We start from the raw sequence: 224,596 nt of genomic DNA on the forward strand, positions 1-224,596 counted from the left end.
CAATGCGCGGGCGCGCTATACGCGCCTGTTCGGCGAGGCCTCGTTCCAGGGCCACGGCGTGCTCAGCTACGCCGGCCTGGCGGTGCGCGAAGGCGCGGTGCTGCCCGGCGAGACGCTCACCTCCAGCCTCGACCTGGAGATCCACAGCCTGGCCACCGACGCCTTCGTCACCACCATCCGCGCGCCGTCGGCCTCCGTCACCATCGGCGAGCGGCGCGTGGGCCGCGCGCGCGCCATCGAGACCACGCTGGGCCGCCGCGAGTGCATGCCGATCACCTACGAGAAGCGCAACTCGCTCGGCCCGGTGCTGATGGGCGACGAGGTGATTCAGACCGAACCCGCGGTCATGGAGATCACCGACTGGTACTGCCCCACGGAGTCCTTCGTGCTGCGCACGGAGGTGCGGCAGAAGGGCAAGGTCGAGACCATCGACACCACCGCGCTGGGCCTGCTGGGAGACGACCAGCCGTGAGGCCCCGCGCGGCGGCGCGGAAAAGTCTGCGGCGCGGCCAAAAAAATAGCTTGCAATTGAATCGTGCGCGATATAAATTACGGCTCATGGACACGAAACGCACTCCCCGGAACAAGCAGGCAGCGCCCGGCGCCGGTCTCGACAGCGCCTCCGTGCTGCTGCTGGACCACCAGTTCTGCTTTTCCGTGTATGCCACTTCGCTGGCCCTGAACAAGCTTTACCGCAAGTTGCTGGCGCCGCTGGGCCTGACCTATCCGCAATACCTCGTGATGATGGTGCTGTGGGAGGCCGATGGCCTGACGGTGTCGGACATCGGCGCGCGCCTGCACCTGGATTCGGCCACGCTCACGCCGCTGCTCAAGCGCATGGAAGCGCAGTCGCTGCTGCGCCGCGAGCGCGCCGCGGCCGACGAGCGGCAGGTCATCGTCACGCTGACCCCGCACGGGCGCGCGCTGCGGCAGCAGGCCGAGGCGGTGCCGCGCGCGGTGCTGTGCGCGGCCGATTGCGGCATCGAGAAGATCGCGTCGGTCAAGGCGGAGCTCGACAAGCTGCGCGAGCGCTTCGCCGACGCGGGCAGTTGAATGGGCAGTTGAAGGAAGGCGCGGGCGAATGCCCCGCCGGAACGCAAGATAAGTAGTGCACGATTTAATCGCTAGCGATGTTGAGTGCCGCAACCGGGCACTGGCGATGCGCGGCAGATGGTAGATAGTAAGTAGCAGCAGGCAGCAGGCAGCAGCACACGGCAGTACCGCAGCAGGCAGTACCCCATAACCCCTCGGCTCCCCGGAGCCGGCAGTGTCACTCTCAGTCAACGAACCGGAGATTCATCATGTCGATCGAAAAAGTCCTTTACCGCGCCAGCGCCACCGCCACCGGAGGCCGTGACGGCCGCTCGGTGTCTTCCGACAACGTGCTGGACGTCAAGCTGGCCACCCCGCGCGAGCTGGGCGGCGCGGGCGGTGTCGGCACCAACCCCGAGCAACTGTTCGCCGCGGGCTATTCGGCCTGCTTCCTGGGCGCGCTGAAGTTCGTCGCGGCCCGCGAGAAGATCGCGCTGCCCGCGGATACCTCGATCACCGGCCAGGTCGGCATCGGCGCGATTCCCACCGGCTTCGGCATCGAGGTGGACCTGAACATCTCGCTGCCCGGCGTGGACCGCGCCGTCGCGCAGTCGCTGGTCGACAAGGCCCATATCGTGTGCCCGTACTCGAACGCCACGCGCGGCAACATCGACGTGCGCCTGACGCTGATCTGAGGCGCCGCGCCGGCGGCCCGCCTCCGCACGGGGAGACGGGCCGCCGGCATGCTCTAGAATCGCGGCAGGACAAGGCTTGCCATCCGGCAACGCCTTGCGCCGCCACGAAAACAAGAACGGAGACACCGTGCGTTACGAACTGACGGACCTGCGCCTGTTCCAGGCCATTGCCGAAGCGCAGAACCTGTCCAGCGGGGCCTCCGCGATCCACATCACGGCATCCGCCGCCAGCTACCGCCTGAAGAACCTCGAGCATGCGATGGGCACGCCGCTGTTCGTGCGCAACGCGCGCGGCATGGAGCTCACGCCCGCCGGCCAGACCCTGCTCGCGCACGTGCGCGAACTGCTGCAAGGGGTGGAGCGCATGCACGGCGAGGTGGGGCGCTTCTCGGCCGGCCTCAAGGGCCATATCCGCCTGCTGGCCAACAGCAGCTCGCTCAACGGCTTCATCATCCCCAGTGTGAGCCGCTTCCTGGCGGCCAACCCGGACGTCAACATCGACCTCGAAGAACGCGCCAGCCAGGCCATTCCCGCCGCGGTAGCGGCGCAGGAGGCCGACATCGGCATCCTCGCCGGCGACATCGATGCCGGCGGCGTGCGCGCCGAGCGCTATGCCGTGGACGAACTGGTCCTCGCCGTGCCGCCCGACCATCCGCTCGCGCGGCAGGCCGAGCTGCGCTTCGGCGCGGCGCTCGAATTCGATTTCGTCTGCATGAGCCGCGGCAGCAGCAATTTCCTGTTCCTGCGCGACATGGCGCAGCGCGCCGGCAAGAGCCCCAACGTGCGCCTGCACGCGCACAGCTTCGAGGCCGCGCTGTCGCTGGTGGAGGCCGGCGTGGGCGTGGCGCTGGTGCCGCGCAGCGTGGCCGCGCAGGCGCTGCGCGAGGCGCGCGTGGCCGGCGTGCGGCTGGCCGAGCCGTGGGCGCGCCGCGAGCTGAACCTGATCGTGCGCGCGGAGCGCAAGCTGCCGTCCTTCACCGCCGCCTTCGTGCAGTTCCTGCTGGACGATCCGCGCGTGGCGGCCACGCGGGAAGACGTCCCGCCGCCGGGCCGGGATGCATGAATAAACCGACTTCGTTTCGGTTGATTAAATCATTTCAAGAATACGTGGCGGGTCATTACACTTTCTTCGTGTACTCCTGATGACAGGGGTGCGCACAAGGAAAAACACAATGACCAAAAAGCAAAAGCTGGCCGCCGCGCTGGCACTCTCCCTGCTCGCCACGTCACCGGCGTGGAGCGCCGGCACGCCCTCGCAAGCCCTCTCCCCGACCGCCTCCGATACTTCCCCTTCCGCCCCCGCCACCAGGGCGAGCCGCGTGGCCGCGCTGTTCGGCAGCCCCGCCGACCTGCGCGCCACCACGCGCACCGTGACGCTCGCGCCCGGCATGAACTACGTCAACGTCGCCTCCGGCGAATCGGTGGCCTTCAACGCCGGCGGCAGGAGCGCGGGCTGGACCTTCCTCGAGGCCGCCGGCGGCACCTCGTTCGACATGGCGCTGATCCTGCCGGACCTGCCGCAGGCCAGGGGCATCCGCGTGTACGTGGGCGCCAGCGACGTGTTCCACGGCGGCTGACGCGCGCGGCGGCGGGCTGACGGCGTTGGCGGCACGGCAGATGTGAGCGCGGGCCGGCGCGCCGCCGGCCGAGCGTTCCAATTCCACGAACTGCCGGTTCGAATTTTTCGGATGGCCCGATGGCGGGCGCGAAAAATATACTGGCTGCCAGCTCCAGGCCCGTGGAAGGCGGCTCCTTCGTCTCATGCCGGTCCGGCGGCGACATACAAGAACGATTCATCCGGAGACAGCCGTGAAACCCTTCCAGGCCCGCCTGCGCCTGCTCGCCTTGTGCGGCAGCATCTTTTCCACCTTCCTCGCGGCCGGCGCCGCGCACGCGCAGCCGGCCGCGGCCGAAGCGTGGCCCGCCAAGCCGGTGACCATCGTGGTGGCGTTCGCGCCCGGCGGCATGACCGACATCGTCGGGCGCCTGCTGGCCGCCGAGCTGTCGCAGGCGTTCAGGCAGAGCTTCGTGGTGGAGAACCGTCCCGGCGCGGCCGGGCAGGTCGCCACCGAGTACGTGGCGCGCAAGCCCAGTGACGGCTACACGCTGCTGCTCAGCGCGACCGGCCACGTGATCGGCCCGGCGGTGCAGAAGAACGTGCGCTACCAGCCGGTGAAGGATTTCGAGCCGATCGCGCTGATCGCCAAGGCGCCCAACATGCTGGTGGTGAACCCGTCCGTGCCGGCCCACACGCTGCCGGAGTTCATCAAGTGGGCCAAGGCGCAGCCGAGCGTGCCCTACGGCTCGGCCGGCGTGGGCGGCTCCACGCACCTGGCCGGCGAGCTGTTCCGGCAGGTGGCCGGCGTGCCGCTGGTGCACGTGCCGTACAAGGGCGCGTCGCCGTCCACCAACGACGTGGTGGCCGGGCAGATCCCGATGGTGTTCCAGGATTCGATGAGCGTGTCCGCCTTCATCGCCGCCGGCAAGCTGCGGCCCATCGCCGTCACCAGCGCCGAGCGCAGCAAGCTGTTTCCCGAGCTGCCGACCATCGCCGAGGCCGGCTTCAAGAACTACGACCTCTACACCTGGCTCGGCCTGTACGCGCCGGCCGGCACCGCGCCGGACATCGTGGCGCGCCTGAACCGCGAGGCCAACCGCATCATGCGCTCGCCCGCGATGGCCGAGAAGCTGCGCAAGCAGAGCGCCGAGGCCGGCGGCACGCTCGACCCGGCGGCGTTCCGCCAGTACGTGGAGGCCGAGGTGGCCAAGTGGCAGCGCACGGTGCAGGTCACCGGCGTGAAGGTGGACGAGTGAATCCCCGCTCAATCCGCTCGACCCACTCAATCCATTCGACCCACTCAACCCATCGCGGAGCGGCTTCCATGCACGGCAGCACAGGCGCGTCCACCGACAGCGAAACCCGGGGCGCGGACACTTTCTATTTCGCCAGCCTGGCGCGGGGCAGCTTCGTCATGCCGCGCTGCGCGGACTGCGGGCGCTGGCATTTCTTCCCGCGCGTGCTGTGCCCGCACTGCGGCTCCGACGCGCTGGCCTGGCAGGCGCCCTCGGGCGGCGCCACGGTGTATTCCACCACCACGGTGCGCCGGCCGGAAGGCGACTACAACGTCAGCCTGATCGACCTCGACGAAGGCCCGCGCATGATGAGCCGGGTCGCGGGCGTGGCGCCGGACGCGGTGCGCATCGGCATGCGCGTGCGTGCGCGGATCGCGCAGGAGGCGGCCGGGCCGCTGCTGGAATTCGTCGTCGCGCAGGTGCAGCCATGAGCGACACGCACGGCACGCGGCGCGGCGCCGTCGCCATCCTCGGCACCGGGCTGGCCGGCCTGGGCTACGCGGGCGGGCGCACCGAGCAGGAGATCATCGCGCAGGCGGCGCACGCGGCGGTGCGGGCCAGCGGCCTGCGCATGCGCGACATCGACGGCATCATCACCGCCAGCCTTACCTCGCCCTGGTGGGTGATGCGCATGGCCGAGTACCTCGGCATCCGGCCGCGCTTTTCCGACAGCACCATGTTCGGCGGCTCGTCCTTCATCGCCGACCTCAAGATCGCGGCGATGGCCATCGAGGCCGGCGAGTGCGACAACGTGCTGGTCTGCTACGGCGCCACGCCGCGCAGCGCGCCGAGCAGCACGCGCCAGAACCAGATGCGCGCCGAGCTGGACCCGCAGCCCTACGAGCATCCGTACAAGCCGTTCAACCCGCCCAGCAGCTACGCGCTGGCGGCGGCGCGCCACATGCACCAGTACGGCACCACGCGCACGCAGCTGGCCGAGGTGGCGGTGGCCGCACGCAAGTGGGCGCAGCGCAACCCCGATGCGTTTGCGCGCGGCCCGCTGAGCGTGGACGACGTGCTCGGCGCGAAGATGATTTCCGATCCGCTCACGGTGCGCGACTGCTGCCTGGTGACGGACGGCGCCGGCGCCTTCGTGGTCACGCGCGCCGACCGCGCGCGCGGCCTGCACGCCAGCCCCGTCTACGTGCTCGGCTGCGGGCACGCGCACTGGCACCGGCAGATCTCGTGCATGGACGACGTGACCGTGACCCCGGCCGTGGAGTCGGGCCGCAAGGCCTTCGCCGAAGCCGGCCTGACGCCGGCCGACATCGACGTGGTGGAGCTGTACGACGCCTTCACCATCAACCCGATCCTGTTCCTGGAGGACCTCGGCTTCTGCGCCAAGGGCGAGGGCGGCGCCTTCGTCTCGGGCGGGCGCATCGAGCCCGGCGGCGCGTTCCCGATGAACACCAACGGCGGCGGGCTGTCGTGCACGCACCCGGGCATGTACAGCATCTTCCTGGTGATCGAGGCGGTCGCGCAGCTGCGCCGCGAGGCCGGCGCGCGCCAGGTGCCGGGCGCGCAGGTGGCGCTGGTGCACGGCAATGGCGGCGTGCTGTCGAGCCAGGCCACGGCCATCCTGTCCACCGCAGTCTGAACCTTCACCGCATCTTCCCGAGCCTGCCATGACACTGCCTTCCGCCAGCACCCCGGACAACATCGCCCTGACTCCGACCGTGCGCTACCAGCGCCACGGCCGCGTGGCCGTGCTGCTGATCGACAACCCGCCGGTCAACGGCCTCGGCGACACCGTGCGCCTGGGCCTGTACGAAGGACTGGCCGCGGCGGCGCGCGACGACACCGTCGCCGCCGTGGCCATCCTCGGCGCCGGCAAGGCGTTCTGCGGCGGCGCCGACATCCGCCAGTTCAATACGCCGGCGGCCAGCGCGCGGCCCACGCTGCGCGAGGTGATCGCGCGCATCGAACAGTCCGCCAGGCCGGTGGTGGCGGCCATCCACGGCGCGGCGCTGGGCGGCGGCATGGAGCTGGCGCTGGGCTGCCACTACCGCATCGCCTGCGCCGATGCCAGCCTGGGCCTGCCCGAGGTCAACCTCGGCCTGGTGCCGGGCGGCGGCGGCACGCAGCGGCTGCCGCGCCTGATTGGCGTGGCGGCGGCGCTGGACCTGATCCAGTCCGGCCGGCCGGTGCGCGGCGAGCGCGCGCTGGCGCTGGGCATGACCGATGCGCTGATCGAGGGCGAGCCGCTCGCCGCCGCGCTGGCTTTCGCGCGGCGCGTGGCGGACCTGCCGGGCGCACATCCGGTGATCGCGCGCCGGCCATGCGCCGACGGCGCGGGCGTGGACTTCGCCGCGCGCGTGGCCGCGGTCGGCGCGCGCGCCCGCAACGCGCTGGCGCAGCGCGCCGCGATCGCCTGCGTGGAGGCGGCGACGCGCCTGCCGCTGGAGGCGGGGCTCGATGCCGAGCGCGCGCATTTCGATGAGCTCGTGGCCGGCCCGGAATCGCAGGCGCTGCGCCACCTGTTCTTCGCCGAGCGCGAGGCGCCCAAGGTCGCCGCCGCGCCGGCGGGCGAGGCGCCGCGCGAGGTGGCGAACGAGGTGGCGCGCGTGGGCATCCTCGGCGCCGGCACGATGGGCGCGGGCATCGCGATGGCGTTCGCCAACGCCGGCATCCCGGTGACGCTGTGCGAGCAGCGCGAGGACGCGCTGGCGCGCGGCATGGCGCAGATCCGCCGCAACTACGAGATCACCGCGGCCAAGGGCAAGCTCACGCCGCGGGACGTCGCGCAGCGCATGGCGCGCATCACGCCCACGCTCGCCGACACGGAGCTGGCGCAGGCCGACCTCGTGATCGAGGCGGTGTTCGAGGACATGGCCGTCAAGCAGGCCGTGTTCGCCCGGCTCGACGCGATCTGCAAGGCGGGCGCGATGCTCGCCACCAATACCTCGCGGCTGGACGTCGACGTCATCGCGGCGGCGACCTCGCGCCCGCGCGACGTGATCGGGCTGCACTTCTTCAGCCCCGCCAACGTGATGAGGCTGCTGGAAGTGGTGCGCGGCCGGCAGACCGCGCCGGCGGTGGTCGCGGCCTGCATGAAGCTGGCCCGGGACATCGGCAAGATCCCGGTGCTGGTGGGCGTGTGCGAAGGCTTCGTCGGCAACCGCATGCTCACGCCCTACTGGCGCGAGGCCGGTTTCCTGCTGGAAGAGGGCGCCTCGCCGCGCCAGGTGGACGGCGCGCTGACCGGCTTCGGCATGGCGATGGGCCCGCTGGCGATGGCCGACCTCGCCGGCATGGACATCAACTGGGCCACGCGCAAGCGGCTGGCGCCGACGCGGCCGGCCCACCTGCGCTACTCGAAGGTGGCCGACCGCATCTGCGAGCTGGGCCGCTTCGGCCAGAAGACCGCGGCCGGCTACTACCGCTACGAAGCCGGCAGCCGCGCGCCGCTGCCGGACCCGCTGGTCGACGAGATCATCCGCGCCTGCGCGGCCGAGGCCGGCATCGCGCGCCGCGCGGTGGACGACGCGGAAATCGTCGAGCGCTGCATGCTGGCGCTGGTCAACGAAGGCGCGCGCATCCTGGAAGAGGGCATCGCGCGGCGCGCCTCGGACATCGACGTGGTGTACGTGCATGGCTACGGCTTCCCGGCGTGGCGCGGCGGGCCGATGTTCCACGCGCGGCGCCTGGGCCTGGCGCGGGTGCTGGAGCGCATCCGCGCGCTCGAAGCCGCCCACGGCGGGCACTGGGCGCCCGCGCCGCTGCTGGTGCGGCTGGTGGCCGAGGGGCGCGCCGCGTTCGACGCGGACTGACGTGCGGGACGAGCGGCGCTTCGCCGCCGCCGCCACCGCCACCGCGGCGCGCATGGCGCGTGCCGGCCTGCTATGCTCCGGGCTTTACCAGCCATCATGGAGTCGAGCGTGCACGCGCCTTCCGCCGCCGGTTCGCGCCGGACGAACCCCCGCCCCGGCCGCCGCGCGGCGACGCCGGCATGACGGCGCGGCCGCTCCTGCTGCGCCTGCCGCCATGGCTGCGCCCGCTGCTGCGTCCGCTGCTCGACCCGGCGCGCCGCTACCGGCACGCGCGGCTGATCCACTCGGTGCGCGTGGCGCTCGGGCTGCTGGCCTCGATCGCGCTGACCACCGGCATGGACATCCCGCACGGCGAATGGGCCTCGATCACGCTGCTGGTGGTGGTCGGCGGCCTGCAGCACCAGGGCAACATCCGCCGCAAGGCGGCCGAGCGCGCGCTCGGCACGCTGATCGGCGCGGGCGCGGGGCTGGCGATCATCCTGCAGCAGTCGTGGCTGCAGGCGCCGCTGCTCAGCTATGCGCTGATCGCGGTCGCCTGCGCCGTGTGCGCGTATCACGCGATCGGCAAGGGCGGCTACATCGCGCTGCTGTCGGCCATCACCATCTTCATCGTCGCCGGCCACGGCGAGAATGCCATCGCCGACGGCCTGTGGCGCACGGCCGACGTGCTGATCGGCATCGCGGTGGCGCTGCTGTTCTCGTTCGCGCTGCCGCTGCATGCCACCTACACCTGGCGCCACAAGCTGGCCGAGGCGCTGCGCAGCTGCGCGCGCATGCAGACCGCCATCGCGCTCGACGCGGACCTCGACGCCGCCGCCCTGCAGCGCGCGATGACGCTGCAGGGCGGCCTGCTGGTGGCGCTGCGCGGGCTGATGCCGTCGGTGGCCAAGGAGACCAACATCCCGATGGCGCAGCTGGAGTCGATCCAGCACGGGCTGCGCGTCTGCATCAGCCTGCTGGAGGTGCTGGCCGCGGTGCGGCCGCGGCAGCAAGGTGCGGAAGATGGCGCGGAAGATGGCACCGCCGTGCGCGCCCAGCTGGTGGCGACGGCGCGGCGCATGCAGTCGATGCTGATCGGCATGGCGCGCGCGCTGGTCCACGGCGTGCCGGCGCGGCTGACCGCGCGCGGCGGCGGCGCCGTGCCCGCGATGCCGGCGCTGTCAGGGCCGTGGGCGGGCTACCTGTCGCTCACGCAGCGGCTGGAGTGCGAGTTCGCGCAGGTGCGCGAGGCGCTGGCCGCCACCGCCGGGCAGTGGAACCTCTGATGCCGGCGCGGCGCTAGCGCAGCACGAAGCCGCGCTCCCGCACCGCCTGCGAGTCGAGCCCGATCTGCACCGTGAAGTCGCCCGGCTCGGCAACGTAGTCGAGCTGCGCGTTGAAGAACTTCAGCATGTCCTCGTCGATGGCGAAGCGTACCTCGCGCGCCTCGCCCGCCTTGAGCATGAGCTTGCGGAAGCCCTTGAGTTCCTTCACGGGCCGCACCACCGAGGCGGCGACGTCGCGCAGGTAAAGCTGGACCACGGTCTCGCCGTCGCGCGGGCCGGTGTTCTTCACCGTCACGCTGGCCTCGATGCGGCCGCCGCGCGCCATCGCCGGGCTCGACAGCGCCACCTCGGACACGCTGAAGTCCGTGTAGCTCAGGCCGTAGCCGAACGGGTAGAGCGGGCCGGGCTGCTCCTCGAAGTATTGCGAGGTGTAGTTGGGCGGCTCGCCCGGCCGGTACGGGCGGCCGATGCGCGGGTGGTTGTAGTAGGTCGGGATCTGGCCGAGCGAGCGCGGAAAGGAGATCGGCAGCTTGCCGGCGGGGTTGTAGTCGCCGAACAGCACGTCGGCGATGGCGTGGCCGCCCTCGGTGCCGGCGTACCAGGTCTCGAGCAGCGCGTCGGCGTGTTCCTTCTCCCAGCCGAGCGTGAGCGGGCGGCCGTTCATCAGCACCACCACCAGCGGCTTGCCGGTGGCCTTGAGCGCGCGCAGCAGCGCGTCCTGGCTGCCCGGCAGCGACAGGCTGGTGCGGCTCGACGCCTCGTGCGACATGCCGCGCGACTCGCCCACCGCGACCACGATGGTGTCGGCGCCGCGCGCGGCCGCCACGGCCTCGGCCAGCATCTCGTCCGGGGCGCGCTTGTCCTGCACGATCTCCGGCTTGTCCCAGTTCATGAAGTTCAGGTAGCCGACCACGCCGGCGTCGTCGGTCACGTTGGCGCCGCGCGCGTAGACCACGCGGCCACTGGCGCCGAGCGCGTCGCGCACGCCCTGCAGCAGCGTGACCGACTGCCCGGACTTGCCGGCGGCCGACCAGCTGCCCATGATGTCGATGGGCGCGTCGGCCAGCGGGCCGATCACGGCGATGGTGCCGGCCTTCTTCAGCGGCAGCGTCTGCGCGCGGTTTTCCAGCAGCACCAGCGAGCGGCGCGCGGCCTCGCGCGCCGCCGCGCGGTGCAGGCGGCTTTCCGCGTCGATGTCGGGCGGGTCCTGCTCGGCCTTGCCGATGCGCCGGTACGGGTCCTGGAACAGCCCCATGTCGTATTTGGCGCCGAGCACCTCGCGCACCGCGCCGTCGATGTCGCGCATGGGCACCTCGCCCGCCTTCACCAGCCCGGGCAGGTAGGCCAGGTAGGCCGAGTCGTGCATGCTCATGTCCACGCCGGCGCGGATCGCCAGCCGCGCCGCCTCGCGCCCGTCCTTCGCCACGCCGTGCTTGGTCAGCTCGTCGATGGCGCCGTGGTCGCTCACCGTGACGCCCTTGAAGCCCCAGCTCTTGCGCAGCAGGTCGCGCAGCAGCCAGGTGTTGGAGGTGGCCGGCACGCCGTTGACCGAGTTCAGCGCGATCATGACGCCGCCGGCGCCCGCGTCGACGCCGGCGCGGTACGGCGGCAGGTAGTCCTGGTACATGCGCAGCGGGCTCATGTCGACCGTGTTGTAGTCGCGCCCGCCTTCGACCGCGCCGTACAGCGCGAAGTGCTTGACGAAGGCCATCACGCTGTCGGCGCCGGCCGGCGAGCCGCCCTGGAACCCCTTGACGCTGGCGCGCGCGTACTGCGAGACCAGGTAGGGGTCTTCGCCGAAGCCCTCCGAGGTGCGCCCCCAGCGCGGATCGCGGGCGATGTCGACCATCGGCGCGAAGGTCGCGTCGAGGCCGTCGGCGCTGGCCTCGATGGCGGCGATGCGCGCGCTCTGCGTCACCGTGGCGAGGTCCCAGCTCGAGGCGAGCCCGAGGCTGATCGGGAAGATGGTGCGGTGGCCGTGCACCACGTCGTAGGCGAAGAAGATGGGAATCTTCAGGCGGCTGCGCCGGACCGCGGCGTCCTGCAGCGGCCGGTTCTCCGCGGGCGTCACCGAATTGAAGGTGCCGCCCACGCGGCCCGCGGCGATCTCCTCGAGCAGCCGCGGCTGGGGCATGTCCGCGCCGATGCTGATCAGGCGCAGCTGGCCGATCTTCTCGTCCAGCGTCATGCGTTTCATCAGGTCCGCGATGAATGCGTTCTTGTCGCCGGCGTGGTCGGGGGCGGGACCGGCAAGCACCGGCGAGCAAACAAGACTGGCCGACAGGGCCAGCGAAACAAGCATTCTCATCTGATTGTCATCCAAGTGGCGCGGCAGGTCCGGCGCACCGCGATAGTGCGCGCTGGCCGTCCTGCCGGCTGTCCGCGCGTGCCAGAACAGGCACACGAGGCAAAATTCGTTGTCTTTTTGCGCTGCGCCCGCAGTTTACCGCCACTACACTAGCAACTTTCGCCGCGCGCATACCGCGCCAGCCTGTTCCAACGTGCCTTTCCTGGAGAGATTCGTGTTTTTCGCAGTCATTGCCGCGTCGTTACGTCCCAAGATGCGAGCCGCCGCACCGGCGCTCATGGCCACCCTGACCTTGCTGTGCGGCGCCCCGGCCTGGGCCTTCTCGCTGGACGACGTGACCGCCCGCGCCAAGGCCCTGGCGGACAAGCCGTATGCCGCGCCGGCCAGCAACCTGCCGCCCGCGTTCAGCCAGATGCAGTTCGCCGACTACATCAAGATCCAGCCGCGCCGCGACCAGTTGGAATGGAAAGACCAGGACACGCCGTTCCGCCTCGGCTTCTACCACCAGGGCATGCAGTTCAGCGCGCCGGTGCGCATCAACGAGATCGTCGGCAACGCGGTCAGCGAGGTCAGGTACGACCCGGCGCGCTTCGACTTCGGCGACCTCAAGCTCGACAAGGACGCGACCAGCAAGCTCGGTTATGCCGGTTTCCGCGTACTCTACCCGATCAACCGCGCCGACAAGCTCGACGAGGTCATGAGCGTGCTCGGCGCCAGCTATTTCCGCGTGATCGGCAAGAACCAGGTCTACGGCCTGTCCAGCCGCGGCCTGGCCATCGACACCGGGCTGCCGGTGGCCGAGGAATTCCCGGCCTTCCGCGAATTCTGGATCGCGCGGCCCGCGCCCGGCGACAAGCACGTGGTGTTCTACGCGCTGCTCGACTCGCAGCGCGCCACCGGCGCCTACCGCTTCGACCTCTACCCCGGCGAGGACACCGTGCTCAAGGTGCAGGCGCGCGTGTTCCTGCGCGGCAAGGCGCTCAACCTCGGCGTGGCGCCGCTGACCAGCATGTTCCTGTTCGGGCCGAACCAGCAGCGCGACCAGTACAACTTCCGCCCCGCGCTGCACGACTCCAACGGCCTCGCCATCCATGCCGGCAACGGCGAATGGCTGTGGCGGCCGCTGAACAACCCGCGCGACCTCGCCATCAGCAGCTTCGAAGTCACCAACCCGCGCGGCTTCGGGCTGCTCCAGCGCGGGCGCGAGTTCTCCGCCTACGAAGACCTCAAGGACCGCTACGACCTGCGCCCGAGCGCGTGGATCGAGCCGCAGGGCGACTGGGGCAAGGGCCACGTGCAACTGGTGGAGATCCCCACGCCCGACGAGACCAACGACAACATCGTCGCGTTCTGGAAGCCGGACGTGCTGCCGCCGCGAGGCCAGCCGCTGCGCGCCGACTACACCATGCACTGGACCATGAACGAGAGCGCGCTGCTCGGCAAGGACGTGGCCTGGGTCAAGCAGACGCTGCGCTCGGCCGGGGAAATCACCCAGGCCAACCTGATCCGCCATCTCGACGGCAGCACCGGGCTGCTGGTCGATTTCGAAGGCCCGGTGCTGGCCAGTCTGCCCGCCGGCACGCAGGTCGGCTCGCAGGTCAGCGTGAGCGACAACGCGGAGATCCTGGACAAGGTGCTGGAGCCCAACCCCGTCACCGGGGGCTGGCGCCTGAGCCTGCGCGTCAAGGTCAAGGACCCGGGCAAGGTGGTGGAGATGCGCGCGGCGCTGGTGGCCGGCGGCAAGCCGCTGAGCGAGACGTGGAGCTACCAGTTGCCGCCGCGCTCGGTGGGCGGCTGAGGCATTGAAGACCTGCGGGACGGAGCGGCGGCCCCGGCCGCCCCGACCGCTTCCACCGCTTCTACCGTTCCTGCCGCTTGCGCCGCAGGAACTCGCTCATGTAGCGCTGCGGCTCGCCGGTCTCGAAGGCGCTGCCGAATTCCTTCACGCTGTTGGCGATGGACACGTCCAGCGGCGCGTCTTCCCACTCGCGCAGCAGGCGCTTCTGCTGGCGCACCACGGCCGGGCCGAAGCCCGCCAGCAGGGCGGCGACGCGCTCCACCTCGGCGTCGAGCCCGGCCAGCGGCACCACCTTGCTGACCAGGCCCCACGCCAGCGCTTCGCGCGCGTCGGCGAGCTCGCCGGTCAGCAGCATCCACGTGGCGCGCGCGTTGCCGACCAGGCGCGGCATCAGCGCGGCGTGGATCACCGAGGGAATGCCGACCTTCACTTCGGGCATGCCGAGCTGGGCGTTGTCGGCGGCGATGCGGATGTCGCAGGCCAGTGCCAGCTCCAGCCCGCCGCCGAGGCACCAGCCCGGCATGCGCGCGATCACCGGCGCGGGGAAGTGCTGCAGCGCGTCGCACAGGCCGCGCAGTCCGCTGATGAACGCCTCGCCGCTGGCGCGCGTCAGCGCGGCCATTTCCTTGATGTCGGCGCCGCCGACGAAACCCTTCTCGCCGGCGCCGCGCACGATCAGCACGCGCACGCCGTCGCGCCCGGCCAGCTCCCGCACGGCCGCGGTGAGCGCGGCGATCACCGGCGTGCCGAGGATGTTGAGCGAGCCGGCCTCGCGGATGGTGAGCGTGGCGACGCCGCGCCCGTCGATCTCGACGCCGGCGTGGTTCGGCGTGGTGTCTGTCGATGTCATGGTCGCGCCTTACTGCAGTCTGGTGAAATGGATGTCTTCGACGACCTGCTTCCAGTGCGCGTTCTGGCCGCGGATCAGGTCGGCGAAGGCCTTGCGCGACATCGGGCTGGGAATGGCGCCCTGCTTCTCGATGGCGGCCACCACCTCGGGCTCGGCCAGCACGCGGCGCACGGCGTCGTTGAGCTGGTCGAGGATGGCGGCCGGCGTGCCGGCGGGCGCGCCGAGGCCGAACCACGAAGGATTGTTCATCGCCGGCAGGCCGGCCTCGGCGTAGGTGGGCACGTTGGGCAGCACCTTGAGGCGCTGCCTGGCCGCCACCGCGAGCGGGCGCAGGCGCCCGCCCTGGATCAGGCCGGAAGACGACGGGATGTTGTCGAACACCACCTGGATCTGTCCCGCCACCGCGTCGTTCAGCGCCGGGCCCAGGCCCTTGTAGGGCACGTGCAGCATCTTCGTGCCGGTCTCGCTCATGAACAGCTCGCCGTTCATGTGGCTCAGGCCGCCGTTGCCGGACGAGCCGAACGAATACTTGCCGGGCTCGGCCTTGAGCAGCTTGATGAAGGCGGGCAGGTCGGCGGCCGGGAAGGCCGGGTTGACCACCAGCACGTTGGGCACGTCGGCCAGGTTGCTGATGGGGTCGAAGTCCTTGACCGGGTCGTAGGCGGTCTTGGCGTACACGTTGGGATTGACCGCGTGCGAGCTTTCCACCTCCATCACCAGCGTGTAGCCGTCCGCGGGCTGCTTGGCGGCATAGGCGCTGCCGACCGCGCCGCCGGCGCCGGGGCGGTTCTCCACCACCACCGGCTGCCTGAGCACGGCGCCCAGGCGCGTGCCGACGATGCGCGCGATGATGTCGGTGGTGCCGCCCGCGGCGTAGGGCACGATCAGCTTGACCGGCTTGTCGGGGTAGGCGGCGTGGGCGCCGGCGCAAAGGCCGAGGCCGAGGCCGGCGAGAAGGGGGATGGCGAGGATGCGGTTGTGCAAGCGGTGTCTCCGGTGATGGATGTGTTTTCGTGTTGCGCGCGATGTCGTGCGCGCCGGCATGCGCGATGCCGCGCGCGCCGTCAGGTCGGCCGGGCGCCGGCGTCAGGCGCGCGCCGGCGCGTCGTGCTCGCCCAGCAGCGGCGGCGCGGCGCACGGCGGCGCGCCGGCGGCGGCCAGCATCGGGTTGCGGATCATCGGCACGCGCCCGAGCGTGGGATGCTCGGCGCTCTGCACGAGCTGGCGGTGCCGCACCTGCGGATGGGCGAAGACTTCGTCCATCGAGTTGATCGGCCCCCACGGCACGCCGGCCGCGTCGAAGGCGTCGGTCCATGCCTGCCGCGCGCGCGTGGGAAACACCTCGGCGAGGAGCGCGCGCAGCGCCGGCAGGTTGTCGATGCGCGCCGAGTTGGTGGCGTAGCGCGCGTCCGTTGCCAGCGCGGCGAGGCCGGCCACTTCGCAGAAGCGGGCGAACTGCGCGTCGTTGCCGATGGCCAGGATCAGGTGGCCGTCGGCGCAGCGGAACACTTCGTAGGGCGCGCAGTTGGGATGGGCGTTGCCGCTGCGCTGCGGCGCGCGGCCCGACACCAGGTAGTTGGAAGCCTGGTTGGCGTTGAGCGCCACGGCCACGTCGAGCAGCGCGATGTCGAGGTATTCGCCCGCGCCGGTGGCGTGCCGGCGCAGCAGCGCCGCCAGCACCGCCGAGGTGGCGTACATGCCGGTGGTCAGGTCCACCACCGCCACGCCGGTGCGCAGCGGGCCGGCGCCGGGCTCGCCGTCGGGGTGGCCGGTGTAGCTCATGAGGCCGCCCATGCCCTGGAACACGTAGTCGTAGCCGGGTTTGTCGGCCATCGGGCCGCTCTGGCCGAAGCCGGTGATCGACAGGTAGACCAGGCGCGGGTTGAGCGCCTTGAGCGTGTCGTAGTCCAGCCCGTAGCGGCGCAGCGTGCCGGCCTTGAAGTTCTCCACCAGCACGTCCGCCTCCAGCGCCAGCGCGCGGATGCGCGCGGCGCCCTCGGGCGTGGCGTAGTCGATGGCGACCGAGCGCTTGCCGCGGTTGCAGCAGATGAAGTACGCGGAGAGGCTGTCCTCGCCTTCGGCGTCCCGCAGGTAGGGCGGACCCCAGCCGCGCGTGTCGTCGCCGTGGCCGGGGCGCTCCACCTTGGTGACTTCGGCGCCGAGGTCGGCGAGGTTCTGCGTGCACCAGGGGCCGGCCAGGATCCGCGACAAATCCAGCACCTTGATGCCGGCCAAAGCCTGATGAAGCATGGGTTCTCCGCAAGGGGGCCAACGATGCGGGCGAGTGTATCGACGGCCCGGCGCGCGGACCAGTTCAGAGTTTCGAAAGAAGCGTTCGCGGATTTTGAATGGGCGCGGCGGATTTGCGGGACAAGGGCCGCATTCGTTTCCGCGCGCTGTGCGGCACGCGCTACACTGGAGTCACCGCGCCGGCGATCTGCGCGCGGCAAGCCGACGCCTGGCGCGGCTCATTTCACGATTCCCCCTTGCGAGGAGATGCATCATGGCCACGACCTCAAATCCGTTTACCGATTTCAGCAAGCTGCTTGAGCAGTTCAAGCTCCCCGGCGTCGACATGACCTCGGTGATCGAAGCCCGGCGCAAGGACATCGACGCGCTCACGGAAGCCAACAAGGTGGCCTACCAGGGCATGCAGGCGCTGGTGCAGAAACAGACCGAGATCCTGAGCAAGACCATGCAGGAGATCCAGTCCGCGGCGCAGCAGATGGGCGCCGGCGGCAACCCCGCCGAGGCGATGGCCAAGCAGGGCGAATTCGTGCAGCAGGGCCTGCAGAAGGCATTCAACAACATGCGCGAGCTGGCCGAGATGGCGCAGAAATCGCAGGCCGAGGCGCTGGCGGTGATCACCAAGCGCGCCGAGCAGAACATCGAGGAAGCGAAGAACCTGATGAAGGGCAAGGGCGGCAAGTAGGCCCGCCGCGCCCGGCGCGGCACCGGGGCCGCGCCGGGCGGTGTTTCGCCGCGGCGGCGTCGCTATTGCAGCGCTATCGCAGCGCCATTGCATCAATATGCATCGATATTGCGCCGCCGCTGTCCCGCAGTTGCCCCGCCCTGGCGCCAATCCGCCGTTGGCGGCGGATTTTTCCTGCCGCCGGGTCAGGCCGCCTTGGTGGCGCGGCGGGTGCCCTGCTGCACGGCGCCGCTGGCGGCCGCGGCCGAGGCCTCGATGTTCGACTTGACCGTCTCGGCGGCCTGCTTGGTCGCCTTCTGCACCGATTCGTAGGTGTTGTTGGCGGCCGCGACCGTCGATTTCAGCAGCGCCGTGAGGGCTTCCGAACCGGCCGGCGCGTTTTTCACGAAGGTGTCGACGAAGCCCTGCACGCGGCGGCTGTTCTGCTCGTACTGCGCTTCCACCGTCTTGGCCAGCTCGGCCTGCGTCTCGGTGGCGATCTCGTACACCTGGCGCGCATACGACAGCGCCTTCTCCGCCGCGGGCTGGGCCAGCGTGCCCTGGGTGGTGAAGACATCGCGCAGGTCGCGGCCCGACAGGGCGGCCTGGATGTTGTCCTGGCTCTCGGCCAGCGACGACTTCGCTACCTGCAGGTTCAGCTCGGCCAGCTTCTGGAAACCGTCGAAGGCCGTATTCGTCAGCGCGAACAGGTTGGCGAAACTGGCCTTCTGGACTTCGGCGAACTGCTCGGACGGAAAAACGAACATGCGTGCTCTCCTGTGATTCGCCCCGCCGCGTGGCCAAGGTGCGGCCGGCATGCGCGGCGGCGGTGCCGCGCGGCGCGGGACGAGGGTCTGGTTCGGAAGAGGATGGGCCTTGCATTGCGCAGTGCACCATCCAGGGGCTGATTCTAGAGGGCGCTATTTCGTTAGCCCCTAGGGACATACCCGGACAATTTCGGTTAGATGCTGCTGCTGTGCAGCAAGGGCGACATCCCGCATTCCCCCGTGACGTGGGGCACGGTCCTGGCGGGCCGCCTTATGTTGGCTGCCGCACATTGTGTCGAACGCGCGCGGGCGCGATGACGCACCGCGCGGCGGCACAGGCCGCGGTGCCGCCGTCCGTGCTCCCGGCCTACGCCGGCGCCACGGCCTCGCGCTGCTTCGCCACTTCGTGGTTGCGCAGGATGAAGCGCTGGACCTTGCCGCTCGGCGTCTTGGGCAGCTCGGCCACGAACTCGATCTCGCGCGGGTAGGCGTGCGCCGCCAGGCGGTTGCGCACGTGCAGGCGCAGTTCCTCGGCCAGCTCGGGGCTGGCGCGGTACTGCGGGTCCAGCACGACGAAGGCCTTGATCAGTTCCGTGCGCTCCGCGTCGGGCTTGCCGATCACCGCGGTCTCGACCACGGCCGGGTGCTCGATCAGCGCGCTCTCCACGTCGAACGGGCCGACCCGGTAGCCGGAGGTGGTGATGACGTCGTCGGCGCGGCCGATGAAGCTGATGCTGCCGTCCGGGTTCAGCTCGGCGGTGTCGCCGGTCAGGTAGTACTTGCCGACGAAGGCGCCGGTGGGCGTGCCGTGGTAGCCGCCGAACCAGCACATCGGCGACTGCTCCAGGTCCAGCGCCAGCGTGCCGGGCTGGCCCGCGCCGAGTTCGCGCGCCTCGTCGTCGAGCACCACCACGCGGTGGCCCGGGCTGGCGAAGCCGGCCGCGCCCACGTGCACTGGATGGCGCAGCGCGTGGTGGTTGCACAGCACCATGCCCAGCTCGGTCTGGCCGTAGTGGTCGTGGATGGTGACGCCGAGCTGGTCGGCGAACCAGCGGATGACCTCGGGGTTGAGCGGCTCGCCCGCGCTGCTGACCGCGCGCAGCTTGCCGCGCAGCGGCCCGGACACGGCCTTGCCCGCGGCGATCAGCAGGCGGTACGCGGTGGGCGAGCCGGCCAGGTTGGTGATGCCGTACTTGTCGATCACGCGGCAGGTGCTTTCGACGCTGAACGGGCCGTCGTAGAACGTGGTGGGGTGTCCCAGCGCCAGCGGCCCGGTGACCGCGTAATACAGGCCGTAGGCCCAGCCCGGATCGGCCAGGTTCCAGAATGCGTCCCCGGGGCGCAGGTCCACCGCGTCGCGCATGTAGCCGGCGAACGCCGCCACCGCCTTGAGCGGCACCAGCAGCGGCTTGGCGGGGCCGGTGGTGCCGGAGGTGAACATCATCAGGAACGGATCGCTGCCCTTGCGCATGACCGGGGCGAAATCCGCCGGCTGGCGCTCCAGCTCGGCCCAGAAGCTGAAGTCGCCGCGCACCAGGCCGCGGCCCTTGGCGCCGGCCACGGTGAGCACGGCGGGGCAGCCCTGCACGTCGTCGAGCTTGCCGCGGTTGGCGCCGTCGGTGACGACCAGGCGCGCGCCCGAGGTCTGCAGCCGGTGCTCGATGGCCTTCGGCCCGAACGCGGTGAACAGCGGCTGGTAGACCGCGCCCGCGCGCCAGGTGCCGAGGATGGTGGCCAGCAGTTCCGGCGTGCGCGGCAGCAGCCCGGCCACGCGGTCGCCGGGGCCGATGCCCTGCGCCTTGAGAAAGCCCGCGAACTGCGCCGAGAGCTTTTGCAGCTGGGTGAACGTGTAGGTCTCGCTGGTGCCGTCGCGGCCTTCCCAGAACAGGGCGATGCGGCCCGGCAGCGCGTGGCGGTCGCAGCATTCGACGCAGGCGTTGAGCGCCTCGGGCGTGCCGTTCAGGCATGCCGCCAGCGCGGCTTCATAGGAAAAGCTGCCGATGGCCTCCGCGTAATCGCGCATGGTGGTTGGTCTCCTTGGTGTCTTTCTTCTTGAATGGCGGGCGTTCGTGCGGACCGCGTCCGGAGAAATTCTGGGCCACGCCGGCGCGCGCGGCAATGGCCGCAGTGCGCACGCCGGGTGAACCCGTTTGCCAGTGCCTGCCACCCGCGGGAGACCGGAGACTAGCGGCCGCCGTGGCCACCACCGTGGCCGCCGCCTCCGCCACCACCGTGGCCGCCACCATGACCACCACCACCGCCGCCATGACCGCCACCGCCGCCGCCGTGACCGCCACCGCCGCCGTGACCACCACCACCGCCACCACCGCCATGACCACCGCCGCCACCGCCGTGGCCTCCGCCGCCGTAGCCGGGCGGACGCCCGCCGTGTGGCGGTCCGCCATGCGACGGCCCGCCGGGCGGGCGCGCATGCGGCGGCGGATAACCGGGATAGCGCCCGGGCGGCGGGCGGTGCGCCCAGCGGCCCTGGTCGTGATACCAGGGCCGGTTGCGATAGTAGTTGCCCCAGTACGAGCCGAGCGAGAACGTGATGATGGGCAGGCCGATCATGGCGCCGTAGCTGAGCACCGGCACGCCGCCGCCCTGGTACGGATAGCTGAGCATGCCGCCGTAGACCCAGCCGCGCAGGTTGGGCAGCGCCACGTCGCACCACGTGTACTGGCTGACGCAGCCCATCACCGACAGCGGCGTGCCGCCGGCCAGTTGCGCGACCACCGGGTATTCCCTTCCGGGGCCGGCCAGCAGGTCGACGGGACCGGCGGTGAAAGCCTGGGCGGTCTGTGCATGGACCGCGCCCGGCAGGGCCGTCAGGCCCGCGGATATCGCAATGACGCAATGCACTATGCTGCGGCGCATCGTAAGCCTCCTCGTGGAAACCGGGCGCACGGTGCGGCCGCGGCATGAACCATGCCGCGGCGGAGTAGCGGATGTGCTGTCAGGAATTGTGCTGACGGCTCAACCCACCGCGTGCCACGGCGAAATGGAGAAGGCTAGCATGAGCACGGAAACAATGGCGGGGGCGCCGAATTTGATGGCGCGGGACTGCGCCAGCGTGCCCAGTACGACATAAAGGCACACGAGGGCAATAGCGCACACAAAGACAAGGCTTTGATAATCTTGCATCTGATGTCTCCCTTAGTCGTTATATCTTTAACGTTATATCTAATGACACCGTTCGAACGCGGGGCTGCCGTGGGGGCACGTTCAAATTCATGGTAGGCCGGTAATCCCGGCGCCGCAATCGCGGCGGACAGAGGGTATACGCTCACGCCGGGCGGAATTTCCGCGTGTATTCAACGTATTTTCAATGTGAATTCAGCGTATTTTCAGCGCCATTTTTCCTGCGCGGTTCGGTATTCTTGTTTTTGCGCAGTGCACATATTGCGGCGCTTTAACGGCATCGCGCGGGCGAATGAAATCCGCCGCCGGAATATGGCGCGCAATGGACGGCGCGCAATGCAAAAAGGCCGGCCGGTCCCGTGACGGGGACCGGCCGGCCTTTCTGTTTTTTCTTGCATCGCACGGCTCGCGCCCCGGCGATCGGGGCGGCCTGCCGGCGCCCGCCGGTGCCCCTTCGCGGGCGCCCCGGTCTTGTCGGCGCGCCGGTGGCGCGATCAGATGACGGTGTCGGCCACGCCGCCGTCCACGCGCAGCGCGGCGCCGGTGGTGGCGGACGCCTGCGGCGAGCAGACGTAGACGATCATGTTGGCCACTTCGTCGACGGTCTCCGCGCGCTGGATGATCGAGGTGGAGCGGTGCGCCTTGACGAAATCGGCGGCGACTTCCTCGATCGGCCGGCCCGTCTTCTGCACCTCGTCCTTGAGCATCTCGGCCACGCCCTCGGACAGCGTCGGCCCCGGCAGCACCGCGTTGACGGTCACGCCGGTGCCGGCCAGGCGCTTGGCCAGCCCGCGCGACACCGCCAGCTGCGCCGTCTTGGTGAAGCCGTAGTGGATCATCTCGGTCGGGATGTTGATGGCCGATTCGGACGAGATGAACACGATGCGCCCCCACTTGCGCTGGACCATCGACGGCGCGTAGGCGCGCGCCAGCCGCACGCCGGACAGCACGTTGACGTCGAAGAAGCGCTCCCATTCGCTGTCCGGCGTCTCGAAGAAGTCCTGCACCTGGAAGATGCCGAGGTTGTTGACCAGCACGTCGACGTGCGGCTGCTCCGCCACCAGCCGCGCGCACACGGCCGCGTCGGCGAGGTCGCCGGCAAAGCCCACTACGTCGGCGCCGGGCACCGCGCCGCGCAAGGCCTCCAGCGCGCGGGCGACGGTGGCCTCGCTGCGGCCGTTGACGATCACGCGCGCGCCGGCGCCGGCAAGTCCCCTGGCGGTGGCCAGGCCGATGCCGGCGGTGGAGCCGGAAACCAGGGCGATCTTGCCCGACAAGTCGATCTTCATGCTCACTCCTGATGCGATGGCGTCCGGGATGGAAGCCGTGGACGAAGTGTATTTGCCCGGCGCGCGCGTTCCAAGGCCGCGCCGCAAAAATCGCCGCCGGCGCGCGCGAATGGCGGCGGACATCGGGGTATGATCCAGCAGCACTCACTTCCGGAGGCCGTGCCATGAGATTCCGCTGGTCCGTTCCCGCCGGTGCGCTGATGGCCGCGGCCCTGCTGCTGGCCGGCTGCACCGGGCCCGTCGAGTTCTCGGCCGGCGGCCCCGACAGCTTCGCCGCCGGCGCCGTGAATCCGGACTTCCTCGACTTCGGCCCGATGGACCGCTCCATCGCGCAGTGCAAGGCCGCCGCGCAGCAGGCCGGCGCCGGCCGGTGCGCCAAGGTGCGCGCCTACGAGGCCTGCATGAAGGGCCGCGGCTACTTCACGCTGCTCGGTCCGGAAAGCCCCTCGGGCTGCGGCGAGCCGTCGTGGCAGCGCGACGTGCGCAAGCTGATTCCCTGAGCGGGCCCGCGCGGGGGTGCCGCCGGCCTCGACGTACAATCCCGGTTTTGACTTGATCTCGAAGGTCTCAGATGACCACTCTCGGCACCCCCCTGTCGCCCGGCGCGACCAAAGTCATGCTGCTGGGCTCCGGCGAACTCGGCAAGGAAGTCCTGATCGCGCTGCAGCGGCTCGGCGTGGAAACCATCGCGGTCGACCGTTACGACAACGCGCCCGGCCAGCAGGTCGCGCACCATGCCCGCACCATCGCCATGAGCGATCCGGAGCAGCTCAAGGCGCTGATCGAGGCCGAGCGGCCCGACCTCGTGGTGCCGGAGATCGAAGCCATCGCCACGCCCATGCTCGAAGCGCTGGAAGCGCAGGGCGTGGTGCGCGTGATCCCCACCGCGCGCGCGGCGCGGCTCACGATGGACCGCGAAGGCATCCGCCGCCTGGCCGCGGAAACGCTCGGCGTGCCCACCAGCCCCTACAAGTTCTGCGACTCGCTCGAAGAACTGCAGGCCGCCATCGACGGCGGCATCGGCTACCCGTGCGTGGTCAAGCCGGTGATGAGCAGCTCCGGCAAGGGCCAGAGCAAGATCGACGGCCCCGAGGGCGTCAAGGCCGCCTGGGACTACGCGATGGCCGGCGGCCGCGTCAGCCACGGCCGCGTGATCGTGGAAGGCTTCATCGATTTCGACTACGAGATCACGCTGCTGACGGTGCGCGCGGTCGGCGCCGACGGCCAGGTCGGCACGCACTTCTGCGAGCCCATCGGCCACGTGCAGGTCAGCGGCGACTACGTGGAAAGCTGGCAGCCGCACCCGATGCACCCGGCCGCGCTCGAGACCGCGCAGCAAATCGCCCAGGCCGTCACCGCCAACCTCGGCGGGCAGGGCCTGTTCGGCGTGGAGCTGTTCGTCAAGGGCGAGCAGGTCTGGTTCAGCGAAGTCAGCCCGCGCCCGCACGACACCGGCATGGTCACGATGATCACCCAGTGGCAGAACGAGTTCGAGCTGCACGCGCGCGCCATCCTCGGCCTGCCGGTCAGCACCGCGCTCAAGAGCCCGGGCGCCAGCGCCGTGATCTACGGCGGCGTGGACGCGGCCGGCGTGGTCTTCGACGGCGTGGACGAAGCGCTGCGCGTGCCGCAGACCGAGCTGCGCCTGTTCGGCAAGCCGGAAAGTTTCGTCAAGCGCCGCATGGGCGTGGCGCTGGCCTACGACGCCGACGTGGAAACCGCGCGCGCGCGCGCCAAGGACGCCGCCAGCCGCGTCAGGCCGCGCGTCGCCGGCTGAGCCGGCGGCAAGTCGCCGCGCGCGCCATGCCGCGCGCGGCATCCCGGCCGTGCCTGAGCGCCGGCCCGCCGGGTGCCACCCGCCCGTTCCCGGCGCCCTGGCGCCTCAGTCCTTCGGCACGTCGTGCACGAAGCGCCCGGCGCTCAGCGTGTTCACCTGGTCGGCCGAGATGTCCATCAGGATCCGGCTGCGCTCGGGCGACATCGATACCGTGATGTATTGCACCGGCCGCGCGGCGGGATCGTGCATCAGCCGCACCAGCTTCAGCAGCGGCGCGCCGACCTCGGTATGCAGCCAGCCGGCGATGGCCGGGTCGGCGGCCTGCGCGGAAATCTCCTGCACCACGCGGCCGAACTTCACGCCCTGCGCCATCAGGATCTCGTAGAGCGCGCGCTTGCGCAGCGCCGCGGCGGTCACGCGCCTGCCCAGCGCGGCCGGCACCCAGGCATCGGTCAGCATGACCGGCGTGCCCGACATGCTGCGCAGGCGCAGCGCGTGCACGGCGCGCTCGCCGGGCGGCAGCTGCAGCAGCGCGGCGATGTCCGGCGGCGGCACCGCCGTGCTCACTTCCAGTACCTCCACCTCGGTTTCCAGCGCGGTCTTGCGCAGGCCGTCGATCACGCTCAGCGTGGGGCTGCTGCGCTCCACCCGCGCCTCGGGGCGCACGAAGGTGCCCAGCCCGTGGCGGCGCTCCACCATGCCGAGCGCGGCCAGGTCGGCCAGCGCGCGCCGCACCGTGATGCGCGACACGCTGAAGCGCTCGCACAGCGCCTCTTCCTTCGGCAGGGCCCCGGTTTCCGCGTAGACGCCGCGCGTGATTTCGTCGCGCAGCACGATGAACAACTGGCGATGCAGCGAGGTGCCGGGCATCTGGCCCAGCGGCGAAAGCGGCGAAGCGGTGGTGGTATTGCGCGGCATGGGATGGCGTTTTCGTGGCGTGGGGAGCATAGCACAACGCTTCCTGCGGGATTTTCCCGTTCTTGACTGTCGCGAGTAGTTGTATCTAGAATATAAACACATAAACACGAGCGACAAGAACAACGGAGACGAGGATCGCGCAGGCATGGCGAGGCCGCCGGCCGGCCGCGTCGCCGGTCACGCATCCCGCATTCCCTGTTCCGCATCCCGCGCCACCCGCCCATTTCCCGCCAAAACGCACCACAGGACCACCCAATGACTCCCGCAGCCACCCTCCGCCAGCGCCTCCGGGCGCCCGGCATGATCATCGCCCCCGGCGCATACGATGCCATCGGCGCCCGCCTGGTCGAGCAGGCCGGCTTTGCCGCCTGCTACATGACCGGCGCCGGCACCTCGGCCGCGCGCGGCTTTCCCGACTTCGGCCTGCTGACCATGAGCGAGATGGTCGAGAACGCGGCGGTGATGGCGCGCGCCACGGCCATTCCGCTGATCGCCGACGCCGACACCGGCTACGGCAACGAGCTCAACGTCACCCGCACCGTGCGCGAGTACGAGGCGCGCGGCGTGGCCGCGGTCCACATCGAGGACCAGGTCGCGCCCAAGCGCTGCGGCCACCTGGACGGCAAGGAAGTGATCGCGCACGACGAGTTCGTCTCCAAGATCCGCGCCGCCGTGGAGGCGCGCCGCACGCCGGACTTCCTCATCATCGCGCGCACCGACGCGCGCGCCGTGCTGGGGCTGGACGAAGCCGTGCGGCGCGCCAACGCCGCGCTCGGGGCCGGCGCCGACATGGCCTTCGTGGAAGCCACGCAGACGCTGGAGGAAGTGGCGGCGGTGCCCCGGCTGGTGCGCGGCCCGTGCCTGCTCAACGTGGTGCCCGGCGGGCGCACGCCGGTCTTCGACCTGCGCGAGGCCGAGGCGATGGGCTACAAGCTGGCCATCCTGCCGGGGCTGATGCTCAAGGCCGCCATCGAGGCCGGCGACGCCGCGCTGGCGCAGCTCAGGGCCACCTTCACCGCGCCGGCGGTGTCGGCCAGCGTGGGCCAGACCTTCCGCCGCTTCGGCGCCGACGAATGGGACGGCCTGCGCCAGCGCTTCAACGCCGGCGCGCGCGCCACCCACCTCGACGCGCCGGCCGGCGCAAAGGCGGGCTGAACATGCCGCGCACCCTGTTCGACAAGCTCTGGGACGCGCACGTGGTGCGCGAGCTCGGCGATGGCTGGGCGCTGCTGCACATCGACCGCCACCTGCTGCACGACCTGTCCGGCCCGCCCGCGCTGGGCCAGGTGGCCGCGCGCGGCCTGCCGCTGCACGATCCGGCGCTGGTGTTCGCCACGCCGGACCACGCGGTGTCGAGCCGCCCCGGGCGCGACGGCCATACCTTCGCCCCAGGCGGGCGGCTGTGGACCGCGCTGCGCGAGAGTACCGCGGCGGCCGGCGTGACCCTGTTCGACCTCGGCCAGCCGGGGCAGGGCATCGTCCACGTGATGGGGCCCGAGCTGGGCATCGTGCTGCCGGGCCTGACCGTGATCTGCGGCGACAGCCACACCTGCACCAACGGCGGCCTCGGCGCGATGGCGTTCGGCGTGGGCTCGTCCGAGAGCACGCACGCGCTCGCCACGCAGACGCTGCGCCAGCAGAAGCCGCGCCGCATGCGCATCCGCTGCGAAGGCGCGCTGGCCGCGGGCGTCACCGCCAAGGACCTCGCGCTGCACATCATCGGCAAGCTCGGCGCGGCCGCCGGCGTGGACCACGCCATCGAGTTCGCCGGCCCGGCCATCAGCGCGCTGGAGGTGGAGGGGCGCCTGACGCTGTGCAATCTCAGCGTGGAGCTGGGCGCGCGCTTCGGTATGGTGGCGCCGGACGAGCGCACCATCGAATGGCTGCGCGGCCGTCCCTACGCGCCCGCCGGCGCGCAGTTCGAGGCGGCGGCGGACTACTGGCGCACGCTGGCCAGCGACGACGGCGCGCGGTTCGACCGCGAAGAGACGATCGATGCCGCGGCGGTGGTGCCGACCATCACCTGGGGCACCAGCCCCGAGCAGGCCATCGCCATCGGCGGCACCATCCCCGACCCGGCCGCGGCGTCCGACGACGCGGCGCGCGCGGCCATCGGCGCCGCGCTGGACTACATGGGCCTGGCGCCCAACGCGCCGATCGCCGGCACGCCGGTCGACTGGGTCTTCATCGGCTCGTGCGCCAACTCGCGCCTGTCCGACCTGCGCGCCGCCGCCGCCGTGGCGCGCGGGCGCCACGTCGCGCCGGGCGTGACGGCGTGGGTGGTGCCGGGCTCCGAGAACGTCAGGCGCGCGGCCGAGGCCGAGGGCCTGCGCGCGGTGTTCGAGGCGGCCGGCTTCGCCTGGCGCGAGCCGGGCTGCAGCATGTGCGTGGCCGCCAACGGCGAGCAGGTGCCGCCCGGGCAGCGCTCGGTCTCCACCTCCAACCGCAACTTCGTCGGGCGCCAGGGACCGGGCGCCCGCACCCATCTCGCCAGCCCGGCGATGGCCGCCGCGGCGGCCGTGACCGGCTGCATCACCGACGTGCGGAGCCTTGCATGACCATGCCACCGTTTACCGTGGTGACGGGCGCGGCCGCGCCGCTGCTGCGCGCCAACCTCGACACCGACGTCATCATCCGCATCGAGCGCCTGACCAGCCTGCCGCGCGACCAGCTCGGCCCCTACGCGCTGGAGGCGCTGCGCTACCGCGCCGACGGCAGCGAGGACCCCGGCTTCGTGCTCAACCAGCCGGCCTTCCGCGGCGCGCCGGTGCTGCTGGCCGGCGCCAACTTCGGCTGCGGCTCCTCGCGCGAGGGCGCGGTGTGGGCGCTGATGGGCATGGGCGTGCGCTGCGTGATCGCGCCGAGCTACGGCGACATCTTCTACAACAACTGCTTCCAGAACGGCCTGCTGCCGATCCGCCTGCCCGCGGCGGCGGTGACGGCCCTGGCCGCGCAGTGCGCGCGCGGCGCGCCGCTGCGGGTGGACCTGGCGGCGGCCACGCTGACCGCGCCCGACGGCACCGCCATCGCGTTTCCGGTCGACCCGCTGCGCCGCGAGGCGCTGCTGCACGGCCTCGACGACATCGGCCTCACGCTCAAGGACGACGAACTGATCCGCGCCTGGCAGCAGGCCGACCGCGCGCGCCGGCCGTGGGCGTGGGCGGTGCGGCGCGGGGACGCGGCCTGATCCGCCGCCCGCCGCCGCCCGCTCGCTGCCGCGTCGGGCGGACACATAAGAACATGGAAAAACAAGGAGACAACATGCATCCCTTCGTCGAACGACGGCATGGCCTCGCGCGCGCCCTGGCGGCGCCCGCGTGCGCCGTGGCGCTGCTGGCCGCCGCGCCCGCGGCCTCGCTGGCCGCATCGGCTGCAGCATCGGCCGCCGCCGGCACGCAGGCCGCGTGGCGCCCGGACCGCCCCGTCACGCTGGTGGTGCCCTACGCGGCCGGCGGCGGCACCGACGCCACCGCGCGCGCCGTGTCGAAGCAGCTCGGCGTGCTGTGGGGCCAGCCCGTGGTGGTGGAGAACCTGCCCGGCGCCGACGGCCTGATCGGCACGCGCCGCGTGATGGAGGCCCGGCCCGACGGCTACACGCTGCTGCTGCAGGTGCCGGCCATCGTGGTCACGCGGTACACGCCGGGCCTCAAGGGCGTCGACCCGCTCGCGCGGCTCGATCCGGTGACGGCCATCTCGCAGTCGCCCGCCGCCGTGGTGGCGAGCGGCAAGCTGCCGGTGAAGACGCTGGCCGAGTTCGTGCAGTACTGCAAGGCGCCGGGCCGCTCGTGCTCGCTGGGCAGCGGCGAGAGCCTCGCGCGCATCTCGGGCAGGCAGCTCGCGGAGGAGGCCGGCCTGCCCAACCTCGTCGTGGTCAATTACCGCGGCACCGGCCCCATCGTCACCGACCTGATCGCCAACAACGTCAACCTGGCGTTTACCGGCATCACGGCGGCGCTGCCGCACTACAAGAGCGGCGCGCTGCGCATCCTGGCCACGCAGGGGCCGAAGCGCGCGGCCGCGCTGCCCGAGGTGCCCACCACCGCGGAGGCCGGCTACCCGCAGTTCCAGTCCGTCACGTGGTACGGCCTGTTCGCGCCCAGGGGCACGCCGGCGCCGGTGCTGCAGGGCGTGGTGGCCGCGCTGCGCGAAGCCGTGAAGGATGCCGACGTGCGCAAGACCATCGCCGCCGCCGGCGCCGAGCCGGTGGTCAACTCGCCGGCCGAGTTCGCGGCGCAGGTGCGCGAGGACAGCGCGCGGCTCGGCGACCTCGTCAGGCGCTACCCGCTGGAATGACCGGCGCCGCGCTCACTCCAGCGACAGCCGCGCCGCGAAGGCCAGCAGTACCGCCGAGAACGACCAGCGCTGGAAGGCCTGCGCGCGCGGGCTGCCGCGCAGCCACGCGGCCATGCGCACCGCGCCGAACACGCAGGCCAGGTCGAAGGCGATGCCGGTCAGCACCAGCACCACGCCAAGCTCCAGCACCTGCGACCACACCGGCGCGCCGTGCGGGTCGACGAACTGCGGCAGCAGCACCGAGCAGAACAGCAGCGCCTTCGGGTTGAGCAGGCTGCTCAGCGCGCCGCGCGCCACCGAGGCGCGCAGCGGCGCAGCGGCGTCGGCGCGGCCCGCGCCGGCTTCCATGCCGAAGGCCGGGCCGCGCAGGATCTGGATGGCCACCCAGGCCAGGTACAGGCCGCCGGCCACGCGCACGCCCTGGTACAGCCACGGCGCCGCGCGCAGCAGCGCGGCCACGCCGCACGCGGAAAGCGTGACGTGCGCGGCCCGCGCCAGCGCCAGCCCGGCGGCGGTGGCCAGCCCGTGCGGTACGCCGCGCGCGGTGCTGGTCTGGAGCACCAGCGCCATGTCGGGGCCGGGCAGCGCGTAGACCACGGCCAGCGCGCCGATGAAGGTCAGCAGCAGATGCAGGGAAACCATGATGCGACTCCGTTGGGAACGGCATCATGATCGCGCCGGAGGCGGAGGGATTTCAGGCGATTTTCCACGGCCAGCGGCCATCCTTTGGAGGAATGCGCTAATCTTTGCCCATTTCCGGGAGAAACGGCGATGGAACTCGACAAGTTGGACCGCGCGATCCTGGCGGCGGTGCAGGCCGACGGCCGCGCCACCAACGCCAGCCTGGCGGAATCCGTGGGACTGAGCGAGACGCCGTGCGCGCGCCGGCTCAGGCGGCTCGAGGCCGAGGGCTACATCGAGGGCTATCGCGCCATGCTGTCGCGCCGGGCGCTCGGGCTGGGGCTGATGGCCTTCACGCAGGTGCGCTTCGGCGTGCACAGCCGCGAACTGTCCGACCGCTTCGAGCGCGAGGTGCAGGCCATCCCGCGCATCATCTCGTGCCACAACGTATCGGGCAGCGCCGACTACCTGCTGCTGGTGGTGGCGCGCGACCTCGACGACTACGGCATCTTCATGCGCGACGTCCTGCGCACCTTGCCCGGCGTGACGGCGGTGGAGTCGCTGCTGTCGCTGCGCGAGGTCAAGCGCAACGCGGGCCTGCCGCTGCTCTGACGCGCCAGGGCGGCGTCGGGGCGGCCTTGTATGGGCTCGGTGCGGCTTCAGTGTGGCTTCAGTGCGGCGCCGGCGCGACCGCCGACGCGGCGCTCAGTCCTCGCCCCCGTCTTCCCCGCCGCGCCGGTGCCTCGCCATGAGCGCCAGCTCGTGCGCCACCGCGAAGCACAGCAGCGCCGCCACCGTGGCCAGGATCGCCAGCGTCACCGCCAGTTGCCGGCCGTGCCACAGGCCGCCGAACCACTGCGAGAACTCGGCCGCCAGCACCGCCGCCTTGCCGCCGATGCGCTCGAGCTGGAAGTCGTACTGCCGCTGCCAGCCGGGACCGTACAGCAGGTCGGGCGAGGTTTCCGCGCGCGCGGCGTTCAGGTAGACCAGCACGGCGGCGGTCCAGCCGGCCGCCAGGATGGCGGCGCCCAGCAGGTAGAGCCGCGCCGGCAGGGAGCGCAGCGGTGTCTTGGTGTCGCTCATGGGAGGCGGCGCGTTGCGCGGGATGGGCCAGGCCCCATTGTAATGAGCGCGGGGCGCAACGCCGCAAGCGCGCAGGGTCGGCCTGCTCAGCCGGGGCGGCCACGGGCTTCCGCCTATCGGAGGGGTAAATAACGTTCCCGCCGCGCCGATATAGTATGTGGTCTGGCACGGCTTTCCCCGGCGCGGTGCGCGCGGGGGCACCGCGCGCCAACCAGAACCGGACCGGTTCGCGCGCAGTTCGGCCCGGTCTGCCCGGAACCCGTCACTTGGCAGGTAGTCCTTTCTTGCCCCATTCCGCGATCGTCCCGGACGATGCGGGCAGCCGGCCCAGGTACCTGCGCCGGCTTCCGCTCCTCCGCCTCCTGTCGGCCTTGTGCGCCGCGCTGCTGTGCGTGCCGCCGCCCGGCGCCGCGGCCGATACCCCGCAGTCGCGCTCCGAGGCCGTGGTGCGCACGGTGTACAGCCTGCTCGGCTACGCGCGCTGGCCGGTCGAGCGCGAGGTGCTGCGCCTGTGCGTGGACGGCACGGCGCGCTATGCTGGCAAACTGGCCGATGGCGGCACGCTCGCCACCGGGCGCGTGGTGCAGGCGCGCCGCATCGACGTCACCGGCGCCGGCGCGATGACCGGCTGCGATTCCGTCTACCTGGCCGCGATGACCGACGCCAGCCGCCGGCGGGTGGCGGCCGAACTGAGCGGGCGCCCGGTGCTGGTCATCACCGAGGAAGACTTCGAGTGCGAGACCGGCAGCATGTTCTGCCTCAACGTGGCCGACAACCGCGTCACCTTCCGCGTCAACCTCGACTCGGTCGCGCGCAGCGGCATCCACATCCATCCCGGCGTGCTGCAGCTCGGCCGGCGGCGGACGCCCGCGCTATGAAGCCGCGCTCGCGCCCGGACGCGCCGCCGCCGCGCCCCACGCTCTATCACGCGCTGCGCCGCATTCACCTGAGCGTGGCGCTGATCGCCGTCTGCACGGCCGGCCTCTCGCTGACCGCGCTCGGGCTGACCGCGCTGCGCGTCTATGCCGACCACAACCTGCACCTGATCGCGCGTTCGCTGGCCTATACGCTGGAAGCGCCGGTGGTGTTCCGCGACCCGGCCGCGGCGCGCGACGCGCTGGTCGCCATCGCCACCGCGGAAGTGGCGCAGGCCAGCGTCTACGACCGCGACAGCCGCCTGCTGGCCGAATGGCAGCAGCCCGTGCGCGCGCGCTTCGCCGGCCTGCAGAAGCTGGCCAGCCGGCTGATGGCGCCCGGCTCGGTGGAGCAGGTCATCATGCACGAGACGCAGGTGGTCGGCACCGTGCGCCTGACCGCCGATCCCGGCAAGCTGTTCGAGTTCGTGCTCAGCGGCCTGTTCGGCCTGCTGGCCTGCCTGCTGCTGACGGCGGTGAGCGCGCACTACATGTCGAGCCGCATGCTGGTGCACATCATCGAGCCGGTGCGCAACCTCATGCGCGTGGCCCACGCGGTGCGTTCCGAGCGGGCCTTCGACCAGCGCACACCGCCGGCGCACATCGCCGAGCTCAATGCGCTGGGCGAGGACTTCAACGGCCTGCTCGACGAGCTCGAAAGCTGGCAGGACCAGCTCCAGCACGAGAACCGCTCGCTCGCGCACCGCGCCAGCCACGACAGCCTGACCGGGGTGCTCAACCGCGCCGCCTTCGAGGACGCGCTGCACCGCGCGGTGCGCTTCGCCACCGCCTCGAAGGCGCGCGTCGGCGTGCTCTACCTCGACAGCGACGCCTTCAAGGAAATCAACGACACCTTCGGCCATGCCGCCGGCGACGAAGTGCTGGCCGGCATCGCCCAGCGCATCCGCGCCTGCCTGCGCGACGGCGACCTGGTCGCGCGCATCGGCGGCGACGAGTTCGCCGTGCTGATCACCGCGCTGCGCAAGCCGGCCGACATCATCCAGGTGGCCGAGCACATCCTGCTGCGCATGAAGGACCCGATCCAGCTCAGCGGCGGCGCCAGCATCGAGGCCTCGCTCAGCATCGGCCTGGCGGTGTTCCCGCTGCACGCGCAGACCGCCGCGGGCCTGCTGCAGAAGGCCGACGAAGCCATGTACCAGGCCAAGCGCGGCCGCGGCGGCCACTGGCAAAGCGCGCAGCCGCACCTGGCCGCGGCCGAGACCGTGCTCGAATAGCGCGGGCGGCGACAACGGAACGCAGAAGAGGAGATCCATCGTGCCATCGAACCTGTCCGCCCGCGCAAGACTGTGGCTGGGCACGGCCCTCGCCATCGCCGCGCTGGGCCTGGCCGCCTGCCAGGCGCCGGCGCCCGCGGCGGCCGGCCGGCTGACGCCGCCGCAGATCGAGACGCTCAGGCAGCAGGGCTTCCAGCTCACCGACGGCGGCTGGGAACTGAACCTGTCCGAGAAGGTGCTGTTCGGCCTCGACGAGGACACCATCAGCGCCGAGCACCGGGCGGTGGTGCAGCGCATCGGCACGGCGCTAAAGGGGGCCGGCATCGACCGCGTCCGGCTCGACGGCCACACCGACGATTCCGGCTCCGCCGAATACAACCAGCAGCTCTCGGTGCGGCGCGCGCAGGCAGTGGCCAGGGTGCTGGCCGAAAGCGCCTTCCTGCCGCAGAACATCGAGGTGCGCGGGCTCGGCAAGACCCGCCCGGTGGCCGACAACCGCACCGCCGCGGGGCGGGCGGAGAACCGGCGCGTGGCGATCGTGGTGACGGTGGACTGAGCCGCGCCGGCCAAGTCGGGTCATGCCGGGTCATGTCGGGCCACGTCCGGCTAGACAGGCGGCCCGGCACCGACGAGACAACGAGACGACAAGACAGCGAGACGACAAGCAGCATGGAAGCACAAGCGGAGAACAACCCCGCCGCGGCATTCGCCGCCCTGAACGCGCGCCTGCAGCAAGGCGGCGCGATGCCGCCCGACGACATCCGCGCCTGGTGCCAGCTCGGGCTCGAGCTGGGGCACGCCGCCGCGGTGCGGCAGGCCTGCCAGGTCCTGCTGGCGGCGCCCGACGTGCACCCCGCGCTGCGGCCCTACTGGCTGTTTTTCCTCGGCACCGCGCTGCTGCACCAGCAGCGCGTGGCAGACGGCGCGCAGGCGCAGCGGCAGGCGCTGGAGGCGCTGTGCGTGGCGCCGCTGGTCCACAACCCGCAGCCTGCCATGCGCAGGCTCGCCGACCCGCAGGTCGAAGCCTTGTTGTGGCAGGCGCTGGCGCAGCTCGCGGCCGGCGGCGTGCGCGCGTTCGCCCATGCCGGCACGCTGCTGGGCCTGGTGCGCGAGCGCCGCCTGCTGCCGTTCGACAAGGATCTCGACCTGGGCCTGCTGGTGGCCGAGCTGCCCGCCGCGCACGTCATCCTGCGCGCCCACGGCTGGCAGTGCCCGCCGCCGCTCTTCGCCATCGACAACATGGCGAGCTACCATCATCCCCGCCACGACGTGGTGCTCGACTTGTGCGGCCTGCAGCCCGAGCCCGGCGGCGCCACGCTGCTCGGCGGCTTCTGGACCGGGCAGGGCGCGCCCGCCGCCCACCAGCGCGTGACCCGCTTCCCGGGCCCGCTGCGGCTGGCGCAGCAGGCCGGCCCGGCCGGCCCGGTGTGGTGGCTGGAAGACCCGCACGGCTGGCTCGAAACCATCTACGGCAAGGACTGGCGCGTGCCGGACCCCGCCTTCGACACCATCATCGGCGCCCACAACCTGGTGGGATTCTCGGCGCTGACGCAGTGGTACGCCTACTCGCGCATCGCCAATGCCTGCCTCAACGGCTACTGGGAAAAGGCCCTGCGGCTGGTGCGGCTCGTGCTCGAGCGGCACACCCCGCGGGACGGCCTGCTGCTGCGCCTCGCCGCGGTGCTGGAGGGCCGCCTGGCCGGCCTGCGCCCCGCCGCCTGAAGCGGGCCGGGGGGTGGGCGGTGACTCGGGCGGTGACCCGGGCGGTGGCCGGGTTTGCCGCCGCCGGCCTTACTCGCTCAGGCTGGCCAGGATGCGCTGGCGCAGCACCGTGGTCGACACCTCGTCCGTGCGCGGCGTCCAGCTCAGCCCGATGCCCTGCGCGGCCAGGCGCGGTTCCAGCCGCGCCCAGCGCGCGCTGCCGCGCCAGTCCTCGCCGATGAAGACGTGGTCCACCGCCAGCGCCGCCAGCCAGCGCAGCGCGCTCTCGGTGTTCTCCAGGCTGTCCGGCTGCAGCAGCGCCTCGTCCACCCAGCCCAGCCCGCGCACGATCTCCAGCCGCTCCGCCTCCGGCATGGCCGGTGCGCGCCGCTTGTTGGCCTGCACGGTGGCGTCGCGCGTGACCACCGTCACCAGCGTCAGGCAGCGCGCGCGGATGTATTGCAGATAGCGCAGATGGCCCACGTGGAACAGGTCGAACACGCCGACGGCGAGGCCGCGGGCGGCAAGCAGGCCGGGAGGCCGGACTGGCGGGACGGGGGTAGGGTCGGTCATGGCGAGGTGCGAAGGGACCGGTGCCGGCATGCACGGCATCGTCTGCGAGGCGATGATAGGACGCGATGATAAGTCGCGATGATAAGCCGCGAAAAACGCGGGCAATCGAGGGAAAAAAGGGGGAAATACGCGCCCGATACCCCGGGCCATGCCCGGGGCGGGGACGCGCGAAACGCCGCGTGGCGCGCGATGCCGCGTGGCATCGCGCGGCCTCGATGACGCCTGCCCGCCGCCCCGGGAGGGATGGCGGGCAGGGCGGGCGCCTTAGAACGGCAGGCGCACCTTCACCGACGCGGTCTGGTTGGTGAAGTGGTCGCGCACCTCGGCGTCGTAGCGCACGGTCACTTCCATCGCCTTGCTGCTGGTCACCACCAGGCCCAGGCCGCCGCGCATCAGCCAGCGCGCCGGGGACAGGCCGCGCGTGACGAACTGCGCGCCGCCGCCGACGTAGGAGGCCGCGATGGCGGACTGCCGGGCCAGCGCGTCGTAGCCCACGCCGAGGTTGGCGGTGAACATGGCGTGCTCGGTGATGCCCTGGTTGAGGCGGGCGTCGGTGGAGAGGATCAGCTCGCGGGCCGTGTTCCTGCCGACGGCCAGGCTCAGCGCGTCGGCGCCGGTCTCGGTGTAGGCCGCATCCTGGATGAAGGTGTAGTCGGCCCGCACCGACGGCGTGAAGGTGGTCTTCGGCGCGAGGTCGAAGACGCGGCCCAGGCCGGCGCCGAAGTGGGCGTTCCAGCTGTTGTAGCTCGACGACGCGCGGCTGTCGAGGCCACCGAAGCTGATGTTGCGCCGGCCTTCGTTGTGGCCGGTGCCGACGTCCGCCTGCACGCTGATGTCGGTGCGCGCGTCGAGGCCGTAGCTGCCGTAGCCGATCAGGCGGTAGCCGTCCACGCTGGCGTTCTGCGCGGCCACCGGCGAGTTGCCGTCGATGCGGCTGTGCATGTACGAGAAGGCGCCGCCGACACGGATCTTGTCGTTGACGGCGCTGTCCGCGCCGAACACCATGCCGTAGGTGTTCGCCTTGTAGCCGGCCACGCCGTCGCGGTCGTTCTGCTTGGCCCACGAGCCCACGGGCTTGAACCAGATCTGGCGGTCGGCCACGAAGTCGTCGCCGGAGGACAGGCCGCGGTTGGCTTCCTGGCGCGACTGGATCACGCGGTTGGTGGCGTGCATGGCGGCGGTGTTCACCTCCGTCATGCCGGCGGTCATCAGCGGCAGGGTCTGCTTGACGGCGTCGGAGACGGCCTGTTCCGTGGCAAGCGTGCCGAGTGCCGTGATCACCGGGGCCATGCCGGCCGGGGCGGCCGCGCCCTGCGAGATCAGGGCGTCGAGCACCTGCGCCGCGCCCAGGCCCGGCATGTTGTGCGCGCCGGTGACGCTGCTCACCACGGTGATGACGGGCGCCGGCGTGGGCGCCGGTGCCGGGGCGGCGGGCACGGGGTCCGACGTCGGCGGCGTGACTGGCGTGACCGGGGCGGCGGAGCAGGAGCTGGCGCCCGCGCGCGCCACGCACAGGTCCACGGCATTGCCGTTGCGCGTGGCGATGAAGTCGAACAGCGCGCTGTTGTCGGTCACGGTAAATGCGGGGCCGGCCACCAGCGTGCCGGCGGTGATGATGCCGGGCTGCACCGTGGTGCCGGCGACGAGCGACGGCGCGCCGCTCACGTTCACGCCGATCCTGTTGCTGGCGGAGAGGTCGGCGGTGCCGGTGACCACCAGCTTGCCGTAGCGGCCGTCGTTGTCCAGGCCGGTCTGGAACAGGCCGCCGGCGGCCTGCGTGTAGTTGCCGGTGATGGTGGCGGTGGTGCCCGCGGCCACCGCCAGCGTGCCGGCGTTGTTCAGGCCGGACGATACCGTGACGCCGTGGCCCATGTTGAACACCGCGTTGCTGGCCACGTTGAAGGTGCCGACGTTGAAGGTGTTGCCCGAGGTGAAGGTGCCGTTGACGTTGACCGCCGATCCGGCCCCGCCGCTGACCCTGCCGGTCACGACGGCGCTGTTCAGGTCGAGGTTGAGCGTGGCGTTGTTGAGCGCCACCGTGCCGTTGAGCGCGCCGGTGACGCTGATGCCGTTGGTGACGGTGCTGGCGGGGTCGATGATGATGGCAACCGGCGCGTTGATGGTGCCCGCCACGGTGATGCTGTCCACCGTGCTGTTGCCCACGTTGATGCCGACTGCCTGGCCGCCGGGAGAGGATACGCTGATGGTGCCGTTGTTGGCGATGCCGCCGACCGTGCTGCCCTGGATGTTGATGCCGTAGGCGGCGCCGGCGCTGGCGCCGCCGCCGGGCATCCCCGGCAGGCCTGGCATGCCGGGGCCGCCCGCGCCGCCGGTGGCGCTGATGGTGCCGTCGTTGCGGATGGAGCCGACCGTGCTGGAGGTGATGTTCACGCCGATGCCGCGGCCGCCGGCACCGGGAACCATCATCGCCGCGCCGCTGCCGCCTGCGCCGCCGGTGCCGCTGATCGTGCTGCCGGCGCCGTTGTTGACCAGCGTGTCGACGCTCGCCGATTGCAGGTCGATGCCGATGCCGCTGCCGCCCGCGGCGCCCGGCAGCGGTGACGGGCTGCCGCTGCCGGCCATGCCGCCGATGGCCGTGACGGTGCCGTGGTTGTCGATGGTGGTGACCTTGGCGGTCGCCACGCTGATGGCCGTGGCTGCGCCGCCGTTGCCGTCGGGCATGAGGGGCATGCCCACGCTGCCGCCGCCGCCGGTTGCCGCAATGGTGCCCTCGATGCCGTTCAGGATGCCGTTGACCGTGAGCGCGGTGGCGCCGTTGCCGGTGATGCCGATCGCGATGGCATCGCCGCCATTGTTCATCGGCGATGGCAATAAGGGCTGGCCGGGATTGCCGAGGCTCTCGATGCGGCCGTGGTTCTCGATCGCGGTGACGGGCGAGAGCAGCCCGCTGACCGATACCGCGGCGGCACCGGTCACGCTGATCAGGCCGCCGGGCGAGGTCACGATCAGGCTGCTGGCGGAGCCGAGCTGGCACGTCTGGTTGAGCGTGCCGGAAACGGTATTGGGCTGGAACAGCTGGCACGGTGCCGGCAAGGCCAGCGCCGGCAGCGAGGCCAGCGGGCCGGCCGCCAGCAGGACGGCGCCGGCGATGGCGCGGGGCAGGGACGGCGGCAGCGCGGATTGCGCCGATGCGTCGGGACGGGCAGAACGAGCCTGCCGGACGATACTGCGTTGTTGTTTCATGCTTGCAAGAACCCGGTGTTGGGCAAGCCTCTGCAGTAGACTTGCCGCTTGCTTTGTTTTCGCGACTTTTTTTGTTTTTTGTTTTTATTGTTCTGTGCGGCCCGGGATTCGGGGAAGCCGGGCCGGTTTTGATTTCTTCCTCTCGAAACTACGCTGGTGGCGCCGTGGATCTCCTCCCTGGTGGTGGTCTGTGCTGCCTGTGCTCTCTCTCGCTCTGGTGCTTCCGGTTTTCCCCGTGCGGACAACGATCCTGATCCTGCTGGCAGCCGCGCTGCTGGCTGCCTGTACCCATTTCTCGCCCGCCGACCGCCGGCAGGGCGCCGACACGCTGGCGCTCGCGCACGGCTGGCAGCGTCTGCGCCTGCCCACGCGCACGTTCGTGCTCACCGCCTACGCGCCGCCCGCCACGGCGGCCGACGAGCCTGCCGACACGCTGGCCGTCTACCTGGAAGGCGACGGCCTGGCCTGGCTCAGCCCGACGCAGCCCTCCGACGACCCCACGCCCCTGCGCCCGGTGGCGCTCGAACTCGCCCTGCTCCACGTCCGCGGCACCGCGGTCTACCTGGCGCGGCCGTGCCAGTTCGCCGAAGGCGACGACCGGCGCGGCTGCGGCACGCCCGACTGGACCTCGCGGCGCTTCTCCGCCGAAGCGGTCGAAGCCACCAGCCAGGCCATCGACGCGCTCATGCAGCGCTACGGCGCGCGCCGCCTGGCGCTGGTGGGCTACTCCGGCGGCGGCGCCGTGGCGGCCCTGGTCGCCGCGCGGCGCCACGACGTGGTGCGGCTGGTGACGGTGGCCGGCAACCTGGCGCCGCGCGCGTGGACCACGCTGCACGGCGTGCCGCCGCTGGACGGCTCGCTCGATCCGGCCGACGACTGGCGCCGCCTGCAGGACATCGCGCAGATCCATTTCGTGGGCGACAGCGATACCAACGTCACACGCGAAGTGGCGGCCGCCTATGCCGCCCGCTTTCCAGCCGAGCGGCAGCCCCCCGTGCAACTGGTGGAGGGCGCCACCCACGCATGCTGCTGGGCCGAGAAATGGCCCGCGCTGTGGCCGCTGGCCTTCCCCTAGGCGAAGCGACGCCGCAGTGCAGCCTGCGTGCACTGTCGTTATCGGCCGAATGTGTCGGATTCTTAAGCAGCCGCGGAACATGACGGCGGCGGACCGGTGCCGCGCTGCCGGCGCGCGGCCGCGGGGAGCGCTCCCGCGCCTATTTCACCGGCAGCGCATGGGTTGTCCTTGGCTGGGCATGCCGGGCCGCCGCGGGCCGCGGGACGGTCTAGTATCAATCCAGCCGGAGCCCGCCGTTCGCGCCGCCGGGCCGGCATGGCCGTCACCTGTCACAACGCGGGGGCGTCAAACGTCTGGGGGAGCTATGAACGAAGACACCAACACCTTTACCCGCCTGCGCCCCCGCCTGCAGGGCATCGCCTACCGCATGCTGGGTTCCGCCGCCGAGGCCGAGGAAGTCGTGCAGGATGCGTGGCTGCGCTGGCACGGCACCGAAAAGGAGCGCCTCGACAGCGCCGAAGCCTGGCTGGTCTCCGTCACCACGCGCCTGGCCATCGACCGGCTGCGCAGCGCCAAGGCGCAGCGCGAGCACTACGTCGGCACGTGGCTGCCGGAGCCGGTGATGGCCGATTCGCCGGCCACGCCGGAGCAGATCGTCGAGCGCGCCGACGACGTGTCGGTCGCCTTTCTCGCCATGCTCGAGCGCCTCGCGCCCGAGGCGCGCGCGGCGTTCCTGCTGCGCGAAGTGTTCGATGCGGACTATGGCGAAGTGGCCGACGCGCTCGGCAAGACCGAGAGCGCGTGCCGGCAGATCGTCCACCGCGCGAAGGCGCAGCTGCAGGACGAGCGGCCGCGCTACGTGGTCCCGCGCGAAACCCAGCTGCGCCTGCTGCGGGGGTTCGCCGACGCCGCCTCGCGCGGGGAGTTCGGCGCGCTCAAGGCCATGCTGGCCGAGGACGCGCAACTGATCGGCGACGGCGGCGGCAAGGTGCCCAGCTTCGGCGTGCCGCTCGTCGGCGGCCGGCGCATCGCCCAGCTCTACCTCGCCACCAGCCTGAGATACCGGGGCGCGGTGCACTTCGAGGCCGTCACCCTCAACGGCGAGTGGGGCCTGCTGCGCTTTATCGACGGCGCGCTGGAATCGGCGCAGGCGATCGAGACCGACGGCGAGCGCATCGTGCGCATCCACGCGCAGCGCAACCCGGACAAGCTCGCGCGCATCGCCGCCGCGCTGGGCCGCGAGCTGGCCGCGACGAAGCTGGCGCCCGGCGTGCCCTGAGCCAGGCGCGGCCGCCGGCAAAGTCTTGCCGGTCCCGGCCGCGCCGCCCGCGCTCAGAATCCGGGCGGCGGGTTCTCGGGGATCTGGTTGCGCAGGCTGAGGTTCATCACGTTCCAGCCCCGGATGGCGGCAATCGCGTAGGACAGCTCGGCGATCTCGTTCTCGCTGAACTGCTCGCGCAGCGCCGGGTAGGCCGCATCGGTGTCGTCGCGCTGCGGCAGCGCGTTGACGGCCTCCGCCCAGGCCAGCGCGGCGCGCTCGCGGGCGTCGAAGAACGGCGCCTCGCGCCAGCCGGCGATGGCATTCAGGTGGCGCGCGTCGGCCCCCTGCCTGACGAGGTCGCGCCAGTGCATGTCGATGCAGACGCCGCAGCCGTTGATCTGCGAGACGCGCAGTTGCACCAGCTCCACCAGCCGCGGGCCGAGCGAGCTCTGCTTGACGGTGCCCGAGAGATGGATCATCGCCTTCAGGTTGGCCGGGGCCAGTTGAAAGAAATTGAGACGTGCCGTAGTCATGGGATTCCCTTTGCCTGGTTTCGCGGGCGCCCTGCGCGCCTCGCATGATCACAAGACGGCGGGGGGAATCGCGTTGTGACAGCGGAAGGTGGGTTTTCTTGCGCCAGCGCAGATTGCTGCTGACTGGCTCTGGCTTGGAAGAGGGAGCTGGACTGCGGAGCGCAGAAAGGGGCGCGCGCAGGTGCTCCCAGCGATAAGTTCCATGCCACCGGATTGTCTGATTATTATCAGAAATTTCTTCGAAATAAATGGAATTTTCTGCGTATAGATAGCCTGTATCAGGAAACAACATCCGTCATCACACTCTCGGTGTCCGCTGCTGCTCGCGATACATGACATACCCGCAGCATGCGCCGCGCGCCGTGCCAGGTCGATCCCGGGACCCGCCTCATGCTGGCCGTTTTGGCTCCGCGCCGCTCGGCTATCTACCGAGAGCACGGCGGCGTCGCTCGCGCGCCACGCATTGCGAACAAGTGTCAATGCGCGGGGATCGCCAATATGCCCGCATTCGGCCCGCATGCCTTTGCGTATTTGGCATTCATTGGAAATGAAATTTCCTTTAATTCAGGTTTACGAATTTTATCAGTGAAAATGGGATTAATCTGATTGAAGCCTCGCCGCCGTCACCTCTATGATCGAGCCTGACTTGCTGTGTCGTCACTTGATGACTAGTGCAGCGATGGCGTGCCACGACCACAACGTATCTAGTCACTTTTCATTTGCAACAAGATTTGCGACAAGAAAAGGGTCAGCCCGATACGAAAGACCGAGCGTAACGGCATGGAAAAAACGGAGTGAACAACAATGGCGGAAGGTTTCGATGAATTCAAGGCAATCGGCAACCGCGCGCTGACCACCGGGCAGCAGGCATACTTTCTCGAGGTGCCGGGCACAGCCAGCGCCGCCGCGCTGTCGGTGGTGTCGTTCGAGGCAGTGGAGCGGATGGGCGAGCCCTATGCCGTCACCATCCAACTGACGCATCCGCTTGAGCTTGATCGAGCCGGGTATCTGGGCAAAGACGCGACTTTCCTGATTGTTCCCGCTGATGGCAGCGAGCCACGCAAGTTTGCCGGCTGCATCACGCGCTTCTCCAAGACCCGCCAGACCCGGGATTTCTGCGGCTACGAGATCGTCGTGGAGCCGCTCGTCGCGCGGCTGCGGCTCACGCGCGCCAGCCGTATCTACCAGCAGCAGACCGCGCCCCAGATCATCGAGGCCATCCTGCGCCGCCATGACCTCAAGGGCCACCAGTTCGCCTTCAAGACGCGGCGCAAGTACCCGCAGCACAAGTTGCGTATGCAGTACCAGATATCAGATTGGGACTATATCCGGCTGCTGATGGAGCAGGAGGGCCTGTACTGCTATTTCATCCATGGCGAGTTCGGCGAGATGATCGTGTTCGGCGACGACATCGACCATTACCTCTACCAGCCGGAGCTGCGAGTGCCCTATCGCGAGACGGCGGGACTGGAATCAGGCCAGGAAACGGTGTTCTCGCTCGGGACCCATGCGCGGACCATTCCCGAATCATTCCGGGTCGCGGACTTCAATCCCGACAAGGCATGGGAACGCCCCGCCGGAGAGGCCGATGTCGCGAAGGAAAGGACCACCTACGGTCAGTCCTACGTGTATGGCACACATCACCTGGACTTCGACGACGCCAAGTGGGAAGCGCAGTTGCGTCACGAGGCCGAGTTCGCCGGCCAATTGGTCTACGCGGGTGAGAGCAACGTGCTGGCGCTGCGCCCGGCGCGCATCCTGCGACTGGACCTGGCGTTGCCCGACGCGCCCAACGGGCAGGTGGTCACCGAGGTCGTCCACACCGGCGCGCGTGATACCGCCTACCGCAACACCTACAAGGCCATTCCCTCGGACCGGCGCTTCCGGCTGCCGATGGACGAAGCCAACTGGCCGCGCATCGCCGGCACGCTGAGCGCCCGCATCACCTCGCCGGGTCAGTACAAGTATGCCTACCTGACCCAGGATGGCCATTACATCGTCCGCTTCGATTTCGACTTCGACGCCTGGCCCAATGGCGGCGAGAGCGTGCCGCTGCGCCTGGCCAAGCCGTTCGCCGGGGCGCGGCAGACGGGCTTTCACTTTCCTCTGATCGACGGCACCTATGTGGACGTGGCGTTCCGCGACGGCAACCCGAATAAGCCGTACATCGCTAGCGTGCAGCACACCAGCCAGCACCCTGACCTGATCACCAATCAGGATCGCTGGCTGTCGCGCAACGTGATTCGCACGCAGAGCAACAACAAGCTGCGGTTTGAGGACTGGGAGGGGCAGGAGGGGATCAAGCTCTCCACCGAGTATGGCAAGACCCAGCTCAACCTGGGGTATCTCGTTGATCATCAGAAGAAAAAGCGGGGAGACGGCTTCGAGTTGCGCACGTCGGGCTGGGGGGCGATCCGGGGCGGCAAGGGATTGCTGGTTTCGGCGAATGACCAGCTTGGCGCAGGCGGGGAACAGCTTGACATGGTGGCCGCACAGCAACTGCTACTGCGAGCGCTCCAGCAAAGCGAAGCGCTGGCATCGGCAGCGAAAGCCGCGCAAGCAGTTGCAGCCGCCTGTGACAGGCAAAGGGCACTGCTCGATGACACGTTGAACGAACTCAAGAAGGCCGGGATCCTTGTCAGCGCACCAGCGGGCATGGCGCTGGCATCGGGCGCCGACTTGCAGTTGAGTGCGGCAGAGAACCTGATCGCCACGTCGGGCGGCCATGCCGATCTCAGTGTGCTCAAGCGCTTCACGGTCGCGGCTGGCGAACTGGTATCCATCTTTGCGCAGAAACTTGGCATCAAACTGTTCGCCTCAAGAGGGAAGGTCGAGATCGAGGCACAGAGCGATGAGATGCGGCTGATGGCAGACAAGAATATGACGATCACCAGTGCAAACGGGCGTGTCGTTATCGAGGCCAAGAATGAGCTGCTGCTCAAATGTGGCGGCTCCTACTTTCGTATGACATCGACAGGGATCGAGGATGGAACGCGCGGAGAGCGGACGATCAAGTCGACTGCATTCAGCCGCCAAGGGCCGAGTTCCCTGGCTCAGGAAATGAATACGTGGAAACACGCGAACTTCCATGGTGCCTACGTGATTCGTAACCCGTCCACGGGGGAGCCGCTTGCCAATACGAGCGTCGAGGTTCTGCGCGGCGATGGCACCAAGCTCAAGATGATGACGGACTCGGCGGGAAAGACGCCACTCCAGAAGAGCCTGTTTGTCGAACCCCTTCGTATCCGACTGATGGATTGATCCGCCCAACCGCATACTCGAACAACACCATGGCCGAATCGAGCCCCGTTTTTTACCATAGCGTCGTCGACAACGATGGCGATCAGTACAGTTCAGCAACCCTGACGCCGGCAGAGGATCAGCGCGAGAAGATCATCCTTGCCAAGCCCTACGTGATTCCCATCCTTTTCCTGCCCGGCATCATGGGAACCAATCTCAGAAAGAAGGAAGGGAAGAACATCGTCTGGCGGCCACCCAATGCAGACCTGCGAGGTGCGGCGGATGCGATCGGGCAACTCTTCAGCTATGCGTTCAAGAATACAAAAGAGCGTGCCGGTGATCTGGGCACGGAGACTGTCGAGATCGATCCCAGCGGTCCAATCGATGCCGGGCAGAGCGGGCTGCCGAAGAATGTACTGGTGGCGCGGGGCTGGGGCGCGTTGATGCGTTCGTCCCATCATCCGTTCATGGGGCAATTGCAGCACCTCTTGAATTCGCTGGCGGAGTATGACTTCACGCGTTGCGAGGCTGACCTGAAGAACTGGGCGGCGGAGTTCGGACAGGATGCGCCTGCCGATTGGGGCGCCGAGGGTGGTGAGGCATTGACGCGCAAAGAGATCCTGCATGCGGCCAACTACCAGTTCGACGTTTGGGCGGGAGGCTATAACTGGTTGCAAAGCAACCGTGACTCCGGCGCAGCCATCAAGGACCTGATCGAGAACACGATCCTGCCCTATTACAACGAAGGCAAGACGGTTGTTGCTGAGGACACGCCGGATGGACAAGGAAACAATCAGTGCAGCATTCGACGGAGGAAACCAGGTCGCGTAATGGCGGAACAGGTCATCGTCGTCACGCATTCGATGGGTGGACTGGTGAGCCGGTCGCTGACTGAGATCCACCAGTGCGAAAAGGTACTCGGTGTCTCGCACGGTGTGCAGCCGGCTACGGGGGCACCGGCCACGTATAAGCGCATGCGTGCGGGATTCGAAGGAATGGAACAGGTATTTCTCGGCCGGAACGCCGCAGATGTGGTTGCCATCCTTTCGCAAGCACCAGGGGGGCTGGAGCTGTTGCCTACTGCCGATTACAACGATGGCAAGCCCTGGCTCAGGTTACGGGACAAGAAGACCGGCGCTGACGTCATGACGCCGCTGCCTATCAATGGCGATCCCTATAGCGAGATCTATCTGTCGCCGGCGTGGTATGGGTTGGTGCCGGATGCGAATTTGGGGTTGATGAATCCGGCGGGAAAGGAGGCCAACGCGCAAGATGACGATGAATTCATACCAGACGAGAGTACTCCGCGAGATGCATTAAGTCGGACAGTTGAGCGCGTTCGAGTATTCCACCGTGCGATCGAGAAACTATACAAGACGCCCACCTTTGCTCACTACGGCGCCCAAGGGAGGCGCGATGCCGACAGTGACAAAGGCGGGATGTTCGGCACGGGCGTGATGGCGAGCAAGAACCGCTTCACTTGGGGAGAGGTAGCCTGGGAGGGGGGCGACATTGGAGCGCAGGAGCCGAGCAATATCAACATCGTTGGCGACGATGGCAATGGAAAGTTGAGGACGTCAAGCGGGCTGAGCCTAACGATTGGTACCCCAGATTGCCCTGGCGACGGTACTGTGCCGGACCTCTCTGGCGCGGCGCCTGGGAAGGCCGGTATTGCATTGAGCTTTGCGCATGGGCAGGGCAATCGGGGAGAGCGAAATAGTAAATTTTGCTACGACCATCAGGGGAGCTATGGCGACAAGCATCTGCGCTCGCTCTATTCCACGATGTTCGCCATCATCAAGATCGCCCAGCAGGCGCAGTGGCACAAGAAGGAGTCAGCATGAAAGAAGGATGGAAAATCCGTGCTATTGGGCGGCATCTGATAAACATTCCAGGTGATGCAAGGCTGATCGAGAGTTATAAGTACAATAAAGTGAAGATTGAACCGTTGCCAGATGTTCAGACTCAGGCGGGCTTTGACGAGCTGATTGTTCAGCGAGAGCAGACATTGCGCGCGGCTAAGCACGATAAGCATGGCAGCATGTTTATCGAACGCGTGTCACATGCCAATGGCTCGGTAACACTAATTTCGTGGGAAGATCCGGATTCGACTATTCTCTATTGCTTCGATACTTATTTCCCTGCGGGATCAGTGTTCTTGAAGTACTCCGGAGACGTATCGCCAAGCCGCCGCGAATCGGCATTGTCCGTTCGATCTGATCTATCCCGAAAGTGGCATGAGATTGCAGAGGGGGAAACTCCAACTGGCATTGGCTACACAGCAGGCGATGCGATCTTGGTGGACAAGCATCTGAACTTCGAAAGCTGGGCAATGATCATTCGCTTGGCCGGCAAGCCCGATGTGTCGTTGACGGTTACGTCATATGTGCAACGCAGCGTGGAACCCGGTCTGCGCAAGCGCGCCGGCGGCATCCTGGCTGGACTGCTGGGCACCGTAGCCGGTGTCACCCAATTGCGCAACCGTGCGCGTCCGGTTGGCCCCATCGAGGCCGATGAGATCCTGGTGGCCGGCACACAGGATGGGAAACGAACCTATGGTTTCAAATGGGAGGCGCCGGGAAAAGCGGACTCCCTGGCCGAGCCCAACCTGAATGTGTCGCTACAGGTCGGCGAGAGCGCTTACCTCACCAACAAGGAATCGTTCGCCAGCGACGAGGAAGCACTGGAATTGTGGGATGCCGTGGTGGATTCACTGCGTTTGCGCCCGGGGGCCGTATGAGCAAGTTCTCTCGCCGCCGCATGCTCCTGGCAATGACAGCCGCACCGGTGTCGATGCTGGCTTCGAGGTATTCGCTTGCTTCGCCCTCCAACTTTTCGGTAGGGGAAGCCATGCGCTATTTGTGCGAAGGGGTTTTCCCTTCAGTTCACCAGAAGCGCCACGAAGGTGCTGGTGAGTGGCCACTACGCGCGGCTTTTTCACACATTCTCTTGTCCTCTGCGAGCGCTGCATGACGATTGATTTCTCGCCTCTGCCGATAGCCATGACGCTTGGGATCATCAAGATTATCTGACAGATGCAATGGCACAAAGAAGGGAGTCAGCATGAAGGAAGGATGGAAAACTCGTGCGATTGGTCGACATCTGGTCGAATTACCAGCGGATGTGCGAACTGTCGAGAGCTATAAGTACAACGAGGTGAGAATTGAACCATTACGAGAAATTCAGACCCGGAGGGATTTTGACAATCTGATTGCTCGACGGGAACAGGCATTGCGAGCAGCAAAGCACGATAAACATGGCAGCATGTTTATCGAACGGGTACCGCATGCTAATGGCTCAGTCACATTGATTTCGTGGAACAAGACAACGAGTGACATATTGTATCGCTTTGACACCTATTTCTTGGCCGGAACCAGAACCTTGGCTTACTCGGGGAGCGTATCGCCAAGTCGTCGAGAATCAGCTTTGTCCGTTCGAGATGAACTATCCCGAGAATGGCGGGAGATTCCAACAGGGGAAATTCCAACTGGGATTGGTTATGCGGCAAGCGATGCGATCTTGATAGACAATGATCTGAACTTAGAAAGCTGGGCAATGATTATTCGCTTGGCCGGCAAGCCCGATGTGTCGTTGACGGTTACGTCATATGTGCAACGCAGCGTGGAACCCGGTCTGCGCAAGCGCGCCGGCGGCATCCTGGCCGGATTGCTGAGCGCCGTAACTGGCGTTGTCCAGTTGCGTAACCGTGCGCGTCCGGTTGGCCCCATCGAGGCCGATGAAATTCTGGTGGCCGGCACACAGGACGGGAAACGAACCTATGGTTTCAAATGGGAGGCGCCAGGAAAAGCGGACTCCCTGGCCGAGCCCAACCTGAATGTATCGCTGCAGGTCGGCGAGAGCGCTTACCTCACCAACAAGGAATCGTTCGCCAGCGACGAGGAAGCGCTGGAATTGTGGGATGCCGTGGTGGATTCACTGCGTTTGCGCCCGGGGGCCGTATGAGCAAGTTCTCTCGCCGCCGCATGCTCCTGGCAATGACAGCCGCGCCGGTGTCGATGCTGGCTTCGGGGCATTCGCTTGCTTCGCCCTCCAACTTTTCGGTAGGGGAAGCCATGCGCTATTTGTGCGAAGAGGTTTTCCCTTCAGTTCATCAGAAGCGCTACGAATCCCGCGATGCTGCCGCAGGCAGGTGTCACCGCGCGCATGCGCTTGCGGCACATCCCCTCGTCTTGTTTGGTACAAAATGACCGGAGCGGGACATGGCCGTTGATTTCTCGCTGCTGCCGACAGAAGAGCCGGAGATGACCACGCGGCCGTCGCGGGTGGTATGGGCGATCGCGTTCCTTGCCATGGCACTGGGAGGCGCATTGGCGGTTCTCCTGTTATGGCCGAAGCATTTGCCGACGCACACATGGAGATTCTGGCTAACCCTGGCCCTTTTCCCCTTGGGGCTGCCTACCTGGATAGTGCTGCGCCGGTATGGTCATCATGAGGGCCGCAAGCTCGACGTTCTGATGCGCAACGAAGCGATTCGCAGGTACAACGCGCACGTCTTTGCTATGGCGGCGCGTCCGCTGGCGGTGCTCGGTGCGGCTCATCGGATCTCGTCGGATCGGAATGAGAACGCACTGGCTGGCATACAGGCTGGTACGGTCAGGATCGCTACTCGGGAGCCCATCGCCAGCGAAGGCGATCCGGTGAGGGCTCGCTGGCTGGATGTGCCTGGCGTACAGCTTGTGCCCGGTGGAAAAGAGAGAGACGAGGAGCGCCATCGCGGGGTGACGCAATGGCTGTATTCAGAACTGCTTGACGAGCTTGCAGAACAAATTCGGACGCTGCCTCCGCAAACGGGTCTGGGTGTTTGCCTTTGGGTCTCGGGTGGATTGCGAAGGCAGGACTATGTGGCGCTCTGGTGGAAAGCGTGGCAAGAACGTCGGTTTCGAGCCATGGAGATTGTCGAAGAGACTGAGCCAACCGGTCTTCGTGTTCTCGATGGCTGGCTCGACGAGATTGCTGGCCAGGGCGAACGCCACGCGAAGCTGATCGTGGCCATTCAACTGCATCCGGTGCTGAGCGCCACACCGCCCGCTGGCGCAGCCGAGGCGGGCGTGGCGATCCTGCTCATGCCAGACGAACCAGCAAGCAGGTTGGCCGTGATGCGTCAGGCAAACCTCCATCGTCCAGTACACGGCCCTTTTGAACAGTCGAACGACGTCTTGTCACATGCTCTTAAATGGGGCGATATCACGGCTGCGGGCATCAAGGGGGTCTGGCGGACCGGTCTCGACACGGCAAAGGCTGGCGCTCTGCACAGCGAGGCCATGAAGATGGGACTCGGCGCACAGCCCGTAGATCTCGATCAGACCGCAGGACATGCCGGGACAGCAGCAGCTTGGCTCGCAATCGCGTGTTCGGCGGGAACGCTGTCCGGCGACGCTCCAAACCAGCTTGTATTTGTCGGCGAGCCGGACGGTGTGGATGTCGCGGTAATTCGAAGGCAATCGCTCGAGACGGGGCCAGTCTAGATAGCGGCTTGGCCGTGATCCATGGTCAAGCTGCCAAGGCGGTTGGTTCGTTGGCGCTTCAGCGTTTCGGAGGACGATGCATAGGGAGCGGATTTTGGTGAGACGTTACGACATCACGAAAGGGGATTTCACCACGCTGGGTGGAGTCGTTGTGGGCGGTGACGGTGGCGACATGCTGGGCGGCCGTGAGCAGGCCTATGAGAATGATCTGGTGTGGTGTCCAGTCTGCAAGACGATGGGGCGGATCGTTTGCGTTGGTCCGCGATTGGTGATGACGGGGCCTGACGCGCGACAAGCGGCTTTGAGCGATGACCTTTGTGTCTGTGGCTGTGAGCCGAGTCCGCGGCTGATGCCGTCACAGCACTCATCGTATATGGATGTCTAGGTTCACAGGACAGGTGACGTTCACGTCGACCATTCCAGACAGGCTCGATACGCGAGCATGAGGATATTCACCAAACAATGAAGAAGCTGCGGATCGACCTGGTCTCGATACTCGTTCTTGCCCTGTTGATTGCCGGTGCCGTCTGGCTATGGGGCGAGTCCATAGGCATCAAGACGCCTGAGGCGCGAAGCTATTGGCTATCGGCGGTGGCTGTTGGCACGCTCGTGCTAGCCATTCTCGCATCGCTTGATCGCGTGAGCCGCTGGTGGGACGCACTGAATGGGCTGAGAAGGTGGCTGGGATCCCGAACGTCGGAGATGGTTGGTACAACGCAAGCGAGCATTGTTACTGTCGATGGTCGAACGAATGTGACATTGGACCCTTTGGTGCGATTTCGTCAGACAGGGAGGCAGCAATATGGTCTTCGCTGGCACTATCGCCAACCTTGGCTACTTCTAACCGGCGATGACCATGCCATCGCCAAATTCCTTCCTGATCTTGCCGAGCCAGGTTGGCTGATCATCCCTGACGCGGTGCTGCTATGGAGCAAGGGCGGCGAGGGCGGCCAGCCGGACGCCGCATGGCTCAAGCAGATCTACAGGCTGCGCCGGCGCCATCCGGTCGATGCCGTGGTCCTCGTGACCGACGGCGAGGCCCAATTGCCCAAGCCACGCGGGAGTACCATGCCCTGTGGCCTCCACCTGGCTCGCATCGCCGAGGTATTGCACTGGTCTGCACCGATCTACCTGCTCGATGTCGCCCAGGCAGACGTGACCGCCCACGGCGATACACCGGTGATCGGCTGCGAGTTGCCGCGGCAAGCTGACGCCACCGCCATCGGCACCGCGCTGCAGACCCTGCGTGACCAATTGGCGAATCGCAGCGTCGCGCAGTTGATCCAGAATGGGCGTGACCGCTATATGGGAGCCCTCTCCCAGCGGCTCGACACGCGAGGCCCGGTGCTCGCCGACTGGATCGGTGGATTGGTGAGCAGTCAACGCCGACGCCTCCCGCTCAGCGGCATTGTGTTCGCCCCATATCCGGGCTCTGCCGCCGATGCGGACGACGAGCCTGGTACCGACTTGCCCCTCTGGCAGTACCTGGGCGAAGCCGTCCGCCGCCAACCGGGCCGCCGGATCGGCTGGCATCCGGTCACGGTGTGCTCCACTCTGGCGTTGACGGCCATCGGCCTGTGGAGCGCCGGCATGCTAGTGTCTGGCGTACTGAATGGCCGCGACATGCACGTTGCCGGGCAGGCCGTGACCGGCATCCAATCGGCCCCGAATGCCGCCGAACGCCTGCGCGCACTGCTTGCCCTGCAGCAGCAGATCGAGCGCTACGAATACCGTACCCAGCATCACGCACCGCTCGCGACCCGCTTTGGCCTGAACCGCGACCCAGCCGTGCTTGACGCCCTGTGGCAGCCCTACGCGCAGGCCAGTCGCCGATTGCTGGCAACGCCGGTCCAACAGGACCTCGAGGCGTCGCTGGTGGACCTCGCGCAGATGCGCACCGACATGCTGGACGAGCAGACCAGCCGCTGGGCGCTGGGCGGTCACGAAGGCCTCAAGACCTACCTGATGCTGGCCGCCCCCGAGCGTGCCGACCCGGCCTTTCTGACCCCGCAACTGGTACGACGCTGGTCTACCGATGCCCGCATCACGCCGGGCGAGCGGCAGGACCTCGCCGAACGCCTGCTCAGGTTCTATGCCCAGCACCTCAAGGCGAACCCGGACTGGCGCATCGAACCCCGCCCGGAACTCGTGGCCGGCGCTCGCCAGACCCTGCTGGCGGTGATCGGGGAGCGCAACGGCGAGGACACCATCTACCAGGGCATCATCAATGCCTTCGCGAACAACGGCGGCAACAAGTATCCGGACGCGACCCTGGTCTCGCTGACGGCCGGCGCCGATCCCCGCGGGCTGGTGCGCGCCACCGCGATCGTGCCCGGTATCTTCACGCGCCAGGCCTACGAGGGCTATGTCGCTCCCGCCATCGAGGCCGCCGCCAGGCGCAGCGAGATCGCCAGCGACTGGGTGCTGACCGACGGCAAGCCCCAGGCATCGCCGACAGAAGGCCGCTCTGCCGAAGCCCTGCAGGCGGCTCTGACCGAGCGGTACTTCGCCGACTACGCGGAGCGCTGGCAGGGCTTCATGAACAGCCTGCAATGGGAACCCGCCCCCACGCTGCCGGCCGCTATCGATCAGCTCAAGCTGATGGCCGATGCGCGCCAGTCGCCGGTGATCGCGCTGATGAAGTCGCTGGAATACCAGGGTGGCGCCGGCGCGCACAAGGATTCGCTGTCCGACACGCTGGTGGCCAAGGCCCAGGACTTGCTGGGCAAGAAGACGGCGGGACCCGAGGCGATCAAGCCGGACACGGCCGGGCCGCTGGGCGCCGCCTTCGGACCGGTGCTGCGGCTGGTGGGACAGGGCCAGGCCGCCAATGCAGGCAGCAGCAGCGACCTGAGCCTGCAACGTTTCCTCGACCGCGCAACGGCGCTGCGCCTGCGCTTGCAGCAGGTCAGCAACAGCGCGGATGCCGACGCGCAAGCCCGGCAGATGGCGCAGGCACTTTTCCAGGGCAAGGGATCGGAGTTGGCCGACACCCGGGCCTATGCGCAACTGATGGCGGCGAGCCTCGGCAACCAGTGGGCGGGCATGGGCGAGACGTTGTTCGTACGCCCGATCACGCAGGCCACGCAGACCGTGCTGCAACCCGCGCAGGCGAGCCTGAACGACGCCTGGCGACAGGGCATTGCCATGGCATGGGGCAAATCGTTCGCCGGGCGCTATCCGTTCGCCGACAGCGCCAACGATGCCTCCTTGCCGGAACTGGCGCGCTTCCTGCGCCCGCAAACCGGCGTGATCGGGGCGTTCCTCGGCACGCAACTGGCAGGCGTGCTGGAACTGCAGGGCGATCAATGGGTGCCGGCGGCCACCGGCGGCCAGGCGCTGGCCTTCGATCCGGCCTTCCTCAAGGCGGTCAATGCCCTGCAGCGCATCGCCACCCGCCTGCTGGCGCAAGGCGAGCCGCAGTATCGCTTTGAGGTCAAGCCGATTCCCACGCCGGGCCTGACCGACACGGTGCTGACCGTCGACAGCCAGAAGCTGCACTACTACAACCAGCGCGAGACCTGGCAGGCGATGACCTGGCCTGCCAACAACCTGCAGGACCTGGGCACCCGGCTGCAGTGGCAGACCGAGCACGCGGGCACCAACAAGAGCTATGAGTTCGGCGGCCGCTTTGGCTTCGTGCGGATGCTGGAGCGGGCGCACGTCGAGCCGCTGGACAGCGCCGTCTATCAATTGACCTGGCGAGGCACGCCCGACACCAAGGGGCCGACAACCAGCGAGCTTGAGCCGAGCGCTGCCGAGGCTGACAGCCTGACGGAGCGTGCGGCGAGGCTGCCGCCGCAAGCGGAGATGGCCTACCCGATCCGCTACCAGATGCGCACCGAAGTCGGCCAGGGACCGCTGGAGATGCTGGCACTGCGGGGCTTCGTGCTGCCGTCGCGCATCTTCGTGGGCCGGGAGCCGCAGGTGGTGCCGCGTGCCACCTCGGCCCCGCGCATGTAGGGCAAACGGGGCAGGTAACGATGACCCACCAGGAATCACACCGTGTCAATCTATCAGTTCGCCCCGCATGGCTCCACAGGAGCGAGCATCGTCGCGTTATGATGCGCGCCGGTCCAGTCCAGCACCACCTTGCCGCTGTTGCCCGACAGCATGGCCGCGAAGCCGGCCTGGAAGTCGTCCACGCCGAAGCGGTGCGTGATCATGGGCGTCAGGTCGAGCCCGCTTTGCAGCATGGCGACCATCTTGTACCAGGTCTCGAACATCTCGCGGCCGTAGATGCCCTTGATCTCCAGGCCCTTGAAGATGATCTGGTTCCAGTCGATCGCCATCTGCGACGGCGGGATGCCCAGCATGGCGATCTTGCCGCCGTGGTTCATGTGCTCGAGCATGGTGGCGAACGCGCTCGGCACGCCCGACATCTCCATGCCGACGTCGAAACCCTCGGTCATGTGCAGCTCGGCGGCCACGTCCCCGAGGTTTTCATGCTGCACGTTGACCGCGCGCGTGGCGCCCATCCTGCGGGCCAGCGCGAGGCGGTAGTCGTTGACGTCGGTGATGACCACGTTGCGCGCGCCCACGTGGCGGGCGATGGCCGCGGCCATGATGCCGATCGGGCCGGCGCCGGTGATGAGCACGTCCTCGCCCACGAGGTTGAACGACAGCGCGGTGTGGGTGGCGTTGCCGAACGGGTCGAAGATGGCGGCGATCTCGTCCGGGATGTCGTCGGGGATGCGGAAGGCGTTGAAGGCGGGGATCACCAGGTATTCGGCGAAGGCGCCGGGCCGGTTGACGCCGACGCCGACCGAGTTGCGGCACAGGTGGCGGCGCCCGGCGCGGCAGTTGCGGCAGAAGCCGCAGGTGATGTGCCCCTCGCCGGAGACGCGGTCGCCGATGGCCAGCCCGCGCACCTCCTGCCCGAGCGCGACGATCTCGCCCACGTATTCGTGCCCGACCTGCATCGGCACCGGGATGGTGTGCTGCGCCCACTCGTCCCATTTCCAGATGTGGATGTCGGTGCCGCAGATGGCGGTCTGGCGGATGCGGATCATCACGTCGTTGTGGCCGACCTCCGGCACCGGCACGTCGGTCACGGCCAGGCCGGGCGCGCGTTCGGTCTTGGCGAGGGCTTTCATGGCTGGGCTCCTTGCTGTGCTGTCCTGTACCGATGCGGCGCGCGGGTTCAGGCGATGGCGCCGAAGCGCCGGCCGACCCTGGCGAACGCGGTGACCGCGCGCTCGATGTGCTCCGCGCTGTGCGCGGCGCTCATCTGCGTGCGGATGCGCGCGCGGCCCTTGGGCACCACCGGGAAGGAGAAGCCGACCACGTACACGTGCTCGGCCAGCAGCGCGTCGGCCATGCCGGTGGCCAGCGCGGCGTCGCCCAGCATGACCGGGATGATCGGGTGCTGGCCCGGCACCAGCGTGAAGCCCAGCGCGCTCATCTCGCGGCGGAAGTGCTCGCCGTTCTCGCGCACGCGCCGGCGCAGCGCGGCGCCTTCGTCGCTGGCCAGCAGCGCCAGCACCTTGAGCGTGGCCGCGGCGATGCTCGGCGCCAGCGAGTTGGAGAACAGGTAGGGGCGCGAGCGCTGCCGCAGCAGGTCCACGATCTCGCGGTGCGCCGCCACGTAGCCGCCTGACGCGCCGCCCAGCGCCTTGCCCAGCGTGCCGGTGATGATGTCCACGCGTCCCTCCACGCCGCACAGCTCGGGCGTGCCGCGCCCGTGCGCGCCGACGAAGCCGACCGCGTGCGAGTCGTCCACCATCACCAGCGCGCCGTACTGGTCCGCCAGGTCGCAGATCGCGCGCAGGTCGGCGATGATGCCGTCCATCGAGAACACGCCGTCGGTGGCGATCAGCTTGAAGCGCGCGCCGGCGGCGTCGGCCTCCCGCAGGCGCGCCTCCAGGTCGGCCATGTCGTTGTTGCGGTAGCGGTAGCGCCTGGCCTTGCACAGGCGCACGCCGTCGATGATGCTGGCGTGGTTGAGCTCGTCGCTGATGACCGCGTCCTGGTCGTCGAGCAGCGTCTCGAACAGGCCGCCGTTGGCGTCGAAGCAGCTCGAGTAGAGGATGCTGTCGCCGGTGCCGAGGAAGCGCGCGAGCGCGGCCTCCAGCGTCTTGTGCACCGACTGCGTGCCGCAGATGAAGCGCACCGACGCCATGCCGAAGCCGTCCTCCTCCAGCCCGCGCCGCGCCGCCTCGATCAGGCGCGCGTCGTCGGCCAGGCCGAGGTAGTTGTTGGCGCAGAAATTCAGCACCCGCTCGCCGCCGGCCAGCCGGATGTCGGCCGCCTGCGGGCTGGCGATCACGCGCTCGGCCTTGTGGAAGCCGTCGGCGCGGATGGTGTCGAGGGTGTCGCGGAGATGGGAAAGATAGCGGTCGCGCATGGGATCCCCTGGCGTGGTGGTTTCGTGCAATGCCCAGAATGCCAGTGCCTATGGTATGCCCGATGCCACGCGCGCGCAGGAAAATGTCGTGCCGCCCTCGCCACCCGCGCCGACCTCAGGGCTGCGGCGCTTCCGCCCCGGCCACGCTGGCCGCGACTTGCGGGCAGCCCGGCGCGCCGGCGCGCGCCTCGCCGAAATTGCACAGGTAGCTCATCACCATGTCCGGCACGTGGCGCAGCCGCGAGGCCACGCGCTCGGGCGCGCCGAGGTCCACGCCGAGCACGAAGGACAAGGTGTAGCGGTTCGAGATGAAGTACGAGCCCAGGCCGGAGATCGACACATACAGATCCACCCAGTCCGCGTCGGGGCGGAACACGCCCTGCGCCTTGCCGCGCTCGAGGATCTCCGCCAGCGCGCTCTTGAGCGGGTTGAACATGGCGGGAATGACCTTGGACTGGCGGATGTGCTCGGCCTTGTGCAGGTTCTCGGTGCCCAGCAGCAGGATGAATTCGGGCTGCTCGACGAAATGCTGGATGGTGTGCATCACCAGCGCGCGCATGTCGTCGACCGGGTTGTCGCCGGTCAGGCCGAGCTCGTTCTGGCGCTCGCGCATGGCGGCATAGGCGCGCTCCATGACTTCGATGAACAGCGCTTCCTTGCTGTCGAAGTAGTGGTAGACGAGGTTCTTGCTGATCTTGCTGCGCGCGACGATGCTGTCGACGCGCGCGCCGTCGAAGCCCTTGGCGGCGAATTCCTTCGACGCCATCTGCAGGATTTTTTCGCGCGTGGCCTGGGCATCGCGAGGCTTGGGCTTGCGCGCGGTCTTGGCGGTGGCTGGCATGGCGAGGGGTTCCTTGAAGTTGTGCGGGGCGCTGCGCCGCGATGGTGCGTGCGCTAACCAGATGGTTAGTGTACACCGCCCGCCGTGCACAAAAACCATGCGCAAAGCCTTGCCAGGCAACATTCTTGTGCTCCGTGAAAACCCGGTTGACAAGCAAAAACCGGTCTTCTATTGTACTGACTAGTTAGTTAGCTGATGAATCGGTGCGCGGTCCCGGGCAAGGGCTCGCGCGGCACGGGCAAGTCGCCCGCGCCTCACAAACCTGGAATCTGGAGAGGACATGGTTCAAGCAGGAAGCAAGGCGGGCGTGCGCGTCGGCTGCGACATCGGCGGTACTTTCACGGACATCGTCCTGGCCATGCCGGACGGCCGCCTGTTCGTCAACAAGACCTCGACCACGCCGCACGACCTCGGCGAGGCCATCGTGACCGGCCTGGGGGCGCTGATCGCGCAGGCCGGCATCGCGCCGGGCGACATCACCGAGATCGTGCACGGCACCACCACGGCCTCCAACACCATCCTGCAGAAGGTCGGCGCGCGCACCGGCGTGCTGACCACGGCGGGTTTCCGCGACGTGCTGGAGATCGGCCGCATCCGCACGCCCACCATGTTCGACCTGGGCTGGCAGAAGCCGCTGCCGCTGGCGCCGCGGCGCTACCGCCGCGGCCTCAACGAGCGCATCGACGCGCGCGGCAACATCGTGGTGCCGCTCGACGCCGACGAGGTGCTGCGCGTGGCGCGCGCGCTGGTGGAAGAGGGCGTGGAGGCGCTGGCGATCTGCTTCATCAACAGCTATATCAACCCGGCGCACGAACTCGCGGCCAAGGCGAGCCTGGAGCGGGAGTTCCCGCGCCTGCTGGTGACCGCATCGTGCGACGTGCTGCCGGAGATCAAGGAATACGAGCGCACCAGCACGACCGTGGTGAACGCCTACATCCTGCCGGCCATGCGCACCTACCTGCGCCGCCTCAAGGACGACCTCGGCCGCATGGGCGTGACCGCGTCGCTGCAGGTGATGGCCTCCAACGGCGGCATGATGGGCGTGGGCAGCGCCAGCGACAAGCCGGTGTTCGCGGTGGCCTCCGGCCCGGCCGGCGGCGTGGCCGGCGCGGCGCGGATCGGCGCGCTCGGCGGCGGCCGCGACCTGATCGTGTTCGACATGGGCGGCACCACCGCCAAGGCTTCCATCATCACCGACGGCGTGCCGTCGCTGACCACCGAATACGAGTTCCGCGACGGCATCAGCGCGCCGAGCCGCTTCGTCAAGGGCGGCGGCTATGTGCTCAAGGTGCCCGCCATCGACATCGCCGAGGTGGGCGCGGGCGGCGGCTCGCTGGCGTGGATCGATGCCGGCGGCCTGCTGTGCGTGGGGCCGGAATCGGCCGGCGCCAACCCGGGTCCGGCCTGCTACGGCCGCGGCAACGACCGCCCCACCGTGACCGACGCCAACATGGTGCTCGGTTATCTCAATCCCGCAGCGCTCGCCGGCGGCAGCCTCAAGGTGGACCCGGCGCAGTCGGCGCGCGCCATCGACACGCACATCGGCGCGCCGCTCGGCCTCGACACGCTGGCCGCCGCGCACGGCATCCGCCACGTGGCCAACGTCAGCATGGCGCGCGCGCTGCGCGCCGTGACGGTGGAGCGCGGGCGCGATCCGCGCGACATGACCATGATCGCCTTCGGCGGCGGCGGCCCGCTGCACGCGGTGGACGTGGCCATGCTGCTGGGCATCCGGCGCGTGATCGCGCCGGTCATGGCGGGCGTGTTCTGCTCGGCCGGCATGCTGTGCGCCGACGCCGAGCACAACTTCGTCAAGGCCATCCTGCGCCCGCTGGCCGAGTGCGACGCGGCCGGCATCGGCGCGGTGATCGCGGAACTGCGCCAGCAAGGCCAGGAGGTGCTCGCGCTGGAAGGCTACGGACGGGAGGCGGTGGAGATCGCCGTGGGCATCGACCTGCGCTACCTGGGCCAGAGCTCCGAGCTGACCATTCCGCTGGCGGGCGGACGGGACGGCAGCGTGCCCGACGCCGCCGCCATCGCGCAACTGGTGGAAGACTTCGGCGCGCTCTACCAGCAGACCTTCGGCTACCGCAACGACGAGCCGCTCGAACTGGTCAACATCCGCCTGAGCGCCTACGGCCGCAGCGACCAGCGGCTGGACTTCGACGCCATCCAGGTGGACGCCAGCGCGCTGCACGGCGTGGCCGGCACGCGCCCGGTGAGCTTCGGGCGCGGCCAGGCACCGCGCGAAACGCTGCTGGTGCCGCGCTCGGCCATCACCGCGGCGCCGCGCCAGGGCCCGCTCGTCATCGAGTCCTACGACACCACCATCGTGGTGCCGCCCGGCGCCTCGGCGCGCGCCGACAAGATCGGCAACATCATCATCGACATCGACAGCCCCCAGGAGGCAGCATGAGCACGCAGTTCGACCCGGTGACCTTCGCGGTCGTCAAGAACGCGATGGATTCCATCGTCGACGAAGTGGCCTACACGGTCATCCGCACCGCGCGCTCCGAGATCGTCAAGGACGTGATGGACTACTCCGCCGCCATCTGCGACCGCCACGGCCGCATGGTGGCGCAGGCCAAGACCATCGCGCTGCACCTGGGCGCCATTCCCGAGGCGATGGAAGCGGTGCGGGCACGCTACGGCGACGCGCTGCGGCCCGGCGACGCGGTCATCGTCAACGACCCGTACCAGGGCGGCATGCACCTGCCGGACATCTTCATGTTCGTGCCGTTCTTCTACCGCGGCGAGCTGGAAGGCTGGTGCGTGGTGATCTGCCACCACACCGACGTGGGCGGCCGCGTGCCGGGCTCCAACGCCAGCGATTCCACCGAGATCTACCAGGAGGGCCTGCGCATCCCGGTGCTCAAGCTGTACGAGGCCGGGCAGGTCAACGACACGCTCGAGCGCATCATCGCGCAGAACGTGCGCGTGCCGGACCGCGTGCTGGGCGACCTCAAGGCGCAGTACGCCGCCACCCAGGTCGGCGTGCGCGAGCTGACCGCGCTGTTCGACCGCTACGGCCGCGCGGACACGCGCGCCTATCTGAACGAGCTGCTGGACTACGCCGAGCGCCTCACGCGCGAGGAAATCCGCGGATGGCCCAAGGGCACCTTCCACTTCACCGACTACATCGACGACGACGGCCTCTCGCCCGAGCCGATCCCGATCCGGGTGGCGCTGACCGTGCACGACGACCACGTCAGCGCGGACTACGCCGGCTCGTCGCCGCAGGTGCGCGCGGCCATCAACTCCACGCTGTCGTACACCAGGTCGTGCACCTACCTGAGCGTGCGCTGCGCGCTCAAGGGCGACGTGCCCAACAACGCGGGCGTGTTCCGCTGCATCGAGGTGCGCGTGCCCGAAGGCTCGGTACTCAACCCGCTGCCGCCCAGCGCGGTGGCGGCGCGCGCGCTGACCGGCTACCGTGTGTTCGACGCCATGCTCGGCGCGCTCGCGCAGATCGTGCCGGACCGCATCCCCGCCGCCGGCGAAGGCGGCAACACCGTGGTGTGCCTGTCCGGCAAGGGCGACAACGGCAAGCCGTACATCATCGTCGACATGATCTGCGGCGCCTGGGGCGGGCGTCCGGCCAGCGACGGCATCGAGGCCATCACCAACGCCTCGCAGAACCTCTCCAACACGCCGGTGGAAACGCTCGAGGCGCAGCATCCGGTGCGCGTGGAAGCCTACGAGCTGGTCGAGGATTCCTGCGGCGCGGGCCAGTTCCGCGGCGGCCTGGGCATCCGCCGCAGCTACCGCGTGCTGGCGCCGGACGCGCTGCTGCAGCTGCGCGCGGACCGCATGAAGTTCTCGCCATACGGCCTGGCCGGCGGCGCGGCGGCGAGCCCGGCACGCAACCTGCTTGAGCACGACGGGGCCACCACCGAGCTGCCGAGCAAGGTCGGCATGACGATCGCGCGCGGCGACCTGGTCACGCACATCCAGCCCGGCGGCGGCGGCTTCGGCGATCCGCTCGCGCGCGACTTCGCGCGCATCCGCGAGGACGTGTGGAACCACAAGCTCAGCGCGGCCTTCGTGCGCGAGCACTACCAGGCGGTGGCGGACCCGGCCACCGGCGAGGTCGACGCCGCGGCCACCGCCGCGCTGCGCGCGCGGCGGCTGGCGTAGGCCGGCGCAGGCCGTCGATACGGCAGCGCTCGCGCAGCAGGATTCACGCTTTCACGGATTCACGGTCACACCGGAGGCGGGTACACATCGAGACCCGCCCACGCCCACAAGGAAACTACGATGCGTTCTTCTGTCATGAAACTGGCCTGGCGCGTCTGCGCGGCCGCCGCGACATCGATGCTGCTGACCGCCGCCTGCGCGGCGCAGGCCGCCGACCAGAAGCTGCTGGTGCGGATGGATTACTCGCCGTGGGGCATGCATGCGGCCATGCACCTCGCCAGGCAAAAAGGCTGGTTCCAGGAGGCCGGGCTCGATGTGGAGGTGCAGGATGGCACCGGCACCATCAACACGCTGCAGCTGCTGGCCGCCGGCCAGGCCGACGTGGGCCAGGTGCAGCTCGGCACGATGGCGGTGGCCAGGGAAAACGGGCTGGAGCTGATGTCCATCGCCGGCTTCGCGCGCAAGGGCGACCTCGCCGTGATGGTGGACGAGAAGCTCGGCGTGAAGTCGGTGCAGGACCTGATCGGCAAGAAGCTGGTGTGCTTCACCACCAGCCCGTGGGCGCCGTTCATCGATCCCTACTTCAAGGCCAACGGCATCGCCAAGGGCAAGGCCAGCATCGTGATGGTGTCGCCGGCGGCGATGATCTCCACCTACGCCTCGGGCAACAGCGACGGCTTCCTCTCGCAGGCGCCGTTCGGCCAGCCGATGGTGTCCAAGGTGCGACCGGCCAAGGCGCTACTGCTGTCCGACAGCGGCATCAACTTCCCCAGCTACGGCCTGGTGGCGACGCCGCAGCGGCTGGCCGAGAAGGGCGCGGCGATCAGGAAGTTCACCCAGATCCAGGTGCGTGCGTGGGAATACATCTACAACGGCCACATCGACGAAGGCGTGGCGGCGATCCAGGCGCAGCGCCCCAACGTCAAGCTCGACCCGCAGATCCTGCAGGCGCAGATCCAGGCCTACCGCCCGTTCTTCGACAGCCCCACGCAGAAGAGCCTGCCGTTCGGCCGCCAGGACGACGCCGACTGGGCCGCCGCGATCCGCTCGATGGAGCAGGCCGGCATGATCAAGCCCGGGCACAAGCCCGCCGACTACTACACCAACGCCATGCTGGCGAACTAGGCGCGGGAGACGGAAAGATGTCGGCATTCCTGCAGATCGGCCAGCTCAACAAGATCTATCACTCGCAGCGCGAGCCGCTCTACGCGCTCAAGGACGTCAGCCTCGACATCGAGGAAGGCGAGTTCGTCAGCATCGTCGGGCCCAGCGGCTGCGGCAAGAGCACGCTGCTCAAGTGCGTGGCCGGGCTGGAGCCCATCTCCAGCGGCCACCTCGCGCTGCAGGGCGACCCCATCGTGGGGCCGCCCGCCAACATGGGCGTGGTGTTCCAGCGCGACCTGCTGCTGGACTGGCGCACCATCCTCGACAACGTGCTGATCGCCGCCGAGTTCCACGACCTCGACCGGCGCGATTTCGAGGAACGCGCGCGCGCCGTGCTCAACCTGTTCGGCCTCGGCGCGTTCGCCAGCCGCTACCCGTGGGAACTCTCCGGCGGCATGCGCCAGCGCGCCTCGATCTGCCGCGCGCTGCTGGTGGACCCGCAACTGCTGCTGATGGACGAGCCGTTCGGCGCGCTCGACCCGTTCACGCGCGACGACCTCAACGAAGAGCTGCAGCGCACCTGGCTGGCCACCGGCAAGACCGTGCTGTTCATCACGCACTCGATCTCCGAGGCCGTCTACCTGAGCGACCGGGTGGTGGTGATGTCGCGCAATCCCGGCGGCGTCGCCGCGGTGATTCCGATCGAGCTGGAGCGCCCGCGCGGGCTGGCGGTGCGGGAAACCGAAGCGTTCGCGGGCTATGTCGCGCAGATCCGCCAGATCTTCCGCGAGCTTGGCATCTACAGGGGATGAGGGGGATGAAGCAATGAAGCGGATCTGGAAACGTTCCGAGAACAGCCGGCTGGCCGTTCTCACCATCGTGGTGCTGCTGCTGGCGTGGGAAGGCGCGGTGCGCGCGTTCGGCGTGCGCGAGTTCCTGCTGCCGCCGCCGAGCAAGATCTTCGCGCAGTTCCTGTCGCAGCCGGGCTTCCTGCTGATGCAGAGCCTGGACACCTTGCTGACCACGCTGGCGGGCTTTGCCATCGCCGTGCTGCTGGGCGTGGGCGCGGCCATCGGCATCGTCTACTCGCGCTTCCTGGAGCGCACGCTGTATTCGCTGATGGTGGCGCTCAACGCCGTGCCCAAGGTCGCGCTGGCGCCGCTGTTCGTGATCTGGCTCGGCACCGGCTCCGCGCCCAAGATCGCCATCGCCATGCTGATCGCGATCTTCCCGATCCTGATCGACACCGTGCTCGGCCTCAAGTCCATCGACCCCGAGATGCTCAACATGGCGCGCGCCAACCAGGCCTCGCGCGGCAAGGTGCTGTGGAAGATCCGCTTTCCCAACGCGCTGCCGGGCATCTTTGCCGGCATGAAGGTGGGCGTGTCGTTCGCGCTGGTGGGCACCATCGTCGGCGAGTTCGTGGCTGGCGAGACCGGCCTCGGCCACGTGATCCTGGTGGCGCAGGGCAGCTTCGACACGCCGACCGTGTTCGTCGCGCTGGCGCTGCTGTGCGCGCTCGGCGTGATCCTGTTCAAGGCGCTCGAGTGGGCGGAGGAAAAGCTGCTGCCGTGGCATGCCTCGCAGCGCGGCCGGCCGGTGGAAGGCAACGCACCGGCCGCCGGCGCGGAGCGCGTGCCGCAGCTGGCGCAAGCCAGGCGCTAGCGCCGGGAACGGGGCCGCCCGCGCTCACTGCGCCGCGGGCGCGCCGGCGGTGCCGGCCGCGATCAGCGCCGGCACCACGTCGTGCAGCCGCGCGAGCACGTAGCGCGACGCGCGCGACAGCGGGTGGTGCCGCGTGATGCCGATCGAGATCGTGCGTGGTATTTCCGGCTTGCGGATCTCCAGCGCGCCGAGCTGCCCCGCGCGGATCTCGTCGTCCACGCCGAGCAGCGGCAGGATGGTCATGGCGTGCCCGCCCATGACCACCTGTTTCATGGTCGCCAGCGACTCGACCTCCAGCACCACGTTCAGCGCGATGCCCTGCTGGCGCGCGTGCTGGTCGAGGATCGAGCGCAGGCCGTTGGGCGCGGGCGGCAGCACCAGCGGCAGCCCCGCCAGCTCGCGCAGCGCGATCTCGCGCCGCCGCGCCAGCGCATGCGTGCCGGCGCAGACCAGGTAGGTGGCGACCTGCCCGACGATGTCCTCGTCCTGGCGCGGGCCGTGCCCGTAGCGGTTGACCACCGCCATGTCGAGCCGCCCCGAGGCGAGCTGCTCGTCGAGCTGGCCGCTGAATCCCTCCGAGATGTGAAGCAGCACGCCGGGCGCCTTCGCCTGCGTGTCCTCGAACAGCCGCGTCACCACGCGGCGCGCCATCGACGGCAGCACGCCCACGCGCACCACGCCCGAGGGCACCCCCGCCGCGTCCTTCACCTCGTCCTGCAGCCGCGCCGACTGCGCCAGCAGCAACTGCACCTGCGGAAAGATGCGCCGGCCGAATTCCGACAGCACCACGCCCCGGCCCGTGCGCTCGAACAGCCGGTCGCCCCACTGCGCTTCCAGCTGGCCGATGCTGCGGCTGACCAGCGACTGGGCCACGCCGGTGGCCCGGGCGGCGCGCGACAGCGAGCCGAGCTCGGCCACCAGCACCAGCGTTTCGAGTTGCTTGATGTTCATGTCGTCGCGGGCGGGGACCGTCCTCACCCATGCAAATAGTGGATAACAGGTATATCCGATTCTACGCTTATGCATTTCCTCGGCGGTCTCTACACTGCCGTCATGCCTGGCCATGCAGCACACCGAGCCGGCGCCAAGACAACGATGGAGACAATTCGTGAGACCTTCCGCTTCCTTCCTGCGCTGGATCGCGCCCGCCGTTCTGGCGCTCGCCGGCCTCGCCAGCCCCGGCCTTGCCGCGGCCTATCCCGACAAGCCGCTGCGGCTCGTGGTGCCCTTCCCGGCGGGCGGGCCGACCGACGCGATGGCCCGCCTGATCGGCCAGCACCTGTCGCGGCAGTTGGGCCAGCCGGTGGTGATCGACAACCGCGGCGGCGCCGGCGGCACCATTGCCACCGAAGCCGTCGCCGCGGCCGCGCCGGACGGCTATACGCTGTTCTTCTCGACCACCGGGACGATGGCGATCAACCCCTCGCTGTACAGGACGCTCAAGATCGACCCGGTCAAGGCCTTCGACGCGGTCGGCTCGGTGGCCTCCACGGTCAACGTGCTGGTGGTGCCGCCCGCGTCCGCCGTGGCCAGCGTCAAGGACCTGATCGCGCTGGCGCGCCAGAAACCGGGCACGCTCACGTTCGGCTCGGCCGGCAACGGCAGCTCCAACCACCTGTCCGGCGAGCTGTTCAAGTCGATGGCCGCCATCGACATCGTGCACGTGCCCTACAAGGGATCCGCCGCCGCCTTCACCGACCTGCTGGGCGGGCGCATCTCGATGATGTTCGACACCGTCTCCAGCCAGGCGCAGTACATCGGCGCCGGCAAGGTCCGCGCGCTGGCCGTGACCGGCCCAGCACGCTCGGAGGCGCTGCCCAAGGTGCCCACGGTGGCCGAGTCGGGCCTGCCCGGCTTCGACGTGACGATCTGGTTCGGGCTGTCCGCGCCGAAGGGCACGCCGGGCGCCGTGGTCGCGCGCCTGAACGGCGAGCTGCAGAAGGTGCTGGGCATGCCGGACGTCAAGGCGCAACTGGCCACGCTCGGCGCCAGGCCGATGCCCGGCACCCCGCAGGACTTCGCGCAGATGATCCAGCACGACGCGGGCAAGTGGTCGGCCGTGGTCAAGGCCTCCGGCGCCAGCCTCGACTGAAGGCGCATGGCCATGCATTCCCCTGCCGATCCCCCGCACAGCACGCACGCAAGCACACCGATGAGTCCGCATTTCGACGCCCTGTTCAGCCCCCGCTCCGTCGCCGTCATCGGCGCCTCCGACAACCCCAACAAGGTCGGCGGCAGGCCGATCCACTACCTGAACCGCTTTGGTTTCGCCGGCAAGGTCTACCCGGTCAATCCCGGCCGCGCCGAGATCCAGGGCCACCGCGCCTATGTCAGCGTCGCCGAGATCGGCGCGGTGCCGGACGCGGTGGTGATCGCGGTGGCGGGCGACGCCACGCTGGCGCAGGTGCGCCAGTGCAGCGCGCTCGGCGTCAAGGCCGCCGTGGTGATGGCCTCGGGCTTCGGCGAGACCGGCGCGGCCGGCCGCGAGCGGCAGGCCGCGCTGGTGGCCGCGGCCAACGCCGGCGGCATGCGCCTGGTCGGGCCCAATGCGCAGGGCACCGCCAACTTCGCCAGCGGCGCGGTGCTCAATTTCAGCACCATGTTCATGGAAGTGGCGCCCGCCGACGGTCCCATCGCCATCATCAGCCAGAGCGGCGCGGCCAGCGTGATGCCGTATGCGCTGCTGCGCCAGGCCGGGTTCGGCGTGCGCTACCTGGTGGCCACCGGCAACGACGCCGACCTCGATGCCTGCGCGATGGCCGAGGCGGTGGCGGCCGATCCGGCCATCCGCGTGATCCTGGTCTACCTGGAGACGCTGTCCGACCCCGAGCGTCTCGCCGCCGCGGCGGCCGTGGCGCGCGCGCGCGGCGCGCACGTGGTGGCGCTCAAGAGCGGCAGCAGCCGGCGCGGCGCGGTGGCCGCGGCGTCGCACACGGGCGCGCTGGTCGGCAACGACGCCGCCATCGATGCGTTCCTCGCGCGCCACGGCATCTGGCGCGCGCGCGACATGAACGAGTTCATCCGCGCCACGCCGCTGTACCTGCAAGGCCACGATCCCGCGGCCGGCCGCACGGTGGTGATGAGCCACAGCGGCGCGGTGGGCGTGATGGCCGCCGACCTGGCCGAGCGCGCAGCGCTGCCGCTGGCGGAGCTGGCCCCGGCCACCCGGGACGGGCTGGCCGCGATCCTGCCGGAGTTCGGCAGCGTCAACAACCCGCTCGACATGACCGCCGCGCTGCTCGGCAAGGGCGACATGTTCCCGCGCGTGCTGGACGTGCTGGGCGGCGACCCGCAGGCCGACATGGTCATGATCGGCATCCCGGTGGCCGGGCCGGGCTACGACGTGCCGGCGCTGGCGCGCGACGCCGCCGCTTTTCTCGCGGAGCACGCCAAGCCGCTCGTCGTCAGCGCGCCGCAGCAGGATGTGCGCGCGGCCTTCGCCGCGCACGGCATTCCCGCCTTCACCACCGAGGCCGACGCCATCGGCGCGCTCGCCCAGTACGCCGCGCACCGCCAACTCGGCGGCGCCGGCGAGCGCCTGCTGCCCGCCGCGCGGACGTGGGACGGCAGCGGCCTGCTCGACGAGCACGCCAGCCTCGCCCTGCTGGCCGGCCACGGCGTGTCGGTGGTCGCGCACCGGCAATGCGCCAGCGCCGACGAGGCGGTGGCGGCGTTCGCGGCGCTGGGCGGCGGCACGGTGGCGGTCAAGGGCTGCGCGGCCGGCGTGCCGCACAAGAGCGAGCACGGCCTGGTGCGGCTGCGCCTGGCCGATGCCGCGGGCGTGCGCGCGGCGGCCGGGGCCTGCCTTGGCAAGCTGGCCGAACTCGGCGAGGCCGCGCCGCGCGTGGTGGTGGCGCGGATGGTCAAGGGCACGCACGAATTCGCGCTCGGCGTGACCGTGGACGCCGCGCTCGGCCCGCTGGTCATGATCGGCGAGGGCGGCACGCTGCTGGAGCTGCGCCAGGACATCGTCACGCTGCTGGCGCCGTTCAGCGCGGACGAGGCGCGCGCGGCCTGCCGGCGCCTGCGCGTCGCGCCGCTGTTCGACGGCTATCGCGACGTGCCGGCCCTCGATCTCGACGCGCTCGCCGCGGCGGCCGTGGCGCTCGGCGATTTCGCGCTGGCCTATCGCACCTCGCTCAGGGCGGTGGACATCAATCCGCTGATGGTGATGCCGGCCGGGCAGGGCGTGGTGGCGGTCGACGCGGTGGTGGAAATGCGCTGAGGCGCCGCCGCGGCCATCCCAAGACAACCAACGGAACACACACATGCCTGTACAGGAAAACGAAGTCGCGGTCGCGCTGGACGGCGGCGTCGCGGTGGTCACGCTGAACCGCCCCGGCCGCATGAACGCGGTCAACGATGCGCTGCGCGCGCAACTGATCGCCAGCCTCGACGAGCTCAACCGCGCGCCGGCGGTGCGCGCCGTGGTGCTGGCCGGCGCCGGCGCCCGCGCGTTCTGCTCGGGACAGGACCTCGACGAGGCGGCGGCGGTCACGTGGCAGCAGATTGTGCCGTGGCTCAACCGGCAGCGCGCCATGTACCAGGCCGTGCGCGACCTCGACAAGCCGTGCGTGGCCGCCGTGCACGGCGTGGCCGCCGGCGCCGGCTTCCAGGTGGCGCTGTGCGCCGACTGGCGCATCGCCACGCCGGACAGCCGCTGGGGCCAGCCCGAAGTCAAGGCCGGCCTGGCCAGCATCGTGGGGTCTTACCTGATGATGCTGCACGTGGGCCACACCCACAACGCGCAGATGTCGCTGTCGGGCGACCTCGTGAGCGGGCAGCGCGCTTATGAGATCGGGCTGGTGACGGAACTCGCCGCGGCGGACGCGCTGATGGATGCCGCGCTGGCGCGTGCGCGCGTTTTGGCCGCGCTGCCGCCGACGGCGGTGCGGCTGTCCAAGCAGCGCCTGCGCGCGCTGAGCCAGCCCGGCTTCGACGAGGCCTGCGTGGCGGGGATCCGCGCGCAGCTCGAGTGCTATGCCGACGGCGAGCCCCAGCGCGTGATGGCGGCCTTCCTGGAAAAACGCAAGAGCAAGGAGCAAGGACAGTGACAGATGCAACGACCACGGTAACGCTCGCGGCCACGGCCGGGATGCGGATCGACCACCACTACATCGGCGGCGCGCGCGTACCCGCCACGCCGGCCGGCGAGGTCCATGTCGGCGACGCCGCCACCGGCGCGCCGCTGGCCACCGTGACGCTCGGCGGCGCGGCCGACGCGGACGCCGCCGTGCGCGCCGCGCGGCTGGTGCTGCCGGCGTGGCGCGCGCTCGGTGCGCGCGGCCGGGCGCCGTTCCTGCTGGCCATCGCCGATGCGCTGGAGGCCGTGTCCGGCGAACTGGCGCGCGAGATCTCGCGCGAAGTCGGCATGCCGCTCAAGCTGGCCCGGCGCATCCAGGTCGATGCGCCGGTGGCCGCGTGGCGCGCCACCGCGGCGCTGGCGGACAGCTTCGGCTTCGAGCGCACCGTCGGCAATTCGCGCATCGTGCTCGAGCCGGCCGGCGTGGTGGCGGCCATCACGCCGTGGAACTATCCGCTGCACCAGATCACGGCCAAGCTCGCGCCGGCCCTGCTGGCCGGCTGCACGGTGGTGCTCAAGCCTTCGGAGCTGGCCCCGGCCACCACCGCGCGCCTGATCGCGGCCGCCGAGCGCGCGGGCCTGCCGGACGGCGTGCTCAACGTGGTGCTCGGCGGTGCCGCCGTGGGCGAGGCACTGGTGGCGCATGCCGGCGTCGCCATGCTGTCCTTTACCGGCTCCACCGCGGTCGGCCGCCGGATCGCCGCCATCGCCGCCGGCGACATGAAGCGGCTGTCGATGGAGCTCGGCGGCAAGTCGGCCGCCGTGGTGCTGCCCGGCGCGGACCTCGCGCGCGCGGTCAAGGCCACGCTGGCCTCGTGCATGCTCAACAGCGGCCAGACCTGCAGCGCCACCACGCGCCTGCTGGTGCCGCGCGCCGACTACGCGCAATGCCGCGCGCTGCTGCGCGAGGGCGCGGCGGCGCTGACGCTGGGCGACCCCGAAGACCCCGCCACGCGCGTGGGGCCGCTGCTCTCGGCCGCGCAGAAGGCGCGCGTGCTGGACTTCATCCGCGAGGCCGAGCAGGCCGGCTGCGACCTGGTGGCCGGCGGCAGCGCGGCCGCGGTGCCGGGCAGCGGGCATTTCGTCGCGCCCACGGTGTTCGGCGAGGTGCCGCCCGACAGCCGCCTGGCCAACGAGGAAGTGTTCGGGCCGGTGCTGGCGGTGCTCTGCCACGACTCGCAGGACGACGCCATCGCGCTGGCCAACGCCACGCCCTACGGCCTCGCCGCCACGGTGTGGGCCGCCACGCCGGAGCAGGGCGAGGCGGTCGCGCGCGAGCTGCGCGCCGGGCAGGTCGACGTCAACGGCGGCCGCTTCAACGCGCTGGCGCCGTTCGGCGGCTTCGGCATGTCGGGCGTCGGCCGCGAAGGCGGCGCCTTCGGGCTGGAGGAATTTCTCGAGCCCAGATCCATCCAGCTACCCACTTGAACCGGGACCGACCCATGTACAACGAAATCCAGCTTTCCCGCGCCGGCACCGACGGCCGCATCGCCGTCGTCACCCTCAACCGGCCCGACAAGCTCAACGCGCTGACCAGGGTCATGGAAGCCGAGCTGCGCGAGGTCATGGAGCAAGCCGACCGCGACGCCGCCGTGCGCGTGGTGGTGCTCACCGGCGCCGGCCGCGGCTTCTGCGCCGGCATGGACATCGACGAGCTCGAGATCCTGCCGCCGGGCGACATCCGCGCCGCGCAGTGGATGCGCCCGTTCGACATGAACCGGCGCCCCGACTACCAGACCCGCTACGGCTACTTCCCCGCCATGCGCAAGCCCGTCATCGCCGCCGTCAACGGCGCGGCGGCCGGGCTCGGGCTGGTGTTCGCACTGTACAGCGACATCCGCTTCGCCAGCGACAAGGCCGCCTTCAGCACCGCGTTCGCCAAGCGTGGCCTGATCGCCGAGCACGGCATCGCCTGGATGCTGCCGCGCGTGGTCGGACCCGGCCACGCGGCCGACCTGCTCTATTCGGCGCGCAAGGTCTCGGCCCAGGAAGCGCTGCGGATGGGGCTGGTGAACCGGCTCTACGAGGCCGACAGCTTGCTGCCCGAGACGCTGCGCTACGCCGAGGATCTCGCGCAGAACGTCTCGCCGCGCTCGCTCGGCGTGATGAAGCGGCAACTGGGCGAGGTGCCGTTCCAAAACCTGGCCGAAGCCACGCGCGACGCCAACGAGGCGATGTTCGCGAGCATCCAGAGCGCCGACTTCAAGGAGGGCGTGGCGCACTTCATCGAGCGCCGCCCGGCGCGCTTCACCGGCGAGTGAGCGAGAGCGCGGCGGCCCGTCACGCCTGCCCCTCGCGCCCGAGCAGCTCCCGCTTGCGCTCCACGCCCCAGCGGTAGCCCGAGAGCTGGCCGTCGCTGCGCACCACGCGATGGCAGGGAATGGCCACGGCGATGTGGTTGGCGCCGCAGGCCTGCGCCACCGCGCGCACCGCCTTCGGCGCGCCGATGCGCGCGGCGATCTCGGCGTAGCTGGCGGTGGTGCCGGGCGGGATCTCGCGCAGCGCCTGCCACACGCGCTCCTGGAATGCGGTGCCGCGCACGTCGAGCGGCAGGTCCAGGCCCAGCGACGGCGCTTCGATCAGGCCGACCACGCGCGCGACCAGCTGCTCGAAGCCGGCGTCGCCGCCGATCAGGTTGGCGCGCGGGAACTGGTCCTGCAGCTCGCGCGCGAGCGCGTCGGGGTCGTCGCCGAGCAGGATCGCGCAGACGCCGCGCTCGCTCTGCGCGACCAGGATGGCGCCGAGCGAGCATTCGCCCACGGCGAAGCGGATGTCGGTGTCGGCGCCGCCGGCGCGGTAGCGGCTGGCGGTCATGCCGAGCATCTGGCCGGCGGCTTCGTAGAAGCGGCTGTTGGAGTTGAAGCCGGCTTCGTAGATGGCTTCGGTGACGGAGCCGGCGCGGCCCAGGCCGTCGCGCAGGCGGCGCGCGCGGTGCGCGCAGGCGTAGGCCCTGGGCGTGAGGCCGGTGACGGCCTTGAACACGCGGTGGAAATGGAAGGGGCTCAGGCCGGCCTCGCGCGCGAGCGTGTCGAGCGCGGGCGGCTCGGCGGCGTGCTCGATGCGGCGGCAGGCTTCGGCGACCAGCGCGGCGTGCTGCGCCGCGGTGGCGGACTGGTCGGCGGCGGCGCGTTTGCTGGGGCGGTAGCCGGCGGCCTCGGCGGCCTGCGGCGTGTCGAAGAACTCCACGTTCTCCGGGCGCGGCAGGCGCGAGGGGCTGCTCGGGCGGCAGTAGACGCCGGTGGTCTTGACGGCATAGACAAAATCGCCGTCGGCCGCCGGGTCGCGCGCCAGCACGCGGGCCCAGCGGGGGTCGTGTTCGGTCGGGGAGGTGGCCGCCGCAGTACGGGCCGAGGTACGGGCCGGGGCGTGGGTCGGTTTGGTCATGTGCTCACTGTATGCCGCCGCCGCGCGCCGCGCACTCCGGCGCTTGCGGTCGAATTCCCGGAGGCCGTCAGGCGGCGTCGTGGAAGATGATGCCCAGCACGTGCCGCCGGCCCGTGCGCAGCCGGCTCACGCCGTGGCGCAGCTTGACGCGGTAGCTGCCGCGCGCGCCCTGCACCGGGCGCTGGTTCACCGCGAACACCACCGCGTCGCCCTTGCGCAGCGGCACCACCTCGGCGCGCGACTGCATGCGCGGACGCTGCTCGGTCAGCACGAACTCGCCCCCGGTGAAATCCTCGCCCGGCTCGGACAGCAGGACCGCCACCTGGAGCGGGAACACGTGCTCGCCGTACAGGTCCTGGTGCAGGCAATTGTAGTCGCCGGGGCCGTATTGCAGCAGCAGCGGGGTCGGGCGCGCCTGGCCGGCGTCGTGGCAGCGGCGCAGGAAGTCCGCGTGCCGCGCGGGATAGCGCGCGTCGATGCCCATCGCGGCATGCCAGCGGTTGGCCACCGGCGCGAGGTGCGGATAGAGCGCATCGCGCAGATCCCGGACCGGGCCGGGCAGCGGGTAGCCGAAGTACTTGTACTCGCCGCGGCCGAAGCCGTGGCGGCTCATGACCACGCGCGAGCGGAAGAGGTCGTCGCGCGGATAGAGCGCGGCCAGCGCGTCGCAGGCCGGCGGCGCGAGCAGGCCCGCGATGACGGCGCAGCCGTGCTGGTCGAGTTCCTGCCCGATGGCCTCCCAGGGCAGCCTGTCGACCGCCGCCGCGCCTGCCTGCATGACTGTCACGATGGACTCCCGGCGGTGAACGATGATGGGCAAGGCTACGCCGGCGGCGGCGGCGCGTCACTCCGCATCTTGCCGCCGAATTCGGCCGAATTCGGCCGAATTCGGCGCGCGGCTAGTCCGCCCGCAGCCCGATGCGCGCGGCCAGTTTCTGCCAGCGCGCCATGTCCGCGTCGACCACGCCCTGGAACTCGGCCGGCGTGCTGTAGGTGGCGGCAAAGCCCAGTTGCGCGAGGTTGGCGCGGATCTCCGGCCGGGCGACCGCGCGCGCGATCTCCACGTTGAGCTTGCGCACCACCTCGGGCGGCGTGCGCGCCGGCGCCAGGATGCCGAACCACTGGTCGACGTCGTAGCCGGGCAGGCCCAGCTCGGCCACGGTCGGCACGTCCGGCAGGAAGGGCGAGCGCTGGCGCGAGGTCACGGCCAGCGCGCGCAGCCTGCCGCTCTTGAGGTAGGGCAGGGTGTTGGTGAGCGTGTTGATGCTGACGTCGGCCTGGCCGCCCAGCACGTCGGTGAGCGCGGGCGCGCAGCCCTTGTAGGGAATGTGCAGCAGGTCGATGCGCGCCGAGATCTTGAGCAGCTCGCCGGCCAGGTGCTGCGGCGTGCCGTTGCCGCACGAGGCATAGCTGGGCGGACGCGGCGCGCGGCCCGCGGCCAGCAGGTCGGCGAAGCCGTGGATGGGCGAATGCGCCGGCACCGCGATCACCGACGGCACCGAGGCAAAGGCGACGACCGCGCCGAAGTCCTTGCGCGGCGAGAACGGCAGCTTGCCGAACACGGCCGGGTTGATGGCGAAGCTGCTGTTGACCATCAGCAGCGTATAGCCGTCCGCCCGGCTGTGCGCTACCAGTTCGGCGCCGATGTTGCCGCTGGCGCCGGGCCGGTTGTCCACCACCACGGCCTGGCCCAGGCTGCGGCTGAGCTCGGTGCCGACGATGCGCGCCAGCGTGTCGGTGCCGCCGCCCGGCGGGAACGTCACCACCAGCCGGATCGGCCGCTGCGGGAAGGCGCCGGCGCGGGCGGCGGCCGGGCTGGCGCCGGCGCGCGCGGGCGCCGCCGCCAGCGTTGCGCCCAGCAGCGAGATGGCTGCCAGGCGGGGTACCACGGATAGGAATCTCATGTGATGCGGTCTTCGGATGACCGACATGATAGTGCAGCGAGCCGGCGGCGGCAGGCGGCGTCAGCGCCCGGCCGGGTCCGCGGCCTCGATGCCGGCGCCGCGCACGTCCCACCAGGCCGGCAGCAGCGCCCGCACCTCGGGGCGCGCGAAACGGTCGTCGATCAGGTGGACCACGCCGCGGTCGGCCTCGGTGCGGATCACGCGGCCGGCGGCCTGTACCACCTTCTGCAGGCCGGGGTAGAGGTAGCCGTACTCGTAGCCGCTGCCGAACTCGGCTTCCATGCGCTGCCGCGTGAGTTCGTTGACCTCGTTGAACTGCGGCAGGCCGAGCGTGGCGATGAAGGCGCCGACCAGGCGGTCGCCGGGCAGGTCGACGCCCTCGGCGAAGGCGCCGCCGAGCACGGCGAAGCCGATGGCGCGGCCGCCCGGCTCGAACGCGGCGAGGAAGCCGGCCTGCTCGGCCTCGCGCATGGCGCGCGCCTGCCGCCGCACCGGAATCTCGGGCCAGCCGAGCTCGAAGGCGTCCGCCACCTGGCGCAGGTAGTCGTGGCTGCTGAAGAACGCCAGGTAGTTGCCCGGGCGCTCGCGGTACTGCGCGGCCAGCAGCTCGGCGATCGGGCGCACCGAGCGCGCGCGGTCGCGGTAGCGCGTGGAGATGCCGCCGGCGATGCGCACGGCGAGCTGGCCGGCGTGGAACGGCGACGGCACGTCGAGCCAGGCGGCGTCCGGCGGCAGGCCGAGCGTGTCGCGCACGAAGCGCGCGGGATGAAGCGTGGCCGAGAACAGGATGGCGCTGCGCGCCGCGCCGAAGCGCGGCGCGAGGAACGGCGCCGGAATCAGGTTGCGCACGGCGAGGCGGCCCTTGCCGGGGCGCGCCGTCGCGGCCGCGCCGGCGCGGCGGATGTCGAACACCGAATGCGGACCGAACGATTCGGCCAGGCGGCAGAAGTGCAGCGCGTCGAAGTAGAAGCGCTGCAGCGCGGGGCTCACGCTGGCGGGCGCCTCGGCGAGCTGGTCGAGGATGGCGGCGGCGGCGCGCTCGAGCGCGGCGAGGAACGCGGGCGGGATGTCCGCATGGGCCGCGTGGGCCGCGTGGGGCGCATGGGCCGCGCCGGCGGTTTCCCGTGGGCGGGACAGCGCGCCCCATTGCGTGCCGAGGCGGCGCAGCGCGCCGGCCAGCGGTTTCGGCGCGGCGCGGCGCAGCTCGGGCAGCACGGCCGGGTCCAGCTCCGCCGAGTACATCTTGCGCGCGCGCTCGAGCAGGTTGTGGGCTTCGTCCACCAGCACCGCCACGCGCCAGTCGCCGGCGGCGGCCATGCCGTGCAGCATGGCGCCGCGGTCGAAGTAGTAGTTGTAGTCGCCCACCACGAGGTCGGCCCAGCGCGCCATTTCCTGGCCGAGGTAGTAGGGGCACACGCCGTGGGCCAGCGCCGCCTGCCGCAGCGCGGCGCGGTCGAGCACGGGCTGCGCGGCGGCTTCCAGGCGCGCGGCGGGCAGGCGGTCGTAGAAGCCGCGCGCGAGCGGGCAGGCTTCGCCGTGGCAGGCCTGGCCGGGATGCTCGCAGGACTTCTCGCGCGCGGCCAGCTCCAGCACGCGCAGCGGCAGGCCGGGGTTGGCCGCGCGCAGGCCCCGCGCGGCATCGAGCGCCATCTGGCGGCCGGTGGTCTTGGCGGTCAGGTAGAACACCTTGTCGAGCCCGCCCGCCGGCGCGGCCTTGAGCGTGGAGAACAGCGCGGCGCCGGTCTTGCCGATGCCGGTGGGCGCCTGCGCCAGCAGGCAGCGCCCGCCGCGCGCGGCGCGGTAGGCCGCCTCGGCCAGTTCGCGCTGGCCGCGCCGGAACGCCGCGTGCGGAAAGGCCATCGCCGCCAGCGCGGCGTCGCGCGCGGCGCGGTGGGCGGTCTCCTGCTCGGCCCACGCGACGAAGCGCGCGCACTTGTCCTCGAAGAACGCCCGCAGCCAGCCGGCGTCGCGCGCCTCGATGCAGGCCGACTCGCGCTGGCTCGCCATGTCGAAGTACACCACCGCGATGCGCATGGCGGGCAGGCCGAGCTTGCGGCACATCAGCCACGCATAGATCCTGGCCTGGGCCAGGTGCAGTTGCCGGTGGTTCTCCGGCAGCGCGGCCCAGTCGCCGCGCACGGTCTTGATTTCCTCGAGCAGGTTGGCGCCGGCGTCGTAGCCGTCGGCGCGGCCGCGCACCAGCAGGTGCCGGTATTCGCCCTGCAGCGCGATCTCGGCCTGGTAGCCGGCGCCGCGGCGGCCCTGCACCAGCGCGTGCGCGGCCTGCCCCTCGGCGGCGCTCGGCGAGGGCGTGAAGCGGATGTCGAGGTCGCCCTGCTTGGCGGTGAACTCGCACAGCGCGCGCACGGCGACGGTGCAGGTCATCGGGGCGGCGTGCGCTGCGGCGCGCACTGGTCGGCGGAGAACACGGCTGGCGGGGAAGGGCGGATCTGGACTGTATGAATATACAGTATCCGGGCCGCCACGCGGCAGCCGCGCCACGCCGCCGCGCAATGGCGGCGCCGGCGCGGGCAGACCGTGCCGCGATTTTTTTGCGTATGCTGCGTATCACGGCGGGCCGCTGCTTCGGGCCGCCGCTTTCCCGAGTCCATGTTCCCCCGAGCTCATGCCGCCCGAGCCCATGCCGCCGCCATGAAAGCGCCTCGCCGCCCGCCCGACTCCGCAGCGCCGCCGCCCGCCGGCGAGGCGTCCGCGCCGCCGACCGCCGCCCAGCATGGCCAGCCCGACCAGCCCGACCAGCCCGGAGAGACCGACTACCGCGCGCTGGTCGACGCCATCCAGGACTACGCCATTTACACGCTCGACCGCGGCGGCCATGTCTCGAGCTGGAGCCCCGGCGCGCAGCGCATGAAGGGGTATGCGGCGGCGGAAGTCATCGGCCGGCATTTCTCGTCGTTCTACACGCCGGAGGCCATCGCCCGGGGCTGGCCCGAACACGAGCTGCGGCGCGCGGTCAGCGAAGGCCGTTTCGAGGACGAAGGCTGGCGCGTGCGCAAGGACGGCTCGCAGTTCTGGGCCAACGTGACCATCACGCCCATCTATGGCGAAGACCGCTCGGTGCGCGGCTTCGCCAAGGTCGTGCGCGACATGAGCGAGCGCAAGCGGCTGGAGGAGATCGAGGCCTCGAGCCGCCGCATGAACGAGTTCCTGGCCACGCTGTCGCACGAGTTGCGCAACCCGCTGGCGCCGGTGCGCAACGCCGTCAACCTGCTGCGGCTGGACACCAGCCTGGGCCCCGGCGCGGCGCGCTGCCGCGACATGATCGACCGCCAGATCAGCCACCTCACGCGGCTGGTGGACGACCTGCTCGACGTGGGGCGCATCACCTCGGGCAAGGTCGGGCTGCGCATGCGCAACGTGGAGCTGGGCGACCTGGTGGCGCGCGCCATCGAGTCCGCGCGGCCGGCGCTGGACCTGCGCGGCCAGCAGGTCGACGTGAGCCTGCCGGCGCAGCCGGTGGTGTTCCGCGGCGACCTCACGCGCCTGGTCCAGGTGCTGCAGAACCTGCTGCACAACGCCTCCAAGTTCTCTCCGGCCGGCAGCCGGATCGCGCTCGGCGCCGCGGTCAGCGGCCGGCTGCTGGAGCTGCGCGTGTCGGACCCCGGCTGCGGCATCCCGGCCGCCGCGCTGGACGACATCTTCCGCCTGTTCGTGCAGCGCATGCCCGCCGGGCAGACGCGCAACGGCGGGCTCGGCATCGGCCTGTCGCTGTGCCGCTCGCTGGTGGAGCTGCACGGCGGCACCATCGGCGCGGCCAGCGCGGGCGAGGGCCGCGGCAGCACCTTCACCGTGCGGCTGCCCTGCACGCCGCCGCAAGCGCCGCCGGCGCAGCCCGGGGCGGCGGCGCGCCCGCGCCCGCTGCGCGTGCTGGTGGTGGACGACAACCGCGATTCCGCCGACAGCCTCGGCATGCTGCTGGAGATGCTGGGGCACGAGGTGTGGGTGGCCTACGAGGGCGAGACCGCGCAGGCGCTGGCGGCGCGCTTCCTGCCGCATCTGGCCCTGATCGACATCGCCATGCCGGTGATGGACGGGTACGAGCTGCTCAAGCTGCTGCGCGCGCAAGCGGGCTTGTCCGGCACCACGTTCGTGGCGATGACCGGCTTCGGGCAGCCGGCCGACCAGGCGGGCACGCACGGCGCGGGTTTCCACGCGCACATGGTCAAGCCGCTGGAGCTGGCGCAGCTGGAGACGCTGCTGGCCGGCGTCGGGCGGCAGGCCGCGCGCGGCGGATAGCATCCGCCCGCGGCGCGGCCCCGCGCGGCGCGCATCCGGCGCGCATCGTAGAATTGCATCATTGCCACGCTGGCGGCGCGTCCGCGCCGCCGCGCCTTTGCCGGCGCCGGGCCGCCCGCCGCGGCCGGCGCAAGGACGAACGAGATGACCGACAAATTCCTCAATATCTATTCCCACGGCTTCGCCCGCGTGGCGGTGGGCGTGCCCGTCTGCCGCGTCGCCGACCCGGCCTTCAACGCGGCCGGCACGATCGCGCTGGCGCGCCAGGCGGCCAGCCAGGGCGCGGCGCTGGTGGCGTTCCCGGAGCTGGGGCTGTCCGCCTACACCTGCGACGACCTGTTTCACCAGCGCGCGCTGCTCGATGCCTGCGAGGCGGCGCTGGGCGAGATCGTCGAGGCGTCGCGCACGCTCGCCACCACGCTGGTGATCGGGCTGCCGCTGCGGGTGGAGCACCTGCTGTTCAACTGCGCGGCGGTGGTGGCCGGCGGGCGCATCCTGGGCGTGGTGCCCAAGACCTACCTGCCGAACTACTGGGAGTTCTACGAGGCGCGGCAATTCAGTTCGGCCGACAACGCCTCGGTCGACGAGATCCGGCTGCTGGGCCAGAAGGTGCCGTTCGGCGCGGGCCTGCTGTTCGAGGCCGGCGACATCGCCACGTTCCGCTTCCACGTGGAGATCTGCGAGGACCTGTGGGTGCCGGTGCCGCCGTCGTCGTTCGCGGCGCTGGCCGGCGCCACCGTGCTGGTGAACCTGTCGGCGTCCAACATCGTGGTGGGCAAGGCCGGCTACCGCCACCAGCTGGTCGGCCAGCAGTCGGCGCGCTGCCTGGCGGCCTATGTGTACAGCTCGGCCGGCAAGGGCGAGTCGTCCACCGACCTGGCCTGGGACGGGCAGGCGCTGATCTACGAGAACGGCGAGCTGCTGGCCGAGTCCGAGCGCTTCGCCGACGACGCGCACCTGACCTTCGCCGACGTCGACCTGGGGCGCCTGTCGCGCGAGCGCATGCACCAGACCACGTTCGGCCACTCGGTGCGGCGCCATGCCGCCGAGGTGGCGAAGTTCCGCGTGATCGGCTATGAAGCCGGCGTGGGCATGCGGGACGCGCTGCCGCTGCGGCGCAAGCTCGAGCGCTTTCCCTACGTGCCGTCCGACGCGCGCCGCCGCGACGAGCGCTGCCACGAGGTCTACAACATCCAGGTGCAGGCGCTTGCGCAGCGCCTGTCGGCCAGCGGCATCCGCAAGGTGGTGATCGGCGTGTCCGGCGGGCTGGACTCCACGCACGCGCTGCTGGTGTGCGCCAAGGCGATGGACCGGCTCGGCCTGCCGCGCACCAACATCATCGGCATCACCATGCCGGGCTTCGCCACCAGCGACCGCACGCTGGTGCAGGCCAGGAAGCTGATGGACGTGGTGGGCTGCGCGGCGAGGGAGATCGACATCCGCCCGAGCTGCCTCGAGATGCTCAAGGACCTGGGCCATCCGTACGCGGCGGGCGAGCCGGTCTACGACGTGACCTTCGAGAACGTGCAGGCCGGCGAGCGCACCAACCACCTGTTCCGCTTCGCCAACCACAACCAGGCCATCGTGATCGGCACCGGCGACCTGAGCGAACTCGCGCTGGGCTGGTGCACCTACGGCGTGGGCGACCACATGTCGCACTACAACGTCAACGCCAGCGTGCCCAAGACGCTGATCTCGCACCTGGTGCGCTGGGTGGCCGAGACCGGCCAGATCGGCGCGGCCGGCTCCGACGTGCTGATCGACGTGCTCGAGACCGAGATCAGCCCGGAGCTGGTGCCGGGCGACTCGGCCAGCGCGCCGCAGCAGAAGACCGAGCATTTCATCGGGCCCTACGAGCTGCAGGATTTCAACCTGTACTACACGCTGCGCTTCGGCTTCACGCCGAGCAAGATCGCCTTCCTGGCGCTGAGCGCGTGGGGCGACCGCGAGCAGGGCAACTGGCCGGAGGGCCAGCACGTGGCGCGCAACCAGTACGAGGTGGCCGACATCAAGCGCAACCTGCGCATCTTCCTCGACCGCTTCTTCCGCACCAGCCAGTTCAAGCGCTCGTGCGTGCCGAACGGGCCCAAGGTGGGCTCGGGCGGTTCGCTGTCGCCGCGCGGCGACTGGCGCGCGCCGAGCGATTCGGAATCGGTGGTGTGGCTGGCGGACCTGGAGAAGGTGCCGGATTCGCTCTGAGGCCGGCGGCGGATTTGCCGGCGGCCGGCGCTATCCCCGTGTGGCCCGTGTGGCCCGTGTGGCCCGTGTGGCCCGCGTGGCCCGCGTGGCCGGCCGCCGGGCGATGCGGGTGCCGAACCGGTTGTCCGGCATGGCCTGCTCGTGGCGCCGCCGGCCGCTGTCCGGGTAAGCGATTCGCGGACAGCATGACTTCCTATTCTTCCTGCCCTGCGGCGGCCCCGCCGGTGGCCGCCATCGCGCGCGGCACCGCCTCGCGCATGGTTTCCACGAAGCGCCGCAGCTTGGCGGGATAGAAGCGCGCATACGGATAGATCAGTTGCAGCGGCAGCGGCGACGCCTGCCATTGCGGCACCAGGTGCACCAGGCGGCCCAGCGCGATGTCGTCGGCCACCATCCACGCCGAGGCCACGGCCACGCCGAGCCCCAGGATGGCCGCGCTGCGCAGCGCGTAGAGGCTGTCGGTGCTCACGCGCGGGCGGAACGCCAGTTGCCGGGTCTCGCCGCTGGCCGCGTGCGTGAGCGTGACCTCGGTGCGGTAGAAGGTGCGGATCGACAGCCAGGGCAGCGCGGCCAGCGCATCGGGTTGCATGTCGGGTTGCATATCGGGCTGCGCCAGCAGCGACGGCGCCGCCACCACGATGCGCGGCACCTGCGCCAGCCGGATCGCCACCACGGCCGGGTCGCTGACCTCGCCCACGTGGATGGCGCAGTCGATGCCGTCGGCGATGAAATCGGGGGTGCGGTCGTGCAGCAGCCATTCCACGTTCACGCGCGGGTGGCGCCCCAGGTACGCCGCCAGCGGGCCCACCAGCCGCTGCTGGCCGAACGCGTGCGGCACCACCACGCGCAGCGTGCCTTCGGGCTCGTCGCGGGCGCCGCGCAGGTCGGCCTCGAACGCCTCCCAGCTGCCGACCAGCTCCTTGGCGCGGCCGTAGCAGCGCTCGCCGTCCTCGGTCAGCTTCATCGCGTGCGTGGAGCGCTGCAGCAGGCGCAGGCCCAGCGAGCGCTCCAGCATCTGCAGGCGGCGGCTCACGGTGGGCTGGGTGGTGCCCATCTGCGCGGCGGCGGCGGACAGGCTGCCGGCCTCGACGATGCGCACGAAGGTCTGCATCAGCTCGACGCGGTCGGTGGACGCGGAGGCAGGCTGGGCGGGGGAGCGGGGCGCTTTCATACGCGAAGCGTATATCAGTTGTGCGAAGCGCGGTACTACCGCGCGCGCCGGCGTGCACCCACACTCGGGGCTCTGTCAAAAGCCAAGGGTAGACACCATGACATCCGTCCAAGCCGTGCCAGCCGGCACCGATCCGCATCCGGCCGCCCGGCACCATGAAAGCGAGGCGCCGCGCCTGCCGGCGAGCCTGATCCTGCTGCTGGCCGCGGGCGCCGGCCTGTCGGTGGCGGCGCTTTATTACAGCCAGCCGATGCTGGGTGTGCTGGGCGCCGACATCGGCGCCTCCGACGCCACCGTCGGGCTGGTGCCGACCTTCACGCAGCTGGGCTACGCGCTGGGCATCCTGCTGCTGGCGCCGCTGGGCGACCGCTACGACCGCCGCCGCATCATCCTGGCCAAGGCCGCGGCGCTGAGCGTCGCGCTGCTGGTGGGCGGCTCGGCCTCGGGCATCGGCCTGCTGCTGGCCGCCAGCCTGGCCACGGGTCTGGCCGCGACGATGGCGCAGGACATCGTGCCGGCCGCCGCCACGCTGGCGCCCGAGGCGCACCGCGGCAAGGTGGTCGGCACCGTGATGACCGGGCTGCTGCTGGGCATCCTGCTGTCGCGCGTGGCCAGCGGCTTCGTGGCGGAGCACTTCGGCTGGCGCGCCATGTACGTGATCGCGGCGGCCAGCATCGCGCTGATCGGCGCGGCGGCCTGGCGCGGGCTGCCGCGCTTCCGGCCCACCACGCACCTGCCGTACCGCGCGCTGCTGGGCTCGCTCGGCAAGCTGTGGGCGAAGCACGGCGCGCTGCGCCGCGCGGCGCTGGCGCAGGGGCTGCTGTCGGTGGGCTTCAGCGCGTTCTGGTCGACGCTGGCGGTCATGCTGCACGGCGCGCCGTTCCATCTGGGCAGCGCTGCCGCCGGCGCGTTCGGCCTGGCCGGCGCGGCCGGGGCGCTGGCCGCGCCGCTGGCCGGGCGCCTGGCCGACCGGCGCGGGCCGGAACTGGTCACGCGGCTGGGCACCGCGCTGACGGCGCTGTCGTTCGCGGGCATGCTGCTCGCGCCGCTGCTGGCGCCGCATGCGCGCCTGTGGCTGATCGCCGCCAGCGCGCTGGGCTTCGACCTGGGCGTGCAGGTGACGCTGGTGGCGCACCAGACCATCGTCTACGGCATCGAGCCGGGCGCGCGCAGCCGCCTCAACGCGGTGCTGTTCGGCGGCATGTTCATCGGCATGGCCACCGGCGCCGCGCTGGGCAGCGTGCTGCTGGCGCACTGGGGCTGGGTGGCGGTCACGGCGCTGTCCACCGCCACCGCGGGCGCGGCGCTGGCCGTGCGGCTGTGGCCGGGCGCGGCCAGCGCGAGGTAAGTGCGGGATTGGCGCGCAGTAGGCGCGAGATCGGCGCAGGATGGGCGCAGGATAGCGCCCGAAGCCGAGGGGGAAGGCGGATTCAGGCCAGCGCGAAGGTGTCCTGCTCGAACGCGCACTGGTTGCAGATCCGGCCGTCGGCCTCGTGGATCAGCAGCGCCACCCCGTCGCGGCGCGCGTCGCGCGTGCCGGCGCGGATGGCGGCTGCCTGCGTGGCATGGTGCGAGTTGGCGTAGCGGGCACCGTCCTGGATCACATCCCATCCGTCGCCGTAGGGCCTGACGTGAAGATATTGCGCTGGCATGGCGTTTCCTGTGGCCGTCTGAGGCTCCATTGTGCGCGGACGGCACGGATTTGCCATCGGTGGCTGTCTGACACGCCCGCGCGGCCTAGGCGTCGGCCAGCCGGTCGGCGAAGTCGCGCGTGACGAGCTGGACGTCGAGGTCGCGCAGCGCCTGCTCGTCGGTGTCGTCGGCGATCTGCGCCACGCTGACCAGGCGGAACGCCACCGCCGTCATCGAGTATTTCTGCTTGTAGACGTCGCTGTAGCGCTTGAGCAGGCGCAGCGCGTCGCCGAGTTCGAGCCGGGTCGCGTAGGCCGCCAGGCGCGTGCGCGAACTGACGAAGGTGTCGATGTGCGGCTCGGTCCTGGTGGCCAGCCATTCTTCAACGGTCAAGAGCAGCATGGAAATCTCCTGCGGATGCGTGGGTCAGGCGTCCGGCGGGAGCGGCTTTGCCTCCTCGTGCCCGGGGCTTGCGGTGCCGCCGCGCCGGCGCGATGGCCGGCGCGGAATGCGGCGGACCCCGATGATAGCCTCAGCCGGCGCGGCGGCGCACGATTTCCTCTTCCACGTCGCGCAGCCGGTCCTTGCCGAAATAGATCTCGCCGTCCACGAAGAACGTGGGCGAGCCGAACGCGCCGCGCTCGAATGCGTCCTGCGTATTGGCGAGCAGTTGCGCCTTGACCTCGGCATCGGCGATGCGCGCGAGCATCTGCGCGCCGTCGAGGCCCGCGGCGTCCAGCGCGGCCCGGATGACCTCGGGATCGTCCATCTTCCTTTCGCGCTCCCACATGTCGGCGAAGACCGTGTCCACGTATGTCTCGAAGGCGCCGTCGCGCTGCGCCGCCACCGCGCCGCGCATGATCTGCAGCGTGTTGACCGGGAAGTGCGGGTTGCGCCGGAAGCCGGCGATGCGGTGGCGCTGGATGAAGCGCCGCATTTCGAGCATGTCGTATTCGGGCTTGTTCTTGATACCGCCGAACGCCTCGGCCGGCGAGCGGTTGCCGGTCAGGCGGAACAGCCCGCCCAGCAGCACCGGCACGTACTCGAAGCGCACGCCGGTGCGTTCTTCGATGGCGGGGATGACCTTGTGGCTGAGATAGGCGTTGGGGCTGCCGAAATCGAAAAGGAACTGTACTTTCACGTCGGGCATTTGTCGGTCTCTGTCTTCGGTTTTCGTTCTGGCCGCGGGAGGCGGGTTGGCGCGGGAAACGGCGGGCCGGGCGCTGGGGGGGCTTGCGGCCCGCGGCGCGATCACCAGCTCTCGATCCAGGGGCGCAGGTCGAGCTCGTGGGTCCAGGCGTCGCGCGGCTGCTGGTGCAGCATCCAGTAGGCGTCGGCGATGTGCTCGGGGTTGAGGATGCCGTCCTGCTCCTTGAGCTTGTAGCGCTCGGGGAAGTTCTCGCGGATGAATTCGGTGTCGATGGCGCCGTCGATGATCGGGTGCGCCACGTGCAGCCCCTTGGGCGCCAGCTCGCGCGCCATCGACTGGGCCAGCGCACGCAGGCCGTGCTTGGCGCCGGCGAACGCGGAGAAGCCGGCGCGGCCGCGCAGGCTGGCGGTGGCGCCGGTGAAGAAGATCGAGCCGCGCTGGCGCGGCAGCATGACCCTGGCCGCTTCCCGGCCCATCAGGAAGCCGGCGAAGCAGGCCATCTCCCAGACCTTGAAATAGACGCGCGCGGTGGTGTCCACCACGTCGAAGCGCACGTTGGCGCCGATGTTGAACACGGCGACCTCGACCGGCGCGATGTTGGCCTCGATCTCGCGGAACAGCGCGGCCATCTCCTCTTCCTTGCGCGCGTCGGAGCCGAAGGCGTGCGCGCTGCCGCCCTCGGCCTCGATCTGCGCCACCAGCGGCGCCAGCTTGTCGGCGTTCCTGCGCGTGACGCAGGCGATGTAGCCCTCGCGGGCGAAGCGGCGGGCGATCGCGCCGCCGGTGGCGTCGCCGGCGCCGATCACGAGCACGGCCTTTTTCTGGGTCATCTGTCTTCCTCCGGTTCGTCCTGGGCGGACGATTTTTGCGGAATCAAAAACTGCACAGCGGTCCAAAGTATGGGTAGGGGATCGCGCCAAGTCAAGCGGGCGCCGCTGCTGATGCCAGTTGCCGGCGATGCGCGCGGCGCGGGCCGGGTGACGGAGCCGGCATGCAGGACTGCATTGCAGTCCGCCGGCCGTTCGTGTTACCTTGCCCGCGCGAGATTGCCGAGGCAGGCACCGCATCATCGAACCGGACAGAGGCAATGGCAAGACACCAGGAAGGCGCGCCGGCGCGGCAGGACATGGAGGACATGGCGGACATGGAAGACGCCGCGGACGCGCAGGCGCCCGCCGAGGCCGGCGCGGACCGCCATTTCGTGACCGCGCTCGCGCGCGGGCTGGAAGTGCTGCGCTGCTTTCCCGGCGGCGACAGCTTCCTCGCCAACCACGAGATCGCCGAGCGCTGCGGCCTGCCCAAGTCGACCGTCACGCGCCTGACCTACACGCTCACGCGGCTGGGCTACCTGCATCTGGTGCCGGAGAGCGGCAAGTACCGGCTTGGCACCGCCACCGCGGCGCTCGGCAGCACCATGCTGGCCGACCTCGACGTGCGGCAGGTGGCGCGGCCGCTGATGCAGCGGCTGGCCACCGAGACCGATGCCGTGGTCGCGCTCGCCACCCGCGACCGGCTCTCCATGCTGTACCTGGAATGCGCGCGCGGCGGCTCGATCGTCACGCTCAGCCTCGGCGTGGGCTCGCGCATCCCGCTGGCCACCACGGCCGCCGGGCGCGCGCACCTCGCGGGCCTGCCGCCGGCCGGGCGCGCCGAGCTGATGGAGCGCGTGCGCGCGCTCGACGAGGCCGCGTGGCCGGCGCTCGAGCGCGGCATCGATCTCGCCGTGGAGGAGTGCCAGGCCACCGGATGCGCGTCGTCGCTGGGCGACTGGATGCAGGAGGTGCACGCGGTCGCCATGCCGTTCAGCCCGGGCCACGGCCTGCCGATGATGGCGCTCAGCGTGGCCGGCGCGGCGCAGTATTTCCCGGCCGCGCGGCTGCTCGGCGAGGTCCGCGCGAAGCTGGTCGAGACCGTGCGCGAGATCGGCCGCGGGCTGGGCCAGCGCGTTTCGGCCTAGCCGCGCGTTTCCGCCTGGCCGGCGGCGCGCGTTCAGGCGGACGGCTGGTCCGCGCCGGGGGCCGCGCGCAGGCGGTACTCGGCCACCAGCCCGGCGGGCCGGTAGATCAGCGCCACGATCAGCCCCAGCCCGATCAGCATCAGCCGCAGCGAGGCAAGCTGGCTGGCGCTGAGCCACGCCACGTAGTCGTTGACGAAGCGCGTGCCTTCGAGCAGCGCCACCACGGTGAACGCCGACAGCAGCACGCCGCGGTTGCTGCCGCGCCCGCCGATGATCACGCCCATGAAGGCATAGGCGGTGAGGATCGGGCCGAACTGGGTCGGGTCGATGTACTGGTAGTAGAACGCATGCATGCCGCCGGCCAGCCCGATGGCGCCGCCGCCCAGCGCGAACAGCCGCAGGCGCAGCCACAGCACCGGCTTGCCCAGCGTGGCGGCCACCAGCGGGTCATCGCGCAGCGCGCGCGCGGTGCGGCCCAGCGGCGCGCGCGCCACCACCTCGAACAGCGCGAAGACCGCCGCCAGCAGCGCCAGCGAGACGGCCAGCAGCGCGCCGTCGCCGGCCACCGGGCGCGGGATGTTGGCGATGCCGAGGCTGCCGCGCGTGAGCCATTCCTCGTGGATCGCGACCAGCTTGAGGCATTCGGCGAACCCCAGCGTGACGATGGCGAGGTAGTCCTCGGACAGCCGCGCGGAGATCAGGCTGGTCAGCGCGCTGGCGAGCATGGTCAGCGCGGCGGCGGCGGCCAGCGCCAGCCACGGGTTCCAGCCCAGGTGCGCGAGCTGCGCGCAGGCGTAGGCGGCCAGCATGTAGAAGCCGAACAGGCCGAAGTTGACCAGTCCGGTCAGGCCCCATTGCAGGTTCAGTCCGAGCGCGGCGATGCCGGCGATGGAGACCAGCATCAGCAGGGAGATCAGGTAGCTGCTCATGGTCCGCTTCCTTATTTCTGCACCGGCGCGCGGCCGAACACGCCCCACGGCCGCACCAGCAGCAGCGCGGCAAGCACGGCGAAGGCCACCAGCGTGCGGTAGTGCGACGGCAGCGCCAGCGTGGAGGCCTCGGCGGCCACGCCCATCACCAGCGCGCCGAACACCGCCGCCATCGGGTTGGCGATGCCGCCGAGGATGGCGGCGGCGAACACCGGCAGCACGTAGTTCCAGCCCATCTGCGGATCGAGCGTGGCGTCCAGCCCGACCAGCAGGCCGGCGGCGCTGGCCAGCGCGCCCGACAGGAACCACGTCAGCGCCACCACGCGCGCGCGCGAGATGCCGCGCACCGCCGCCAGCGCCGGATTGTCCGCCACCGCGCGCATGGCGCGGCCCAGCGGCGTGCAGCGGAACACGAGCCACACCAGCGCCAGGCTGGCCGCGCCGACCAGCACGATCAGCCATTGCTCGTAGTTCACGCGCAGGCCGCCCAGCGGCTCCAGCGCGGCCACGCGGAACGGGCGCGCCGGCTCGGTGTCGTAGCCCAGCGGCGTGCCGCCGGCGACGAAGCGCACCGCGTTCTCCAGCACGAAGGCCACGCCCATGCTGGCCACCAGCAGCGTCACGCCGGAGCGCTCGCGCAGGCGGCGGTAGACCAGCCAGTCCACCGCCACCGCCACCACGCCGCCCAGCGCCACGCCGGCCGCGGCAGCCCACGGCAGCGGCCAGCCCAGCACCGCGTTGAACAGGTAGATCAGGTAGGCGCCCAGCGTCAGCATGGCGCCGATGGCGAAATTGGCGAAGCGCAGCACGCTGAAGCTCAGCGCCAGCGCCAGCGCCGGCAGCGCCACCAGCAGGCCGGAGACCAGGCCGTTGAAGATGAGTTGAAGCATCGGTGTGGCCTTTTATGAAGCGCCGCCGGCGAGGCGGGTGTCGTGCGCGCGCGTGCCCAGGTAGAGCTGGCGCACCGCGTCGTCGTCGGCCAGGCCCGCGGCCGGCGCCACCAGCCGCACCTGGCCGGCGGCCAGCACCAGCCCGGTGTCGGCCGCGGCCAGCCCGAGGCGCACGTTCTGCTCGATCATCAGCAGCGTGATGCCGGTGGCGCGGATGCGCGCGATGACCTCGAACAGCAGCGCCGCGTTGCGCGGCGACAGGCCCGCCGAGGGCTCGTCCAGCACCAGCAGCGACGGCGTCTGCATCAGCGCCGAGGCCATCGCCACCATCTGGCGCTGGCCGCCGCTGAGCAGCCCCGCGCTGCCCGGCAGGCGCGCGCGGATCTCGGGGAACAGGTCCAGCACGTACTCCTGCCGCCGGCGCCGCGCCGCGCTGCCCGCGCCCCGGCCGGCGTGCAGGAATTCCCAGCCCAGCCGCAGGTTGTCGGCCACGCTGAGGTTGGCGAACACGTTGCCCTCCTGCGGCACGTAGGCCAGCCCCAGGCGCGCGCGCGCCGGGGCGTCGAGCGGGCCGAGTTCGCGCGCGCCCAGGCGCACGCTGCCGGCCGACAGCGGCAGCAGGCCGGCCACCGCCTTGAGCAGCGTGGACTTGCCCGAGCCATTGGGGCCGATCACGGTCAGCGCGCCGCCCGGCGGCACCGTGAAGCTCACGCCGTGCAGGATGTCCTTGTCCCGGTAGCCGGCCGACACGCCCGCCAGCACCAGTTCTTGCGGCGCGTCCATCATGGCTCTCCCAGGTAGGCCTGGCGCACGCGCGTGTCGGCGGTCACGGCGTCGAAGCTGCCCTGCGTGAGCACCCGGCCTTCGGCCAGCACGTAGACGTGGTCGCACAGCGCGGCCACCATGTCCATGTTGTGCTCGACGATGGCGAAGGTCTTGCCCTCGCCGCGCAGCGCCAGGATGAACTGGCACAGCTCCTCGATCAGCGCCGGGTTGACGCCGGCGGCGGGCTCGTCGAGCAGCACGATGTCCGGCTCCAGCATCAGCGCGCGGCACAGCTCCAGCAGCTTCTTCTGGCCGCCGGAGAGCGCGCCGGCGGGCTGGTCGGCCAGCCGCGTCAGGCGCACGCGGGCGAGCAGCGCCAGCGCGCGCTCGATGGCCGCGGCCTCGGCGCGGCGCACGGCGCCGCGGCGCAACAGCAGGTTGCCCAGGCGCTCGCCGGGCTGGCGCGGCGCGGCCAGCAGCAGGTTCTCCAGCACGCTCAGGCTGTCCAGCTCGCGCGCGAGCTGGAAGGTGCGGGCGATGCCCGCGTGCGCGCGCCGGTGCACCGGCATGCGCGTGATGTCGGCGCCGGCCAGCCGCACCGTGCCGCGCCGCGGCCGCTGCGTGCCGGCCAGCACGTTGAACAGGGTCGACTTGCCGGCGCCGTTGGGCCCGACCAGGCCGGTGATGCGGCCCGGCGCCAGGCTGACCGAGGCGCCGTCGAGCGCGCGCACGCCGCCGAAGGACACGCTGACCGCCTCGGCCGCCAGCACGCGCTGCGCGCGCTGGCCGGGCGCGGCGCGGGCCGGCGCGGCGGCGGGGGCGCTGTCCAGGGCTGCCTGCGTCATCACTTGAGCGTGTCGACGAGCTGGTTGGCGCCGTTGCGGATCACGAAGTGGCCATACTCGCGGTTCAGCTGGTCGCCGGTCGGCGTGAACTGGAAGTGCGAGCCGGCGCCGCTGTAGGCGATCGCCTGCCTGGCGCGCAGCGCCTTGAGGCCGTCGACGGGATTCTCCACGGTCTTGCCGGGGCCGTTGACCACCGGCAGGATGGACCTGGCGAACACCTGCGGGTCGGCGCTGCCGGCGCGCTCGATGGCCAGCGCCAGCACCGAGATCTCGTCCCACACGTTGGACGGGAAGATGGCCAGCGTGCCGGCCGGGATGCCGGCGACGCGGGCAAAGGTCTTGTACGCGGTGGAGTCCGCCGGCGGGATCGACTGGATGTGGTGGATGCCCTCGGCCACCGCCTTGCCCACGTTCTTGATGAAAGCGCCCTCGGCATCGGCCGACGACGAGTTGGCGTAGATGCGCGTGTCGCTGAAGCCGCTGCGGTAGACCTCGCGCGCGATGGCCGACAGGTCGGGCAGGTAGCTGGGCAGGAACACCGCGTCCGGCTTCTTGCCGAACACCTTCTCCACCTCGGCGCGATAGGAGGGCTGGTTGGGGTTGTAGAACACCGTGTCGAGCACCTGGCCGCCGCCCTTCCTGAACTCGGCCGCGAACGGCTCGACCATGCTCAGCGTGAACGGCGTCTGCAGCACCAGCAGCGAGGCCTTGCGCGCGCCGTCCTTGAGCGCGGCGCGCGCGAATACCGCGCCCCAGTCGCTGCCGCGCGCCTGGAAGCGCCACACCAGCCCCTTGTTGTCGCCCTGCGTGACCTCGTCGCCGGAGCCGCTGACCAGCAGCGGGATGCCTTTCTCGATGGTCAGCGGCTTGATCGCCATCGCCACCGCGCTGCTCCACAGGCCGACGATGGCCGACACCTTGCCCACGTCCAGCAGCTTGCGCGCCGCGGCCACGCCGGCGGTGGGGTTGCTCTCGCTGTCCTCCACCAGGATTTCCAGCTTGCGCCCGCCCAGCACGCCGCCGGCCTCGGCGTTGATGTAGTCGGCGGCCTTGCGCGCGGCATTGGCCATGCCCTGGCCGTAGGCGCCGCCGCCGCCGGACAGCGGCACCAGCACGCCGATGCGGATGGGGCCGCCGCCCTGGGCCAGCGCCAGTTGCGGCGCGGCCAGCGCGGCCAGCGATGCGCCCGCGGCGCGCAGGAAGGCGCGGCGCTCGAACGAGGAAGAATCAGTCATGGCAGGTCGGGATCAGGAGAGGGCGGAAGAGAGCGGAAGAGAAGATGCGGGCGGGTGCCATCAGCGCGGATGGACGGCGGTGGCGTCCTCGCCGATCTGCAGCGCCTGGTTGAAGCGGTTGAAGAAGCCGCACAGCGCGATGCGCAGCGTCAGCTCGACCACCTGCGCCTCGCTGAAATGCGCGCGCAGCCGCGTGAAGACCTGGTCGCGGATGCGCTGCGGCGCCTGCGTGACGGCGACCGCGTATTCCACCACCAGCTTGTCCACTTCGTCGAGCTCGGGATGGCCGGCATAGTCGAGCAGGCGGCGCGCGCCGTCCTCGCTGATGCCTTCCACGGCCAGGCGCGGCGCGTGGCTGCGCACGCAGTAGTCGCAGTCGTTGAGCAGCGACACCACCACGATGGCCAGCTCGATGTAGCGGTACGGCACGCCGTTGCGCGCCTTGAGCTCGAGCAGCATGCGCGGCAGGTGCTCCACGGCCGGCGCCACGTGCGCGAGCACCGAGAACTGGTCGGCGAAATGGGCGCCGTTGCCGGTGAACTGGTCGAACAGCTCGCGGCGGGCCGGGTCGAAGGTGGCGGGGTCGAGTTCGCTGATGCGGGGCATGTGTGGTCCTGCTGGTGAAAGGGGAGGGCGTGCGGAAGGACCGCGCGGGCGGATCAGTCGTCCCGGGCCGGCGCGCGGAAGCCGGCGCCGGGGTGCGGCGCCTGCAGGCGCGGGCCGTGGCCGAGCAGCTTGTCGCGCAGCGTGCCCGGCGCGTAGGCGGTCTTGTAGGCGCCGCGGCGCTGCAGCTCCGGCACCAGGTAGTCGACCACGTCGTGGAAGGTGCGCGGCGATTCCACCCAGGCCAGGTTGAAGCCGTCGATGCCGGTGTCCTCCATCCACGCCTGCAGTTCGTCCGCCACCTGCACCGGATCGCCCACCACCACCGGGCCGCGGCCGCCGATGGCGACGAATTCCACGGCGTCGCGCACGGTCCAGGTGCGCTGCGGGTCGAGCTTGCTGAACGAGGCCAGCGCCGACTGGCCGGCCTTGGTGTCGACGTATTCGAGCGTGTCGTCCGGCGCGTAGCGCGACAGGTCGATGCCGGTCCAGCCCGACAGCAGCGCCAGCGCGCCGTCGTAGCTGGCGCGCGCGCGGTAGGCGGCGTAGCGCGCCTGCGCCTTCTCCGCGGTCTCGTCGACGATGACCGTGAACATGGCGAACAGCAGCGCGCTGTCCGGCGCGCGGCCGGCCTCGGCCAGCGCCGCGCGCAGCGATGCCACCGCGCGGCGCAGGCCGTTGCGCGTGGGCGCGCCGACGAAGATGCACTCGGCATGGCGCGCGGCGAAGCGCGTGCCGCGCGCCGAGCCGCCGGCCTGGAACAGCAGCGGCGTGCGCTGCGCGGACGGCTCGCACTGGAAGATGCCGTCGAGGTCGAAGTAGCGGCCTTCGTGCCGCACCGCGTGCACGCGCGCGGGGTCGGCGTAGACGCCGCGCGCCTTGTCGCGCCGCACGGCGCCGTCCTCCCAGCTGCCTTCCCACAGCTTGTAGCAGACTTCCAGGAATTCGTCGGCGCGGTCGTAGCGCTCGTCGTGGGCGCGCAGCTCGCGCTGGCCCAGGCTGCGCGCGCCGCTTTCCAGGTAGGACGTGACCACGTTCCACGCCACGCGGCCGCCGCTCAGATGGTCCAGCGTGGTCAGGCGGCGCGCCAGCAGGTAGGGCGGCTCGTAGGCCACCGAGACCGTGACGCCGAAGCCGAGGTGCCGGGTGGCGTGCGCCATCAGCGGGATCAGCGGCACCGGATCGTTCATCGGCACCTGCGCGGCGGTGCGCAGCGCGGCGTCGGCCGCGCCGCCGAACACGTCGTAGACGCCGGTGATGTCGCCGAGGAACAGGCTGTCGAACAGGCCTTCCTCCAGCTTCCTGGCCAGCGCGACCCAGTAGCCCGGATCGAGGTAGTCGGCCGCGTGGTCGTCCGGCGCGGTCCATTGCCCGGGTGCAAGGTGCACCACGCAATTCATCATGAAGGCGTTGAAACGGATCTGGCGGATCGGGCGAGGCATGGCACGGCGGGCCGCGCGGCCGGCACGGGCGCGCGAGCGGAAACATCGGAACCGGCGATTGTTGCGTGCCGGCGCCGCCGCGCCAAGCGCCCATTTCGCATACGGATATGTGTTTCCTGATGCGTGCGCGCAGCGGCTATGGATATGCCAAATCGGTCGTTCGGTCTGGCCGCGCCAGCGTCTACGATGAGCGGCGGTTTTTTCATGCCCTCCTCGCCGCCGCCACCGGGCGGCGCACAGGCGGGCCGCCGCCGCTGCCGCGCGCGCGGCGCCCGCGGGATCCGGCCAACGGATTTCCCGCCACGCGCGCGCTCCCCGCTTTCCATTTCCTCCCCCATCGTTCATGTCATCGCTACTGTCCTCCCTCCGGCGCCATGCCCTGGCCTCGCTGCTGCTCGCCTGCGCCGCCGTTCCGGCCCTGGCCGACGCCGCCTATCCGGCCAAGCCGATCACCTACGTGGTGCCCTACACGCCGGGCGGCACCAACGACAACGTCGCGCGCATCCTCACCCGGCGCCTGGCCGAGAAGAGCGGGCAGCCGGTCGTGCTCGACTACAAGCCCGGCGCCGGCGGCACGCTCGGCGCGGGGTTCGTGGCCGGCGCGCCGGCCGACGGCTACACGCTGCTGAATACCTCGATCGGCAACCTCGCCATCGCGCCGCAACTGATGAAGGTGCGGTTCGACCCGTTCTCCGACCTGGTGCCGGTGGCCTACGTCGGCAACTCGCTGGCCACCGTGGCGGTCAATCCCGCGGTGCCGGCGCAGACGCTGCAGCAGCTGATCGCCTACGCGCGCGCCCATCCCGGCCAGCTGACCTATGCCAGCTCCGGCAATGGCACGCCGGGCCATCTGGCCGGCGAGCTGCTCAAGCGCATCGCCGGCATCGACATCCGCCACGTGCCCTACAAGGGCAGCGCGCCGGCGGTGGCCGACGTGGTGGCGGGCCACGTGGACATCGTGTTCGATCCGCTCAGCGCCTCGTTCATCAAGGCCGGCAAGCTGCGCGCGCTGGCCTACTTCGGCGGCAGCCGCGCGCCCGAGCTGCCCGGCGTGCCGTCGATCCAGCAGGCCGGCATCCATGACTGGGAGGACGCGCTGGCTGGCTCGTTCTTCATCACCGCGCCCAAGGGCACGCCGCCCGAGGTGCTGGCGCGGCTGCGCCGGTGGATCGCGGAGATCCTGCACGAGCGCGACACCGTCGAGGCGCTCGCGCGCGTGCAGGTCGAGGTGCAGGCGCTGACGCCCGAGCAGACCGCGCAGAAGATCCGCTCCGTGCACGACCTCGCCCAGCGCGTGGTGCAGGCCGGCGGCGTGCAAAGCAACTGACGACATCATTCAACCCAAGTTTTTCCCGGAGATTCCCCCCATGAAGCTGGGACTGTTCCTGCTGGCCGCCGGCCACCATGCCGCCGGCTGGCGCTACCCCGGCGCCGAAGCCGGCACCGAGAACGTCGACCTGGTGGTGCGCATGACGCAGGCCGCCGAGCGCGCCAAGTTCGACATGGTGTTCTTCGGCGACCGCCTGCTGACGACCGCCGACTCGCATCCGTCGATGATCACCCGGCCCGACCCGCTCGCCATGCTGGCCGCGCTGTCGATGGTGACGAGCCACATCGGCCTGGCCGGCACCGCCTCCACCACCTACAGCGAGCCGTTCAACCTGGCGCGCACGCTGGCCACCGTGGACAAGCTCTCGCGCGGCCGGGCGGCGTGGAACATCGTCACCACGTTTGCCGACGGCTCGATCAACTTCAGCCGCGAGCGCCACCCCGACCACGAGCAGCGCTACGAGATCGCGGAGGAGTTCGTCAGCGTGGTCAAGGGCCTGTGGCAGTCGTGGGACCCCGATCCCTACGTGCTCGACAAGCAGGCCGGCGTCTACGTGGACGTGGCCAAGATGCACGCGCTGAACCATCGCGGCCGGCATTTCTCGGTGGCCGGCCCGCTCAACGTCACCAACAGCCCGCAGGGGCATCCGGTGCTGATCCAGGCCGGCTCGTCCGGCCCCGGCCAGGCGCTGGCCGCGCGCCACGCCGAGGTGGTCTTCACCGCGCAGCAGGACCTGGGCGCCGCGCGCGCGTTCGCGCAGGGGCTCAAGGCCCAGGTGGCGGCGCAGGGGCGCGACCCGGCGCACTGCCTGATCATGCCGGGGCTGATGCCGATCATCGGCCGCACCGAGGCCGAGGCGCACGACAAGCTGGCGCTGCTGCAGTCGTTTACCGACCAGTCCAACGCGCTCGCCATCCTGACCGAGCAACTGATGATCGACGTCTCGGGCTATCCGCTCGACGGCCCGCTGCCCGATCTCGCGCTGGAGGCGGGCGTCCACAGCCGCAGCGTGCTGCTGCTCCAGCTCGCGCGCGAGCGCGGCCTGACCCTGCGCCAGCTGTATCACCTGGTGGCCAGCGCGCGCGGCCACCAGATCGTGGTCGGCACCGCGGCGCAGGTGGCGCAGCACATGATCGACTGGGTGGACGGCGGCGGCGCGGACGGCTTCAACATCATGCCGGCCTACTTCCCCGGCGGCCTCGACGACTTCACCGCCGAGGTGGTGCCGATCCTGCAGGAGCGCGGCGTGTTCCGCCGCGAATACGAGGCCGACACGCTGCGCGGGAACCTCGGGCTGCCGCTGCCGGCGCGGGCCTGACGCGCCGGCCCGCTACACGGCGCCGTCGGCGCGCAGCGCCTCCACCTGCGCGCCGCTGAAGCCCAGCGCGGCGAGGATCGGCGCGGTGTGCTCGCCGACGTCCGGCACGCCGCCCATGCGCGCCGGCACGCCGCCCAGCGTGGCGGGCGGCAGCAGCGCCCGCACCGGGCCGGCCGGCGTCGCCACTTCGCGCCAGCGGCCGCGCGCGGCGAACTGCGGGTGCGCCCACACTTCATGCATGTCGTTGAGCGGCGCGTTGGCGATGCCGCCGCGGTCGAGCCGCGCGACCAGCTCCGCGCGCGTCATGCGTTGCAGGTGGCGGCCGATCTCCGCGTCCAGCGCGGCCCGGTTGGCCACGCGCTGGTGGTTGGTCGAGAAGCGCGCGTCCGCCGCCAGCGCGGCGTCTTCCAGCACCTCGGCGCAGAAGCGCTGCCATTCGCGGTCGTTCTGCAGGCCGAAGATCACGCGGTTGCCGTCGCCGGTGCCGTACTGCCCGTAGGGCGCGATGGCCGGGTGCGACAGGCCGTTGCGCAGCGGCGGCTCGCCGCCGTAGTGGGCGAAATACAGCGGATAGGACATCCATTCGGCCAGCGCCTCGAACATCGTCACCTCGACTCGCACGCCGGTGCCGGTGCGCCCGCGGTGCAGCAGCGCCGAGAGGATGCCGGTGTAGGCGTACATGCCCGCGGCGATGTCGGCGATCGAGATGCCCGCGCGCGAGGGTTCGTCCGGCGTGCCGGTCACGGAGATCAGGCCGGCCGCGGCCTGGATCAGCAGGTCGTAGGCTTTCTTGTCGCGGTAGGGGCCGTGGTCGCCGTAGCCCGAGATGTCGCACACGATCAGCTTCGGGAAGGCCGCGTGCAGCGTGTCGAAATCGAGCCCCATGCGGCTGGCCGCGCCCGGCGCCAGGTTCTGGATGAAGACGTCGGCCTCGCCGAGCAGCTGCCGGAGGATGCCGGCCGCGCGCGCATCCTTGAGGTCGAGCGTCAGGCTCTCCTTGCCGCGGTTGGCCCAGACGAAGAACGACGACATGCCGTTGACCGTCTGGTCGTAGCCGCGCGCGAAATCGCCGCTGCCGGGCCGCTCGATCTTGACGACGCGCGCGCCCAGGTCGGCCAGCTGGCGGCTGGCGAAGGGCGCGGCCACCGCGTGTTCCAGGGCGAGGACGGTGATCCCGTCCAGTGGGGGAACTGAGAAAGACAAGGGGGTCTCCAGGCATCGGTGCGGGCGCACGGTCCCGCGGACGACCGAGTATAGGAATGGAGACCGAGGCCGGCCAGTCGAGATTTCCTAACGCCGCTTCAAGGATGTCTAACGGACGGCGCCTGGTCCTCGCCGGCGACGAAGCGGATGAACGCGCGCGCGTAGCCGGGCAGGTCGTCGAGCCGCTGCGCGACGATGCGGTGCTCGCGCCGCGCCCACGGTTCGTGCAGCACGACGCCCTCGACCAGGCCCTGCGCGATCGCGGGCGCGGCCACCGTGCGCGGCACCAGCGAGATGCCCGCGCCTTCCTGCACGCAGCGGATGACGGCCGGGAAGTTCGGCGCGTGCACGCGCACGCGCGGCTCCATGCCGGCTCTCGCCGCCATGTCCTTGAGGAACAGGAAATTGCTGCTCTTGGCGCCGATCGACACCAGTTCGTACTGCAGCGCGTCGGTCAGCGTGACGCCCTCGCGCAGGCCGAGCGGATGGCGCGGCGGCACGGCGAACATCAGCTCGTCCTCGCCGTAGCGGATCGACTCCAGGCCGAGCAGGTCGATCTCGCCGGCCACCAGGCCGATGTCGGCGCGCTGCTCCAGCACCGCGTGCGCGGTGTCCTGGCTGAGGTGCTCCTCCAGCTCGACGTTGACGTTGGGATACGCCGCGAGAAAGCGGCTGAGCGCCGCCGGCAGGTTGTTCATGGTGCTGCTGTTGGCGTGCACGCGGATGTGGCCCTCGGTGCCGTCGGTGTGCCGGCGCATCTCGTGCTGCAGCCGCTCGACGTTGCCCATGATGATCCTGGCGTGGCGCAGCATGGTCTCGCCGGCGGCGGTCAGCGCCATGCCTTTCTGCGTGCGCCTGAACAGCGGCACGCCGACGGCCTGTTCCAGGTTCTTCAGCCGGTAGCTGGCCGACGGCGCGGTCAGGTGCACGTCGGACGCGCCCGCGGTCAGGCTCTTGGCCTGCGCGATGGCGAGGAACACGCGCAGGTCGGTCAGTTCGAATCGCAATGGTGTCTCCCGCGTGGCCGCCTCGGGCGCATGCGGCGCCGGGGCCCGTATTAGAAGTTTTCGAAGGACCCCTCGTCGCTTTCGACTGGCCTCCGTGCCGGACCCGATTCTATATTGTCGGCTCACGCCGGGGCTGCCGATGCCGCGCATGCCGCCCGGATACCGCAAGCACAAGACGGAGACACCAGCATGATTTCCCCGATGGCCAGACTCGCCGCGGCGCTTTGCCTCGGCGCCGCACTCACGGGGCCCGCCGCGGCGCAGCCCGGGTATCCCGCGCGGCCGGTGCGCCTGGTGGTGCCGTATGCCGCCGGCGGCCCCACCGACACGTTCGCGCGCGCGCTGGCGCAGGGCTGGAGCCGGCAACTGAAGACCCAGGTGGTGGTCGAGAACCGCTCCGGCGCGGGCACCATCGTCGGCACGGAGAACGTCGCCAAGGCCGCGCCCGACGGCTACACGCTGCTGCTCACCACGGTCGCGCACGCGGTCAACCCGGCCATCCACGCCACGCTGCCGTACCGCACGCTCGAAGACTTCGCGCCGGTGGGGCTGGCGGCGCGCGCGCCGCTGGTGCTGGTGGTCAACAAGGCGGTGCCGGCGCAGACGCTCGGCGAATTCATCGCCTACCTCAAGGCGCATCCGGGCAAGGTCAACTACGGTTCCGCGGGCGTCGGCAGCGCTCCGCATCTCGGCGGCGAGCTGCTGAACCACATGGCCCGCACCGGGGCCGTGCACGTGCCCTATCGCGGCAGCGCGCCGGCGATGGCGGACCTGATCGGCGGCCACGTCGCGTTCATGATCGACAGCGCGCCCACGGGCCTGGCGCAGGTGCGCGCCGGCACCGTGCGCCTGCTGGCCACGTCGATGGCGCGGCGCCTGCCGCAGACGCCCGACACGCCCGCCATCGCGGAAGCGGTGCCCGGCTACGAGGCCTATACGTGGAACGCCGTGTTCGCGCCGGCGAAGACGCCCGCGGAGATCGTGCGCAAGCTCGCCGCCACGCTGGGCAGCACGCTGCAGGAGCCCGCGCTGCAGGCCAAGGCCAGCGAGCTCGGGCTGATCCTCGAGCCGAAGCCGGCGCCGGACGCGCTGGACCAGTTCGTGCGCGCGGAGATCGCCAAGTGGCAGCCGGTGGCGGTGGCCGCCAACATGAAGGCCGACTGAGCGCGGCAGCACGACAAACGCGGCACCAGCCCGCACAGGAGACCGAGCCGATGCAACACGACTACCAGCTATGCCCGCAGCGCTTCTTCGAGGACTTCGCCGTCGGCGAGCGCATGAACCTGCCGTCGCGCACCATGACGGACGCGCTGTTCGCCGCGTTCCAGCTCGCCAGCGGCGACAACCATCCGGTCCACTACGACGTCGAGTATTGCCGCGCCCACGGCATGCCGCACATGCTCGCGCACGGCTTCCAGGTGCTGATCCAGACCGCCGCGGGCGCCGGCCTGTTTCCCCACATGGTGGAGCAGTCGCTCAAGGCCTTCATCGAGCAGAGCAGCCGCTTCCTCGCGCCGGTCTTCGTCGGCGACACGCTCTACGGCAGCCTGACCGTCGCCGAGCTGATCCCGGGCCGCACCACGGGCGTGCTGGTGATGCGCTCGGAAGTGCGCAACCAGCGCGGCGTGTGCGTCATGGAGGGGACGCAGAAGTACCTGCTGCGCAAGCGGGTGCCGCAGGCGGGCTAGCGCCCGCCGCGTCTCTGCGTCCCGACGCGGCCGCCGCGCGATGCGGCGCCGCTCACGCGCGGATCTCCGCCGCGGCCGGCACCAGCAGGTGCACCAGGCGGTTGATGCCGCGCGCATCCACTTCCGATGCCGCCACCACGTAGCTGAGGCTGCCGATCGCGCGCCCGTCCTCGTTGACGATGGGCGCGGCGATGCCGACGCGGCCGGGGTCGATCTCGCCGTGCGAGACGACGTGGCCCGCGCGGCGCAGGCGGCTCAGGGCCTGGCGGAACGCGGCCCAGTCCTCGCCCAGGCCGGCGGCGCGGATCTCGTCCGCGTGCTTGTGGTACAGCGCCTGCAGCGTGCGCGTCTGCTGGAACGCCAGGATGATGCGCGAGGTGGCGCCGCGGAACATGATCATCGGCCGGCCGCGCTCATAGCTCACCACGGCCTGCGGCCCCTGGTTGAGCACCTGATGCACGCACAGCACCGAGTCGCCGAACGCGCGGCACAGCAGCATCACCGATCCCGGCGGCGCGTAGGCGATCAGCTCGTCCATGATCGGGCGCGCCTGCTGCAGCATCGGGTCGGTCAGCTGGATCTGGCGGTCGAGCTGGATGATGGCCGGCCCCAGCACGTAGCGGCCCGCGCCGGCCGTGGCGACCAGCCCCAGCTCCATCAGGTTCGACAGGTAGCGGTAGGCGCTGCTGATCGACACCTCGAGCTGCGCGGCCGCTTCCTCGGCGGTCCATACCGGCTTCTCCAGCGAAAACAGCTTCAGTACGCCGAGCGCACGATCGGTCGCCATTCTTCGATGCTCCTTGGTTCCATCCCCGAAGCATATCACCGAGCCCTTTCTTGAATGCAAGAATCTCGCCAGGTGCGCATAGTGGTAAACGTTAAATGCATAATTCGCACAATATGAGAATAATGCATTCACTCGGTGCGCCCCCCCAAGCGCGGTACCGCATTTGGACCCAGGAGATTCCATGAGACTCATCAGCTTCACCCACGGTGGCCGCGAGGCCTTTGGCGTCGTCGTCGGCGACCGCATCGTCGATCTCGCGCCGCATCGCGACGCCGTCGGCGCCAGCCTGCGCGAGGCGCTGGCGCGTGGCGCCCTGCCGCGCATCGCGGCGATCGCCGCCGACAGCCAGCCGTCGCTGGCCGTGGCGGACGTCGAATTCCTGCCGGTGATCCCCGATCCGGCCAAGATCCTCTGCGTCGGCATCAACTACGCCTCGCACGTGCGCGAGACCGGCCGGGAGATGCCCAGGTACCCGATGTTCTTCACGCGCTTCGCCGATTCGCAGGTGGCCCACGGCAAGCCGATCGTGCGCCCGCGCGCATCGGAAAAGCTCGACTTCGAGGGCGAGCTGGCCGTCGTCATCGGCAAGACCGCGCGCCACGTCGCCGCGGCCGACGCGCTCGGCTACGTGGCCGGCTATGCCTGCTACAACGACGGCAGCGTGCGCGACTGGCAGAAGCACACCATCCAGTTCACGCCGGGCAAGAACTTCCCGCAGACCGGCGCGTTCGGGCCGTGGCTGGTGACCAGCGACGAGATCCCCGACCCGTCGCAACTGACGCTGACCACGCGCCTGAACGGCGAGGTGGTGCAGCAGGCGCGCACCGACGACCTGATCTTCAGCGTGGGCGACGTCATCGCCTACTGCTCCACCTTCACCGAACTGCGCCCGGGCGACGTGATCATCACCGGCACCACCGGCGGCGTGGGCGCGTTCCGCAATCCGCCGCTGTGGATGCGCGCGGGGGATGTGGTCGAGGTGGAAATCTCCGGCATCGGCGTCCTGCGCAACGGTATCCAGGACGAATGACGCTGTCCGGCGCCGCCGCGCGCCGGCCGAGGAGAGACTCATGACGCAATCCACTTCGCTCGCCGCCGCCGTGCTGGTGGTCGGCGCGGGCCCGACCGGCCTGACGCTGGCCAACGTGCTCGGCCGGCAGGGCATCGACACCATCCTGATCGACCGCAAGGCCAGCACCGTGGCCGAGCCGCGCGCGGTCTCCATCGACGACGAATCGCTGCGCACCATGCAGGCGATCGGCCTGGTGGAGGCCGTGATGCGGGACGTGGTGCCCGGCTACGGCGTGCATTACCTGACCCGCCCGGGCGGGCGCTGCTTCGCCAAGGTGGAGCCCACCGCCAGCGAGTACGGCTACCCGCGCCGCAATGCGTTCCGCCAGCCGCTGTTCGAGGCCGCGCTGCGCGAGGGGCTGGCGCGCCATGCGTCGGTGCGCGTGCTGTTCGGCCACACGCTCGAAGCGCTGTCGCAGGACGAGGACGGCGCGCATGCGGTGGTGCAGGGCCCCGGCGGGCCGCTGCGCATCGACGCGGCCTACGTGGTCGGCACCGACGGCGGCCGCAGCTTCGTGCGGCAGTCGATCGGCGCGACGCTGGCCGGCTCGTCGTTCAACGCGCGCTGGCTGGTGGTCGACACCGAGAACGACGACGATCCGTTCTGGCAGACGCGCGCCTACTGCGACCCGTCGCGCCCGGTGGTCGACGTGCCCGGCCCCAACCGCACGCGCCGCTTCGAGTTCCTGCTCAAGCCCGGCGAGACCGACGAGGAGGTGCTGCGGCCCGAGCGCCTGGCCGAGCTGCTGCGCCCGTTCCGCGGCAACCGCCCGGCCGAGGTGGTGCGCAAGACCGTCTACACGTTCCATGCCCGCGTGGCGGACCGCTGGCGCGCGGGGCGCGTGTTCCTGGCCGGCGACGCGGCGCACCTCACGCCGCCCTACGCGGGGCAGGGCATGAACAGCGGCGTGCGCGACGCGCACAACCTGGGCTGGAAGCTCGCCGCGGTGCTGCGCAACCGGATCGCGCCGGACGCGCTCGACTCCTACGAGACCGAGCGGCGCGACCATGCCTGGGCGCTGATCCGCCTGGCGCTGAACCTGGGCGTGGTGATGGCGCCGCGCAGCCGCCTGTCGGCATGGGCCTGCGCGGCGTTCTTCCGCGCCACGGCGCTGGTGCCGCCGGTGCGCGACTACTTCCTGCAGATGAAGTTCAAGCCCAAGCCGCGCTTCCACGACGGCCTGCTGGTGGCCAGCGCCGCCGACACCGCCGGGCTGGTCGGCACCATGCTGCCGCAGCCGAAGGTGCGCACCGCGGATGGGACCGAACTGCCGCTCGACGAGATCACCGGCGACGGCTTCGCGCACGTCGCCATCGGCGCGGCGGCCATGACCGGCACCGACGCCGATACCGCCGACACGGCCGGCGGCGCGTGCGCGCTGTGGCGCCGGCTGGAAACGCGGCGCGTGGTGCTGCTGCCGCGGCTCGATGACCAGGCGCTCAGGCTGGCCGCGCGGCACGGCTACGTGCCGGTGGCGCTGGCGCCCGAGGCCACGCCGAAGACGCTGCGCGCGCTGGCCGGCAAGGTGGTCGTGGTGCGCCCGGACCGCTACGTGGCCGGCGTGTTCGGCCACGACGACGCCGAGGCGCTGGCCGCGGCGCTGGGCCGGCGGCTCGGCATCGACATGGCGCGCGCCGGCGCGGCGCCGGCACTCGTCGCCACCGCGCGCGCCGCGTAGGCGCGCCGCCGGCCGGCACAACAGACAAGCAGAACGAACATGACCACACTACAGACTTCCACGCCGCTGCGGCTGCATCACCTCCATCTGCGCAGCGCCGCGCCGGACGCGCTCGCGTCCTTCTACCAGGACCTGTTCGAACTCCGGCGCGTGCCGGCGCCCGCCGGCACCGTGGCGCTGGCCGGCGGCGAGCGCGCCGTGGTGATCGGCCAGGGCGAAGACGCCGGGCTCGCCGTGGCGGCCTACGCCGCGCGCTCGGCGCAGGACCTGGCCGCGCTGCGCGCGCGCCTGGCGGACCTGGCGCGCGATGCCGGCCCGGCCGGGGAGATCTTCTTCGCGCCGGGCGCGTTCACGGTGGCGGACCCGCAAGGGCGCGTGCTGCTGTTCGGCGTGCCGCGCGCCGGGCGCGAGCCGGACCGGCTGTCCGCGCGGCTGCAGCACACGGTGTTCCAGACCACCGACCTCGCCACCGTGGTCGACTTCTACGTGCGGCGCATCGGCTTCACGGTCTCGGACGAAGTCGTCGCCGACGACGGCGCGATCGCCACGTGCTTCCTGCGCTCGGACGACGAGCACCACTCGCTGGCGTTCTTCCAGGGCTCGCAGAACGCGTGGGACCACCACTGCTACGAGACCAGCTGCTGGAACGACATCCGCGACTGGGGCGACCGCTTCGCGCGCGTGCGGCGCGGCATCTTCTTCGGCCCCGGCCGCCACGGCCCCGGCAACAACCTGTTCTTCATGGTGACGGACCCGGACGGCAACCGCGTGGAGCTGTCGGCGGAGCTGGAGCGGGTGGACGCCGGGCGCGCGCCGGGCGTCTGGCCCCACGAGGAATACACGCTCAATTCCTGGGGGCGCGGCTGGATCCGCACCTGACCCGCGGGTTCGCGGCGCCGGCGCGCGCCGCCTGTTTCGATTCATCAGAAAAAAAGAGGGGGATACCCCCGCTACCGGAGACAACGCCATGCTCGCTCATGGTCAGCCCCTGTTCGTCCACGAAGTCATCGACGCCCGCCCGATCGGGCGCTTCCAGTACCTCGCCATCGGCCTGTGCATCCTCGTCGCGGTGCTCGACGGCTTCGACACCCAGACCATCGGCATGCTGGCGCCGTCCATCGGCGCCAGCCTCGGCGTGCCGGTCAAGGCCTTCGGCCCGGTCTTCGGCGCCGGCCTGGTCGGCATGCTGCTGGGCGCCGTGGTGCTCGGCCCGCTGGCCGACCGCTACGGCCGCAAGACGATGATCGTGTTGTCCTGCATGCTGTTCGGCAGCCTCTCGCTGGCGACGGCCTACGCGCAATCGCTGGAGCAGCTGCTGGTGCTGCGCCTGCTGACCGGCATCGGCCTGGGCGGCGCGCTGCCCAACGCCATCGCGCTGGCTTCCGAGTACGCGCCGCGGCGCCACGCGCGCAGCACCGTCACCACGCTGATGTGCGGCATGCCGCTGGGCGCCGTGCTGGGCGGCGCGGTGTGCGCGCTCATGCTGCCGCGCCTGGGCTGGCAGGCGGTGTTCGTGGTGGGCGGCGTGCTGCCGCTGGCGGTGGCGCTGCTGATCGCGCTGACCATGCCGGAGTCGGCGCGCTTCCTGATCGCCCGCGGGCAGGACATGGCGCGGCTGGCGGCCATCATGCGCCGCATCGCGCCGGACCTGCGCGGCGACGAGTCCTACCGCGCCGCCGACGGCGCGGCGGCTGGCGTGCCGATCCGGCTGCTGTTCACCGAGGGCCGCGCCGCGGGCACCATCCTGCTGTGGATTCCGTACTTCCTCAACCTCGTGGCGCTGTACTTCATCGTCAGCTGGATGCCCGCGGTGCTGATCGGCGCGCATCATCCGGCCTCGGTCGGCATCGCGGCGATCACGGCGTTCAGCGTCGGCGGCGTGCTCGGCTCGCTGATGCAGGGCGCGCTGATGAACCGCTTCGGCGCGCGGCCGGTCCTGCTGTGCGAGCTGCTGGCCTATGCCGCGCTGGCGCTGGTGCTGGCCACGTGGCCGCATGACTACGCGGTCGTGATCGCGGCCAGCCTGGCGATCGGCGTGACGGTGCAGGGGGCGCAGGCTGGCCTGAACGCGCTGGCCGCCGAGATCTATCCCACCCGCATGCGCGCCACCGGCATCGGCTGCGCGGTCGGCATCGGCCGCATCGGCTCCATCAGCGGCCCCGCGCTGGGCGGCGTGCTGCTGGGCTGGAACTGGAGCGCGGGCGACATCTTCATGGCGGGCATCGTGCCGGCGCTGGCCGCCGCCATCGCCGTGGCCGTCAACCGGGCGCCGCGCTAGGCCGGACGGTTCCGCCATCGCTTCACCATCAGGCCGGCCGCGCCACCGCGCGGCGGGGCCTTCATCAAGAAAAAAAACGGAGGAGACCATGAAGCAGTCGGTAATGGCCGCGGCGCTGTGCGCCTGCGCGGCCGGGGCGAGTCACGCCCAGGCGCAGTCGGTGACGCTGTACGGCGTCGTCGACACCGGCATCGAATTCGTGTCCGGCGTGGGCGCCGCGCGCGACCACCTGGTGCGCATGCCGGGCCTGGCCGGCACGGTGCCGTCGCGCTGGGGCCTGCGCGGCACCGAGGACCTCGGCGGCGGGCTCAAGAGCCAGTTCGTGCTGGAGTCCGGCTTCGCGCCGGACGCCGGCACCTCCAACCAGGGCGGCCGGCTGTTCGGCCGGCAGGCGTGGGTGGGGCTGTCGGGAAGCTGGGGGCAGGTCGCGCTCGGCCGCCAGTACACCATGCTGTTCTGGTCGATGCTGGAGCCGGACATGCTGGGCCCGAACACCTTCGGCTCGTCGTCGCTCGACAGCTACCTGCCGAGCACGCGCGCCGACAACGCGATCTCCTACAAGGGCACGTTCGGCGGGCTCACGGTCGGCGGCACCTACAGCTTCGGCCGCGATACGGTCAACGCGGGCCCGAGCCCGTCCGGCGCCAACTGCGCCGGCGAAAATCCCGCCGACCAGCGCGCGTGCCGCGAATGGTCGGTGCTGCTGAAGTACGACACCAGCTGGTGGAGCGTCAGCGCCGCCTACGATTCACTGCGCGGCGGCCTCGGCGCGTTCGGCGGCCTGACGAGCAGCCGCCTGCGCGACGACCGCCTGACCGTCAACGGCTACGTCAACTTCAAGAACGGCAAGGTCGGCGGCGGCCTGCTGAGGCGCGACAACGACGGCAGCGCCACGCCGCGCAGCGACCTGTGGTTCCTCGGTGCATCCTATGCGCTGACGCCGGCGTTCAGCGTGGACGCCGAGGCGTTCTACCTGCGCTTCCGCCACAGCGCCGACAAGGCCTGGCTGTACGCGGCGCGCGCCACCTATGCGCTGAGCAAGCGCACTTCGGTGTACGGCACGGCGGGCTTCCTGGACAACCGCGGCAACCTCGCGCTCTCGGTCAGCTCGGGCGCGATCGGCGCCAACCCGGCGCCGGGCGGCAACCAGCTCGGCGCGATGGTCGGCATCAAGCATATTTTCTGAACCCCTCCCGACCCCTCTCTAACCCCTCTTGCGCAAGGAGACGACCATGCCGACCCGCACCCTCGTCGAAGACCTGGTGGATGCCGGCCACATCCTGTTCCATGAAGGCGTGCTGGATGCGTTCGGCCACGTCAGCGCGCGGCACCCGGACGGCGACCGCTTCCTGATGTCGCGCAGCATGGCGCCGGTGCAGGCCGGCGCGGGCGACATCCTCGCCTTCGGCCTGGACGGCGAGCCGGCCGACGCGCAGGGCCGCAAGGTGTTCCTGGAGCGCCATATCCACGCGGCGCTCTACCGCGCGCGGCCCGAGGTGCGGGCGGTGGTGCACAGCCACTCGCCCGCGCTGATCCCGTTCGGCGTGGTGTCCGGCGCGGCGCTGCGCCCGGTGTGCCACATGAGCGGCTTTCTCGCGCGCGGCGCGCCGGTGTTCGACATCGCCGACGTGGCCGGCGACGGCTCGGACATGCTGATCCGCGACCGCCGCCTCGGCGACGCGCTGGCCGCCGCGATGGGCGGCGCCACCATCGTGCTGATGCGCGGCCACGGCGTCACCGTGGCGGCGGACTCGGTCGAGAAGGCGGTCTATTGCGCGGTGTATGCGCAGGCCAACGCGCGCCTGGTGCTCGACGCCGCGCGCCTGGGCGGCGAGATCCGCTACCTCACCGCGGCCGAAGGGCTGGCCGCCGAGCATGCCAACGACGGCCAGATCGGCCGCGCCTGGGACCTGTGGCGCCGCGCCGCGCGCCAGGCCACCGCGGGGCTGCGCTGAGCGCCGCGCACCAGGAAAAGAACAAAAGAACACCAACGATACCAGGAGACCAACCACATGAAGCCGCCCCCATCCCTCAGTTCCCCTGCGCGCCGCGCGGCGCTCGCGCGCGGCGCGCTGTGCCTGCTCGCCGCGGCGGTGCCCGCGCTGCCGGCGCTGGCGCAGGAACCCTGGCCCGCGCGTCCCGTCAGGCTCATCGTGCCGTCCGCGCCCGGCGGCGGGACCGACGTCTACGCGCGCCTGGTCGCGACGCTGCTGTCGCGCTCGATGAAGCAGTCGTTCGTGGTCGACAACCGTCCCGGCGCGAGCGGGCACATCGGCACCCAGGTGGTCGCGCACGCGCCGGCGGACGGCTATACGTTCCTCGTGACCGCCAACGCCGCGGTCGCCATCAGCCCCGCGCTGTACCGCAAGCTGCCGTTCGACGTGGAGAAGGACCTCGTGCCGGTGGCGCGCGGCGTGCTCGCGCCGATGGTGCTGGTGGCCAACCCGGCGGCCGGCATCGGCAGCCTCGGCGAGCTGGTGCGGCTGGGCAAGGAGCGGCCCGGCGCGATTCCCTACGGCTCGGCCGGCGAGGCCAGCCCGCCCTACCTCGGCGTGCGCATGATCGAGGAAGCCACCGGCGCGCGCTTCCTGCACGTGCCGTACAAGGGCGTGGGCGCGGCCTACCAGGACCTGCTCAGCGGACGCCTGCAGTTCATGTTCACGGACCTGAGCTCGGTGCAGCCCTACATCAAGGCCGGCAAGCTCAAGCCGCTGGCCGTGAACCAGGCCAGCGCGATGCTGCCCGGCGTGCCCTCGCTGGCCGAGCCCGGCCCCGCGCGGATCGACATCTGGACCTCGTTCAGCGTGTTCGCGCCGGCCGGCGTGCCGGCGCCGATCCTCAAGAAGATGAGCGACGAGCTCAACGCCGCGATGAAGACCCCGGAGCTGGCGGGCGCGCTCGAAGCCAATGCCCTGGTGCCGGTGTTCGACACGCCGGCAGCGTTCCAGGCGTCGATGCGCAAGGAACGCGAGCAGTGGGCGTCGTTCATCAGGCGCAACGGCATCCGTATCGAATGACGCGCCCCCGCGCGCCCGTGATTGCAGTCATCGTGGAGACGAACCAATGAAGCTGGGACCCGACAACAAACGCGCCATGCTGATCGACGGCGAGCTGACCGCCGCCGCCGGCGGGCAATGGCTGGAAAGCCTCAACCCCGCCACCGAGGAAATCATCGGCCAGGTGCCGGCCGGCGGCGCCGCGGACATCGAGCGCGCGGCGCGCGCCGCGAGCGCGGCCGCGCCGGCCTGGCACGGCCTGGGCATCGAAGGGCGCGCGGCCTGCCTGCGCGAGTACGCGCGCCGCATCGAGGCCGCCGCCGAGGCGCTGCTCGAGGCCGAGGTCGCCGACACCGGCAACACGCTGGCCGCGCTGCGCGGCGACGTGCATGCCGCGTCGTGGGGGCTGAACTACTACGCCGGGCTCGGCTACGAGCTCAAGGGCGAGTCGATTCCCGCCACCACGCCGGACAACCTGCACATCACGCTGCGCGAGCCCTACGGCATCGTCGGGCGCATCGTGCCGTTCAACCACCCGGTCATGTTCGCCACCGCGCGCACCGCGGCCGCGCTGATCGCCGGCAACGCGGTCATCGTCAAGCCGCCCGAGACCAGCTCGCTGTCCGCCACGCTGCTGGCGGAGATCGCGCGCGACGTGTTTCCGCGCGGCGTGATGAACATCGTCACCGGCACCGGCCGCGCCGCCGGCGAGGCCATCGCGCGCCATCCGGACATCAAGCGCATCGCGTTCATCGGCTCGCCGCAGACGGCGCGCCAGATCCAGCGCAGCGCGGCCGAGGTCTGCGTCAAGCACATCTCGCTCGAGCTCGGCGGCAAGAACCCGCTGATCGTGTTTCCCGACGCCGACGTGGACGGCGCGCTCGACGCGGCCGTGCGCGGCATGAACTTCCTCTGGCAGGGCCAGTCGTGCGGCTCCACCAGCCGGCTGCTGGTGCACGACAGCCTCTACGAGCGCTTCGTCGAGGGCGTGGCGGAGCGCGTCGGGCGCATCCGCATCGGCGACCCGCGCGCGGCGGACAGCACGATGGGGCCGGTCAACTCCAGGGGCCAGCACGACAAGGTGCTGGGCTACATCGAGGCGGCGAAGCAGGACGGCGCGCGGCTCGTGGCCGGCGGCAGGCGCCCGGCCGGCAGCGCCTTCGCGCGCGGCTACTGGGTCGAGCCGACCGTGTTCGCGGACGTCACGCCCGGCATGCGCATCGCGCAGGAGGAGGTGTTCGGCCCGATCCTGTCGATCATGCGCTGGTCCGACGCCGCGCAGGCCATCGACATGGCCAACGGCATCGAGTACGGCCTGACCGCCTCGGTGTGGACGCGCGACCTGGGCACGGCGATGCGCACGGTGCGCCGGCTGCAGGCGGGCTATATCTGGGTCAACGGCGTCGGCACCCACTACAAGGGCGTGCCGTTCGGCGGTTACAAGAACTCGGGCGTGGGCCGCGAGGAGGGCATCGAGGAGATGCTGAGCTACACCGAGACCAAGGCGGTCAATATCGTCGGCGCCTGAGGTGCGCCGCGTCCCTTGCCCCGCGCCTTGCCCCAGCCACATCCCTTCCCGGGAGGAGAAATGAAACCGCTGTACGTTGAAGATGTGATCGATGCCCGGCCGTTCGGGCCGTTCCAGTGGCTGTTGTTCGCCATCTGCTTCCTGATCGCGCTGATGGATGGCGCCAGCATCCAGATCATGGGCCTGAGCGCGCCGACGATGGCGCACTCGCTCGGACTCGGGCCGGAGCAGCTGGGCCCGGTGTTCGCCGCGTCCGAGATCGGCTTCATGGCCGGCGCGCTGTTCTTCGGGCCGCTGGCCGACCGCTTCGGCCGCAAGTCCGTGCTGGTGCTGTGCACGCTGCTGTTCGGCGTGGCCTCGCTGTGCACCGCGGCGGCGACCGGCTTCGGCATGCTGCTGGCGCTGCGCGTGCTGACCGGCATCGGCCTCGGCGGCGCGGCGCCGTGCTTCGTGAGCCTGGCGACGGAGTTCGTCGCGCAGCGGCTGCGCGCGCGCGTGGCCTCGCTGCTGTGGGCGGCGGTGCCGGCCGGCGGCGTGCTGGCCGGCTTCGCCGGCAGCCGGCTGATCCCGGCCTTCGGCTGGCAGGCCATGTTCCAGGCCTTCGGCGCGGTGACGATCGCCGGCGCGCTGCTGGTGTGCCTGTGCGTGCCGGAGTCGCTGCGCTTCCTGATCCTGGCCGGGCGCCAGGGCGCGGCGACGCAGCGCATCCTCGCCCGCCTCGGCGTGGACCCGCGGCAGCGCGGCGCCACGCTGCGCATGCGCGAAGCGGTGCCGCAGGGCATGCCGGCCTCGCACCTGTTTACCGGCGGGCGCGCGCGTTTCACCGGCTTCCTGTGGCTCGGCTTCTTCCTGAACTTCATGACGCTGATCGGCGTGCTGGCCTGGACCACCACGCTGCTGCGCGGGCACGGCATGTCCCTGCCGGACACCTCGCTGGTGCTGGCCTGGAACAACGTCGGCGGCATGGCCGGCGTGGCGCTGGCCGGCAAGCTGATGGAGCGGTTCGGCACGTTCCGCTTCCTGGCCATGCTGCTGGCCAGCGGCAGCGTCGCGGTGGCGCTGACCGGGCTCGCCGGCGCGCAGCTCGCGTTCGCCGCGGCGTGCTCGATGCTGACCGGGTTCTGCGTCGGCGGCGCCACCTCCGGCATGATCGGCCTGGCGGCCCTGGGCTATCCCACCGCCATCCGCTCGACCGGCGTGGGATGCGGTCTGGCGGCCGGCCGGCTCGGCGGCGCGACCGGGCCGCTGCTGGTCGGCGCGCTGGTCGGCGCCGGCATGGACACCACGCAGACCTTCGCGCTGATCGCCATGCCGTCGCTGCTTGCCGCGTTCGCCGTGCTGGCGATGCGCCGCGCCGGCGGCGCGCCGGCCCCGGCCGCGGCCGGCGCGCGTTGACGATTCTCGCCGGGGTGGTTGCCCCGGCTACTTTTCCTTGCCGCCATGACCACCGATACCAGCAGGCCCTTCGAGACGCTTTCCACCATCGCGGTGTCGCCGCATGAACGGTCCGGGTTCTGGCGCGAAGCTATCCGCGGCAGTTTCGGCGGCCTGCATGTCGACACCTACGGACGCGACGCCTTCGACGGCGCGCTGCGCATGGCCAGCGTCGGGCAGACCCGGCTGTGCCGCGTGACCGCGCAGGCCCACCGCGCGACCAACCTGCCGGCGCATGCCGCCGACGCGCCGCGCCGCTACAAGGTGGTGGTCCAGTTCGAGGGCGAGTCCCGCTTCGAGCAGGATGGCCTGGCCGCGTGCCTGGCGCCGGGGGACTGGGCCATCTACGACACCGCGCGCCCGTACCGCATGACCGCGAGCCGGCCGGTGGACCTGGCCACGATGGTGGTGCCGCACGCGGCGCTGCCGCTGTCGCCGCGCGAGCGCCGCGCCGTGCTGCTGCGCGCGCACAGCGCGCGCGGCGGCGCCGGTGGCCGGATGGCCGCCTGCATGGCCGGCGCGCTGGCGGGGGCTGCGATGTCGGAAGCGCAGGCGGGCGAGCTGGGCGAGGCGCTGGCCGCGGCGGTGCGGGAGCAGCTCGCCGCCGCGCCCCGGCACCTGCTGCCGGCGGTGCTGCGCGAGCGGATCGTGGAATACGTGCGCTGCCATCTGGCGCGGGCGGACCTGTGCGTCGACCAGATCGCGGCGGCGCTCAATTGCTCGAAGCGCTACCTGCACATGGTGTTCGACGCCGACGGCATGACGCTGGCCCGGTACATCCAGCAACTGCGCCTGGCGCAGATCAGCCAGGACCTGGCGGACCCGGCGCTGGGCGCGCATTCGATCACCGAGATCTCGATGCGCTGGGGCTTCGTCAGCAGCGGGCATTTTTCCCGCAGCTTCAGGCAGGCCTTCGGCACCACGCCGCGCGACTACCGCGCGGCCAGCCTCGCGGGACGGCGCTAGCCGAGCCGGTGGATCCCGCTCAGCACGTGGGCTTCCATGCCGCCGTCGCAGGGGATGTTGGCGCCGCGGATCCAGGCGCTTTCGTCGCTGCACAGGAAGGCCACCAGCGGAGCGATGTCCGCGGGCCGCCCGGCGCGCTCCATGAGGCGCATGTCCTCCTCGGCGCGTTCGCCGAGGGTCTTGAGGAAATCCTGGTGGATCGGCGTTTCCACCGGCCCCGGGCTGACCGCGTTCATGCGGATGCCGCGCTCGCGCCAGCGCCAGCGGCATTGCAGGGTCCACACCACCAGCGCTTCCTTCGACAGGAAATAGGCGCGCGCGTCGTCCACGCCGTGGCTCGCGCAGAACGCCGGCACGTCTTCGGGCTGCCGGACTTCGAGCAGGGCCAGCGCCTGCGCGGCGTCCTGGTGCCAGCCGAAGCCGGCCAGCGAGGCCAGGTTGACGATGGCCGCGCCGTTGTTGAGACGGGGCAGCAGGGCCTCGGTGAACAGCCGCAGGCCGGTGAAGTTGACCTGCAGCACCGGCACGGCGCCGCGCGTGGGCGGCAGGCCGGCGATGTTGCACAGCGCGTCGGCACGCTCGATGCGCGCGGCCGCGGCCGCGATCGAGGCCGGGTCGGACAGGTCGGCCTGCACGAACTGGTCGACGCCGCTTCCCGGCACGGCATTGCGGTCGACGCCGATCACGTGCGCGCCGGCGGCCTTGAAGTACGCCGCGCAGGCGGCGCCGATGCCGGACGCCGCGCCGGTGACGACGACCGCTTTGTCTGCGAATTTCATGGACATTCCTCCTGGATTGCCGGCGCGCCCGTGCGCGGGTGCGCGGGTAGCCGGTCACTGGACGCCAATGATGCCGGCGCGCGGCGCGGCTGTCTTGCCCGACAGTGAACTGCCGGGAGGGGCCGCGCCGCGGCGCGGTTTACTTCCCTCACAGGCAAGCCGGCCGCGCGCCGCGTGCCTACAGTAGCGTCACGAAGCAACTACCGCATGGAGACGCGCTTGCGAGATTTTTCCCTTCTGATTGCCGGCCGCGCGGTTCCCGCCGCGTCCGGCGCGCTGTTCGAGCGCAGGAACCCGCTGTCCGGCGCCGTCGTCACGCGCGCCGCCGCCGCCACGGTGGCCGACGCGCGCGCCGCGGCCGACGCCGCCGCGGCGGCGTTCCCGGCCTGGTCGGCGCTCGGCCCGGGGCCGCGCCGGCACAAGCTGCTGCTGGCCGCCGACCGGCTCGAGCGGCGGCGCGCCGCGCTGGTCGACACGATGATGGCGGAAACGGGCGCCGCGCGCGCCTGGGCCGGGCACAATGTCGACGCCGCCGCCGCCATCCTGCGCGAGGCCGCGTACATGACCACGCGGATCCAGGGCGAGGTCATCCCGTCGGACGAGGCGCGCGTGGCGATGGCCATGCGCTGCCCGGTCGGCGTGGTGCTCGGCATCGCGCCGTGGAACGCGCCGGTCGTGCTAGGCGTGCGCGCGGTGGCGATGGCGCTGGCGTGCGGCAACACCGCGATCCTGAAGGCGTCCGACGTCAGCCCCGGCGTGCACGTGCTGATCGGCGAGGCGATGATCGAGGCCGGCCTGGACGGCGGCATCGTCAACGTCGTCACGCACGCGCCGGCCGATGCCGAGGACGTCGTGGGCGCGCTGATCGACCATCCGGCCGTGCGCCGCGTCAACTTTACCGGGTCGACGCGCGTCGGCCGCGTGGTGGCGCGCCGCGCCGCCGAGCACCTCAAGCCGGTGCTGCTGGAGCTGGGCGGCAAGGCGCCCTGCCTGGTGCTCGACGACGCCGACCTCGATGCCGCGGTGCGCGCGGCCGCCTTCGGCGCGTTCTTCAACCAGGGGCAGATCTGCATGTCCACCGAGCGCATCCTGGTGGCCGACGGCGTGGCCGAGGCCTTCGTCGACAAGCTCGCCGGGCGCGCGCGCGGCCTGACCGCGGGCGATCCGGCCAGCGGCGTGCACGCGCTGGGCGCGCTCGCCGACCCGCTCGCCCACAAGCGCATCAATGCGCTGATCGCCGACGCGGTGGCACAGGGCGCGCGCGTGGTCGCGGGCGGGGACGCGCGCGGCGCGCTGATGTCCGCCACGGTGCTCGACGGCGTGACGCCCGCCATGCGCATCTTCCACGAGGAGACCTTCGGCCCGGTGGTATGCGTCACGCGCGTGGCCGACGACGAACAGGCAGTCGCGCTGGCGAACCAGTCCGAGTACGGCCTGTCGGCTTCGGTGTTCGGCAGCGACGCCGCGCGCGCGCTCAACATCGCGCGCCGCCTCGAGACCGGCATCTGCCACATCAACGGCGCCACCGTCAGCGACGAGCCGCAAATGCCGTTCGGCGGCGTCAAGGCCACCGGCTACGGCCGCTTCGGCGGCAGCGCCGGCGTGGCCGAGTTCACCGAGCTGCGCTGGGTGACGATCGCCACCGGCGCGGCTGCCTATCCGATCTGAAACCCCCACGAACACGGCAACATGGCACGGCGGGCGCGGGCCCGCCGCGGCCGGCCGAACCAGGAGCGAGACAAACATGAGCGCACCGATCCAACGCAACCAGCAACCCGGCTGGACGCGCTTCCGGCACGGCGACTTCGAATGCACCGTGGTGACCGACGGCCTGCTGCACATGGGCCCGCCGCGCGACACCTTTCCGCATGCCGACCCGCAGGAGATCGACCGCCTGCTGGCCGACGCCTACCTGCCGACCGAGACCATCGAGCTCGACCAGAATCTGCTGATCGTCAACACCGGCAGGCAACTGGTGCTGTTCGACACCGGCGTGGGCATCAACGCCGAACTCGGCGTCAAGACCTTCGGCAAGCTGACCGGGCGCGCGCTGTCCAGCATGCGCGCGGCCGGCATCGCGCCGGAGCAGATCGACGTGATCGCGCTCACGCACGCGCATCCCGACCACTGCTGGGGACTGGTCGACGACGACGGCAACAAGCTCTACCCGAACGCGCGCGTCTGCATCAACCGCGTCGACATGGAATACTGGACCGATCTCGGCAATATCCGCGACACCATGTCGGAGCACATGAAAGACCATTTCCGCGGCGCGCACCTGAACATCCTCGCCTATCGCGACGTCATCACGTTCCTCGCGGACGGCGACGAAGTGGTGCCCGGCATCACCGCCCACCTGACGCCCGGCCACAGCCCGGGGCACATGGTCTACCGGATCGCCAGCCAGGGCAGGGCGCTGCTCAACTGGGGCGATCTCTGCCATCACCAGATCCTGCTGCTCAAGCGGCCCAACTGGGCCTTCAAGTTCGACTCCGACAGCGCCGCCGCCGCGGTGTCGCGGCTGCGCGTGCTCGACTGGGCCTGCGGCGAGAACATGGAAATCCTGTCGTACCACTTCCCGTTCCCGGGGCGCGGGCACCTGCGCCGCAACGCGGACGGCTACGACTGGCTGCCGACCCGGCTCGAGCTGGAAGCGTCCGAGGCGCTGTCGTAGCCACGCCGCTCGCCGCGCTCGCATCCGGCCATCGCCGCCTCCCGCTCAAAGGTTATCGATTTCAAGGCCATCGACCTCAAGGCCACCGATCTCAAAGGCTATCGACATGACCCAACCCTATCGCTGCACCTGTGGCCTCATCGACGTCCACGCGCACTGCCTGCCTCCCGCCTACCGCCAGGCCCTCGCCGACGCCGGCCTGGCCTCGCTCGACGGCGGCTACCCGATTCCCGCGTGGTCCGCGCAGGCCGCCATCGACGTCATGGACGCGGGCGGCATCGACACCATGATGCTGTCGGTGTCCTCGCCGAGCGTCGGCTTCCTGCGCGACGCCGGCGCGCGCGAGCGCCTGGCGCGCCGCATCAACGAAGACATCGCCGAGACCGTGCGCGCGCATCCGGGGCGCTTCGGCGGCTTCGCCACGCTGCCGCTGCCGCATGTCGAAGCCTCGCTCAAGGAGATCGACCATGCCTTCGGCAAGCTTGGCCTCGACGGCGTCGTCATCGAGACCAACACCGACGGCAAGTACCTGGGCAACCCGGCGCTCGCCCCGATCTTCGACGCGCTCAACGAGCGCCACGCCACCATCTTCCTTCACCCCACGGCGCCGCAGTGCCTCGAAGCCGTCGGGCTCGGCCGCCCGGCGCCGCTGTTCGAGTTCCCGTGCGACACCGCGCGCACGGTCATCGACCTGGTGTTCTCCGACACGCTGCGCCGCTGCCCGAACCTGAAGCTCATCCTGCCGCACGCGGGCGGCGTGCTGCCGTCGATCGCGCACCGCATCGCGCTGCTCGCGCCGATGCCGGTCATGAAGCCGGCCCCGAAAAGCAGCGAAGCGGTGCTCGACGAGTTCCGCAACCTGTACTACGACCTGGCCATGTCGGCGAACCAGCCCACCTTCGACAGCCTGCGCACGCTCGCGCCGCTTTCACAGATCCTGTTCGGCACCGACTTCCCGTTCCAGCCGGCGGCGAACGTGGCGAAGAACATCGACAACTTCCGCCGCCTCGGCGGCCTGACGGCGCAGGAGCACGCGGCGATCGCGCGGGAAAATGTGCGGCGGCTGTTTCCGCGGTTCGGGGCTTAGGGGTTCGCGGAAGGGATGCCTGACCGAGGAGGAGCCTCTTCAAAGTCACAAAGACCCCGTGCGGAATTTCCAGGGTTCTCCATATGCCTGTTGTGTACGGGGACACAACATGTCTCTCGTCGGAATGCGGATCGCATTGGATGGATTCAACCAGCGGTCTCGACAGCATCCGTCAGCTAGGCGAGTGAATGGAGTTGGGAGTCCAGCGTGGTCAACTTGGACACATTCATGGAGTGGCTGAAGGCCGGCAGCGCGTGGCGGCACTCGATCCTGCACGCCTTCGTCTCAAATTTCCAGTGCTGGGCACCGGTCGTCGTCACGAGTTTGAAATACTCGCGCGGCCGATCTAGCCACCGAATTCTTGCATTGAATGTTGACGCGCAGAACATTCTCCTGCGCGGGAACAAGTGGGACTTCAACGTGATCGCAAGCATTGTTCGGCGCTGGCATCTTCGCGTCGAGCATGCAGAAGCAGTACGCAATCCTGCTTTCAAGTAGGCGAAGGATCTAGTGACTCGCCAGGCATTGTGTTGCACTGTGACGAGGCGCCAGCGTCACTGACCACCACCCTCCAATTCCTTGACGGACCAGCGCTATCTCCAATTCGTGGCAGAAGCGTGCTGTTTAGGCCGCAAGAGTCAATTGCGCATGTGGCGTCCCCGAGGCGGAAACGATGAGGGGTCCCTATCTGTCGATGGCACGGGCACCCCTCGTTAGAGGGGTGTGGCCAAAGATGCCCATGCTTTTTTCCAAGACAATCCCTCTGTGAGGCACAATTTCACAGCGGCAAGCTATCTAGTGGGGTCCTGGATTGAGCGAGGTAACTGGCCTGCAATATGCTCGATCGGAGCGGACATTGCAGGGGTATGTTCTCAGTCAATTCATATAGGCGCTATATCAAAAAATACGAGCTGGGGAAAATATGGCCAGACGAAAGAAAAATACAGGGAGTGGGGGGATTGTCGGTATTGGGGTTTTCATAATACTTGTCCTGATTTTTGCGCTACCCAAGGAATGGTGGATATTCTTGGGAGTCTGTGCAGCGGGCTACGGTGCTTTCAAGTTGTTCTTCAGAGGTTCAAAGCGGACGCCCATGACCTCGCCAAATCAGGCAGGATCGGTTGCAGTACATACCAGTGTATTGGCCGATAGCGTCGGGGGATCGTCGGATGAGGCATATGGCTTTGCCACATCGGGTTTTCGTATTCCATCGCCACCGAAGGGGATGGGGGCGGCAAAGTGGATTCCCCCCGGCACCGTCATCACAGTTTCGGGAAAAAGTGACAGCGACAAGATCTTGATCCCCGGTGGCATGATCTATGTCGGGACGTCACTACCATCGCTGCATGGGGGAAATGATCCAAGCCTGATAGATCCTCGCAAGGCTGTTGCTGCGGAAAGTGATTTTAGGGTGCGGCAGACAGACTACTGGCCGAGCTATTCTGATATATCGCCCAAGGCCCGTCGGGCCTATCTGAATTGGCTGGCCGATGGCAGGAAGCATCCTGGTGCCGACGTCGGCTATGTTTTTCTATTCTTCTATGGTCTGGAGCGTCGTGTCATCGTCGATGCTGGCAACGATGCAAATGCACGGGCTGATAGACCGGCTATCGCCGATGAGGTACGGCGCCTCCTGGCAATATACGGCGGAGAAGTTTCGTACTCGTTCCGGCGCTATGCGAGTGAGTTTCTCGATTATTTGACTCTGGCCGATGCCTCATCGCGGCTGTATGAGCGGCCAGTGCCGACATTCCCTCGAGGCTATGAGCTTCCCTTCTATCTTCGTCTTGCCTTGGGACAAGCCGCGGTCGATGGCGTTCCTGTACCAACACATTTGGCACTGGCGTGGGCACGTCTGGATCCGGCAGCAGGGCTTCGCACTCCTGCAATTCGATGTCCCGAGCAGTTTGAAAGGCTGTTTGCGCAGAAGTATGAGGAAATGTTCGGCGAAGGTTTGAAACTGCCACGGAATCGCACCAAATTGAAGCTGGTGTACCGGCCGGCCTCGGCCGCGCTCGCTGGGGCTGATGAACTGACGCTGAGTTTCGGAGGAGTGCCGGATGTGGCAGCCCTTACCGCTCCGGTGAAGAAGCTGCAGCAGATCATAGACGCCGCGACGGCAGACTTGGATGCTTACAGCCGTTACTTAGGTAGGTACCCTGACGCGGCAAACTCTCTCGAGGCATTGATTCAGTTGCCAGCTTGGCTCTGGCCGGAGACCACTCAGCAGACTCTACGTGGGCTCAAGGCTCGCATGGTTGATGGCGTTCTGCAACTCAAGCTCTCCGGTCTATTGGAGTTGCTGGGTGCCAAATCGGTGCTAACGAGGCCGGGCTTAACTGGGTTGGCGAGAGCGCTGGCTGACACAGGCATTGGTATCGAACCGGATATTCTGAATGGTGCGCGAGTCCCAAAGCCTGAAGGCATGGTTGTTCTTTTCGTCGAGACTGCGGACGGGTTGAACGCCGGCAGCACGGCGGCTTATCGAGCCGCGCAGCTGACACTACAGTTGGCTTCGACCGTTGCCAGTGCTGACGGCGAATTTAGCGACGGGGAGGTGCAACATCTGCGTCAGGAAGTGCAGGCGTGGGTCCACTTGACTGAGGCCCAGCGTCACCGGCTGTGGGCACACATAGAACTCCTGCGAATGGAGCCGCTGTCTCTGGCTGTTCTGAAGAAAAAGTTGGAGCCCCTGGACAAGAGTGCCAAGGAGTCGATTGCTGTCTTTATGGCGGCGTTGGTGCAGAGCGACGGAATCGTGTCTGCGGGCGAAATCAGGTTGCTCGAGAAAGTCTACAAGGTGCTTGATATCGACACGGCCAAGGTGTTCAGCGATGTGCATTCGACATCGGTACGTGAGTTGACTGATACCCCGAGAGTGTCGAACCAGGGCGTAGCCACGCCGGAGAAGGGCAGTCTCAGGCTAGACCCCATGCGGATCGCCGAATTGCAGAAGGATACGGAAAAAGTCTCTGCGTTGCTGGCAGGGATTTTTAAGGAAGAAGAGACGCGTGCGTCAGTGCAGGCGGTTCATCCTGCGGTCGTCGGGGAGTCGCCTTTGTCAGGCTTGTTAGGGCTGGACGAATCTCACAGTGCGTTCGCTCGTATGCTGTTATCGCGGCCCCAGTGGGCGCGGGAAGAGCTGGTCGATGTCTGTGCTGACCTGGACCTCATGCTTGATGGTGCACTCGAGCGGATCAATGAAGCTTCATTCGACGTGCACGACATGCCTTTTACTGAGGGCGACGATCCGGTTGCTATCAGTGCCGAACTGATGGAGAAGATCGAAGCATGACAACAACAATCCGTCCCAAAGACCGTGATGCGGTAATCCAATCGTTACGTGCCGGTGTGGTGCCCCGAACTGGGCAGCATCTTGTGCAGGTCGGACGCAATCGCGAGATAGAAACTCTAGTCACCGATATTGACCGGGTTGCTGACGGAGGAGCCGCCTTCCGTTTGGTAACAGGCGAGTATGGCGCAGGGAAGACTTTTTTTCTAAATTTGGTCCGATCGGTTGCTATGGAGAAGAAGCTGGTTGTGGCCAATGCCGACCTCAATCCCGATCGGCGCTTGCACTCGAGCGGCGGCCAGGCCAGGTCTCTGTACGCGGAACTGATGCGCAACATCTCGACCCGGACGAAGCCGGATGGAGGCGCACTCGCGGGCATCGTCGAAAAGTTCATCGCGACTGCCAGGTCCGAAGCCAAAACTGGCGGGCAGACTACGGAAGCGGTGTTGCGGCAAAAGCTGGAGCAATTGACGGAACTAGTGAACGGCTACGATTTTGCTGACGTCATCGCCGCCTATTGCCGTGGGGCGGAAGAGGGTAATGAACAACTAAAGACGGATGCAGTCCGATGGCTTCGGGGAGAGTTCTCAACGAGGACGGATGCAAGGCAGGCACTGGGCGTGCGAACCATTGTCGATGACGCTTCCGTCTACGACCAACTCAAGCTCTTGGGCCGCTTCGTCCGGTTGGCAGGATTTTCGGGCCTGCTGGTTTGCCTTGATGAACTTGTTAATCTCTACAAGCTTGCAAATACGCAGGCTCGGAATTCAAATTACGAGCAGATTCTTCGCATTCTGAACGACTCGTTACAAGGAACGGCAGTTGGACTCGGCTTCGTCTTGGGAGGAACGCCGGAGTTCTTGCTGGACACACGGCGTGGACTGTATAGCTATCCAGCGCTACAGAGTCGCCTGGCTCAAAACGTCTTCACTGCCGGCGGACTCGTCGATTTCACTGGACCCGTCGTTCGACTCTCCAGTCTGACACCAGAAGACTTCTATGTGCTGCTGCAGAAGATCCGCCAGGTCTATGCATTTGGTGACGAAGCGAAGTCTCTTCTGCCGGACAATGGCATATTCAGCTTCATGGAGCACTGCTCGAAGCGCATTGGAGACAGCTATTTTCGGACACCGCGGACGACTATTACTTCGTTTATCGATTTGCTCGCGGTTCTAGAGCAAAATCCCGGCGCAGATTGGCAGACGCTGCTGGGGGGCATTGAGATCACGCCAGACGCAGGCGGTCAAGCGGATGCTGCCATTGATGAGGACGATGAACTGACATCGTTCAAGCTCTAAGCTGGCATGTCTGATTCGAGCTCCTTCTTTGCACTCGACAGCCGGATCCAGCGCTTCATTTGGGCCGAGGGCTGGGAGGAACTCAGGGATGCCCAAGAGGTGGCAATTCCTCACATCGTCAAGGGGAACACGGATGTCATCATTGCCGCCGCTACTGCCGCAGGGAAGACGGAAGCCGCCTTTTTTCCGGCATTAACGTATCTGGTTGCACAGGAAAAGCCCGGGCTAATCGTATATATCAGTCCGCTGAAGGCTCTCATCAACGACCAGTTCGGGCGGTTGGATCGCCTGTGCGAAGACCTGGACGTGCCAGTCTGGCCTTGGCATGGTGATATTTCGTCTTCGTCGAAAGCCCGGTTCTTGAAGGATCCGCACGGTGTCTTGCTGATCACCCCGGAATCCCTGGAGGCGATGCTCTGCAACCGGGGGGCATCTGTTCGCACCATATTCCAGCATACGGCCTTCTTTGTCATCGATGAGCTGCATGCTTTCATAGGCTCAGAGCGTGGAAAGCAGCTTCAGTCGCTCATATGTCGCATAGAGAGCGTTCTCAAAACGGTCATTCCTCGAGTGGGCCTCTCTGCGACACTTGGCGATATGCAACTTGGGGCTGACTATCTTCGTCCTGGCAAGGCGGACAGTGTGGTAATCGTCGAGTCCCGCGCGGCGGGGGCTGAATTGAAAGTGGCAATCAAGGGTTATGAAGAACCGTCGGTGCCCCATCGCGATGCCGACGATAGTGCGGAGGTCAAATCTGCCAGTCCTGCTCACATAGCTTCGCATCTCTTCAAGGTGCTCCGAGGCTCGAACAACCTTGTCTTTCCCAACAGCCGCCGGGAGGTGGAACGTTATACGCATCTATTGCAGGGGCTCTGCGCTCATCACCATGTACCGAACCAGTTCTGGCCGCATCATGGCAGTCTGTCCAAAGAGATACGCTCAGAAACCGAGGCAGCGCTAAAGCAGAAGACTCAGCCGGCCACCGCGGTTTGTACCAATACGTTGGAGTTGGGTATCGATATTGGAGCCGTGAAAAGCATTGCCCAGATTGGACCTCCGCCCTCCGTTGCCAGCCTGCGGCAGCGACTTGGACGTTCGGGGAGACGGAAGAACGAGCCGGCCATTCTCAGGGGCTATTGCGTCGAGGACGCGCGTGTCCCTGGGAGTTCCATTGCGACACTTCTTCGGCTCAATACCGTACAAATGGCAGCCATGATTACGTTGCTAGGAGAAAAATGGTTCGAGCCTCCCAGGATTCACGGTCTCCACCTTTCTACGCTGATTCAGCAACTGCTTTCGCTTATTTCGCAGAACGGCGGCGTGACGGCAACGCAGGCGTACCAACTTCTTTGTGCACCGTCCGCGCCGTTTTCCGGGACATCTAGACCGGATTTTATCGCTCTGTTGCGACATCTTGGACAGAAGGAACTCTTGATGCAGGACTCTTCCGGACTGCTCTTGCATGGTCCTCTCGGCGAGAAATTTGTCAATCACTACACTTTCTACGCTGCTTTTGCCGCTGACGAAGAGTTCCGAATTGTGGCTGGCGGCAGACCGCTCGGGGCACTTCCAGTCTCGCTGATGCTCTCCGTCGGGCAGCGAATCCTCTTCGCTGGAAGAACGTGGTACGTCGACGAAATTGACGAGGAGCAGAAAGTTATCTATGTTTCGCCAGCGAAGGGAGGCACGCCTCCTTTGTTCTCCGGGGGCGGCGGGCGGGTTCATACCCGTGTGCGCCAACGCATGCGAGCGTTGCTGGCGGGAGACAACGATCTGCCGTTCCTGGACGAGTCGGCGAGGCGGTTTGTCGCGGAGGGGCGGGAGGCTTACGGCCGAATGGGACTCGATGGTCGGGTTCTTCTTGATGCAGGAACTCAACTGATGATCTTGACCTGGATTGGGGACTCGGGGAATGAAGCAATTGCCTGTCTGCTCAAACGGAGGGGCTTCACCGCCGCGCCATCCGACCTGGGCGTCGAAGTCCACAAGGGAGGTCATAGTGAGGAAGACATTCTGAGTGCTCTGGCTGATGCTGCCACTGATGAATTTCCAGATTTGGACAATCTCTTGTTGGACGCAAAAAACCTGCAACGCGAGAAGTGGGACTGGGCTCTTCCTGACGCGCTGCTGAGGAAAGCATATGCCAGCTTGTATCTGGATCTGGATGAGGCTCTTGCGTGGATAAGGTCGGCAGTTTCCCCCGAGGCGGCTTGAAGCAGGGCACTGCCGTTTCATGTGGGGAATCCCGGTCCGCCGGCTGGCCGTCATCCGTGGGCGGTCCGCAACGAGCGGCGTCTCGACATCGCATCGACACCGCATAAATCTTGCCGACGACCCGCTCCGCCCGCTCCCAACTACCCTATAATGATTGACTCTACAATCATTGACCGGGCAATAAAATGATGTCGCAGCCTCACCAGGCGCATAGCAGCGGACAGGTGTTGCCGTTCCGCGAGTCCTTGTTGGCGATGCTGGGCATCGCCTTCGTGGTGATGTTGGTGGCGCTCGACCAGACCGTGGTCGGGACCGCGCTGCCCACGGTGGTCGCGGAGTTGCAGGGCTTCGAGTATTACGCCTGGGTGGCCACGGCCTATCTGCTGTTCTCGGTGATCACGGTGCCGATCTTCGGGCGGCTGGGCGACTATTACGGGCGCAAGCCGTTCGTGATGGCGTCGATCGTGGTGTTCACGGCGGCGTCGGTGCTGTGCGGCATGGCGCCGAACATGCCGTTCCTGGTGCTGGCGCGCGGTCTGCAGGGCATTGGCGGCGGCATGCTGGTGGGCACGGCCTTCGCGTGCATTCCCGATCTCTTTCCCGATTCGCACGTGCGGCTGCGCTGGCAGGTGATGATGAGCGCGGCCTTCGGTATCGCCAACGCGGTGGGGCCGTCGCTGGGCGGGCTGCTGACCGAGGCGTATGGCTGGCGCTCGGTATTCTACGTGAACCTGCCGGTGGGCCTGCTGGGGCTGCTGTTCGCCTGGCGCTACCTGCCGCATCTGCGCCAGCAGACGCACACGGGTTCGATCAAGGTGGACTGGCTGGGCGCGGCGCTGATCGGCGCCGGGCTGGGCGGCCTGCAGTTGTGCGTGGAGCTGATGCCGGAGCGCGGCTTCGGCCTGGTGACGGGCGGGCTGGTGGTGATGTCGGTCTGCGCGCTGGTGGCGCTGTGGCGCTGGGAGCGCCGCGCGCCGAACCCGATCCTGCCGCTGGAGATGTTCCGCAATCCGGGGCTGGCGCCGCTGTTCCTGCTGGCGGTGCTGGTCGGTTTCGTGATGTTCTCGCTGCTGCTGTACGCGCCGCTGCTGTTCCAGGGCGGTTTCGGCTATTCGCCGAAGGAGGCGGGCGTGCTGGTGACGCCGCTGGTGGTGTGCATCACGCTGGGCAGTATCCTGAATGGCCGTATCATCACCCGCATCCGCCAGCCCAACAACATGCTGTATGCGGGCTTCGCGATGCTGGCGCTGGCCTGCCTGGGCCTGTCGCAGGCCACGCGCTCGATGTCGCACCACGTGTTGTTTGGCATCATGCTGCTGGGCGGCTTCGGCCTGGGCTTCATCATGCCGAACCTGACCGTGTTCGCGCAGCAGACCGCGGGCCGGGAGCATCTCGGCATCGCCACGGCCATGCTGCAGTCGCTGCGCATGGTGGGCGGCATGATCGGCACGGCGCTGGTGGGCACGCTGGTCACGCGCAGCTACATCAGCGGCGTGCACGACGCGCTGCAGAGCGCGGGCGCCGGCGAATGGCAGGCGCGCCTGGCCGATCCGCAGATCCTGATCGACCGGGCTTCGCAGTCGAGCCTGCTGTCGCAGTTGCAGGCGGGCGGCCACAATGGCGCCCTGCTGCTCGAGCAGGCCCGGCTGTCGCTGGTCGGCGCGATCCACGTGGGCCTGGCGCTGGCCGCGGTGATCGCCGTGGTGGGCCTGTGGCGCTCGCGCCGCGTGCCGCCGGTGAAACTGGAGCGCGCGGTCAAGCCGCAGGTCATGGCCGCTGAATGAATTTGTCCTGGGCAGCCCTGGGATCGTCCCGGGGCATGCCGGGACGCCGGGCTGGTCCGTTGATGGTGAGGCCGCCGCGCGCCGCGCGTGCATCGTCCGCGTGGCGCGCGGCGGCCCAAGCAGGAGAATGGATTGGAACTGGAGCGACAAAGCCTGGCTGTGCTACAGCAGTTCGGACGGACCTACCGGGCCTACGCGGCTGCGTTCGAGCAGCGCATCGGCCATCCCCTGCCGCGCTGGCGCATCCTCTACGCCTTGCACGGCCACGCCGGGCCCATCGCGCAGAAGCCGCTGGCCGACCGCGTGGGCATGGACCCGGGCGCGCTCACGCGCCAGCTCAAGGCCCTGCAGGAGCTGGGCTGGGTGGAGCGCAACACCAGCGAGCGCGACAACCGCGTGACCAACGTCACGCTGTCCGACCTGGGCCGCGGCATCGTCGAGCAGGCGCTGCCGCTGCGCTCGTCGTTCCTGCGGGACGTGCTGGAAAACGTCTCCGAGACCACCATGCGCAACCTGTCCAAGGGGCTGGAGCAGCTCGAGTCCGGCATTGCCGTGGCGGTGCAGCGCACCCAGCAGCGGGAGAAGGAAGAGAAGGCCGACGCGGCCGATGCCGACGCCGCGTGAGCGTTGCCTGAACCGCCGCCTGAGCGCCGGCCTGGCGCTAGCCCGCCCCGGCGCCGAACAGGCGCGCCACCGCCAGCGGGTTGGAGGGGAAATAGAAGTGCGTGTACGACGCGGTCAGCGCGCCGTGCCGGAACACCGCCTCGCCGCGCGAGCCGTCGCGCGGCACCGTGGCGTGGCAGCAGGGCGCCAGCGGCGTGCGCGCGCTGGAGTAGTGGAAGGTATGCCCGCGCAGGGTGCCTTCGGGCAGCGCCACCGACTGGTGGCCGAGCGCCGCCAGGCGCGGCTGCATGGCCACGGTGCCGGGCAGCAGGCCGGCCATGACGTGCGCCTGCCCGCCTTTGTCCGTCAGCGATTCGAACAACATCATCATGCCGCCGCATTCGGCCAGCATCGGCAGGCCATTGGCGTGGGCGGCGCGCAGTGCGGCCAGCATGGCGGCGTTGCCGGCCAGGCGCGCCGCGTGCAGCTCGGGATAACCGCCGGGCAGCCATAGCGCGTCGCAGGCGGGCAGGGCCGCGTTGTCCAGTGGCGAGAAGAAGGCCAGGCGCGCGCCGAGCGCCTGCAGGGTGTCGAGATTGGCCGGATAGAGGAAGCGGAACGCCGCGTCGCGGGCCACGGCGATGGTCTTGCCGGACAGCAGCGGCGGCAGGGCTGGTAGTGGCGCGGCGGCGGCGATGGCCACGGGCGGCGGCAGGTTGCCGGCCGGCTGCCCGGCGAGCGCGTCGGCCAGCCGGTCGAGGCGCGCGGGGAGGTCGGGCAGCTCGTCGGCGGCGTGCAGGCCGAGGTGGCGCTCGGGCAGCGCGGCATCCTTGTCGCGGGCGAGGCCGCCGGCCCAGCCGATATGCGCCGGCAGGCTCTCGCGCAGCATGTCGGCATGCCGCGCCGAGCCCACGCCGTTGGCCAGCACCTGCATCGACGGCAGCGGCTGGCCGTAGCCGGCCAGGCCGTAGGCCACGGCGCCGAAGGTCTGCGCCATCGCGCCGGCCTGGATCACGCAGAGCACCGGCAGCCCAAAATGGCGCGCGATGTCCGCGCTGCTGGGCGTGCCGTCGTGCAGGCCCATCACCCCTTCCACCAGTATCAGGTCCGCCTCGGCGGCGGCTTGCGCCAGGCGCGCCGCGGCATCGCCGGCGCCGGTCATCCACAGGTCGAGCGAATGCACCGGCGCGCCGCTCGCGGCGGCCAGGATGGACGGGTCGAGGTAGTCGGGGCCGCTCTTGAAGACGCGCACCCGGCGGCCCTGGCGGCGGTGCAGCCACGCCAGCGCGGCGGTGACGGTGGTCTTGCCTTGCCCCGAAGCGGGCGCGGCGACCAGCAGCGCGGGCACGTTGAGGCTGCCGGCGGGGGCAAGTGGCTGGTCCGCGGGCGCGGCGGCGGGGGCGGGCATGATGAGGGCGGCGGGGATGGTCGGGGGTGGAGGAGGGGCGCGCGGTCGGCGGGGCGCCGGCGCGCAGCGATTATAGCCATTCGGTATGGCCGGGCGCGCCGGGTCCGTCGTCGCGCAGCGGCAGCACCAGGCCCTGCTGCGCGGCGAAGTCGAACAGTTCGCGCTCGTTGTTGGCGCCGAGCTTGCGCATGGCGCTGTTCTTCTGGCGGCTGATGGTCTTCACGCTGCGGCAGAGCTGCCCGGCGATGCGGGTGATGGAGTTGCCGCTGAGGTAGAGGCGCAGCACCTCCGACTCGCGCACCGACAGGCTGACGGCGCCGGCGCGGTCCGGCGCGTAGTGCGCGCCTGACTGCTCCAGCACGCGCGCGGCGGACTCGCCGATGAAGCGCAGCCCGCGCTCGACGCGGATGATGGCCGTCACCAGCTCGTCCAGGTGCGAGTCCTTGAGCAGCAGGCCGTGCGCGCCGGCGTTGAGGATGGCGCGCAGCACGAGCGGATTGGTGATCATGGTGAGCACCACGATGCCCAGCGCCGGGTGGTGCCGCCGCAGGCTGGCCAGCAGGCGGATGCCGTCGCTGGCGTCGGCGCAGGGCATGTGATAGTCGGTGACGACGAGGTCGGGGCGGAACACGCGCGTGGCCTGCAGCAATTCGGCGGCGCCGCGCACGTCGGCGCAGATCTCCCAGCCGGTCTGCCCGCGCAACTGGCTCCTGACCGCGAGCGCGATGGCGGGATGGTCATCGGCAATCAGGATTCTCAATGACATGGCAATCTTCCTGGGCAGGCGCGCGGTGTTCGCGCAGCGGATGCCCAGGCAGAATAAGCGCCGTTTTCGGCATATTGCCTGAGACTATTCTCAAACTGCAGGAGAAATATCGGGGACCGGGCTGGCTGCCCGGCCGGCCGCGGGCAGGTCCGCGTGCCGGTGCGGGCGGTAGTTCAGGCGGCGGTTCAGGCGGCAGTTCAGGCGGCGTGCGCGGCGGGGATGTCGCGGGCTTCGCGGCGGCGGTCGATGGCGCCGACCGGGTCATGCAGGACCGCGCTGCCGGTCTCCATGATGCCGCGCAGGGCCTCGCCCGCGCCCGCGCGCGCCGGCGCCCAGAAATGCAGGGCGGCCCATTCGGGAAAGCTGGCCGGCGGCGCCAGCAGGCGCGTCTTGTGGCTGCGCGTGAGCAGCGGCACGTTGAAGTCGAGCAGCGGGCAGATGCCGCCCGCGGCCAGCAGCAGCGCCACCTGGGTGTGCCAGGACGGCACCACGGTCTCGCGGTATGCCGGATCGTGGGCGAGCCGGTTCAGGAACGCCTGCAGCGGGCTGCCGGGCTCGGTGTCTTCCTGCAGCAGGATCCATTCGTTCCTGCCCTCCGCGTGCGGCGCGCGGCCGGGGCGCGACACGCTGACCAGCCGCCGCGGCGTGGCCATGATGCTGTGCAGCGCGACCTGGTCCGGCACGAAGCGGCTGTCCACCACGAACGCGCAGTCGAGCTCGCCGTCGTGCAACTGGCCGGCCAGCGCGGCATCGGCGAAGACCGGCCGCGTCACGAAGCGGTCGTCGGGAAACCGCTCGCACAGCGCGGTGAGGATCTCGGTGATGACCGGCTCGCCGATCGACGGCGAGAAGCCGATGGAAAGACGGCGCCGCGGGCGGGCGGCGGGCGCCGCCGCGGGCGCCTCGGGCTGCAGCAGGCGCGACCACTTCGCCAGGAACTGCCGCGCGGTCTGCTCCAGCCGCAGCGCGTGCGCCGTCGGCTCGAGCGTGCCGTTGCGCCGGATGAAGAGCGGGTCGCCGGTGATTTCGCGCAGCCGCGCCAGGCTGTAGGCAATGGTGGGAACCCGGCTTTGCGTGCAGGCCGCGACGGCGCTGAGGTCGCGATACTCCATCAGCAGAACGAAGACATGCAAGAGCTTGGTGCTGACGTGCCGCATGGTGGCTTCTCCCGACTTGAAACTTTGGTTTTTCTTTTTCTTTCTTCTTTTCAGTGCGGCCGGGGGCCCGGTTCGACGGGCCCGGCGGCGCGCGGCGCCGCTTCGACATGCCCGCTTCCGGCGCGGGATCATGAAGACGCGATTTCTCGAAAATGGCAGCCCGGTTTTATGGACGCCCACGCTGGAAAAGACAGCCGACCTGGCTTAGCGCGAGAGCCCTGTCGCCAGTCGGACACGGGGCGCGAAGCCCGGTTGCCGGCGCTCGAAATTTAGTTAATGCCAGACAAGATTAATCCATAACCCTGGAACTTGCCAGCGCGCCCGGCGCGGGATTCTCCAGATGCGCCATGCGATTCTTCTTGCCGGAATAGCGCGGCAATGTCCTGCCGCGTGCTTGCCGGCGCCGTGATTTCCCGCATTGCGGCAGCCGGAGACGAGTCGGGAGTCGGCGGAGCGGGCGGCATTTTTTCTCCCTGTTTTTCGGGGGTACCATCCGGCGCTTGCTGGAGTCATCTGGAATGCATTCCACACTGCAGAATCAGTTAACCAATTAACTGCACCTGTCTTTCCCGGTTTTTCTCATGTCCGCGCCGGGGTCTTCAAATTGCTTAACACGCGCCTTGAACACACTGAATTGCCTTTTGCGGCGCGGGTGATAACGTTGGGCAGGGGTAGAACCGGCGCCGCGCGCGCCCGCACGATACATGCGGCACATGCGGCGCCCGCGGCGTTTGCGAGTGGAGGCAGGCAGTGAACAGACGATTCTCGGAGGAACAGATCCGCGGCTATCTCGCGGAAGCGCAGGCCGGCGTGCCGGTGCGCGAGCTGTGCGCGCGCCACGGCTTCAGCGATGCGTCGTTCTATGGCTGGCGCATCAAGTACGCCCGCGGCGCGGGCGCGGATGCGCGCGGGGAAAGCCGCAAGCTGCGCGAGCTGCAGGAGGAGAATACCCGCCTTAAGAGTATGCTTGCGGATGCGTTGCTCAAGCTGGAACTGCTGGGCAACCGCCATCGCAACGGCCGCGGCGGCAACGGCAACGGCAGGGAACGAAGCTAGATCCGGCTCGTCCTTGCCTCGCGGGGGTTGCCTCGCGGGCGGAGCCGCGCCCGCGCGGTTCTCGCGCCGCCGCTGGCCACGGACACATACGGATCATCAGGGATGGCGCGTCGCGCCTCCCGCTGGGGAGAAATGGAAATGAAACGGGCTTCGATCGTCATGGCCGCCTTGCTGGGCTTCGGGTTGTGCGGCGGGCAGGCAGGCATGGCCGCCGACCTGGAGGTGCCCGCGCCGATGATCGCGCCGCCACCGCCGCTGATGCTCGATCCGGCCGCCGACAATGCCGGCCCCGCCGCCGACGGCACGCTCACGCCGGCCCAGCGCACCCATTGCCAGCAATTGCTGGACCGGATCAACGGGCTGCCCGCGGGCACGCAGTGGTCCACCGGCAAATCCACCGTGACCGAGCCTGACGGCAGCACCCATCCGACCATCGAGCGCCAGGCCGACCGCAAGAAACTCAATGAAGCCTACCGGCAGGAGTGCGCCCAGGAGCGGCGCTGAGCCAGGCCGCGCCGCTCACTTCTGCGCGCAGCGCTCCGGCGGGATCGTGACCTCGCCCACGGGCTGGTTGCCGTTGCCCAGGTAGCGGTAGTTCAGGGTGACGCCCAGGCGGCCGAGCACCGGCACGTCCGGGTTGCGGCAGATGCCTTTCGCCAGCACCGGCCCGGCGCTCGCCATGAAGGCCACGGTCCCCTCTCGCGAGGCATCGACGCCGACCAGGCTGAGGCGGAACACCACGCGCTTGCCGGGCGAGACGCTGCATCCCTCGAGCCGGGTCGCGTTGTCGAGCGGGAACGGTCCGGCCTGCGTCAGCTCCTGGCATGCCGCCACGAGCTCGGCATCGGGCGTGCCGCCGCCGCCGGTCAGCCGCGTGACGCCGCTCATGCCGGTGCTCTTGCCCTCCACGGTGCCGAGCAGCAGCCGGGCCAGCTTGGAAAGCGAGGCGGGTGCGAGCGCCTGCGCCGCGGCGGCCGGCGCGAATCCGGCGATCACCAGGAAGGCCAGCGGCGCCGCGTGCGCGCGCGCGGCGAAAAGGAAATCCCGCATACGGATACCGGAAGGTAGGTCGGATGCCGCCGGGCGTGCCGGGAACCGGCGGCTGGCGCCGTTCTCCGCACGCGGCGGCATGACCTGACCATAGCCGCGTTTGCATGGGCGTGCTGTCGGTGTCCGTCCTACGCCGGCAGGATGCGCGCGGTGCCCGCGAGCGGCCGCGCGGGCGCGCGGCCCGGCGAGGGGGCCAGCGCGGGGGCCAGCGAGGGGGCCGGCGCCTCGGCGGGCGGGCGGATCGGCACGCGCTCGGGGTCCGCGTAGACGGAATCGAGCCCCGCCGGGTCGACGATGCGCAACTGCCGCTGCCGCACGGTGATCAGCCCCACGCTGGCGAAGCGCGCCAGCAGGCGCGAGACGGTTTCCAGCGTCAGGCCGAGATAGCTGGCGATGTCGTTGCGCGACATGGCCAGCGTCATGGCCTCGCCGGCCCGGCCGCGGCGGCGCTGCTCGTCGGCCAGGTCCAGCAGCAGCATGGCAAGGCGCTGCGCCGCCTTCATCGAGCCGAGCGCGACCAGCAGCGTGCGCTGGCGCTGCGCATTGCGGCGCAGCGCGCCGAGCATCGGCGCGCGGCACGCGGCTTGGTGCAGGTGCTCGCGCGCGGCCTCGATCGGCACCACGCAGCAGCGGGTGTCCTGCATGGCGACGGCGGCGGTGCAATGGAGCGGGTCGTCGAGGTCCTCCAGGCCCAGGACGTCGCCGGGGTGGGCGAAGGCGGTGACCTGGCGCCAGCCCAGCGGCGACTCGAACACCGACTTGACGCTGCCCTGGCGGATGGGAAATACCGCCTGCACCGGCCGCGCCTGGCGGTACACGGTCTCGCCGGCGCGCCACAGCGTGCTGGCCGGCATCAGCGGACGTTCCCGCGGGCTCTGGCCGGGTGCGGATTCCGCCTGGCGGCACACTGACTGGAACAAACACAGCGAACAGCTCGAAATATTCGCTTCGGGCATGGCCTGGCCTCTCCATTTGCCTGCGACAAATGCAAATGCAGTATAACCGGCCCGCTTCTGCCGCTAACTTCGGCGGATCTGCATTATTTCAAACGCAGAATTCAATTTTTTCGACGGCATGACGTTAACCTGCATGGGGCCGCTGCGCCACGTGGCGTCCGGTAATGTATGTTTTTCATAACATGTTGCCGGAAAGCGACGCCGACCTCGCCTTGATGGCTGTGCTATGCTGCATCGCAACAATGCAGACAGCAGGAGTCTTCATGGCCAAGAGCCTTTCGGCGGACTGGCATGCGCAACTCCGGCAGATCAGCCGGGCGCAGCCGCAGTCCGCGCGCCAACTCCAAACATGGTTCGAGCGTATCGCTACCCTTAATCCCGCCTCCCCGCGCCTGCGGGCGCGCACCCCCGCTCCCTTGCTCCTGCCGCCGCGGCGGCCGTTGCCGGGCGACTGGTCGGCCCATCACCATCATCTGGCGCCGCTGCCGGGCGAACTGGTGCCGCGCCTGTCCTACTGGCTGTACGTGCCGTCGCGCGCGGCGCACCGCCCCATGCCGCTGGTCGTCATGCTGCACGGCTGCCGGCAGACGCCGGAAGACCTGGCCGCCGGCACGCGCATGAACGCGCTGGCCGAGCGCGAGGGTTTCATGGTGGCCTATCCGCAACAGCCGCTGCGGCGCCAGATGCAGCGTTGCTGGCAATGGTTCGACCTGGGCGCGACCGAGGGCGGGCGCGAGGCGCAGGCGCTGTCGGTGCTGATCGACGCGCTGATGGCGCGGCCCGACGTGCGCGCCGACCAGGTCTACCTGGCCGGCCTGTCCGCGGGCGCCAGCATGGCCGCGGTGGTGGCGCTGCGCTATCCCGGCAAGATCGCCGCGGTGGGGCTGCACTCCGGCGTGGTGGTCGGCGCCGGGCACACGCCGCGCGACGGCCTGCGCGCCATGCAGCACGGCACCAGCGCCGATCCGGCCGTGCTGCTGGACGCCGCCGGCGCCATGCCGGGCGGAGCGAAGATGCCCGCCATCATCCTGCACGGCATGGACGACGAGGCGGTGCACCCGGTCAACGCGCGCCTGCTGGCGCGGCAGTTCCTGGCCTACAACGGCATGGCCGACCGCGTCGACGAGCGCATGAGCGGCCGCGCCGCGCGCCGCGCCGCCCACGCCGCGCCCGCGCTGGCCGGGACGGCCGGGGAGGGCGAGGACGCCGGGGAGGCCCGCATGGCCGCCCCGCCCGCGGCGAGCCTGCCCGCCGGCGACTACCTCGAGGCCAGCTTCGGCGTATGGAACCGCGACATGGTGGAAGTGTGCGAGATCGCCGGCCTGGGCCATGCCTGGAGCGGCGGCGACGGCGACTATGCCTACCACTCGGCCATCGGCCCCGACGCCAGCGCGCTGATGTGGCAGTTCTTCAGGCAGCATCGGCGCTGAAGCCGCGCCGCACGACGAAAAAGGGCCGCACTCGTGCGGCCCTTTCCTTTCCGGCACAGCCTTTCCGGCACAGCCCGCCGCGCTCAGGCGTGCGAGCGGTCCTTGACGAACAGCGCCGTCACCATGCCCAGCACGCACAGCGCCACCACGTAATAGGCGGGCGCGAGCGGGTCGTTCTTGAGCATCAGCGTGACGATCATCGGCGTCAGGCCGCCGAAGATCGCATACGACACGTTGTACGAGAACGACAGCCCCGAGAAGCGCACCTGGGCCGGGAAGGCCTTGACCAGCACGAACGGCACCGCGCCGATGGTGCCGACCAGGAAGCCGGTCACGGCGTACAGCGGGACCAGCAGGTCCGGGCGCGCATGCAGCGTGCTGTAGAACACGTAGACGCTGATCGCCAGCAGCAGGCCGCCGACGAACAGCGTGACGCGCGCGCCGATCTTGTCCGCCAGCAGCCCCGCCACCACGCAGCCCGCGGTCAGGCACAGGGTGGCCACGCTGTTGGCCATCAGCGCGGTGCGGCCGTCGAAGCCGTAGATCTTCTGCAGGAAGGTCGGCGTCATCAGGATCACCACCACGATGCCGGCCGACAGCATCCACGTCAGCAGCATCGACACCGCCACCGCGCCGCGGTGGTCGCGCACCACCGCCTTGAGCGGCATCTCGGCGGCCAGCGCCTTGCGCTGCTGCAGCTCGGCGAACACCGGCGTCTCGTGCAGCCAGCGGCGCAGGTACATCGAGCCGATGCCGAACACGCCGCCGAGCAGGAACGGCACGCGCCAGCCCCAGTCGGTCAGCTCGGCCGGGGTGAAGATGCTGTTGATGCCGGTGGCCACCAGCGAGCCCAGCAGGATGCCGGCGGTCAGCCCCGCGGTCAGCGTGCCGCAGGCGTAGCCGGTGCGGCGCGCCGGCACGTGCTCGGAGACGAACACCCAGGCGCCGGGCACTTCGCCGCCCACGGCGGCGCCCTGCATCACGCGCAGGATCAGCAGCGCCAGCGGCGCCAGCAGGCCGATCGCGTGGTAGGTCGGCAGCAGGCCCATCAGCAGCGTCGGCACCGACATCAGCAGGATGGACAGCGTGAACATCTTCTTGCGCCCGAGCAGGTCGCCGAAGTGCGCCATGATGATGCCGCCCAGCGGGCGGGCCAGGTAGCCGGCGGCGAAAATGCCGAAGGTCTGCATCTGGCGCAGCCAGTCCGGCACCGACGGCGGGAAGAACAGCTGCCCGATGACGGTGGCGAAGAAGACGAAGATGATGAAGTCGTAGAATTCAAGCGCGCCGCCGAGGGCCGCCAGGGCAAGCGTCTTGTAATCCTGCCTGGTCAGGGGGCGCGGCTGCGCGCTGTTGCGCGTGCCGTCTGCGCCGGCAGTACTGCTGGTGATCGACATGAGAAGACTCGCATGGAAAAAGTTCGCATGCGAAGCGCGCAACACGGTTGACGTGGAGGGTTCTGGCCGGAGGGTTACAGCGCGGGGGAAGCAGGCACTAAGTGGCGGATAAGCCGCTGGCTTGCGACGTGACGCTTCGCAAAAGCGGAACAATACCAGATCGGCGGGATGCGGGTCCGGACAAGTCCGGTTGAATGGATTTTTTGCAGTCTTGAAATCGCTTTCGGATTAGTTTGAATGCCTTTGCATTGCCCCAATCCGTTGCCATAATGTGGATAAAAAGTGAAATCAGGGCCACAAAGTGGCCGACTCGCCGAATATCCGCGTGGCAGGGCCTGCGCGCGGCCCGGCGGGTTCCGTACAAGATGGTGCCGCACGGCAGCGGCGGCCCGGCATGCAGGGTTGCCGGCATGACGGAGCGCCGCAGTATCGGGCGATATCGGGCGGGTATCGGGATACTCGGGATATTCAGGATATTCGGGGTAGCGGGGTAGTGGGGTCGAACTCTCTAGGATCACATGGCAATCAAGTTCTCCATGCAGGCGGTGACCGCCACGCCCCGGCGCAGGGCCGGCGTGCGGGTGGCCGGCGGCATCGTGGCGGCGCTCGCGGTATTCGGGCTGGCCGGTTATTTCGGCGGGCCGCCGCTGATCAGGTCCATCGCGGCAAAGCAGGCCAGCGAGGCGCTCGGGCGCAAGGTCACGATCGGCGGCGCCCAGGTGCGGCCGTTCTCGCTGGCGGTCACCGTGTCCGACCTCACCATTTACGAGCCGGACGGCACCACGCCCATGCTGACGCTGGGCGAGGCGCAGATCGACGGCGCCATCGCCTCGCTGTGGCACATGGCCCCGGTGGTGGACGCGGTGCACATCGACCGGCCGGCGCTGCACCTGGCGCGCGACGCCAGCGGCCGCATGAGCTATGCCGACATCGAGGAGCGCTTCGCCGCGCAGCCGCCCGCGCCCAAGTCCGAGCCGGCGCGCTTCTCGATCAACAACATCGCCCTGACCGGCGGCAGCGTGGTGTTCGACGACAAGCTGCTCGGGCAGACCCAGCGCGTCGACAACCTCACCGTCACGCTGCCGTTCCTGTCCAACCTGCCGCATGACGTGGAGATCGTCACGCGGCCCTCGCTGAGCGCGCGCATCAACGGCTCCGCGCTGGCGCTCGACGGCACCATGCTGCCGTTCGCCGCCTCGCGCGAGACGCACCTGAACCTCAATCTCGACGGGCTGGACCTGCCGCGCTACATGGCGTTCGCGCCCGCGCTCAAGGACGCCGAGGTCAAGGGCGGCCTGCTGGACACGCGCCTGACGCTCGGCTTCATCCAGTCCAAGGACAAGCAGGACGTTTTCCTGGCCGGCACGGCGGCGCTGCGCGAGGCCGACATCCGCAAGCACGACGGCTCGCCGCTGGTGAAGGCCGGCCGCGTGGCGCTCGACATCGACCGCATCGAGCCGCTGGCGCAGAAGGCGCACCTGCGCAACGTGACGGTGGAAGGGCTGGCCGTGAACGCCACGCGCCGCGCCGACGGCACGCTCGACCTCGCCCAAGCCTTCCTGCCGCAGGCCCCGGCGGCCACGCCGGCAACATCCGCGCCCGCTGCAGCACCTGCGGCGGCGCCGGCTTCCGCGCCGGCCGCCAAGGCGGGCCCGGCCTCGGCACCCGCCGCGGCCGGCATCGCGCCGCCGCAGCCGGCACCGAAGCCGTGGTCCTACGCGGTCGACCAGATCAGCGTCAAGCAGGCCAGCCTCGCGCTGCGCGACGAGCTGGCCCCCTCCGGGCCCGGCACGCTGGCGCTCGGGCCGCTGGACGCCGAGGTCGCGGGCCTGTCGGGCGACAGCGACAAGCCGGCCAAAGTGCAGGCCAAGCTGGGCCTGGGCGAAGGCCAGAGCCTCAGCCACGAAGGCGAGCTGACCCTGCGCGGCGGCACCATGACCGGCACGCTGCGGGCCAGCGGCGTGAAGCCGCAGGGGTTTGCCGCATGGTGGCCGGCCGAGCTGCGCACGCAGCTGGGCGACACCGCGGTCAACGCCGAGCTGCACTACAAGATGGCATGGGGCGGCCCGGAATTCGCGTTCTCGCTGGACAAGTCGCGCGTGGAACTGGCGCCGCTGTATGTGGCCACGCGCGAGCCGGTGGCGGTGCCCGCCGCGGGCGCTGGCAACGCCGGCAGCGCGCGCCGCGCGCGCGCACGCACGGACAACGACGACGACACCGCCAGCCTGCCGGTCATGCGCGCCGAGCGCGTGGCGCTCGACGACATCGGCTTCGACCTCGCCGGGCATACTTTCAGCGCCGGCGAGCTGGTGGTGGCCAAGCCGCAGGTCGCGCTCACGCGCGACCACCGCGGCGAGCTGCTGGAGAGCGCGCGCCTGTGGGCGGCGCAGTCCGGGCAGAAGGCCAGCCAGCGCTCGGCCACGGTCACGGCCAAGGCGGCCCGGCCCGAGAGCCCGGCGGCCGCCAGGCCGCTGCCGTGGAAAGCCCAGCTGGGCAAGTTCGCGCTCGACGGCGGCAGCGTGCGGCTGACCGACTACGCGCCGGCCGCCGCCAACCGCGACCGTCCGGTGATCCACCAGTACCGCAACATCAGCCTCGGCACCGGCGCGCTGCAATGGCCGCTGGCGCCCGGCGCGATCCCGCTCAAGTTCAAGGCCGAGAGCGGACGGCGCGGTGTGATGGCGCTGGACGGCACGGTGCAGCCCACGGCGCCGGCGGCGCAGGTGCAGGTGGACCTGCGCGAGATCGACCTGGCGCCGCTGCAGCCCTACCTGGCCGACCGCTTCAACGCCGCGCTGCGCGGCGGCACGGCCACCGTCAAGGGCCGCCTGGGCGTGGACGCGCCCAGCGGCAAGCCGATCGCCGCGCGCTTCGCCGGCAATGCGCAGCTTGGCAACGTGCGCACCGTGGACCGCGTCACCGGCGACGATTTCCTGCGCTGGCGCTCGCTGGCCGTCAACGGCATCGACTTCGTCATGGACGAGTCGAAGGGGCCGATGAAGGTGGGCGTGGGCAGCGTGGCGCTGTCCGATTTCTACGCGCGCGTGATCCTCAACGCCAACGGCCGGCTGAACCTGCAGGACGTGATGGCGGGCGGCGCCGCCAAGGGCGAGGCCGCGCCGAGCACCAGCCTGACGCAGGCCAACCCGGCCTCGGCGCCGCCGGCCAGCGCGCCGGCCGCCGCGCCCACGCCGGCACCGGCCCCGGCGCCCGTCGCCACGGCGGCGGCCAAGCCGCAGATCCGCCTGGGCGGCGTGACGGTGAGCAAGGGCAACATCAATTTCTCGGACTTCTTCGTCCGGCCCAACTACACCGCCAACCTGACCGACATGAAGGGCTCGGTCTCCAAGGTGTCCTCGACCGATCCGGCCCCGGCCGACCTCACGCTGGCGGGCCGCATCGACGACGACGCGCCGGTCAACATCGACGGCAAGCTCAACCCGCTGGCCGACCCGCTCTACCTCGACATCGCCGCCAAGGCCGCCGGCGTGGAGCTCACGCGCCTGACCCCCTACGCGGCCAAGTACGCCGGTTATCCGATCACCAAGGGCAAGCTCACGGTGGACGTGGCGTACAAGATCGAGAACGGCAAGCTCGATGCGAGCAACCACCTCTACCTGGACCAGCTCACCTTCGGCGACAAGGTCGACAGCCCCACGGCGACCAAGCTGCCGGTGCTGCTGGCGGTGTCGCTGCTCAAGGACCGCAACGGCGTGATCGACATCAACCTGCCGGTCTCGGGCTCGCTGTCGGACCCCGAGTTCAGCATCGGCGGCGTGATCGTGCGCGTGATCGTCAACCTGCTGACCAAGGCCATCACCTCGCCGTTCTCGCTGATCGCCTCGGCCTTCGGCGGCGGCGGCGACGAACTGGGCTACGTCGAGTTCCCGCCCGGCACCGCCACGCTCACGCCGGCGGCCAGGCAGAAGATCGACACGCTGGGCAAGGCGCTGGCGGACCGCCCGTCGCTGCGGCTGGAGATCAGCGGGCGCATCGATCCGGCCACCGACATGGCCGGCGCGCAGCGCGCCTGGCTCGACGCGCGCGTGGCCGAGCAGAAGTCGCGCGACCTGCGCTCCAGCGCCCGCCAGGGCGGCGTGGCGGACGACAGCGAGGAAGGCGAGCAGGGCGCCAAGGTGACGGTGTCGCAGCAGGAATATCCGAAGTACCTGGAGGCGGTCTACAAGCGCGCTTCGTTCAAGAAGCCGCGCAACGTGATCGGCCTGGCCAAGTCGCTGCCGACGCAGGAGATGGAAAAGCTGCTGCTGGAAAACGCGCCGGTGACCAACGTGGAGCTGCGCCAGCTTGCCGAGCAGCGCGCGCTGGCGGTGAAGCAGTCGCTGGAGCGCGACGGCAAGGTGCCGGAAAACCGCCTGTTCCTGACCGCGCCGAAGCTCGACACCGAGGGCATCAAGGACAAGGGCGCGCCCAACCGGGTGGACTTCGCCATCCGCGACTGAGAGCGGCTAACCGAATATGCTATCGCCGGACGCCGCAGTGATGTCTTGTGCTGCATAGGGGAGCAACAACATGAAAACTAGCCCGGCGCCGTCGTAAAAGATCAAGGTGGAAATTCAAGGATGGGCGACTCTGCGTAGTAGAAGTCCGCCCATCGCAATATAGACCATTGCCTCGGCCACGTCGGGACGTCGCTCGTAGTCCCTGATCAGGCGACGCCAGCGAATCATCCAGCCGAAGGTACGTTCCACTACCCGACGCCGGGGCAGAACTGCGAAGCCAACCTGATCCTCGTGGCAACGCACCACCTCGACGACAAAGTCGAGTGTCGCGGCTTTATCCATCAGCGCGCGACGATCGTACGTGCCATCGGCAAACAGATGTTTCAGGCCCGGCCAACGCCTCTTCAAGGCCTCCAGTACCGTCACGGTCCCCTGTACTGTCGGCAATGTCTGCAGGCGTCAGGTTCACCATCAGCAGCCGCCCATTTGTATCCACGGCAATATGCCGCTTGCACCCGACGATCTTCTTCGCAGCATCGTAGCCGCGCCCTTTCGCCGCTGGCGCCTTCACCGATTGGCTATCAACGACACCAGCACTGGGGCAAAGCTGGCGGCCTTCCAATTCCGTGCCGAGCATCAGTACAACATCGTGGAGCGTGCGAAACAGGAACCTGCGCATCAGTCGGCGAAACCACCAATACACCGTTTGCCAGGCCGGGAAGTCCTTGGGCAGCATGCGCCAGCCGCAGCCCGAGCGCACCAGGTACCGCAGCGCATTGATGACTTCGCGCAGGTCGGCCTTCCTGCGTCGCCCACGCTGGGCTGGCTTCGGCAGCAATCCTTCCATCGCTGCCCATTCCACGTCTGTCATGTCGCTCGGATATCGCTTTGTCTTGGCTGCCATACTTGCCTGCCGTTCTCGATGTTCTTTCTTCCACATCCGAACGTTAGATCACATCTGCGGCGAATTTTCAAACAGGCTCCAAGGAAGTTTGCGCAGGTGAGAAATGCCGTCAAGCAGCGACGCAGTCTCCATCCGTCAAGACGGTCCTCCAGTGTGGGCGGAAGGCTTCGGGGCAGCGAGTGTGGGCGGTTTTAGCATGCACTTTTGACGACGTGCAATACGAACGATTCGAGTGTGAGCCGTTGATGCGCTAGCTTGATGAGCTGACTGCCCCCGACGGCGATTGCGACGAAAACCACTGCATGGTTCTATGGCCACAATTCCCGGATAGCCTCGGTAGAGGCTGATTCCCGCGGAATCCCTGGAAATATCTCACATTAGTTTGCTTTGCCTCGGCGAGTCATCGGCTGATTCTGATGATTGGTCAACAGATCTAGAGGTCTCTAAGTTTAGGGTAAATCCTATTACCTTCTCTTTCTGGGTTTGTTCGCTTGTGCGTCATATGAGAATTCTCCGATATTTTCGGAAAAATCCCATTTACCAGCGCGGAGACGTGTGAGCGATATTTCTGACATAAAACCTGTTTTAATGAGAAATTAAATTTCTTGAATGAGATTGATTCTTGTTTGTGTTGACGGAAGGAAAAAAATAAAAGACACTGCCAACGTCAATGTAACGGCATGTATCAAAATGTCACAAGAATCGCACTATCCCTTGATTGGCTTGGGTGTCTCACGGCAAGAGTTCTATCAAAACTATTTCGAAAAGAAATTTTTGTTCGCACAGAATGCAATCCAAAAGCACGCCGTCACATGGGAAGGGTTGAATGAAGTTGTATTTCGCGAAAGCGATCTCACTGCTATCCGTCTATTTAAGGATGGATTGCTGCCGGACCACCAATACACTTCGAAGTACCAAGACATACGGGAAGTCTGCACTCAGCTTTCGCGTGAAAAGGTGGAGAGCTACCTTGCCGCGGGTGCGACCCTCGTTGTCAATCGTCTCGACCACAAAGATAAGGCGATTGCGATGCTCTGCCAGGCTCTCTCGACGCAGTTGGGTCTGAAGGTCGCAGCGAATGGATACATAGCGTTTGGCGGCGACGGCACGTTCGGAAAACATTGGGACACGCACGATGTCTTTGCCATGCAACTTCTCGGAAGGAAGCGATGGTTGGTTTATGAGCCCACTTTCGAACTTCCTTTGGAACATCAAAAGAGCCGGGCTTTCAAGGCTGACTGCCCGGCAATGCCGGTGTTTGATCAGGTGCTTGAACCAGGCGACATTCTGTACATTCCGCGTGGCTGGTGGCATGAGGCACTTCCGATAACGGGGTGCGAAACCTTCCATATTGCCGCAGGGGCTTACACGGGCACATTGATCGATTATTTGACTTGGATCGCAAACAAGCACTTGGTCGGCAATTCTCTAGCGCGGCGCTCAGCTATACCTGGACATATCAGTTCCGAGGAGTTGCAGCACTTTGCTGATGCCGTGCAGAAGTCGATTGTCGAGCAGGAAATTTTTTATGAATTCAATAATGAAATGGGAGCGCTTGTGAACAGGCTGGATCTGATTGATCTAACGAAGTCTGAGCTAAGAAGTTTCGCCCGTTTATAAAACGTCCGAATTTTTTCCACATTATGGAGAAATGCTAGATGCGTCCTCTAACGATGCATGAAATCGAACTGGTATCTGGGGCGGAAACCATTACGTATAATCTGCCCGCGGGGTCGTCGGTGACCACCCGCTTGGAGGGAAATCAGTCCACAACGATCTTCGTGTCCATTCCGGGTGTGCCAACTTACACGTGGAATAGCGGAACCTACATGGCTTGTACTCTCATCGGGACAGGCTTTGCGATCACAGCCGGCACCTTGACGGGTAATGTGGCCATTGGACTGCTCACGGGCAAGCTGGCGTCTTATGGTTGCACATCGTATATGAACAGCACTCTGCCCCCGCCTCCCGGGGAAGATGGCGACTAATACAGAGCTAAGGAGAACGCATGCGCAGATACTCAACAAGGATAGCTTGGTACTTTGCATTGGCGCTTATTTCTATAGGCATGTTTTATCTCAGGCATCCTAAGATCACCGGGCCCTTTTTTTCAGCCTTGGGATACTACTTACCAATGTCGCTGCTGTGGCTATTTCTGGGCCGCGTCTTGGTTAGCTTCCAAGGCTATCCTGCGAAGACCCTTGGCATAGAAACTGAGGTGTTCGGCAAAGTCCTGGTGACCCTTGGGTTGGCTATCTGTGCTGCTGGATTTGCGATGAACCATGTACAAGTGACCGTTGTCGGGATGATGTTCTCAATGGCTGGAATGGACGGTGTTGCATGGTCGCGTGAAAACAAGAGGCGAAAACTTTAGCAAGATCGACCGATGTCAAGTGATGGAGCCACAATGCGCGGCTCGGAAATATCTTTATTAAATGAGCCATTTCGAACCTAACAAAGGGAATTTGTTCAGGCTCGAAGCGCTTAATGCCACCCGGTCAAATTTTGCGGGTAGCGTTATTTTGAGCTATCCCATATCGGTATGGATAATTAGTGGCTTTGCCATACTGTGTCTGATATCGATCCTCGTTTTTTCTTGTGTCGGAGAATATACGGCGCGCGTCACGGTACAGGGACAACTCATCCCGACATCTGGAATTTTGCGCGTGTATTCTCCTCAACCGGCAGTAGTGCTGGAGAGGGCGATTGCGGAAGGGCAATTTGTACGAAAAGGGGACAAGCTCTTCGTATTATCCAGCGACAGAAAGAACCGTGATTCCTCTGGTGTTCAGGCTGAGATCGGGAAACATATATCGAGCAGACGGACGTCTTTGACGGTTCAGTACAGCAAGACAATCAGTACTCAGCAGACGGAGCTTGAATCAGCACGTGCAAAGGTTGGAAGTCTTCGGGCGCAAGCATCGACCATGCGGAGCCAAATTGAAGGGCAGCAACAGCGCGTTGACATTTCCGGCGACGCAATGAGGCGATATGCGGAACTGCGTCGTGGCGAGTTCATTTCGACTGACCAGATGCAGCAGAAGGAATCGGATTACCTTGATCAGAGATCCCGAATTGACGCGCTACGCCGTGAGATGTCGGCAATTCAACAGGAACTGAGGATAGCGATGGCGGATTTAGACAGTCTTCCGGCAAAACACCAGGCAGCACTGGGTCAAATTGAGCGATCGATCAGCGAGGCCGATCAACAACGAATCGAGAATGAGGCTCGTACTGAATTGACCATTACCGCGCCGGTGTCCGGTACAGTCACCTCGGTCGTCGTTGCGAATGGCCAGTTTGTTGACTCCAGTAGAGCGCTCGTGGGAATTTTGCCAGAAAAAGCAGTCTTGCAGGCGGATCTATATGCACCAAGCCGCGCCATCGGATTCGTGAAGGAAAATGACGCGGTTCTACTGAGATATAACGCCTATCCTTATCAGAAATTCGGCCATTATCGAGGGCGCGTCCTTTCGATTACCGCGACTCCAATGACAGCCACCGAGCTCTCGGGAATCGCTGGTGGCATCCCGGCCATGGATGCCACAAAGCCAACAGAACTTTACTACAGGCTAACAGTGAGCCTAGAGAAACAAACCGTCGGCGCCTACGGTCGCTCCATTCCGCTTAAGAGCGGGATGACACTCGAAGCAGACATCATGCAGGAGACCCGACGCCTCTATGAGTGGGTGCTTGAGCCCGTGTATAGCGCAAAGGGCATGCTCTCCAATTAATGACGATTCAAAGCCAAGTCTCAATGTCTTCAACTGACTCTGTCCGTACTGGTTTCGGGAGGCGATTGTCGATCATCCTGCAAACCGAGGCAACCGAGTGTGGCCTAGCATGCTTGGCAATGGTCGCTTCGTATCATGGCTTGCATCAGGACCTGAGGACGTTGCGCCAACAGTTCCCAACGTCGTTAAAGGGCGCAAATCTGTCCCAGCTCATGAAGGTGACAGAACGACTGGCCATGGCTAGTCGGGCTGTGCGGGTTGATCTGGAGGAACTAGGCCAGTTGAGACTGCCTTGCATTCTCCATTGGAACTTCAATCACTTTGTGGTTCTGAAGGAGGTGAGTGCAAGCAAAGCTGTTATTCACGATCCGGCTCAAGGACCTCGGGTGCTAAGTCTGGAAGAGGTATCAGCGCAGTTCACCGGGGTCGCCATGGAAGTGTGGCCGTCCTTGGATTTCCAACCCAGTGATCCTTTACCAAGGCTTCAGCTCAGAACGCTTCTCGGGCGTGTCACCGGCCTTCACTGGGCACTGGTACAACTCTTGTGTCTTGCCCTCGCCCTGGAGATATTCGGGCTGATTACACCGCTGTCCATGCAGTGGATCACCGATCATGTCCTGATCAACTCAGATCGAAAGCTCCTAACTACGCTTATATTGGGTTTTTCAATTGTCTTTGCTATACAGCAGGGTATCTCCGCCATGCGTGCATGGTGCATGATGCACCTCGGCGCGACCCTGGGTATACAGTGGAAGGCAAATGTTTTCTCCCATCTACTAAGATTGCCCACCCAATATTTTGAGAGACGTCATATTGGAGATATTGTATCTCGCTTCGGAAGCGTCGATGCGATTCACCAGACGCTCACGAATTCGATTCTGACCGCTGCGTTGGACGGACTCGTCTCGTTGGTCACGCTGGGGCTGATGCTTTCTTACAGCGCGAAACTTGCGCTAATACCGGTCTGTGCGATGGTCGTCTACTGCGCGGGTCGTGCGCTGACATATAAGGCATTTCGGCTTGCATCTCAGGAGTACCTTGTCAAGGCTGCGAAAACCCAATCACACTTTCTTGAAACCGTTCGAGGAATTAGGGCAATTCAGATATTCCAGAAGCAGGACGAGAGGCGTTCTTCTTGGGTGACGCTAATGGTGAACCAAGTGAATGCAAGTCTGAAATCACAGCGGATGCAGCTTGTCTACCAACAGGCAAATGGCGTTCTTTTCGGATTTGAAGGACTTGTGGTTCTTTATTTGGGGGCGACGCTAGTCATTGACGGAGATTTCACAATTGGGATGCTTATCGCTTTCAATTCATATAAGGGACAATTCAATTCTCGGGTAGGTGGTCTCATCGATAATTACTTTTCGATGAAATTGTTGCAGCTTCAGGGGGAGCGCCTAGCGGATATAGTGCTACAACCGGCCGAATTAACTTCGCAGCGAGCAGAGAATGATGAGCGTAGCTTCTCGGGAGAAATTACCGTTCGCAATATCCAATACCGGTACGCTCATGGTGAGCCCACTGTTCTTGCTGGCGTAGATTTCCACGTGCATGCGGGCGAGGCGGTATCCATCGTGGGACCTACCGGCTGCGGAAAAACGACGCTACTTAATATTCTGCTCGGCACGCTTAAACCGACTCGCGGCGAAGTGTTGCTGGATGGAATCGAAATGTCCGAGGTTGGCGCGTCTGCCTTCAGACGTTTCGTCGCGACAGTCATGCAGGACGACACACTATTTGCCGGATCTATTGCGGATAACATTTGCTTCTTCGAGAACGGCATGGATCAGGAGAAAATCGTCCGCTGCGCAACTGTAGCGGGAATTCACGATGAAATCGCCGCGATGCCGATGGGGTATAACACGCTGGTCGGTGACATGGGAAGTGTATTGTCTGGGGGGCAGAAGCAGCGCATTTTGCTGGCCCGAGCACTCCATAAGGAGCCGGTACTTCTCATTCTGGATGAGGCGACTTGTCATCTCAATGCAGAGAAAGAGCAGGAAATTCTCTCTGCCATTCGTGCGCTGAAGATTACCCGCATCACAGTAGCGCATCGCGCTGAAACGATTTTGTCCGCGGATCGAATCATTGCGCTTTCAAATGGCCGTGTAGGATGGATTGGAACACCGGCAGAGTTTTCCATTCTAGAAGACGCTTAGGTCGCGAAGGTGGCACGGTGGTGAACGTTGTTTCTGTGTGGATGAATCTGAGACTATATCTAGCGCTTTCGGTTGTCTTTTTTGCGTTATATTGCAGCCCGGGCATGGGGAAGACAGATATTGAGGCGCCGCCCCTAAATCGGACGATTGTTGCACTTGAAGAAGCGCCGATCTCGTGTGAGGGAGGGGTGGCTGACGGAGCAATGGAGTTGACCGAGGTCCTCTTCAAGGCCGTGTGCGAAAGCGCATTGGTGAAGCGTAGTGATGCCGCAGCGGTGAGCGCCACAGCAGAGCGAGGAAAGGCCCGAGCGCCGTATTACCCAACAGTCTCTGCGGCCGTTTCTGGGAGCTCTTTTGAAAAGGCCGTTACGTATCCAAATTTTTCAGCAGGAAATTACTCGCTTTCAGGACAGAGTGGGCTGGCGGAGGTGTCGGTGAATTGGCTGCTTTTTGACTTTGGCAAGCGCTCTGCAAACCTGGTGGCGGCAGAGAATTTGGTTCTCTCCGCTTTGGCAGAGCGGCAAAAGAGCGCACGCGACGTTATTCTCCTAGCTTCCGAGGCGTTTTATCGTCTGCAGGCTGCAGAGCTAGGACTCTCCGCCGCTCTCGACGCAGAGCGCAATGCGCAGGAGAGCGCGGACTACGCCGAAGCATTGCGTAAATATGGGGCTGGCGGCATCAGTGACAGGCTGCTTGCGGAGAATTCGCGCAACCAAGCCAGGCTGCGTAGAATTGATGCCGCAAGCGAACGCGAGCTTGCAAGAGGCGATCTCGCAAGGATTCTGGGGCGTCCGAGTTCAGATGTGATTTCTATCGCGTCACCGATAATGGAGTCGAATTTTTCGACTATGAGCACAGGAGAGAATCTCTCGGTGTTGATGGATAACGCTGTCTTCAGAAGTCCGCGCCTTATATCCCTTGCAAGACAGGTCAACATCGCCGAAGCCCGCCTAGAGGCCGCCAAAGCGGAACTGTTGCCCTCCATTTCAATGTCGGGTTCCGCATACAAGAGCCTGACACCCCAGGCGGAATCCGTGATGACGCAATCGGTTAGGGGGTGGTCGATTGGACTCCAAGCCAGGATACCTATTTTCGACGGACTCCTGCAGCGTAGCAATATTGACTCGATTCGGGCAGAAGTGGACATCAAACGCATGGAGCTCGCCGAGGCGACCCACGATGTCCAAAGTTCACTATGGACGAACCTGGAAGGGCTGCGGCGCGAGACAGATAAGTTTTCGTTAGCCCAGACGATTGTGCGTACCTCAGCTGAGGCCTACGGTGCAGCGAGAGTACGCTACAAGGCGGGTGTCGGACCATTGTTGGAGCTTCTTAGAGCGCAGTCGGATGAGGCTGAGGCGAGGCGTCAATCTATCGAGTCGTTCAGGCGCTGGCAGGTTGAGCGGGTCAAATTTGTCGTGAACTTTGGCTCGGATTCCTAGAATGGGAAGGCGTGGCTCCCCGGGGCCACCGTTTTGTGATAGGTACCCAGCTTTAGAACCACCCCTTTCAAGGTGACTAAACGACACGTCCAGCCTTGATGACGCGAGCGGTAGAAACATGCCGCCGTGCCACGCATTCGGCAACATAGCCTTTCTTCTTCAACGCTTTCGGTCCCCGGACATGTTTGCGAATCGCGCGGGATCAACGTGCGTGGCGATCTTGATTAGTATGCGGCCGAGTTGGACCGGGTGAGCAGGGTTATAGGCGTGCCACACCCCGACCGGCACAGCGATCATCATGCCAGCATACGTCGCCCGAATTTCGCTGGCGAGGTAGCACGGTGAGAGCTCGATATCACTGGTATCGAGTCCGTCCTGAACAACCCGCAAGCCGTTGATCGGGTTCGCAGTTCATCGGATTGATGGGCGTTGGATTTGCAGGGTATTGTTTTGCCAGTACCTGTTTTCTTGCAAATTCCTCCGAGGAGTCTGATGTCTGATGGGTCCGAAGCCTTCGCAGCCGCAAACGGCAGAGTTGTTCCGTCCGCGTCTGGACGAGCAGATCAACATGAAGCACTCGCTGGTGAGGCTGGCGGCGCTGATCGACTGGGCCGAGATCGAGCGCACGTTCGCGGTGTCATTCACTTCCGGCCGTGGCCGGCCAGCCTTGCCGCCGCGTCTGGTCGCCGGGCTGCTGTACCTGCGGCACACCTTCGATGCCTCTGATGAAGCCGTGGTCAACACCTGGGTGGAGAACCCGTACTGGCAGTTCTTCTGTGGCGAGACCTACCTGCAAACCAAACTGCCCATCGACCCGTCCAGCCTGACGCGCTGGAGAAAGCGCATTGGGGAAGAAGGCGTGGAGATACTACTGGCGGCCAGCATCGACGCCGCCCGGCGTGGCGGCGTGATACAGAAGGCCAGCGCGCAGCAGGTGATCGTGGACACGACCGTCATGCCCAAGTCCATCGCCTATCCGACCGACAGCCGCTTGCTGGACAAGAGCCGCCAGCACTTGGTCAAGGCAGTCGAGGACAACGGGCTGCGGCTGCGCCAGAACTACAACCGGGTGGCACCGCGGTTGGCCGCGCAGATCGGGCGCTACGCACACGCCAAGCAGTTCAAGCGCATGCGCAAGGCCGTGCGCACGCTGCGCACCCGTGTCGGCCGCGTGCACCGCGAGGTGCAGCGCCAACTGCGCATGCTGCCCGAAGCGGCTAAGGCCAAGGTCCAGGACCTGCTACAGCGCACCGGCCGCATCCTGACCCAGCGCACGAAGGACAAGAACAAGCTGTACGCCTTGCACGCGCCCGAGGTCGAATGCATCAGCAAGGGAAAAGCCAGGACACCGTACGAGTTCGGCGTGAAGGTCAGCATCGCCACTACGTTGAAGGAAGGCCTGGTGGTGGGCATGCGCTCCATGCCGGGCAACCCCTACGACGGGCACACGCTGGCCGAGACGCTGGAACAGGTGGGCATTCTCACCGGCACGGACAAACCACCCGCCACGGCCATCGTCGACAAGGGCTACCGCGGCGTGGAGATCGAAGGTGTGCGTATCCTGCGCTCGGGACAACGGCGCGGCGTTACCAGGACGCTCAAGGCCATGATCAAACGGCGCAGCGCCATCGAGCCCGCCATCGGGCACATGAAGATGGATGGACGACTGGGCCGCAATCCGCTCAAGGGCGCGCTGGGCGATACGCTGCACGCGGTGATGTGCGGCGCAGGGCATAATCTGCGCCCGATCCTGGCCGCGCTGCGGCTTTATTGCGCCCGGTTCGGGCTGTCGATGCAGGCGCTTATCGCGGCACTGCTTGCCTCTCCAAGCAATCACCGACTGGCCCGCGGCTGAGAGTCGAATTGTTCAGGACGGACTACTTCGTCGCAGACGAAAGGACACGGACGTAACGGATCGAAATCACGCTAGCGTCGCTTCGCTTTGAGACAACTTTCCAAAGCGGATCAACTGGCGGCGGACGCCGCCGCGGGCCGAAAAGCTTGTATGATCTGGCCCGGAATCGAAAACAGGAGTGCGTTTTGCAGCAGGAAGTCGTTGCCTACAAGACCTGGGTCTGCCTGATTTGCGGCTGGGTCTATGACGAAGAACAAGGCTGGCCGGAAGACGGCATCGCCCCCGGCACGCGCTGGGAAGATATTCCGGAAGACTGGCGCTGCCCCGAATGCGACGTGGGCAAGGGCGAGTTCGCGATGATCGAGATCTGACCGCCGGCATGGCGGCGACAGCGATCAAGCAACCAGGCGATCAAGCGATTAGGCGACCTAGCGGCTACAGCGCTACGTTGACTACGGCCGGCGCGTTCAGGTCAGGCCCGGCGGCTGGCGCCGCCGCATCTCCCGGCAGATACCGGCGCGGCGCCGGTGCTGCGCGCAGCGCCGGTAGCGCATGCGATAGGGATGGCTGCAGCGCCAGATCGCCGCGACCACGGTGAGCAGCAGCAGCGCCGCCATCATGGCGGCCAACAGGCCAAGCGTCATCGCGGCCTCCTTCCCCTCGGCCATCTCCCGAGCCGGCTGGCGCGCGATGCGTCCGCCGGCGCTCAGATCAGCAACGGCAACGCTTCGAGCAGGGCCACCGCCAGCAGGGCTCCGAAGATGGCGCCCGCCGCGCGGCAACTGATGCGCAAGGCCCGGGCCGTAAACGGAATCCCGCCGAAAGCGATCATGCCAACCAGCGCCATCGGGATCAGAAAAACAAGATCATGTGACGTGAAGTGCAGCATGGCTGTCTCCTGTCTCTCTACTTGTGTTTCCAGTATAGAAAGTGTCGCGGGGACGCCAAGCTCGATTAAGTGGGGGTTGTCACCTAAGCGGCACGCACCCGCTTCGCCGCGGTCCGCACGCTGCGCCGCAACATCGCCGGCGGACGCCGCCGGGCCTGCCTTGCGCTGCCTGAAGGGCCGGGCGCCGCTGCGGCCACGGCAAGTACCGCGGCTGCCACACGCGCCGCCGGCAATGCGCGGCATGCCACGCGCCGCGCGCATATTTGCATGCGGCCGGGCCGACGGACCGGCCCGCCTGTCCTATGCTGACCAGTATGCAGGCCGGACCCGCAAGCGGGCCGCGGCGCCCGTGATGGCGCCACTGCAGCAACCAGCGTATCGGAGGTGGCTATGGAACTTCACATGCAATCGCACCATTACGTGCGTCGCCTGCCCGACTGGATGGCGGCGGCCGTGTCTGGCCTCGCGGCCGGCGCGCTGCTGATGGTGGTCGAGCTGTTCTGGTCCACCATGGTGGCCGGCGTCAATCCGTGGGGCACCACGCGCATGATCGCGGCCATCGTGATGGGGCCGGACGTGCTGCAGACCTCCCTGTTCAGCGTGGGCACGGTGGCGGTGGCGCTGGTCATCCACTTCGTGCTGGGCGCGGTGCTCGGCATGATCCTGGCGGTCATCATCGCGCCGTTCCACTTCGACTCCAGCGCCGGCATGGTGCTGCTGACCGGCGCGGTGTTCGGGCTGGCGGTCTACCTGATCGACTTCTATGGCATGACGCGCTTCTTCTCGTGGTTCGCCGACGCGCGCGGCTGGCACACGCTGGCGGGCCACCTGATCTTCGGCATGACCGCGGCCATCGCGTACTGGAAGCTCGAAAACAAGGATGTATCGCACTGAGCACGGGCCACGCGGCGCGTTTTCGGCCTTGCGCATTGCCACTACACGGGCGGCGCGGCCCACCGGCGGCGAAGGAAGGTCCAGGCCTTCCTTCGCCGCTTTTTATGCGGCGCCCGGCGCGCCTGCGCGCCGCGCGTTTGTGTGGCAGTGCACCCAAAGCGATGCGGGCGGCGCCTTGCACCGGGCGGACCACATGCACTAGGCTTATCTCAACCTTGCGCTGAGTTCGCGGTCAGCCATGCGCGGGGGGGAGGGTCGGTATGGCGCTCGCCATTGCACTCGTCGTCATTGTCGTCGCTTCGGTGCTCTTTCATTTCCTGAGCCCGTGGTGGGCGACCCCGCTTGCTTCGAACTGGAAGCAGATGGACGACACGCTGACCATCACGCTGGTCGTCACCGGCATCTTCTTCATCGTCATCAACCTGTTCGTCGGCTACATCGTCTGGCGCTACCGCCATCGCCAGGGCGCGCGCGCCGCCTACCAGCCGGAAAACCGCAAGCTCGAACTGTGGCTGACCGCCGGCACCACGCTCGGCGTGATCGTGCTGCTGGCGCCGGGCCTGTTCGTCTACGCCGAATACGTGCGCCCGCCGGCCAACGCGATGGTGCTCGAGGTGGTGGGCCAGCAATGGCAATGGGGCTTCCGCTTTCCCGGCCAGGGCGGCCAGCTCGGTACTTCGGATGCGCGCTTCGTCTCGGCGGACAATCCGCTCGGCGTGAACCCCGACGATCCGCGCGGGCAGGACGACATCATCGTGGCCGCGCCCGAGGTGCACCTGCCGCTGAACCGCCCGGTCAAGGTGCTGCTGCGCTCCAAGGACGTGCTGCACGACTTCTACGTGCCGCCGTTCCGCGCCCGCATGAACATGGTGCCGGGCATGGTGACTTCGTTCTGGTTCACGCCGACCAAGGCCGGCACCTTCGAGATCCTGTGCGCGCAGCTTTGCGGCGTGGGCCACTACAACATGCGCGGCAAGGTGGTGGTGGAGGACGACGCCGCGTTCCAGGCCTGGCTGGCGCGCCAGCCGACCTTCGCCCTGACCATGCTCAAGACGCCCGCGCCGGGCGCGGTGGCGGCCGCCGGCGGCGCGCCCGCCGGCACGCTCGCGGCGCAGGGCCGCGCGCTGGCGCAGAGCAAGGGCTGCATCGGCTGCCACAGCATCGACGGCAGCGTCGGCGTGGGGCCGAGCTGGAAGGGCCTGTACGGGCGCAGCGAGACCTTCGCCGACGGCAGCAGCGCGAGGGTGGACGACGGCTACCTCAAGACCGAGATCACCGAGCCGCAGCAGCGGCTGGTCAAGGGCTTCGGCCCGGTGATGCCGAAGATTCCCCTGAGCGAAGAGGAAGTGAGCGCGCTGGTCGCCTACATCCGCGCCAACGGCGCGCAGGATGGCGCCACGCAGGCGGGCGCCGGTTCGGGCGCCGCATCGGGCGCGGCAGCCCGGTAAGCCGACAGGAGCAGCCAATGGCCTACGCCGACCACGACATCCACGGCCCCACCAGTTTCTTCACCCGCTACATCTGGAGCCAGGACCACAAGGTGATCGCGGTGCAGTACACGCTGGTCGCCATCTTCGTTGGGCTGATCGGCGTGCTGCTGTCCAACCTGATGCGGCTGCAGCTCGGCTTCCCGGGGCATTTCGCCTTCATCGACGCCAACCGCTACTACCAGTTCGTCACCATGCACGGCATGATCATGGTGATCTACCTGCTCACCGCGCTGTTCCTCGGCGGCTTCGGCAACTACCTGATCCCGCTCATGGTGGGCGCGCGCGACATGGTGTTCCCGTTCCTCAACATGCTGAGCTTCTGGGTCTACCTGGTGTCCGTGCTGGTGCTGCTGGCGAGCTTCTTCGTGCCGGGCGGGCCCACCGGCGCGGGCTGGACGCTCTATCCGCCGCAGGCCATCCTGCCGGGCACGCCCGGCTATCAGTGGGGCATCATCCTGATGCTGGTGTCGCTGCTGATCTTCATCGCGGCGGCCACGATGGGCGGGCTCAACTACGTCACCACCGTGCTGCAGGCGCGCACCGAGGGCATGACGCTGATGCGCATGCCGCTGGCCGTGTGGGGCATCTTCATGGCCACCATCCTGGCGCTGCTGGCGTTCCCGGCGCTGTTCGTCTCGGGCGTGATGATGCTGCTCGACCGCACGCTGGGCACCAGCTTCTTCATGCCGGCGATGGTGTCGATGGGCCAGCATCTCGACTACAAGGGCGGCAGCCCGCTGCTGTTCCAGCACCTGTTCTGGTTCTTCGGCCACCCCGAGGTGTACATCGTCGCGCTGCCGGCCTTCGGCATCGTCTCCGACCTGGTGAGCGTGCATTCGCGCAAGAGCATCTTCGGCTACCGCACGATGGTGTGGGCGATCCTGGCCATCGGCGTGCTGTCGGTGGTGGTGTGGGCGCACCACATGTTCGTCAGCGGCATGAACCCGTACTTCGGCTTCTTCTTCGCCACCACCACGCTGATTATCGCCATTCCCACCGCGATCAAGGTCTACAACTGGGTGCTCACGCTGTGGCGCGCCGACATCCACTTCACGGTGCCGATGCTGTTCGCCATCGCCTTCATCAGCACCTTCGTCATCGGCGGGCTGACCGGGCTGTTCCTCGGCAACGTCAGCGTGGACATCCCGCTGTCCAACACGTATTTCGTGGTCGCGCACTTCCACATGGTGATGGGCGTGTCGCCGATCCTGGTGGTGTTCGGCGGCATCTACCACTGGTACCCCAAGGTGACGGGGCGCATGCTCAACGATACGCTGGGCCGCGTGCATTTCTGGATTACCTTCGTCGGCACCTATGCGATCTTCTTCCCGATGCACTACCTCGGCGTGCTCGGCATGCCGCGGCGCTACTACGCCTACGACAACTACGCCTTCATTCCCGAGTCGGCGCACGTGATGAACGCCTACATCTCGGTCGCGGCCTTCATCGTGGCCGCGGCGCAACTGGTGTTCATCTTCAACCTGGCCTGGAGCGTGCGGCATGGCCGGCCGGCCGGCGCCAACCCGTGGCGCGCCGCCTCGCTGGAATGGCAGACGCCGCAGACCCCGCCCGCGCACGGCAACTGGGGGCCCGAGCTGCCGGTGGCGTACCGCTGGGCCTACGCCTACAGCGTGCCCGGCGCGAGCGAGGATTTCATCGCGCAGAACGCGCCGCCCGAAGCCGGCGGCGCCGAGCCCGAACCGCACCCCAGCCGAGGAGCCGTGGCATGAGCGTGAACCTGATCTACCGCGCCGACGGCGGCGGCGAGCGCCGCAGCGGCCCCGGCCCCGGCGACGTGGGCCGGCAGCGCGCCGGCCCGGCGCCGGCCAGCACCGGCCTGTGGGTGTTCATGGGCGTGGTGTGCTCGCTGTTCGCGCTGTTCATCACCGCCTACGCCATGCGCATGGATTCGCCGGACTGGCACGCGGTGGCGCTGCCGTGGCAGGTGTGGCTGTCCACCGCGCTGCTGGCGGCGGGCAGCGCGCTCATGCTGGCGGCGGCGCGCGCGGCGCGCGCGGGCCGGCTGTCGCGCGCGCGCCGCGCGCTGCGCTGGGGCGGGCTGGCGGCGGCGGCCTTCGTCGGCTCGCAGTTGTGGGCGTGGCAGGCCCTGCTCGCCATCCACGTGGTGCCGGCCAACAACCCGGCCGGCAGCTTCTTTTTCCTGCTGACCGCGATGCACGGCCTGCACGTGCTGGGTGGCCTCGCCGGCTGGGCGCTCGCCATGCGCGCGCCGCCGGGCACGTTCATGGCGCGGCGCACCGCGCTGCGCATCACGCTGTGCGCGCGCTACTGGCATTTCCTGCTGGCCGTGTGGCTGGTGCTGCTGGCCGCGCTCGGCTGGCTGACGCCGGAATTCGTGCGCTTCATCTGCGGCCGCGGTTGAGCGCCGGGGCCAACGCCGAGGGAGGTAAGCCGATGTCATCGCAACCCGTTTCTTCCGCCGCTGTGGGCGCGCCGGCGGCGGCCGGCTGGCGCGGGCTGGTGGCCGACTGGGGTTCCGACCAGCAGGCCTTCCGGGTGTCGTGGGGCAAGGCCATGATGTGGATCTTCCTGCTGTCCGACACCTTCATCTTCAGTTGCTTCCTGACCGGCTACATGACGGTGCGCATCGCCAACACCGTGCCGTGGCCGAACCCGAGCGAGGTCTTCGCGCTGCACGTCGGCAACGCCGAGGTGCCGCTGCTGCTGATCGCCATCATGACCTTCGTGCTGATCAGCAGCAGCGGCACGATGGCGATGGCGGTGAACTTCGCCTACCGGCGCGACCGCGCGAAATGCGCCGCGCTGATGTTCGCCACCGCGCTGTTCGGCGTGGCCTTCGTCTCCATGCAGGCCTTCGAATGGACCAAGCTGATCATGGAGGGCGTGCGCCCGTGGGGCAACCCGATGGGCGCGGCGCAGTTCGGCTCCGCCTTCTTCATGATCACCGGCTTCCACGGCCTGCACGTGAGCTGCGGCGTGGTCTACCTGCTGGTGGTGGCGACCAAGGTGCTGCGCGGGCGCTACGAGGCCGGCGGCAACTACCAGATCGTGGAGATCGCCGGGCTGTACTGGCACTTCGTGGACCTGGTGTGGGTCTTCATCTTCGCGCTGTTCTATCTCTGGTGAGGCTCGTCATGGCCACCTCGACGTCTTCCGCCGCGCCCGCCAGCCCCGAGGCCGGGCACGGCGCCCAGCACGGCCAGCAGCATCCCATCGGCCTGTACCTGAAGATCTGGGCGCTGCTGTTCGTGCTCTCCACGCTGTCCTACCTGGTGGACTACTTCCATTTCGAGGGCTACCTGCGCTGGACGCTGATCCTGCTGTTCATGGTGATGAAGGCCGGGCTGATCGTCGCCGTGTTCATGCACATGGCGTGGGAGCGGCTGGCGCTGATCTGCGCGATCCTGCTGCCGCCGCTGTGCCTGCTGGTGCTGGTCGGGCTGATGGCGGCCGAGGCCGACTACACGTTCCTGCTGCGCGGCACGTTCTTCCACTAGGGCGCGGAGGTACACTTGGCGGGTTGCCGGTCCACCAGAGGAAGCCATGCACCCTGCCACGGAAGCCATCCTGATCTACAACCAAGGCCGCGATCCCGAGCGGCTCACGCGCAAGCTGGCCGCCATCGCGGCCGATCCGTTCGCCTTCCTGCGCGGCACCAACCATCTCTACGCCGCGGCCGTGGGCGGCGAGGCGGCACTGATCGAAGCGCCCGTGACCTACGTCTGCGGCGACCTCCACCTGGAAAACCTGGGCAGCTTCAAGGGCGACAACGGCCTGGTCTACTTCGACCTCAACGACTTCGACGACGCCCTGGTCGCGCCGCTCACGGTGGACCTGGTGCGCCTGCTCTCCAGCCTGATGATCGCCGCGCCCCAGCTCGGGCTGTCGGACGCCGACGCGCGCGCCGGCGCCGAGCGCATGCTCGACACCTACGCCGCCGTGCTGGCCTCCGGCAAGCCGCGCTGGGTGGAGCGCGCCACCGCCACCGGCATGGTCGCCACGCTGCTGCGCCGGGTCAAGCGCCGGCGCCGCGGCGAGCTGCTGGCCGAGCGCACCGTGCGCGGCGGCGGCAAGCGCCGCCTGCTGGTCGACGGCAAGCACGCGCTGGCGCCGCTCAAGGGCCAGCGCAAGCGCGCCGCCGCCATCCTGCGCGAGTTCGGGCAGCAGTCGAGCCACGGGCGTTTGGTCTCCGACGATGCCGCGCGCCGCATCGCCGGCGTGGGCAGCCTCGGGCTCGAGCGCTACGTGGTGCTGGCCCACAATGGCGACGACCGCGCGGCCCAGCGCCTGGTCGACATCAAGCGCGCCGCGCCCAGCGCCTGGAAGAGCATCCCGCTGCGCGCGCAGCCGCGCTGGCAGAGCGAGGCCGCGCGCGTGGTGCAGATCCAGCACGCCATGCAGGCGGCCTCGCCGGCGCTGCTGTCGGCGGTGACGATGGATGCTTCATCCTACGTGGTCAAGGGACTGCAGCCGACCGCCGACCGCATCAACATCGGCCCGCACACTGGGCGCACGCAATTGCGCGAGGTGTTGCTGACGATGGCGCGTGTTGCCGCGTGGGCGCACCTGCGCGGCTGCGGGCATGAGGCGGCGGACCGGATCGAGCAATTGCAGGAATTCGCGGCCGGCAGGCACTGGCGTGCGCCGGTGCTGCGGCTGGCGCGGCATGGGTGTGAGATGGCGCAGAAGCAGTGGCGGGATTTTGCGGAGGATTATCGGGTGGCGAGGGGGAGGGAGGGGAGTGGCTTAAGGTCGAAGTCGAAGGCTTGACGTCAGCTGCTTGACTTCAAAGTCAAAGTCAAAGTCAAAGGCTTTCGCGCCCCCGGCGCGACCTACTTTCTTTTGTCCGAAAAGAAAGTAGGCCAAGAAAGCGGACTGCCTGGCCGGCAGGGGCAGAAACGTTGGGGTTTCTGGTTGTTGGTGGTTTCGTGGTGGGGTTTGTGGTTCTGCTGGCATCCTGCCGTTACCGGTGCGGGCGGCCACGACTTTGCTGGCGGTGTTGGTTTCGCGGTCAGACCTATGATGGCGAGTGCATTGCTTGTTCAGGCATCTGCCGTTACCGGTTTTGGCCGCCGCTACATAGCACCCTCATGGTTTCGTGGTGGGCGTGGTGGGCCGGGGTGCTGGGGCAGAGCGGGAAGCTAGCCCAGAAAAGACAAGGCCCGCAGGTCGACTGCTTGCAGCCAACCTGCGGGCCTACTTTCACGCGCGCTGTCAGACCTGCGTGATGAACTTGGTCACGAGGTAGCCATCGAAGGTTTCCTGGCCGCCTTCGCTGCCGATGCCGGAGTCCTTGATGCCGCCGAACGGCGTTTCGGCCAGTGCCATGCCGAAGTGGTTGATGTTGACCATGCCGGCTTCGAGGCCGTTGGACACCAGCGTCGCGGTCTTGAGCGAGTTGGTGAACACGTAGGAGGCCAGGCCGAACGGCAGGCTGTTGGCGCGGCGCAGCACTTCCTCGGCGTCCTTGAAGCGCGTCACCGGCGCGACCGGGCCGAACGGTTCGTCGACCATCAGCTTGGCGTCGTCGGGCAGTTCCGTGACCACGGTGGGCGCGAAGAAGAAGCCCTTGTCGCCGATGCGCGAGCCGCCGGCGACCACCTTGCCGCCGCGGTGGCTGGCGTCGTCCAGGAACTGTTCCATCGAGGCGATGCGGCGCTCATGCGCGAGCGGGCCCATCTGGGTGCCGTCTTCCAGGCCGTCGCCGACCTTGACCGAGCCGATCACTTCGGTGAAGCGCGCGAGGAACTTGTCGTAGGCCTTTTCCTGGACGTAGAAGCGCGTCGGCGAGACGCATACCTGGCCGGCGTTGCGCAGCTTGAAGCGGGCCAGCATCTCGGCGGCCGGTTCGATGTCGGCGTCGTCGAACACCAGCACCGGCGAGTGGCCGCCGAGCTCCATCGTCACGCGCTTCATGTGCGCGCCGGCCAGCGCGGCCAGCTGCTTGCCCACCGGTACCGAGCCGGTGAACGAGATCTTGCGCACGATCGGCGATTCGATCAGGTAGGTGGAGATCTCGCCCGGCACGCCCCACACGATGTTCAGCACGCCCGGGGGCAGGCCGGCGTCGTGGAACAGCTGGGCCAGCGCCACCACGGCGCTGGGCGAATCTTCCGGGCCCTTCAGGATCAGCGTGCAGCCCGCGCCCACGGCCGCGACGATCTTGCGGATGGCCTGGTTGAACGGGAAGTTCCACGGCGTGAAGGCGGCGCACACGCCGATCGGCTCGCGCACCACGAGCTGGCGCACGTTGGGCTGGCGCGGCGGGATCACGCGGCCGTAGATGCGGCGGCATTCCTCGGCGTGCCATTCGGCGTGCTCGGCGCAGACCATGACTTCGCCCACGGCCTCGGCCAGCGGCTTGCCCTGGTCCAGCGTGATGTTGCGGCCGATGTCCTTGGCGCGCTCGCGGCTCAGCTCGGCCACGCGGCGCAGGATCTTGGAGCGCTCCAGCGGCGAGGTCTTCTTCCAGCTTTCGAAGGCGCGCTGCGCCGCGGCCAGGGCGCGGTCCAGGTCGGCGCGGCTGGCGTGCGGCAGCTTGCCGAGCACTTCCTGGGTGGCCGGGTTGATGACGTCCTGCTCGCGCCGGTCCCCTCCCTTGATGAATTCTCCATCGATGTAGAGGGCGAGATCCTGGTACATGCCTTTTCTCCTGATTGTTGTGAGTGCGGCACTCCGGGGCGGTGGTGCCGCAGGTTGGCCGGGGCGATGACCGCCCGGGCCGGGAATTCCTGGCCGAAGCCGCAAGCTTAGCGCGTCGGGCCGATATCTGCAGCCCCCGGGCGCCGCCCGGCCGCTCAGCCGCGCCGCAGCGTGGCCATGCCGCGCGCGGCCAGCGCCAGCGCGCCGTGGCGCGCGCCGCCGCCGAGGCTGTCGGAGATCTCCGCGGCGGCGCCGCGCACCAGCTCGGCGAAGGCCTTGATCCGCTGCGGGCGGAAGCGCTCGGCGGGGCCGGACAGGCCGACCGCGGCGATCACCTGCCCGTTGCCGTCGCCGATCGGCGCCGCCACGCCGCAGACGGTCTCGCGCCACTCGCCGCGGTTGACCGCGTAGCCCTGCTTGCGCACCCTGGCCATCTCCAGCAGGAACTGCGCGGGGTCGACGATGCTGTTGGGCGTGGACGGCACCAGCGCCGCCGACATCCGCTGCAGCGCGGCCTCGGGCTGGAACGCCAGCATGGCCTTGCCGGTGGCCACGCAGTGCGCCAGCGCGCGGCCGCCGATCTGCGTATAGGCGCGCACCGGGTTGGCGCTGTCGATCTTGTGCACGTAGACCACCTCGCCGCGGTCGAGCACGGACAGGTGGACGCTTTCGCCGCTGGCGTGCATCAGCTTGTCCATCCACGCCTCGGCATGGCGGCGCAGGTCCAGCCGCGCCAGCACCGCCGAGCCCAGCTCCCACAGCTTGATGGACGCGCTGTAGCCGGTGCCGGAGGCATCGCGGATCACGTAATTCATGTCGGTGAGCGCTTGCAGCAGGCGGTGCACGTTGCTCTTGGCCAGGCCCATGTGGGCGGCGATCTCGGTCAGGCCGAGCGGGCGCTCGCTGTGCGCGAGCAGCTCGACCACGCCGAGTCCCTTGATCAAGGTGTTGTTCATGGGCGCGATGCCTCCGGCGGCGGTGGTGAGGGACCGGACAATGTCCGCGCATATGCGGGTAGCGCATATGCGTTCTCAAATGTGGAACGATAGTACCGTATTTGGCAACGTCCCTATAATCCTCGCATCTTCCATGCATATCTTCCCGGTACTTTCCCGATGAGCGATCTCCCGCAACACGACCTGCCGCTGCTGGGCGTCAAGGTGGTGGAATTCTGTACCGTCGCAGCCGGCCCGTTCTGCGGCATGCTGCTGTCCGACATGGGCGCCGAGGTGGTCAAGGTCGAGCCGCCCGACGGCGACACCCTGCGCCAGTGGCCGCCGCTGTCGGACGGCTACTCCGAGAATTTCGCCTCGCTCAACCGCAACAAGCAGTCGGTGGCGCTGAACCTCAAGGACCCGGCCGACCTCGCGCTGGCGCGCAGCCTGATCCTCGACGCCGACGTGGTGATCGAGAACAACCGCCCCGGCGTGATGGACCGGCTGGGCCTGGGCTACGCCAGCTTTCGCGAGGACAAGCCCGGGCTGGTGTACTGCTCGGTGTCGGCCTACGGGCAGAGCGGCCCGCGCGCCGGCGAGGGCGGCTTCGACCTGACCATCCAGGCCGCCGCCGGCGTGATGAGCGTGACCGGCGAGCCCGGCGGCGCGCCGGTCAAGTGCGGCGTGCCGCTGGCCGACTTCGCCTCGGGCCTGTACGGCGCGTTCGCCATCGCCAGCGCGCTGGCGCGCGTGCGCGCCGGCGGCGCCGGGGCCCACATCGACGTGCCGATGTACGGCTGCACGCTCGGCATCGCCGCGCTGCAGACCAGCGAGTATTTCGGCAACGGCCGCAGTCCGGCCAAGCTCGGCTCGGCCCATCCGCGCAACGCGCCCTACCAGGCCTTCCAGGCGGCCGACGGCTATTTCGCCATCGCCGCCGGCAACCAGAAGCTGTGGCTGGAAGTGGTGCGCGTGGTGGACCTGCCGGCGCTGGCGCAGGACGCGCGCTTCGCCACCACGCGCGACCGCGCCGCCAACCAGGCCGCGCTCAAGGTCCTGCTGGAGGAGCGCTTCGCCACGGCGGGCGTGGACCACTGGATCGCCGCCTTCAACGCGGCCGGCGTGCCGCATGCGCGCATCAACGACTATGCCGCCGCGCTGGACGATCCGCAGGTCGAGCACATGGACTGGGTGCGCCCGCTGACGCTGCCGGGCGGCCACCGCACGCGCACCTTCGCCTCGCCGCTGCGCTTCGACGGGCAGGGCCTGCCGATCCGCCGCGACCCGCCCGCGCTGGGCGAGCACAATGCGGCGATCCGCGCGCACTACGAGAGCGGCGCCGCCGGCGCCGACGCCTGACCTGCCTGGAGACACGGACATGAGCAACAACATCGAGCGGCTGCGCGAATTCGTCGCCACCGTCAGCCGCGTGGTGACGCAGGCCGAGCGCGACGGCAGCGGCGAGGCGGACGTGCTGGCGCAGGCCACGGCGGCGCTGTCGGCGCTGGTGGCGCACGACGACTGGCTGCCCGAGGAAATGGCGCGCCCGCATCCGGTCTACTACCAGCAGCACCTGCTCTACGGCGACCCGCTCGACCGCTTCTCGCTGGTCAGCTTCGTGTGGGGGCCGGGCCAGCAGACGCCGGTGCACGACCACACCGTGTGGGGCCTGATCGGCATGCTGCGCGGCGCGGAGATCGACCAGCGCTACCGCGTCGACGGCGGGCGCCTGGTCGCCGACGGCGAGCCGGCGCTGCTATCGCCCGGGCAGGTGGCGGCGGTCTCCCCCACGCTCGGCGACGTGCATCGCGTGCGCAATGCGTTCGACGACCGCGTCTCGGTCAGCGTGCATCTCTACGGCGGCAACATCGGCCGCATCCGCCGCCATGTCTATGCCGACGACAGCGGCGCCACCAAGCCGTTCGTGTCCGGCTATTCCAACGCGCTCGTGCCGAACCTGTGGGCGCCGGAGCCGAAGGCATGAGCGAAGGCCAGGACATCCTGCTGATTGCCCGTGAAGACGGCGTCACGCGCCTGACGCTCAACCGTCCCGCGCGCGGCAACGCGCTCTCGCGCGAACTGGTGGCGGCGCTGTCGGCGGCGGTGGAGACCTGCCACCGCGACGGCACGCGCCTGCTGGTGCTGGAGGGCGCGGGCCGGCATTTCTGCACCGGCTTCGACCTTGGCGACCTTGGCGACCTCGACGCCGAGAGCGACGATTCCCTGCTCGCGCGCTTCGTGCGCGTGGAACTGCTGCTGCAAAGCGTGCATGCCGCGCCGTTCGCCACGCTGGCGCTGGTGCAGGGCCGGGCGATGGGCGCGGGCGCCGATCTCGTGGCCGCCTGCGGGCAGCGCCGCGTGGAGGCGGGCAGCAGCTTCGCGTTTCCGGGCGCGGCGTTCGGGCTGGTGCTGGGCAGCGCGCGGCTGGCGCAGCTGGTCGGCGCGGCGCGCGCGCGCGAGTGGATCACCGGCGGCGGCGCGTTCGCCGCCGAGGCGGCGCTGGCCAGCGGCTTCGCCACCGGCGCGCTGGAGGCCGGCGCAGCGGCGCGCGCCGCGGTGGTGGCCGAGCTCGCGCAGCGCGCGCGGCGGCTGGACCCCGCCACGCAGGCGGCCATCCATGCCGCCACGCGCGACGGCGCGGACAGTGCGGCGCGGCAGCTTGCCGACCTCGTGCATTCCGCCGCGCGGCCCGGCATCAAGGCGCGCATCGCGGCCTATCGCGCGGCGTCCGCCGGCTGAGGCGCGCGGCGTTCGGGCTGGCACATGAATGCCCCGGGGCGTCCCCGGGGCATTTTTCATGGGCCGGATGCGGCGCGGTCAGTTCCGCGTCGAGCCGCCCGACAGTTCCTGCCTGGCCGCCGCGTCGTTGGCCTTCTTTTCCGCGCCCTTGACCTGCTTCGCGGATTTCACGTCCTGCTTGTACTCGCGCTTCGCGGCCTTCCTGGTGGCGTTGTATTCGTCCGACGCCTGCTTGTTGGCCTCGCGGCGCTGCACCAGCGGGTCCTTGGGCGGCTCGACCTGGGTCATGCCGGGCGGCACGGCGGCGTTGGCATTGTCCGCGGGCATGGCCGGGGCCTGCGCGAAGGCGGCGGCGCACAGCAGCCCGGCGGAGGCGGCGGTGGCAACTTGCAGGAAGCGGATGGGCTGGTTCTTCGACATGGCGGGTCCTCGCTGTTGGTGGATCGGTACAGATGCTGGCCGGGGACGGCGGTCCGAGGCATTCCCCCGGCTTGCGCATTTCACCCCTGTTTGACCGGCGTTTTTCGCCGCGCGTGCCCCGATCCGGACATCTGCTTACAATTGGCCTGCCGTCCGACAGACGGCCACCGACAAGACCTGTCGGCGGAGTGTGAGATAGTGGCCAGCGGGGGCGCACGGCCTCCGCCCGCGCACCTCGCGCGGGCACAAGAAACCACCAAGAACAGCACGAGACAGGCCGCGACATGCCGACCAGACACAAAGCGCAACTACTGACCACCGGCCCGATCGGGCGCACCCTGCTGCTGTTCTCGCTGCCCGTGCTGGGCAGCAACATCCTGCAGTCGCTCAACGCGTCGATCAACTCGGTGTGGGTGGGGCACTTCCTCGGCGAGGCGGCGCTGACCGCCACCTCCAACGCCAACATCATCCTGTTCTTCCTGCTCGGCGTGGTGTTTGGCATCAGCATGGCCAACACCATCATGATCGGGCAGGCGGTGGGCGCGCGCGACCTCGACGAGGCGCGCCGCGTGGTGGGCACCAGCACCGGCTTCTTCGTCGGGCTCTCGGTGCTGGCATCGGCGCTGGGCTACATCTTCACGCCGGCCATCCTCGCGGCGATGGACACGCCGGCCGACGCCAGGCCGCTGGCCGAGAGCTACCTGCGCATCATCTTCCTGGCGCTGCCGTTCATGTATTTCTACAACTTCGTGATGATGACGCTGCGCGGCGCCGGGGATTCGCGCACGCCGTTCTACTTCATGCTGTTGTCGGTCGGACTGGACGTGGCGCTCAACCCGCTGCTGATCTTCGGCATCGGGCCGCTGCCCGAGCTCGGCATCGCCGGCTCCGCGCTGGCGACGCTGATCGCGCAACTGGTCAGCCTCGCGGCGATGCTGGCGGTGCTGTACCGCCGCGGCCATTTCCTCGCGCTGCGCCGGCACCAGCTGGGCTACCTGCGCCCGGACTTCGCCATCCTGCGCGCGCTGGTGGCCAAGGGCCTGCCGATGGGCTTGCAGATGGTGGTGATCTCGTCGTCGGCGATCGTGATGATGTCGCTGGTCAACCGCTACGGCTCGCAGACCACGGCCGCCTATGGCGTGGCGTCGCAGTTGTGGACCTATGTGCAGATGCCGGCGCTGGCGGTGGGCGCGAGCGTGTCGTCGATGGTGGCGCAGAACGTGGGCGCCGGCCTGTGGGAGCGGGTGGCGCGCATCACGCGCGTGGGGCTGCTGTTCAACCTGCTGATGACCGGCGCGCTGGTGGGCCTGATCTACCTGTTCAACCGCCATTCGCTGGGCCTGTTCCTGCCCGACGACGGCACCGCGATCGGCATCGCGCAGCATATCAACGCGATCGTGCTGTGGTCCTTCATCCTGTTCGGCTTCACCATCGTGCTGTTCGGCACCGTGCGCGCCACTGGCGCGGTGATGGCGCCGCTGGTGATCCTGTTCGTCTCCATGTGGGTGGTGCGCCTGCCGTTCGCCTCGCTGCTGGCGAGTGACTATGGCGCCGACGCGGTGTGGTGGAGCTTTCCGCTGGGCTCGGTGGTGTCGGTGACGCTGGCGGTGGCTTACTACCGCTTCGGCAACTGGCGCGCCAGCCATATCCTGCCGGTGACGCCGGCGGCGCCGGCCCCGCGGCAGGAGTTCGCGCCGCAGGCGCCGGACACCAGCATGGGCACGCCGTGCGAAGAAGCCCTGAGCACGGCGGGCGCCGGCGAGGATGCCGGCGAGGTGGCGGCGCTGGCGCAGGCCGCCGCCGGCGCGCCCGCCCGGCAGCACCCGCGCTGAGCGCCGGCGCCGGGTCAGTCGCCGGCCGTTTCCGTTTCCGCGGCGCCGTCCACGTCGGTGCCGCGCGCCAGTCCCGCCAGCCAGCGCCGTACCACTTCTTCCTCCTGCGCCGACAGCCCCGCGCGCAGGCGCGCCTCGTTGTGCAGCGCGCGTTCGCGGCAGCCTGCCAGCAGCGTCTCGCCGGCCGGCGTCAGCACGATGTTCTGGATCCGGCCGTGCACCGGGTGCGGCTGGCGCCGGATCGAGCCGGCCTTCTCCAGGTTGGCGACGATCACGCTGACGGTCTGCGGCGTGAGCAGCGCCAGCCGGGCGAGGTCGGCATTGGACAAGCCGGGATAGGCGCCCAGCATGGTCAGCACCACGAACTGCGGCGGGGTGGCGCCCAGGTCGGCCAGCGCGCGCTCCAGGCGCAGGCGGTTGGCGGCGCCGGCCTGGCGCAGCAGGTAGCCGAGATAACCGGCCTCGCCGCGCTTGCCCTCGCCGGGGCGGGGAATCGCCGGGGCGGCGGCGGCCGGGTCGGTGGCGGCGCCCGCGTGGGCTGGCCGTGCGGTCTTGCTCATGGTCGTCCGGGTTTGCGTGAAAGGCGTGGAAGGGGGAAAGCCGTGGCGCCGGCTGGCGCGCGTATTCGTGCTCTGAGATTATCGCAGAGCCGGCGCACCGCCGGCCTGCCGCCGCATATTGCCGCCTGCCGCCACCTGAAAGGCAATCGAAAGCTCTGTCTGTCATCGTGCGCCCGTGGTCGGGGCGGTAGGGCCGTGCGCCGCCTTTCAACCAGCTTTCAATGCGGCCGCCGCGCGGCTTCCGGCGCATGCCGGCGCCGCGTCGTTCCCCGCGTGACTTCCCGCGCCACGTCCCGCGCAGGCGCGCTTCGCCTGCGCGTCGCCGGCATGGCCGCCAGCCACGCGCCCGCATCCGGCGCGCGCGCGATTTCTCCCTGTTTTCCCGCCGATTTCGCCCGATTCGTGAAAATGGATCACGTCGTGATATTTGTCGTTTGTGGCGAAGTTCCTCATGCATCGGTGATTACCCCTAAGTCAAGACAAATGAAAGCAAGCTGAAAGATCGCCTCTCTAAGGTTGCATCCATCCTGCAGGAGAGCCTTCACACCTGCCGATCAAACCGTCTGCGCATGCAAGAGCCTGCGCGCGCAGCCGGATGCTTTCACGTACTTTGAGGAGAATCGTTTTGCGCATACGCAGCCAAAAGGACTTTGCCTCCGGCCTGATGTTCGTCCTGGTCGGTCTGGGCTTTTCCTGGGTCGCTCGCGGCTATTCCATGGGAACTGCCGCAAAGATGGGCCCCGGATATTTTCCGTTCCTGCTCGGGCTGGTACTGGCCGTGCTGGGCGCACTCGTGTTGATCGGCTCGCTGTCGAGCAAGGGCGAGGAAGACCAGCTCGCGCGCTGGGACCTGAAGACCCTGCTGTGGATCCTCGGTTCGGTGGTGCTGTTCGGCCTGCTGCTCAAGCCGCTCGGCATGGTGCTGTCGGTGTTCGTGCTGGTGCTGGTGTCGTCGATGGCCAGCCATGAATTCAGCTGGAAGGGCGCCCTGGCCAACGCCGTGGTGCTGGTGCTGATCAGCATGGGCGCGTTCGTCTACGGCATCAACCTGCAGATGCCGGTGTGGCCTGCTTTCATTACCGGTTAAGGAGTCGGCCTCAATGGAATTGTTCGATCACCTTGCCCTGGGTTTTTCCACGGCACTGTCACTGCAAAACCTCGCATACGCCTTCCTGGGCTGCGTGCTGGGTACCCTGATCGGCGTGCTGCCGGGCCTGGGGCCGCTGGCCACCATCGCCATGCTGCTGCCGGTGACCTATACGCTGCCCCCGGTGGCGGCGCTCATCATGCTGGCCGGCATCTACTACGGCGCGCAGTACGGCGGCTCCACCACCGCCATCCTGGTCAACCTGCCTGGTGAATCGTCGTCGGTGGTGACCACCATCGACGGCTACCAGATGGCGCGGCGCGGACGGGCAGGGGTGGCGCTGGCCACTTCCGGCCTGGGCTCGTTCTTCGCCGGCTGCGTGGCTACCCTGATCCTGGCCGCGTTCGCCACGCCGCTGTCGGAACTGGCGTTCAAGTTCGGTCCCGCCGAATACTTCTCGCTGATGGTGCTGGGCCTGATCGGCGCCGTGGTGCTGGCCTCGGGCTCGCTGCCCAAGGCCGTGGCGATGATCGTGCTGGGCCTGCTGCTGGGCCTGATCGGCACCGACGTGAACTCGGGCGCCGCGCGCTTCTCCTTCGACATCCCCGAACTGACCGACGGCATCGACTTCGTCGCGCTGGCGATGGGCATGTTCGGTTTCGCCGAAATCGTGGCGAACCTGGAACAGAAGGAAGACCGCGAGACCTTCACCGACCGCGTGACCAACCTGTGGCCGACCAAGGAAGACTTCAAGCGCATGGCGCCGGCGGTGCTGCGCGGCACGCTGCTGGGTTCGGCGCTGGGCATCCTGCCCGGCGGCGGCGCGGCGCTGGCCTCGTTCGCGGCCTACTCGCTGGAAAAGAAGACCTCCAAGTACTCGCATGAGTTCGGCAAGGGCGCCATCGAAGGCGTGGCTGGTCCGGAATCGGCCAACAACGCCGCCGCGCAGACCTCCTTCATCCCGCTGCTGACGCTGGGCATTCCGCCCAACGCCGTGATGGCGCTGATGGTGGGCGCGATGACCATCCACAACATCCAGCCGGGCCCGCAGGTCATGACCAGCAACCCCGCGCTGTTCTGGGGCCTGATCGCCTCGATGTGGATCGGCAACCTGATGCTGATCATCCTGAACCTGCCGATGATCGGGATCTGGGTGAAGCTGCTGACCGTGCCTTACCGCTACCTGTACCCGGCCATCCTGGTGTTCTGCGGCATCGGCGTGTACTCGGTCAACAACCAGACCTTCGACGTGTTCATGGCGGCCGGCTTCGGCATCATCGGCTACCTGTTCCTGAAGCTCAAGTGCGAACCGGCGCCGCTGCTGCTCGGTTTCGTGCTCGGACCGATGATGGAAGAAAACTTCCGCCGCTCTCTGCTGCTGTCGCGCGGCGAGTTCACGGTGTTCGTGACGCGTCCGCTGTCGATGGGCCTGCTGATCGCCGCCGCCGCGCTGGTTGCCGTCGTGGCGCTGCCGTCGATCAAGGCCAAGCGCGAAGAAGCGTTCCAGGAAGAATAGTTTTCGAAGCCCCCGTACCGGTGCCGCCATACGCCGGTACGAACAACGCAAGATTCGGGGTGCCTCGCGCACCCCGCTTTTTTTTGCAGGGCGCGTTCCGGCTCCCGCCGGCACGCTCGCAGTGAACCTGCCCGGCTGCGCTTGGCAGTGCCGGGCCTGCGCAAGATGATCCGCTCCATTCAGCTCTATCGCGTCACTGGCTGGCGCGCCGCGGGCGCCGCATGAAGACGCCGGCGCTGGACCGCCTGGTTTCGCGGTTGTACATCCTCAAGCTTGTCCAGGCGAGTCCGTCCACCGTACTGACCCTGGTCGAGCGCCTGCGCGAGCACGGCATCGACAACAATATCCGCTCGCTGCGCCCGATCCTGCGCAGCCTGCTGATCGCGCGCGCGATCACGGCGGAACTGGTCGAGGGCAGCGGCCGCGTCTACTGCATCACGGACAGCGGCAAGGACGAACTGGACAAGTACCTGTCGCACCTGGACGTGCTGCAAGGCGACCTCGAGCCCGCCCCGGAGCGCTAGGCCCCGGACACCAGCGCGCCGCGCGCGCGGCCGGCAAGAAAAAGCGGGAAGATCCGCCTGCCGGATCTTCCCGCCTGGCACGCCCCGGCGACGGCGATCGCGCCGGCCGGGCTGCCGCTTTTCCTTTCCTTTCTCTTCCCTTTTCCTTCCCTACTGCGAGACCAGTTCCTGCGCGTCGCCGGCGCCGGTGCTCGACTGCGCGACCAGCACCTTGATCCGGTTCGGCACCAGCGCGCCGATGCCGTCGACCGGGATGGTGGTGATCAGCCAGTCGGCGTTGTTGCCCAGCGTGAGCGCGCCGGAATCGAAGATCACGGTCTTGGTGCCGGCGGTGGTGATGCGCAGGCGATAGGTGCCGCCGTCCAGATAGAGCGAGTCCTGGCCCGTGGCGGGGTTGGCCGTCTTGTAGCCGACCGCCGCCATGTTCGGCGAGACCGCGTTGAGGTCGGCCGCCGGCGTGGTGACGTAGACGTCGATGTTCTGCGCGTTGAACGAGGCGTTCAGGGTGCGCACGCGGGCCTTGTCCGACAGCAGGCTCTTGTCGTACGGGTCGTCGATGGTGAGCACCTCGGCGGCGGTGGCGCCGGGCAGCGCGACCACGGTGTACTTGTGGCCGGTGTGGGCGTCCACGGCGGCGCTGCCGAGCTGCGTGCTGGTGTTGGTGACGTTGAACGCGATCAGCTGCGATCCGGTGTCGACGTCGAAGTAGTTCGACACGAATTTGTAGGGCTCGTTGAGGAACGCGGTCTTGGTGCCGTTCTGCAGCACGTCGAGGTTCGGGCCGCCGGTGATGGCGTGGATCACGCGCACCGACGGCTTGCTGATGCCGAGGCGGTCGTCGATGCCATCGTCGCCGCCGCCGCCGCATGCCGACAACACCGCGCTTGCCGCCAGAGCAAGGCCCACTAGCAGGCCGGATTTGGAAAGCTTCATGAATGCCCTCTTCTTGCAGGTGAGTGAGAGAACCCGTGGCGGTCGCGGCCCATTGCCGCAGGCGGATGTTCCCGCGCGCCACGCTGCTTGTTCAGGCGTGTTGCCGCGGCGTTCGCCGCCCGCTGGAGAGGATGCGAAACCGCGCCTGCCGTGATGCAACGATAGCCAGCGCGCGCGGGCCGGCACATTGGCGGGGCTCCGAAACGCTTGTCGGACGATTCCCACAGGACGCGGCCGCCATGTATGGCGGGCGGCGCGAAGGGAGCCGCGGGAGGAGGGGAGGAAGGAGGGGAAGAAGGAGGAGACGGCGGCGCGCGCCGCGGCCGGCGGCGCACGCCCCCGGGCGCGGCGCTCAGGCGGTCATGACGACCTGGTTGCGGCCGTTGCGCTTGGCCTGGTAGAGCCCGGCGTCGGCGATCTCGATCAGGCGGCTGAACGGCTCGTCCTGGCCCGGCACGATGGCGGTGCCGCCGATGCTGACCGTCACGCAGGGCCCGACCTGGGAGCCGCTGTGCGGCACCTGCATGGACTCGATGGCGCGGCGGACCTTCTCGGCCAGCAGGCGCGCGCCGCCGGGCGAGGTGGCGGGCAGGATCATGGCGAACTCCTCGCCGCCGAAGCGCGCGGGCAGGTCGGCCGGGCGCGTGCAGTTCTCGCGGATCACGCCGGCCACGCGGCGCAGCACCTCGTCGCCGGCCACGTGGCCGTAGGTGTCGTTGTAGGCCTTGAACGAATCCACGTCGATCATCAGCAGCGCGAGCTGGCTCTGCTCGCGCGCCGCGCGCCGCCATTCGGCGCCGAGGTATTCGTCGAAGTAGCGCCGGTTGGACAGCCCCGTGAGGCCGTCCGAGTTGGTCAGCCGCTGCAGCTCCAGGTTGGTCTCCAGCAGCTGCTGCTGGCTCTGGCGCAGCGCGCGGTAGGCCTCGTCGCGCTGCTGCAGGTTGATGTAGGAGCGCGAGTGATAGCGGATGCGCGCCACCAGCTCGATGGTGTCGGGCAGCTTGACCAGGTAGTCGTTGGCGCCGGCGGCGAAGGCCGCGCTCTTCATGATCGGCTCTTCCTTGGTGGACAGCACGATGATGGGGATGTCGCGCGTGGCCGGGTTGGCGCGGTAGCGGCGCACCAGCGTCAGGCCATCGATGCCGGGCATCACCAGGTCCTGCAGGATCACCGTGGGCCGCGTGCGCTCGGCCACCGCGACGGCCTCGTCGGGCTTGGCGCAGTAGTGGAAGTCGATGTCCTTCTCGGGCTCGAGCTCGCGCCGCACCGCTTCGCCGATCATGGCCTGGTCGTCCACCAGCAGCACCATCGCCAGGTATTCCTCCGGGCGCTGTGCGTAGTTGCGTTCTATCTGTATCGACATTGTGTTCCTCTTGCTGCCGGTTCCCTACCGCTGGTTGGCATTGGTGCTGGTGCCGCAGGCCCGTGCGATGCGCGCGGCGATCTGCGGCAACGGCAGGATCTCGCTGGCCGCGCCGATGGCGGCGGCGGCTTTCGGCATGCCATAGACGGCGCTCGTGGCCTGGTCCTGGGCGATGGTCAGGTAGCCACGCTCGCGCATGGCCTTGAGGCCCAGCGCGCCGTCGCGGCCCATGCCGGTGAGCAGCACGCCCACCGCATCGCCGCGCCAGTGCCGGGCCACGCTTTCGAAGAAGACGTCGATCGACGGCCGGTAGAGGTAGTCGCTCGGCTCTTCGGTGTAGGCCATGCGCGCCGGCCCGAGCAGGCGCAGGTGGTCGTTGGTGCCGGCCAGCAGCACGGTGCCGGGCTGCGGCGCCTCGCCCTCGCGGGCCAGCCGCACGGGCAGCTTGCATTGCGCGTCGAGCCACTGCGCCATGCCCGCGGCGAAGGCTTCGTCGACATGCTGGACGGCGATCACGGCGGCGTTGAAGCCGGGCGGCAGCGCGCCCAGCAGCGTGGCCAGCGCGGCCGGGCCGCCGGCCGAGGCGCCCAGCGCCACCAGCCATTCGGCGCGGGCCTTGCGCGCGGGTGGCGCCGGCGCGCGCGCGGGCACGCCGCGGCCTTCGATCAGGCGGCCGATGTTGCGGATCTTGCGCAGCAGCGGCCCGCTGGCCAGTTGCGAGTCGGGCTGCGCCAGCGAGGGCGTGTCGACCGCGTCGATGGCGCCGTGGCCCATCGCGTCGAACACCTGGCTGGCGTTGCGGCCCAGGTCCATCGTCACCACCACGATGGCGCACGGGCTCGCGGCCATGATGCGGCGGGTGGCCTCGACGCCGTCCATCACCGGCATCAGCAGGTCCATCAGGATCAGGTCGGGGGTGCGCGCGGCGGCCAGGTGCACGGCGCTCTCGCCGTTCTCGGCCACCCACGTGACTTCCAGCTCGGGGTCCAGCGCGAGCACGCGCCGCAGGGCGACCACGGCCAGCGGTGAATCGTTGACGATGCCGATCTTCATGCGCGCGCCTCCCCAATCAGGTCCTGTACCGCGTCGAGCAGCGCGGCGTCCTGGAAGCTGCCCTTGGCCAGGTAGTAGTCCGCGCCGGCCTGCAGGCCGCGCTGGCGGTCCTGCTCCCGGTCCTTGTACGACACCACCATCACCGGCACCTGCTGCAGGCGCGCCTCGCGCTTGATGCGCGTCACCAGCTCGATGCCGTCCATGCGCGGCATGTCGATGTCGGTGATGACCAGGTCGAAGCTCTCCGCGCGCAGCACGTTCCAGGCGTCCATGCCGTCCACCGCCACCGCGACCTCGTAGCCGCGGTTGGCCAGCAGCTTGCGCTCGAGCTCGCGCACCGTGAGCGAATCGTCCACCACCAGCACGCGCTTGCGGCGCACCGGCGCGGCTTCCGCGCCGCCGCGCCGGATGCGGTCGATCTTGCCTTCGGAGAGCAGCTTCTCCACCGAGCGGATCATGTCCTCGGCGTCGAAGATCAGCACCGGCGTGCCGTCCTCGGTGATGCTGCCGGCGGCGATGTCCTTGATCTTGCCGAGGCTGGCCGCGAGCGGCTGCACCACCAGTATGCGCTCGCCGAGCAGGCGGTCCACCGCCACGCCGTAGGTGCGCTCGTGGTCGCCCAGCACCACCACCGGCACGGTGTCCTCGTCGGGGCGGGCCTCGGCCTGCTGCAGCACCTGGGCCGCGCTGACCAGGCCCACGTGGCGCTCGCCGAAGCGGAAATGCTGGTGGTTCTCCAACTGCTCGATCGCGCCGCGCTCCAGGCGCAGCACCTGCATCACGTAGGCCAGCGGGAAGGCGTAGGCCTCGCCCGAGACTTCCACCAGCAGCGCGCGCACCACCGACAGCGTGAGCGGCAGCTCCAGGTGGAACTGCATGCCGCGCCCGCTTTCCTGCACCAGGCGGACGCTGCCGCGCACCTGGCGGATCATGTCCTGCACGGCGTCCAGCCCGACGCCGCGCCCGGACACCTCGCTGACGGTCTCGCGCAGGCTGAAGCCGGGCAGCAGCAGGAAGTCGAGCAGCTCCGCCTGCGACAGGCGGGCGACGGTCTCGGCGGGCGCCAGGCCGCGCCGCACGATGGCCTGGCGCAGGGTGTCGAGGTCCACCCCCGCGCCGTCGTCGGCGATCACGATCACCAGCCGGCCGGCGTTGTGGCGCGCGTTGAGCGTGATGCGGCCCTCGGCGGGCTTGCCGGCGGCGCGGCGCGCCTCGGGCGTCTCGATGCCGTGGTCCACGGCGTTGCGCAGCAGGTGCGCCAGCGGCGCCTCGAGCTGCTCGAGGATGTCGCGGTCCACCTTGGTGCTCTCGCCGACCAGTTCGAGATGCACGGACTTGCCGAGCGCGCGCCCGAGGTCGCGCACCATGCGCGAGTAGCCGGCCAGGCCGTCGGCCAGCGGCCGCATGCGGCTGGCCAGCGCGCGGTCGTAGAGCTGGCGCGACAGGCGGCCGGTGCGGTGGTCGTACTGCTCCAGCTCGCTGGTGCGCTGCGAGAGCTGCCGGTGGCTCTCGGCCAGCAGCTGCTGCGCGTCCGCCAGCCGCGCCTGCGCGGTGCCGTCGGCGGTGCCGCCGCCGGCCAGCGCCACCTGCGCGGCGTCGAGCGCCTGCAGCGCGCGCATCTGCAGGCGGCGCGTCTGCTGCAGCGCGTTGCCGAACGGCTTGAGCCAGTTGGCCTCGATCATGGCCGCGCCGGACAGCGCGAGCAGCTGGTCGAGCGTGTCGGCGCTCACGCGCAGCATGCGCTCCTGCGCCTCGGGCAGGCCGCCGGGCTCGCCTGGCCGGGGCTCCGCGGCCCGTGCCGGTTCCGCGGGCGCGATCATGGGCGCAATCACGGGCGCGATCATGGGAGCAATCGGGGGCTCGGGCGCGGCATCCGGCCCGGCCTGCGGCGTGGCCGGCATGGCTTGCGGCGTGACTTGCGCTGGTGCCGGCGGCGCGGCCGGGGCCGGCGCCCACGGCGCGTCGTCGACCGCCTTGCCGGCCAGCAGCGTGCCCAGGCGCGTCACCAGCGCGTCGATCTCGTCCTTGCCGGCGTGGCCGGCCCAGTCGAGGTCGCCGTCGGGCGGGTTGCCCAGCCGCAGCAGCAGGTCGGTGCCGTGCAGCAGGGTGTCGATGTGCACGGGCCGCAGCGCCAGTTCGCCGCGCTGGGCGGCGACCAGGCAGTCTTCCATCACGTGGGCCACGCGCACGCCGCCGTCGAGGCCGACGATGCGCGCCGCGCCCTTGAGCGAATGGGCGGCGCGCATGCAGGCCTCGAGCTGGTCGGCGGCGGCCGGGTTGCGCTCCAGCGCGAGCAGGCCGGCGTTGAGGACTTCCGCCTGCGACTGCGCCTCGAGCGCGAACAGCTCGAGCAGGGAAGCGTCGCGCAACTGGTCCGGATTCATGCCAGGCTCCGCGTCAGGGCCTGCTGCAGCAGGCCGGCGTCGAGCAGGCCGACGCTGCGCCCGCCGCTTTGCAGCAGCGCGCGCGCATAGCGCGCGGAGGCGCGCGACAGCGTGGTCGGCAGCGCCTGCAGCGCGGACTCGGCCACGCGCTCGATGCCCGTGACCTCGTCGACCGGCAGCGCGACGGCGCCGCGGCCCTGGCCCAGCACCAGCAGGCGGGCGCCGCGCCCGGCGCCGCCGGCCATGCCATTGGCCGCGCCGCCGTCCGCCGGCGGGTCCTGGCCGAGCAGCCGCGCCAGCGAGATGCACACCAGCAGGTTGCCGCGCACGCTGGCCAGGCCCAGCACGGCGGCGTGGCGGCGGTGCGGCAGCGTGTGCACCGGGCATGGCGCGGTGACTTCGGCCAGCGCGGCGGCCGGCAGCGCCAGCCATTCCTCGCCGACGCGGAACACCAGGCAGGACACGGCGGGGCCGCGCGCGGCCCCGTCGGCGGGCGTGGCTTCGTCGGGCAGGCCGGCTTCGCCGGCGGGCAGGTTGTCGAGCAGCTCCAGCGCCGCGCGCGAGTAGGCCGGGCAGTTGCGGCAGCGGATGTATACGGCGAGCTGCGGGCAACTGCTGTCGCCGAGCACGCCGATGCGGCGCCAGCAGTTGTCGATGACGATGCGCGCCGCGCCGGCCGGCAGGCCGTGGCCCGGCGGCGGCGATGCGGTCAATGCGGGCGAGGCGGTCGAAGCAGGCTCAGTCATGGCGGCTCGGCTGGTTGCGCTGGGCGCGCTGCCTCAGGCGGGCGGCCGCCGCGCTGTCGCCGTCGGCTTCGAGAATGGCGGCCATGTGATAAAGCGACTCCTGGTGGGCCGGGTCGAGGTAGAGCGCGCGGCGGTACGCTTCGCGCGCCTCGGCGGGCCGGCTGGTGGCATCGTGCAGCACGCCCAGCAGGCAGTAGCCGGCGGCGGATGGCGGCTGCGCGTCGAGGTGCGCCAGGCAGGCCGAGACCGCCGCGGCGAGGTCGCCGCGGTCGGCGAGCCGGGAGATCCGGGCCAGCGCGTCGGCGCCGGCGTCCGCCGCCGGGGCCGGGGCATGCGGCTGCGGCGGCGCCGATGCCGCCGGCCGCGGCGCTGCGGGCGCGCGGCGCGGCGGTTGTGCCGGCGGCGGCGCATGCGGGCGGCGCGGCGCCGGCGCGGCGGCCCATGCCGCATGCGGCGCGTGCCGGGTGGGCGGCGCGTGTGTCGCGTGCGGCGCATGTGGCGCGCCCGCCTCACGCGGGCCGCACCGGGTGAAGGCGAAGGCGAGCGGCACGCCGGCCGAGACGAAGCCGTGCCGGGTCAGCAGGCTAGCCTCGGCCGGCCCCACGAACAGCGTGGCGTCGGGCCGGCTCAGCCGCTCCAGCGCGCGCAGCGAGCGCTGCTGCGTGGGCGGGTCGAAATAGATCAGCAGGTTGCGGCAGAACACGAAATGGTAGGGGGCTTCGGCCGCCATCAGGGCCGGGTCGAGCAGGTTGCCGCGCAGCAGCCGCACCTTGGCCAGCACATTGGGCTTGAGCGCGTAGCCGCCCGGCGCGGCGGTGAAATGCCGGTCGCGGAAGTCGAGCTGCCCGCCGCGGAACGAGTTGCTGCCGTAGTGGCCCAGGCGCGCGCGTTCGAGCGCGCGCGCGCTGATGTCGATGGCGTCGACCTGGAAGCGCTGCTCCGGCACGCCGGCGTCGAGCAGCGCCATCACGATCGAGTAGGGCTCCTCGCCGGTCGAGCACGGCACGCTGAGGATGCGCAGCGGCCCCTCGCCGGCATGCCCGCGGGCGTCGCCGAACACGCGCATGGCGGCGAAGCGGCCGAGCGCCATCAGCGCCTCGCGGTGGCGGAAGAACCAGGTCTCGGGCACCACCACCGCCTCGATCAGCGCCTGGAGCTCGTCCGGGTGCGAGTGCAGCAGGTTCCAGTAGGCATGGTGGTCGGGCGCGGCGGACGTGGCCAGGCGCTCGCGCACCGCGCGCTCGATCATGCCGGTGCCCACCGTGCTGGCGTCCAGGCCGATGCGCTCCTTGAGCAGCGCCTCGATGTGGCTGGCCGTGGTCATGGTGCCGCCCCGGGGAACAGGCGGGCGTGCACGTCATCGGGCAGCAGCGCGCCGATCCTGACCCACTGCACCAGCCCCTGCGGGCCGTTACGCACGGGGCCCAGGTAGCGCGCCGGCGCGGCGTCCAGGCCGCTGTCGGCGAACTCGGCGGGCTCGCAGCGCAAGGTCTCGGTGGCGTATTCGAGGCGCAGGCCGAGCAGGCGCGCCGGCGCGTCCGCGTGGCGGCGGTAGCGCACCAGCACCGTGCGCGTGCTGGTGCGGCTGGCCGCCGGGATGCCGGTGGCCAGCGCGTTGACGTCGATCACGGGCACCACCTCGCCGCGGCGCGCCAGCAGCCCGCTGACCCACGGCGGCGCCTCGGGCAGCTGCTTGAGCCGGGTCAGCGGCAGCACTTCCTCGATTTCGCTGGCGTCGAGCGCGTAGTGGTCGGGGCCGATGCGGAACAGCAGGAAGAGTTTCATGGCAGATGGCCGGCGCCCGCGCGCCTCAGACCTTGAAGCGCGACACGCCGGCGCGCAGGTCGTTGGCCACCAGCGTCAGCTCGTCGATGGCCTGGCTCGACTGGCGCAGCGACTCCACGGTCTGCTGGGCCGCCTCGGAGAGCTGCATCAGCGCCTGGTTGATCTGCTCGGCGCCGCCGGCCTGGGCCTGCATGCCCTCGTTGACCATCTGCACGCGCGGCGCCAGCGTCTGCACCTGGCCGATGATCTGCGAAAGCTGGTCGCCCACCTGCGTCACCTCGGACATGCCGCGCCGCACTTCCTCGGCGAACTTGTCCATGCCCATCACGCCGGCGGCCACCGCGGACTGGATCTCGCGCACCATCTGCTCGATGTCGTAGGTGGCCACGGCGGTCTGGTCGGCCAGGCGGCGGATCTCGGTGGCCACCACCGAGAAGCCGCGGCCGTACTCGCCGGCCTTCTCGGCCTCGATGGCGGCGTTGAGCGAAAGCAGGTTGGTCTGGTCGGCCACCTTGGCGATGGTCGTGACCACCTGGTTGATGTTGCCGGCCTTTTCGTTCAGGGTGGCCAGCTTGGCGTTGACCGAGCCGGCGGCCTCCATCACGTGATGCATGGTCGTCTCCATGCGCGACAGGCTGACCTGGCCGGTGCCGGCCAGCCCGGCGGTCTGCTCGGCGGCGCTGGAGACCTCGATCATGGTGCGCACCAGGTCGCGCGAGGTGGCGGAGATCTCGCGCGAGGTGGCGCCGATCTCGGTGGTGGTGGCCGCGGTCTCGGTGGCGGTGGCCTGCTGCTGGCGCGCGGTGGCGGCGATCTCGTTGACCGAGGTGGTGACCTGGATGGCCGAGCGCTGGGCCTGCCCGACCAGCCCGGTCAGCTCGCCGGTCATCTGGTTGAAGCCCTGCTCGATCTCCAGGAACTCGTCCTTGCGGCGGAGCGACAGGCGCTGGCGCAGGTCGCCGCCGCGCATGCCGGCCAGCAGTTGCACGATCGAGCGCATCGGCACGGTGATCGAGCGGAACAGCAGGTAGCCGGCCACCAGCGACCCCGCCAGGGCGGCGATCAGCGAGATCTCGATGCTGATCTTGGCGGTCTCGACCGCGCTGTTGATGGTGGTGGCGCCCTCGGCGGCGACCTTGTCGTTGTCGTCGAGCAGGGTCTGCAGGGCGGCCCGGCCTTCGTTCCAGGCGGCATGGACGGGGCCGCTCAGGCGGGCCTCCATCGCGGCCGCGTCCGTGGCGCGGGCGGCGAACACCGGCGCCGACAGCTCGTCGTACTGGCGGCGGATCACCTTGTACTTGTCGAAGCGCTGGCGGTCGTCGGCGCGGCGGATCGAATTGGCGTAGCGCTGCTCGAGCTCGTCGAGGCGCGTGCGCAGGGCCGCGTTGGCCTCGTCGTACTGGCGGCGCTCCGCTTCGCTGGTGGCGGTGACGCTCTGCCACGCCAGCACGTAGCGCTCGCCCCACGCGCCGCGCATGGCGGTGCTGGCGTACAGCCCCGGCAGCGCGTCGTCGCGCATCGCGGTGGCGTGGGCCTCGATGGCCGACAGGCGGCCGTAGGCGACCACGAAGGTCAGCAAAATGACCGCCAGGATCATGGCAAAGCTGGCCAGGATGCGCGTGCGGATGGTCCAGAGGGTCGCGGAGCTTTTTCCCATTTGATGTTTTTTGTATTTTCTTTGCTGGAAGGGCGGCGGGCAGCGTCAGGGCGGGTGGCACCGGCGCGCATGGCGCGAATCAGCAGGTCTGGCGGGTCATGAGATGAGAGCGGGCACTAACGGAGCGGGTGCCGGGGTGGCACGGGGTGGCACGCGGGGAGGCACGCCTTTGCCGGCGTAGGGTACTGGAAGGGTGCGGCCATTTCAATGGCGCCAGCGGGGGGTAGCGTTTTGCGATTATGCTATTTGTCGTCCCGCAACATATCGCAATATCATGGTTTGACGCGGCTTGATTTTTTCCTGGTTTTAGTCACACTTGCCAAATAGACAGATCGGACCGATGTCGACAATCACGAACAGGGCAGGGATGGTGGCCAGGTCAGAGGCGAAGGCCGGCGCCTCGCCGAGCGCGGACATCGATCCGTTGACCGGCGTAGCCGCGCGCCAGGCATTCTTGAATACGCTGGAAGACCGCCTGCGCACGGAGGCTGCCCCCCGCTGCGCGCTTTTGCTGCTCGGCATCGACGATTTCCGCGCCTTCAACGACATGCACGGCCATGCCGAGGGCGATGAGATCCTGCGCCGGGTGGCCCGCCGCCTGCGCGACGCCTCGCCGCGCGACGCCGTGCTCGGGCGGGTCGGCGGCGACGAGTTCGCCGTGCTGCTGCCGTCCATCGCCGATCCCACCCTGGTGCGCCACGTCAGCGCCGCCATCCTGTCCCTGCAGTCCGAGCCCCACGAGTACGGCAACCGCCGCCACCACGTGCTGGCCAGCCTGGGCGCCTGCGTGATGCCGGGCGGCGGCGACAACGCCTCCGACGCGCTGGCCTCGGCCAGCCTGGCGCTGGGCCGGGCCAAGCGTGACGGCGGGCGCACCATCCGCTTCTTCAAGCCGCAGATGCGCACCGACGTGACCACCCGCCTGTCGCTGGTGCAGGCGCTGCGCGACGCCTACGCGCAACGCCAGTTCGAACTCCTGTACCAGCCGCAGATCGACCTGCGCGACGGCCGCGTGGTCGGCGCCGAGGCCTTGATGCGCTGGCGCCATCCCACCCAGGGCCTGCTCACGCCGGCCAGCTTCATCGACGCGCTGGCCGCCAGCAGCGTGGCGGCCGACGTCGGCGTGTGGCTGCTCCATACCGCCTGCGCGCAGGCGCGCATGTGGTCGCTGGAGTTCGCCGACGCGCCGCGCGTGGCCATCAACCTGTTCGCCGCGCAACTGAGCGAAAGCCGCCTGCTGACCGAGGTGCGCCACGTGCTGCGCGAGCTGGCGCTGGCGCCCGAGCGGCTGGAGCTGGAGATCACCGAGACCATCGCGCTGCAGCAGGGCGACGAGTTCTCCGGCCAGCTGCAGACGCTGCGCCGCGACGGCGTGACCCTGACCTGCGACGACTTCGGCACCGGCTATGCGTCGCTGAGCTTCCTCAAGACCTTCCCGGTCGACCGCATCAAGATCGACCAGTCCTTCATCCGCAACGTCACCCAGAGCCCGGTCGACGCGGCCATCGTGCGCGCCGTGGTCAACGTGGGCACCACGCTCGGCATCGGCGTGGTGGCCGAGGGCGTGGAAACCGTGGAGCAGCGCGACTTCCTGCGCGACAACGGCTGCCACGAGGTGCAGGGCTACCTGTACGGCCGCCCGATGTCGGCCGACAAGTTCACCGAGTTCCTGCAGGCGCGCTGAACCGGCGCCGGCCCGCGCCGCGGCGCGCCGGCATGGCCGTCCCGTCTTTTCTCCCCTCCCGTTCGCCTGCCCCGCCACCCTGCGATAATTTGTTTCCGGCTTTGTCCGGCCGCCGCCCGTCCCGGCGGCGCCGGTCCGCTCCCCGCGCCCGCCGCCGGGCCGCGCGCGCGGCGCGTTGGCCGCCGCGGGGAAATATGTGCTTACAAAGTCAGATGCGCCGCGCCGGCCGGCTGCCGCCAGGCGCAGTATCGTGACAACAGGGACAGCCGGCACCGGCCCGCCGCCCTTCGCATCGACGAGGTAATTCCATGTTTCCTGCCCGCAGGCTTGGCCCCGGCGCCCGGGCCCTGCTCCTGGCCATCGGTATCGCTTGCGCCACCTGGCTGGCGCCGGCGCTGGCGCAGTCCGCCGACCCCTCCGACCGCATCGCCACCATCACCGACGCCGCCGGCAGCCTGAGCCTGGCGCCCGCCGGCTCCGACGACTGGGCCCAGGCCGCGCTCAACCGGCCGATCACCACCGGCGACCGCCTGTGGGTCGACAACGGCGGGCGCGCCGAGCTGCATGCCGGCTCCACCGCGATCCGGCTCGGCGGCGCCACCGCGGCGACGGTGCTCAACCTCGACGACAGCGCCACCCAGGTCAAGCTGACCCAGGGCACGCTGCAACTGCGGGTGCGCGCGCTGCCGCCCGACCAGCCGGTCGAGATCGACACGCCCAACCTCGCCTTCGTGCCGCGCGAGCCCGGCGACTACCGCCTCGACGTGGCCGCCGACGGCAGCGCCACCGTGGTCACGATGCACCACGGCTCGGCCGTGGTGTACGGCGAGAGCCGCTCGCGCGAGATGCGCCGCGGCGAGCAGATCCGCTTCGCCGGCAGCGACCTGGCCGAGGCCGGCACCGCCTTCAATCCGCCCGAGGACGAGTTCGACCGCTGGACCACGGCGCGCGACGCGCGCGAGGATGCTTCGCCCTCGGCCATGTACGTGCCGCCCGAGATGACCGGCTACGCCGCGCTGGACGGCTACGGCGACTGGCAGGAAGACCCTGGCTACGGCGCGGTGTGGTTCCCGCGCGTGGTGGCGGCCGACTGGGCACCGTACAGCACCGGCTCGTGGGCCTGGGTGGCGCCGTGGGGCTGGACCTGGTGCGACGAGGCGCCGTGGGGCTTCGCGCCGTTCCACTATGGCCGCTGGGCCCGCATCGGCAGCCGCTGGGGCTGGATGCCGGGGCCGCGCGCGGTGCGCCCGGTGTACGCGCCCGCGCTGGTGGGCTTCGTCGGCGGCGGCCGCGGCGGCCCCGGCGTGGCCTGGTATCCGCTCGGCCCGCATGAAAGCTACCGGCCGGCCTACGGCGCCAGCGCCGCCTACCTCGGCCGCGTCAACCGCTTCACCGTCAACCGCGAGTTCGCCAACGACCGCGCGCGCGGCGCCTATGCCAACCGCGACGTGCCGGGCGCCATCACCGGCATGCCGGCGCGCGCCTTCGTGCAGGGCCAGCGCGTGCCGCCCGGCGCCCGCCACGAGGCCTGGCGCGACCTGCCGCGCGGCGAGGCCAATGGCGCGCCGCCGCTGGCACCGGTCAAGGCCAGCCTGCTGGGCACCCGCCCGGGCCGGCCGGCGCCGCCGGCGGTCGTGCAGGGCTTCGCCCGTCCCGCCATCGCGGTGCGCGCGCCCGGCCGCCCCGCCGGCGACGAGCTGGCGCAGCGCCTTGCGCGCGGCGGCGGCACCGTGCCCGGCGCGGGCCCGGCCTGGCGCGGCGGCAACGCCCAGCCCGCCGGCCCGGCCGCGGCCGGCGGCCAGGTCCGGCTGAGCCAGGCCGCGCCGGCCTGGCGCGGGCGCGGCGAAGGCGGCCAGGGCAACCCCGCCACCCCCGCCAACCCCGCCTTCAATCCGCAACGCACCGAAGGCGGCCCGCGCGGCGCCATGCCGCAGGGCTTCGTGGGCGCGGCCCCCGGCGGCCAGCCGCCGGCGCCGGGCGGCGACCCGCGCGCGCGCGGCTGGACCACCCGCCCCGACCAGGCGCGCGAGCAACAGGCCATGCAGCAACAGCAGGCCATCCGGCAGCAGCAGGACATGCAGCGCGAGCAACTGGATCGCCAGCGCGGCGACCAGTTCCATGCCCAGCAGGCGATCCAGCAACAGCAGGATATGCAGCGCCAGCAACAGGCGCGCCAGTTCGGCGACCAGCAGCGCGCGCAGCAGGCGCTCCAGCAGCAACAGGAGATGCAGCGCCAGCAGCAGGCGCGCCAGTTCGGCGACCAGCAGCGCGCGCAGCAGGCGATCCAGCAGCAACAGGAGATGCAGCGCCAGCAGCAGGCGCGCCAGTTCGGCGATCAGCAGCGCGCGCAGCAGGCGATCCAGCAACAGCAGGAAATGCAGCGCCAGCAGCAGGCGCGCCAGCTCGGCGACCAGCAGCGCGCGCAGCAGGCGCTCCAGCAACAGCAGGAGATGCAGCGCCAGCAGCAGGCGCGCCAGCTCGGCGATCAGCAGCGCGCGCAGCAGGCGCTTCAGCAACAGCAGGAGATGCAGCGCCAGCAACTGGAACGCCAGCGCGGCGAGCAGCAGCGCGCCCAGCAGGCCTTGCAGCAACAGCAGGCCATGCAGCGGCAGCAGCAGGAAACGCAGCGCCAGCAGATGGAGCAGCAGCGCATGCAGATGCGCCAGCAGCAGGAGCGCCAGGTCCAGGAGCAGCAGCGCCAGCAGCAGGTGATGGAGCGCCAGCAGCAAGAGCAGATGCAGCGGCAGCAGCAGGAAATGCAACGCCAGCAGCAGAACATGCAGCGCCAGCAACAGGAGCAGCAGCGCCGCCAGCAGGAGCTGCAGCGCCAGCAGCAGCACACCTAGGCGCCGCCGCCGGGTGACCGGACGCGGGAGACACGAAGCGCGCGCTGGCCGCCGGCCGGCGCGCGTGGTCGGGCGCAGCGTTACCTGGCCAGTTCCGACAGCCGCACCTGGGCGATCTTGCCGCCCTGCACCCAGCCCACCACGGTATCGGCCACGGTGCCGCCCCTGGCGTCGATGCTCTCGATCTCGTTGGGGTTGGCGTCCCTGGTCAGCGTCTTCACCGCTTCCGGCATCCTGGCCCGGATCGCGGCCACGTCGCTGGTGGTGCCGGCCAGCTTCATCGCATTGGCCAGCACGTACACCATGGTGTAGTTGAGCGACATCTCGGTGGTGGCGTCGCGCCCCTCGTGCAGCTTCTTGTACTTGGCGTTGTAGGTCTGCGCGGCCGGACGGCTGTCGTTGGCCAGCGGCATCACGCCGATCGCGCCTTCGAGCATGCCCAGGCCGCCCGTGACCTTGGCCATCTCGTCGAGCTTGGCCTGGTCCATCACGATGAAGCCGCCCTTGAAGCCCAGCTCGCGCGCCTGCTTGACCACCAGCGCGGTCGGCTCGGACGGGCCGCCCACGAACATCACGTCGGGTTTGTCGGCCAGCACGCGCGACACGCCGCTGTAGAAGTCGGTGGCCTTGGTGTAGGACATCGGGTTGTTGGCCACCACCTTGCCGCCCGCGCCTTCCCATGCCGGCACGAAGGCCTGTACCCAGGCCTTGGCGTAGTCGTGGTCGGCCGGCGCCAGCGCCACGTTCTTGCCGTAGCGCTTCATCTGCGCCTTGACGAACGGCTCGATGTAGCCGGTATAGGCCGGCGGGATGCGGATGGTCAGCTTGTTGCCCGCATCGGTGATGCGCGGCACGCTGGAGTACGCCATCACCAGGAATTTCTCCTGCTCGTTGAACGCCTGCAGCGCGAAGATGCCGCCCGAGTGCGGCACGAACACGGCCGGCGTCTTGTACTGCTGCACCAGGCGGCGCGCGTTGATGGCGGCTTCGGCCGGCGCGTACTTGTCGTCGAGCGCGGCCACTTCCAGCTTGACCTTCTTGCCCTTGACCTCCAGGCCGGCGGCGTTGATCTCGTCCACCGCCATCTGGATGCCGGACAGCACGTTCTTGCCGTACAGCGCGGCGCCGCCCGACAGCGGCCCGGTGTAACCCAGCTTGACCACCTCCTGGGCGAAGGCGGCGCCCGATGCCAGCAGCGCGGCCACGGCGGTGGCGGCAAGCGGGAAGGCAAGCGGGAAGAAGCGGCGGATCGTCTTGGTTTGCATCTGGCTGTCTCCTGTTGTGTTGGTACTGCCTGTTGTTGTTCTTGTTTTCTTCCCTCTCCCGCCTGCGGGAGAGGGAAGAAAATATGCAACACGCGGCGGCGTCAGCCCCCGATATACGCCCGCCTGACCCCCTCGTCCCCGAGCAGCGCGTCGCGGTCGCCCTCCATCACGATGCGCCCGCTCTCGATCACGTAGGCGCGGTGCGCGATGCCCAGCGCCGCGTAGGCATTCTGCTCGGCCAGCAGCACCGTGGTGCCGGCGCGGTTGATGCGCTGGATCACCTCGAACATCTGCTTGACCACCAGCGGCGCCAGCCCCAGCGACGGCTCGTCGAGCAGCAGCGCGCGCGGGCGGCTCATCAGCGCGCGGCCGAGCGCCACCATCTGCTGCTGGCCGCCCGAGAGCGAGCCGGCGGGGTCGTCCTTCTTCTGCCGCAGGATCGGGAACATCTCGAACACCTCTTCCAGCGAGCGCCGGATGCCGGCCGTGTCGCGCCGGTGCACGTAGGCGCCCAGCGTCAGGTTCTTCTGCACGCTCATGGCCGGGAACAGCTTGCGTCCCTCGGGGCAGTGCACCAGCCCGGCCTGCACGATCTGCGACGGCTTCATGCCGGACAGCTCGCGGCCGTCGAAGCGCATGGTGCCGCCGCTGGCGCGGTGGATGCCGCTCATGGCCAGGAAGATCGAGCTCTTGCCGGCGCCGTTGGCGCCGAGCAGCACCACCAGCTCGCCGGCGCCGGCGTGCAGCGTGATGTTGTCCAGCGCGCGGAAGCTGCCGTAGGACAGCGAGACGCGTTCAAGCTGCAACATGGTCGGCTCCCAGGTAGGCTTCGATGACGTGCGGGTCCTGCTGGATCTGCGCCGGCGTGCCCTCGGCGATCTTCTCGCCGTAGTTGAGCACCATGATCTTGTCGGCCAGCCGCATGATCATGTCCATCTTGTGCTCGATCAGGCAGACCGTCTTGCCGTGGCCGACCATCTTGCGGATCAGCCCGGCCAGGCCCACGGTCTCTTCCGGGTTGACGCCGCCAGCCGGCTCGTCGAGCAGCAGCAGTTCGGCGCCGGTGGCCAGCGCCAGCGCGAAGGCCACGCGCTTGCGCTCTTCCTGCGTGATGTCGGCGGCGACCTCGTGCGCGAGGTGCGCGAGGCCGACGAACTCCAGCGCTTCCTCGGCCTTGTCGCGGCACAGGCGCTCTTCCTCGCGCAGCCGGCGCGTGTTGAACAGCACGTCGGCCAGGCCCGAGTGCGTGCGCAGGCGGTGGCCCACGATCAGGTTGTCGAGCACCGTGGCGCGGTCGAACAGATGCGTGGCCTGGAACGTGCGCGCCACGCCCAGGCGCGCGATCTGGTCGGCGCGCAGGCCGGCCACGTCCCGGCCCTTGAACCGGATCTGCCCGGAGGTGGGCGCGTGCGTGCCGGCGATCAGGTTGAAGAAGGTGGTCTTGCCGGCGCCGTTGGGGCCGATGATGGCGTTGATGTGGCCGGTCTCGAACGTGACGGAGACATCGTGCACCGCGGTCAGGCCGCCGAACTTGCGGGTCAGGTTGCGGATCTCAAGCATGGTCGGCTCCTGCGTTGGCTGCGGTTGCGCTGGCCGGCGTGGCGGCCGGCGCGCGATCCTTGCCGCCGCGCCGCGCGGCGGCGGCGCGGCGCGCCTGGCGCTTGAGCCACGAACCGACGATGCCGTCCGGCACGAAGATGATGAGCAGCACCAGCACCGGCCCGAACACCAGCATGCGGTAGTCCTGCAGGAACTGCAGCGTCTGCGTGACCCACGGCACCAGCACCGCGCCCAGCAGCGGCCCGAGCAGCGTGCCGGTGCCGCCCACCAGCATCGCCATCACCATGTCGAAGGTCAGGTCGGTGCGCGCGATGTCGGGACCGAGAAAGCGCACCTGGCCCGCGTACAGCGCGCCGGCAAAACCCGCGTAGCCCACCGACAGCACGAAGGACAGCACCTTGGTGCGCATCAGGTCGATGCCCAGCGCCTCGGCCAGCGCGTCGCTGTTGCGCACGGCCATGAAGCTGCGGCCCAGCAGCGAGGTGACGATGCGGTGCATGAGGAAGGTGCCCGCCGCCAGGAAGAACAGCACCAGGTAGTACTGCGCCTGCACGTTGTCGAACGCGAGCGGGCCCACCGCGGCCGGCACCGGGATGCCGATCAGGCCCACCGTGCCGTGCGTGAGGCTTTCCCACTTTTCGATCAGCAGGTAGATGATGTAGCCGATGCACAGCGTGAAGATCGAGAAGTAATGGCCCTTGAGGCGCAGCGACACCACGCCGACGAAGTAGCCCACCGCCATGCACACCACGCCCGACAGCGCGAACGCCCACCAGAACGGCACCTGGTGGTCCACCGTGAGGATGCCCAGCGTGTACGCGCCGATCGCCATGAAGCCGCCGTGCGCGAGGTTGAGCTGGCCGGTATAGCCGGTGATCAGGTTCAGCCCGAGCGTAGCGATGGCGTAGATGAAGGCCAGCGTCATCACCGTCAGGTAGTAGCTGTTGGGCGTGATGAGCGGAAACGCGACGGCGAGCGCCAGCAGCAGCGCCCAGCCGGTCTTGCCTTGCAGTGTCTTGGTCATGCTGCGCTCCTCAGGCGGTCTTGCCGGCAAACAGGCCCTGCGGCCGGACCGACAGGATGGCCACCAGCAGCACGAAGGCGATGATGTCCTTGTAGTCGGTGGAGACGTAGAAGCCGCCGAAGCTCTCCGCCATGCCGATGATCAGCCCGCCCACGATGGCGCCCGGGATGCTGCCCATGCCGCCGAGGATGATGATGACGAAGGCCTTGGTGATGACCAGGTTGCCCATGCTCGGGTAGACCAGGTTGATCGGCGCGTACAGCGTGGCGGCGATGGCCGCCAGCGCGCCCGAGATGGCGAACACCAGCAGCGTGACGCGCGTGGCGTCGATGCCGACCAGCGCGGCGCCCTCGCGGTTCTGCGCCATCGCCACGATGGTCGAGCCGGTCACGGTGCGCGTGAGGAACAGGTGCAGCAGCACCATCAGGCCGAACGCGGCGGCGATGATGAGCAGGCGCTGCGCCGGCGCGGTCAGGCCGAACAGTTCCACCATCTGGCCGTAGGGCGTGGGCATGCGCAGGAAGTCCGCGCCCCACAGCGCCTGCGCGCCGGCTTCGAGGAACAGCATGATGCCAATGGCGGCGATCATGTCGTGCAGCTCCGGCGCGTTGCGCAGCGGATGGAACACCAGGCGCTCGGCCAGCATCGACAGCGCCGCCACCGCGAGCGCCGCCGCGCCCATCGCCAGCCAGTAGTTCAGGCCGAGCGCGGCCATCATGTAGTACGAGACGTAGGCGCCGGCCATGTAGAACGCGCCGTGCGCGAAATTGGGCACGTGCAGGATGCCGTAGACCAGCGTCAGGCCCAGCGCCACCAGGCTGTACACGCCGCCCAGCGTGAGGCCGTTCAGGACTTGTTGGAGAAACAACATCTCGGCTTACCTCTTTGCGGATCACGAACGAAGACACGCAATCCGCGGCGCGGATGGCGTGGAACGTGCGGCGCCGCGCGAAGGCGGCGCCGCTCATGAGGCGAGGGCGGGATCAGCCGGGCGGTGACGCGGCTTGGCGGGTCGTGCGGTGCATGTTCTGTCTCCTGTGCAATGCCTGTGCAGTGCGGATTGGCGGGGCGAGGGCGATGCCTCGCTGCCGGTGTCGTCGGCCGGTGAAAGCGCGATGCGTTTGCATGCATATGCACTTTCCAGCACGATCGTTCGTTTTCATTGACTGTTGCATACGGCCTGAGGCACAGTCAAGGAATACGGAATAGTCTTCCGCACAGCGAAATAGCCGGCGCAGCCCGTTTTCTTCGGCATGCCGGCGCGGTGCGGAATGCGTCCTCCCGCGGCCCGCGGTCCGCAGTTCACGGCCCGCGGTTTGCAGCCCGTCTCCAGCGTCGCCGCCATCCATGAAGCGCACCTCGTCGATCCCGCTGTCGCCCGCGTCCGTGCCTGTGCCGGCATCCGTGCCCGCGTCCGTGCCCGACGCCGATGCCGATACGCTGCCGCCGTGCGCCGGCGCGCTCGCCGACGCCGCGCGCGACGACCGCAACTTCGTCACCGCGCTGGCGCGCGGACTGGACCTGCTGCGCGCGTTCGGCCCGCACGACGACTACCTCGGCAATGCCGAGCTCGCGCGGCGCGCGGGCATTCCGCGCCCGACCGTCTCGCGCCTGACCTACACGCTCACCAGCCTGGGCTACCTGATCTATTCCGAATCGCTCGAGAAATACCGCCTCGGGCAAGGCGCGATGGTGCTCGGCCAGCGCTACCTCGCCGGCTCGCGCATCCGCGAGATCGCGCGGCCGCTGATGCAGTCGCTCGCGTTCGCCACCGACTGCACCGTGGCGCTGGCCACCGCCGACCGCCACGAGATGGTCTACCTCGAGGTCTGCCAGCCGCGCGGCGCGCTGGTGATGCGGCTGGCGCCGGGCTCGCGCCTGCCCACCGCCACCTCCGCCATCGGCCGCGCGTGGCTGGCCGGGCTGGAAGCGCCGCGGCGCGCCGCCGCCATCGCCGATCTCGAACAGTTCTACGGCAGCCGCTGGGCGCCGCTGCGCGCCAAGCTAGAGCGCGCGCTGCGCGACTACGGCCGGCGCGGCTTCTGCGTGGCGCACGCGGAATGGGACCGCACCGTGAGCGGTGCGGCCGCGCCGGTGGTGCTCGAAGGCGGCGCCGAAGTGCTGGCCATCAACATCGGCGGCGCGGCCACGCGGCTCGCGCCCGAGATCCTCGACGGCAATCTCGGCCCGCGCATCCGCGAACTCGCCGACGCGCTGCAGGGGCGCCTGTGGCAGGGGCACGGATAGACGGGCAACGGGCATCATCGCGCATCGACGCGGCCCGGTGGACATGCGCCGCAAGGGCCAGACATCCAGCAGGCAATACAGACAAAGAAAACAAAGGAGACAACGATGGACATCCGCAACAAGACCGTGATCGTGACGGGCGCCGCCACCGGCATCGGGCGCGCGCTGGCGCTGGCCTTCGCCGCCGGCGGCGCGCGCGGCGTGGCGGTGGCCGACCTCGACGAGGCTGGCGCACGCACGGTGGCCGCGGAACTGGCGCAGGCCAGTCCCGCCTGCCAGGTCTTCGCGCAGCGCACCGACGTGGCCGATGCCGCCGCGGTGCAGGCGCTGGCCGACGCCGCCACCGAGCGCTTCGGCCAGGTCGACGTGTTCTGCTCCAACGCCGGCATCATCCTGCGCAAGGGCCTCGATGCCAGCGCGCAGGAATGGCAGCGCATCTGGGAGATCAACGTGATGGCCCACATCCACGCCGCGCGCGCGGTGCTGCCGCAGATGCTGGCGCGCGGCGAGGGCTATTTCGTCAACACCGTGTCGGCCGCCGGGCTGCTGTCGCAGATCGGCTCGGCGCCCTACGCCGTGACCAAGCACGCGGCCATCGGCTTCGCCGAATGGCTGTCGATCACCTACGGCGAGCGCGGCATCAAGGTAAGCTGCATCTGCCCGCAGGGCGTGCAGACCAACATGCTGTTCGGCGAGGACGGCTCGCGCAAGGGCTTCCTGCAGGCCGGCTCGGTCACGCCGGAGCACGTGGCGCAGGTCACGCTCGCAGGCGTGAAGGACGAGCGCTTCCTGATCCTGCCGCACCCCGAAGTGCTGGAGTACTACCAGCGCAAGGGCCAGGACTACGACCGCTGGCTCAAGGGAATGCGCCGCCTGCACGATAAAGTGATGGCGGAGTTCGGCGGCAGCGTGGTGTAAGCAGTGAGCAAGGCCGCGCGCCGCGCGGCACCCGCAGCATCGGCAGTACCGGTATTACCCAAAAAGCAAAAAAACACCTGGAGACAACCATGCGCAGCAAACCTCTCGCGGCGGCCATGCTGGCCGCCTGCACCGCCTTGTCCGTCCTGTCGGCGCCGCCGGCGCGCGCGGACACCTATCCGTCCAAGCCGATCCGGCTCGTGGTCGGCTTTCCCAGCGGCGGCGCGCCGGACATCCTGGCGCGCATCTTCTCGGAGAAGATCTCGCTGGGCCAGCCGGTGGTGGTCGACAACAAGCCCGGCGCCGGCGGCAACATCGGCGCCGAGGCCGTGGCCCACGCCGCGCCCGACGGCTACACGCTGGCGATGGGCACGGTGGGCACGCACTCGATCAACGGCGCGCTCTACGCGCACATGCCATACGACATGGTCAAGGACTTCACGCCGGTGATCCTGGTCGCGTCCACGCCCAACGTGCTGGTGGTCAACCCTTCCGTGCCGGCCAGGAACGTGCAGGAACTGATCGCGCTGGCCAAGGCCAAGCCGGGCGGCCTCACCTTCGGCACGCCGGGCGTCGGCACCTCGCTGCACGTGGCGGGCGAGCTGTTCAACTCGATGGCGGGCGTCAAGATCACGCACGTGCCCTACAAGGGCCGCGCGATGGCCATCCCCGACCTGCTCGGCGGCCACATCACGATGATGTTCGACAACCTGCCGTCGGCGCTGCCGGTGGTCAAGGAAGGCAAGCTGCGCGCGCTCGGCGTGACCAGCGCCAAGCGCACCGCCTCGGCGCCGGACATCCCCACGCTGGCCGAGCAGGGCCTGCCCGGCTTCGAGGCCGATTCGTGGTTCGCCATCTTCGCGCCGGCCAACACGCCCAAGGACGTGATCGCCAGGCTCAACGCCGAGCTCAACCGCATCTACACGCTGCCCGACGTGCAGGCCAAGCTCAAGACGCTGGGCCTGGACCCGGTGCTCGGCACGCCGGAGAAGCTGGCCAGCTACCAGCGCAGCGAGATCGCGAAGTGGGCCAAGGTGGTGAAGGAGTCGGGCGCGAAGGCGGAGTAGCGCGAGCCTTCCGGCATTCGGCGCCCGGCGCGGGTGCCGGCTTCCCGTGTTCGCCTGCCGCGTCAGCCGACATGGGGAGGCGGCCGCGCCATCGCTGGCTATCCCTGACGTTGCCGCGGACATTGGGCGCCGTGTCCGGGCGTGCTGGCGGCGCCGGCGAACTTCCCCGGCGCCGCCGCGCCACGCGCCCTTCGCTCAGATGTCCGCCTCGGCCGCGCCCTGCGCCTGCGAGCCGCTGCCGCTGCGCAGCCGGCTGAAGCTCACCACCGCGCCCGCCGCGGCCACCGCGGCCGCGACGAACAGCGCCAGCCGGGCCGCGCCGGACGGCTCGATGCTGAACAGCAGCGCGACGATGGCGGTGCCGGTGGTCTGCCCGAGCAGCCGCGTGGTTGCCTGCGCGCCGCTGGCGCCGCCGCTGCGCGCGGGCGGCGTGGCGCCGATCATGGCGCGGTTGTTGGGCGACTGGAACAGGCCGAAGCCGAGCCCGCACATCGCCATGCGCCAGCCGATGCCGAAGCTCGACGCCTCCGGGCCGAGCATGGCCAGGCCGACCAGCCCGCTGCCGAGCAGCGCCAGGCCGATGCCGGCCAGGATGCTGGCCGGATAGCGGTCCGACAGCCGGCCCGACAGCGGCGCCATGACCGCCACCATCAGCGGCCACGGCGTGATCAGCAGGCCGGTTTCGTGCAGCGAGCGGCCAAGCTGGTATTCCAGGTAGAACGGCAGCGCCACGAAGGACAGCATCTGCGCCATGAACGAGCAGAACGAGGTGCCCACCGCCAGCGTGAAGGCGCGGCTGCGGAACAGGTCCACCGGCACCAGCGGCGCGGGCTTGCCGTGCTGCAGGCGCACCAGCCACCAGCCCAGCAGCGCCGCCGCCGCCAGCCCGGCGGCCGCGGCGGCGCGCAGGCCGGCGTGCCCGGCGGCGTCCACGCTGAGGATGAACAGCGCGAACACCACCGTCGACAGCAGCGCGCTGCGGTAGTCGAAGCCGTGCGGCTGCGGCGGCGTGGCCGGCAGCGCGCTGCGCGCGAGCAGCAGCGCGAACACCGCGACCGGCACGTTGATGGCGAACAGCCATTGCCAGCTTGCCACCGACAGGATCAGCGCGCCCACCGACGGCCCCACGGCGATGGTGATGCCGACCACCAGCGCGTTGAGGCCGATGCCGCGGCCGAGCTTGGTGGGCGGGTAGATGAAGCGCACCAGCGCCGTGTTCACGCTCATGATGCCGGCGCCGCCGATGCCCTGCAGCACGCGCGCGGCCACCAGCACCGGCAGCGTGGGCGAGAGCGCGCACAGCAGCGAGCCGAGCAGGAAGATCGCCAGCCCGGTGCGGTACACGCGCTTGTAGCCGAGGATGTCGCCCAGCGAGGACAGCGGCAGCAGGCACACCGTGACGGTGAGCTGGTAGGCGTTGACCACCCAGATGGTGCTGCTCGGGTCGGAGGCGAGCTTGCGCGAGATCGACGGCAGCGCGATGTTGGCGATCGAGCCGTCGAGCACGGCCATGATGAGGCCGCAGAACACGGTGAGGATGGCCCAGGTGCGTTGGGGACGGGGTAGGCCTTGGTGTGGCTGCATGGAGGCGAGGAAGAGAACCGGCGAGGACAGCGCCGCGCGGCTTGCGCGGCCGCGCAATTATCGTCTGCCGCGGCGGTGTCCGCAAATGGCGGCTTCACGGCAGGCCCGCACGCCATGCCGGCCGATGATCTATATTGCAGGCTGGCGCGGCGCCCCGGGCCGCCGCGCCGCCGTTTCGCGGCCGGCCAGCGTGCCCGCCGCGCCGGCCCGGACCTGAAGCGAAACCATGAAGACTACCTCACGATATCTCGGCGGCTGGCTGCTGTGCGCGGCCGCCGCCATGCTGCCGGCCTGCACGCTGCTGCAGCCGGTGGAAACGGCGCAGAAGATGATCGGCGCGCCCGAAGACGCGGTCAAGACCACCTTCGGCAACCCGACCGACGTCTACCACCTGGCCGACGGCACGACCCGCTGGATCTACTCGCGGCAGCCGCTCGGCTACCAGGCCTACGCGGCCGATTTCGACGCCGCCGGCAAGCTGACCAGCTTCCGCCAGATGCTGACCAACGCGGAAATCTACAAGGCCCGCGTCGACGTCTGGACCCAGCGCGACGTGGAAGAGCATTTCGGCAAGCCGCGCGAGCCGGTGCAGTATTTCCCGCTGATGCGGCGCCTGGTGTGGTCCTACCGCTTCCGCCAGGATGGCATGCTGTCCTCGCTGTTCAACTGCTACTTCGACGACCAGGGCGTGCTGCGCCAGGTGCAGATCACGCTCGACCCGCTCGGCGGCGACAGCAGCCGCTCGAAGTAGGCGCGCGCATCCCGTCCGGCCTTCTCGCTCCCATCATGGAACGCTTCACCATTTCGCTGGACAACCAGCTTGCCGAGGAATTCGACCGGCTGATCGCCGAGCGCGGCTACGACAACCGCTCCGAGGCGGTGCGCGACATCCTGCGCAGCCACCTCGACCGCTGGCGCGAGGCCTGCGATGCCGACGGCCCCTGCGTGGCCAACCTGTCCTACGTCTACAACCACCACGAGCGCGAGCTGGCCGAGCGGCTCACGCGCATCCAGCACGCCCATCACAGCCTCACGGTCTCGACCATGCATGCCCACCTCGACAGCGACAACTGCATCGAGACGGTGATCCTGAAAGGCCCGGCCAGCGCCGTGCGGCAGCTTGCCGACGCCATCGGCAGCGAGCGCGGCGTGCGCCAGGCGACGCTGAACGTGGTCATGGCCGAGGCCGACGACTTCCACTCGCACTCCCACCCGCATCCGCATCCCGATCCGCATCCTCACCCGCACGAGTGAAAGACGCCGGACATCCGCACCGTGATGGTGCTTGCCCGGTGGTATGAAGTTTTCTAAAAACTTCATATATTTTCATATTGCAAAAAAATGACGATGCGGGACTACCTCCGGCGCCTGCCGCGCTTCCCGGACCCGGCGGGCGCGCCCGCCATTGCCGGCCTGCCGCGCGCGTTGCGCCGCCGCCCGCTGCGGCTGGCGCTGTGGGCCGCGGCAAGCTGCGGCGCGGGGCTGTACGGCGTCGCCGGCGCGGGCGGCCTGCAGCAGGCCGGGCCCGATGCGCAGTTGCAGGCGGTGACGGTCCGCGGCGCGCCGGCCGAAGCGCTGGCCGGCGACAGCGCCAGCGAGGGCTACGTCACGCGCGAGCAGCTCGAGACCCGGCCGCTGCTGCGGCCCGGCGAGCTGCTCGAGACCGTGCCGGGCCTGATCGTCACGCAGCACAGCGGCGACGGCAAGGCCAACCAGTATTTCCTGCGCGGCTTCAACCTCGACCACGGCACCGACCTCGCCACCACGGTGGCCGGCATGCCGGTCAACATGCGCACCCACGCGCATGGCCAGGGTTATACCGACCTCAATTTCGTCATCCCCGAGCTGGTCGGCGGCATCGCCTACAAGAAGGGCACCTACCATGCCGAGGAGGGCGATTTCTCCGCCGCCGGCGCGGTGCGCATGGACTACGTGCCGAGCCTGCCGCGGGGCATCGCCCAGGGCGAGATCGGCCAGCACGGCTACCGCCGCGGGCTGCTGGCCGACTCGCTCCAGGCGGGGCCCGGCACGCTGCTGTACGGGCTGGAATGGATGGGCGAGAACGGGCCGTGGGTGCTGCCCGAGGGCGTGCACAAGCTCAATGGCGTGCTGCGCTACAGCCTGCCGCTGGGCGGTGGCGAGCGCGTGGCAGTCACGGCGATGGCCTACAAGAACCGCTGGCAGTCCACCGACCAGGTGCCGCAGCGCGCCATCGACCAGGGTTTGATCTCGCGCTTCGGCTACATCGACCCGAGCGACGGCGGCGCGTCCTCGCGCTACAGCCTGTCGGCGGACTGGCAGCGGCCGCTGCCGGACGGGCTGGTCAAGGCCAATGCCTACGTCATCAAGAGCCGCCTGCAACTGTTCTCCGACTTCACCTACGCGCTCGACAACCCCGGGCGCGGCGACCAGTTCGAGCAGTTCGAGAACCGCGTGACCACCGGCGCCAATGCCGCGCGCACGTGGTTCGGCAAGCTGGCCGGGCGCGACGCGGAGACCGAGCTCGGCACGCAACTGCGCTACGACCGGCTCGACCCCATCGCGCTCTACGGCACCGAGGCGCGGCAGGTCTACCAGCAGGTGCGCAGCGACCGCGTCAACGAGACCAGCGCCGCGCTCTATGCGCGCAACGCCGTGCAGTGGCTGCCGTGGCTGCGCACCGTGGCCGGCCTGCGCGCGGACCAGTTCTGGTATGGCGTGGCCAGCGACAACCCGGCCAACTCCGGCAACGGCGGCGACCACATCGTCAGCCCCAAGCTGGGCCTGGTGCTGTCGCCGGGCGCGCATACCGACGTGTTCCTCAACTGGGGCCGCGGCTATCACAGCAACGACGTGCGCGGCGCCACCACCACGGTGGACCCGGCCAGCGGCGCGCCCGCGCGGAAGGTCAGCGTGCTGGTGCCGGCCACCGGCTACGAGCTGGGCGTGCGCAGCGCTGACGTGCTGCCGGGCCTGCAGTTGTCGGCCTCGCTGTGGCGGCTCGACATCGGCTCCGAGCTGGTGTTCTCGGGCGACAGCGGCACCACCGAGCCGAGCCGGCCGAGCCGCCGCACCGGCGTTGAGCTGGCGGCGTACTACGTGCCGGCGCCGGGCATCATCGTTGATGCCGACGCGGCCTTCTCCCGCGCGCGCTACCGCGACCACGACAGCGTGGGCGACGACATTCCCGAAGCGATCCAGGCCACCGCGTCGATGGGCGTGTCGGCCGAGCGCGGGCGCTGGTCGTTCGGCGCGCGCATGCGCTATTTCGGCCCGCGCCCGCTGGTCGAGGACGACAGCGTGCGCTCGGCGTCGTCGTTCCTGGTCAACCTCAAGCTCGGCTACCGCGTGCTGAAGAACGTGCGGGTCTTCGCCGAAGTGCTGAACGCGCTGGGCCGGCGCGCCAACGATATCGATTATTACTACGCCTCGCTGCTCAAGGGCGAGGCCTCGCCGCCCGGCGCCGGCGGCGCGCCCGCGGGCATCGACGACCACCATGTCCATCCGGCCGAGCCGCGCACCCTGCGCGTTGGCGCGACCTGGAATTTTTGACGGGTTTCCGGGCATTTTTGCGATGTTGGCGCGGGTTGGGCGCGGGTCGGGAAGGTCGGCGCCGGCCGGCGTTTCATCATCCTTACGAAGTAGAAACGCCGCATCACTCCCCTGCAATCGATCTAATTGCACCGCCACGCCGAGTGCCTAGAGTGGTTGAGCCGCGCCAGCCGCGCCTTGCCCGGCAGGAGGCGGCCGCATCCGGGGGAACCGGTCACGTCCAATCTCCAGCAAGGAGGAAATATGGACCTCGATCTCAGCCAGACCTTGTCATGGAAGAAAAGCCTCGCCGCCGCCACGCCGAGCGCGGCCGCGGAGCTTGCCATGCTCAGCGACCTGCAGGGGAACATCCTCAAGGGCCACGGCCGGCACAGCACGGCCAATCTGTTCCTGGTGTTCGATCCGGCCCGGCAGGCCGCGAGCCGGCACTTCCTGTCTTCGCTTGCCGTGCAGATCGGCTCGGCGCTGGACCAGTTGACCGGCGCGCTGGTGTTCAAGGCCTCGGGGCTGGACGCGGGCACTTTCGTTTCGCTGCTGCTCACCGCCAAAGGCTACGACGCGCTGGGTCGCGCCGACGCCAGGCCCGGCGACGTCGCCTTCCTCGCCGGCATGAAGACACGCCAGTTGGGCGACCCGGCGCCGTCTACCTGGGGCGGCGCGTTCGCCGGCGACGTGCACGCCATGATGCTGATCGCCAGCAGCACCGCCGCGCAGCGCGACCGCGACGCGGCGCAGTTCCGCCAGCTCGTGGCCGCCACGCTGGGCGCGGTGCGCATCGCCGGCGAGGAGATGGGCAACGCGCTGTTCAACAGCGACCAGCAGGGCATCGAGCATTTCGGTTATGTCGATGGCCGCAGCCAGCCGCTGCCGCTGCAGGAAGACGTGGACAACGAGCAGCAGAACACGGACGGCATCGACAAGTGGAACCCCGCCATTCCGCTGAGCCAGGTGCTGGCCAAAGACCCGGGCGGCAAGCTCGCGGTGAGCTTCGGCAGCTATTTCGTGTTCCGCAAGCTGGAGCAGGACGTGAAGGCCTTCAAGGCGCGGGAGGACGCGCTGGCCGACACGCTCGGCGGCATCGGCGAGCGCGCCGGCGCCAGCGTGGTGGGCCGCTTCGAGAACGGCACGCCCGTGGTCGCGTCCGCGGACGAGCTGCCGTTCGCGGCGCCGGGCGTGCCCAACAACTTCAGCTACGCGGGCGATCCCGATGGCCTGAAATGCCCGTTCGCCGGGCATATCCGCAAGAGCAACCCGCGCGACGGCATCGCCAACTCGAAGAGCCACCTGATGGCGCGACGGGGCATTCCCTACGGCGCGCGCAGCGACGATCCCAACGACGGCCGCATCGACAACAAGCCGTCCGGCGGCGTGGGGCTGCTGTTCATGGCCTACCAGAGCGACATCGCCGGGCAGTTCGAATTCACGCAGGTCAAGTGGGTCAACAACGTCGGCTTCCCCGGCAGCGGCACCGGCATCGATCCCGTCATCGGGCAGCCGGCCGGCGGCGGCAAGCAGCGCTGGCCGGTGGTCTACGGCCAGACGCTGAGCGATCCGCTGGATTTCTCCGGGCACGTCACGATGAAGGGCGGCGAGTATTTCTTCGCGCCGAGCCTGTCGTTCCTGCGCGGGCTGGGCGCGTAGGCGGCGCGCGCCGCCGGCGTTTCAGAAGCCGGCCTTGTGCAGCGGGCCGTCCCAGTCGTCGAGGTACTTGGGCAGGTTGTCGGCCACGTCCACCACGCGGTGGCGGTAGAACAGGTGCATGGCCGGCTGTAGCGCTTCGGGCAGCGTGCCGCCGGCGGCGCGCGCGAACAGGCTGTTGGGCACCACCGACATGCCCAGGCGGTTGATGCCGAACAGGGTCTCGCCGCAATGGCGGCAGAACTGGCGCTGCAGCGCGCGGGTGGCGTGGTGATAGGTGGCCACGTGCCCCGCGCCGTGCGCAATCGTTACCTGCGCGGGCTCCCAGGCGGTGGCGGCGAATACCGGGGTCGCGTAGAAGTCGCGGCAGGCCTGGCAGTGGCAATTGGCTCTCGCCACCGGCTCGCCGGCGATGCGCAACCGGACCTGGCCGCAAAGGCACGCCAGCGTGGCGGGAATCGGCATGGCTGTCTCCTGTCTTGGTATGGCGAGGTGCATTCTACTTGCGGCCGGGCGCGGCCGCTCGCGGGCTGCCGGGCGGCGCGCCGGCCATCGTGCGCCCGGCGCATTACAATGCCGGGTCGCCGCGCATCTGCGCGCGCCGCTTTCCATCTTCCGCGCTCCTCGCCCCTGGCCCCTCGCCCCTCATGTCCTCGCTTTCGTCTTCCTCTCCCGACAACACGCTCTGGTTCGACGGCGCCGCCGGCCGCGTCGAGGCCCTGGCCGACACGCCGCCGGGCGCTCTCAAGGGTATCGCCGTGATCGCCCATCCGCATCCGCTGCTCGGCGGCAGCGCCACGCACAAGATCCCGGTGGCGCTGGCGCGGCTGTTCGAGGCGCGCGGCTGGCTCGCCGTGCGCCCCAATTTCCGCGGCGTGGGCGGCACGCAGGGCCAGCACGACGCGGGCGAGGGCGAGACCGAGGACACCCTGGCGGTGGTCGGGCAGCTCATGCGCGCGCATCCGGGCCTGCCGCTGGCGCTGGCCGGGTTCTCGTTCGGGGCTTATGTGCAGACGCGCGTGGCGCAGCGGCTCACGGCCGGCGGCGAGCGCGTGGCGAGCCTGGTGCTGGCCGGCATGCCGGCCGGGCCGGTGCCGGCCGGGCGCAGCTACGACACCCCGGCGGTGCCGGCCGGCGCCCTGGTCGTCCACGGCGAGCAGGACGCCAACGCGCCGCTGCAGGGGGTGTTCGACTGGGCGCGCCCGCAGGAGCTGCCGGTGGTGGTGGTGCCGGGCGCCAACCATTTCTTCACCGGCAAGCTGCCGGTGTTCCAGCGCGCGGTGGCGCAGTACCTCGACCAGCAGGCGCGCGCGGCCGGCGCGGCCTGAGCGCGCGGCCTTCAGTCCATCGCCGCGTGGGCGACCGCCTCGTCGGCGTGGTGGCTGGGCCGGATCAGCAGGATCAGCGGCACCACCAGCAGCGTGGCCACGAACATGACCTTGAAGTCGTTGAGGTAGGCGATCATCGCCGCCTGCTGGTTGATCGACTGGTTGAGCACGGCGAGGTCGTAGCGCGAGCCGCCGGCCAGCATCGACTGCATGGCCGGGTTGAAGATGCTGACGTTGGCGGCGAGGTCGGCGTGCGCGACCTGGGTGTTGCGCGTCATCAGCGTCTGGATCACCGAGATGCCGATGCTGCTGCCGATATTGCGCATCAGGCTGTAGGTGGCGGTGCCGTCCGCGCGCAGCTCGGGCGTCAGCGTGGAGAAGGTCAGCGCGCTCAGCGGCACGAACACCAGCCCCAGCCCGAAGCCCTGGATGATGCCGGGCCACACGATGTCCGACACCGACAGCACGATGGTGTACTGCATCATCTGCCACAGCGCGAAGGCCGAGATCAGGAAGCCGCAGAGCAGCAGCAGGCGCGCGTCGATGCGCCTGAGCAGGCGCCCGGCCAGCAGCATGGCCAGCATGGTGCCGGCGCCGCTCGGGGCCGTCACCAGCCCGGTGGTGGCGACCGGGTAGCCCATCAGGTTCTGCAGCATCGGCGGCAGCAGCGCGCGCGTGGCGTACATCACCGCGCCGATCACGAAGATGAAGCAGGCGCCGGTGGTGAAGTTGCGGTCCCTGAGCAACTGGTAGCGGAAGAAGGAGCCGGGGCCGGCCGTGGCCGTGTGCGCGATGAAATACAGAAAGGCCAGCGCCGCCAGGATGGCCTCGACGCGGATCTCGAGCGAGCCGAACCAGTCGAGCTGCTCGCCGCGGTCCAGCATGGCCTGCAGCGCGCCGATGGCCAGCCCCAGCGTGACGAAGCCGAAGGCGTCGAACTTCACGCTGCGCCGCGGCGCCCGGCTCGGCAGGAACGACAGCACGCCGGACAGCGCGAAGGCGCCGATCGGCACGTTGATGAAGAACACCCAGCGCCAGTTGTAGCTGTCGGTCAGCCAGCCGCCCAGCGTGGGGCCCAGGATCGGCCCCACCATCACGCCCATGCCCCACACCGCCATCGCCTGGCCCTGCTTCTCGCGCGGGTTGATGTCGAGCAGGATCGACTGCGACAGCGGCACCAGCGCGGCGCCGAAGAGCCCCTGCAGCAGCCGCGAGGCGACGATCTGCGCGAGCGTCTCGGACAGTCCGCAGAAGGCCGACGCCACCGTGAAGCCGGCGATGGAGATGGCCAGCAGCCGCTTGACGCTGAGCCGGTCGGACAGCCAGCCGGTCAGCGGCGTGGCGATCGCCGCGGCCACGATGTAGGAGGTCAGCACCCAGGTGATCTCGTCCTGCGAGGCGGACAGGCTGCCCTGCATGTGCGGCAGCGCAACATTGGCAATCGTGCTGTCGAGCGTCTGGATCAGGGTCGCGGCCATGACCGCGATGGTGATCATGGGCCGGTTGAGCGGCGTCTCGGCGCGCGCGGGCACCGCTAGGGAGGACATGTCGGGGGACGGCCTGGCAGGATGATAAGCATGCTTATTATACGGCGGCGGCGCCCATGCGTGGCATGCGCGGGGCGCCGCCCGGATCTTTGTACAATCGCTGCATGGAAACGAAACTCGAAAAGCGCTTTGGCTTCCTGGTCTCGGATGTCGGGCGCCTGTGCGGCAAGCGCTTCGACGACCTAGCCAAGTCCTCGCTCGACCTGACCCGCGCGCAGTGCCGCGCGCTGGCCTACCTGAGCCACTACGGCGAGGTCAACCAGGCGCGGCTGGCCGACCTGCTGGAGGTGGCGCCGATCTCCGCCGGCCGCCTGCTCGACCGCATGGAGGAGGGCGGCTGGATCGAGCGCCAGCCCAACCCCGACGACCGCCGCGAGCGCGTGGTGCGCATGACGGACAAGGCGGAGATGGCGCTGGACAAGGCGCGCCGCGTCGGCGACGAGGTGGCCGCGGAAGCGCTGGCCGGCCTGAGCGCGCACGAGCGCGACCAGCTGATCGGCCTGCTGCGGCGCGTGCGGGTCAACCTCGGCACCATCGTCGACAAATAAACGGGTGCGCGGGTTCTGTTCGCCCTAAAGTTTCGCGGGATCGTGCCGATGATGTGGTCATCCCCAACGTAACGGACAACCCGACATGTCGAGCATCAGCGTAGTCAACCCGCAGGTGACGCTGCCCGGATCGAGCGCCCCCGTCAACGCCGCCCAGGCCGACAAGCAGGGCAATCAGGACAGCCAGGCCGCGTCCGCGTCGTCGGCATCGTCCGGTGCTGCCGCGGGCGGCCGCGTTGCCGACCCGTCGCTGTCGGGCGCCGCGCCTGCCGGCGGCGCCAGCGGCTCCAGCAGCGACAGCAGCAGCGCCGAGTCCGACACCGTCAAGCAGCTGAAGAAACAGATCGCCGACCTGCAGAAGCAACTGGCCGAGGAACAGCGCCAGCTCCAGTCCATCCAGGCCAGCAAGATGGACGACGAGTCCAAGGCGGCCGCGATGGGCGCGATCCAGTCCCAGGTCGCCTCCACCTCGGCATCGCTGCAGACGGCCATGGGCGCGCTGACCCAGGCCCTGCTGGCCGAGAGCGGCAGCGCCTCGGGTTCGATGGTCAACACCACGGCCTGAACCGCCGGGGCCCGCGCCGGCCCCCGGTTTCCCGGTCCTTGTCCTTGCCGCTTCCTTGCTGCTTCCCGGCCGCCGCCGCGTGGTAGCGGCGCGCGCCCGGCTCAGAGCACCTGCCGCAACTGTCCCGTTGCCTTGTCGAGCTGCTGCTTGAGCAGCTTCAGCAGGCAGTACATGCCGTAGGCATCCTCCGATCTCTCGCTTTGCATATCCGCCAGCGTCAGCACGCTGTCCAGCCCCGCGCCGACGTTCTCGAGCTCGGCGCAGCCGCTGGTCACGCGCTGGCGGATTTCCTCGCCCAGCACCTCGATCAGGCCGGCAAGCTCGGGCACGCGGGAATCGGGTTTGGGGCCGGCGGCGACGGCCAGGTCGATCAGTTCGGTGATGAGCTCGCCGTGCTGGCTGAGGACGGAGCCGGACGGCAGCGGCGCGCTGGCGGTGGTGCCGGCGGTTGCGGCGGCGGGCTTGGTGCTGTTGCGGGCGTTCTGGCGCAAGGGAGCCTCCCTGGAATTGGCGGCCCGCCTGCGCTTGTTCCCATGCAAGGGAAGCGGACCCGGAAAGATCGCCTGGCGGTTCTGCGCTGCTTCCCCGGCGCCATGCGTGTTGCCTGTGCGCGTGGCACGTTGGCGGTAGCGTGCGGCCTGTTGCCCGTGGGGCCAGACCGTCGGTGTTTGCGGTGCTGCGGTGCTGCGGTACTTGCGGTGTCTGCCGGCGCGACTGCCGCCGCCGGCATCAATCAATGCCGGCACGGTTGCCAGCACCGCTGCCGGCACCAATGCCGCAGCCCCGGCGCGACGCATGCGGTGCGCCTGGCACGCAGGCAACCCGATCAGCGATTCTTGACGATCGGGGTCGGGGGTGTCAAGCCGGCGCGCGGCGTGGATTTGTGAACTTTGTGTTTCGGCGTGGCGCGTCCCGGCCGCCGCCGGGACTGGTGTCACGCGGCACTGGCGTACTGGCGCGGCCCCATCGCGCACGCCGCCGCGCGCCGCGGCGCGCCCGATCACCTATCCTTGTAAACCTGATTTCAACCACAGGACGCCCAAATGGCCACCGAAACACCCAAACAGATCCCCGCCACCCTGATTCCCGGCGACGGCATCGGCCCCGAAGTCGTGGAAGCCACCGTCAAGCTGCTGGACGCGCTGGGCGCGCCGTTCTCCTGGGACGTGCAGCAAGCCGGCATGGCCGGCATCGCGCAGGGCGGCGACCCGCTGCCCGAGGCGACGCTGGAGAGCATCCGCCGCACCGGCCTGGCGCTCAAGGGGCCGCTCACCACGCCGGTGGGCGGGGGCTTCCGTTCGGTCAACGTGCGCCTGCGCGAAGCGTTCAACCTCTACGCCAACGTGCGGCCCGCGCGCACGCTGGTGCCGGGCCGCTTCGAGAACATTGACCTGGTGCTGGTGCGCGAGAACGTGGGCGGCTTCTACGTGGCGCACGACTACTACATCGCCGTGGGCGACGACCCGCACGCGGTGGCGGTCTCCACCGGCACCAACACGCGCGACGCCTGCCGGCGCATCGCGCGCTTCGCCTTCGAGTACGCGGTGAAGAACGGCCGCAAGAAGATCACCGTGGTGCACAAGGCCAACATCCTCAAGGCGCTGACCGGGATCTTCCTCGATGCCGCGCGCGAGGTGGCGCAGGACTACGCGGGCCGCGTGGAGATGGACGACCGCATCGTCGACGCCTGCGCCATGCAGCTCGTGCTCAATCCGTGGCAGTTCGACATGCTGCTGTGTACCAACCTGTTCGGCGACATCCTCTCGGACCAGATCGCCGGGCTGGTGGGCGGCCTGGGCATGGCGCCGGGCGCCAACATCGGCGAGAGCGCCGCCATCTTCGAGGCCGTGCACGGCTCGGCGCCGGACATTGCCGGCAAGGGCATCGCCAACCCGATCTCGCTGATGCTGGCCGCGGGCCTGATGCTCGAGCACGTGGGCCGGCAGGACCTCGCCACGCGGCTGCGCGGCGCCATCGACGCCGCGCTCAACCAGGACCAGGTGCGCACCGGCGACCTCAAGGGTTCGGCCACCACCCAGCAGTTCACCGATGCCGTGGTGAAGCGCCTGGCCTGATGCGTCTCAGGCCAGCAGCGGCGCCTCGGTCAGCGCCTGCAGGCGCGCCAGCGTCATGCCTTCGGCCATCGCCTCGACCTGCAGGCCGGCGGGCGTGACGCGCAGCACCGCGAGGTCCGTGTAGATGCGCCCGACCACGCCGCGCGCGGTCAGCGGCAGGCGGCAGCGCTCCAGCAGGCGCGGGCGGCCGTCGCGCGTGGTGTGTTCCATCAGCACCCACACCGCGCGCGCGCCGTAGGCCAGCTCCATCGCGCCGCCCACCGCGGGCGGCGTGCCGGGGTCGCCGCGGGTCCAGTTGGCGAGGTCGCCGTTGGCGGCCACTTCATAGGCGCCGAGGATGGCCAGGTCGAGATGGCCGCCGCGCATCATGGCGAAGCTCAGCGCCGAGTCGAAGATCGCCGCGCCCGCGCGCAGCGTGACCGGCTGCTTGCTGGCGTTGATGAGGTCGGGGTGTTCCTCGCCGGCCGGCGGGCGCGGGCCGAGGTGGAGGATGCCGTTCTCGCTGTGCAGGAAGACCTCGCGCCCGGCCGGGATCAGGTCGCCGACCAGGGTCGGCAGGCCGATGCCGAGGTTGACGTAGGCGCCGGCGGGAATGTCCAGCGCCGCGCGCCGCGCGATCTGCTCGCGGGTCCATCCGGTCATGGCCGTCGTCGTCATCGCCCGCCTCCATATCGCTGGTCTGCCACCACCACCCGGTGCACGAAGATGCCCGGCGTCACGACCTGTTCCGGGTCGAGCGCGCCGGCCTCGACCATGCCGTCCACTTCGGCCGCCACCACGCGCGCGGCCGTCGCCATGACGGGATTGAAATTGCGCCCGGCGAGGTGATAGTCGAGATTGCCGAGGCGGTCCGCGTGGCGGCCGCGGATCAGCGCGAAGTCCGCGCGCAGCGGCAGCTCCAGCACGTGCCGCACGCCGCCGATCTCGCGCACGGGCTTGCCCTCGCCGAGGATGGTGCCGGCCGTGATCGGGCAGTAGAAACCGCCCAGCCCGGCGCCCGCGCAGCGGATGCGCTCCACCAGCGTGCCCTGCGGCACCAGTTCGAGCTCGATCTCGCCGCGCCGGTAGGCGTCGCGGAACGCCGTGGCGCCGGCGGTCAGCGGGTAGGAGCAGACCAGTTTGCGCACGCGGCCCGCCGCGATCAGACTGGCCACGCCCTCGCCGTCGTAGCCGGCGTTGTTGGAGATCACCGTGAGGCCGCGCGCGCCGTGCGCCAGCACCGCGCCGATCAGGCCGCCGGGCAGCCCCGAGCTGCCGAAGCCGCCCACCATCACGGTGGCGCCGTCGTGCAGGCCGGCCACGGCCTCGCCGCAGTCGGCCACCTGCTTGTTCACCAGTTCCATGCCGGGCACGCTCCCGCTCCGCGCGCGGCGCCGCGCGCCGCCAAGGCAAGCATCATGCGGCCTGCGCGGCCATAGGTGCAAGTATCGCTGGCTTAATCTTTGATAAGCTCGCCTTATCGATATGGCAAAGACCGGGAACCCGGGGGAGACGCGCGCGATGAACCTGGAACTGCGCCATTACCGCTATTTCGTGGCGCTGGCGGAAGAACTGCATTTCGGCCGCGCGGCGGAGCGGCTCGGCATCTCGCAGCCGGCGCTGAGCCAGCAGTTCCGCTGGATCGAGCAGCAGGCGGGCGCGCCGCTGCTCGCGCGCGACAAGCGCCGCCTGGCGCTGACCGAGGTCGGCCGCGTGTTCCACGAGGAAGCCGCCGGCATCCTGCGGCAGGTGCGCCAGGCGGAGCTGGCCACGGCCAGCGCCAGCCGCGGCGATGTCGGCAGCGTGTCGATCGGCTACGTGGCCTCGGCCGCGCTGTCGGGCCTGCTGCCGGGGCTGGTGCACCGCTTCCGGCAGGAGCATCCGGCGGTCGTCATGGCCATGCGCGAGACCGACGTGCCGGCGCAGCTGGAAGCCGTGGCGCGCGGCGAGCTCGACATCGGCTTCGTGCGCCCGCCGCTGCGCGCGCTGCCCGAAGGCGTGGCGCTGTTCGACATCGACGCGGAGCCCGTGGTGGTGGCCCTGCATGCCACGCACGCGCTGGCGCGCCGCGCGCGCGTCGACGTGGCGCTGCTGCGCGACGAGACCTTCATCTGCACGCACACCGAGCACGGCACCGGCTTCTATGCCATCACGCAGGCCATCTGCGGCCATGCCGGCTTCCAGCCGCGCGTGGAGGCGCTGTCGCGGCAGATGGCCACCATCATCAGCATGGTGGCGGCCGGCTTCGGGGTGGCGTTCGTGCCGGCCTCGATGCGCGCGTTCGCGCCGCCGGACGTGGTATTCAAGCCGCTCGCGCGCAACGACGTGCTGTCCCACCTGGCGGTGATCCATCGCCGCAACGAGCGCTCGCCGGCGGTGCTGCAACTGCTGGCGCGGTGCCGCGAACGGAAGGGCCCGCGCCGCAAATAGAAAAAGGGCCGGGCGCGGCGGAGGTCCCGCCAGGCCCGGCCCTGCGCGGCGCCGGGGCTTGCACCCTGGCGCCCGCCGCGGCGTCGTTATGTCGTTACGTCGTTATGTCGTTACGCCTTCAGCTGCTCGCGGATCGGCAGCGCGCGGATGCGCTTGCCGGTGGCCGCGAAGATGGCGTTGCACAGCGCCGGCGCGATCACCGGCACCGCCGGCTCGCCCACGCCGCCGAGCGGCGCGTCGAAGCTGCCCGGCACCAGGTGCACGTGGATCGCGCGCGGCGCGGACGGCGCGCGCATCACCTCGTACTGGTGGAAGTTGTCCTGCTGGACACGTCCGTCCTTGAAGGTGATCTCGCCCGTGGTGGCCAGGCTGATGCCCATGATGCAGGCGCCTTCGACCTGGGAGCGGATGCGGTCCGGGTTGACCTGCGCGCCGCAGTCCACCGCGATGTCGATGCGCGGCACGCGGATGCCGCCATCCTTGTCCACCGCCACCTCGATCACCGCCGCCACGTAGGTCACGAAGCTGTAGCACACCGCCAGCCCGAGGCCGCGGCCCTTCGGCAGCTTCCGGCCCCAGCCGGCTTCGCGCGTGGCCACCTCGATCACGTTGCGCATGCGCGCGATGTCGAGCGGATACTGCTGCGGCGATTCGCCGTAGTTCCACGCGTCGGACAACTGCGCCGGATCGATCTTGCGGTCCGGGCCCAGCAGCGCCAGCAGGTAGTCGCGGTGGTCGCGCCCGGCCGCGGCGGCCAGCTCGGCCGCGAACGATTGCACGGCGAATGCGTGCGGGACGTTGGACACCGAGCGGAACCAGCCGATGCGCGTATGCGCGGGCACGTCCGGGTTCTCCACGCGCACGTTGGGGATGTCGAACGGCACGTTGACCGCCGACATGCCCAGCTCGAACGGCGCCTCGTTCTTCGAGCCCGCCACGAAGATCGAGCTGATGCTCGACGCCGCGGTGCGGTGCAGCCACGCCTGCGCGCGGCCGTCGGGCGACAGCAGCGCCTCCATGTGCTCGACCGAGACGGTGTGGAAATAGTCGTGGTGCAGGTCGTCGTCGCGCGTCCATGTGACCTTGACCGGCTTGCCGTCCATCGCCCTGGACAGCAGCGCGGCCTCGGCGGCGAAGTCCGGCTTGGACTTGCGCCCGAAGCCGCCGCCCAGCAGCGTCACGTGCACGGTGACGTCGGCGGGCTTGAGGCCGAGGTGCGCGGCCACGGTCTCGCAGGTGGCCTGCGGCGCCTGCACCGAGGTCCACACCTCGCACTTGCCGCCGGCCGCGCGCGCGGTGGCCACCGGCGGCTCCATCGTCGCGTGCGCGATGTGCGGCAGGTAGTACTGCGCGGTGACGCGCTTGCCGGGGCCGGCCAGCGCGGTCATCGCGTCGCCCTGGTTGCGCACCACCTTGCCGGGCTGGCTCGCGGCCTTTTCCATGCTGGCGCGGAACGCGGCGGACTCGTAGCTGGCGTTGGGGCCGTCGTTCCACTGGATCTTGAGCGCCTCGCGGCCCTTGATGGCCGACCAGGTATTGGTGGCGATCACCGCCACGCCGCCGAGCGGGTGGAACATGGCCGGCTCGGGGCTGCCGGCGATCTCCACCACCTTGACCACGCCGGGCACCTTCATGGTCTCGGCGGCATCGAAGCTGGCCACCTTGCCGCCGTACACCGGCGGGCGCGCCACCACGGCGTACAGCATGCCGTCCAGGCGCACGTCGATGCCGTACTGCGCGCGGCCGGTGGCGATGTCGTGGCCGTCGATGCTGCGCGTGCTGTCCTTGCCGATGTAGCGGAACTGCGCCGGGTCCTTGAGCTTGAGGCTGGCGGGCGCCGGCACGGGCAGGCGCGCGGCGTCCTGCGCCAGCGCGCCGTAGCCGAGGCTGCGGCCGCTGGCAGTGTGCACCACCGCGTGGTTGCGCGCCTGCACCTCGCTCACCGGCACGCCCCAGCGCGCCGCGGCGGCGCTTTCCAGCATGCTGCGCGCGCTGGCGCCGACGCGCCGCATCGGCTCGAAGAAATGCCGCACGCTGCGCGAGCCGTCGGTGTTCTGGTTGCCGTAGCGGGTTTCGTCGGCCGGGGCCTGCACCACGCGCACCTGCGCCCAGTCCGCCTCGAGCTCGTCGGCCACCACCATCGGCAGGCTGGTGCGCACGCCCTGGCCCATCTCCGAGCGGTGGCAGACGATGGCGACCTTGCCGTCCTCGCCGATCGAGAGGAACACCAGCGGGCTGTCCACCGCGCCGCCCGGCATGCCGTCGCGCCCATATTTCTTGGCTTCCTCGGCGGCCAGCACGATGCCGTCCAGGCCCACCGTGAGCGTCAGGCCGGCGACCGCGCCAATGCCCTTGAGCCAGCGGCGGCGCGCGGCCGATTGCGGGCCGGCGGCCGCGCCCGTGAGGTTGTCGCGCGCGTTCATTGGGCGCTCCGCTTGGCGGCGGCCTTGCCGGCGCCCGGTTTCGCACCCGGTTTGGCGCCCGCTGCGCCCGACTTGGCCACGTGCTGGATCGCCGCGCGGATGCGCGTATAGGTGCCGCAGCGGCAGATGTTGCCGCTCATGGCGCCGTCGATGTCGGCCTCGGTCGGATGCGGGTTCGAATGCAGCAGCGCCGTGGCGGACATCAACTGGCCCGCCTGGCAGTAGCCGCACTGCGGCACGCCGAATTCCTCCCACGCGGCCTGCAGCGCCTGGCCGGTCTTGTCCGCGGACAGGCCTTCGATGGTGGTGATCTTCTTGCCGTCCGCGGCCGAGATCGGCGTCACGCACGAGCGGATGGGCTGCCCGTCGAGGTGCATGGTGCAGGCGCCGCACAGCGCCATGCCGCAGCCGAACTTGGTGCCGGTCAGGCCGAGGTGGTCGCGCACCGCCCACAACAGGGGGGCGTCGTCGGGCAGGTCGATCGAATGCGGCTGACCGTTGATCGTGATTGTTCTCATGATTTTGCGGGGGATTGGTCGAGCGGGGAGGGATGGCCGGCATCGGGGCCGGCCGCCTGCGCTGCGGCGCGCCAGCATGAAGGCTGTAGCGGCAACGTTGCGCTACGCGCATTGTGATGCCGCCACCCGGGGCGCGGGAATGGCAGGATCGGGATTTCTGAATTCCGGAAAATGGAATCGAGAGGCCGGCGCGCGCGTCGCGCCGGGAAAGGCCCCCCGCCGGGTGCTCGCGTGCCGGGCTACGCCTCGGGCAATGCGCGCGCCGCCGCCAGGTACAGGCGCACCAGTTCGCGCGTTTCCTTCGCCACCGCGCGGCGCAGCGCCGGCTTGTCCGGGTCGGCGCCGCGCGCGCCCAGCACGCCCTTGAGCAGGAGCAGCAGGACCGCCGCCATCGCCTCGGCGCGCGCCGCCGGCACGTTGGGCGCGGCGTTCTTCAGGATGGCCAGCATGCCCTGCCGCATCGCCGCGCGGAACTGGGCGCGCCTGTCGTCGCTGCCGGCGCCCGCGTCGAGCAGCGCGATGGCGAAGCTGCGCTCGGCCTTGAGCGCCAGCATCGAGTCCACCAGCGCCGCCGCCAGTGCCTCGGTCGACAGCGCCGCGGCGCGCCGCTCCACTTCCGCCAGGCCGTCGATGGCCAGCCGGGCGTAGCGCATCAGCAGGGTGTCGGCCAGCGCCTCCTTCGACGGAAAGAAGCGGTAGAGCGAGCCGATGGCCGTGTCCGAGCGCGCCGCGATCTCGGTCATGGTGGCGGCCTCGTAGCCTTTTTCCAGGAAGAGCTCGGCGCCCGCCGCCAGGATCGCCGCGACGCGGATGCGGCCGCGCTCGCGCTTCGGTTCGGTGGCGCCGGCGCCGGGCTGGCTGCTGGGTTCGGAAGACATGTCGGCGGAGTGTGCGATGGGACGATAGGCGAGCCAGGCATGCTAGCACGCGGCCCGCGCCGCCCGCGTTCAGCGCCGGCCGCGCTGGACCTTGCCGAAATGCAGCGACAGGTAGATGCCCATCGCCAGCGCGCCCGCCAGCAGCACCGCGAGGTCCGCGCCGGGCGCCAGCCCGACCGGATGGCGCGACAGCAGCAACAGGCCGGCCACCAGGTTGAGGAAGCCCCACAGGCTGTTGACCACGGGCGGGGAATCGCCGACGCCGCGCGGGCGGCCGAACGGCGTGGGAAACGGCATGCCGCGCAGGCCCGAGCTCAGGTGCGGAATGCTGTTGCAGAGCAGTGCCCCGCACAAGAAGGTGGCGAAGTGGATCATGGCAAAAGGCAGGGGAAACGAAGGTCAGGGAAGCGCGGCCGGCCTGCCGGCGCGCCCGGCGAGAAACCTCGCCAGCGGCGGCCCCAGCAGCAGCACCGTCATGAAGCGCAGCATCTGCATGGCCATGACGAACGGCACGTCGACATGGCTGGACGCCGCGATGATGGCCACCGTGTCCGCGCCGCCCGGGCTCATGGCCAGGTAGGCGCTGAGCGGATCGATGCCGGTGGCCGCCACCAGCAGCGCGGCGAGCGCGCCGCACACGCCGACCAGCGCGAGCGTGCAGGCCAGCAGCCGCGGCAGCGCCCTGGCCGCGTGCGCGAGCAGCGGCCGGGTGAAGCGAAAGCCGACGCGCCAGCCGATCACGGCGTAGGCCAGCATCAGCAGCCACGGCGGCAGCTCGAGCCGGAGCCAGCCCTGGTGGCCGAGGTACATGCCGGCGAACAGCGGCAGCAGGAAGGCGCCGGCGCGTATCCGCAGGCGGTGCGCCGCCAGCGGGCCCAGCACCGCCAGCGCGAGCGTGCCGAGCAGCGGCAGCCAGGCGACCGGCGGGAACCAGCCGGTGGCGAGGTGCGCATGGTGCTCGCCCACGCCCCACACCCTGGCCACCACCGCGGCGACCGTGGCCACCACGACCACGCGCAGGTACTGCATGAAGGCCACCAGCGCGGCGTCGCCGCCATACGCCTCGGCCATCACGATCATGGCGGTGGCGGCACCCGGACTCAGCCCCCACAGCGCCGTGGTGCCGGGCAGCACGCGCCGGCGCGTCAGCCACCAGCCCAGCGCGACGCTCGCCGCGATCACCGACGCCGCGCCGGCGGCAAACACCGGCCAGCGCCCGGCCACGGTGCCGTAGAACCACGACGGCAGCATCCTCGCGATCATGCAGCCGATCAGCCCCTGCGACACGAGAAATGCCGCCGGCGCCACGCGCAGGCGCGCCCCGGCGGCGGTCATCACGACGCCGGCCAGCAACGGCCCGAAGAGCCGCGCCGCCGGCAGGCCCAGCCATTCCAGCAGGGCGGCGAGCGCCACGGAAGACCCAGCCAGGGCGGTCCAGCGAAGCGCGTGTCCGGCCTTGCGGGCCGGCGCTCCGGGCGGTCCGGACTTGCCGGGCAGTTCCTGCGTGATGGCGTCGGGCATGTTGGCGCGCTGCTTGCGGGGTGGCGATATGCGAGAATGGACTCGCAAAAGATAGTAGAGGGTGTCCTCGCATAAGTCAATGCGGCCCGCGCCGGCATTGCAGGCCGGTATGCCCTTGGATAGAATTGAAAATAATTCTTATTTGCAATTGATCGGGGGCTCGAGCCCTGCCTGGGAAACCACGATGCCGGCCGCCGCACCTCTCCCGCACCATCGCATCCACGCGCTCTACAGCGACCACCACCGCTGGCTGCAAGGCTGGCTCGGCCGCAAGCTCGGCAATGCCTTCGATGCCGCCGACGTGGCGCAGGACGTATTCATGCGCCTGCTGTCGCGCCCGGCCGCCGACGAATTGCGCGAGCCGCGCGCCTACCTGAGCACCATCGCCCACGGCCTCGTGGTCGAGCGCTGGCGGCGGCGCGAGCTGGAGCAGGCCTGGCTGGAGACGCTGGCCGCGCTGCCCGAGCCCGAGGCGCCGTCGCCCGAGAGCCGGCTGCTGTTCCTGGAAGCGCTGATCGCGGTGGACGCCATGCTCGACAGCCTCAAGCCCAAGGTCCGCACCGCCTTCCTGCTGGCCCAGCTCGACGGGCTGACCTGCCCGCAGATCGCCACGCGCCTGGGCGTGTCGCTGGCGACGGTGGAGCGCTACGTCGCCAGCGCGCTGCGCCACTGCTACCAGCTGCGCTTCCACGCATGAGCGCGGCACGCAGCGCGTCCGCCGGCCTGGCCGCGGCGGCGGAGGCCGCGGAGATTCCCGGCAAGATCGTCGACGAGGCCATCGCCTGGGCGGTGCGCCTCGACTTCAACGTGCCCACGCCGCAGAGCCGCGCCGCTTTCGCCCGCTGGCTGGCGGCCAGCCCGCTGCATGCCGCCGCGTGGGCGCGGGTGCAGTCGCTCAACGCCGATTTCGCGCGGCTGCCGGCGCGGCTCGCGCACGACACGCTGGACGCCGCCGATGCCCTGCGCGGTGCGCGCGCGCGCCGGCGCCGCGACGCCCTGCGCGCGCTGGCCTTCGGCGGCGTGGCGCTGGCGGCGGGATGGTCCGGCTACCGCCACGCGCCGTGGCAGCGCCTGGTGGCCGACTACGCCACCGCCACCGGCGAGCGCCGCACCGTCGCGCTGGCCGACGGCACCGTGATCGTGCTCAACACCGACAGCGCCATCGACGTGTGCATGGACAGCGTGCAGCGCCGCATCGCGCTGCGCCGCGGCGAGATGCTGGTCACTACCGGCCACGACGCGCAGGCGCGCGCGCGGCGGCCGTTCTGGGTCGGCACGCCGTTCGGCGCCATGCAGGCGCTGGGCACGCGCTTCACGGTCCGGCTGTACGAGACCGACGCGCGCATCAGCGTGCAGGAAGGCGCGGTGCAACTGCATCCGGCCAGCGGCGCGCCGGCCGATCCCGGCGCGCCCGTCGTGCATGCGGGGCAGAGCGGCCGGCTCGCCGCCGACGGCGCCTCGCTGGTGCCGGCGCCGGCGGCCGATCCGGCCGGCTGGGTGGATGGCGTGATCGCCGCGCGCGGCATGCGGCTGGACGCGCTGCTGGCCGAGCTGGGGCGCTACCGCGTCGGCCATATCGCCTGCGACGCGCGCGTGGCCGCGCTGCCCGTGTCGGGCGTGTTCCAGCTGGGCGATACCGGCGCCACGCTGCAGTTCCTGGTGCAGACGCTGCCGGTCAGGGTGCGCTTCCTGACGCGCTTCTGGGTCATGGTCGGGCCGGACGGCGCGGTCTGAAGCGCGGCGCGCGGGCAGCGGCGGCGCGCGCCCGAAAAGAAATCGGAAAAAAACTGAGGGGATTGGCGTTCTCGCTCGGCAGACAAGTAGAAGCCCTCTTGCAACCTGCCGTATCCGATCCGCCCGAATCCTGTCGATGACCGCTCCCGCCTCCCGTTTTCCGCGCCTGTCCCGCCGTGTCCGCTCCAACGATGCCACCTTCGCCGCCGGCCGCGCCTTTATCTTGGCGCCGGCCCCGCGCCCGCTGACGCTGGCCCTGCGCGCCGCGCTGCTGGGCCTGGCGCTGGGGAGCGTCGCCGTGCCGCGCATCGCATCCGCGCAGACGGCCACGGCCCAGGCCAATGCCCACGCCTACGGCATCGCTGCCGGCCCGCTGGAGCCCGCGCTGAACCAGTTCGCGCGCGCCGCCGGCATCAACCTCTCGTATGACGCGGCCGCCGTCAGCGGCCTGGCCACGCAAGGCCTGTCGGGCAGCTACGGCATCGAGGCCGGCCTGCGCCGGCTGCTGGACGGCACCGGGCTCGAGGCCGTGCCGCAGGCCGGCAGCGGCTACAGCCTGCGCAAGGCCGTCGCCACCACCGCGGCACCCGCCGCCGTCGGGCCCACGCTGCCCGCCGTGGAGGTGCGCGGCCAGCGCGAGCCGAGCGCGGCCACCGAGGGCAGCGGCAGCTATGGCGCGCGCGCCGTGACGATGTTCGGCAAGGCGCCCGTCGCGCGCAAGGACATTCCCAGCTCGGTCTCGGTGCTGACCCGCCAGCAACTGGACGACCAGGACATCCGCACGCTGCAGGACGCGCTGCTGTACACGCCCGGCCTGACCTCGGTGAACTACGGCGACGGCTCGGCCTATTTCAACGCGCGCGGCTTTCCCGTGAACGTGCAGTACGACGGTATCTCGCTGCTCAACGGCATCCAGTACCAGTCCCAGTTCGACCTCGCCATGTACGACCGCCTCGAAGTCTTCCGCGGCCCCTCCGGCCTGATGGACGGGCAGGGCGCGCTCGGCGGCAGCGTCAACCTGGTGCGCAAGCAGCCCGGCGACAAGTTCCGCTTCGTCAGCGAAACCTCGGTCGGCTCCTGGGCCGCGCTGCGCGAGATGGTGGACGTGACCGGGCCGCTCAACGAGGCCGGCACGCTGCGCGGCCGCGCGGTGGCGGTGGGCAGCAAGAGCAACGGCTTCGTCGACGGCCAGGGCAGCAAGCTCGGGCTGGCCTACGGCGTCATCGAGTACGACCTCACGCCGCGCACCACGGTGTCGCTGTCGGCCGCCTACCAGGTCAACCCGCTCGACGATTTCGACTACGGCGTGGGCGTCGACACCAGCGGCACGCCCGTGACCGGCCCGCGCGGCCGCTCGCAGAACTACGGGCCGGGCTGGAACACTTCCTACCAGTCGATGCAGGAAGTCAACGGCGCGGTGACGCACCGCTTCGACAACGGCTGGAAGTCGCAGACCACGCTGTACTACCGCCATGCGCTGAGCCGCGGCACGTATGCCTACGCCGCCACGCCGCAGGCGGGCACCGGCCTGGCGGACTATTTCGGGCAGGGGCAGCGCAACACCAACGAGTGGCTGGGCTTCGACTCCAGCGTGTCGGGCACCGTGAAGCTGTTCGGCCGCGAGCATCACCTGCTGTTCGGCGCCAACTATTCGTCGCTGTGGCAGGACAGCCTCAACACCTATGCCGACCTCGGCACGCACGACATCTTCAACCCGGTCATCCCCGCGCCCGACCTGAGCCATTTCGACGACGGCACCGACACCCGCACCATCCAGTACGGCATGTACGGCCAGGCCCGGCTGCAGGTGCTCGAGCCGCTGTCGCTGGTGCTGGGCGGGCGCGAGGTCTGGTTCCAGCAGAAGACCCGCGCCGTGCTGCCGGCGCCGGGCGGCGACTGGAGCGTGGCCGCGTCGGAGGAGCACAAGTTCATTCCGTATGCCGGGCTGGTCTACAGCATCACGCCGCAACTGTCGGCCTACACCAGCTACGCCAAGATCTTCTCGCCGCAGACCCAGACCACCTTCAGCGGCGGCGCGCTGCCGCCGTTCTCCGGCGAGCAGTACGAGGCGGGGCTGAAAGCCGCCTTCCTCGACGGCCGCCTGAACGCGTCGGTGGCGGCCTTCCGCATCAACGGCAGCGACCTCGCGGTGGCCGACCAGGACCACCCGACCGGCTCGGTGGCCAGCGGCGCGGTGCGCAGCCAGGGCTGGGAGGCCGAGCTTGCCGGCACGCCGCTGCCCAACTGGAACCTCTCGGCCGGCTACACGCTGCTGAACACGCGCTACACCTCCAGCCCCACGCTGCAGGGCAGCGCTTACGACGCCGAGGAGCCGCGCCACCTGTTCAAGCTGGCCACCAGCTACCGGCTTTCGTCCGGGCCGCTGGCCGGCACCTTCCTCGGCGCCAGCATGCTGGCGCAAAGCGGCACCACGCGCGGCTACTGGGCGCAGGGCGGCTACGCGCTGTTCAACGCGCGCGTGGGCTATCGCTTCAACCGCCACGTGGAGGCTTTCCTGGCGCTCAACAACATCGCCGACCGCCACTACTACGCGCGCGTGCCCAACTCCTTCTTCGGCGAGTTCGGCGCGCCGCGCAACGTCACCGCGACGCTGCGCCTGACGTACTGAGGCGCGGCGTTTCAGTCCGCCCGGCTCGCCGCCGCCGCCGCTGCCACTACCGCCGGCGTGGCCATCTGCGCCAGCATGCGCAGCGTCGCCACCTCGCCCGGCGCCCACGCGGCGCGCGCCGCCAGGAAATTGAAGGTGCCCACGCATTGCCCGCGCTCGCACACCGGCACGTTGACCACGGCGGACAGGCCCAGCGCGCGGATCACTGCGATGTCGTCGAACACGGCGGCCAGCGCGTGGTCGCCCTCGCCGACGAAGACCTCGCCCTGGCCCAGCAACTGGCGCGACCACGGGGAATCGGGCTTGTGCTTGCGGCCGCCGACGGGATAGGCGGCGGGGTCGGAGGACCACAGCCGCTCCACCTCGGCGCTGTCGCGCCGCCATGCGTTGATGGTCAGCAGGCCCGGGCCGAGCAGCGCCGCGGTGGCGCTGCCGATCGCATCGAAGGCGGCGGCGGGCGCGTCCGCGCGCGCCAGCTGGCCGCACAGCGCGTCCAGCACGGCGGCCGGCAGCGTCACGCGGGCCGCGTCGGAAATGAGGCCGCTCACGTCCTTATTCCGCCTTGATGCCCAGCTCGCGGATCAGCTTGCCGTAGCGGTCCGCGTCGCGGCGCAGGATGGTGGCGAACTGCTGCGGCGTGGAGGTGGCGGTTTCCACGCCGATGGCGTTCATCTTTTCCTTCACCTCGGGCAGCGACATGATCCGGTTGATTTCCTGGTTCAGGCGCGTCACCAGCGCGGGCGGCATGCCGGCCGGGCCGAAGGCGCCGTACCAGACCGACAGTTCATAACCGGGCACGGTCTCGGCCACGGTCGGCACGTTGGGCAGCAGCGGCGAGCGCTTGCTCTCGGTGACGGCGAGCAGGCGCAGCTTGCCGGCCTTCACGTGGGTCAGCGTCTGCGTGCCGGCGGAGAACAGCAGCTGGGTCTGCCCGGCCACGGTGTCCACCACCGCCGGCGCGCCGCCCTTGTACGGCACGTGCAGCATCTGCACGCCGGCCATCTTCTCGAACAGCACGGCGCTCAGGTGGTTGGTGGAGCCGGCGCCGGCGCTGGCGTAGGCCAGCTTGCCCGGGTTGGCGCGCGCGTAGGCGATCAGTTCCTTGACGTTGTGCGCCGGCACCGAGGGATGGATCACCATCGTGTTGGTGACGTAGGCGAGCAGGCCCAGCGGCGTGAAGTCCTCCACGCCGCGGAACGGCATGTTGGGCATCAGCGCCGGGTTCATCGCGTGCGTGCTCATGGAGCCGACCAGCAGCGTATAGCCGTCGGGCTTGGCGCGCGCCACCGCGGCGGAGCCGATGTTGCCCGAGGCGCCCGGCTTGTTGTCGACGATCACCGGCTGGCCCAGCGAGCGCGTCAACTGCTCGGACAGCACGCGCGCCAGGATGTCGGTGGAGCCGCCGGCGGCCCACGGCACGATCAGCGTGATGGGTTTCTGCGGATAGGCATCCGCCGCGCCCGCGCCCGACGCGGCGCACAACAGCGAGAACGCGGCAAGGCCCAGCAGGCAGCGCTTGAGTACGGCTTTCATGTCTTCAACTCTCCGATGGCGATGCGGGCCGCGCGGGGCGGCCCGGTTTTGATTGGTGTGGTCCGGCGGCGGCTGCACGCCGGCTTGCGTCTCCTTGTCCTGCTTATTGGCTGCATGCCTGGCAGGGCGATGCATTGCTCCCCGTCTCCATCGCGTGGGCGCAGAGCACGGTTCCGGCAGCGCGAGGCCCGTCGGCAATGCCGCGGGAGTTAGCCTCTCGCGTCGGCCTCTCGCTTGTGGCGGCCCCTCTCCCATTGCATGGGAGAGGGGCGCGATACGTCGCCGGTTGTCGCCGGTTCAGCGCCTATCCTGCTTCTTGCCGCTGCGCCTAGCGTCCCACCGCGTATCCCTGCATGCCGCGCGCGTTGGCGCCGGCGCGCAGCACCAGCCGCCCCTGCGCGTCGCGCTCGCGCGTGCAGGCGGACATGCGGCCTTCCGACCACGGCTCGCCGACCCTCACCTCGTGGCCGCGCGCGCGCAGTTCGGCGATGGTTTCTTCGGGCAGGCGCGACTCCACGCTCAGGCGGTTGAGCACCACCGAGCGTGGCCAGAACGAGCCGGGGAAATGGTCGATGTGCCAGGCCGGCGCGTCGATGGCTTCCTGCAGGTTCATGCCGTGCACCGCGTGGCGCAGGAAGAACGCCACCGACCACTGGTCCTGCTGGTCGCCGCCGGGCGTGCCGAACACCATGTAGGGCTCGCCGTCGCGCAGCGCCAGCGACGGCGACAGCGTGGTGCAGGGGCGCTTGCCCGGCGCCAGCGTGTTGGGCAGGCCCGGCTCCAGCCAGGTCATCTGCAGGCGCGTGTTGAGCGCGAAGCCGAGCGCCGGGATCACCGGGCTGGACGACAGCCAGCCGCCCGACGGCGTGGCCGCGACCATGTTGCCGTGGCGGTCGATCACGTCGATGTGGCAGGTGTCGCCGACGAAGATCTCGCGCTCGGCCCATTCCGTCACCGGCGGCATCGCCGCGAAGGTGGGCTCGCCCACGCCGAAGCGCACGTCGGCATCGCGCAGCGTGCGCTCGGCCGCGCCCAGGTCGGGCAGGCGCGGCGCGCGGCCGTCCACCGTGCCGGCGCGGATCTCCAGCGAGGCCTGCTGGCCGATCAGCTGCGCGCGCGCGGCCAGGTAGCCGGCTTCGAGCAGGCCGGGCAGCGGCGCGTCGCCGAAGCGCGGGTCGCCGTACCAGGCCAGGCGGTCGGCCATCGCGAGCTTGGCCGCCTCCGCGATGCGGTGCACGAACTCCGGCGAGGTGGGCGCGTGGGCCGCCAGGTCGGCGTGCCGCAGCATGCCGAGCTGCTGCAGGAAGGCCGGGCCCTGGCTCCAGATGCCGCACTTGGCCACCGTGTAGCGGCCGAAGTCCAGCGTGGCCGGGGCTTCCACGGTCGGCGCCCAGCTGGCCATGTCGTCGAGGCGCAGCAGGCCCTTGTGGCGCTCGCCGGTGGTGTCGCGCACCGCCTGCGTGCGGCAGAATTCGTCGATCTCCCGGGCCACGAAGCCGCGGTACCAGCACGCCATCGCGGCGTCGATCTGCTGCTCGCGCGTGCCGCCGGCGGCCGCGGCCGTCTCCAGGATGCGCGTGTAGGTGCGCGCCACGCCCGGCGTGGCATGCAGGGTGCCGGGGCGCGGCACGCGGCCGCCCGGCAGCCACACCTCGGCCGAGCTGTGCCACTCCTGCTGGAACAGCTCGCGCACCGCCAGGATCGCCTGCGAGATGCGCGGCACCAGCGGGAAGCCGTGGCGCGCGTAGGCGATGGCGGGAGCCAGCACGTCGGCCAGTTCCCAGGTGCCGTAGTCGCGCAGCATGGTCAGCCAGGCGCCGAAGGCACCCGGCACGGTGGCCGGCAGCAGGCCGATGCCGGGCACCAGGTCCAGCCCCCTGGCGCGCATCGCGGCGGGGTCCGCCAGCGCCGGCGCCGGGCCCTGCCCGCAGATCGAGCGCACCGCGCGCTCGCGCTCGCTCCACAGCAGGATCGGCACCTCGCCGCCGGGGCCGTTCAGGTGCGGCTCCACCACCTGCAGCACGAAGCCGCCCGCCACCGCCGCGTCGAAGGCGTTGCCGCCGCGCTCCAGCACGCTCATGGCGGTCTGCGAGGCCAGCCAGTGGGTGGACGAGGCCACGCCGAAGGTGCCGACGATTTCCGGGCGGGTGGTGAACATGGGGACTCCGTGAAGGATCGGTGACAAGGAAGGGCTGAACGCCAGTATAAGAGTCCTGAATAACCGTTTGCAGCCGAATAATTATTGTTGTATGAAGGTTCGGTTATACAAAGAACGACCCGCGGAACACTCCGCAGAACGCACCGGACCCGCCATGCCATCCGCCGACAAGCTCCAGCACAACCTGATTTCCCGCCTGCGGCTCAAGCACCTCGCGCTGCTGCTGGCGCTGGACCGGCAGCGCTCGGTCTCGCGCGTGGCGGCCGAGATGGGGCTGTCCCAGCCCGCCGTGACCAAGGCGCTGCGCGAGATCGAGGAGATCTTCATGGTGCCGCTGTTCGCGCGCTCGCGGCGCGGGCTGGAGCCCACCGACACGGGCGCGGCGGTGCTGGTCCACGCGCGCCTGGCGATGGCCGACACCGAGGCGCTGGGCCGCGAGCTGGCCGTGATCGGCGCCGGGCTGCACGGGCGGCTGCGCATCGGCGTGATTCCCTACGTGGCGCCGGTGGTGCTGGACGCGGCCTGCTCGCACGGCCTGCGCCAGCAGCCGCGCGCGGCGGTGGTGGTGCGCGAGGGCACCACCGACGAACTGGTGGCGGCGCTGCGCGCGCACGAGCTGGATTGCGTGATCGCGCGCTCCTTTTATGCGCCCGGCGACGACATCGTGCAGGCGCCGCTGTACCGGGAGGAGCCGGCGCTGGTGGTGCCGACCGCGGCGGCGGCGCGGCTGGCGCGCGGCAAGCTTGACTGGCAGCGCCTGGCCGCGCTGGACTGGATCCTGCCGCCCGGGCACACGCCGATCCGGCGCACCGTCAACACGCTGTTCGCCACCGCCGGCGCGGTGCCGCCCACGCCGATGGTGGAGACCTACTCGATCAAGACCATCGCCACGCTGCTGCGCACCCAGCCGCGCGCCATCACCATCGTGCCGCGCGGGGTGGCGGCCGAGCTGGCCGCCACCGGTGCCGCCGCGGTGTTGCCGCACACGCTGACCTGGGACCTGCCGGCGGTCGGCGCGATGTGGCTGCGCCGCGCCGGGCAGAGCGAGCCGCTGCTGGCGCTGGTGCGCGCGCTGCAACTGGCGGTCCCGCAGCGGGAGTGAATCCGGCCCGCCAAAAGAAAAACGGCGCCGGGATCAGCCGGCGCCGCGGGCGCGATGGAAGCGGCGGGTGGTCCGCATCAGGCGTTGGCGCCTTCGGTGTACGGGTCGGCCTTGCCGCTGCGGGCGCCTTCGGTGTACGGGTCGAAGCCGCGGGCCGGCGTGGCCGAGACGCCGCTGCGGTCGAGGCCGGCGACGCGGGCGCCGTCGGTGAACGGATCGGCCTTGCCGCTGCGGGCGCCGTCGGTGAAGGTGTCGTGCGTGCGGAAGTCGTAGCCGTACTGGTCGGCCGGGACGGTGCTGCGGAAGTTGTAGCCGTACTTGTCGCCGGCCTGCAGGTCACGGGCGGAAGCGGCCTGCGCGGCGCCGATGGCGGCCAGCGAGAGCACGAGGGCGGAAGCGAGCTTGAGGGCGAAGGTCTTGGTCATGATGGGCTCCAGTATCTGAAAATTCGTTGAATTTCGTTGATTGTTCGTCTGCATCTGCCAGGACGCCGCCGCTGCGCTACTGCTTGTTGCTGCTTGCTGCTGCTTGTTTGCGCGCCGTCCATGTGACGAACTATAGAAGAGCCACCAAAGCCCGGGACCGTGCTTATCCGAATTTATCGTTCAGAATTTTTGAATATAAATTTGCGGGGCAGGACACCGGGCGCGGCGTCAGTGCCCGGCATCGTCCTTGCCGGCCGGTTCCTTCTCCTTGTCGCCGCGCGGCGGGTAGAGCGGATGCCGCAAGGCCGCGTAGACCAGCACCACGGCGGCGATGGCGGTGATCCAGTCGAGCAGGTCTTTCATGGCGCGCTGCGCTTGCCGCCGGCGCGCGGCGCCGGGCGCACCAGCGCGAGCAGCGCGTGGCTGCCGTCCTGCGCGGCGGTCGGCGCGCGCCCCTTGCCCCAGCCCACCGCCGCGCGGTAGCTGCCGGCGTGGCGCGGCGGCTCCGCCGCGGCGTGGTCGGGCGGCTGGCAGGCATCGGCCAGCGGCGCCACATAGAGCGCGTCCTCGGGGCAATACAGCTCGCACATGAAGCAGGTCTGGCAGTCCCGCTGCCGCGCGATCGCGGGGATCTTGCCGGGCACGATGGCGAACACGTTGGTCGGACAGACCCGCACGCAGATATTGCAGCCCGTGCAGCGCGCGCCGTTGAGCAGCTCGATCATGCCGCGGCTCTCCATGCTGGCTTCGGGCCTTCCTGCCGCTCCTGCGGCGGCGCGTCGCGCACGGCCTCGCGCGCGGTCCACACTTCGTCGAGGCCGCCGCTGACGAGGCGGTAGCGCTGGCCCGCGTCGAGCTCCGGATGGTCGGTGCGCCGGTGCATGCCGCGCGTTTCCGTGCGCGCCAGCGCGCTGCGGTACATCCAGCGCGCGGTGGCCAGCATGGCGGTGGCTTCGCGCGCGCGCAGCGCCTGCGCGTCGTCGCGCGGCGGCGCGTAGCGGCTCCACGTGCGCCAGAGCGCGTCGAGGCGCGCGAGCGAGGCGGAAAGCGTGTCGCCGTCGCGGAACCAGTTGCGCGCGTAGGGAAAGACTTCGGCCTGCACGGCGTCCACCAGCGCCTGGGGATCGGGCGCGGCCTGCGCGCCCTCGTCGGGGCTGCCGCCGGCGCCGCGCAGGTCTTCCGCGCCGTGCGCGCCCGCGCCTTGCGCGAAGGCCGCCGCGCCTTCGCCGGCCCACCAGCCGGACGACAGCGCCCAGGCCGCGTTGTGGCTGCCGCCGCCGGTGAAGCCGCCGCAGATCAGCTCGCGCGTGGCCGCGTCGCCGGCCGCGTACAGGCCGGGCACGCCGGTGGCGCACTGCGCGTCGGCGATGCGCAGGCCGCCGGTGCCGCGCACGGTGCCTTCCAGGCGCAGCGTGACCGGAAAGCGCTGCGTGAAGGGATCGATGCCGAGCCGGTCGAACGGCAGGAAGAAGTTGGGCTGCGCGCTGCGCATCCAGGCGCGCACGCGGGCGTCGGCGCGGTCCAGGCGCGCATGCACGGCCTG

The 224,596-nt window shown here is 69.5% G+C and carries 197 protein-coding genes and 1 pseudogene (2 of these 198 only partly in view); 114 read left to right on the forward strand and 84 right to left on the reverse strand.

The genetic code is table 11. The features are described 5' to 3' along the window. The 10 genes from ACWTPI_RS21445 to ACWTPI_RS21490 all read left to right on the forward strand — a co-directional run. On the forward strand, positions 1 to 472 hold the 3' portion of the coding sequence (locus tag ACWTPI_RS21445) for a hypothetical protein (RefSeq protein ID WP_454732657.1). The gene continues 461 nt to the left of window position 1, outside the view; only the last 472 of its 933 coding nucleotides appear in the window; its start codon lies beyond the left edge, outside the window; the stop codon is at positions 470 to 472. Positions 473 to 558: 86 nt separating this feature from the next. Next, entirely contained in the window at positions 559 to 1,053 is a 495-nt protein-coding gene (locus ACWTPI_RS21450) for a MarR family winged helix-turn-helix transcriptional regulator (RefSeq protein ID WP_020205055.1), read from the forward strand. Between the two features lie 248 nt (positions 1,054 to 1,301). After that, complete coding sequence (locus tag ACWTPI_RS21455) at positions 1,302 to 1,727, forward strand: organic hydroperoxide resistance protein (protein WP_454732658.1); 426 nt, start codon at positions 1,302 to 1,304, stop codon at positions 1,725 to 1,727. A 127-nt stretch (positions 1,728 to 1,854) separates the two neighbouring features. Further along, the gene (locus ACWTPI_RS21460; protein WP_454732659.1) at positions 1,855 to 2,790 is read left to right on the forward strand and encodes a LysR family transcriptional regulator; all 936 of its coding nucleotides are present in this window, start codon (positions 1,855 to 1,857) and stop codon (positions 2,788 to 2,790) included. A gap of 109 nt (positions 2,791 to 2,899) precedes the next feature. After that, complete coding sequence (locus ACWTPI_RS21465; protein ID WP_454732660.1) at positions 2,900 to 3,304, forward strand: CzcE family metal-binding protein; 405 nt, start codon at positions 2,900 to 2,902, stop codon at positions 3,302 to 3,304. Between the two features lie 232 nt (positions 3,305 to 3,536). Continuing rightward, positions 3,537 to 4,541 carry a tripartite tricarboxylate transporter substrate binding protein gene (locus ACWTPI_RS21470; RefSeq protein ID WP_020205059.1) on the forward strand — a complete coding sequence of 335 codons (1,005 nt, stop codon included), beginning with the start codon at positions 3,537 to 3,539 and terminating at the stop codon, positions 4,539 to 4,541. A 68-nt stretch (positions 4,542 to 4,609) separates the two neighbouring features. Then, positions 4,610 to 5,011 carry a Zn-ribbon domain-containing OB-fold protein gene (locus tag ACWTPI_RS21475; RefSeq protein ID WP_059412247.1) on the forward strand — a complete coding sequence of 134 codons (402 nt, stop codon included), beginning with the start codon at positions 4,610 to 4,612 and terminating at the stop codon, positions 5,009 to 5,011. Further along, a complete protein-coding gene (locus ACWTPI_RS21480) occupies positions 5,008 to 6,177 on the forward strand; it encodes a thiolase (RefSeq protein WP_454732661.1) in 1,170 nt (389 codons plus the stop codon). Before ACWTPI_RS21475 ends, ACWTPI_RS21480 begins: the two co-directional genes overlap by 4 nt. Before the next feature lie 28 nt (positions 6,178 to 6,205). Next, a complete protein-coding gene (locus ACWTPI_RS21485) occupies positions 6,206 to 8,350 on the forward strand; it encodes a 3-hydroxyacyl-CoA dehydrogenase NAD-binding domain-containing protein (protein ID WP_454732662.1) in 2,145 nt (714 codons plus the stop codon). A 179-nt stretch (positions 8,351 to 8,529) separates the two neighbouring features. After that, positions 8,530 to 9,615 carry an FUSC family protein gene (locus ACWTPI_RS21490; RefSeq protein ID WP_454732663.1) on the forward strand — a complete coding sequence of 362 codons (1,086 nt, stop codon included), beginning with the start codon at positions 8,530 to 8,532 and terminating at the stop codon, positions 9,613 to 9,615. 13 nt (positions 9,616 to 9,628) lie between these two features. Here the strand turns inward: ACWTPI_RS21490 and bglX are convergent, their stop codons facing one another. Continuing rightward, positions 9,629 to 11,917: a beta-glucosidase BglX gene (gene bglX / locus ACWTPI_RS21495; RefSeq protein ID WP_454733987.1), complete on the reverse strand. Its 2,289-nt coding sequence runs from the start codon at positions 11,915 to 11,917 to the stop codon at positions 9,629 to 9,631. A gap of 283 nt (positions 11,918 to 12,200) precedes the next feature. Here bglX and ACWTPI_RS21500 point away from each other — a divergent pair, with 283 nt between their 5' ends. Further along, positions 12,201 to 13,721: a glucan biosynthesis protein G gene (locus tag ACWTPI_RS21500; protein WP_020205065.1), complete on the forward strand. Its 1,521-nt coding sequence runs from the start codon at positions 12,201 to 12,203 to the stop codon at positions 13,719 to 13,721. A gap of 61 nt (positions 13,722 to 13,782) precedes the next feature. Here the strand turns inward: ACWTPI_RS21500 and ACWTPI_RS21505 are convergent, their stop codons facing one another. From ACWTPI_RS21505 to ACWTPI_RS21515, 3 genes are all read right to left on the reverse strand, one after another. Then, complete coding sequence (locus ACWTPI_RS21505) at positions 13,783 to 14,571, reverse strand: enoyl-CoA hydratase (protein ID WP_454732664.1); 789 nt, start codon at positions 14,569 to 14,571, stop codon at positions 13,783 to 13,785. A gap of 9 nt (positions 14,572 to 14,580) precedes the next feature. Then, complete coding sequence (locus tag ACWTPI_RS21510) at positions 14,581 to 15,555, reverse strand: tripartite tricarboxylate transporter substrate binding protein (RefSeq protein ID WP_454732665.1); 975 nt, start codon at positions 15,553 to 15,555, stop codon at positions 14,581 to 14,583. A 102-nt stretch (positions 15,556 to 15,657) separates the two neighbouring features. Then, complete coding sequence (locus ACWTPI_RS21515; RefSeq protein ID WP_059412261.1) at positions 15,658 to 16,821, reverse strand: CaiB/BaiF CoA transferase family protein; 1,164 nt, start codon at positions 16,819 to 16,821, stop codon at positions 15,658 to 15,660. A 253-nt stretch (positions 16,822 to 17,074) separates the two neighbouring features. Between ACWTPI_RS21515 and ACWTPI_RS21520 the strand changes: the two genes are divergently transcribed. Then, a complete protein-coding gene (locus tag ACWTPI_RS21520; RefSeq protein ID WP_020205069.1) occupies positions 17,075 to 17,503 on the forward strand; it encodes a phasin family protein in 429 nt (142 codons plus the stop codon). Between the two features lie 185 nt (positions 17,504 to 17,688). On the opposite strand, the gene ACWTPI_RS21525 is transcribed toward ACWTPI_RS21520, so the two are convergent. The 5 genes from ACWTPI_RS21525 to ACWTPI_RS21545 all read right to left on the reverse strand — a co-directional run bounded on the left by ACWTPI_RS21525 (position 17,689) and on the right by ACWTPI_RS21545 (position 22,679). Further along, entirely contained in the window at positions 17,689 to 18,249 is a 561-nt protein-coding gene (locus tag ACWTPI_RS21525; RefSeq protein WP_059412265.1) for a phasin family protein, read from the reverse strand. A gap of 367 nt (positions 18,250 to 18,616) precedes the next feature. After that, a complete protein-coding gene (locus ACWTPI_RS21530; protein ID WP_454732666.1) occupies positions 18,617 to 20,272 on the reverse strand; it encodes an AMP-binding protein in 1,656 nt (551 codons plus the stop codon). 161 nt (positions 20,273 to 20,433) lie between these two features. After that, positions 20,434 to 21,126, reverse strand: a complete 693-nt coding sequence (locus ACWTPI_RS21535) for an SH3 domain-containing protein (protein ID WP_454732667.1) — start codon at positions 21,124 to 21,126, stop codon at positions 20,434 to 20,436. Positions 21,127 to 21,225: 99 nt separating this feature from the next. Further along, positions 21,226 to 21,393, reverse strand: coding sequence for a hypothetical protein (locus tag ACWTPI_RS21540; RefSeq protein ID WP_020205073.1), 168 nt, complete (start codon positions 21,391 to 21,393; stop codon positions 21,226 to 21,228). Between the two features lie 491 nt (positions 21,394 to 21,884). Continuing rightward, entirely contained in the window at positions 21,885 to 22,679 is a 795-nt protein-coding gene (locus ACWTPI_RS21545; RefSeq protein ID WP_059412269.1) for an SDR family NAD(P)-dependent oxidoreductase, read from the reverse strand. 164 nt (positions 22,680 to 22,843) lie between these two features. Here ACWTPI_RS21545 and ACWTPI_RS21550 point away from each other — a divergent pair, with 164 nt between their 5' ends. Both ACWTPI_RS21550 and purT read left to right on the forward strand, forming a co-directional pair. After that, positions 22,844 to 23,179, forward strand: coding sequence for a hypothetical protein (locus tag ACWTPI_RS21550; RefSeq protein ID WP_454732668.1), 336 nt, complete (start codon positions 22,844 to 22,846; stop codon positions 23,177 to 23,179). Positions 23,180 to 23,250: 71 nt separating this feature from the next. Then, positions 23,251 to 24,456, forward strand: coding sequence for a formate-dependent phosphoribosylglycinamide formyltransferase (gene purT / locus ACWTPI_RS21555; RefSeq protein WP_020206234.1), 1,206 nt, complete (start codon positions 23,251 to 23,253; stop codon positions 24,454 to 24,456). A gap of 105 nt (positions 24,457 to 24,561) precedes the next feature. On the opposite strand, the gene ACWTPI_RS21560 is transcribed toward purT, so the two are convergent. After that, on the reverse strand, positions 24,562 to 25,374 hold the full coding sequence (locus ACWTPI_RS21560; RefSeq protein WP_454732669.1) for a GntR family transcriptional regulator: 813 nt from the start codon (positions 25,372 to 25,374) through the stop codon (positions 24,562 to 24,564). A gap of 255 nt (positions 25,375 to 25,629) precedes the next feature. Between ACWTPI_RS21560 and ACWTPI_RS21565 the strand changes: the two genes are divergently transcribed. The 4 genes from ACWTPI_RS21565 to ACWTPI_RS21580 all read left to right on the forward strand — a co-directional run bounded on the left by ACWTPI_RS21565 (position 25,630) and on the right by ACWTPI_RS21580 (position 29,667). Further along, positions 25,630 to 26,529, forward strand: coding sequence for an isocitrate lyase/PEP mutase family protein (locus ACWTPI_RS21565; protein ID WP_454732670.1), 900 nt, complete (start codon positions 25,630 to 25,632; stop codon positions 26,527 to 26,529). Between the two features lie 2 nt (positions 26,530 to 26,531). Further along, entirely contained in the window at positions 26,532 to 27,932 is a 1,401-nt protein-coding gene (gene leuC, locus ACWTPI_RS21570; protein ID WP_059412275.1) for a 3-isopropylmalate dehydratase large subunit, read from the forward strand. A 2-nt stretch (positions 27,933 to 27,934) separates the two neighbouring features. Continuing rightward, complete coding sequence (gene leuD, locus ACWTPI_RS21575) at positions 27,935 to 28,561, forward strand: 3-isopropylmalate dehydratase small subunit (RefSeq protein ID WP_454733988.1); 627 nt, start codon at positions 27,935 to 27,937, stop codon at positions 28,559 to 28,561. A 74-nt stretch (positions 28,562 to 28,635) separates the two neighbouring features. Next, positions 28,636 to 29,667 carry a Bug family tripartite tricarboxylate transporter substrate binding protein gene (locus ACWTPI_RS21580; protein WP_454732671.1) on the forward strand — a complete coding sequence of 344 codons (1,032 nt, stop codon included), beginning with the start codon at positions 28,636 to 28,638 and terminating at the stop codon, positions 29,665 to 29,667. 12 nt (positions 29,668 to 29,679) lie between these two features. On the opposite strand, the gene ACWTPI_RS21585 is transcribed toward ACWTPI_RS21580, so the two are convergent. Next, positions 29,680 to 30,309 (reverse strand): LysE family translocator, encoded by a 630-nt coding sequence (locus tag ACWTPI_RS21585; RefSeq protein ID WP_454732672.1) that lies wholly within the window; start codon positions 30,307 to 30,309, stop codon positions 29,680 to 29,682. 129 nt (positions 30,310 to 30,438) lie between these two features. Between ACWTPI_RS21585 and ACWTPI_RS21590 the strand changes: the two genes are divergently transcribed. Continuing rightward, a complete protein-coding gene (locus ACWTPI_RS21590) occupies positions 30,439 to 30,900 on the forward strand; it encodes an Lrp/AsnC family transcriptional regulator (protein ID WP_059412278.1) in 462 nt (153 codons plus the stop codon). 93 nt (positions 30,901 to 30,993) lie between these two features. On the opposite strand, the gene ACWTPI_RS21595 is transcribed toward ACWTPI_RS21590, so the two are convergent. Beyond that, entirely contained in the window at positions 30,994 to 31,371 is a 378-nt protein-coding gene (locus ACWTPI_RS21595) for a hypothetical protein (RefSeq protein WP_059412279.1), read from the reverse strand. A 284-nt stretch (positions 31,372 to 31,655) separates the two neighbouring features. Between ACWTPI_RS21595 and ACWTPI_RS21600 the strand changes: the two genes are divergently transcribed. From ACWTPI_RS21600 to ACWTPI_RS21615, 4 genes are all read left to right on the forward strand, one after another. Further along, on the forward strand, positions 31,656 to 32,249 hold the full coding sequence (locus tag ACWTPI_RS21600) for a YfiR family protein (RefSeq protein ID WP_020206225.1): 594 nt from the start codon (positions 31,656 to 31,658) through the stop codon (positions 32,247 to 32,249). After that, complete coding sequence (locus ACWTPI_RS21605; protein ID WP_020206224.1) at positions 32,246 to 33,520, forward strand: diguanylate cyclase domain-containing protein; 1,275 nt, start codon at positions 32,246 to 32,248, stop codon at positions 33,518 to 33,520. The genes ACWTPI_RS21600 and ACWTPI_RS21605 overlap by 4 nt, the downstream gene beginning before the upstream one ends. 40 nt (positions 33,521 to 33,560) lie before the next feature. Further along, positions 33,561 to 34,076, forward strand: coding sequence for an OmpA family protein (locus ACWTPI_RS21610; RefSeq protein WP_020206223.1), 516 nt, complete (start codon positions 33,561 to 33,563; stop codon positions 34,074 to 34,076). A 113-nt stretch (positions 34,077 to 34,189) separates the two neighbouring features. After that, complete coding sequence (locus ACWTPI_RS21615) at positions 34,190 to 35,242, forward strand: hypothetical protein (protein WP_454732673.1); 1,053 nt, start codon at positions 34,190 to 34,192, stop codon at positions 35,240 to 35,242. A 69-nt stretch (positions 35,243 to 35,311) separates the two neighbouring features. Here the strand turns inward: ACWTPI_RS21615 and ACWTPI_RS21620 are convergent, their stop codons facing one another. Both ACWTPI_RS21620 and ACWTPI_RS21625 read right to left on the reverse strand, forming a co-directional pair. Then, positions 35,312 to 35,794: an adenylyltransferase/cytidyltransferase family protein gene (locus ACWTPI_RS21620; protein WP_081651579.1), complete on the reverse strand. Its 483-nt coding sequence runs from the start codon at positions 35,792 to 35,794 to the stop codon at positions 35,312 to 35,314. A 264-nt stretch (positions 35,795 to 36,058) separates the two neighbouring features. After that, positions 36,059 to 38,998 carry an autotransporter outer membrane beta-barrel domain-containing protein gene (locus ACWTPI_RS21625; RefSeq protein WP_454732674.1) on the reverse strand — a complete coding sequence of 980 codons (2,940 nt, stop codon included), beginning with the start codon at positions 38,996 to 38,998 and terminating at the stop codon, positions 36,059 to 36,061. 235 nt (positions 38,999 to 39,233) lie between these two features. On the opposite strand from ACWTPI_RS21625, the gene ACWTPI_RS21630 reads away from it, so the two are divergent. After that, positions 39,234 to 40,073 carry an alpha/beta fold hydrolase gene (locus ACWTPI_RS21630; protein WP_454732675.1) on the forward strand — a complete coding sequence of 280 codons (840 nt, stop codon included), beginning with the start codon at positions 39,234 to 39,236 and terminating at the stop codon, positions 40,071 to 40,073. A gap of 304 nt (positions 40,074 to 40,377) precedes the next feature. After that, positions 40,378 to 41,292, forward strand: a complete 915-nt coding sequence (locus ACWTPI_RS21635; protein ID WP_454732676.1) for an RNA polymerase sigma-70 factor — start codon at positions 40,378 to 40,380, stop codon at positions 41,290 to 41,292. Between the two features lie 53 nt (positions 41,293 to 41,345). Here the strand turns inward: ACWTPI_RS21635 and ACWTPI_RS21640 are convergent, their stop codons facing one another. Further along, positions 41,346 to 41,807, reverse strand: coding sequence for a carboxymuconolactone decarboxylase family protein (locus ACWTPI_RS21640; RefSeq protein WP_020423987.1), 462 nt, complete (start codon positions 41,805 to 41,807; stop codon positions 41,346 to 41,348). 390 nt (positions 41,808 to 42,197) lie between these two features. Here ACWTPI_RS21640 and ACWTPI_RS21645 point away from each other — a divergent pair, with 390 nt between their 5' ends. The 9 genes from ACWTPI_RS21645 (at position 42,198) to ACWTPI_RS21685 (ending at position 54,496) form a co-directional block, all read left to right on the forward strand. Continuing rightward, positions 42,198 to 42,413 (forward strand): hypothetical protein, encoded by a 216-nt coding sequence (locus ACWTPI_RS21645; protein ID WP_454732677.1) that lies wholly within the window; start codon positions 42,198 to 42,200, stop codon positions 42,411 to 42,413. Positions 42,414 to 42,611: 198 nt separating this feature from the next. Then, positions 42,612 to 45,068 (forward strand): type VI secretion system Vgr family protein, encoded by a 2,457-nt coding sequence (locus tag ACWTPI_RS21650; protein WP_454732678.1) that lies wholly within the window; start codon positions 42,612 to 42,614, stop codon positions 45,066 to 45,068. A gap of 29 nt (positions 45,069 to 45,097) precedes the next feature. Then, entirely contained in the window at positions 45,098 to 46,891 is a 1,794-nt protein-coding gene (locus tag ACWTPI_RS21655) for a hypothetical protein (RefSeq protein WP_454732679.1), read from the forward strand. After that, on the forward strand, positions 46,888 to 47,787 hold the full coding sequence (locus ACWTPI_RS21660) for a T6SS immunity protein Tli4 family protein (RefSeq protein WP_454732680.1): 900 nt from the start codon (positions 46,888 to 46,890) through the stop codon (positions 47,785 to 47,787). The genes ACWTPI_RS21655 and ACWTPI_RS21660 overlap by 4 nt, the downstream gene beginning before the upstream one ends. Positions 47,788 to 48,110: 323 nt before the next feature. Continuing rightward, the gene (locus ACWTPI_RS21665; RefSeq protein WP_454732681.1) at positions 48,111 to 49,010 is read left to right on the forward strand and encodes a T6SS immunity protein Tli4 family protein; all 900 of its coding nucleotides are present in this window, start codon (positions 48,111 to 48,113) and stop codon (positions 49,008 to 49,010) included. After that, a complete protein-coding gene (locus tag ACWTPI_RS21670; RefSeq protein ID WP_454732682.1) occupies positions 49,007 to 49,255 on the forward strand; it encodes a hypothetical protein in 249 nt (82 codons plus the stop codon). Before ACWTPI_RS21665 ends, ACWTPI_RS21670 begins: the two co-directional genes overlap by 4 nt. A 12-nt stretch (positions 49,256 to 49,267) precedes the next feature. Continuing rightward, a complete protein-coding gene (locus tag ACWTPI_RS21675; protein WP_454732683.1) occupies positions 49,268 to 50,533 on the forward strand; it encodes a hypothetical protein in 1,266 nt (421 codons plus the stop codon). Positions 50,534 to 50,630: 97 nt separating this feature from the next. After that, positions 50,631 to 50,918, forward strand: coding sequence for a PAAR domain-containing protein (locus tag ACWTPI_RS21680; RefSeq protein ID WP_454732684.1), 288 nt, complete (start codon positions 50,631 to 50,633; stop codon positions 50,916 to 50,918). A 77-nt stretch (positions 50,919 to 50,995) separates the two neighbouring features. Then, the gene (locus ACWTPI_RS21685; protein WP_454732685.1) at positions 50,996 to 54,496 is read left to right on the forward strand and encodes an ImcF-related family protein; all 3,501 of its coding nucleotides are present in this window, start codon (positions 50,996 to 50,998) and stop codon (positions 54,494 to 54,496) included. Positions 54,497 to 54,549: 53 nt separating this feature from the next. Here ACWTPI_RS21685 and tdh read toward each other — a convergent pair whose 3' ends face one another. From tdh to ACWTPI_RS21700, 3 genes are all read right to left on the reverse strand, one after another. Then, positions 54,550 to 55,629: an L-threonine 3-dehydrogenase gene (gene tdh / locus ACWTPI_RS21690; RefSeq protein WP_454732686.1), complete on the reverse strand. Its 1,080-nt coding sequence runs from the start codon at positions 55,627 to 55,629 to the stop codon at positions 54,550 to 54,552. A 47-nt stretch (positions 55,630 to 55,676) separates the two neighbouring features. Next, positions 55,677 to 56,879 (reverse strand): glycine C-acetyltransferase, encoded by a 1,203-nt coding sequence (locus ACWTPI_RS21695; protein WP_454732687.1) that lies wholly within the window; start codon positions 56,877 to 56,879, stop codon positions 55,677 to 55,679. A 115-nt stretch (positions 56,880 to 56,994) separates the two neighbouring features. Then, positions 56,995 to 57,720, reverse strand: coding sequence for a TetR/AcrR family transcriptional regulator (locus tag ACWTPI_RS21700; RefSeq protein ID WP_020203036.1), 726 nt, complete (start codon positions 57,718 to 57,720; stop codon positions 56,995 to 56,997). Positions 57,721 to 58,000: 280 nt separating this feature from the next. Between ACWTPI_RS21700 and ACWTPI_RS21705 the strand changes: the two genes are divergently transcribed. The 5 genes from ACWTPI_RS21705 (at position 58,001) to ACWTPI_RS21725 (ending at position 64,626) form a co-directional block, all read left to right on the forward strand. After that, on the forward strand, positions 58,001 to 60,136 hold the full coding sequence (locus ACWTPI_RS21705) for a hydantoinase/oxoprolinase family protein (RefSeq protein WP_454732688.1): 2,136 nt from the start codon (positions 58,001 to 58,003) through the stop codon (positions 60,134 to 60,136). After that, entirely contained in the window at positions 60,133 to 61,857 is a 1,725-nt protein-coding gene (locus ACWTPI_RS21710) for a hydantoinase B/oxoprolinase family protein (RefSeq protein WP_454732689.1), read from the forward strand. Before ACWTPI_RS21705 ends, ACWTPI_RS21710 begins: the two co-directional genes overlap by 4 nt. Positions 61,858 to 61,977: 120 nt before the next feature. Then, positions 61,978 to 62,982 carry an ABC transporter substrate-binding protein gene (locus ACWTPI_RS21715; RefSeq protein WP_231586628.1) on the forward strand — a complete coding sequence of 335 codons (1,005 nt, stop codon included), beginning with the start codon at positions 61,978 to 61,980 and terminating at the stop codon, positions 62,980 to 62,982. 17 nt (positions 62,983 to 62,999) lie between these two features. Beyond that, positions 63,000 to 63,773 carry an ABC transporter ATP-binding protein gene (locus ACWTPI_RS21720; protein ID WP_059414926.1) on the forward strand — a complete coding sequence of 258 codons (774 nt, stop codon included), beginning with the start codon at positions 63,000 to 63,002 and terminating at the stop codon, positions 63,771 to 63,773. A gap of 13 nt (positions 63,774 to 63,786) precedes the next feature. Next, positions 63,787 to 64,626: an ABC transporter permease gene (locus ACWTPI_RS21725; protein WP_020203041.1), complete on the forward strand. Its 840-nt coding sequence runs from the start codon at positions 63,787 to 63,789 to the stop codon at positions 64,624 to 64,626. A 24-nt stretch (positions 64,627 to 64,650) separates the two neighbouring features. Here ACWTPI_RS21725 and ACWTPI_RS21730 read toward each other — a convergent pair whose 3' ends face one another. Then, the gene (locus ACWTPI_RS21730; protein WP_020203042.1) at positions 64,651 to 65,577 is read right to left on the reverse strand and encodes a LysR family transcriptional regulator; all 927 of its coding nucleotides are present in this window, start codon (positions 65,575 to 65,577) and stop codon (positions 64,651 to 64,653) included. Between the two features lie 157 nt (positions 65,578 to 65,734). Here ACWTPI_RS21730 and ACWTPI_RS21735 point away from each other — a divergent pair, with 157 nt between their 5' ends. The 5 genes from ACWTPI_RS21735 to ACWTPI_RS21755 are packed head-to-tail and all read left to right on the forward strand — an operon-like array spanning position 65,735 to position 71,970. Then, positions 65,735 to 66,718, forward strand: coding sequence for a Bug family tripartite tricarboxylate transporter substrate binding protein (locus tag ACWTPI_RS21735; RefSeq protein ID WP_454732690.1), 984 nt, complete (start codon positions 65,735 to 65,737; stop codon positions 66,716 to 66,718). Between the two features lie 60 nt (positions 66,719 to 66,778). After that, entirely contained in the window at positions 66,779 to 68,851 is a 2,073-nt protein-coding gene (locus tag ACWTPI_RS21740) for an acetate--CoA ligase family protein (protein ID WP_454732691.1), read from the forward strand. A gap of 43 nt (positions 68,852 to 68,894) precedes the next feature. Further along, positions 68,895 to 69,680: an enoyl-CoA hydratase/isomerase family protein gene (locus ACWTPI_RS21745; RefSeq protein WP_454732692.1), complete on the forward strand. Its 786-nt coding sequence runs from the start codon at positions 68,895 to 68,897 to the stop codon at positions 69,678 to 69,680. Positions 69,681 to 69,721: 41 nt separating this feature from the next. Next, a complete protein-coding gene (locus tag ACWTPI_RS21750) occupies positions 69,722 to 71,137 on the forward strand; it encodes an aldehyde dehydrogenase family protein (protein ID WP_454733989.1) in 1,416 nt (471 codons plus the stop codon). Between the two features lie 14 nt (positions 71,138 to 71,151). Further along, the gene (locus ACWTPI_RS21755) at positions 71,152 to 71,970 is read left to right on the forward strand and encodes an enoyl-CoA hydratase (protein ID WP_454732693.1); all 819 of its coding nucleotides are present in this window, start codon (positions 71,152 to 71,154) and stop codon (positions 71,968 to 71,970) included. A gap of 19 nt (positions 71,971 to 71,989) precedes the next feature. On the opposite strand, the gene ada is transcribed toward ACWTPI_RS21755, so the two are convergent. The 4 genes from ada to ACWTPI_RS21775 all read right to left on the reverse strand — a co-directional run bounded on the left by ada (position 71,990) and on the right by ACWTPI_RS21775 (position 77,382). After that, complete coding sequence (gene ada / locus ACWTPI_RS21760; RefSeq protein ID WP_454732694.1) at positions 71,990 to 73,093, reverse strand: bifunctional DNA-binding transcriptional regulator/O6-methylguanine-DNA methyltransferase Ada; 1,104 nt, start codon at positions 73,091 to 73,093, stop codon at positions 71,990 to 71,992. A gap of 67 nt (positions 73,094 to 73,160) precedes the next feature. After that, positions 73,161 to 73,871 (reverse strand): 2OG-Fe(II) oxygenase, encoded by a 711-nt coding sequence (locus tag ACWTPI_RS21765; RefSeq protein WP_454733990.1) that lies wholly within the window; start codon positions 73,869 to 73,871, stop codon positions 73,161 to 73,163. 121 nt (positions 73,872 to 73,992) lie between these two features. Beyond that, complete coding sequence (locus ACWTPI_RS21770; RefSeq protein WP_059414951.1) at positions 73,993 to 74,997, reverse strand: tripartite tricarboxylate transporter substrate binding protein; 1,005 nt, start codon at positions 74,995 to 74,997, stop codon at positions 73,993 to 73,995. Positions 74,998 to 75,057: 60 nt separating this feature from the next. Further along, positions 75,058 to 77,382, reverse strand: a complete 2,325-nt coding sequence (locus tag ACWTPI_RS21775) for an ATP-dependent DNA helicase (RefSeq protein ID WP_454732695.1) — start codon at positions 77,380 to 77,382, stop codon at positions 75,058 to 75,060. A 267-nt stretch (positions 77,383 to 77,649) separates the two neighbouring features. On the opposite strand from ACWTPI_RS21775, the gene ACWTPI_RS21780 reads away from it, so the two are divergent. After that, complete coding sequence (locus tag ACWTPI_RS21780) at positions 77,650 to 79,254, forward strand: hybrid sensor histidine kinase/response regulator (protein WP_454732696.1); 1,605 nt, start codon at positions 77,650 to 77,652, stop codon at positions 79,252 to 79,254. A gap of 144 nt (positions 79,255 to 79,398) precedes the next feature. After that, the gene (locus tag ACWTPI_RS21785) at positions 79,399 to 81,453 is read left to right on the forward strand and encodes an NAD(+) synthase (protein WP_454732697.1); all 2,055 of its coding nucleotides are present in this window, start codon (positions 79,399 to 79,401) and stop codon (positions 81,451 to 81,453) included. Positions 81,454 to 81,646: 193 nt separating this feature from the next. Here the strand turns inward: ACWTPI_RS21785 and ACWTPI_RS21790 are convergent, their stop codons facing one another. Further along, a complete protein-coding gene (locus ACWTPI_RS21790) occupies positions 81,647 to 82,624 on the reverse strand; it encodes a LysR family transcriptional regulator (protein WP_454732698.1) in 978 nt (325 codons plus the stop codon). Between the two features lie 97 nt (positions 82,625 to 82,721). Between ACWTPI_RS21790 and ACWTPI_RS21795 the strand changes: the two genes are divergently transcribed. After that, complete coding sequence (locus ACWTPI_RS21795) at positions 82,722 to 83,972, forward strand: MFS transporter (protein ID WP_454732699.1); 1,251 nt, start codon at positions 82,722 to 82,724, stop codon at positions 83,970 to 83,972. An 82-nt stretch (positions 83,973 to 84,054) separates the two neighbouring features. Here the strand turns inward: ACWTPI_RS21795 and ACWTPI_RS21800 are convergent, their stop codons facing one another. The 4 genes from ACWTPI_RS21800 to ACWTPI_RS21815 form a co-directional block, all read right to left on the reverse strand. Next, entirely contained in the window at positions 84,055 to 84,276 is a 222-nt protein-coding gene (locus ACWTPI_RS21800; protein WP_020423779.1) for a DUF2188 domain-containing protein, read from the reverse strand. A gap of 85 nt (positions 84,277 to 84,361) precedes the next feature. Next, the gene (locus tag ACWTPI_RS21805; RefSeq protein WP_020203057.1) at positions 84,362 to 84,658 is read right to left on the reverse strand and encodes a hypothetical protein; all 297 of its coding nucleotides are present in this window, start codon (positions 84,656 to 84,658) and stop codon (positions 84,362 to 84,364) included. Between the two features lie 130 nt (positions 84,659 to 84,788). Then, positions 84,789 to 85,406, reverse strand: a complete 618-nt coding sequence (locus ACWTPI_RS21810) for a DsbA family protein (protein WP_454732700.1) — start codon at positions 85,404 to 85,406, stop codon at positions 84,789 to 84,791. Between the two features lie 101 nt (positions 85,407 to 85,507). Further along, entirely contained in the window at positions 85,508 to 86,236 is a 729-nt protein-coding gene (locus ACWTPI_RS21815) for an SDR family oxidoreductase (protein ID WP_454732701.1), read from the reverse strand. Positions 86,237 to 86,532: 296 nt separating this feature from the next. Here ACWTPI_RS21815 and ACWTPI_RS21820 point away from each other — a divergent pair, with 296 nt between their 5' ends. Continuing rightward, entirely contained in the window at positions 86,533 to 87,363 is an 831-nt protein-coding gene (locus ACWTPI_RS21820; RefSeq protein ID WP_020203060.1) for an IclR family transcriptional regulator, read from the forward strand. 32 nt (positions 87,364 to 87,395) lie between these two features. Here the strand turns inward: ACWTPI_RS21820 and ACWTPI_RS21825 are convergent, their stop codons facing one another. From ACWTPI_RS21825 to ACWTPI_RS21855, 7 genes are read right to left on the reverse strand one after another with little or no spacing between them, the layout of a single operon-like run. Beyond that, positions 87,396 to 88,292 (reverse strand): branched-chain amino acid ABC transporter permease, encoded by an 897-nt coding sequence (locus ACWTPI_RS21825; protein ID WP_454732702.1) that lies wholly within the window; start codon positions 88,290 to 88,292, stop codon positions 87,396 to 87,398. A gap of 11 nt (positions 88,293 to 88,303) precedes the next feature. Beyond that, positions 88,304 to 89,182 (reverse strand): branched-chain amino acid ABC transporter permease, encoded by an 879-nt coding sequence (locus ACWTPI_RS21830; protein ID WP_020203062.1) that lies wholly within the window; start codon positions 89,180 to 89,182, stop codon positions 88,304 to 88,306. A gap of 12 nt (positions 89,183 to 89,194) precedes the next feature. Then, positions 89,195 to 89,968: an ABC transporter ATP-binding protein gene (locus tag ACWTPI_RS21835; protein ID WP_454732703.1), complete on the reverse strand. Its 774-nt coding sequence runs from the start codon at positions 89,966 to 89,968 to the stop codon at positions 89,195 to 89,197. Next, on the reverse strand, positions 89,965 to 90,792 hold the full coding sequence (locus tag ACWTPI_RS21840) for an ABC transporter ATP-binding protein (protein ID WP_197090445.1): 828 nt from the start codon (positions 90,790 to 90,792) through the stop codon (positions 89,965 to 89,967). The genes ACWTPI_RS21835 and ACWTPI_RS21840 overlap by 4 nt, the downstream gene beginning before the upstream one ends. Further along, positions 90,792 to 92,027 (reverse strand): ABC transporter substrate-binding protein, encoded by a 1,236-nt coding sequence (locus ACWTPI_RS21845; protein WP_020203065.1) that lies wholly within the window; start codon positions 92,025 to 92,027, stop codon positions 90,792 to 90,794. Before ACWTPI_RS21845 ends, ACWTPI_RS21840 begins: the two co-directional genes overlap by 1 nt. Before the next feature lie 60 nt (positions 92,028 to 92,087). Further along, the gene (locus tag ACWTPI_RS21850; protein WP_454732704.1) at positions 92,088 to 92,633 is read right to left on the reverse strand and encodes a carboxymuconolactone decarboxylase family protein; all 546 of its coding nucleotides are present in this window, start codon (positions 92,631 to 92,633) and stop codon (positions 92,088 to 92,090) included. A 53-nt stretch (positions 92,634 to 92,686) separates the two neighbouring features. Continuing rightward, positions 92,687 to 94,072, reverse strand: coding sequence for an LLM class flavin-dependent oxidoreductase (locus ACWTPI_RS21855; RefSeq protein ID WP_454732705.1), 1,386 nt, complete (start codon positions 94,070 to 94,072; stop codon positions 92,687 to 92,689). Positions 94,073 to 94,415: 343 nt separating this feature from the next. On the opposite strand from ACWTPI_RS21855, the gene ACWTPI_RS21860 reads away from it, so the two are divergent. Together ACWTPI_RS21860 and ACWTPI_RS21865 are read left to right on the forward strand one after the other, a co-directional pair. Beyond that, a complete protein-coding gene (locus ACWTPI_RS21860) occupies positions 94,416 to 95,399 on the forward strand; it encodes a Bug family tripartite tricarboxylate transporter substrate binding protein (RefSeq protein ID WP_020203068.1) in 984 nt (327 codons plus the stop codon). A gap of 40 nt (positions 95,400 to 95,439) precedes the next feature. Continuing rightward, positions 95,440 to 96,720 (forward strand): LLM class flavin-dependent oxidoreductase, encoded by a 1,281-nt coding sequence (locus ACWTPI_RS21865; RefSeq protein WP_059414979.1) that lies wholly within the window; start codon positions 95,440 to 95,442, stop codon positions 96,718 to 96,720. A 12-nt stretch (positions 96,721 to 96,732) separates the two neighbouring features. Here ACWTPI_RS21865 and ACWTPI_RS21870 read toward each other — a convergent pair whose 3' ends face one another. Both ACWTPI_RS21870 and ACWTPI_RS21875 read right to left on the reverse strand, forming a co-directional pair. Then, a complete protein-coding gene (locus tag ACWTPI_RS21870; RefSeq protein ID WP_454732706.1) occupies positions 96,733 to 97,923 on the reverse strand; it encodes a CaiB/BaiF CoA transferase family protein in 1,191 nt (396 codons plus the stop codon). A 98-nt stretch (positions 97,924 to 98,021) separates the two neighbouring features. Further along, positions 98,022 to 98,930, reverse strand: coding sequence for a LysR family transcriptional regulator (locus tag ACWTPI_RS21875; protein WP_454732707.1), 909 nt, complete (start codon positions 98,928 to 98,930; stop codon positions 98,022 to 98,024). A gap of 189 nt (positions 98,931 to 99,119) precedes the next feature. Between ACWTPI_RS21875 and ACWTPI_RS21880 the strand changes: the two genes are divergently transcribed. After that, the gene (locus ACWTPI_RS21880; protein ID WP_059414987.1) at positions 99,120 to 100,094 is read left to right on the forward strand and encodes a tripartite tricarboxylate transporter substrate binding protein; all 975 of its coding nucleotides are present in this window, start codon (positions 99,120 to 99,122) and stop codon (positions 100,092 to 100,094) included. Between the two features lie 50 nt (positions 100,095 to 100,144). Further along, positions 100,145 to 100,618, forward strand: coding sequence for a MaoC family dehydratase (locus tag ACWTPI_RS21885; RefSeq protein ID WP_020203073.1), 474 nt, complete (start codon positions 100,145 to 100,147; stop codon positions 100,616 to 100,618). Positions 100,619 to 100,670: 52 nt separating this feature from the next. On the opposite strand, the gene ACWTPI_RS21890 is transcribed toward ACWTPI_RS21885, so the two are convergent. Further along, positions 100,671 to 101,405, reverse strand: coding sequence for an IclR family transcriptional regulator (locus tag ACWTPI_RS21890; protein WP_020203074.1), 735 nt, complete (start codon positions 101,403 to 101,405; stop codon positions 100,671 to 100,673). A 181-nt stretch (positions 101,406 to 101,586) separates the two neighbouring features. Between ACWTPI_RS21890 and ACWTPI_RS21895 the strand changes: the two genes are divergently transcribed. From ACWTPI_RS21895 to ACWTPI_RS21940, 10 genes are all read left to right on the forward strand, one after another. Beyond that, positions 101,587 to 102,435, forward strand: a complete 849-nt coding sequence (locus ACWTPI_RS21895; RefSeq protein ID WP_020203075.1) for a fumarylacetoacetate hydrolase family protein — start codon at positions 101,587 to 101,589, stop codon at positions 102,433 to 102,435. Between the two features lie 40 nt (positions 102,436 to 102,475). Continuing rightward, on the forward strand, positions 102,476 to 104,155 hold the full coding sequence (locus tag ACWTPI_RS21900) for a bifunctional 3-(3-hydroxy-phenyl)propionate/3-hydroxycinnamic acid hydroxylase (RefSeq protein ID WP_454732708.1): 1,680 nt from the start codon (positions 102,476 to 102,478) through the stop codon (positions 104,153 to 104,155). A 39-nt stretch (positions 104,156 to 104,194) separates the two neighbouring features. After that, positions 104,195 to 105,034, forward strand: coding sequence for a VOC family protein (locus ACWTPI_RS21905; RefSeq protein WP_454732709.1), 840 nt, complete (start codon positions 104,195 to 104,197; stop codon positions 105,032 to 105,034). Between the two features lie 88 nt (positions 105,035 to 105,122). Continuing rightward, complete coding sequence (locus tag ACWTPI_RS21910) at positions 105,123 to 106,433, forward strand: MFS transporter (protein ID WP_454732710.1); 1,311 nt, start codon at positions 105,123 to 105,125, stop codon at positions 106,431 to 106,433. 88 nt (positions 106,434 to 106,521) lie between these two features. Further along, positions 106,522 to 107,619, forward strand: coding sequence for a porin (locus tag ACWTPI_RS21915; RefSeq protein ID WP_454732711.1), 1,098 nt, complete (start codon positions 106,522 to 106,524; stop codon positions 107,617 to 107,619). A 46-nt stretch (positions 107,620 to 107,665) separates the two neighbouring features. Further along, complete coding sequence (locus ACWTPI_RS21920) at positions 107,666 to 108,388, forward strand: class II aldolase/adducin family protein (protein WP_454732712.1); 723 nt, start codon at positions 107,666 to 107,668, stop codon at positions 108,386 to 108,388. A gap of 57 nt (positions 108,389 to 108,445) precedes the next feature. Next, positions 108,446 to 109,450 (forward strand): Bug family tripartite tricarboxylate transporter substrate binding protein, encoded by a 1,005-nt coding sequence (locus ACWTPI_RS21925; RefSeq protein ID WP_454732713.1) that lies wholly within the window; start codon positions 108,446 to 108,448, stop codon positions 109,448 to 109,450. Between the two features lie 46 nt (positions 109,451 to 109,496). Beyond that, positions 109,497 to 110,957 (forward strand): aldehyde dehydrogenase family protein, encoded by a 1,461-nt coding sequence (locus ACWTPI_RS21930; protein ID WP_020203082.1) that lies wholly within the window; start codon positions 109,497 to 109,499, stop codon positions 110,955 to 110,957. 60 nt (positions 110,958 to 111,017) lie between these two features. Next, positions 111,018 to 112,352 (forward strand): MFS transporter, encoded by a 1,335-nt coding sequence (locus ACWTPI_RS21935; RefSeq protein ID WP_454732714.1) that lies wholly within the window; start codon positions 111,018 to 111,020, stop codon positions 112,350 to 112,352. 45 nt (positions 112,353 to 112,397) lie between these two features. Beyond that, on the forward strand, positions 112,398 to 113,357 hold the full coding sequence (locus ACWTPI_RS21940) for an AraC-like ligand-binding domain-containing protein (RefSeq protein ID WP_020203084.1): 960 nt from the start codon (positions 112,398 to 112,400) through the stop codon (positions 113,355 to 113,357). Here the strand turns inward: ACWTPI_RS21940 and ACWTPI_RS21945 are convergent. Then, complete coding sequence (locus tag ACWTPI_RS21945; RefSeq protein WP_059415015.1) at positions 113,354 to 114,136, reverse strand: coniferyl-alcohol dehydrogenase; 783 nt, start codon at positions 114,134 to 114,136, stop codon at positions 113,354 to 113,356. The two genes, ACWTPI_RS21940 and ACWTPI_RS21945, sit on opposite strands and share 4 nt — an antisense overlap. A 219-nt stretch (positions 114,137 to 114,355) precedes the next feature. On the opposite strand from ACWTPI_RS21945, the gene ACWTPI_RS21950 reads away from it, so the two are divergent. From ACWTPI_RS21950 to ACWTPI_RS21990, 9 genes are all read left to right on the forward strand, one after another. Then, positions 114,356 to 115,804 carry an aldehyde dehydrogenase family protein gene (locus ACWTPI_RS21950; RefSeq protein WP_454732715.1) on the forward strand — a complete coding sequence of 483 codons (1,449 nt, stop codon included), beginning with the start codon at positions 114,356 to 114,358 and terminating at the stop codon, positions 115,802 to 115,804. Positions 115,805 to 115,880: 76 nt separating this feature from the next. Further along, positions 115,881 to 116,810: an MBL fold metallo-hydrolase gene (locus tag ACWTPI_RS21955; protein ID WP_454732716.1), complete on the forward strand. Its 930-nt coding sequence runs from the start codon at positions 115,881 to 115,883 to the stop codon at positions 116,808 to 116,810. Between the two features lie 106 nt (positions 116,811 to 116,916). Continuing rightward, complete coding sequence (locus tag ACWTPI_RS21960) at positions 116,917 to 117,897, forward strand: amidohydrolase family protein (protein WP_059415017.1); 981 nt, start codon at positions 116,917 to 116,919, stop codon at positions 117,895 to 117,897. A 228-nt stretch (positions 117,898 to 118,125) separates the two neighbouring features. Continuing rightward, positions 118,126 to 118,395, forward strand: coding sequence for a hypothetical protein (locus tag ACWTPI_RS21965; protein WP_454732717.1), 270 nt, complete (start codon positions 118,126 to 118,128; stop codon positions 118,393 to 118,395). A gap of 595 nt (positions 118,396 to 118,990) precedes the next feature. Further along, on the forward strand, positions 118,991 to 121,192 hold the full coding sequence (locus ACWTPI_RS21970) for a tellurite resistance TerB family protein (protein WP_454732718.1): 2,202 nt from the start codon (positions 118,991 to 118,993) through the stop codon (positions 121,190 to 121,192). Beyond that, entirely contained in the window at positions 121,189 to 122,487 is a 1,299-nt protein-coding gene (locus ACWTPI_RS21975) for an ATP-binding protein (RefSeq protein WP_059415022.1), read from the forward strand. The genes ACWTPI_RS21970 and ACWTPI_RS21975 overlap by 4 nt, the downstream gene beginning before the upstream one ends. Positions 122,488 to 122,493: 6 nt before the next feature. Next, entirely contained in the window at positions 122,494 to 124,701 is a 2,208-nt protein-coding gene (locus tag ACWTPI_RS21980; RefSeq protein ID WP_059415024.1) for a DEAD/DEAH box helicase, read from the forward strand. A gap of 185 nt (positions 124,702 to 124,886) precedes the next feature. Next, positions 124,887 to 126,485, forward strand: coding sequence for an MFS transporter (locus ACWTPI_RS21985; RefSeq protein WP_059415026.1), 1,599 nt, complete (start codon positions 124,887 to 124,889; stop codon positions 126,483 to 126,485). A 132-nt stretch (positions 126,486 to 126,617) separates the two neighbouring features. Further along, positions 126,618 to 127,109: a MarR family winged helix-turn-helix transcriptional regulator gene (locus tag ACWTPI_RS21990; protein ID WP_059415028.1), complete on the forward strand. Its 492-nt coding sequence runs from the start codon at positions 126,618 to 126,620 to the stop codon at positions 127,107 to 127,109. A 37-nt stretch (positions 127,110 to 127,146) separates the two neighbouring features. Here ACWTPI_RS21990 and ACWTPI_RS21995 read toward each other — a convergent pair whose 3' ends face one another. The 3 genes from ACWTPI_RS21995 to ACWTPI_RS22005 all read right to left on the reverse strand — a co-directional run bounded on the left by ACWTPI_RS21995 (position 127,147) and on the right by ACWTPI_RS22005 (position 130,419). Beyond that, a complete protein-coding gene (locus ACWTPI_RS21995; RefSeq protein WP_454732719.1) occupies positions 127,147 to 128,496 on the reverse strand; it encodes a cobyrinate a,c-diamide synthase in 1,350 nt (449 codons plus the stop codon). Between the two features lie 70 nt (positions 128,497 to 128,566). Further along, positions 128,567 to 129,262 carry a response regulator gene (locus ACWTPI_RS22000; RefSeq protein WP_029044297.1) on the reverse strand — a complete coding sequence of 232 codons (696 nt, stop codon included), beginning with the start codon at positions 129,260 to 129,262 and terminating at the stop codon, positions 128,567 to 128,569. Between the two features lie 197 nt (positions 129,263 to 129,459). Further along, the gene (locus ACWTPI_RS22005; RefSeq protein WP_059415186.1) at positions 129,460 to 130,419 is read right to left on the reverse strand and encodes a LysR family transcriptional regulator; all 960 of its coding nucleotides are present in this window, start codon (positions 130,417 to 130,419) and stop codon (positions 129,460 to 129,462) included. A gap of 750 nt (positions 130,420 to 131,169) precedes the next feature. On the opposite strand from ACWTPI_RS22005, the gene ACWTPI_RS22010 reads away from it, so the two are divergent. Together ACWTPI_RS22010 and ACWTPI_RS22015 are read left to right on the forward strand one after the other, a co-directional pair. After that, a complete protein-coding gene (locus ACWTPI_RS22010; protein WP_020206287.1) occupies positions 131,170 to 131,475 on the forward strand; it encodes an IS3 family transposase in 306 nt (101 codons plus the stop codon). Between the two features lie 138 nt (positions 131,476 to 131,613). Further along, entirely contained in the window at positions 131,614 to 131,979 is a 366-nt protein-coding gene (locus ACWTPI_RS22015) for a hypothetical protein (protein WP_231401712.1), read from the forward strand. Positions 131,980 to 131,994: 15 nt separating this feature from the next. Here the strand turns inward: ACWTPI_RS22015 and ACWTPI_RS22020 are convergent, their stop codons facing one another. Next, the gene (locus ACWTPI_RS22020) at positions 131,995 to 132,525 is read right to left on the reverse strand and encodes a hypothetical protein (protein ID WP_020206289.1); all 531 of its coding nucleotides are present in this window, start codon (positions 132,523 to 132,525) and stop codon (positions 131,995 to 131,997) included. 128 nt (positions 132,526 to 132,653) lie between these two features. Further along, positions 132,654 to 133,379 (reverse strand): Crp/Fnr family transcriptional regulator, encoded by a 726-nt coding sequence (locus ACWTPI_RS22025; protein ID WP_020206290.1) that lies wholly within the window; start codon positions 133,377 to 133,379, stop codon positions 132,654 to 132,656. A 365-nt stretch (positions 133,380 to 133,744) separates the two neighbouring features. On the opposite strand from ACWTPI_RS22025, the gene ACWTPI_RS22030 reads away from it, so the two are divergent. After that, positions 133,745 to 134,911, forward strand: coding sequence for an extracellular catalytic domain type 1 short-chain-length polyhydroxyalkanoate depolymerase (locus ACWTPI_RS22030; RefSeq protein ID WP_029044299.1), 1,167 nt, complete (start codon positions 133,745 to 133,747; stop codon positions 134,909 to 134,911). A gap of 83 nt (positions 134,912 to 134,994) precedes the next feature. Here ACWTPI_RS22030 and ACWTPI_RS22035 read toward each other — a convergent pair whose 3' ends face one another. Further along, positions 134,995 to 136,308 (reverse strand): MFS transporter, encoded by a 1,314-nt coding sequence (locus tag ACWTPI_RS22035; RefSeq protein WP_020206292.1) that lies wholly within the window; start codon positions 136,306 to 136,308, stop codon positions 134,995 to 134,997. A gap of 518 nt (positions 136,309 to 136,826) precedes the next feature. Here ACWTPI_RS22035 and ACWTPI_RS22040 point away from each other — a divergent pair. Beyond that, positions 136,827 to 140,768 carry a DUF748 domain-containing protein gene (locus ACWTPI_RS22040; RefSeq protein WP_454732720.1) on the forward strand — a complete coding sequence of 1,314 codons (3,942 nt, stop codon included), beginning with the start codon at positions 136,827 to 136,829 and terminating at the stop codon, positions 140,766 to 140,768. Between the two features lie 114 nt (positions 140,769 to 140,882). Here ACWTPI_RS22040 and ACWTPI_RS22045 read toward each other — a convergent pair. Further along, positions 140,883 to 141,708 (reverse strand): annotated as a pseudogene (locus ACWTPI_RS22045) (IS5 family transposase). A gap of 573 nt (positions 141,709 to 142,281) precedes the next feature. On the opposite strand from ACWTPI_RS22045, the gene ACWTPI_RS22050 reads away from it, so the two are divergent. The 7 genes from ACWTPI_RS22050 to ACWTPI_RS22080 all read left to right on the forward strand — a co-directional run bounded on the left by ACWTPI_RS22050 (position 142,282) and on the right by ACWTPI_RS22080 (position 151,236). Continuing rightward, positions 142,282 to 143,292: a cupin domain-containing protein gene (locus ACWTPI_RS22050; protein ID WP_454732721.1), complete on the forward strand. Its 1,011-nt coding sequence runs from the start codon at positions 142,282 to 142,284 to the stop codon at positions 143,290 to 143,292. Between the two features lie 388 nt (positions 143,293 to 143,680). Continuing rightward, positions 143,681 to 144,046 carry a hypothetical protein gene (locus ACWTPI_RS22055; RefSeq protein ID WP_454732722.1) on the forward strand — a complete coding sequence of 122 codons (366 nt, stop codon included), beginning with the start codon at positions 143,681 to 143,683 and terminating at the stop codon, positions 144,044 to 144,046. Positions 144,047 to 144,107: 61 nt separating this feature from the next. Further along, positions 144,108 to 145,406 (forward strand): HlyD family secretion protein, encoded by a 1,299-nt coding sequence (locus ACWTPI_RS22060; RefSeq protein ID WP_454732723.1) that lies wholly within the window; start codon positions 144,108 to 144,110, stop codon positions 145,404 to 145,406. A gap of 23 nt (positions 145,407 to 145,429) precedes the next feature. After that, complete coding sequence (locus ACWTPI_RS22065; protein WP_454732724.1) at positions 145,430 to 147,568, forward strand: peptidase domain-containing ABC transporter; 2,139 nt, start codon at positions 145,430 to 145,432, stop codon at positions 147,566 to 147,568. A 104-nt stretch (positions 147,569 to 147,672) separates the two neighbouring features. Then, positions 147,673 to 149,010: a TolC family protein gene (locus ACWTPI_RS22070; protein ID WP_454732725.1), complete on the forward strand. Its 1,338-nt coding sequence runs from the start codon at positions 147,673 to 147,675 to the stop codon at positions 149,008 to 149,010. Between the two features lie 499 nt (positions 149,011 to 149,509). Then, positions 149,510 to 150,865, forward strand: coding sequence for an IS5 family transposase (locus tag ACWTPI_RS22075; protein WP_454732726.1), 1,356 nt, complete (start codon positions 149,510 to 149,512; stop codon positions 150,863 to 150,865). Positions 150,866 to 151,050: 185 nt separating this feature from the next. Further along, positions 151,051 to 151,236, forward strand: a complete 186-nt coding sequence (locus ACWTPI_RS22080; protein WP_020206294.1) for a rubredoxin — start codon at positions 151,051 to 151,053, stop codon at positions 151,234 to 151,236. Positions 151,237 to 151,332: 96 nt separating this feature from the next. On the opposite strand, the gene ACWTPI_RS22085 is transcribed toward ACWTPI_RS22080, so the two are convergent. Both ACWTPI_RS22085 and ACWTPI_RS22090 read right to left on the reverse strand, forming a co-directional pair. After that, positions 151,333 to 151,509, reverse strand: coding sequence for a hypothetical protein (locus ACWTPI_RS22085; RefSeq protein WP_020206295.1), 177 nt, complete (start codon positions 151,507 to 151,509; stop codon positions 151,333 to 151,335). Positions 151,510 to 151,571: 62 nt separating this feature from the next. Further along, a complete protein-coding gene (locus ACWTPI_RS22090; protein WP_006163669.1) occupies positions 151,572 to 151,754 on the reverse strand; it encodes a hypothetical protein in 183 nt (60 codons plus the stop codon). A gap of 390 nt (positions 151,755 to 152,144) precedes the next feature. Here ACWTPI_RS22090 and ACWTPI_RS22095 point away from each other — a divergent pair, with 390 nt between their 5' ends. The 7 genes from ACWTPI_RS22095 (at position 152,145) to ACWTPI_RS22125 (ending at position 158,890) form a co-directional block, all read left to right on the forward strand. Then, positions 152,145 to 152,648, forward strand: a complete 504-nt coding sequence (locus ACWTPI_RS22095) for a hypothetical protein (RefSeq protein WP_059415045.1) — start codon at positions 152,145 to 152,147, stop codon at positions 152,646 to 152,648. Positions 152,649 to 152,908: 260 nt separating this feature from the next. Then, complete coding sequence (locus ACWTPI_RS22100; protein WP_454732727.1) at positions 152,909 to 154,096, forward strand: c-type cytochrome; 1,188 nt, start codon at positions 152,909 to 152,911, stop codon at positions 154,094 to 154,096. A 17-nt stretch (positions 154,097 to 154,113) separates the two neighbouring features. Then, a complete protein-coding gene (gene ctaD, locus ACWTPI_RS22105) occupies positions 154,114 to 155,868 on the forward strand; it encodes a cytochrome c oxidase subunit I (protein WP_020206298.1) in 1,755 nt (584 codons plus the stop codon). After that, positions 155,865 to 156,521, forward strand: coding sequence for a cytochrome c oxidase subunit 3 (locus ACWTPI_RS22110; RefSeq protein WP_454732728.1), 657 nt, complete (start codon positions 155,865 to 155,867; stop codon positions 156,519 to 156,521). The genes ctaD and ACWTPI_RS22110 overlap by 4 nt, the downstream gene beginning before the upstream one ends. Positions 156,522 to 156,553: 32 nt before the next feature. After that, a complete protein-coding gene (locus ACWTPI_RS22115) occupies positions 156,554 to 157,246 on the forward strand; it encodes a heme-copper oxidase subunit III family protein (RefSeq protein WP_454732729.1) in 693 nt (230 codons plus the stop codon). A gap of 8 nt (positions 157,247 to 157,254) precedes the next feature. Beyond that, positions 157,255 to 157,617: a cytochrome C oxidase subunit IV family protein gene (locus ACWTPI_RS22120; RefSeq protein WP_020206302.1), complete on the forward strand. Its 363-nt coding sequence runs from the start codon at positions 157,255 to 157,257 to the stop codon at positions 157,615 to 157,617. 46 nt (positions 157,618 to 157,663) lie between these two features. Next, positions 157,664 to 158,890 (forward strand): DUF2252 domain-containing protein, encoded by a 1,227-nt coding sequence (locus ACWTPI_RS22125; protein WP_454732730.1) that lies wholly within the window; start codon positions 157,664 to 157,666, stop codon positions 158,888 to 158,890. A gap of 444 nt (positions 158,891 to 159,334) precedes the next feature. On the opposite strand, the gene ACWTPI_RS22130 is transcribed toward ACWTPI_RS22125, so the two are convergent. Beyond that, entirely contained in the window at positions 159,335 to 160,762 is a 1,428-nt protein-coding gene (locus ACWTPI_RS22130) for an NAD-dependent succinate-semialdehyde dehydrogenase (RefSeq protein WP_020206846.1), read from the reverse strand. Positions 160,763 to 160,917: 155 nt separating this feature from the next. Next, the gene (locus tag ACWTPI_RS22135) at positions 160,918 to 161,718 is read right to left on the reverse strand and encodes an IclR family transcriptional regulator (protein ID WP_059415058.1); all 801 of its coding nucleotides are present in this window, start codon (positions 161,716 to 161,718) and stop codon (positions 160,918 to 160,920) included. 159 nt (positions 161,719 to 161,877) lie between these two features. Between ACWTPI_RS22135 and ACWTPI_RS22140 the strand changes: the two genes are divergently transcribed. The 3 genes from ACWTPI_RS22140 to ACWTPI_RS22150 are packed head-to-tail and all read left to right on the forward strand — an operon-like array spanning position 161,878 to position 164,436. Beyond that, on the forward strand, positions 161,878 to 163,056 hold the full coding sequence (locus ACWTPI_RS22140; RefSeq protein WP_020206844.1) for a CaiB/BaiF CoA transferase family protein: 1,179 nt from the start codon (positions 161,878 to 161,880) through the stop codon (positions 163,054 to 163,056). Between the two features lie 19 nt (positions 163,057 to 163,075). After that, on the forward strand, positions 163,076 to 163,681 hold the full coding sequence (locus ACWTPI_RS22145) for a cysteine dioxygenase (protein WP_454732731.1): 606 nt from the start codon (positions 163,076 to 163,078) through the stop codon (positions 163,679 to 163,681). Further along, positions 163,678 to 164,436: an enoyl-CoA hydratase/isomerase family protein gene (locus ACWTPI_RS22150; protein ID WP_454732732.1), complete on the forward strand. Its 759-nt coding sequence runs from the start codon at positions 163,678 to 163,680 to the stop codon at positions 164,434 to 164,436. The genes ACWTPI_RS22145 and ACWTPI_RS22150 overlap by 4 nt, the downstream gene beginning before the upstream one ends. Before the next feature lie 78 nt (positions 164,437 to 164,514). On the opposite strand, the gene ACWTPI_RS22155 is transcribed toward ACWTPI_RS22150, so the two are convergent. After that, on the reverse strand, positions 164,515 to 164,856 hold the full coding sequence (locus ACWTPI_RS22155; RefSeq protein WP_454732733.1) for a hypothetical protein: 342 nt from the start codon (positions 164,854 to 164,856) through the stop codon (positions 164,515 to 164,517). A gap of 284 nt (positions 164,857 to 165,140) precedes the next feature. Between ACWTPI_RS22155 and ACWTPI_RS22160 the strand changes: the two genes are divergently transcribed. After that, positions 165,141 to 166,688, forward strand: a complete 1,548-nt coding sequence (locus ACWTPI_RS22160) for an MATE family efflux transporter (protein WP_020206840.1) — start codon at positions 165,141 to 165,143, stop codon at positions 166,686 to 166,688. 14 nt (positions 166,689 to 166,702) lie between these two features. Here the strand turns inward: ACWTPI_RS22160 and ACWTPI_RS22165 are convergent, their stop codons facing one another. Then, entirely contained in the window at positions 166,703 to 167,248 is a 546-nt protein-coding gene (locus ACWTPI_RS22165) for a MarR family winged helix-turn-helix transcriptional regulator (RefSeq protein ID WP_020206839.1), read from the reverse strand. A gap of 207 nt (positions 167,249 to 167,455) precedes the next feature. Beyond that, entirely contained in the window at positions 167,456 to 167,701 is a 246-nt protein-coding gene (locus ACWTPI_RS22170; protein WP_454740526.1) for a hypothetical protein, read from the reverse strand. Positions 167,702 to 167,873: 172 nt separating this feature from the next. Between ACWTPI_RS22170 and ACWTPI_RS22175 the strand changes: the two genes are divergently transcribed. The 3 genes from ACWTPI_RS22175 to ACWTPI_RS22185 all read left to right on the forward strand — a co-directional run bounded on the left by ACWTPI_RS22175 (position 167,874) and on the right by ACWTPI_RS22185 (position 170,375). Next, entirely contained in the window at positions 167,874 to 168,335 is a 462-nt protein-coding gene (locus tag ACWTPI_RS22175; RefSeq protein ID WP_020206838.1) for a tripartite tricarboxylate transporter TctB family protein, read from the forward strand. A 13-nt stretch (positions 168,336 to 168,348) separates the two neighbouring features. Further along, the gene (locus ACWTPI_RS22180; protein ID WP_059415066.1) at positions 168,349 to 169,851 is read left to right on the forward strand and encodes a tripartite tricarboxylate transporter permease; all 1,503 of its coding nucleotides are present in this window, start codon (positions 168,349 to 168,351) and stop codon (positions 169,849 to 169,851) included. 221 nt (positions 169,852 to 170,072) lie between these two features. After that, positions 170,073 to 170,375, forward strand: a complete 303-nt coding sequence (locus ACWTPI_RS22185) for a helix-turn-helix transcriptional regulator (RefSeq protein WP_020206914.1) — start codon at positions 170,073 to 170,075, stop codon at positions 170,373 to 170,375. A gap of 150 nt (positions 170,376 to 170,525) precedes the next feature. Here the strand turns inward: ACWTPI_RS22185 and ACWTPI_RS22190 are convergent, their stop codons facing one another. From ACWTPI_RS22190 to ACWTPI_RS22225, 8 genes are all read right to left on the reverse strand, one after another. Next, positions 170,526 to 171,308, reverse strand: coding sequence for a DUF4397 domain-containing protein (locus ACWTPI_RS22190; RefSeq protein WP_059415068.1), 783 nt, complete (start codon positions 171,306 to 171,308; stop codon positions 170,526 to 170,528). Between the two features lie 352 nt (positions 171,309 to 171,660). Further along, on the reverse strand, positions 171,661 to 172,671 hold the full coding sequence (locus ACWTPI_RS22195) for a response regulator (protein ID WP_020206916.1): 1,011 nt from the start codon (positions 172,669 to 172,671) through the stop codon (positions 171,661 to 171,663). A gap of 24 nt (positions 172,672 to 172,695) precedes the next feature. Further along, positions 172,696 to 173,724: a chemotaxis response regulator protein-glutamate methylesterase gene (gene cheB / locus ACWTPI_RS22200; protein WP_059415073.1), complete on the reverse strand. Its 1,029-nt coding sequence runs from the start codon at positions 173,722 to 173,724 to the stop codon at positions 172,696 to 172,698. Next, the gene (locus tag ACWTPI_RS22205; RefSeq protein WP_454732734.1) at positions 173,721 to 176,108 is read right to left on the reverse strand and encodes a response regulator; all 2,388 of its coding nucleotides are present in this window, start codon (positions 176,106 to 176,108) and stop codon (positions 173,721 to 173,723) included. The genes cheB and ACWTPI_RS22205 overlap by 4 nt, the downstream gene beginning before the upstream one ends. After that, positions 176,105 to 176,854: a chemotaxis protein CheW gene (locus tag ACWTPI_RS22210; RefSeq protein WP_454732735.1), complete on the reverse strand. Its 750-nt coding sequence runs from the start codon at positions 176,852 to 176,854 to the stop codon at positions 176,105 to 176,107. The genes ACWTPI_RS22205 and ACWTPI_RS22210 overlap by 4 nt, the downstream gene beginning before the upstream one ends. After that, entirely contained in the window at positions 176,847 to 178,178 is a 1,332-nt protein-coding gene (locus ACWTPI_RS22215; protein ID WP_454732736.1) for a CheR family methyltransferase, read from the reverse strand. The genes ACWTPI_RS22210 and ACWTPI_RS22215 overlap by 8 nt, the downstream gene beginning before the upstream one ends. Next, positions 178,175 to 178,639 (reverse strand): chemotaxis protein CheW, encoded by a 465-nt coding sequence (locus tag ACWTPI_RS22220; RefSeq protein WP_020206957.1) that lies wholly within the window; start codon positions 178,637 to 178,639, stop codon positions 178,175 to 178,177. The genes ACWTPI_RS22215 and ACWTPI_RS22220 overlap by 4 nt, the downstream gene beginning before the upstream one ends. Positions 178,640 to 178,664: 25 nt before the next feature. Further along, on the reverse strand, positions 178,665 to 180,296 hold the full coding sequence (locus tag ACWTPI_RS22225) for a methyl-accepting chemotaxis protein (protein WP_454732737.1): 1,632 nt from the start codon (positions 180,294 to 180,296) through the stop codon (positions 178,665 to 178,667). Between the two features lie 367 nt (positions 180,297 to 180,663). Between ACWTPI_RS22225 and ACWTPI_RS22230 the strand changes: the two genes are divergently transcribed. Together ACWTPI_RS22230 and ACWTPI_RS22235 are read left to right on the forward strand one after the other, a co-directional pair. Then, complete coding sequence (locus ACWTPI_RS22230; RefSeq protein WP_059415085.1) at positions 180,664 to 181,980, forward strand: putative bifunctional diguanylate cyclase/phosphodiesterase; 1,317 nt, start codon at positions 180,664 to 180,666, stop codon at positions 181,978 to 181,980. A 308-nt stretch (positions 181,981 to 182,288) separates the two neighbouring features. Then, entirely contained in the window at positions 182,289 to 184,826 is a 2,538-nt protein-coding gene (locus ACWTPI_RS22235; protein ID WP_454732738.1) for a DUF6600 domain-containing protein, read from the forward strand. A gap of 80 nt (positions 184,827 to 184,906) precedes the next feature. Here ACWTPI_RS22235 and ACWTPI_RS22240 read toward each other — a convergent pair whose 3' ends face one another. From ACWTPI_RS22240 to ACWTPI_RS22260, 5 genes are all read right to left on the reverse strand, one after another. Next, positions 184,907 to 186,091 (reverse strand): ABC transporter substrate-binding protein, encoded by a 1,185-nt coding sequence (locus ACWTPI_RS22240; RefSeq protein ID WP_454732739.1) that lies wholly within the window; start codon positions 186,089 to 186,091, stop codon positions 184,907 to 184,909. A 101-nt stretch (positions 186,092 to 186,192) separates the two neighbouring features. Next, positions 186,193 to 186,900, reverse strand: coding sequence for an ABC transporter ATP-binding protein (locus ACWTPI_RS22245; protein WP_020204047.1), 708 nt, complete (start codon positions 186,898 to 186,900; stop codon positions 186,193 to 186,195). After that, complete coding sequence (locus ACWTPI_RS22250; RefSeq protein WP_454732740.1) at positions 186,887 to 187,651, reverse strand: ABC transporter ATP-binding protein; 765 nt, start codon at positions 187,649 to 187,651, stop codon at positions 186,887 to 186,889. The genes ACWTPI_RS22245 and ACWTPI_RS22250 overlap by 14 nt, the downstream gene beginning before the upstream one ends. Then, a complete protein-coding gene (locus ACWTPI_RS22255) occupies positions 187,644 to 188,675 on the reverse strand; it encodes a branched-chain amino acid ABC transporter permease (RefSeq protein ID WP_454732741.1) in 1,032 nt (343 codons plus the stop codon). The genes ACWTPI_RS22250 and ACWTPI_RS22255 overlap by 8 nt, the downstream gene beginning before the upstream one ends. A gap of 10 nt (positions 188,676 to 188,685) precedes the next feature. Next, on the reverse strand, positions 188,686 to 189,546 hold the full coding sequence (locus ACWTPI_RS22260; protein ID WP_020204044.1) for a branched-chain amino acid ABC transporter permease: 861 nt from the start codon (positions 189,544 to 189,546) through the stop codon (positions 188,686 to 188,688). Positions 189,547 to 190,022: 476 nt separating this feature from the next. On the opposite strand from ACWTPI_RS22260, the gene ACWTPI_RS22265 reads away from it, so the two are divergent. From ACWTPI_RS22265 to ACWTPI_RS22275, 3 genes are all read left to right on the forward strand, one after another. Continuing rightward, entirely contained in the window at positions 190,023 to 190,922 is a 900-nt protein-coding gene (locus ACWTPI_RS22265) for an IclR family transcriptional regulator (RefSeq protein WP_454732742.1), read from the forward strand. A 105-nt stretch (positions 190,923 to 191,027) separates the two neighbouring features. Beyond that, positions 191,028 to 191,840, forward strand: a complete 813-nt coding sequence (locus ACWTPI_RS22270; RefSeq protein ID WP_059415106.1) for an SDR family oxidoreductase — start codon at positions 191,028 to 191,030, stop codon at positions 191,838 to 191,840. An 89-nt stretch (positions 191,841 to 191,929) separates the two neighbouring features. Beyond that, positions 191,930 to 192,907: a Bug family tripartite tricarboxylate transporter substrate binding protein gene (locus ACWTPI_RS22275; RefSeq protein WP_020204041.1), complete on the forward strand. Its 978-nt coding sequence runs from the start codon at positions 191,930 to 191,932 to the stop codon at positions 192,905 to 192,907. Between the two features lie 195 nt (positions 192,908 to 193,102). On the opposite strand, the gene ACWTPI_RS22280 is transcribed toward ACWTPI_RS22275, so the two are convergent. After that, positions 193,103 to 194,491 carry an MFS transporter gene (locus ACWTPI_RS22280; RefSeq protein WP_454732743.1) on the reverse strand — a complete coding sequence of 463 codons (1,389 nt, stop codon included), beginning with the start codon at positions 194,489 to 194,491 and terminating at the stop codon, positions 193,103 to 193,105. A gap of 226 nt (positions 194,492 to 194,717) precedes the next feature. Between ACWTPI_RS22280 and ACWTPI_RS22285 the strand changes: the two genes are divergently transcribed. From ACWTPI_RS22285 to ACWTPI_RS22300, 4 genes are all read left to right on the forward strand, one after another. Further along, entirely contained in the window at positions 194,718 to 195,242 is a 525-nt protein-coding gene (locus tag ACWTPI_RS22285) for a hypothetical protein (RefSeq protein WP_020204039.1), read from the forward strand. Between the two features lie 35 nt (positions 195,243 to 195,277). Continuing rightward, positions 195,278 to 195,745: a nickel-responsive transcriptional regulator NikR gene (nikR, locus tag ACWTPI_RS22290; RefSeq protein ID WP_020204038.1), complete on the forward strand. Its 468-nt coding sequence runs from the start codon at positions 195,278 to 195,280 to the stop codon at positions 195,743 to 195,745. A gap of 93 nt (positions 195,746 to 195,838) precedes the next feature. After that, positions 195,839 to 198,022 carry a TonB-dependent receptor gene (locus ACWTPI_RS22295; RefSeq protein ID WP_454732744.1) on the forward strand — a complete coding sequence of 728 codons (2,184 nt, stop codon included), beginning with the start codon at positions 195,839 to 195,841 and terminating at the stop codon, positions 198,020 to 198,022. A 243-nt stretch (positions 198,023 to 198,265) separates the two neighbouring features. Next, positions 198,266 to 199,663, forward strand: a complete 1,398-nt coding sequence (locus ACWTPI_RS22300; protein WP_454732745.1) for a Dyp-type peroxidase — start codon at positions 198,266 to 198,268, stop codon at positions 199,661 to 199,663. Positions 199,664 to 199,684: 21 nt separating this feature from the next. Here the strand turns inward: ACWTPI_RS22300 and ACWTPI_RS22305 are convergent, their stop codons facing one another. Beyond that, a complete protein-coding gene (locus ACWTPI_RS22305; RefSeq protein ID WP_454732746.1) occupies positions 199,685 to 200,125 on the reverse strand; it encodes a GFA family protein in 441 nt (146 codons plus the stop codon). A gap of 182 nt (positions 200,126 to 200,307) precedes the next feature. Between ACWTPI_RS22305 and ACWTPI_RS22310 the strand changes: the two genes are divergently transcribed. Continuing rightward, complete coding sequence (locus ACWTPI_RS22310; protein ID WP_454732747.1) at positions 200,308 to 200,988, forward strand: alpha/beta hydrolase; 681 nt, start codon at positions 200,308 to 200,310, stop codon at positions 200,986 to 200,988. A gap of 11 nt (positions 200,989 to 200,999) precedes the next feature. Here the strand turns inward: ACWTPI_RS22310 and ACWTPI_RS22315 are convergent, their stop codons facing one another. Continuing rightward, positions 201,000 to 202,535 (reverse strand): DHA2 family efflux MFS transporter permease subunit, encoded by a 1,536-nt coding sequence (locus ACWTPI_RS22315; protein ID WP_020204033.1) that lies wholly within the window; start codon positions 202,533 to 202,535, stop codon positions 201,000 to 201,002. Positions 202,536 to 202,639: 104 nt separating this feature from the next. On the opposite strand from ACWTPI_RS22315, the gene ACWTPI_RS22320 reads away from it, so the two are divergent. Together ACWTPI_RS22320 and ACWTPI_RS22325 are read left to right on the forward strand one after the other, a co-directional pair. Continuing rightward, entirely contained in the window at positions 202,640 to 203,083 is a 444-nt protein-coding gene (locus ACWTPI_RS22320; RefSeq protein WP_059415118.1) for a MarR family winged helix-turn-helix transcriptional regulator, read from the forward strand. Positions 203,084 to 203,168: 85 nt separating this feature from the next. After that, entirely contained in the window at positions 203,169 to 203,648 is a 480-nt protein-coding gene (locus tag ACWTPI_RS22325) for a hypothetical protein (protein WP_454732748.1), read from the forward strand. A 101-nt stretch (positions 203,649 to 203,749) separates the two neighbouring features. Here the strand turns inward: ACWTPI_RS22325 and ACWTPI_RS22330 are convergent, their stop codons facing one another. Further along, positions 203,750 to 204,139 (reverse strand): DUF1484 family protein, encoded by a 390-nt coding sequence (locus ACWTPI_RS22330; RefSeq protein WP_454732749.1) that lies wholly within the window; start codon positions 204,137 to 204,139, stop codon positions 203,750 to 203,752. Positions 204,140 to 204,691: 552 nt separating this feature from the next. Here ACWTPI_RS22330 and ACWTPI_RS22335 point away from each other — a divergent pair. Further along, a complete protein-coding gene (locus ACWTPI_RS22335) occupies positions 204,692 to 205,723 on the forward strand; it encodes an isocitrate/isopropylmalate dehydrogenase family protein (RefSeq protein WP_059415124.1) in 1,032 nt (343 codons plus the stop codon). A gap of 6 nt (positions 205,724 to 205,729) precedes the next feature. On the opposite strand, the gene ACWTPI_RS22340 is transcribed toward ACWTPI_RS22335, so the two are convergent. Both ACWTPI_RS22340 and ACWTPI_RS22345 read right to left on the reverse strand, forming a co-directional pair. Beyond that, positions 205,730 to 206,380 (reverse strand): 3-oxoacid CoA-transferase subunit B, encoded by a 651-nt coding sequence (locus ACWTPI_RS22340; protein ID WP_370552877.1) that lies wholly within the window; start codon positions 206,378 to 206,380, stop codon positions 205,730 to 205,732. Next, positions 206,377 to 207,060: a CoA transferase subunit A gene (locus ACWTPI_RS22345; RefSeq protein WP_454733991.1), complete on the reverse strand. Its 684-nt coding sequence runs from the start codon at positions 207,058 to 207,060 to the stop codon at positions 206,377 to 206,379. The genes ACWTPI_RS22340 and ACWTPI_RS22345 overlap by 4 nt, the downstream gene beginning before the upstream one ends. Positions 207,061 to 207,223: 163 nt before the next feature. Here ACWTPI_RS22345 and ACWTPI_RS22350 point away from each other — a divergent pair, with 163 nt between their 5' ends. Next, positions 207,224 to 208,132, forward strand: coding sequence for a LysR family transcriptional regulator (locus ACWTPI_RS22350; RefSeq protein ID WP_020204026.1), 909 nt, complete (start codon positions 207,224 to 207,226; stop codon positions 208,130 to 208,132). Positions 208,133 to 208,242: 110 nt separating this feature from the next. On the opposite strand, the gene ACWTPI_RS22355 is transcribed toward ACWTPI_RS22350, so the two are convergent. The 5 genes from ACWTPI_RS22355 to ACWTPI_RS22375 all read right to left on the reverse strand — a co-directional run bounded on the left by ACWTPI_RS22355 (position 208,243) and on the right by ACWTPI_RS22375 (position 213,472). After that, a complete protein-coding gene (locus ACWTPI_RS22355) occupies positions 208,243 to 210,555 on the reverse strand; it encodes a molybdopterin cofactor-binding domain-containing protein (protein ID WP_454732750.1) in 2,313 nt (770 codons plus the stop codon). Continuing rightward, positions 210,552 to 211,073, reverse strand: a complete 522-nt coding sequence (locus ACWTPI_RS22360; RefSeq protein ID WP_082080102.1) for a (2Fe-2S)-binding protein — start codon at positions 211,071 to 211,073, stop codon at positions 210,552 to 210,554. Before ACWTPI_RS22360 ends, ACWTPI_RS22355 begins: the two co-directional genes overlap by 4 nt. Positions 211,074 to 211,312: 239 nt before the next feature. Then, on the reverse strand, positions 211,313 to 211,951 hold the full coding sequence (locus ACWTPI_RS22365; RefSeq protein ID WP_059415131.1) for a TetR/AcrR family transcriptional regulator: 639 nt from the start codon (positions 211,949 to 211,951) through the stop codon (positions 211,313 to 211,315). Positions 211,952 to 212,020: 69 nt separating this feature from the next. After that, positions 212,021 to 212,326 carry a hypothetical protein gene (locus ACWTPI_RS22370; RefSeq protein ID WP_454732751.1) on the reverse strand — a complete coding sequence of 102 codons (306 nt, stop codon included), beginning with the start codon at positions 212,324 to 212,326 and terminating at the stop codon, positions 212,021 to 212,023. 24 nt (positions 212,327 to 212,350) lie between these two features. Further along, positions 212,351 to 213,472: an AbrB family transcriptional regulator gene (locus tag ACWTPI_RS22375; RefSeq protein WP_454732752.1), complete on the reverse strand. Its 1,122-nt coding sequence runs from the start codon at positions 213,470 to 213,472 to the stop codon at positions 212,351 to 212,353. A gap of 184 nt (positions 213,473 to 213,656) precedes the next feature. Between ACWTPI_RS22375 and ACWTPI_RS22380 the strand changes: the two genes are divergently transcribed. From ACWTPI_RS22380 to ACWTPI_RS22390, 3 genes are all read left to right on the forward strand, one after another. Then, positions 213,657 to 214,169 (forward strand): sigma-70 family RNA polymerase sigma factor, encoded by a 513-nt coding sequence (locus ACWTPI_RS22380; protein WP_020204020.1) that lies wholly within the window; start codon positions 213,657 to 213,659, stop codon positions 214,167 to 214,169. Next, on the forward strand, positions 214,166 to 215,206 hold the full coding sequence (locus ACWTPI_RS22385; RefSeq protein WP_454732753.1) for a FecR domain-containing protein: 1,041 nt from the start codon (positions 214,166 to 214,168) through the stop codon (positions 215,204 to 215,206). Before ACWTPI_RS22380 ends, ACWTPI_RS22385 begins: the two co-directional genes overlap by 4 nt. A gap of 136 nt (positions 215,207 to 215,342) precedes the next feature. Continuing rightward, a complete protein-coding gene (locus tag ACWTPI_RS22390; RefSeq protein ID WP_454740809.1) occupies positions 215,343 to 217,835 on the forward strand; it encodes a TonB-dependent siderophore receptor in 2,493 nt (830 codons plus the stop codon). Between the two features lie 11 nt (positions 217,836 to 217,846). Here ACWTPI_RS22390 and ACWTPI_RS22395 read toward each other — a convergent pair whose 3' ends face one another. The 3 genes from ACWTPI_RS22395 to ACWTPI_RS22405 all read right to left on the reverse strand — a co-directional run bounded on the left by ACWTPI_RS22395 (position 217,847) and on the right by ACWTPI_RS22405 (position 221,526). Next, a complete protein-coding gene (locus tag ACWTPI_RS22395; protein WP_454732755.1) occupies positions 217,847 to 218,383 on the reverse strand; it encodes a GAF domain-containing protein in 537 nt (178 codons plus the stop codon). Positions 218,384 to 218,387: 4 nt separating this feature from the next. Continuing rightward, complete coding sequence (locus ACWTPI_RS22400; protein ID WP_059415145.1) at positions 218,388 to 219,368, reverse strand: Bug family tripartite tricarboxylate transporter substrate binding protein; 981 nt, start codon at positions 219,366 to 219,368, stop codon at positions 218,388 to 218,390. A gap of 328 nt (positions 219,369 to 219,696) precedes the next feature. After that, positions 219,697 to 221,526 carry a gamma-glutamyltransferase family protein gene (locus tag ACWTPI_RS22405; protein WP_454732756.1) on the reverse strand — a complete coding sequence of 610 codons (1,830 nt, stop codon included), beginning with the start codon at positions 221,524 to 221,526 and terminating at the stop codon, positions 219,697 to 219,699. 154 nt (positions 221,527 to 221,680) lie between these two features. Between ACWTPI_RS22405 and ACWTPI_RS22410 the strand changes: the two genes are divergently transcribed. Further along, positions 221,681 to 222,628: a LysR family transcriptional regulator gene (locus ACWTPI_RS22410; RefSeq protein WP_020204014.1), complete on the forward strand. Its 948-nt coding sequence runs from the start codon at positions 221,681 to 221,683 to the stop codon at positions 222,626 to 222,628. A gap of 77 nt (positions 222,629 to 222,705) precedes the next feature. Here the strand turns inward: ACWTPI_RS22410 and ACWTPI_RS22415 are convergent, their stop codons facing one another. From ACWTPI_RS22415 to ACWTPI_RS22430, 4 genes are all read right to left on the reverse strand, one after another. After that, the gene (locus tag ACWTPI_RS22415; RefSeq protein WP_454732757.1) at positions 222,706 to 223,053 is read right to left on the reverse strand and encodes a hypothetical protein; all 348 of its coding nucleotides are present in this window, start codon (positions 223,051 to 223,053) and stop codon (positions 222,706 to 222,708) included. Positions 223,054 to 223,281: 228 nt separating this feature from the next. Continuing rightward, positions 223,282 to 223,416, reverse strand: a complete 135-nt coding sequence (locus ACWTPI_RS22420) for a hypothetical protein (RefSeq protein ID WP_020204012.1) — start codon at positions 223,414 to 223,416, stop codon at positions 223,282 to 223,284. Beyond that, positions 223,413 to 223,778 (reverse strand): 4Fe-4S dicluster domain-containing protein, encoded by a 366-nt coding sequence (locus tag ACWTPI_RS22425; protein ID WP_059415207.1) that lies wholly within the window; start codon positions 223,776 to 223,778, stop codon positions 223,413 to 223,415. Before ACWTPI_RS22425 ends, ACWTPI_RS22420 begins: the two co-directional genes overlap by 4 nt. Then, a protein-coding gene (locus ACWTPI_RS22430) for an FAD-dependent oxidoreductase (RefSeq protein WP_197090448.1) crosses the window boundary here: on the reverse strand, positions 223,775 to 224,596 show its 3' portion. It continues 864 nt past the right edge of the window; only the last 822 of its 1,686 coding nucleotides appear in the window; the start codon falls outside the window, past its right edge; the stop codon is at positions 223,775 to 223,777. Before ACWTPI_RS22430 ends, ACWTPI_RS22425 begins: the two co-directional genes overlap by 4 nt.

It is taken from the genome of Cupriavidus ulmosensis (assembly GCF_977008105.1).

Excerpts from the sequence above, each read along its gene's own strand:
- ACWTPI_RS21450 (WP_020205055.1), top strand. The coding sequence starts at position 559 with ATGGACACGAAACGCACTCCCCGGAACAAGCAGGCAGCGCCCGGCGCC.
- ACWTPI_RS21455 (WP_454732658.1), top strand. The coding sequence starts at position 1,302 with ATGTCGATCGAAAAAGTCCTTTACCGCGCCAGCGCCACCGCCACCGGA.
- ACWTPI_RS21465 (WP_454732660.1), top strand. The coding sequence starts at position 2,900 with ATGACCAAAAAGCAAAAGCTGGCCGCCGCGCTGGCACTCTCCCTGCTC.
- ACWTPI_RS21475 (WP_059412247.1), top strand. The coding sequence starts at position 4,610 with ATGCACGGCAGCACAGGCGCGTCCACCGACAGCGAAACCCGGGGCGCG.
- ACWTPI_RS21480 (WP_454732661.1), top strand. The coding sequence starts at position 5,008 with ATGAGCGACACGCACGGCACGCGGCGCGGCGCCGTCGCCATCCTCGGC.
- ACWTPI_RS21485 (WP_454732662.1), top strand. The coding sequence starts at position 6,206 with ATGACACTGCCTTCCGCCAGCACCCCGGACAACATCGCCCTGACTCCG.
- ACWTPI_RS21490 (WP_454732663.1), top strand. The coding sequence starts at position 8,530 with ATGACGGCGCGGCCGCTCCTGCTGCGCCTGCCGCCATGGCTGCGCCCG.
- bglX (WP_454733987.1), bottom strand. The coding sequence starts at position 11,917 with ATGCTTGTTTCGCTGGCCCTGTCGGCCAGTCTTGTTTGCTCGCCGGTG.
- ACWTPI_RS21500 (WP_020205065.1), top strand. The coding sequence starts at position 12,201 with ATGGCCACCCTGACCTTGCTGTGCGGCGCCCCGGCCTGGGCCTTCTCG.
- ACWTPI_RS21505 (WP_454732664.1), bottom strand. The coding sequence starts at position 14,571 with ATGACATCGACAGACACCACGCCGAACCACGCCGGCGTCGAGATCGAC.
- ACWTPI_RS21515 (WP_059412261.1), bottom strand. The coding sequence starts at position 16,821 with ATGCTTCATCAGGCTTTGGCCGGCATCAAGGTGCTGGATTTGTCGCGG.
- ACWTPI_RS21520 (WP_020205069.1), top strand. The coding sequence starts at position 17,075 with ATGGCCACGACCTCAAATCCGTTTACCGATTTCAGCAAGCTGCTTGAG.
- ACWTPI_RS21525 (WP_059412265.1), bottom strand. The coding sequence starts at position 18,249 with ATGTTCGTTTTTCCGTCCGAGCAGTTCGCCGAAGTCCAGAAGGCCAGT.
- ACWTPI_RS21530 (WP_454732666.1), bottom strand. The coding sequence starts at position 20,272 with ATGCGCGATTACGCGGAGGCCATCGGCAGCTTTTCCTATGAAGCCGCG.
- ACWTPI_RS21535 (WP_454732667.1), bottom strand. The coding sequence starts at position 21,126 with ATGCGCCGCAGCATAGTGCATTGCGTCATTGCGATATCCGCGGGCCTG.
- ACWTPI_RS21540 (WP_020205073.1), bottom strand. The coding sequence starts at position 21,393 with ATGCAAGATTATCAAAGCCTTGTCTTTGTGTGCGCTATTGCCCTCGTG.
- ACWTPI_RS21545 (WP_059412269.1), bottom strand. The coding sequence starts at position 22,679 with ATGAAGATCGACTTGTCGGGCAAGATCGCCCTGGTTTCCGGCTCCACC.
- ACWTPI_RS21550 (WP_454732668.1), top strand. The coding sequence starts at position 22,844 with ATGAGATTCCGCTGGTCCGTTCCCGCCGGTGCGCTGATGGCCGCGGCC.
- purT (WP_020206234.1), top strand. The coding sequence starts at position 23,251 with ATGACCACTCTCGGCACCCCCCTGTCGCCCGGCGCGACCAAAGTCATG.
- ACWTPI_RS21560 (WP_454732669.1), bottom strand. The coding sequence starts at position 25,374 with ATGCCGCGCAATACCACCACCGCTTCGCCGCTTTCGCCGCTGGGCCAG.
- ACWTPI_RS21565 (WP_454732670.1), top strand. The coding sequence starts at position 25,630 with ATGACTCCCGCAGCCACCCTCCGCCAGCGCCTCCGGGCGCCCGGCATG.
- leuC (WP_059412275.1), top strand. The coding sequence starts at position 26,532 with ATGCCGCGCACCCTGTTCGACAAGCTCTGGGACGCGCACGTGGTGCGC.
- leuD (WP_454733988.1), top strand. The coding sequence starts at position 27,935 with ATGCCACCGTTTACCGTGGTGACGGGCGCGGCCGCGCCGCTGCTGCGC.
- ACWTPI_RS21580 (WP_454732671.1), top strand. The coding sequence starts at position 28,636 with ATGCATCCCTTCGTCGAACGACGGCATGGCCTCGCGCGCGCCCTGGCG.
- ACWTPI_RS21585 (WP_454732672.1), bottom strand. The coding sequence starts at position 30,309 with ATGGTTTCCCTGCATCTGCTGCTGACCTTCATCGGCGCGCTGGCCGTG.
- ACWTPI_RS21590 (WP_059412278.1), top strand. The coding sequence starts at position 30,439 with ATGGAACTCGACAAGTTGGACCGCGCGATCCTGGCGGCGGTGCAGGCC.
- ACWTPI_RS21595 (WP_059412279.1), bottom strand. The coding sequence starts at position 31,371 with ATGAGCGACACCAAGACACCGCTGCGCTCCCTGCCGGCGCGGCTCTAC.
- ACWTPI_RS21605 (WP_020206224.1), top strand. The coding sequence starts at position 32,246 with ATGAAGCCGCGCTCGCGCCCGGACGCGCCGCCGCCGCGCCCCACGCTC.
- ACWTPI_RS21615 (WP_454732673.1), top strand. The coding sequence starts at position 34,190 with ATGGAAGCACAAGCGGAGAACAACCCCGCCGCGGCATTCGCCGCCCTG.
- ACWTPI_RS21620 (WP_081651579.1), bottom strand. The coding sequence starts at position 35,794 with ATGACCGACCCTACCCCCGTCCCGCCAGTCCGGCCTCCCGGCCTGCTT.
- ACWTPI_RS21625 (WP_454732674.1), bottom strand. The coding sequence starts at position 38,998 with ATGAAACAACAACGCAGTATCGTCCGGCAGGCTCGTTCTGCCCGTCCC.
- ACWTPI_RS21635 (WP_454732676.1), top strand. The coding sequence starts at position 40,378 with ATGAACGAAGACACCAACACCTTTACCCGCCTGCGCCCCCGCCTGCAG.
- ACWTPI_RS21640 (WP_020423987.1), bottom strand. The coding sequence starts at position 41,807 with ATGACTACGGCACGTCTCAATTTCTTTCAACTGGCCCCGGCCAACCTG.
- ACWTPI_RS21645 (WP_454732677.1), top strand. The coding sequence starts at position 42,198 with ATGCTGGCCGTTTTGGCTCCGCGCCGCTCGGCTATCTACCGAGAGCAC.
- ACWTPI_RS21650 (WP_454732678.1), top strand. The coding sequence starts at position 42,612 with ATGGCGGAAGGTTTCGATGAATTCAAGGCAATCGGCAACCGCGCGCTG.
- ACWTPI_RS21655 (WP_454732679.1), top strand. The coding sequence starts at position 45,098 with ATGGCCGAATCGAGCCCCGTTTTTTACCATAGCGTCGTCGACAACGAT.
- ACWTPI_RS21660 (WP_454732680.1), top strand. The coding sequence starts at position 46,888 with ATGAAAGAAGGATGGAAAATCCGTGCTATTGGGCGGCATCTGATAAAC.
- ACWTPI_RS21665 (WP_454732681.1), top strand. The coding sequence starts at position 48,111 with ATGAAGGAAGGATGGAAAACTCGTGCGATTGGTCGACATCTGGTCGAA.
- ACWTPI_RS21670 (WP_454732682.1), top strand. The coding sequence starts at position 49,007 with ATGAGCAAGTTCTCTCGCCGCCGCATGCTCCTGGCAATGACAGCCGCG.
- ACWTPI_RS21675 (WP_454732683.1), top strand. The coding sequence starts at position 49,268 with ATGGCCGTTGATTTCTCGCTGCTGCCGACAGAAGAGCCGGAGATGACC.
- ACWTPI_RS21685 (WP_454732685.1), top strand. The coding sequence starts at position 50,996 with ATGAAGAAGCTGCGGATCGACCTGGTCTCGATACTCGTTCTTGCCCTG.
- tdh (WP_454732686.1), bottom strand. The coding sequence starts at position 55,629 with ATGAAAGCCCTCGCCAAGACCGAACGCGCGCCCGGCCTGGCCGTGACC.
- ACWTPI_RS21695 (WP_454732687.1), bottom strand. The coding sequence starts at position 56,879 with ATGCGCGACCGCTATCTTTCCCATCTCCGCGACACCCTCGACACCATC.
- ACWTPI_RS21700 (WP_020203036.1), bottom strand. The coding sequence starts at position 57,720 with ATGCCAGCCACCGCCAAGACCGCGCGCAAGCCCAAGCCTCGCGATGCC.
- ACWTPI_RS21705 (WP_454732688.1), top strand. The coding sequence starts at position 58,001 with ATGGTTCAAGCAGGAAGCAAGGCGGGCGTGCGCGTCGGCTGCGACATC.
- ACWTPI_RS21710 (WP_454732689.1), top strand. The coding sequence starts at position 60,133 with ATGAGCACGCAGTTCGACCCGGTGACCTTCGCGGTCGTCAAGAACGCG.
- ACWTPI_RS21715 (WP_231586628.1), top strand. The coding sequence starts at position 61,978 with ATGCGTTCTTCTGTCATGAAACTGGCCTGGCGCGTCTGCGCGGCCGCC.
- ACWTPI_RS21720 (WP_059414926.1), top strand. The coding sequence starts at position 63,000 with ATGTCGGCATTCCTGCAGATCGGCCAGCTCAACAAGATCTATCACTCG.
- ACWTPI_RS21725 (WP_020203041.1), top strand. The coding sequence starts at position 63,787 with ATGAAGCGGATCTGGAAACGTTCCGAGAACAGCCGGCTGGCCGTTCTC.
- ACWTPI_RS21730 (WP_020203042.1), bottom strand. The coding sequence starts at position 65,577 with ATGAACATCAAGCAACTCGAAACGCTGGTGCTGGTGGCCGAGCTCGGC.
- ACWTPI_RS21740 (WP_454732691.1), top strand. The coding sequence starts at position 66,779 with ATGAGTCCGCATTTCGACGCCCTGTTCAGCCCCCGCTCCGTCGCCGTC.
- ACWTPI_RS21745 (WP_454732692.1), top strand. The coding sequence starts at position 68,895 with ATGCCTGTACAGGAAAACGAAGTCGCGGTCGCGCTGGACGGCGGCGTC.
- ACWTPI_RS21750 (WP_454733989.1), top strand. The coding sequence starts at position 69,722 with ATGCGGATCGACCACCACTACATCGGCGGCGCGCGCGTACCCGCCACG.
- ACWTPI_RS21755 (WP_454732693.1), top strand. The coding sequence starts at position 71,152 with ATGTACAACGAAATCCAGCTTTCCCGCGCCGGCACCGACGGCCGCATC.
- ada (WP_454732694.1), bottom strand. The coding sequence starts at position 73,093 with ATGACCAAACCGACCCACGCCCCGGCCCGTACCTCGGCCCGTACTGCG.
- ACWTPI_RS21765 (WP_454733990.1), bottom strand. The coding sequence starts at position 73,871 with ATGCAGGCAGGCGCGGCGGCGGTCGACAGGCTGCCCTGGGAGGCCATC.
- ACWTPI_RS21770 (WP_059414951.1), bottom strand. The coding sequence starts at position 74,997 with ATGAGATTCCTATCCGTGGTACCCCGCCTGGCAGCCATCTCGCTGCTG.
- ACWTPI_RS21775 (WP_454732695.1), bottom strand. The coding sequence starts at position 77,382 with ATGACCTGCACCGTCGCCGTGCGCGCGCTGTGCGAGTTCACCGCCAAG.
- ACWTPI_RS21780 (WP_454732696.1), top strand. The coding sequence starts at position 77,650 with ATGAAAGCGCCTCGCCGCCCGCCCGACTCCGCAGCGCCGCCGCCCGCC.
- ACWTPI_RS21785 (WP_454732697.1), top strand. The coding sequence starts at position 79,399 with ATGACCGACAAATTCCTCAATATCTATTCCCACGGCTTCGCCCGCGTG.
- ACWTPI_RS21790 (WP_454732698.1), bottom strand. The coding sequence starts at position 82,624 with ATGAAAGCGCCCCGCTCCCCCGCCCAGCCTGCCTCCGCGTCCACCGAC.
- ACWTPI_RS21795 (WP_454732699.1), top strand. The coding sequence starts at position 82,722 with ATGACATCCGTCCAAGCCGTGCCAGCCGGCACCGATCCGCATCCGGCC.
- ACWTPI_RS21800 (WP_020423779.1), bottom strand. The coding sequence starts at position 84,276 with ATGCCAGCGCAATATCTTCACGTCAGGCCCTACGGCGACGGATGGGAT.
- ACWTPI_RS21805 (WP_020203057.1), bottom strand. The coding sequence starts at position 84,658 with ATGCTGCTCTTGACCGTTGAAGAATGGCTGGCCACCAGGACCGAGCCG.
- ACWTPI_RS21810 (WP_454732700.1), bottom strand. The coding sequence starts at position 85,406 with ATGCCCGACGTGAAAGTACAGTTCCTTTTCGATTTCGGCAGCCCCAAC.
- ACWTPI_RS21815 (WP_454732701.1), bottom strand. The coding sequence starts at position 86,236 with ATGACCCAGAAAAAGGCCGTGCTCGTGATCGGCGCCGGCGACGCCACC.
- ACWTPI_RS21820 (WP_020203060.1), top strand. The coding sequence starts at position 86,533 with ATGGAGGACATGGCGGACATGGAAGACGCCGCGGACGCGCAGGCGCCC.
- ACWTPI_RS21825 (WP_454732702.1), bottom strand. The coding sequence starts at position 88,292 with ATGAGCAGCTACCTGATCTCCCTGCTGATGCTGGTCTCCATCGCCGGC.
- ACWTPI_RS21830 (WP_020203062.1), bottom strand. The coding sequence starts at position 89,182 with ATGCTTCAACTCATCTTCAACGGCCTGGTCTCCGGCCTGCTGGTGGCG.
- ACWTPI_RS21835 (WP_454732703.1), bottom strand. The coding sequence starts at position 89,968 with ATGATGGACGCGCCGCAAGAACTGGTGCTGGCGGGCGTGTCGGCCGGC.
- ACWTPI_RS21840 (WP_197090445.1), bottom strand. The coding sequence starts at position 90,792 with ATGACGCAGGCAGCCCTGGACAGCGCCCCCGCCGCCGCGCCGGCCCGC.
- ACWTPI_RS21845 (WP_020203065.1), bottom strand. The coding sequence starts at position 92,027 with ATGACTGATTCTTCCTCGTTCGAGCGCCGCGCCTTCCTGCGCGCCGCG.
- ACWTPI_RS21850 (WP_454732704.1), bottom strand. The coding sequence starts at position 92,633 with ATGCCCCGCATCAGCGAACTCGACCCCGCCACCTTCGACCCGGCCCGC.
- ACWTPI_RS21855 (WP_454732705.1), bottom strand. The coding sequence starts at position 94,072 with ATGCCTCGCCCGATCCGCCAGATCCGTTTCAACGCCTTCATGATGAAT.
- ACWTPI_RS21860 (WP_020203068.1), top strand. The coding sequence starts at position 94,416 with ATGTCATCGCTACTGTCCTCCCTCCGGCGCCATGCCCTGGCCTCGCTG.
- ACWTPI_RS21865 (WP_059414979.1), top strand. The coding sequence starts at position 95,440 with ATGAAGCTGGGACTGTTCCTGCTGGCCGCCGGCCACCATGCCGCCGGC.
- ACWTPI_RS21880 (WP_059414987.1), top strand. The coding sequence starts at position 99,120 with ATGATTTCCCCGATGGCCAGACTCGCCGCGGCGCTTTGCCTCGGCGCC.
- ACWTPI_RS21885 (WP_020203073.1), top strand. The coding sequence starts at position 100,145 with ATGCAACACGACTACCAGCTATGCCCGCAGCGCTTCTTCGAGGACTTC.
- ACWTPI_RS21890 (WP_020203074.1), bottom strand. The coding sequence starts at position 101,405 with ATGGCGACCGATCGTGCGCTCGGCGTACTGAAGCTGTTTTCGCTGGAG.
- ACWTPI_RS21895 (WP_020203075.1), top strand. The coding sequence starts at position 101,587 with ATGAGACTCATCAGCTTCACCCACGGTGGCCGCGAGGCCTTTGGCGTC.
- ACWTPI_RS21900 (WP_454732708.1), top strand. The coding sequence starts at position 102,476 with ATGACGCAATCCACTTCGCTCGCCGCCGCCGTGCTGGTGGTCGGCGCG.
- ACWTPI_RS21905 (WP_454732709.1), top strand. The coding sequence starts at position 104,195 with ATGACCACACTACAGACTTCCACGCCGCTGCGGCTGCATCACCTCCAT.
- ACWTPI_RS21910 (WP_454732710.1), top strand. The coding sequence starts at position 105,123 with ATGCTCGCTCATGGTCAGCCCCTGTTCGTCCACGAAGTCATCGACGCC.
- ACWTPI_RS21915 (WP_454732711.1), top strand. The coding sequence starts at position 106,522 with ATGAAGCAGTCGGTAATGGCCGCGGCGCTGTGCGCCTGCGCGGCCGGG.
- ACWTPI_RS21920 (WP_454732712.1), top strand. The coding sequence starts at position 107,666 with ATGCCGACCCGCACCCTCGTCGAAGACCTGGTGGATGCCGGCCACATC.
- ACWTPI_RS21925 (WP_454732713.1), top strand. The coding sequence starts at position 108,446 with ATGAAGCCGCCCCCATCCCTCAGTTCCCCTGCGCGCCGCGCGGCGCTC.
- ACWTPI_RS21930 (WP_020203082.1), top strand. The coding sequence starts at position 109,497 with ATGAAGCTGGGACCCGACAACAAACGCGCCATGCTGATCGACGGCGAG.
- ACWTPI_RS21935 (WP_454732714.1), top strand. The coding sequence starts at position 111,018 with ATGAAACCGCTGTACGTTGAAGATGTGATCGATGCCCGGCCGTTCGGG.
- ACWTPI_RS21940 (WP_020203084.1), top strand. The coding sequence starts at position 112,398 with ATGACCACCGATACCAGCAGGCCCTTCGAGACGCTTTCCACCATCGCG.
- ACWTPI_RS21945 (WP_059415015.1), bottom strand. The coding sequence starts at position 114,136 with ATGAAATTCGCAGACAAAGCGGTCGTCGTCACCGGCGCGGCGTCCGGC.
- ACWTPI_RS21955 (WP_454732716.1), top strand. The coding sequence starts at position 115,881 with ATGAGCGCACCGATCCAACGCAACCAGCAACCCGGCTGGACGCGCTTC.
- ACWTPI_RS21960 (WP_059415017.1), top strand. The coding sequence starts at position 116,917 with ATGACCCAACCCTATCGCTGCACCTGTGGCCTCATCGACGTCCACGCG.
- ACWTPI_RS21965 (WP_454732717.1), top strand. The coding sequence starts at position 118,126 with ATGGAGTGGCTGAAGGCCGGCAGCGCGTGGCGGCACTCGATCCTGCAC.
- ACWTPI_RS21970 (WP_454732718.1), top strand. The coding sequence starts at position 118,991 with ATGACCTCGCCAAATCAGGCAGGATCGGTTGCAGTACATACCAGTGTA.
- ACWTPI_RS21975 (WP_059415022.1), top strand. The coding sequence starts at position 121,189 with ATGACAACAACAATCCGTCCCAAAGACCGTGATGCGGTAATCCAATCG.
- ACWTPI_RS21980 (WP_059415024.1), top strand. The coding sequence starts at position 122,494 with ATGTCTGATTCGAGCTCCTTCTTTGCACTCGACAGCCGGATCCAGCGC.
- ACWTPI_RS21985 (WP_059415026.1), top strand. The coding sequence starts at position 124,887 with ATGATGTCGCAGCCTCACCAGGCGCATAGCAGCGGACAGGTGTTGCCG.
- ACWTPI_RS21995 (WP_454732719.1), bottom strand. The coding sequence starts at position 128,496 with ATGCCCGCCCCCGCCGCCGCGCCCGCGGACCAGCCACTTGCCCCCGCC.
- ACWTPI_RS22000 (WP_029044297.1), bottom strand. The coding sequence starts at position 129,262 with ATGTCATTGAGAATCCTGATTGCCGATGACCATCCCGCCATCGCGCTC.
- ACWTPI_RS22005 (WP_059415186.1), bottom strand. The coding sequence starts at position 130,419 with ATGCGGCACGTCAGCACCAAGCTCTTGCATGTCTTCGTTCTGCTGATG.
- ACWTPI_RS22015 (WP_231401712.1), top strand. The coding sequence starts at position 131,614 with ATGAAACGGGCTTCGATCGTCATGGCCGCCTTGCTGGGCTTCGGGTTG.
- ACWTPI_RS22020 (WP_020206289.1), bottom strand. The coding sequence starts at position 132,525 with ATGCGGGATTTCCTTTTCGCCGCGCGCGCGCACGCGGCGCCGCTGGCC.
- ACWTPI_RS22025 (WP_020206290.1), bottom strand. The coding sequence starts at position 133,379 with ATGCCGGCCAGCACGCTGTGGCGCGCCGGCGAGACCGTGTACCGCCAG.
- ACWTPI_RS22030 (WP_029044299.1), top strand. The coding sequence starts at position 133,745 with ATGGCCAAGAGCCTTTCGGCGGACTGGCATGCGCAACTCCGGCAGATC.
- ACWTPI_RS22035 (WP_020206292.1), bottom strand. The coding sequence starts at position 136,308 with ATGTCGATCACCAGCAGTACTGCCGGCGCAGACGGCACGCGCAACAGC.
- ACWTPI_RS22040 (WP_454732720.1), top strand. The coding sequence starts at position 136,827 with ATGGCAATCAAGTTCTCCATGCAGGCGGTGACCGCCACGCCCCGGCGC.
- ACWTPI_RS22050 (WP_454732721.1), top strand. The coding sequence starts at position 142,282 with ATGAGATTGATTCTTGTTTGTGTTGACGGAAGGAAAAAAATAAAAGAC.
- ACWTPI_RS22055 (WP_454732722.1), top strand. The coding sequence starts at position 143,681 with ATGCGCAGATACTCAACAAGGATAGCTTGGTACTTTGCATTGGCGCTT.
- ACWTPI_RS22060 (WP_454732723.1), top strand. The coding sequence starts at position 144,108 with ATGAGCCATTTCGAACCTAACAAAGGGAATTTGTTCAGGCTCGAAGCG.
- ACWTPI_RS22065 (WP_454732724.1), top strand. The coding sequence starts at position 145,430 with ATGTCTTCAACTGACTCTGTCCGTACTGGTTTCGGGAGGCGATTGTCG.
- ACWTPI_RS22070 (WP_454732725.1), top strand. The coding sequence starts at position 147,673 with ATGGGGAAGACAGATATTGAGGCGCCGCCCCTAAATCGGACGATTGTT.
- ACWTPI_RS22075 (WP_454732726.1), top strand. The coding sequence starts at position 149,510 with ATGGGTCCGAAGCCTTCGCAGCCGCAAACGGCAGAGTTGTTCCGTCCG.
- ACWTPI_RS22085 (WP_020206295.1), bottom strand. The coding sequence starts at position 151,509 with ATGACGCTTGGCCTGTTGGCCGCCATGATGGCGGCGCTGCTGCTGCTC.
- ACWTPI_RS22090 (WP_006163669.1), bottom strand. The coding sequence starts at position 151,754 with ATGCTGCACTTCACGTCACATGATCTTGTTTTTCTGATCCCGATGGCG.
- ACWTPI_RS22095 (WP_059415045.1), top strand. The coding sequence starts at position 152,145 with ATGGAACTTCACATGCAATCGCACCATTACGTGCGTCGCCTGCCCGAC.
- ACWTPI_RS22100 (WP_454732727.1), top strand. The coding sequence starts at position 152,909 with ATGGCGCTCGCCATTGCACTCGTCGTCATTGTCGTCGCTTCGGTGCTC.
- ctaD (WP_020206298.1), top strand. The coding sequence starts at position 154,114 with ATGGCCTACGCCGACCACGACATCCACGGCCCCACCAGTTTCTTCACC.
- ACWTPI_RS22110 (WP_454732728.1), top strand. The coding sequence starts at position 155,865 with ATGAGCGTGAACCTGATCTACCGCGCCGACGGCGGCGGCGAGCGCCGC.
- ACWTPI_RS22115 (WP_454732729.1), top strand. The coding sequence starts at position 156,554 with ATGTCATCGCAACCCGTTTCTTCCGCCGCTGTGGGCGCGCCGGCGGCG.
- ACWTPI_RS22120 (WP_020206302.1), top strand. The coding sequence starts at position 157,255 with ATGGCCACCTCGACGTCTTCCGCCGCGCCCGCCAGCCCCGAGGCCGGG.
- ACWTPI_RS22125 (WP_454732730.1), top strand. The coding sequence starts at position 157,664 with ATGCACCCTGCCACGGAAGCCATCCTGATCTACAACCAAGGCCGCGAT.
- ACWTPI_RS22130 (WP_020206846.1), bottom strand. The coding sequence starts at position 160,762 with ATGTACCAGGATCTCGCCCTCTACATCGATGGAGAATTCATCAAGGGA.
- ACWTPI_RS22135 (WP_059415058.1), bottom strand. The coding sequence starts at position 161,718 with ATGAACAACACCTTGATCAAGGGACTCGGCGTGGTCGAGCTGCTCGCG.
- ACWTPI_RS22140 (WP_020206844.1), top strand. The coding sequence starts at position 161,878 with ATGAGCGATCTCCCGCAACACGACCTGCCGCTGCTGGGCGTCAAGGTG.
- ACWTPI_RS22145 (WP_454732731.1), top strand. The coding sequence starts at position 163,076 with ATGAGCAACAACATCGAGCGGCTGCGCGAATTCGTCGCCACCGTCAGC.
- ACWTPI_RS22150 (WP_454732732.1), top strand. The coding sequence starts at position 163,678 with ATGAGCGAAGGCCAGGACATCCTGCTGATTGCCCGTGAAGACGGCGTC.
- ACWTPI_RS22155 (WP_454732733.1), bottom strand. The coding sequence starts at position 164,856 with ATGTCGAAGAACCAGCCCATCCGCTTCCTGCAAGTTGCCACCGCCGCC.
- ACWTPI_RS22160 (WP_020206840.1), top strand. The coding sequence starts at position 165,141 with ATGCCGACCAGACACAAAGCGCAACTACTGACCACCGGCCCGATCGGG.
- ACWTPI_RS22165 (WP_020206839.1), bottom strand. The coding sequence starts at position 167,248 with ATGAGCAAGACCGCACGGCCAGCCCACGCGGGCGCCGCCACCGACCCG.
- ACWTPI_RS22170 (WP_454740526.1), bottom strand. The coding sequence starts at position 167,701 with ATGAGGAACTTCGCCACAAACGACAAATATCACGACGTGATCCATTTT.
- ACWTPI_RS22180 (WP_059415066.1), top strand. The coding sequence starts at position 168,349 with ATGGAATTGTTCGATCACCTTGCCCTGGGTTTTTCCACGGCACTGTCA.
- ACWTPI_RS22185 (WP_020206914.1), top strand. The coding sequence starts at position 170,073 with ATGAAGACGCCGGCGCTGGACCGCCTGGTTTCGCGGTTGTACATCCTC.
- ACWTPI_RS22190 (WP_059415068.1), bottom strand. The coding sequence starts at position 171,308 with ATGAAGCTTTCCAAATCCGGCCTGCTAGTGGGCCTTGCTCTGGCGGCA.
- ACWTPI_RS22195 (WP_020206916.1), bottom strand. The coding sequence starts at position 172,671 with ATGTCGATACAGATAGAACGCAACTACGCACAGCGCCCGGAGGAATAC.
- cheB (WP_059415073.1), bottom strand. The coding sequence starts at position 173,724 with ATGAAGATCGGCATCGTCAACGATTCACCGCTGGCCGTGGTCGCCCTG.
- ACWTPI_RS22205 (WP_454732734.1), bottom strand. The coding sequence starts at position 176,108 with ATGAATCCGGACCAGTTGCGCGACGCTTCCCTGCTCGAGCTGTTCGCG.
- ACWTPI_RS22210 (WP_454732735.1), bottom strand. The coding sequence starts at position 176,854 with ATGACTGAGCCTGCTTCGACCGCCTCGCCCGCATTGACCGCATCGCCG.
- ACWTPI_RS22215 (WP_454732736.1), bottom strand. The coding sequence starts at position 178,178 with ATGACCACGGCCAGCCACATCGAGGCGCTGCTCAAGGAGCGCATCGGC.
- ACWTPI_RS22220 (WP_020206957.1), bottom strand. The coding sequence starts at position 178,639 with ATGAAACTCTTCCTGCTGTTCCGCATCGGCCCCGACCACTACGCGCTC.
- ACWTPI_RS22225 (WP_454732737.1), bottom strand. The coding sequence starts at position 180,296 with ATGGGAAAAAGCTCCGCGACCCTCTGGACCATCCGCACGCGCATCCTG.
- ACWTPI_RS22230 (WP_059415085.1), top strand. The coding sequence starts at position 180,664 with ATGGTGGCCAGGTCAGAGGCGAAGGCCGGCGCCTCGCCGAGCGCGGAC.
- ACWTPI_RS22235 (WP_454732738.1), top strand. The coding sequence starts at position 182,289 with ATGTTTCCTGCCCGCAGGCTTGGCCCCGGCGCCCGGGCCCTGCTCCTG.
- ACWTPI_RS22240 (WP_454732739.1), bottom strand. The coding sequence starts at position 186,091 with ATGCAAACCAAGACGATCCGCCGCTTCTTCCCGCTTGCCTTCCCGCTT.
- ACWTPI_RS22245 (WP_020204047.1), bottom strand. The coding sequence starts at position 186,900 with ATGTTGCAGCTTGAACGCGTCTCGCTGTCCTACGGCAGCTTCCGCGCG.
- ACWTPI_RS22250 (WP_454732740.1), bottom strand. The coding sequence starts at position 187,651 with ATGCTTGAGATCCGCAACCTGACCCGCAAGTTCGGCGGCCTGACCGCG.
- ACWTPI_RS22255 (WP_454732741.1), bottom strand. The coding sequence starts at position 188,675 with ATGACCAAGACACTGCAAGGCAAGACCGGCTGGGCGCTGCTGCTGGCG.
- ACWTPI_RS22260 (WP_020204044.1), bottom strand. The coding sequence starts at position 189,546 with ATGTTGTTTCTCCAACAAGTCCTGAACGGCCTCACGCTGGGCGGCGTG.
- ACWTPI_RS22265 (WP_454732742.1), top strand. The coding sequence starts at position 190,023 with ATGAAGCGCACCTCGTCGATCCCGCTGTCGCCCGCGTCCGTGCCTGTG.
- ACWTPI_RS22270 (WP_059415106.1), top strand. The coding sequence starts at position 191,028 with ATGGACATCCGCAACAAGACCGTGATCGTGACGGGCGCCGCCACCGGC.
- ACWTPI_RS22275 (WP_020204041.1), top strand. The coding sequence starts at position 191,930 with ATGCGCAGCAAACCTCTCGCGGCGGCCATGCTGGCCGCCTGCACCGCC.
- ACWTPI_RS22280 (WP_454732743.1), bottom strand. The coding sequence starts at position 194,491 with ATGCAGCCACACCAAGGCCTACCCCGTCCCCAACGCACCTGGGCCATC.
- ACWTPI_RS22285 (WP_020204039.1), top strand. The coding sequence starts at position 194,718 with ATGAAGACTACCTCACGATATCTCGGCGGCTGGCTGCTGTGCGCGGCC.
- nikR (WP_020204038.1), top strand. The coding sequence starts at position 195,278 with ATGGAACGCTTCACCATTTCGCTGGACAACCAGCTTGCCGAGGAATTC.
- ACWTPI_RS22295 (WP_454732744.1), top strand. The coding sequence starts at position 195,839 with ATGCGGGACTACCTCCGGCGCCTGCCGCGCTTCCCGGACCCGGCGGGC.
- ACWTPI_RS22300 (WP_454732745.1), top strand. The coding sequence starts at position 198,266 with ATGGACCTCGATCTCAGCCAGACCTTGTCATGGAAGAAAAGCCTCGCC.
- ACWTPI_RS22305 (WP_454732746.1), bottom strand. The coding sequence starts at position 200,125 with ATGCCGATTCCCGCCACGCTGGCGTGCCTTTGCGGCCAGGTCCGGTTG.
- ACWTPI_RS22310 (WP_454732747.1), top strand. The coding sequence starts at position 200,308 with ATGTCCTCGCTTTCGTCTTCCTCTCCCGACAACACGCTCTGGTTCGAC.
- ACWTPI_RS22315 (WP_020204033.1), bottom strand. The coding sequence starts at position 202,535 with ATGTCCTCCCTAGCGGTGCCCGCGCGCGCCGAGACGCCGCTCAACCGG.
- ACWTPI_RS22320 (WP_059415118.1), top strand. The coding sequence starts at position 202,640 with ATGGAAACGAAACTCGAAAAGCGCTTTGGCTTCCTGGTCTCGGATGTC.
- ACWTPI_RS22325 (WP_454732748.1), top strand. The coding sequence starts at position 203,169 with ATGTCGAGCATCAGCGTAGTCAACCCGCAGGTGACGCTGCCCGGATCG.
- ACWTPI_RS22335 (WP_059415124.1), top strand. The coding sequence starts at position 204,692 with ATGGCCACCGAAACACCCAAACAGATCCCCGCCACCCTGATTCCCGGC.
- ACWTPI_RS22340 (WP_370552877.1), bottom strand. The coding sequence starts at position 206,380 with ATGACGACGACGGCCATGACCGGATGGACCCGCGAGCAGATCGCGCGG.
- ACWTPI_RS22350 (WP_020204026.1), top strand. The coding sequence starts at position 207,224 with ATGAACCTGGAACTGCGCCATTACCGCTATTTCGTGGCGCTGGCGGAA.
- ACWTPI_RS22355 (WP_454732750.1), bottom strand. The coding sequence starts at position 210,555 with ATGAACGCGCGCGACAACCTCACGGGCGCGGCCGCCGGCCCGCAATCG.
- ACWTPI_RS22360 (WP_082080102.1), bottom strand. The coding sequence starts at position 211,073 with ATGAGAACAATCACGATCAACGGTCAGCCGCATTCGATCGACCTGCCC.
- ACWTPI_RS22365 (WP_059415131.1), bottom strand. The coding sequence starts at position 211,951 with ATGTCTTCCGAACCCAGCAGCCAGCCCGGCGCCGGCGCCACCGAACCG.
- ACWTPI_RS22370 (WP_454732751.1), bottom strand. The coding sequence starts at position 212,326 with ATGATCCACTTCGCCACCTTCTTGTGCGGGGCACTGCTCTGCAACAGC.
- ACWTPI_RS22375 (WP_454732752.1), bottom strand. The coding sequence starts at position 213,472 with ATGCCCGACGCCATCACGCAGGAACTGCCCGGCAAGTCCGGACCGCCC.
- ACWTPI_RS22380 (WP_020204020.1), top strand. The coding sequence starts at position 213,657 with ATGCCGGCCGCCGCACCTCTCCCGCACCATCGCATCCACGCGCTCTAC.
- ACWTPI_RS22385 (WP_454732753.1), top strand. The coding sequence starts at position 214,166 with ATGAGCGCGGCACGCAGCGCGTCCGCCGGCCTGGCCGCGGCGGCGGAG.
- ACWTPI_RS22390 (WP_454740809.1), top strand. The coding sequence starts at position 215,343 with ATGACCGCTCCCGCCTCCCGTTTTCCGCGCCTGTCCCGCCGTGTCCGC.
- ACWTPI_RS22400 (WP_059415145.1), bottom strand. The coding sequence starts at position 219,368 with ATGAAAGCCGTACTCAAGCGCTGCCTGCTGGGCCTTGCCGCGTTCTCG.
- ACWTPI_RS22405 (WP_454732756.1), bottom strand. The coding sequence starts at position 221,526 with ATGTTCACCACCCGCCCGGAAATCGTCGGCACCTTCGGCGTGGCCTCG.
- ACWTPI_RS22410 (WP_020204014.1), top strand. The coding sequence starts at position 221,681 with ATGCCATCCGCCGACAAGCTCCAGCACAACCTGATTTCCCGCCTGCGG.
- ACWTPI_RS22415 (WP_454732757.1), bottom strand. The coding sequence starts at position 223,053 with ATGACCAAGACCTTCGCCCTCAAGCTCGCTTCCGCCCTCGTGCTCTCG.
- ACWTPI_RS22420 (WP_020204012.1), bottom strand. The coding sequence starts at position 223,416 with ATGAAAGACCTGCTCGACTGGATCACCGCCATCGCCGCCGTGGTGCTG.
- ACWTPI_RS22425 (WP_059415207.1), bottom strand. The coding sequence starts at position 223,778 with ATGATCGAGCTGCTCAACGGCGCGCGCTGCACGGGCTGCAATATCTGC.